The organism is Enterococcus sp. AZ040 (assembly GCF_050499185.1).
In the GTDB taxonomy this organism is placed as follows: domain Bacteria; phylum Bacillota; class Bacilli; order Lactobacillales; family Enterococcaceae; genus Enterococcus_D; species Enterococcus_D entomosocium.
The window spans coordinates 3,162,501-3,393,186 of sequence record NZ_JBMHEW010000001.1 but is presented as its reverse complement, the minus strand read 5'-3'; the positions used below and the strand labels follow the sequence as shown (position 1 = coordinate 3,393,186).

The 230,686-nt window shown below is 40.1% G+C and carries 201 protein-coding genes, 1 rRNA gene, 4 pseudogenes, 1 CRISPR repeat array and 1 riboswitch (2 of these 208 only partly in view); of the genes and pseudogenes, 148 read left to right on the top strand and 58 right to left on the bottom strand.

Annotated features, from left to right (window positions below; genetic code table 11):
• The 3 genes in view from IGK63_RS15635 to IGK63_RS15625 are tightly spaced (each overlapping or abutting the next) and all read left to right on the top strand, a layout consistent with a single transcriptional unit that may run on beyond the window.
• Nucleotides 1-2,452 carry the 3' portion of a Z1 domain-containing protein gene (locus IGK63_RS15635; protein WP_016613034.1) on the top strand. The gene continues 140 nt to the left of window position 1, outside the view, so only the last 2,452 of its 2,592 coding nucleotides appear in the window; its start codon lies beyond the left edge, outside the window; the stop codon is at nucleotides 2,450-2,452.
• Nucleotides 2,452-3,357: a PD-(D/E)XK motif protein gene (locus IGK63_RS15630; RefSeq protein WP_016613033.1), complete on the top strand. Its 906-nt coding sequence runs from the start codon at nucleotides 2,452-2,454 to the stop codon at nucleotides 3,355-3,357. Before IGK63_RS15635 ends, IGK63_RS15630 begins: the two co-directional genes overlap by 1 nt.
• Nucleotides 3,348-5,420 carry an AIPR family protein gene (locus IGK63_RS15625; protein ID WP_016613032.1) on the top strand — a complete coding sequence of 691 codons (2,073 nt, stop codon included), beginning with the start codon at nucleotides 3,348-3,350 and terminating at the stop codon, nucleotides 5,418-5,420. Before IGK63_RS15630 ends, IGK63_RS15625 begins: the two co-directional genes overlap by 10 nt.
• Before the next feature lie 701 nt (nucleotides 5,421-6,121).
• On the opposite strand, the gene IGK63_RS15620 is transcribed toward IGK63_RS15625, so the two are convergent.
• On the bottom strand, nucleotides 6,122-6,565 hold the full coding sequence (locus IGK63_RS15620) for a helix-turn-helix domain-containing protein (protein WP_253271619.1): 444 nt from the start codon (nucleotides 6,563-6,565) through the stop codon (nucleotides 6,122-6,124).
• Nucleotides 6,566-7,120: 555 nt separating this feature from the next.
• On the opposite strand from IGK63_RS15620, the gene IGK63_RS15615 reads away from it, so the two are divergent.
• The 5 genes from IGK63_RS15615 (at nucleotide 7,121) to IGK63_RS15595 (ending at nucleotide 12,164) form a co-directional block, all read left to right on the top strand.
• Nucleotides 7,121-8,428 carry an ABC transporter substrate-binding protein gene (locus IGK63_RS15615; protein ID WP_016613031.1) on the top strand — a complete coding sequence of 436 codons (1,308 nt, stop codon included), beginning with the start codon at nucleotides 7,121-7,123 and terminating at the stop codon, nucleotides 8,426-8,428.
• A gap of 29 nt (nucleotides 8,429-8,457) precedes the next feature.
• Nucleotides 8,458-9,327 carry a carbohydrate ABC transporter permease gene (locus IGK63_RS15610; RefSeq protein ID WP_005230425.1) on the top strand — a complete coding sequence of 290 codons (870 nt, stop codon included), beginning with the start codon at nucleotides 8,458-8,460 and terminating at the stop codon, nucleotides 9,325-9,327.
• Entirely contained in the window at nucleotides 9,317-10,150 is an 834-nt protein-coding gene (locus IGK63_RS15605; RefSeq protein ID WP_005233037.1) for a carbohydrate ABC transporter permease, read from the top strand. Before IGK63_RS15610 ends, IGK63_RS15605 begins: the two co-directional genes overlap by 11 nt.
• A 21-nt stretch (nucleotides 10,151-10,171) precedes the next feature.
• Entirely contained in the window at nucleotides 10,172-10,783 is a 612-nt protein-coding gene (locus IGK63_RS15600) for a YesL family protein (protein WP_016613030.1), read from the top strand.
• Nucleotides 10,784-10,853: 70 nt separating this feature from the next.
• Entirely contained in the window at nucleotides 10,854-12,164 is a 1,311-nt protein-coding gene (locus IGK63_RS15595; protein ID WP_034872178.1) for an alpha-glucosidase/alpha-galactosidase, read from the top strand.
• 493 nt (nucleotides 12,165-12,657) lie between these two features.
• Nucleotides 12,658-13,140: direct repeats of the CRISPR family, unit length 29 nt; unit sequence TTTCAAATCTAAAATAGTGGAATGTAAAT.
• Nucleotides 13,141-13,348: 208 nt separating this feature from the next.
• Here IGK63_RS15595 and IGK63_RS15590 read toward each other — a convergent pair.
• Entirely contained in the window at nucleotides 13,349-14,197 is an 849-nt protein-coding gene (locus tag IGK63_RS15590; RefSeq protein WP_016613028.1) for a helix-turn-helix transcriptional regulator, read from the bottom strand.
• 209 nt (nucleotides 14,198-14,406) lie between these two features.
• Here IGK63_RS15590 and IGK63_RS15585 point away from each other — a divergent pair, with 209 nt between their 5' ends.
• The 11 genes from IGK63_RS15585 (at nucleotide 14,407) to IGK63_RS15535 (ending at nucleotide 31,979) form a co-directional block, all read left to right on the top strand.
• Nucleotides 14,407-15,594, top strand: a complete 1,188-nt coding sequence (locus IGK63_RS15585) for an MFS transporter (protein ID WP_429972543.1) — start codon at nucleotides 14,407-14,409, stop codon at nucleotides 15,592-15,594.
• Between the two features lie 1,353 nt (nucleotides 15,595-16,947).
• The gene (locus IGK63_RS15580) at nucleotides 16,948-17,817 is read left to right on the top strand and encodes an AraC family transcriptional regulator (RefSeq protein WP_016613024.1); all 870 of its coding nucleotides are present in this window, start codon (nucleotides 16,948-16,950) and stop codon (nucleotides 17,815-17,817) included.
• A gap of 2 nt (nucleotides 17,818-17,819) precedes the next feature.
• On the top strand, nucleotides 17,820-18,923 hold the full coding sequence (locus tag IGK63_RS15575; RefSeq protein ID WP_016613023.1) for a glycoside hydrolase family 88/105 protein: 1,104 nt from the start codon (nucleotides 17,820-17,822) through the stop codon (nucleotides 18,921-18,923).
• A complete protein-coding gene (locus IGK63_RS15570; protein WP_016613022.1) occupies nucleotides 18,920-19,774 on the top strand; it encodes a GRP family sugar transporter in 855 nt (284 codons plus the stop codon). The genes IGK63_RS15575 and IGK63_RS15570 overlap by 4 nt, the downstream gene beginning before the upstream one ends.
• A 20-nt stretch (nucleotides 19,775-19,794) precedes the next feature.
• Complete coding sequence (locus IGK63_RS15565) at nucleotides 19,795-21,048, top strand: ABC transporter substrate-binding protein (protein WP_016613021.1); 1,254 nt, start codon at nucleotides 19,795-19,797, stop codon at nucleotides 21,046-21,048.
• A 76-nt stretch (nucleotides 21,049-21,124) separates the two neighbouring features.
• Nucleotides 21,125-23,566, top strand: a complete 2,442-nt coding sequence (locus IGK63_RS15560; RefSeq protein WP_016613019.1) for a hypothetical protein — start codon at nucleotides 21,125-21,127, stop codon at nucleotides 23,564-23,566.
• Complete coding sequence (locus IGK63_RS15555; RefSeq protein WP_016613018.1) at nucleotides 23,553-24,422, top strand: carbohydrate ABC transporter permease; 870 nt, start codon at nucleotides 23,553-23,555, stop codon at nucleotides 24,420-24,422. Before IGK63_RS15560 ends, IGK63_RS15555 begins: the two co-directional genes overlap by 14 nt.
• On the top strand, nucleotides 24,415-25,254 hold the full coding sequence (locus IGK63_RS15550) for a carbohydrate ABC transporter permease (RefSeq protein WP_016613017.1): 840 nt from the start codon (nucleotides 24,415-24,417) through the stop codon (nucleotides 25,252-25,254). The genes IGK63_RS15555 and IGK63_RS15550 overlap by 8 nt, the downstream gene beginning before the upstream one ends.
• Nucleotides 25,255-25,279: 25 nt before the next feature.
• A complete protein-coding gene (locus IGK63_RS15545; RefSeq protein ID WP_034872177.1) occupies nucleotides 25,280-28,261 on the top strand; it encodes a glycoside hydrolase family 2 in 2,982 nt (993 codons plus the stop codon).
• A 4-nt stretch (nucleotides 28,262-28,265) separates the two neighbouring features.
• Nucleotides 28,266-29,765: an alpha-N-arabinofuranosidase gene (locus IGK63_RS15540; RefSeq protein WP_429972542.1), complete on the top strand. Its 1,500-nt coding sequence runs from the start codon at nucleotides 28,266-28,268 to the stop codon at nucleotides 29,763-29,765.
• Nucleotides 29,766-29,774: 9 nt separating this feature from the next.
• Nucleotides 29,775-31,979: a glycoside hydrolase family 95 protein gene (locus IGK63_RS15535; RefSeq protein ID WP_429972541.1), complete on the top strand. Its 2,205-nt coding sequence runs from the start codon at nucleotides 29,775-29,777 to the stop codon at nucleotides 31,977-31,979.
• A 670-nt stretch (nucleotides 31,980-32,649) separates the two neighbouring features.
• On the opposite strand, the gene IGK63_RS15530 is transcribed toward IGK63_RS15535, so the two are convergent.
• Complete coding sequence (locus IGK63_RS15530) at nucleotides 32,650-32,826, bottom strand: hypothetical protein (protein WP_429972540.1); 177 nt, start codon at nucleotides 32,824-32,826, stop codon at nucleotides 32,650-32,652.
• Nucleotides 32,827-32,856: 30 nt separating this feature from the next.
• Complete coding sequence (locus tag IGK63_RS15525) at nucleotides 32,857-33,033, bottom strand: hypothetical protein (protein WP_196044678.1); 177 nt, start codon at nucleotides 33,031-33,033, stop codon at nucleotides 32,857-32,859.
• A gap of 142 nt (nucleotides 33,034-33,175) precedes the next feature.
• On the opposite strand from IGK63_RS15525, the gene IGK63_RS15520 reads away from it, so the two are divergent.
• A complete protein-coding gene (locus tag IGK63_RS15520; RefSeq protein ID WP_034872180.1) occupies nucleotides 33,176-33,679 on the top strand; it encodes a VanZ family protein in 504 nt (167 codons plus the stop codon).
• 345 nt (nucleotides 33,680-34,024) lie between these two features.
• Nucleotides 34,025-34,198, top strand: a complete 174-nt coding sequence (locus tag IGK63_RS15515; protein WP_016613009.1) for a hypothetical protein — start codon at nucleotides 34,025-34,027, stop codon at nucleotides 34,196-34,198.
• 272 nt (nucleotides 34,199-34,470) lie between these two features.
• Here IGK63_RS15515 and IGK63_RS15510 read toward each other — a convergent pair whose 3' ends face one another.
• Genes IGK63_RS15510 through IGK63_RS15500 form a run of 3 tightly spaced genes read right to left on the bottom strand, consistent with a single transcriptional unit; the run spans nucleotide 34,471 to nucleotide 36,409 of the window.
• Nucleotides 34,471-35,400 (bottom strand): NAD-dependent epimerase/dehydratase family protein, encoded by a 930-nt coding sequence (locus IGK63_RS15510; RefSeq protein WP_016613008.1) that lies wholly within the window; start codon nucleotides 35,398-35,400, stop codon nucleotides 34,471-34,473.
• Nucleotides 35,385-36,077, bottom strand: a complete 693-nt coding sequence (locus IGK63_RS15505; protein WP_016613007.1) for a type 1 glutamine amidotransferase domain-containing protein — start codon at nucleotides 36,075-36,077, stop codon at nucleotides 35,385-35,387. Before IGK63_RS15505 ends, IGK63_RS15510 begins: the two co-directional genes overlap by 16 nt.
• A complete protein-coding gene (locus IGK63_RS15500) occupies nucleotides 36,074-36,409 on the bottom strand; it encodes an ArsR/SmtB family transcription factor (protein ID WP_016613006.1) in 336 nt (111 codons plus the stop codon). Before IGK63_RS15500 ends, IGK63_RS15505 begins: the two co-directional genes overlap by 4 nt.
• A 296-nt stretch (nucleotides 36,410-36,705) precedes the next feature.
• On the opposite strand from IGK63_RS15500, the gene IGK63_RS15495 reads away from it, so the two are divergent.
• The 12 genes from IGK63_RS15495 to IGK63_RS15440 all read left to right on the top strand — a co-directional run bounded on the left by IGK63_RS15495 (nucleotide 36,706) and on the right by IGK63_RS15440 (nucleotide 50,353).
• Entirely contained in the window at nucleotides 36,706-38,181 is a 1,476-nt protein-coding gene (locus IGK63_RS15495) for a helix-turn-helix domain-containing protein (RefSeq protein ID WP_034872175.1), read from the top strand.
• 767 nt (nucleotides 38,182-38,948) lie between these two features.
• Nucleotides 38,949-41,909: a BspA family leucine-rich repeat surface protein gene (locus IGK63_RS15490; protein ID WP_429972539.1), complete on the top strand. Its 2,961-nt coding sequence runs from the start codon at nucleotides 38,949-38,951 to the stop codon at nucleotides 41,907-41,909.
• Between the two features lie 39 nt (nucleotides 41,910-41,948).
• Entirely contained in the window at nucleotides 41,949-42,467 is a 519-nt protein-coding gene (locus IGK63_RS15485; protein ID WP_034871937.1) for a hypothetical protein, read from the top strand.
• 25 nt (nucleotides 42,468-42,492) lie between these two features.
• Nucleotides 42,493-43,056, top strand: a complete 564-nt coding sequence (locus IGK63_RS15480) for a hypothetical protein (RefSeq protein ID WP_144330853.1) — start codon at nucleotides 42,493-42,495, stop codon at nucleotides 43,054-43,056.
• A 34-nt stretch (nucleotides 43,057-43,090) separates the two neighbouring features.
• Nucleotides 43,091-43,429 (top strand): LPXTG cell wall anchor domain-containing protein, encoded by a 339-nt coding sequence (locus tag IGK63_RS15475; RefSeq protein ID WP_185953779.1) that lies wholly within the window; start codon nucleotides 43,091-43,093, stop codon nucleotides 43,427-43,429.
• A 176-nt stretch (nucleotides 43,430-43,605) separates the two neighbouring features.
• Nucleotides 43,606-43,953 carry a DUF7006 family protein gene (locus IGK63_RS15470; RefSeq protein WP_016613710.1) on the top strand — a complete coding sequence of 116 codons (348 nt, stop codon included), beginning with the start codon at nucleotides 43,606-43,608 and terminating at the stop codon, nucleotides 43,951-43,953.
• Nucleotides 43,954-44,301: 348 nt separating this feature from the next.
• Entirely contained in the window at nucleotides 44,302-45,699 is a 1,398-nt protein-coding gene (locus IGK63_RS15465; RefSeq protein ID WP_016613712.1) for a polysaccharide deacetylase family protein, read from the top strand.
• Nucleotides 45,700-45,735: 36 nt separating this feature from the next.
• Entirely contained in the window at nucleotides 45,736-46,254 is a 519-nt protein-coding gene (locus tag IGK63_RS15460) for an RNA polymerase sigma factor (protein ID WP_005233050.1), read from the top strand.
• 33 nt (nucleotides 46,255-46,287) lie between these two features.
• The gene (locus IGK63_RS15455) at nucleotides 46,288-47,127 is read left to right on the top strand and encodes an RsiV family protein (RefSeq protein ID WP_229045661.1); all 840 of its coding nucleotides are present in this window, start codon (nucleotides 46,288-46,290) and stop codon (nucleotides 47,125-47,127) included.
• A 411-nt stretch (nucleotides 47,128-47,538) separates the two neighbouring features.
• Nucleotides 47,539-47,919, top strand: a complete 381-nt coding sequence (locus IGK63_RS15450; protein WP_016613715.1) for a MarR family winged helix-turn-helix transcriptional regulator — start codon at nucleotides 47,539-47,541, stop codon at nucleotides 47,917-47,919.
• A gap of 80 nt (nucleotides 47,920-47,999) precedes the next feature.
• Nucleotides 48,000-49,382, top strand: a complete 1,383-nt coding sequence (locus IGK63_RS15445) for an MATE family efflux transporter (protein ID WP_034872420.1) — start codon at nucleotides 48,000-48,002, stop codon at nucleotides 49,380-49,382.
• Between the two features lie 284 nt (nucleotides 49,383-49,666).
• Nucleotides 49,667-50,353, top strand: a complete 687-nt coding sequence (locus tag IGK63_RS15440; RefSeq protein ID WP_016613718.1) for a YoaK family protein — start codon at nucleotides 49,667-49,669, stop codon at nucleotides 50,351-50,353.
• 77 nt (nucleotides 50,354-50,430) lie between these two features.
• On the opposite strand, the gene IGK63_RS15435 is transcribed toward IGK63_RS15440, so the two are convergent.
• From IGK63_RS15435 to IGK63_RS15385, 11 genes are all read right to left on the bottom strand, one after another.
• Complete coding sequence (locus tag IGK63_RS15435) at nucleotides 50,431-50,970, bottom strand: DUF1697 domain-containing protein (RefSeq protein WP_016613720.1); 540 nt, start codon at nucleotides 50,968-50,970, stop codon at nucleotides 50,431-50,433.
• Nucleotides 50,971-51,244: 274 nt separating this feature from the next.
• The gene (locus IGK63_RS15430) at nucleotides 51,245-52,636 is read right to left on the bottom strand and encodes an oxaloacetate decarboxylase subunit alpha (RefSeq protein ID WP_016613721.1); all 1,392 of its coding nucleotides are present in this window, start codon (nucleotides 52,634-52,636) and stop codon (nucleotides 51,245-51,247) included.
• Nucleotides 52,633-53,175, bottom strand: coding sequence for a citrate lyase holo-[acyl-carrier protein] synthase (gene citX / locus IGK63_RS15425; RefSeq protein WP_429972538.1), 543 nt, complete (start codon nucleotides 53,173-53,175; stop codon nucleotides 52,633-52,635). The genes IGK63_RS15430 and citX overlap by 4 nt, the downstream gene beginning before the upstream one ends.
• Nucleotides 53,168-54,700 (bottom strand): citrate lyase subunit alpha, encoded by a 1,533-nt coding sequence (citF, locus tag IGK63_RS15420; protein ID WP_016613723.1) that lies wholly within the window; start codon nucleotides 54,698-54,700, stop codon nucleotides 53,168-53,170. The genes citX and citF overlap by 8 nt, the downstream gene beginning before the upstream one ends.
• Nucleotides 54,701-54,702: 2 nt before the next feature.
• Entirely contained in the window at nucleotides 54,703-55,590 is an 888-nt protein-coding gene (gene citE, locus IGK63_RS15415; protein ID WP_005233062.1) for a citrate (pro-3S)-lyase subunit beta, read from the bottom strand.
• Nucleotides 55,578-55,886 carry a citrate lyase acyl carrier protein gene (gene citD / locus IGK63_RS15410; protein ID WP_005230465.1) on the bottom strand — a complete coding sequence of 103 codons (309 nt, stop codon included), beginning with the start codon at nucleotides 55,884-55,886 and terminating at the stop codon, nucleotides 55,578-55,580. The genes citE and citD overlap by 13 nt, the downstream gene beginning before the upstream one ends.
• A 12-nt stretch (nucleotides 55,887-55,898) precedes the next feature.
• Nucleotides 55,899-56,894, bottom strand: coding sequence for a [citrate (pro-3S)-lyase] ligase (gene citC / locus IGK63_RS15405; RefSeq protein ID WP_016613724.1), 996 nt, complete (start codon nucleotides 56,892-56,894; stop codon nucleotides 55,899-55,901).
• 12 nt (nucleotides 56,895-56,906) lie between these two features.
• Complete coding sequence (locus tag IGK63_RS15400) at nucleotides 56,907-57,032, bottom strand: OadG-related small transporter subunit (RefSeq protein WP_008381833.1); 126 nt, start codon at nucleotides 57,030-57,032, stop codon at nucleotides 56,907-56,909.
• 24 nt (nucleotides 57,033-57,056) lie between these two features.
• The gene (locus IGK63_RS15395; RefSeq protein WP_005233072.1) at nucleotides 57,057-58,172 is read right to left on the bottom strand and encodes a sodium ion-translocating decarboxylase subunit beta; all 1,116 of its coding nucleotides are present in this window, start codon (nucleotides 58,170-58,172) and stop codon (nucleotides 57,057-57,059) included.
• Nucleotides 58,173-58,195: 23 nt separating this feature from the next.
• A complete protein-coding gene (locus tag IGK63_RS15390) occupies nucleotides 58,196-58,609 on the bottom strand; it encodes an acetyl-CoA carboxylase biotin carboxyl carrier protein subunit (protein ID WP_005233074.1) in 414 nt (137 codons plus the stop codon).
• Between the two features lie 9 nt (nucleotides 58,610-58,618).
• A complete protein-coding gene (locus tag IGK63_RS15385; protein ID WP_223347142.1) occupies nucleotides 58,619-58,966 on the bottom strand; it encodes a hypothetical protein in 348 nt (115 codons plus the stop codon).
• 431 nt (nucleotides 58,967-59,397) lie between these two features.
• Between IGK63_RS15385 and IGK63_RS15380 the strand changes: the two genes are divergently transcribed.
• From IGK63_RS15380 to citG, 3 genes are all read left to right on the top strand, one after another.
• Nucleotides 59,398-60,744, top strand: coding sequence for a CitMHS family transporter (locus IGK63_RS15380; protein WP_034872423.1), 1,347 nt, complete (start codon nucleotides 59,398-59,400; stop codon nucleotides 60,742-60,744).
• A 116-nt stretch (nucleotides 60,745-60,860) separates the two neighbouring features.
• On the top strand, nucleotides 60,861-61,556 hold the full coding sequence (locus tag IGK63_RS15375) for a GntR family transcriptional regulator (RefSeq protein WP_005233081.1): 696 nt from the start codon (nucleotides 60,861-60,863) through the stop codon (nucleotides 61,554-61,556).
• Complete coding sequence (citG, locus tag IGK63_RS15370) at nucleotides 61,549-62,412, top strand: triphosphoribosyl-dephospho-CoA synthase CitG (protein WP_422708954.1); 864 nt, start codon at nucleotides 61,549-61,551, stop codon at nucleotides 62,410-62,412. The genes IGK63_RS15375 and citG overlap by 8 nt, the downstream gene beginning before the upstream one ends.
• Here citG and IGK63_RS15365 read toward each other — a convergent pair.
• Entirely contained in the window at nucleotides 62,389-63,105 is a 717-nt protein-coding gene (locus IGK63_RS15365; protein ID WP_008381846.1) for a response regulator transcription factor, read from the bottom strand. The genes citG and IGK63_RS15365 overlap by 24 nt on opposite strands.
• A 53-nt stretch (nucleotides 63,106-63,158) precedes the next feature.
• Here IGK63_RS15365 and IGK63_RS15360 point away from each other — a divergent pair, with 53 nt between their 5' ends.
• On the top strand, nucleotides 63,159-64,964 hold the full coding sequence (locus IGK63_RS15360) for a sensor histidine kinase (protein ID WP_016613728.1): 1,806 nt from the start codon (nucleotides 63,159-63,161) through the stop codon (nucleotides 64,962-64,964).
• Between the two features lie 15 nt (nucleotides 64,965-64,979).
• Here IGK63_RS15360 and IGK63_RS15355 read toward each other — a convergent pair whose 3' ends face one another.
• The gene (locus IGK63_RS15355; RefSeq protein ID WP_008381850.1) at nucleotides 64,980-65,399 is read right to left on the bottom strand and encodes a phosphate-starvation-inducible PsiE family protein; all 420 of its coding nucleotides are present in this window, start codon (nucleotides 65,397-65,399) and stop codon (nucleotides 64,980-64,982) included.
• Between the two features lie 481 nt (nucleotides 65,400-65,880).
• Between IGK63_RS15355 and IGK63_RS15350 the strand changes: the two genes are divergently transcribed.
• Together IGK63_RS15350 and IGK63_RS15345 are read left to right on the top strand one after the other, a co-directional pair.
• On the top strand, nucleotides 65,881-67,404 hold the full coding sequence (locus IGK63_RS15350) for a flavocytochrome c (protein WP_016613729.1): 1,524 nt from the start codon (nucleotides 65,881-65,883) through the stop codon (nucleotides 67,402-67,404).
• Between the two features lie 276 nt (nucleotides 67,405-67,680).
• Complete coding sequence (locus IGK63_RS15345) at nucleotides 67,681-69,063, top strand: lytic polysaccharide monooxygenase (RefSeq protein ID WP_034872425.1); 1,383 nt, start codon at nucleotides 67,681-67,683, stop codon at nucleotides 69,061-69,063.
• Between the two features lie 180 nt (nucleotides 69,064-69,243).
• Here the strand turns inward: IGK63_RS15345 and IGK63_RS15340 are convergent, their stop codons facing one another.
• Nucleotides 69,244-70,524 carry a 2-hydroxycarboxylate transporter family protein gene (locus tag IGK63_RS15340; protein WP_005230514.1) on the bottom strand — a complete coding sequence of 427 codons (1,281 nt, stop codon included), beginning with the start codon at nucleotides 70,522-70,524 and terminating at the stop codon, nucleotides 69,244-69,246.
• 13 nt (nucleotides 70,525-70,537) lie between these two features.
• Nucleotides 70,538-72,199: a malolactic enzyme gene (locus tag IGK63_RS15335; protein WP_276525021.1), complete on the bottom strand. Its 1,662-nt coding sequence runs from the start codon at nucleotides 72,197-72,199 to the stop codon at nucleotides 70,538-70,540.
• A gap of 116 nt (nucleotides 72,200-72,315) precedes the next feature.
• Between IGK63_RS15335 and IGK63_RS15330 the strand changes: the two genes are divergently transcribed.
• The 15 genes and pseudogenes from IGK63_RS15330 to IGK63_RS15260 all read left to right on the top strand — a co-directional run bounded on the left by IGK63_RS15330 (nucleotide 72,316) and on the right by IGK63_RS15260 (nucleotide 82,422).
• On the top strand, nucleotides 72,316-73,212 hold the full coding sequence (locus tag IGK63_RS15330) for a LysR family transcriptional regulator (RefSeq protein ID WP_008381857.1): 897 nt from the start codon (nucleotides 72,316-72,318) through the stop codon (nucleotides 73,210-73,212).
• Nucleotides 73,213-73,491: 279 nt separating this feature from the next.
• Nucleotides 73,492-73,671 (top strand): putative holin-like toxin, encoded by a 180-nt coding sequence (locus IGK63_RS15325; RefSeq protein WP_034872427.1) that lies wholly within the window; start codon nucleotides 73,492-73,494, stop codon nucleotides 73,669-73,671.
• 394 nt (nucleotides 73,672-74,065) lie between these two features.
• A pseudogene (locus IGK63_RS15320) lies at nucleotides 74,066-74,543 on the top strand (DNA cytosine methyltransferase); the annotation flags it as partial.
• 122 nt (nucleotides 74,544-74,665) lie between these two features.
• Nucleotides 74,666-75,016, top strand: a complete 351-nt coding sequence (locus IGK63_RS15315; RefSeq protein WP_005233100.1) for a hypothetical protein — start codon at nucleotides 74,666-74,668, stop codon at nucleotides 75,014-75,016.
• Between the two features lie 112 nt (nucleotides 75,017-75,128).
• Complete coding sequence (locus IGK63_RS15310; RefSeq protein ID WP_223273059.1) at nucleotides 75,129-75,479, top strand: DNA cytosine methyltransferase; 351 nt, start codon at nucleotides 75,129-75,131, stop codon at nucleotides 75,477-75,479.
• Nucleotides 75,480-75,728: 249 nt separating this feature from the next.
• On the top strand, nucleotides 75,729-75,932 hold the full coding sequence (locus IGK63_RS15305) for a hypothetical protein (protein WP_005233104.1): 204 nt from the start codon (nucleotides 75,729-75,731) through the stop codon (nucleotides 75,930-75,932).
• Between the two features lie 44 nt (nucleotides 75,933-75,976).
• Nucleotides 75,977-76,306 carry a hypothetical protein gene (locus IGK63_RS15300; protein ID WP_005233105.1) on the top strand — a complete coding sequence of 110 codons (330 nt, stop codon included), beginning with the start codon at nucleotides 75,977-75,979 and terminating at the stop codon, nucleotides 76,304-76,306.
• A 93-nt stretch (nucleotides 76,307-76,399) separates the two neighbouring features.
• Nucleotides 76,400-76,579, top strand: coding sequence for a hypothetical protein (locus IGK63_RS15295; protein ID WP_005233106.1), 180 nt, complete (start codon nucleotides 76,400-76,402; stop codon nucleotides 76,577-76,579).
• 564 nt (nucleotides 76,580-77,143) lie between these two features.
• Nucleotides 77,144-77,545: a hypothetical protein gene (locus IGK63_RS15290; protein WP_005233107.1), complete on the top strand. Its 402-nt coding sequence runs from the start codon at nucleotides 77,144-77,146 to the stop codon at nucleotides 77,543-77,545.
• Nucleotides 77,546-77,600: 55 nt separating this feature from the next.
• Nucleotides 77,601-78,365 (top strand): hypothetical protein, encoded by a 765-nt coding sequence (locus tag IGK63_RS15285; RefSeq protein WP_005233108.1) that lies wholly within the window; start codon nucleotides 77,601-77,603, stop codon nucleotides 78,363-78,365.
• The gene (locus tag IGK63_RS15280; protein ID WP_429972537.1) at nucleotides 78,362-79,150 is read left to right on the top strand and encodes a hypothetical protein; all 789 of its coding nucleotides are present in this window, start codon (nucleotides 78,362-78,364) and stop codon (nucleotides 79,148-79,150) included. Before IGK63_RS15285 ends, IGK63_RS15280 begins: the two co-directional genes overlap by 4 nt.
• A gap of 1 nt (nucleotide 79,151) precedes the next feature.
• The gene (locus IGK63_RS15275) at nucleotides 79,152-79,925 is read left to right on the top strand and encodes a hypothetical protein (protein WP_005233111.1); all 774 of its coding nucleotides are present in this window, start codon (nucleotides 79,152-79,154) and stop codon (nucleotides 79,923-79,925) included.
• Between the two features lie 14 nt (nucleotides 79,926-79,939).
• Nucleotides 79,940-80,602: an ABC transporter ATP-binding protein gene (locus IGK63_RS15270; protein WP_275626687.1), complete on the top strand. Its 663-nt coding sequence runs from the start codon at nucleotides 79,940-79,942 to the stop codon at nucleotides 80,600-80,602.
• A 484-nt stretch (nucleotides 80,603-81,086) separates the two neighbouring features.
• On the top strand, nucleotides 81,087-81,455 hold the full coding sequence (locus tag IGK63_RS15265; protein WP_016612637.1) for a BlaI/MecI/CopY family transcriptional regulator: 369 nt from the start codon (nucleotides 81,087-81,089) through the stop codon (nucleotides 81,453-81,455).
• A 433-nt stretch (nucleotides 81,456-81,888) separates the two neighbouring features.
• Nucleotides 81,889-82,422 (top strand): hypothetical protein, encoded by a 534-nt coding sequence (locus IGK63_RS15260; protein ID WP_016612636.1) that lies wholly within the window; start codon nucleotides 81,889-81,891, stop codon nucleotides 82,420-82,422.
• 56 nt (nucleotides 82,423-82,478) lie between these two features.
• Here the strand turns inward: IGK63_RS15260 and IGK63_RS15255 are convergent.
• Nucleotides 82,479-82,586: pseudogene (locus IGK63_RS15255) on the bottom strand (IS6 family transposase); the annotation flags it as partial.
• A 148-nt stretch (nucleotides 82,587-82,734) separates the two neighbouring features.
• On the opposite strand from IGK63_RS15255, the gene IGK63_RS15250 reads away from it, so the two are divergent.
• The 3 genes from IGK63_RS15250 (at nucleotide 82,735) to IGK63_RS15240 (ending at nucleotide 85,347) form a co-directional block, all read left to right on the top strand.
• Nucleotides 82,735-83,856, top strand: coding sequence for an RHS repeat domain-containing protein (locus IGK63_RS15250; protein ID WP_016612635.1), 1,122 nt, complete (start codon nucleotides 82,735-82,737; stop codon nucleotides 83,854-83,856).
• A gap of 6 nt (nucleotides 83,857-83,862) precedes the next feature.
• A complete protein-coding gene (locus IGK63_RS15245) occupies nucleotides 83,863-84,267 on the top strand; it encodes a hypothetical protein (protein WP_005233121.1) in 405 nt (134 codons plus the stop codon).
• Between the two features lie 285 nt (nucleotides 84,268-84,552).
• Nucleotides 84,553-85,347, top strand: a complete 795-nt coding sequence (locus IGK63_RS15240; RefSeq protein ID WP_275626494.1) for a SufE protein — start codon at nucleotides 84,553-84,555, stop codon at nucleotides 85,345-85,347.
• A 516-nt stretch (nucleotides 85,348-85,863) separates the two neighbouring features.
• On the opposite strand, the gene IGK63_RS15235 is transcribed toward IGK63_RS15240, so the two are convergent.
• Nucleotides 85,864-86,802: a helix-turn-helix transcriptional regulator gene (locus IGK63_RS15235; RefSeq protein WP_016612633.1), complete on the bottom strand. Its 939-nt coding sequence runs from the start codon at nucleotides 86,800-86,802 to the stop codon at nucleotides 85,864-85,866.
• A 78-nt stretch (nucleotides 86,803-86,880) separates the two neighbouring features.
• On the opposite strand from IGK63_RS15235, the gene IGK63_RS15230 reads away from it, so the two are divergent.
• The 3 genes from IGK63_RS15230 (at nucleotide 86,881) to IGK63_RS15220 (ending at nucleotide 88,909) form a co-directional block, all read left to right on the top strand.
• Complete coding sequence (locus IGK63_RS15230; protein WP_016612632.1) at nucleotides 86,881-87,516, top strand: FMN-dependent NADH-azoreductase; 636 nt, start codon at nucleotides 86,881-86,883, stop codon at nucleotides 87,514-87,516.
• Between the two features lie 49 nt (nucleotides 87,517-87,565).
• Complete coding sequence (locus tag IGK63_RS15225) at nucleotides 87,566-88,363, top strand: HAD-IIB family hydrolase (protein WP_016612631.1); 798 nt, start codon at nucleotides 87,566-87,568, stop codon at nucleotides 88,361-88,363.
• A gap of 99 nt (nucleotides 88,364-88,462) precedes the next feature.
• A complete protein-coding gene (locus IGK63_RS15220; RefSeq protein WP_034872048.1) occupies nucleotides 88,463-88,909 on the top strand; it encodes a carboxymuconolactone decarboxylase family protein in 447 nt (148 codons plus the stop codon).
• A gap of 1,027 nt (nucleotides 88,910-89,936) precedes the next feature.
• On the opposite strand, the pseudogene galE reads toward IGK63_RS15220, so the two are convergent.
• Together galE and IGK63_RS15210 are read right to left on the bottom strand one after the other, a co-directional pair.
• Nucleotides 89,937-90,917, bottom strand: a pseudogene (galE, locus tag IGK63_RS15215) (UDP-glucose 4-epimerase GalE).
• A gap of 399 nt (nucleotides 90,918-91,316) precedes the next feature.
• On the bottom strand, nucleotides 91,317-91,961 hold the full coding sequence (locus tag IGK63_RS15210) for a GNAT family N-acetyltransferase (RefSeq protein ID WP_016612626.1): 645 nt from the start codon (nucleotides 91,959-91,961) through the stop codon (nucleotides 91,317-91,319).
• Nucleotides 91,962-92,210: 249 nt separating this feature from the next.
• Between IGK63_RS15210 and IGK63_RS15205 the strand changes: the two genes are divergently transcribed.
• The 8 genes from IGK63_RS15205 (at nucleotide 92,211) to IGK63_RS15170 (ending at nucleotide 102,878) form a co-directional block, all read left to right on the top strand.
• Nucleotides 92,211-92,798: a TetR/AcrR family transcriptional regulator gene (locus IGK63_RS15205; RefSeq protein ID WP_051154589.1), complete on the top strand. Its 588-nt coding sequence runs from the start codon at nucleotides 92,211-92,213 to the stop codon at nucleotides 92,796-92,798.
• A gap of 1,014 nt (nucleotides 92,799-93,812) precedes the next feature.
• The gene (locus IGK63_RS15200; RefSeq protein ID WP_016612624.1) at nucleotides 93,813-94,637 is read left to right on the top strand and encodes a hypothetical protein; all 825 of its coding nucleotides are present in this window, start codon (nucleotides 93,813-93,815) and stop codon (nucleotides 94,635-94,637) included.
• A gap of 269 nt (nucleotides 94,638-94,906) precedes the next feature.
• Nucleotides 94,907-95,758 (top strand): helix-turn-helix domain-containing protein, encoded by an 852-nt coding sequence (locus tag IGK63_RS15195; protein ID WP_016612623.1) that lies wholly within the window; start codon nucleotides 94,907-94,909, stop codon nucleotides 95,756-95,758.
• 556 nt (nucleotides 95,759-96,314) lie between these two features.
• Nucleotides 96,315-96,929, top strand: a complete 615-nt coding sequence (locus IGK63_RS15190) for a hypothetical protein (protein ID WP_008381639.1) — start codon at nucleotides 96,315-96,317, stop codon at nucleotides 96,927-96,929.
• A gap of 1,321 nt (nucleotides 96,930-98,250) precedes the next feature.
• Nucleotides 98,251-99,279 (top strand): DUF916 and DUF3324 domain-containing protein, encoded by a 1,029-nt coding sequence (locus tag IGK63_RS15185; RefSeq protein ID WP_016612622.1) that lies wholly within the window; start codon nucleotides 98,251-98,253, stop codon nucleotides 99,277-99,279.
• A 137-nt stretch (nucleotides 99,280-99,416) separates the two neighbouring features.
• On the top strand, nucleotides 99,417-100,163 hold the full coding sequence (locus IGK63_RS15180) for a WxL domain-containing protein (RefSeq protein WP_016612620.1): 747 nt from the start codon (nucleotides 99,417-99,419) through the stop codon (nucleotides 100,161-100,163).
• Nucleotides 100,164-100,215: 52 nt separating this feature from the next.
• Entirely contained in the window at nucleotides 100,216-102,588 is a 2,373-nt protein-coding gene (locus IGK63_RS15175) for a WxL domain-containing protein (RefSeq protein WP_223347137.1), read from the top strand.
• Nucleotides 102,585-102,878 carry an LPXTG cell wall anchor domain-containing protein gene (locus IGK63_RS15170; protein WP_016612618.1) on the top strand — a complete coding sequence of 98 codons (294 nt, stop codon included), beginning with the start codon at nucleotides 102,585-102,587 and terminating at the stop codon, nucleotides 102,876-102,878. The genes IGK63_RS15175 and IGK63_RS15170 overlap by 4 nt, the downstream gene beginning before the upstream one ends.
• 292 nt (nucleotides 102,879-103,170) lie before the next feature.
• Here the strand turns inward: IGK63_RS15170 and IGK63_RS15165 are convergent, their stop codons facing one another.
• Nucleotides 103,171-103,887, bottom strand: coding sequence for a MerR family transcriptional regulator (locus IGK63_RS15165; protein WP_086372438.1), 717 nt, complete (start codon nucleotides 103,885-103,887; stop codon nucleotides 103,171-103,173).
• A 761-nt stretch (nucleotides 103,888-104,648) separates the two neighbouring features.
• On the opposite strand from IGK63_RS15165, the gene IGK63_RS15160 reads away from it, so the two are divergent.
• The 6 genes from IGK63_RS15160 (at nucleotide 104,649) to IGK63_RS15135 (ending at nucleotide 113,652) form a co-directional block, all read left to right on the top strand.
• Nucleotides 104,649-105,002 carry a DUF7006 family protein gene (locus IGK63_RS15160; RefSeq protein ID WP_008381652.1) on the top strand — a complete coding sequence of 118 codons (354 nt, stop codon included), beginning with the start codon at nucleotides 104,649-104,651 and terminating at the stop codon, nucleotides 105,000-105,002.
• A gap of 109 nt (nucleotides 105,003-105,111) precedes the next feature.
• Nucleotides 105,112-105,276 carry an N-acetylmuramoyl-L-alanine amidase gene (locus IGK63_RS15155; protein ID WP_223347136.1) on the top strand — a complete coding sequence of 55 codons (165 nt, stop codon included), beginning with the start codon at nucleotides 105,112-105,114 and terminating at the stop codon, nucleotides 105,274-105,276.
• Nucleotides 105,277-105,510: 234 nt separating this feature from the next.
• Entirely contained in the window at nucleotides 105,511-108,804 is a 3,294-nt protein-coding gene (locus IGK63_RS15150) for a MucBP domain-containing protein (protein WP_429972536.1), read from the top strand.
• 573 nt (nucleotides 108,805-109,377) lie between these two features.
• Complete coding sequence (locus IGK63_RS15145) at nucleotides 109,378-110,586, top strand: AI-2E family transporter (RefSeq protein WP_429972535.1); 1,209 nt, start codon at nucleotides 109,378-109,380, stop codon at nucleotides 110,584-110,586.
• A gap of 386 nt (nucleotides 110,587-110,972) precedes the next feature.
• Nucleotides 110,973-111,404 carry a MarR family winged helix-turn-helix transcriptional regulator gene (locus IGK63_RS15140; RefSeq protein WP_016612169.1) on the top strand — a complete coding sequence of 144 codons (432 nt, stop codon included), beginning with the start codon at nucleotides 110,973-110,975 and terminating at the stop codon, nucleotides 111,402-111,404.
• A complete protein-coding gene (locus tag IGK63_RS15135) occupies nucleotides 111,397-113,652 on the top strand; it encodes an ATP-binding cassette domain-containing protein (protein WP_429972534.1) in 2,256 nt (751 codons plus the stop codon). The genes IGK63_RS15140 and IGK63_RS15135 overlap by 8 nt, the downstream gene beginning before the upstream one ends.
• A 403-nt stretch (nucleotides 113,653-114,055) precedes the next feature.
• Here IGK63_RS15135 and IGK63_RS15130 read toward each other — a convergent pair whose 3' ends face one another.
• The 3 genes from IGK63_RS15130 to IGK63_RS15120 all read right to left on the bottom strand — a co-directional run bounded on the left by IGK63_RS15130 (nucleotide 114,056) and on the right by IGK63_RS15120 (nucleotide 116,158).
• Entirely contained in the window at nucleotides 114,056-114,481 is a 426-nt protein-coding gene (locus tag IGK63_RS15130) for a hypothetical protein (protein ID WP_086372436.1), read from the bottom strand.
• Nucleotides 114,482-114,494: 13 nt separating this feature from the next.
• Entirely contained in the window at nucleotides 114,495-114,968 is a 474-nt protein-coding gene (locus IGK63_RS15125) for a hypothetical protein (protein ID WP_086298851.1), read from the bottom strand.
• A gap of 239 nt (nucleotides 114,969-115,207) precedes the next feature.
• Nucleotides 115,208-116,158, bottom strand: coding sequence for a hypothetical protein (locus tag IGK63_RS15120; RefSeq protein ID WP_086332761.1), 951 nt, complete (start codon nucleotides 116,156-116,158; stop codon nucleotides 115,208-115,210).
• A gap of 191 nt (nucleotides 116,159-116,349) precedes the next feature.
• On the opposite strand from IGK63_RS15120, the gene IGK63_RS15115 reads away from it, so the two are divergent.
• The 4 genes from IGK63_RS15115 to IGK63_RS15100 all read left to right on the top strand — a co-directional run bounded on the left by IGK63_RS15115 (nucleotide 116,350) and on the right by IGK63_RS15100 (nucleotide 118,370).
• Nucleotides 116,350-116,802, top strand: coding sequence for a DUF5626 family protein (locus IGK63_RS15115; protein ID WP_086372435.1), 453 nt, complete (start codon nucleotides 116,350-116,352; stop codon nucleotides 116,800-116,802).
• 16 nt (nucleotides 116,803-116,818) lie between these two features.
• Nucleotides 116,819-117,334 (top strand): helix-turn-helix domain-containing protein, encoded by a 516-nt coding sequence (locus IGK63_RS15110; protein ID WP_218568917.1) that lies wholly within the window; start codon nucleotides 116,819-116,821, stop codon nucleotides 117,332-117,334.
• Between the two features lie 23 nt (nucleotides 117,335-117,357).
• A complete protein-coding gene (locus IGK63_RS15105) occupies nucleotides 117,358-117,552 on the top strand; it encodes a hypothetical protein (RefSeq protein WP_086332758.1) in 195 nt (64 codons plus the stop codon).
• A 170-nt stretch (nucleotides 117,553-117,722) separates the two neighbouring features.
• Nucleotides 117,723-118,370, top strand: coding sequence for a hypothetical protein (locus tag IGK63_RS15100; RefSeq protein WP_086332757.1), 648 nt, complete (start codon nucleotides 117,723-117,725; stop codon nucleotides 118,368-118,370).
• Between the two features lie 1,192 nt (nucleotides 118,371-119,562).
• On the opposite strand, the gene IGK63_RS15095 is transcribed toward IGK63_RS15100, so the two are convergent.
• The gene (locus IGK63_RS15095) at nucleotides 119,563-120,858 is read right to left on the bottom strand and encodes an ISL3-like element ISEfa11 family transposase (RefSeq protein ID WP_086332755.1); all 1,296 of its coding nucleotides are present in this window, start codon (nucleotides 120,856-120,858) and stop codon (nucleotides 119,563-119,565) included.
• 301 nt (nucleotides 120,859-121,159) lie between these two features.
• On the opposite strand from IGK63_RS15095, the gene IGK63_RS15090 reads away from it, so the two are divergent.
• From IGK63_RS15090 to IGK63_RS15065, 6 genes are all read left to right on the top strand, one after another.
• On the top strand, nucleotides 121,160-121,612 hold the full coding sequence (locus tag IGK63_RS15090; protein ID WP_016612560.1) for a MarR family winged helix-turn-helix transcriptional regulator: 453 nt from the start codon (nucleotides 121,160-121,162) through the stop codon (nucleotides 121,610-121,612).
• Nucleotides 121,613-121,810: 198 nt separating this feature from the next.
• On the top strand, nucleotides 121,811-122,509 hold the full coding sequence (locus IGK63_RS15085) for a B3/B4 domain-containing protein (RefSeq protein WP_016612559.1): 699 nt from the start codon (nucleotides 121,811-121,813) through the stop codon (nucleotides 122,507-122,509).
• A 256-nt stretch (nucleotides 122,510-122,765) separates the two neighbouring features.
• Nucleotides 122,766-125,327, top strand: coding sequence for a cation-translocating P-type ATPase (locus IGK63_RS15080; RefSeq protein WP_429972533.1), 2,562 nt, complete (start codon nucleotides 122,766-122,768; stop codon nucleotides 125,325-125,327).
• A 309-nt stretch (nucleotides 125,328-125,636) separates the two neighbouring features.
• Complete coding sequence (locus IGK63_RS15075; protein ID WP_016612557.1) at nucleotides 125,637-126,098, top strand: helix-turn-helix domain-containing protein; 462 nt, start codon at nucleotides 125,637-125,639, stop codon at nucleotides 126,096-126,098.
• 143 nt (nucleotides 126,099-126,241) lie between these two features.
• Entirely contained in the window at nucleotides 126,242-126,448 is a 207-nt protein-coding gene (locus tag IGK63_RS15070; RefSeq protein WP_016612556.1) for a hypothetical protein, read from the top strand.
• Between the two features lie 1,475 nt (nucleotides 126,449-127,923).
• Nucleotides 127,924-130,485, top strand: coding sequence for a bacterial Ig-like domain-containing protein (locus tag IGK63_RS15065; protein ID WP_429972532.1), 2,562 nt, complete (start codon nucleotides 127,924-127,926; stop codon nucleotides 130,483-130,485).
• Nucleotides 130,486-130,834: 349 nt separating this feature from the next.
• Here IGK63_RS15065 and IGK63_RS15060 read toward each other — a convergent pair whose 3' ends face one another.
• Nucleotides 130,835-132,319, bottom strand: a complete 1,485-nt coding sequence (locus tag IGK63_RS15060) for a helix-turn-helix domain-containing protein (protein ID WP_244732626.1) — start codon at nucleotides 132,317-132,319, stop codon at nucleotides 130,835-130,837.
• Nucleotides 132,320-132,732: 413 nt separating this feature from the next.
• Between IGK63_RS15060 and IGK63_RS15055 the strand changes: the two genes are divergently transcribed.
• Entirely contained in the window at nucleotides 132,733-135,603 is a 2,871-nt protein-coding gene (locus IGK63_RS15055) for a bacterial Ig-like domain-containing protein (RefSeq protein WP_429972531.1), read from the top strand.
• Between the two features lie 276 nt (nucleotides 135,604-135,879).
• On the opposite strand, the gene IGK63_RS15050 is transcribed toward IGK63_RS15055, so the two are convergent.
• Together IGK63_RS15050 and IGK63_RS15045 are read right to left on the bottom strand one after the other, a co-directional pair.
• Nucleotides 135,880-137,694, bottom strand: coding sequence for an alpha/beta fold hydrolase (locus tag IGK63_RS15050; protein WP_429972530.1), 1,815 nt, complete (start codon nucleotides 137,692-137,694; stop codon nucleotides 135,880-135,882).
• Nucleotides 137,695-137,749: 55 nt separating this feature from the next.
• Nucleotides 137,750-138,334 carry a TetR/AcrR family transcriptional regulator gene (locus tag IGK63_RS15045; RefSeq protein ID WP_016612543.1) on the bottom strand — a complete coding sequence of 195 codons (585 nt, stop codon included), beginning with the start codon at nucleotides 138,332-138,334 and terminating at the stop codon, nucleotides 137,750-137,752.
• A 176-nt stretch (nucleotides 138,335-138,510) separates the two neighbouring features.
• Here IGK63_RS15045 and IGK63_RS15040 point away from each other — a divergent pair, with 176 nt between their 5' ends.
• From IGK63_RS15040 to IGK63_RS15030, 3 genes are all read left to right on the top strand, one after another.
• Nucleotides 138,511-138,759 carry a hypothetical protein gene (locus IGK63_RS15040; protein ID WP_015510558.1) on the top strand — a complete coding sequence of 83 codons (249 nt, stop codon included), beginning with the start codon at nucleotides 138,511-138,513 and terminating at the stop codon, nucleotides 138,757-138,759.
• A 134-nt stretch (nucleotides 138,760-138,893) separates the two neighbouring features.
• Nucleotides 138,894-139,178 carry a hypothetical protein gene (locus IGK63_RS15035; protein WP_016612541.1) on the top strand — a complete coding sequence of 95 codons (285 nt, stop codon included), beginning with the start codon at nucleotides 138,894-138,896 and terminating at the stop codon, nucleotides 139,176-139,178.
• 117 nt (nucleotides 139,179-139,295) lie between these two features.
• The gene (locus IGK63_RS15030; RefSeq protein WP_016612540.1) at nucleotides 139,296-139,667 is read left to right on the top strand and encodes a hypothetical protein; all 372 of its coding nucleotides are present in this window, start codon (nucleotides 139,296-139,298) and stop codon (nucleotides 139,665-139,667) included.
• Between the two features lie 771 nt (nucleotides 139,668-140,438).
• Here IGK63_RS15030 and IGK63_RS15025 read toward each other — a convergent pair.
• Nucleotides 140,439-141,305, bottom strand: a complete 867-nt coding sequence (locus tag IGK63_RS15025) for an aldo/keto reductase (protein ID WP_016612537.1) — start codon at nucleotides 141,303-141,305, stop codon at nucleotides 140,439-140,441.
• Nucleotides 141,306-141,381: 76 nt separating this feature from the next.
• Nucleotides 141,382-141,801, bottom strand: coding sequence for a MerR family transcriptional regulator (locus tag IGK63_RS15020; RefSeq protein ID WP_005230545.1), 420 nt, complete (start codon nucleotides 141,799-141,801; stop codon nucleotides 141,382-141,384).
• Nucleotides 141,802-142,191: 390 nt separating this feature from the next.
• Between IGK63_RS15020 and IGK63_RS15015 the strand changes: the two genes are divergently transcribed.
• The 5 genes from IGK63_RS15015 (at nucleotide 142,192) to IGK63_RS14995 (ending at nucleotide 149,361) form a co-directional block, all read left to right on the top strand.
• Complete coding sequence (locus IGK63_RS15015) at nucleotides 142,192-142,644, top strand: GNAT family N-acetyltransferase (RefSeq protein ID WP_034871927.1); 453 nt, start codon at nucleotides 142,192-142,194, stop codon at nucleotides 142,642-142,644.
• A 1,225-nt stretch (nucleotides 142,645-143,869) separates the two neighbouring features.
• Nucleotides 143,870-144,517, top strand: coding sequence for a hypothetical protein (locus IGK63_RS15010; protein ID WP_016612533.1), 648 nt, complete (start codon nucleotides 143,870-143,872; stop codon nucleotides 144,515-144,517).
• A 25-nt stretch (nucleotides 144,518-144,542) separates the two neighbouring features.
• Nucleotides 144,543-145,952, top strand: coding sequence for an amino acid permease (locus tag IGK63_RS15005; RefSeq protein WP_016612532.1), 1,410 nt, complete (start codon nucleotides 144,543-144,545; stop codon nucleotides 145,950-145,952).
• A gap of 29 nt (nucleotides 145,953-145,981) precedes the next feature.
• Complete coding sequence (locus IGK63_RS15000) at nucleotides 145,982-147,376, top strand: glutamate decarboxylase (RefSeq protein WP_005233215.1); 1,395 nt, start codon at nucleotides 145,982-145,984, stop codon at nucleotides 147,374-147,376.
• A 536-nt stretch (nucleotides 147,377-147,912) separates the two neighbouring features.
• The gene (locus IGK63_RS14995) at nucleotides 147,913-149,361 is read left to right on the top strand and encodes a helix-turn-helix domain-containing protein (protein WP_008380272.1); all 1,449 of its coding nucleotides are present in this window, start codon (nucleotides 147,913-147,915) and stop codon (nucleotides 149,359-149,361) included.
• Nucleotides 149,362-149,655: 294 nt separating this feature from the next.
• Here IGK63_RS14995 and IGK63_RS14990 read toward each other — a convergent pair whose 3' ends face one another.
• The 3 genes from IGK63_RS14990 to IGK63_RS14980 form a co-directional block, all read right to left on the bottom strand.
• Nucleotides 149,656-150,045 (bottom strand): YxeA family protein, encoded by a 390-nt coding sequence (locus IGK63_RS14990; RefSeq protein ID WP_034871925.1) that lies wholly within the window; start codon nucleotides 150,043-150,045, stop codon nucleotides 149,656-149,658.
• A gap of 466 nt (nucleotides 150,046-150,511) precedes the next feature.
• Nucleotides 150,512-151,807, bottom strand: a complete 1,296-nt coding sequence (locus tag IGK63_RS14985; RefSeq protein WP_429972529.1) for an ISL3 family transposase — start codon at nucleotides 151,805-151,807, stop codon at nucleotides 150,512-150,514.
• Nucleotides 151,808-151,988: 181 nt separating this feature from the next.
• Entirely contained in the window at nucleotides 151,989-153,410 is a 1,422-nt protein-coding gene (locus tag IGK63_RS14980; RefSeq protein WP_429972528.1) for a cryptochrome/photolyase family protein, read from the bottom strand.
• Between the two features lie 354 nt (nucleotides 153,411-153,764).
• Here IGK63_RS14980 and cls point away from each other — a divergent pair, with 354 nt between their 5' ends.
• The gene (gene cls / locus IGK63_RS14975) at nucleotides 153,765-155,294 is read left to right on the top strand and encodes a cardiolipin synthase (RefSeq protein WP_429972527.1); all 1,530 of its coding nucleotides are present in this window, start codon (nucleotides 153,765-153,767) and stop codon (nucleotides 155,292-155,294) included.
• Nucleotides 155,295-155,355: 61 nt separating this feature from the next.
• On the opposite strand, the gene IGK63_RS14970 is transcribed toward cls, so the two are convergent.
• On the bottom strand, nucleotides 155,356-155,829 hold the full coding sequence (locus IGK63_RS14970; RefSeq protein WP_051154613.1) for a DUF3955 domain-containing protein: 474 nt from the start codon (nucleotides 155,827-155,829) through the stop codon (nucleotides 155,356-155,358).
• A 425-nt stretch (nucleotides 155,830-156,254) separates the two neighbouring features.
• Between IGK63_RS14970 and IGK63_RS14965 the strand changes: the two genes are divergently transcribed.
• The 5 genes from IGK63_RS14965 (at nucleotide 156,255) to IGK63_RS14945 (ending at nucleotide 160,427) form a co-directional block, all read left to right on the top strand.
• Nucleotides 156,255-156,569 carry a rhodanese-like domain-containing protein gene (locus tag IGK63_RS14965; protein WP_008380263.1) on the top strand — a complete coding sequence of 105 codons (315 nt, stop codon included), beginning with the start codon at nucleotides 156,255-156,257 and terminating at the stop codon, nucleotides 156,567-156,569.
• A gap of 2 nt (nucleotides 156,570-156,571) precedes the next feature.
• Nucleotides 156,572-158,230 (top strand): FAD-dependent oxidoreductase, encoded by a 1,659-nt coding sequence (locus IGK63_RS14960; RefSeq protein WP_016612024.1) that lies wholly within the window; start codon nucleotides 156,572-156,574, stop codon nucleotides 158,228-158,230.
• Nucleotides 158,223-158,522, top strand: coding sequence for a rhodanese-like domain-containing protein (locus IGK63_RS14955; RefSeq protein WP_016612023.1), 300 nt, complete (start codon nucleotides 158,223-158,225; stop codon nucleotides 158,520-158,522). Before IGK63_RS14960 ends, IGK63_RS14955 begins: the two co-directional genes overlap by 8 nt.
• Complete coding sequence (locus tag IGK63_RS14950) at nucleotides 158,519-158,779, top strand: metal-sensitive transcriptional regulator (protein ID WP_016612022.1); 261 nt, start codon at nucleotides 158,519-158,521, stop codon at nucleotides 158,777-158,779. Before IGK63_RS14955 ends, IGK63_RS14950 begins: the two co-directional genes overlap by 4 nt.
• A gap of 331 nt (nucleotides 158,780-159,110) precedes the next feature.
• Nucleotides 159,111-160,427 (top strand): MATE family efflux transporter, encoded by a 1,317-nt coding sequence (locus IGK63_RS14945; RefSeq protein ID WP_005233233.1) that lies wholly within the window; start codon nucleotides 159,111-159,113, stop codon nucleotides 160,425-160,427.
• A gap of 70 nt (nucleotides 160,428-160,497) precedes the next feature.
• Here IGK63_RS14945 and IGK63_RS14940 read toward each other — a convergent pair whose 3' ends face one another.
• Entirely contained in the window at nucleotides 160,498-160,704 is a 207-nt protein-coding gene (locus IGK63_RS14940) for a hypothetical protein (protein WP_008380254.1), read from the bottom strand.
• A 363-nt stretch (nucleotides 160,705-161,067) separates the two neighbouring features.
• The gene (locus IGK63_RS14935) at nucleotides 161,068-161,808 is read right to left on the bottom strand and encodes an SDR family oxidoreductase (protein WP_008380252.1); all 741 of its coding nucleotides are present in this window, start codon (nucleotides 161,806-161,808) and stop codon (nucleotides 161,068-161,070) included.
• A 165-nt stretch (nucleotides 161,809-161,973) separates the two neighbouring features.
• Between IGK63_RS14935 and IGK63_RS14930 the strand changes: the two genes are divergently transcribed.
• Nucleotides 161,974-162,411, top strand: a complete 438-nt coding sequence (locus IGK63_RS14930; protein WP_005233239.1) for a MerR family transcriptional regulator — start codon at nucleotides 161,974-161,976, stop codon at nucleotides 162,409-162,411.
• A gap of 142 nt (nucleotides 162,412-162,553) precedes the next feature.
• Here IGK63_RS14930 and IGK63_RS14925 read toward each other — a convergent pair whose 3' ends face one another.
• The 3 genes from IGK63_RS14925 to IGK63_RS14915 all read right to left on the bottom strand — a co-directional run bounded on the left by IGK63_RS14925 (nucleotide 162,554) and on the right by IGK63_RS14915 (nucleotide 165,629).
• Nucleotides 162,554-163,303, bottom strand: coding sequence for a SagB/ThcOx family dehydrogenase (locus IGK63_RS14925; protein WP_016612021.1), 750 nt, complete (start codon nucleotides 163,301-163,303; stop codon nucleotides 162,554-162,556).
• A gap of 288 nt (nucleotides 163,304-163,591) precedes the next feature.
• On the bottom strand, nucleotides 163,592-164,692 hold the full coding sequence (locus IGK63_RS14920) for an iron-containing alcohol dehydrogenase family protein (RefSeq protein WP_275626504.1): 1,101 nt from the start codon (nucleotides 164,690-164,692) through the stop codon (nucleotides 163,592-163,594).
• Nucleotides 164,628-165,629, bottom strand: coding sequence for a bile acid:sodium symporter family protein (locus IGK63_RS14915; protein WP_008380241.1), 1,002 nt, complete (start codon nucleotides 165,627-165,629; stop codon nucleotides 164,628-164,630). The genes IGK63_RS14920 and IGK63_RS14915 overlap by 65 nt, the downstream gene beginning before the upstream one ends.
• 599 nt (nucleotides 165,630-166,228) lie before the next feature.
• Between IGK63_RS14915 and IGK63_RS14910 the strand changes: the two genes are divergently transcribed.
• The 9 genes from IGK63_RS14910 (at nucleotide 166,229) to IGK63_RS14870 (ending at nucleotide 176,968) form a co-directional block, all read left to right on the top strand.
• Nucleotides 166,229-166,864 carry an NAD(P)H-binding protein gene (locus IGK63_RS14910; protein WP_008380239.1) on the top strand — a complete coding sequence of 212 codons (636 nt, stop codon included), beginning with the start codon at nucleotides 166,229-166,231 and terminating at the stop codon, nucleotides 166,862-166,864.
• Between the two features lie 343 nt (nucleotides 166,865-167,207).
• Entirely contained in the window at nucleotides 167,208-169,856 is a 2,649-nt protein-coding gene (locus IGK63_RS14905; protein WP_016612015.1) for an HAD-IC family P-type ATPase, read from the top strand.
• A gap of 194 nt (nucleotides 169,857-170,050) precedes the next feature.
• Nucleotides 170,051-170,189, top strand: a riboswitch (FMN riboswitch).
• 111 nt (nucleotides 170,190-170,300) lie between these two features.
• Complete coding sequence (gene ribD / locus IGK63_RS14900; protein WP_275626505.1) at nucleotides 170,301-171,377, top strand: bifunctional diaminohydroxyphosphoribosylaminopyrimidine deaminase/5-amino-6-(5-phosphoribosylamino)uracil reductase RibD; 1,077 nt, start codon at nucleotides 170,301-170,303, stop codon at nucleotides 171,375-171,377.
• The gene (locus IGK63_RS14895) at nucleotides 171,362-171,949 is read left to right on the top strand and encodes a riboflavin synthase (RefSeq protein ID WP_005233260.1); all 588 of its coding nucleotides are present in this window, start codon (nucleotides 171,362-171,364) and stop codon (nucleotides 171,947-171,949) included. Before ribD ends, IGK63_RS14895 begins: the two co-directional genes overlap by 16 nt.
• Nucleotides 171,927-173,138, top strand: coding sequence for a bifunctional 3,4-dihydroxy-2-butanone-4-phosphate synthase/GTP cyclohydrolase II (locus IGK63_RS14890; RefSeq protein WP_016612011.1), 1,212 nt, complete (start codon nucleotides 171,927-171,929; stop codon nucleotides 173,136-173,138). Before IGK63_RS14895 ends, IGK63_RS14890 begins: the two co-directional genes overlap by 23 nt.
• 21 nt (nucleotides 173,139-173,159) lie before the next feature.
• The gene (gene ribH, locus IGK63_RS14885; protein ID WP_005233264.1) at nucleotides 173,160-173,633 is read left to right on the top strand and encodes a 6,7-dimethyl-8-ribityllumazine synthase; all 474 of its coding nucleotides are present in this window, start codon (nucleotides 173,160-173,162) and stop codon (nucleotides 173,631-173,633) included.
• 468 nt (nucleotides 173,634-174,101) lie between these two features.
• Nucleotides 174,102-175,175: a FecCD family ABC transporter permease gene (locus tag IGK63_RS14880; protein WP_005233272.1), complete on the top strand. Its 1,074-nt coding sequence runs from the start codon at nucleotides 174,102-174,104 to the stop codon at nucleotides 175,173-175,175.
• 4 nt (nucleotides 175,176-175,179) lie between these two features.
• A complete protein-coding gene (locus IGK63_RS14875; protein WP_008380226.1) occupies nucleotides 175,180-175,962 on the top strand; it encodes an ABC transporter ATP-binding protein in 783 nt (260 codons plus the stop codon).
• Nucleotides 175,955-176,968: an ABC transporter substrate-binding protein gene (locus tag IGK63_RS14870; RefSeq protein WP_016612009.1), complete on the top strand. Its 1,014-nt coding sequence runs from the start codon at nucleotides 175,955-175,957 to the stop codon at nucleotides 176,966-176,968. Before IGK63_RS14875 ends, IGK63_RS14870 begins: the two co-directional genes overlap by 8 nt.
• A gap of 150 nt (nucleotides 176,969-177,118) precedes the next feature.
• Here IGK63_RS14870 and IGK63_RS14865 read toward each other — a convergent pair whose 3' ends face one another.
• Complete coding sequence (locus IGK63_RS14865) at nucleotides 177,119-177,460, bottom strand: MazG nucleotide pyrophosphohydrolase domain-containing protein (RefSeq protein WP_034872892.1); 342 nt, start codon at nucleotides 177,458-177,460, stop codon at nucleotides 177,119-177,121.
• Nucleotides 177,461-177,546: 86 nt separating this feature from the next.
• Between IGK63_RS14865 and IGK63_RS14860 the strand changes: the two genes are divergently transcribed.
• The 7 genes from IGK63_RS14860 to IGK63_RS14830 all read left to right on the top strand — a co-directional run bounded on the left by IGK63_RS14860 (nucleotide 177,547) and on the right by IGK63_RS14830 (nucleotide 185,456).
• A complete protein-coding gene (locus IGK63_RS14860; protein ID WP_008380221.1) occupies nucleotides 177,547-178,107 on the top strand; it encodes a TIGR00730 family Rossman fold protein in 561 nt (186 codons plus the stop codon).
• Nucleotides 178,108-178,253: 146 nt separating this feature from the next.
• Nucleotides 178,254-179,240 (top strand): tRNA dihydrouridine synthase, encoded by a 987-nt coding sequence (locus IGK63_RS14855; RefSeq protein ID WP_005230648.1) that lies wholly within the window; start codon nucleotides 178,254-178,256, stop codon nucleotides 179,238-179,240.
• 150 nt (nucleotides 179,241-179,390) lie between these two features.
• Entirely contained in the window at nucleotides 179,391-179,831 is a 441-nt protein-coding gene (locus IGK63_RS14850) for a MarR family winged helix-turn-helix transcriptional regulator (RefSeq protein WP_005230651.1), read from the top strand.
• Nucleotides 179,828-181,264, top strand: coding sequence for an MDR family MFS transporter (locus tag IGK63_RS14845; RefSeq protein WP_275626508.1), 1,437 nt, complete (start codon nucleotides 179,828-179,830; stop codon nucleotides 181,262-181,264). Before IGK63_RS14850 ends, IGK63_RS14845 begins: the two co-directional genes overlap by 4 nt.
• A 156-nt stretch (nucleotides 181,265-181,420) precedes the next feature.
• Nucleotides 181,421-182,326, top strand: a complete 906-nt coding sequence (rarD, locus tag IGK63_RS14840) for an EamA family transporter RarD (protein ID WP_005230654.1) — start codon at nucleotides 181,421-181,423, stop codon at nucleotides 182,324-182,326.
• A 278-nt stretch (nucleotides 182,327-182,604) separates the two neighbouring features.
• Entirely contained in the window at nucleotides 182,605-183,447 is an 843-nt protein-coding gene (gene licT, locus IGK63_RS14835) for a BglG family transcription antiterminator LicT (protein ID WP_016608476.1), read from the top strand.
• Nucleotides 183,448-183,584: 137 nt separating this feature from the next.
• Nucleotides 183,585-185,456 carry a beta-glucoside-specific PTS transporter subunit IIABC gene (locus tag IGK63_RS14830; RefSeq protein ID WP_016612004.1) on the top strand — a complete coding sequence of 624 codons (1,872 nt, stop codon included), beginning with the start codon at nucleotides 183,585-183,587 and terminating at the stop codon, nucleotides 185,454-185,456.
• 187 nt (nucleotides 185,457-185,643) lie between these two features.
• On the opposite strand, the gene IGK63_RS14825 is transcribed toward IGK63_RS14830, so the two are convergent.
• Entirely contained in the window at nucleotides 185,644-186,315 is a 672-nt protein-coding gene (locus tag IGK63_RS14825; protein WP_008380210.1) for a cyclic nucleotide-binding domain-containing protein, read from the bottom strand.
• 196 nt (nucleotides 186,316-186,511) lie between these two features.
• On the opposite strand from IGK63_RS14825, the gene IGK63_RS14820 reads away from it, so the two are divergent.
• The 5 genes from IGK63_RS14820 to IGK63_RS14800 all read left to right on the top strand — a co-directional run bounded on the left by IGK63_RS14820 (nucleotide 186,512) and on the right by IGK63_RS14800 (nucleotide 190,743).
• Nucleotides 186,512-187,444, top strand: a complete 933-nt coding sequence (locus IGK63_RS14820) for a phosphate/phosphite/phosphonate ABC transporter substrate-binding protein (RefSeq protein WP_008380209.1) — start codon at nucleotides 186,512-186,514, stop codon at nucleotides 187,442-187,444.
• A gap of 160 nt (nucleotides 187,445-187,604) precedes the next feature.
• Nucleotides 187,605-188,396, top strand: coding sequence for a phosphonate ABC transporter ATP-binding protein (gene phnC, locus IGK63_RS14815; RefSeq protein ID WP_005230661.1), 792 nt, complete (start codon nucleotides 187,605-187,607; stop codon nucleotides 188,394-188,396).
• Complete coding sequence (gene phnE / locus IGK63_RS14810; RefSeq protein ID WP_008380208.1) at nucleotides 188,368-189,147, top strand: phosphonate ABC transporter, permease protein PhnE; 780 nt, start codon at nucleotides 188,368-188,370, stop codon at nucleotides 189,145-189,147. Before phnC ends, phnE (IGK63_RS14810) begins: the two co-directional genes overlap by 29 nt.
• Entirely contained in the window at nucleotides 189,144-189,926 is a 783-nt protein-coding gene (gene phnE, locus IGK63_RS14805; RefSeq protein ID WP_016612003.1) for a phosphonate ABC transporter, permease protein PhnE, read from the top strand. Before phnE (IGK63_RS14810) ends, phnE (IGK63_RS14805) begins: the two co-directional genes overlap by 4 nt.
• A 4-nt stretch (nucleotides 189,927-189,930) precedes the next feature.
• Nucleotides 189,931-190,743: a metallophosphoesterase family protein gene (locus tag IGK63_RS14800; RefSeq protein ID WP_005233299.1), complete on the top strand. Its 813-nt coding sequence runs from the start codon at nucleotides 189,931-189,933 to the stop codon at nucleotides 190,741-190,743.
• A gap of 69 nt (nucleotides 190,744-190,812) precedes the next feature.
• On the opposite strand, the gene IGK63_RS14795 is transcribed toward IGK63_RS14800, so the two are convergent.
• Together IGK63_RS14795 and IGK63_RS14790 are read right to left on the bottom strand one after the other, a co-directional pair.
• Entirely contained in the window at nucleotides 190,813-191,289 is a 477-nt protein-coding gene (locus IGK63_RS14795) for an ImmA/IrrE family metallo-endopeptidase (protein WP_034858679.1), read from the bottom strand.
• Nucleotides 191,290-191,294: 5 nt separating this feature from the next.
• Nucleotides 191,295-191,627 carry a helix-turn-helix domain-containing protein gene (locus IGK63_RS14790; RefSeq protein WP_005230670.1) on the bottom strand — a complete coding sequence of 111 codons (333 nt, stop codon included), beginning with the start codon at nucleotides 191,625-191,627 and terminating at the stop codon, nucleotides 191,295-191,297.
• A 163-nt stretch (nucleotides 191,628-191,790) separates the two neighbouring features.
• On the opposite strand from IGK63_RS14790, the gene IGK63_RS14785 reads away from it, so the two are divergent.
• A complete protein-coding gene (locus tag IGK63_RS14785; protein ID WP_005233306.1) occupies nucleotides 191,791-192,156 on the top strand; it encodes a hypothetical protein in 366 nt (121 codons plus the stop codon).
• A 54-nt stretch (nucleotides 192,157-192,210) separates the two neighbouring features.
• On the opposite strand, the gene IGK63_RS14780 is transcribed toward IGK63_RS14785, so the two are convergent.
• The gene (locus IGK63_RS14780; RefSeq protein WP_008380198.1) at nucleotides 192,211-193,962 is read right to left on the bottom strand and encodes an ABC transporter ATP-binding protein; all 1,752 of its coding nucleotides are present in this window, start codon (nucleotides 193,960-193,962) and stop codon (nucleotides 192,211-192,213) included.
• 59 nt (nucleotides 193,963-194,021) lie between these two features.
• Nucleotides 194,022-194,867, bottom strand: a complete 846-nt coding sequence (locus IGK63_RS14775; RefSeq protein WP_016612002.1) for a MarR family transcriptional regulator — start codon at nucleotides 194,865-194,867, stop codon at nucleotides 194,022-194,024.
• A gap of 201 nt (nucleotides 194,868-195,068) precedes the next feature.
• On the opposite strand from IGK63_RS14775, the gene IGK63_RS14770 reads away from it, so the two are divergent.
• The 4 genes from IGK63_RS14770 (at nucleotide 195,069) to IGK63_RS14755 (ending at nucleotide 197,896) form a co-directional block, all read left to right on the top strand.
• Complete coding sequence (locus tag IGK63_RS14770) at nucleotides 195,069-195,674, top strand: NADPH-dependent FMN reductase (RefSeq protein ID WP_008380194.1); 606 nt, start codon at nucleotides 195,069-195,071, stop codon at nucleotides 195,672-195,674.
• Nucleotides 195,675-195,709: 35 nt separating this feature from the next.
• Entirely contained in the window at nucleotides 195,710-196,231 is a 522-nt protein-coding gene (locus IGK63_RS14765) for an NADPH-dependent FMN reductase (protein WP_005233313.1), read from the top strand.
• 222 nt (nucleotides 196,232-196,453) lie between these two features.
• On the top strand, nucleotides 196,454-197,287 hold the full coding sequence (locus IGK63_RS14760) for a glycosyltransferase family 8 protein (protein WP_005233315.1): 834 nt from the start codon (nucleotides 196,454-196,456) through the stop codon (nucleotides 197,285-197,287).
• 141 nt (nucleotides 197,288-197,428) lie between these two features.
• Nucleotides 197,429-197,896 (top strand): TspO/MBR family protein, encoded by a 468-nt coding sequence (locus IGK63_RS14755; RefSeq protein WP_005233316.1) that lies wholly within the window; start codon nucleotides 197,429-197,431, stop codon nucleotides 197,894-197,896.
• A gap of 47 nt (nucleotides 197,897-197,943) precedes the next feature.
• On the opposite strand, the gene IGK63_RS14750 is transcribed toward IGK63_RS14755, so the two are convergent.
• Nucleotides 197,944-199,818: a M3 family oligoendopeptidase gene (locus tag IGK63_RS14750; protein WP_429972526.1), complete on the bottom strand. Its 1,875-nt coding sequence runs from the start codon at nucleotides 199,816-199,818 to the stop codon at nucleotides 197,944-197,946.
• A gap of 322 nt (nucleotides 199,819-200,140) precedes the next feature.
• Here IGK63_RS14750 and arcA point away from each other — a divergent pair, with 322 nt between their 5' ends.
• From arcA to IGK63_RS14710, 8 genes are all read left to right on the top strand, one after another.
• Nucleotides 200,141-201,364, top strand: coding sequence for an arginine deiminase (arcA, locus tag IGK63_RS14745; protein ID WP_008380174.1), 1,224 nt, complete (start codon nucleotides 200,141-200,143; stop codon nucleotides 201,362-201,364).
• 19 nt (nucleotides 201,365-201,383) lie between these two features.
• Entirely contained in the window at nucleotides 201,384-202,403 is a 1,020-nt protein-coding gene (argF, locus tag IGK63_RS14740; RefSeq protein WP_008380172.1) for an ornithine carbamoyltransferase, read from the top strand.
• 17 nt (nucleotides 202,404-202,420) lie between these two features.
• Nucleotides 202,421-203,356 (top strand): carbamate kinase, encoded by a 936-nt coding sequence (gene arcC, locus IGK63_RS14735; RefSeq protein ID WP_005233327.1) that lies wholly within the window; start codon nucleotides 202,421-202,423, stop codon nucleotides 203,354-203,356.
• Nucleotides 203,357-203,398: 42 nt separating this feature from the next.
• Nucleotides 203,399-204,088 (top strand): Crp/Fnr family transcriptional regulator, encoded by a 690-nt coding sequence (locus IGK63_RS14730; protein ID WP_005233329.1) that lies wholly within the window; start codon nucleotides 203,399-203,401, stop codon nucleotides 204,086-204,088.
• A 44-nt stretch (nucleotides 204,089-204,132) separates the two neighbouring features.
• The gene (locus tag IGK63_RS14725; RefSeq protein ID WP_008380167.1) at nucleotides 204,133-205,584 is read left to right on the top strand and encodes a YfcC family protein; all 1,452 of its coding nucleotides are present in this window, start codon (nucleotides 204,133-204,135) and stop codon (nucleotides 205,582-205,584) included.
• A gap of 77 nt (nucleotides 205,585-205,661) precedes the next feature.
• Entirely contained in the window at nucleotides 205,662-206,168 is a 507-nt protein-coding gene (locus IGK63_RS14720; protein ID WP_005233333.1) for an arginine repressor, read from the top strand.
• A gap of 214 nt (nucleotides 206,169-206,382) precedes the next feature.
• Nucleotides 206,383-206,898 carry a VanZ family protein gene (locus IGK63_RS14715; RefSeq protein ID WP_008380164.1) on the top strand — a complete coding sequence of 172 codons (516 nt, stop codon included), beginning with the start codon at nucleotides 206,383-206,385 and terminating at the stop codon, nucleotides 206,896-206,898.
• Between the two features lie 63 nt (nucleotides 206,899-206,961).
• Nucleotides 206,962-207,657 (top strand): YoaK family protein, encoded by a 696-nt coding sequence (locus tag IGK63_RS14710; protein WP_008380162.1) that lies wholly within the window; start codon nucleotides 206,962-206,964, stop codon nucleotides 207,655-207,657.
• Between the two features lie 33 nt (nucleotides 207,658-207,690).
• Here IGK63_RS14710 and IGK63_RS14705 read toward each other — a convergent pair whose 3' ends face one another.
• From IGK63_RS14705 to IGK63_RS14695, 3 genes are all read right to left on the bottom strand, one after another.
• A complete protein-coding gene (locus IGK63_RS14705) occupies nucleotides 207,691-208,020 on the bottom strand; it encodes an SdpI family protein (protein ID WP_016611997.1) in 330 nt (109 codons plus the stop codon).
• Nucleotides 208,021-208,181: 161 nt separating this feature from the next.
• Entirely contained in the window at nucleotides 208,182-208,664 is a 483-nt protein-coding gene (locus tag IGK63_RS14700; protein WP_005233337.1) for a VOC family protein, read from the bottom strand.
• A 39-nt stretch (nucleotides 208,665-208,703) separates the two neighbouring features.
• A complete protein-coding gene (locus IGK63_RS14695) occupies nucleotides 208,704-209,582 on the bottom strand; it encodes an aldo/keto reductase (protein ID WP_429972550.1) in 879 nt (292 codons plus the stop codon).
• 97 nt (nucleotides 209,583-209,679) lie between these two features.
• Here IGK63_RS14695 and IGK63_RS14690 point away from each other — a divergent pair, with 97 nt between their 5' ends.
• Complete coding sequence (locus IGK63_RS14690) at nucleotides 209,680-210,048, top strand: winged helix-turn-helix transcriptional regulator (protein WP_005233339.1); 369 nt, start codon at nucleotides 209,680-209,682, stop codon at nucleotides 210,046-210,048.
• A gap of 64 nt (nucleotides 210,049-210,112) precedes the next feature.
• On the opposite strand, the gene IGK63_RS14685 is transcribed toward IGK63_RS14690, so the two are convergent.
• The 3 genes from IGK63_RS14685 to IGK63_RS14675 form a co-directional block, all read right to left on the bottom strand.
• Complete coding sequence (locus tag IGK63_RS14685) at nucleotides 210,113-210,412, bottom strand: hypothetical protein (protein WP_005233340.1); 300 nt, start codon at nucleotides 210,410-210,412, stop codon at nucleotides 210,113-210,115.
• Between the two features lie 152 nt (nucleotides 210,413-210,564).
• A complete protein-coding gene (locus IGK63_RS14680; protein WP_005233342.1) occupies nucleotides 210,565-211,962 on the bottom strand; it encodes a L,D-transpeptidase family protein in 1,398 nt (465 codons plus the stop codon).
• A gap of 269 nt (nucleotides 211,963-212,231) precedes the next feature.
• Entirely contained in the window at nucleotides 212,232-213,215 is a 984-nt protein-coding gene (locus tag IGK63_RS14675) for an L-lactate dehydrogenase (RefSeq protein WP_005230720.1), read from the bottom strand.
• 355 nt (nucleotides 213,216-213,570) lie between these two features.
• Here IGK63_RS14675 and pth point away from each other — a divergent pair, with 355 nt between their 5' ends.
• The 13 genes and pseudogenes from pth to IGK63_RS14610 all read left to right on the top strand — a co-directional run.
• Nucleotides 213,571-214,131: an aminoacyl-tRNA hydrolase gene (gene pth, locus IGK63_RS14670; RefSeq protein ID WP_008380153.1), complete on the top strand. Its 561-nt coding sequence runs from the start codon at nucleotides 213,571-213,573 to the stop codon at nucleotides 214,129-214,131.
• A gap of 11 nt (nucleotides 214,132-214,142) precedes the next feature.
• Nucleotides 214,143-217,661 (top strand): transcription-repair coupling factor, encoded by a 3,519-nt coding sequence (gene mfd / locus IGK63_RS14665; RefSeq protein ID WP_016611990.1) that lies wholly within the window; start codon nucleotides 214,143-214,145, stop codon nucleotides 217,659-217,661.
• A gap of 15 nt (nucleotides 217,662-217,676) precedes the next feature.
• Nucleotides 217,677-219,308, top strand: coding sequence for a putative polysaccharide biosynthesis protein (locus IGK63_RS14660; protein ID WP_016611989.1), 1,632 nt, complete (start codon nucleotides 217,677-217,679; stop codon nucleotides 219,306-219,308).
• The gene (locus IGK63_RS14655) at nucleotides 219,295-219,561 is read left to right on the top strand and encodes an RNA-binding S4 domain-containing protein (RefSeq protein WP_005230745.1); all 267 of its coding nucleotides are present in this window, start codon (nucleotides 219,295-219,297) and stop codon (nucleotides 219,559-219,561) included. Before IGK63_RS14660 ends, IGK63_RS14655 begins: the two co-directional genes overlap by 14 nt.
• 83 nt (nucleotides 219,562-219,644) lie before the next feature.
• Nucleotides 219,645-220,091, top strand: coding sequence for an FtsB family cell division protein (locus tag IGK63_RS14650; RefSeq protein WP_005233351.1), 447 nt, complete (start codon nucleotides 219,645-219,647; stop codon nucleotides 220,089-220,091).
• Between the two features lie 74 nt (nucleotides 220,092-220,165).
• Nucleotides 220,166-220,609 carry a S1 domain-containing RNA-binding protein gene (locus IGK63_RS14645; RefSeq protein WP_016611988.1) on the top strand — a complete coding sequence of 148 codons (444 nt, stop codon included), beginning with the start codon at nucleotides 220,166-220,168 and terminating at the stop codon, nucleotides 220,607-220,609.
• 100 nt (nucleotides 220,610-220,709) lie between these two features.
• On the top strand, nucleotides 220,710-222,110 hold the full coding sequence (gene tilS / locus IGK63_RS14640) for a tRNA lysidine(34) synthetase TilS (RefSeq protein ID WP_034872883.1): 1,401 nt from the start codon (nucleotides 220,710-220,712) through the stop codon (nucleotides 222,108-222,110).
• 19 nt (nucleotides 222,111-222,129) lie between these two features.
• Nucleotides 222,130-222,675, top strand: a complete 546-nt coding sequence (hpt, locus tag IGK63_RS14635) for a hypoxanthine phosphoribosyltransferase (RefSeq protein WP_005230750.1) — start codon at nucleotides 222,130-222,132, stop codon at nucleotides 222,673-222,675.
• Between the two features lie 73 nt (nucleotides 222,676-222,748).
• A pseudogene (gene ftsH, locus IGK63_RS14630) lies at nucleotides 222,749-224,750 on the top strand (ATP-dependent zinc metalloprotease FtsH); the annotation flags it as partial.
• Nucleotides 224,751-224,999: 249 nt separating this feature from the next.
• A complete protein-coding gene (gene hslO / locus IGK63_RS14625; protein ID WP_005233356.1) occupies nucleotides 225,000-225,881 on the top strand; it encodes an Hsp33 family molecular chaperone HslO in 882 nt (293 codons plus the stop codon).
• The gene (gene dusB, locus IGK63_RS14620; RefSeq protein WP_005233357.1) at nucleotides 225,882-226,895 is read left to right on the top strand and encodes a tRNA dihydrouridine synthase DusB; all 1,014 of its coding nucleotides are present in this window, start codon (nucleotides 225,882-225,884) and stop codon (nucleotides 226,893-226,895) included.
• A 96-nt stretch (nucleotides 226,896-226,991) separates the two neighbouring features.
• Nucleotides 226,992-228,485, top strand: coding sequence for a lysine--tRNA ligase (gene lysS / locus IGK63_RS14615; RefSeq protein ID WP_005230758.1), 1,494 nt, complete (start codon nucleotides 226,992-226,994; stop codon nucleotides 228,483-228,485).
• Between the two features lie 662 nt (nucleotides 228,486-229,147).
• Nucleotides 229,148-230,686, top strand: a 16S ribosomal RNA gene (locus tag IGK63_RS14610); it runs 21 nt beyond the window's last position.

Sequence of the window (230,686 nt, the reverse complement as noted above, 5' to 3'; positions counted from 1 at the left end):
TGAAGAATTAACACGCCGTGTTCTTGAACATGTAAATGTATCTCTAGACGAAGGAGATATTTTGCAAATAAATCCCAACTCCAATTGGTTTGTTCAAACACGTGTTGAACGTGGAACGGATAGATTTGATGCATATGAGAAATATTTAGAGTATGTTTCTGGATACCCTAATAATGTAATTATCACTATAAGTAATTCTATGGATAAAGTGATGAATAGTATCGGAGATCCACTATCGGAGACGACGTTTTCCAAAAAAGGTCTGGTGATTGGAGATGTTCAATCAGGAAAAACTGGGAATTTCATTGCATTAATGAACAAAGCTGCTGACGCAGGTTATAACGTGATTGTTGTGACTACTGGAACAATTGAGAAACTACGGCGACAGACCCAAGAACGTATCGAGCAAGGTTTTGGAGGTTTTGATTCTGGCGACTTTGATGTGAAAAAGACTATTAAGAATTGGAATAAAGAGTTAGAAGCACTAATAGTAACAACCAAAACAGCTGACTTCAAGAAAAATGTGAATTTTACTACAGGCATATCTAAGTCTGTTCCCATGGTCGCAGTTATAAAAAAGAATAAGACTTCATTAGATAGTCTAGCAAAATGGTTGGAAAAACATAATGGCACCTATATAGATAAGAGTTTGCTCTTCATAGATGATGAGGCAGATAACGCAACGATTAATACAAATGAGGCAAATAACGCAACAACAATTAATACCGGTATTAGAGGAGTTTTATCTTTATTTAAACGAGCTAGTTATGTTGGTTTTACTGCAACACCATTCGCAAACGTTTTGATAGATCATAGAGAAAATGATGACCTATTCCCTAAAGATTTTATACAAATTTTGGATACTCCGTCTAACTATATGGGAGCAGCAAATATTTTCCCTGAAAATAGTAAATATCATTGCATATTAAAATCAAATGATGATGCAGAACGAGAGATTCCAATGGTTATTCCTAAAGAGAAACGAAAAAATTTTGTAGTTGATGATTTACCGAAGAGCTTGAAAGAAGCGATAAAAGTATTTTTTATACAAAATGTGATTCGAGACTTGAGAGGAGATAAAAATAAGCACAGATCAATGCTTGTCAACGTTAGTCATCTTAATTATATTCAAGAGCAAGTAAATGATCTCATAACAAATGAAGTTGGTGATTTAAAACGACAAATTAAGCAGTATATTCTTGATAAGAATACACTAATTCATAAAGATTTTATGCAAGTGTATAATAATGAATTTTCGAATATTAAAGAAACTTGGAATCAAATTTATACTAATCTATATGTTTCAACGGATAGAATAACAAACGAAGTTATTAATGCTCAAAATAAAGGATTTCAATACGAGGATTATCCTGATGGAGCACGTATTATTGCGGTAGGTGGTTTTGCTCTATCTAGGGGACTTACCTTGGAAGGTTTATCAATCAGTTATCTTTATCGTAATACACTGATGTATGATACATTGATGCAAATGGGACGTTGGTTTGGATATCGTCCAAATTACGATGACATTATAAAGCTGTATATGCCTAATAGATCAATTGATTGGTATTATCAAATTTTGGAAGCAACGAACGATCTTAAAAGACAGTTGAAAAATATGATAAACCAACATCAAACCCCTAATGATTTTGGCTTATACATACGTGAAGCAAACAATCAAGATGAGGCAACTTTATTAATTACCGCTCGGAATAAGATGAGGCATGCTAAGAATCATAAAGTAACAGTTCGAATTTCTGGAGAGTATAAGGAAACCACAAAACTTCCCTCTGAAGAAGTAGAAAATAATCGAGAATTAATCGAGCAGTGGATTGAACAACACAAGTCGGAATTCGATAAAAGCTTACTTATAAAGGGTGCCAACAAAGAAACTGTCCAGGAGATATTGCTTGGTTATAAATACGGCAATTATAATAAGCTTAATTCAATGGTAGTGGCCGAGGTGATGAAAGAATTTGATAAGTTTGACATAAAGATCGCAGGTAATAAAGGTTCCACAATAGAAAATATAAAAAACAGAACGAGGCTATTTAGATATGAACCCAATTTGAAAGTTATTGCTTTTTCAAATTCTAGAATTGGTTCACCTAGTGATGGTAAGTACGGTCTTGATGCGAAGGGGTTAGAAAAGTCAAAAGAATTCGATTCACAAAAGTCTTATTTTTCTGAGTTTGAAAAACATGAAAGAAACCCGTTGCTAATTCTTTATCCAGAGCAGTTGAATCCGAGTGAAGATGAGCCCACACAATTATTCTATGAGCAACATAAGTCTGAGATATTCTGGGCGTTATCGTTAGGGGTTCCACAGACTGGGAAAAAACCATTGGTTTATAAAACAAAAATGAATACGGTTTTGCAACAACAACTGCTTGTTGGAAAACAAATAGAGGAATTCGCTACTTTGGACGAAAGTGAGGATGATATTGAGTGATGTCAGACATGTTTAGTATTATAACTCGTGTTAAGGCAGTAAAAACATTCAAAGGTATTGACAGTCAAGGGGCCAACTCGATTGTTTTTATTTTAAAAAACAAGCCAAAGTTTGAATTAAAAACTACAAAAATTATTAGTCGAATAGTAGAGCGTCCAAATGAGTACAGACTTTTCATCTCTTTGACTGATGATAATGAAATATCAAATGATATTTTTAGTGTCTTGACGGAAGACATGCTTAGTTGTGTAGAGAATGCAACAACTGAACAACAAGTTCTTGAAATTTTAGCTAGTAGGTTTCAATATTGGTCAGACCTCTTTAAACGTGAAAGAGAACAAATGGATGAAAAATGGATTCGCGGATTTATTGGAGAATTATGGTTTTTAAATACTGTATTGGTCCCTAATATTGGAATTAGTAATGCGGTTAAATCTTGGACTGGACCAGAGAAAGCTAATCAAGACTTCGTCACTACGGAAAAAATTTTTGAAATAAAAACACGAACACAGCAGTCCGATTCCATTAGAATCTCGAATGAAAACCAATTGAGCGAGAACATGTATTTAGTCGTAGTTGAAGTAAGTAAATCAAGTGAAATCTCCAATTCATCTATTAATTTGACAAACTTAATAGTGTCTATCAAAGAAAAAATTACTAGTCCAGACATACATGTCCTGTTTAATGGAAAGCTACTTGAGCTAGGTATTTTTCCACTTGAGGAAGCAAAGGTATATGATAAATTTTCGTACACAGTTAATTCACTATCGTATTTTGAAATAGGATCAGGATTTCCGTTCATAGATCATTCTAATGTTCCACATGCTGTAATAAATTATTCTTATGATTTATCTCTTAGTAGCATAGTTGACTTAATAACAAATGAGGAAGAAATATGGAAATAAATAAATTTCATGAAACTCTTATACAACAAGTGAATGAAGAACGTCAGCTAACGGGTTCTACCTTTGAAGAAGCTTTCTTTGAAACCTATGCTGATTATTTAGTAGAAAATGATGAGATTATAGCTGAACCAAACTTCCTTCATTTTGAAATGCCACTATCTCGAAACCAAAAAGCCTGTATATCTGGCTTTGCTTATAATGAGCTAGATGGAATTTTATACTTGATGATTGTAGATGATATAGATTTTAGTGACACGATTTCAACTTTATTGCTTACTGATGCTGAGAGGCTCTATAAAAGGGCTAGAAACTTTTTCTCACATTCAGAAGAGATTTCGAAATATGGTGAAGAATCTAATGAGGCTGTAAATCTGGCTAGATCAATATATACGAGGAAAAAAGATGAAAAAAATCAGTTCTACGAGTTGACATCAGTTAAGGTATTTATTTTCACAGATAAACCTTTAACGCGTAACTTAAGAAGGATAAAGGATGAAGAAATTGAGGATGTGAAAATTTCAACACAACTTGTTGGGATAGAACGTATTTTAAGTTTATCAGAGAGTAGAAAAGGTAAGGTTGACTTAGAAATAGATTTGAATAATTTTCAATTAATACCAGCTCTAAAAGCCAATGAGGCGGATGATTATGAGTCATATTTGTGTAACATTAATGGTTACACATTAGCAAGACTATATAATGAATATGGGAGTAGGCTGATAGAGAGTAATGTTCGTTCCTTCTTACAAACACGCGGTAATGTTAACAAGGGAATTAGACTTACCATATTGAAAGAGCCAGAGAAATTCTTTGCTTATAATAATGGCTTAACTTGCACTGCTAAAAGTATAGTAATTGAGAATAATATTATCTCAAAAATTATTGGGTTACAAATCGTAAACGGTGGACAGACTACAGCTAGTCTTGCAAATGTGCTAGTTAATGAGAAGGGCGGAGTTGAAAAGCTTCAGGAAGTCTCAGTACCTATGAAATTGAATGTTATAAAAAATATTGAAATTGAAGACGAATTGATTCCGGCTATTTCGCGATATGCTAATTCACAGAATAAAGTATCAGATGTTGATTTAGCAAGTAATCATCCATTTCACAAAAAGATTGAAGAGTTATCAAGGAAAACTTCTACCCCAGCGGCGGATGGTTTTTCCCATGGAACTTACTGGTATTATGAGAGGGCAGCAGGGCAATACGCACAAGAAACATATAAAATGCCTTCTAGCCAAAAAACTAACTTTTCTAATAAAAACCCTAAAGTACAAATGTTTAAAAAATCAGATTTTGCTAAATACTTTAACATATATCAGAAACGGCCAGATATTGCATCTAAAGGTGGGCAAGCAGCATTCAAAGCTTTTTCAAAATGGATAGTTGAAACATGGGATAAAGATCCAAATCTTATAAATCAAGAATTTTATAAAGAAATGATCTCGAATGTCATCATGTTTAAAGGATTGGATCAACTAACTAAAAAAGGCGCAGGTTCCAACGGATATAAAGCAAATATTAATGCATACACATTATCCTACCTTTACTGGTATCTTGAAGAAAAAATGAATGTGAAATTCAACTATTCGAAAATCTGGCAACAACAGACAGTACCACAACCAGTTCTAGGATTTATGGATGCTATATCATATGAGATCCGTGACATTTTAACAAGAGTAGATGGAAATGTAACTGAATACGCTAAAAGAATAGTTGCGTGGGATGATGTCAAGTTAATGGTAAAGATAAATAAAGCCTATGATTTATCCAGTATCATTATTTCAAAAGAAGTTGTGAAGCAATCTAAGAAAAAAGCTAGAAATGATGAGAAGTTTAAAAATGATTTTTTTGATACTGCATCAGTGTACGAAAGGCTTAAGGAAAATCCAAATTATTATAAAGATTTATTACTTTTCATTGATAAACATCGTAAGGAATTCTTTCCAAAAGAGCGAAATATAATTGCTATGTTAGTAGCTAACAAATTTTTATCAGATAAGCAAAGTAAAATTGCTTTGCAAACTATTGAGAAAGCTGAACTTGAAGGTTTTGGATTATAGTTTTTAATAGAGTGTGATAATTGGATTTTTCTTTGGTTCAAGTATTAATAATGAAATACATGATAGCTATAGATCGAACGTTTTAATTTTGAAATCGAAAAAATATTGGTATTTTAAACAATAGTGTGTTTTTTAGTAATGAAATTTCTTATTAACATAATTACGAATATTTTTTGACCTTTTCAAACAAGTTTTACTAACAATTATTAAGATTTTACTTTTGAAGAAAACCTTGATTTGTAGCAGTCTACGTTGTGTCAAATACAACCAGATTTTCATGGAACACACAATACGGTCTCAAATAAATAAGAGTAATTTAAAATGATTCTCAAAAATAGACTGATAAAATTAATAAATAAATTGTATTCAACTATCATCTATCATGATTCAAATTGATCAGTAAACGTCCAATTTCCTCTATTTATATCCACTTCAAAAGCTGTTAAACTTTGCTGTAAGTTGATTCGACAGCATTGATGTGTGTATGTAGTACTCAATTTCGTTCTTAAAACGTTTATTGCCGGATGCGTTGCGAATTTATTCGCTTATAAATCCAGTAAAACTAGCAAAGAGTAATAGAAATCTAAGCATATAAAAAGAAGTACTCAAAAATGATTTATTTTGAGTACTTCTTTTTTATGTATTGATATCTTGCTTCTCTCGCAGCTTTTCAACTAGAAATACGCAACCATACCACTATTCTATTTTCGAGATAACTGTTCACTAATCAAACGACTTGTCACTTCAAACGCCGTAGTGATGTTCTTTCGCTCTTCACTAGAAAGCACTTTTCCTGAGAAGGTTAAGTTAGGTTCTTTTTTTAGAAAATCAAGAAACATCGACATTTGTTTAGAAATATCTTTTTGACTGCTATTTCGATAGTCTAAGAAATTCTTTTGTAACTCAGGGATGACTTCGGTTTGATTATCAAGAATTAAGTCTGTAGACACATGAAATATTTCTGCTAGTTTTAAAATCTCGGTATCTCTTAACGGTCGCTCACCTCGTTCAATTCTGCCGAGAACATTTTTATTAAGGTTCATTAGCTTTGCCAGATGCGCTTGAGAATAATTTTTACTTTCTCTTAAATTAACCACATTTTCCCCTATTCTTGAGGATTCGTATAAGTTCTCTTGCTGGGACATAAATTCTGCACCTCTCATACCTATTTTATAAAAGCGTATCACAGAATACAAAATAGGTATGTTTTGTATATAAAATAGATTTTTTTGTTTAAATATCTATTTTGTTGTGATAAGATGAGTTGTATACAAAATAGATACGATTTTAATTAAATCTGTTATAGGTTGGAAAATGAAAATGAGACTATGTTCTGAGAAATACCTTCAATCAATCTATTTCCATGAGAATCAGCTGTTACCAGTTATTTTTTTATCAAGAGTTGTCAAATCAATCAGATAATGCAAGTCCGTAGACAACAGTAATCTTTCAACTTACCAAGGAATTTCATGATTAAGATAAAGTTCAATAGAGTATGCTCATAGTCATGAACTGGACAAGAGTTTCATCACACACCTAAGACTTTCCTAACAGCACCATAAAAACTTTGATCGATTATAGCATGTGAAAGAGGAAGGAGGAATTTTCTATACGTTACCACTTTGTTTTCAGACAAAGTTTGTTAGAAAGGCTTAGGCTTTATTTGATTTTCAACCAAACAAATATAAGGAGGAATTTATATGAGAAAAAGATTGTGTTTACTAGGGGTAGTTTGTTTTGTCAGTATCCTGTTTCTATCGGCTTGTTCCAATGAATCAAATCAAGGGGAGTCTGGCAGCAATAAAGGAAAAGTTTCGCTAACCATGACAGCCTGGGGAAATCCAGCAGAGCAAGAAGTATATCAGCGAGCGATTGATGCCTATATGAAACAAAATGAAAACGTATCCATCGAACTTATTCCTGCTCCTGGTGATACGTATGCGCAGCAATTACTCACGCAGTTGCAAGGAAGTCAAGCTCCTGACTTATTTTATGTAGGGGAGGTACAAATGGCGCAACTGATTGCGACGGGACGATTGATTGAATTAACAGATTTCTTGGAATCAGAGGATAGCTATGTCAAAGTTGATGACTTTGCCTCAGGAATTTGGGGTCCTGCTCGAAGAGGAGAGCAAATCTACGGTGTTTCTGTCGATTCGAATCCGATGTTGTTGTATTACAACAAAAAAGTGCTAGAAGAAGCAGGACTGGATCCTAACGAACCGCAAAAGTTATATGAATCTGGAAATTGGACCTGGGATAATTTCCAAAGGATAAATGAGACGGTCACTGCTAATGGAAAATATGGTCATGTCCTAGAAAATGGTGCACATCACTACTTCAGTTGGCTGTGGTCAAATGGTGGAGAAATGTATGGGGAAGATGGTTCATTTATTTTACCCGAAAATGAACGAGGAATAGAAACCTTTGCTTATTTGACGAAAAATGTAGTTGACGGGAATTTCACCTATGCAGGGGCTTTGCCAGAGGGGCAAGGTGGGGACGCCATGTTTTTGTCCAACCAAACAGCCTTTGTGTCAGCGGGGCGGTGGTTCACACCAATGTTCAGCGAAAATGAGGCATTAGAATTTGATTACATTCCATATCCTACTAACACAGGTGAACAAATCGAACCTAGCTTTATTGCAACCGCGTATTTAGCAGTAGGTGATCATTCAAAAAATAAGGAAGAAGCGTTGCGCTTTCTATCCTATTATACTTCGGAGCAAGGACAACGGGATCGGTTAGAAGATGAGGGGAATGCTGTTCCTTCTGTGACGACAGCAGATGACATCATTGAAAATGCCACGATACCTGAGCAAGCCAACTATTTAATCGATGCCAGAGATATCGGTAAAGTAGAAGATAAACAGGCATTGGTTCCAGGACTAAGTGATCAATTAGAAAGTATTCTGGATCTACTCTTCTTAGGGCAGTTAGATCTTGATGAAGCTGTAGTACGCTTGGAAAACACAGCCAATGAATTGATCGAAGCCAATCAACCGTAGCAATACTTATTATATGAGGAGGTGGTAGGATGAGGAAAAGCACAACAAAATGGGCCTGGTTATTTCTAACGCCACAATTAGTGGGGCTCATCATTTTTTCTCTGATTCCAGTGGCAATAGCAATTGGCTTGAGCTTCATGTCATGGGATGGGTTTGGTGCTCGGACGTTTGTAGGGATTCAGAATTATGTCAATCAATTTGCCAATCCTGATTTTTGGACAGCAACATACAATACGTTACTCTATACCTTATTCACTGTTCCGATCGGTCTGTGTCTGGCGCTGGTATTAGCGGTCGTTTTGAATAAACGTACTGGAAAAAATGTGTATCGATTGTTCTTCTTCATGCCGGTTGTGACAAGCTCAGTCTCTGTGTCCGTCATGTGGATGTGGATTTTAAATGGGGATATTGGGATATTGAATCAGGTATTAGGGATGATCGGTATCCAAGGACCTAATTGGTTGACGGATACTCGGATCGTGATGCTGTCTATCGCTATGTTAAGTATCTGGTGGCAGCTAGGTTACAATATGGTGATTTTTTTAGCAGGTATTCAAAATATCTCCAAATCCTATTATGAAGCAGCAGAAATGGATGGCGCCAGTAAGTTGCAGCAATTTTTTAAAATCACTTTACCGATGCTTTCACCAACCACATTCTTTCTATCCATTATGGCGATTATTAGTTCGTTTCAAGTGTTTGACCAAGCATTTGTTCTTACTCGAGGTGGTCCGGGGAAAGCCAGTTATACACTTGTTTATCACATTTATCAGCAGGCCTTTATTGATTTTCGCTTTGGGTCAAGTGCAGCAGGCGCGGTTATCCTGTTTGTAGCGATTTTGGTTCTTACATTGATTCAATTTTATGCGCAAAAAAGGTGGGTTCATTATGAAGAATAAGAAAATTAGCGTAGGCAAATTGTGCTTACACGGATTACTAGCAATCGGTTCTTTTTTGATGGTCTTTCCTTTTCTCTGGACGATCGGCAGTTCCTTAAAAAATATGACACAGATTTTTGCAATACCACCTGTTTGGTTCCCGAATCCGATTGTCTGGCAAAATTACCTCGATTCATTGCAAGCGATGCCTTTTGGTCGCGCCTATTGGAACAGCTTCTACATTACGATCATCGTCGTTGTTAGTCAGCTTTTCACTGGATCGATGGCTGCTTATGCTTTTGCAAAATTGAAATTCAAAGGTTCCGAGGCTCTGTTTCTGCTATTTTTAGCGACAATGATGATTCCTAAGCAAGTCACCATGATTCCATTGTATTTGATTATGGACAAGTTAGGCTGGTTAAACACGCATTTGCCATTGATCATTCCTGGTGCTTTATTTAACGCGTTTGCAGTTTTTTTATTGAGACAATTTATTCGAGGAATCCCCAAAGAATTAGAAGAGGCGGCAGTGATGGATGGTGCGAGCATCCCGCGTATTTATTGGAGTGTCATATTACCATTGATCAAACCGGCGCTTGCAGCCATGACGATCTTTATCTTTATGGGCACGTACAATAACTTCATGGATGCATTGATTTATCTTTCAACGCCTGAAAAATTCACGGTTCCTTTGTTGCTAAATAACTTTAAAGGACTCTATGTGACAAATTGGTCTTACATGATGGCAGGTGCCACGATTTCGGTGATTCCAATTATTCTGGTCTATTTGTTTGCCCAACGCTATATTATCGAAGGAATCACATTGACAGGGATTAAGGGATAGATAAAAAAGGATGATTAATAAGTGAAAATCAATCAACTGGCACAGTATCTAGAGTGGATAATGAAATTTGCGTACCTCAACATTCTCTGGTTAGGGTCTACCCTTTTAGGGGTTGGTCTCTTTGGATTTTTTCCAGCTACGATGACTAGCTTCATTCTGTTAAAGAGCTTCATCGTTGATGGTGAAACCGAATGGACAGCACAGGATTTCTTTAGTTGCTATAAAAAAATTTTTTTTCGTAGCAATAAGTTAGGATTCATCTGTTGGTTGATTCTCGGCAGCTTAGGGATCAATTTTCACATAGTTCTAACCTCCGAAGAGCCGCTGTTTATCGGTTTACGCATTCCCATACTATTAGCGATTATTGGTACTTTATCCATGCTTGTCTATGTGTTTCCTCTCAGTGTTTATTGGGGAAGATCGATGTATCAGACCTTTTTTTCAGCAGGATGCTTTGCACTGGCATTTCCAGTTCAAACAGCTAAGGTCTTGGCTTTTCTTATTCTCATAGCGTGTATAGGGTTTCTTTTTCCGATGTTTCTGTTGTTCTTTGCTGGGAGTGTATCAATGTATCTAGTGCTGAAAAATTATGTCTTATTACAGATAAAAATAGACAAACAATCGATGGAGTAAATGTTGCCAATAGGAAAATAGAAGATTTATTTTTCGAGAAAATATGGAAGAGATTGAGAGGAGCAAGTATATGGTTAAAATTACATTTATTGGTGCAGGAAGTACGATATTTGCAAAAAATGTGTTAGGGGATGCGATGCTGACCCCAAGTTTATCTGAGGCTGATATTGCATTATACGATATCAATGAACAGCGGCTTAGAGAATCAGAGCTAATGTTGAGAACGATCAATAAAAATGCCAATCATGATCGGGCAAAAATCCGAACCTATCAGAATCGCAAAGAAGCTTTAACAGGCGCAGATTTTGTCATCAATGCAATCCAAGTAGGCGGCTACCAGCCATCTACTTGGATTGATTTTGAGATTCCCAAAAAATACGGTCTAAGACAAACCATTGGTGATACCATGGGGATCGGTGGGATTTTCCGCACCCTACGGACATTGCCAGTGATGCTAGAGTTTGCAAGAGAAATGGAGGAAGTCTGCCCTCAAGCTTGGTTACTAAATTACACCAATCCAATGGCGATGTTGACGATGGGGATTTTGAAAGGAACGAAGATTAAAACTGTTGGACTCTGTCATAGTGTGCAAGTTTGTGTGTCAGAGTTGTTTAAGCAACTTGGGATTTCAGAACAATATAATGCTGATGAATTTCAGTGGAAGATCGCAGGGATCAACCATATGGCTTTTTTACTGGAATTGACAAAAGACGGGAAAGATTTTTATCCAAAAATCAGAGAGCTAGCAGCAGCAAAACCACATCCCCATCAAGATTCGGTGCGTTTTGAATTGATGAAACGTTTTGGCTATTACATTACAGAATCTAGTGAGCACAATGCGGAGTATCATCCTTACTTTATTAAAAAATTGTACCCAGAATTAATCGATAGTTTCGATATTCCACTAGATGAGTATCTGCGACGCTGTGAAAATCAAATTAGTGACTGGAATCAGATGAGGGAAAGTATTGTTATGAATGGGGAATTAACCCATACTCGCAGTAATGAATACGCGTCATACATTATGGATTCAATTGTAACTGGTACTCCTTCTGTTATTGCAGGGAATGTTTTGAACAAAGGTCTCATAACCAATCTTCCTGAAGACTGTTGTGTCGAAGTTCCCTGTTTAGTGGACAAGAACGGCGTTCAACCAACCTATGTAGGTCAACTACCTACCCAGTTAGCAGCGTTAAATCGAACAAACATCAACGTACAAGAATTAACAGTCGAAGCTGCATTGACGTTGAATCGGTCGAAAATCTATCAAGCAGCTTACCTAGATCCGCATCTCTCTTCAGAACTCTCGCTAGAAGCAATTACTTGCCTAGTGGATGAATTAATTGAAGCCCATGCAGGTTATTTACCAGAGTACAAATAGAGAAAGTTCGGCTTTAGTCTATTGTTATGTCACTGGAAGTTTATAAAAAGAAGCGAACTCAAAAATTGTAAAATAATTTTTGGGTTTCACTTCTTTTTTGTTGTTATATTAAGAGTTATGGCACAAAGATGTTCACCTAGTTAATGAAATATTTTTGTCCTTGCGTAGAAAATGATTCAACACGAAAAGTTCGTTCGTTAGAAGACTTGAGAAAATTTAGACCGAATCTTTTTTTATTACAAATCTGAAATGATACGAAAACAAGGTGCTTGGTTTCATTAGCCCAAAATTGATGACAGAATGCTTTAAATGATTCGTCTGTCGATCTTGAATAACCCTGATTTCCCTAGTTACGACAGATGACGAAAAGTACTTAGAATATAAGCTTCTTTTGATATATAATGTTATCTAAGGGGATGAATCACTTCAAATTTTAGACATCGACAGAAACAGTCCTATAAAGCCTATTATTTCAATGTGTAGTAGAGGTGGGTTTCAAATCTAAAATAGTGGAATGTAAATATAGCAGAACATCGCCTTGAATCGCCCACAAGCGCCTTTCAAATCTAAAATAGTGGAATGTAAATGGCGTTCCTGTTGCGAATTTGTTAAAAAGCGGCTCTTTTCAAATCTAAAATAGTGGAATGTAAATTCAATACTTCAAAGATCTTGTTTTTCAAATGCTCAGGTTCAAATCTAAAATAGTGGAATGTAAATGAAATACGGTTAAAGTCTTAGTTAAAAACTTCAATGTTCAAATCTAAAATAGTGGAATATAAATAAAGGGGGCTAATCCCTCATCGCTTTGATTCATTGGTTCAAATCTAAAATAATGGAATGTAAATGGAGGAAAGAGATAGAAATCGTCATAAAGGAAATGGGTTCAAATCTAAAATAGTGGAATGTAAATACATTTCGAATGTCCTGGTACTTGTAATGACGGTCAAGTTCAAATCTAAAATAGTGGAATGTAAAGCTGCTTGTTGACCGCTAGTAACAACCGTGGGATCTTATCTAAATCTAAAATAATGGGGCATCAACAGCATTCAATTAACGATCGACTGAATCATCACAACATCACCCTCCAAAAAAGATGGAGGGGCTGGTCACTTTTTCAGCTCAAAACAAACTTTCATCACCAATTCCCTCATTATAAACAATGTAATCCTCCAATAAACCTGCCATCAACTCAAAAACTGTCGTCCCTCCTTCTCAATCAACTCACAAGTCCATTTATCCTCAAATAACGATGCCATCTGTCTTGCTTGCGCAAACAAATCTGTATCTCCGATCGCAAAACTTTTTCGAGCAGTGGCTAACGAGTAGTAATCATAGCGCTTGCTCTTTTTTGCCAATAGCAGGGCTTGATCCGCGGCTTCTTTCGCCTCTGGGTGTTGCTGTTCTTGCAGATAAAGCAAGGCGACATTCAAATGGATCGCACACTGTAAGGGCACAGTGTTTTCTAGTGCTTCGTATTTTTTTAGCTGTTGGATCAATTGGCGGGCAATGGCGTGGGCGGTTTCAACTGGAAAGAGGTATAAAAGACAATTGATCAATTTGATATCATTAAGGGTCCAGTCTGAATAAGCCTGAAGCGCATCCCAGGGAACTGTCAAAAGAACTTTGGGCAGGCAAGGAATTTCTTTTTCTGCATTCGTTGAGAGCGCTGTGAGAGAGTCGATTACATACAACAATAAGTCAATGGTTTTACTGACAGATGTTTTTTGGAAAAGTAAACATTGCTCTTTCAAAGCAAGCAATGCTTTTGGATCCTGATTGGAAAACAAAGAGAAAAATTGATGCAAGATTTGTTGTTTTTCATTTAAACGGTATCCTTGGGCGATGTAAAAAAATTCATCAAAACCGCAATCGATTCGCGCTAAAAGTTCGATAAAAAGGGTAACGGAGGGCGTTAATTTTTCATTTTCAAATTTAGACAAGGTGGTTCTTGAAAGCAGGTCTTTACAAACTTGCGCTTGCGTGATGCCACGGCTTTTTCTGATTTTACGATACGTGGTTCCTAACTTATTCATAGGCGCCTCCTAGATCAATGTGATTATAGTGTACATAAGATAATTTTGCTCGTCAATCTGGTATAGTAGAACTATTAGACAGCTAGGCAACACCAGATAGAGGAGGCCCCGCAAATGAATCAGACAAAATAAAATCCTTTACTTAGCAAATGGCGATCAATAACTAGAAAAACGAGCAATCGTTATTTCTAAGTAAAGGTGGAAAACAAATGAAGAAGAATCAGGGATTTACCCAATTGATCATTGGCCAAACAGTGGCGAATGTCGGAGATACCATTTATATTGTGGCAATTATCAGTTCTATTTTTAGCTGGACAGACTCTGCTTTGGCAGCGGCGCTTGTCCCGGTACTAGTAACAGGAGGCGGTGTCATTTCCGGCTTCCTCTCACCGGTCATCACGAGTTATTTTCGCTTAGAACAAGTGCTGAAGGTCAGCCAGATGTGCAAAACAGCCGTGCTCTTTTTTATGACCGCGTATCTCTATTTGAAAGCTGAAACAATGAATCTATTGGTTTTATATTGCCTTGTCGCATTGATTTCGTTTTTGGACGGCTGTTCAGAACCAATTAGCCGTGCCTTGATCCCGAAATATGTGGAAAAGCATCGCCTCGTCAAAGCCAATGGAATATTCAATTCGATGCTTCAAACAGTCAACATCGGCAGCTGGGCGATCGGAACCTCCTTGCTGCTGGTATTTTCTGTTCATCAGTTGGTTTTATTAGACAGCTTTCTGTTTCTAAGCGCCTCGATAGTATTAGCGTTTTTGCCTAGAACGACTCGAGAAAAAAACGAAAAGCAGCCGTTAGGGCACCAGTTGTTTATTGGTTGGCGCTGGATTATGAAAGATCCTCTGGTTCGGGTGATCGTTGGCATGGATATGCTGGAAAGTATCGCTAATACAGCCTGGGTGTCCGCGATTGTGTTAGTATTCGTCCGAGAAGTGATGCAGGCACCTGATGCTTGGTGGGGCTATATCAACGCCACTTATTTTGTTGGTGCGTTGCTAGGAAGTGCGCTGGTGATGCGATTTTCCGAGCGGTTTGATAAAAACAAACGAACAGCGATTGTAATGGGCGCTATTTTAGGCGGACTGATCACAGTTGCCGTTGCCCTATCAGGCGACCGCTTTTTGATTCTAGGATTATCCGTTTTAATCGGGCTTTTCTCCCAGATCAAAAATATCCCACAAGCCTCATTAATCCAACAAAAAATAGCAGCCGATCGATTGGTTGCCATCTACGCTGCCTCAGGCATCTTGAATTCCGGTGTTTTTGCTTTATTCACCTTGTTGATGGGACAGGTGGCAGATGTTTTTGATGTACGGTGGGTGTTTGTTCTTTCCGGCAGTTTATTGCTTCTAGTGGGGCTGATTGCAGGGAAGCTTAAAGTTAGTTAAAAGTAAGAGAGGTAGTAGTCAAGAGAACCTCTTTTTTACGAAGATTTTATAAGATGAAACTAGCTTTAACGGTTAGCTTAGGTAATGGTACACACAGGAAGATGAAAAAGCAGTTACAGCTAGTTAGGAACAGTTCCTGACTAGCTTTTTGTGTGGTGATCAAAAAAGATTTGGTTAATAAATGACCTAAGAAAATTCAGATTTTCATAAAAGTATAAAAGGACATTAAAACAAGTTCATGGAGAGTAGTAGCCTAGGTTCGGTTCTAAAGTTTTTTACAGACGTTCTCTGTCGATGTCGAATAACCTGATTTCCCCTAGTTACGACAGATGACGAAAAGTACTTAGAACATAAGCTTTTTTTGATATATAATGTTATCTAAGAGGATGAATCACTCCTAATTTTGGACATCGACAGAAACAGGCCTATAACGCCTATTATTTCAACTTGTAATAGATGCGGGGTTCAAATCTAAAATAGTGGAATGTAAATCCAGTAAGATATGGTCTTTGCAAATCAGGATCACCAGTTCAAATCTAAAATAGTGGAATGTAAATGTTTCTTCACCCTTCGGCTTATCCTCTGGTGGTGTAGTTCAAATCTAAAATAGTGGAATGTAAATATTGAATTAGTGATGAACTTCTTGGGCCATGAATCGGTTCAAATCTAAAATAATGGAATGTTATACTCGTAAGATCCCGATTTTTATTTTGTAGTAATTTACTCAACCTAGAGAACGATACTTTTTTATAGCTATAGTAAATAGCCACCCGTAAAAACAAGGGGAATGTTACAACTCCACCTTACATGCCCTAAAGGTTTATCGTTGTTAGACATTAAAAACTTCCTTTCGATCTGATATGTGGTTGGTAGCCACTGTTCGTGTATTGAAAGGTTTTTTTATCGTTCATGTTATCTTGGCCACGCGTAGAAACGCGCGGTTTTTTTATTTCTTACGATGCGCAAAAATGGTACAACGACAATTATGATTCATCAGCCCGATAAATGATAGAGTCCTCTATTTCTCTATTTAGTAGCCAATGCTTTCTGACAGTTTGATTTGAATGGCGATCATCATTTAAGCCAGATACGCTTAACCAACGGACGTTCTTCTCGTTATGTGCCGTTTAAAACTGCTTATCGAAAAATTTTGGCTTGGAGGGATATCAAGAGGTTTCGAGCCACTCAACTAGATTAAGTAATGCATACTTTTTTTCCGGTTAATTATTTAGTAACAATTAAAATCGTGCCAAATTCTATCCTTTATGACAATATTGCCCGATTTATTGAATGGAAACGCATACAATTTCATCGAGAAATCGGTTACAATCATCTTGTCAGTGAGGTGAGAACATGAGATTAGATACTGAAAACGTTGATAAGGTACTGATTGAAAATGATTTAGTAGTAATGCACAAAATAGACAGGATTCATTTTATGGATAAGCCGCATTTTCATGACGGGTTTGAAATTCATTTTACATTAACAAACAGCACGACTTATCAGATTGATGAGCGAAAATTTGATGCGGATGCTGGTACAGTTGCTCTATTTAGTTCAGAAGAACTCCATCGAGTCTCTATTGACCGCAGCAAATTGTATGAACGCTATTTTATTTTGTTCAAGCCCAGCTTTATTGAAGAATTTACAACCAGTTTTCCTTTTCTATTAGAAATATTTTCTAAGAAACAAAAAGTCGACTGTCTCGAGTTGACTTCAGATCAAAGTCTTAAAGTCACTAACCTTTATGAGGAAATGATTCGATGTGACCAAGAGCGAGAAAAACCGTTTGAACTTTTGCATCTAAAATTGAAGTTAACTGAGTTACTTATTCTATTGAATAAAATCGTTTATTCTAATGAGAAACTACATAAACCAATATCGTATGAGCATTACCAAACAATTTCTGAGATTGTTTCTTTTCTTAAAGAAGAATACATGAATGAAATGACTCTGGACGAATTGAGTGAACGGTTTTTTATCAGTAAATCAACGATTATTCGCGCATTTAAAAATGCACTTGGGATGACCCCAAATCAATATTTAATCTATATGCGAATTATGAAATCACGAGAATTATTAGAACAAGGATACTCTGTGAAACAAGTTTCGGAAAAAATTGGTTATCGTGATGAATCTAGCTATATTAAAAAATTTAAAGAGATACAAGCCGAGTCACCAAAACAATACCAATTAAAAAACTTAAGAGCCAAGAGGAGTTAGGAATGGTAGTAACGAATAATAAAATCTCACTTGTGAGAGAACGGCTTAAGTATTTTGATAGCGTACCGTTAAATCAAGAAGATTTTAGAGACAATAATAATCAATTATCAGAAAGTAAAGGATTTTTTGCTAGAGACTTTGGCATGGAACAATGGGACTGGCCTCAAGGCGTCGCAATCTATGGTTTACATTTGGAAGGACCGCTAAATGATGAGTATATCAAACAATGGGCAACTGAAGAGATCAACAAAGGACTTCCAACTAAAAATGTGAATACGATTTGTCCTTTACTAACGCTTGTTGACTATCCGGAGTTTGAAAACATGGCTCTAGAATGGATGAAGTGGATTGAAAGAGAGTTTCCTAGAACAGATGAAAATGGACTACAGCATATTACGTCTGGGATAGACAAATTCACAGTAAAAGAGAATCGACAGCAAATTTGGGTAGATACTCTTTTCATGACCGTGCTTTTTATGGGGAAAATGGGGGTGAAATACGATAATCAAACATGGCGTGAGGATGCAATAGAACAAATGCTGCTTCATTGTAAGTATCTCTTGAATCGTAAGAGTGGGTTGTTTTATCATGGGTGGAATTTTGAAGAACAATCAAACTATGGAGGCAATTTTTGGTGTCGAGGAAATAGCTGGATCACGATTGGTATACCGCTGTTTTTGGAAATAATGAAAGGGTATTTAGCTAAGTCGTCAGAAGTGTACCTATTGAATCTCTACAACAATCAAGTCAAAACGTTGTTAGACCTCCGGAGCAAGGATGGATTATGGCATACCATTTTAACGGACACCACTTCCTATACGGAAACGTCCGGCTCAGCCGGAATCATTGCCGGCATTCTTTTAGGAATAAAGAATGACTTCCTTACCATTCAGCTTTCTGACGAGGCGATCAACGATTTAATCTCATCATTAACTGCCAAAATAGCAGAAGATGGTACGGTACTTGGGGTGTCTGCAGGTACTCCGATTTCATGCAACGCGGAGGACTATAAAGGAATTGTACAAATGCCAATGGTGTATGGACAAGCGATGACACTGCTTGCCTTGAGCATCACAAAATCTTTGAAAGAAAAGGAAATCAAATGAACTATCTCATCTATTGTTTGCCAGCTTTGGGATGGGGGTTGATGCCTATTATTTCTAAAAAAGCTGGGGGATCACCCGTGGAACAATTATTGGGAACAACTGTTACGGCGTTTGGTATTTCTATCATTCTCAGTTTTTTAACGGGTGTTGAGTACACTTTGACTGGGGCAATTTCGGCGTTGATCTCTGGATCATTTTGGGCAGGTGGCCAATATCTCCAATTTAAAGCCCTTAAGACTGGGTCAGTTTCGATCGTGATGCCATTATCAAATGGAACACAATTGGTGTTTACGTCATTGGCTGCGGGCATCCTTCTCCGTGAATGGCAGAGTATGAGGCAGTCACTTGTTACCCTGCTATTGCTGCTGGTTATCCTAGCTGCCATCTATCTTATTACAATGAATCAAAAAAAGGATACTGAACAAAAAACGGTGTCGTTACAAACCATGATCATGATTTGTACCTCATCACTTTGTCTGATGGGCTATATGATAACGACATCACTTTTTCATGTAGAAGGGCTACAAATCTTTCTACCTCAAGCATTTGCAATGTTTCTCTCCTCTTGTGTGATTGCGAAGTTTGATCCAGGAAAGCAAGAACTGTCAAGAGTTTCTCGTAATGTGCTGACAGGTATATTTTGGACAATAGCAAATGTTTCTTTATTTTATATCGTGACACAGTTAGGCGTAGGATTAAGTTATACGATTTCTCAGTTGTGCATATTTGTATCTATTATTGGAGGGATTTTATTATTAAAGGAAAAAAAGACCAAGGTAGAAGTGATGCATACGATCATCGGAATGGTCATGTTTTTTTCAGCAATTTTGGGTTTAAGTCAATTTAAATAGACGACTAGGAGGAAATACTAATGAAAAACAAGATTTTAAAGGCAGGCTTATGTGTAGGGTTATTAATGGGCCTGACGGCATGTGGCAATTCTGATTCTGCTTCTTCCGAAACGGTAAGATTGTTTGTATCGGGAGATGCATCAGAAGGCGGTGCTTATAGTGAGATGGCAAAACGCTATGAAGAAGAGACTGGCGTCAAAGTGGAAGTGACAGATGTACCTTATGCAGATATGGAAACGAAAATTACAAAAGCTGTACAATCAGATGATGCGCCCGATGTTGCCCGCGTTTCAGGAATCTTACCAGATTGGGGAGACTACTTAGTTGATTTGACAGATATTGCTAATAAAGGGAAAACGCTAGAGTCGATGACAATCAAAGATGACGACGGCAAGGTTCGAGCGCTACCAACAGATATCACTGCGGTAGGGATGTTTATTAACACATATCTATTTGATCAAGCAGGTGTTTCTTATCCCCAGGATGAAGGAGACATTTGGACATGGGATGAATTTTTAGAAGCAGTGGACACAATTCAAGAAAAAACAGATGCGAAATATGGGTTTGTAATGGATCCTTCTGACCATCGTTTGAGAGCGTTTACGTACCAATTTGGTGGACAGGATTTTGTTTTAAATGAAGCAACTGGAACGTACGAAACGGATGACGCGACAAAAGACGCGCTACAAAAGTTCATTGATCTAAATAATGACGGAACAATTCCAAAAACGGTCTGGACTTCTGGGGAAGATGCTTCTTCTATGTTTAAGAGTGGAATGATTCCTGCATACATGTCGGGCAGCTGGCAAATTAAGGATTTTACTACGAATATTAAAGATTTCAATTGGCAAGCCATCTACATGCCGTACGAAACAACTCGCGCTACCAATATGGGTGGTAATTTTATGGTTGGCTTTGAGAACAGTAAGAACAGTGAGGGCGGACAGAAATTTATGGAGTGGTTGTACACACCAGAAAATTATACTGAGTTATGTGAATTAGCTGGTTATCTTCCAGCAGAAGAAGGAATAAATGTGGACTACGGGGATGCACAAGCGGCTTATGATATCTACAACCAAGAAATTGAAGCTGCAGCCCAACCCATTTCTTCTAAACAAACTGCAGATCAAGTAGCGATGACAATGGCTGGATACGTTGGACTAACTGGTGCATACAAGGACTCAATGGTTCAAGCGTTGAATGACGAAATCACGTTTGATCAAATGATTGAAAATATCGAAAAAGACTACAATGATGGGTACACGATGAAGTAAGTAAAGCGAGAAATGATGTGAACTGGACTGATATTCATCCGGTTCACATCCATTCTATTTTGAAAGTGGGAGAAGAATGAGCAATTATATTTATTCAGTAAAGCAAGGCACTTCTATCAATCGCTGGCAACGTAGCACGCTCCAAAAGCAAAAAGTTGCAAGCAAAGCTAGTTGTATTGATGCTCCTGTAAATATGACGGAAGGATATCAAGAAGTTGAATACCCCATTCGAACAAACTTTTTGAGAGAACTTTCGGAGGTGCCTTACCCTAGAAAGCAAGTGTTTTCAGAAGTGTATGATGGCTTTGAAAACCCGAGGGTAGATTTTTCTACTTTTCAAGCAACACCGCAGAAAGTAAGTACATACTTGCGAGCACAACTACGTTGCCAAGAGAACCAAACGGTGGAATGCGCGTTGGTTACTTGTGGAAGAGCTATTCTTTGGATAAACGGAAAATTGCTCACCGATTTTCATCCCTATACGCGAAACCACGGCACGAAAACCACGGTAAATCTTCCTCTTGAACAGGGGGATAACGAGCTGATCGTGTACATGGATGATCTAGCCGAGCGGGACGTAAACTTTTTTGTTGAATTAAAAATTTTGTCGAATCATCACTTTCAAGTCGTGTTACCTTTATCGTATGACGATACGATTCTTCAACAGGCAGAGGATTTCTTGAATGGTCTTTATTTTGAAAAAGACTTTTATTCTAAAGGGGAAGTAAGTATCTGTTCAGACTATGATTATTTTGAAAAAGTCTTTGTTACTTATGAAGAAGTTACCTTTACAGAAGAAGTCGGGGGAAATATCACAGATTTCCGACGAGAAAGTCAGTTTCTGCCGTTAAATAATCAACGTATTTCCTTAGGTGATGTAGAAGACATCCCTACCTCAGGACTAACGCATCTATTTGTGGGGGTTTTACTTCCGGATCAAACATATCTGTTCAAGAAATTTGTTTTTACAGTTTATAACGAAGAAAAACTCGCGCGTCAATTAGGTGGAAATTTAGAAGAAAGAAAAGCGACAGCGCTGACGATTTTTTCAAAACTGGCTATTCAGGATATGAACAGTGCGTTAGCCGAAATTCACTTAACGGGTTTCTTGTCAGAAGAGTGCTGGGAAAAACTCCAGCCTGCTTTTCGTATGATCGAAGAGCGGGGAGATTGTGCAGATTTTATGTTCGCACCGTTGTTAGGCTTTTGGCTAGGGAAAAAAGAGCAATTGCCAGAAAAGCTAAGGACAAAATTAAAAGATTTGGCGATACATTTTCGGTATTGGATCGATGAACCTGGCAATGATGTTATGTGGTACTTCAGTGAAAACCATTCCTTGTTGTTTCATACCTGCCAATATTTTGCTGGGTGCTTGCTTCCGGAGGAGACGTTTGTAACGAGTGGGAGACAGGGAAGTCAACAATACGATTTAGGAAAACACCGTTTGTTACAGTGGTTTGAGCAATTTGAACACTATGGGTTTTCTGAATGGAATTCTACTACGTATCTCCCTATCGATTTAATCGGATTTTTCAGCCTTTATACGAATGCACCAGATGAAGAGATAAGAGATGCAGCGAAAAAAGCATTGGATTTCACCTTCACAATCATGGCTGTAAATTCTCATGGAGGAACGCTTTCCTCCACATTCGGTAGAACCTATGAGCACGATTTGAAAGCCATGCGTTTAGGAGAACTCAGTAATATATTAGCGATTGCTTGGGACCGAGGAAATTTTAATTACGCCTTACGAGCATCGACACTGTTTTGCCTATCTGATTATGTTCCACCAAAAGAGTGCTTGTCTTTAATTGATTTAAAGCCAAATGAGGAATTGACCGTAACTTACCTTCAGGGAATCAATCAAGTGCAGACGTATCTTTATAAATGTCGAGAATATTCACTTGCTAGTGGGATCGACTATCATTGCTTTGAAAAGGGCCACCAGCAACATATGATGAACGTTTCCTTAGGCAGTGATGGGACACAGCTTTGGATTAATAACCCAGGTGAGTTTATGCATAGTGGCGAAAATCGACCTAGTTATTGGGCCGGAAATGGCAGAATGCCTTGTATTAAACAATTTAAAAATGTTCTGTGTATGAAATACAATTTATCGAAGGCATATGTACCGTTTATACACATGTATGTGCCTTATTGGAATTTAGATCAGGTAGATATGGATGATTCTAATTGGCTTTTTATCAAAAAAGATCAAAGCTACCTTGGTGTTTACTTCTCGCAAGGGTATAAAATGCAGCAAAGCGGGGATACTCGTGGGAGAGACATCATTTCTGAAGGAATAGATCATACGGTACTTGTAAAGTGCGGGAGCAGGAATGAGTTTTCAACTTTTGAGTCTTTTATAGCAGCGGTCAAAAAAGCGAAAATGACCGATGAGTCGTTTGATGATTCTCAATTTGGCTTGTTCGTTTGGAATGAGATTGACCATCTTGCGTCGTACCAAGTAATGCCAGTTGTAAAAATGAAAGAGGGAGCAGAGCATGAAGAAACTTAAAAAAAATATATGGCCTTTAGTTTTTACGGGAGTCAATATTGTCCTGTTCATTACTTTTTTTCTCATACCAGCAATTCTGGGTTTCTATTACTCTTTAACGGATTATAAAGGATTTGGGACTGCTAACTTTCTTGGTTTTGCTAACTATATTGCTTTATTTCAAGATGCGAGTTTTTATCGTTCCTTATTCCGAACCTTTACCTATGCAATTTTCTTGGTGCCACTGATTTACGCTGTGTCTTTAGGAATTGCCATCTTGTTGAATAACAAGCACACAAAAGGAAAACTCTTAGGGAAAATAGTTTTCTTTTTACCTTGGACAATTTCAGGAATTGTCGCTGGGGTTATTTGGAAATGGCTGTTTGGAGAAAATTTTGGTTTTGTAAACTACATCATTGGGAATTTAGGTGGAGAATCCGTTCCGTGGTTTTCCAATGCAAGCGCGGCATTTGCTGTCATTCTGTTAGCAGCACTTTGGGGCGGGACCGCATTTAATATGTTGCAATTTATGTCTGCGCTCAAGAACATACCTAAATCATACTACGAGGCAGCAGATATTGATGGTGCCTCATCCTTTCAAAAGTTTTTGTACATTACGATTCCTTCATTAAAACCAACTAGTTTTATGGTGATCCTATTAGCTAGTATTGGGGCCATGAAAGAATTTGCTTTAGTTCAATCCTTAACGAATGGTGGACCAGGCACAGCAAATATGTTCATTGTGCAATACATTTATACAACTGGATTTGACAAGATGAGGGTTGGGTATGCCAGTGCAGCCTCTATGGTATTATTTGCAATCTTGTTAGTTCTCGGACTCGTTCAAATGAAAATTGGAGGTGGTAAAAATGAATGACACTTCAAAGCTTCACGATAAAACGAGCACAATCATTCTCACAGTGGCTCTGATTCTTGTGGCTATGTTGTACTTGTTCCCACTAGTATGGTTTGTACTTAGCTCTTTTAAACCCGGGTCAGAATTATTTTCCTACCCGTTAAGTATCTTGCCAGAGAACGCAACTGTGCAGAATTATCTTGATGCATGGACAAGTCTGGATTTCGTAAAATACTTTACGAACACCATGAAGTCGTCAGTTATTACCACGATATTAACGGTTATTGCCAGTGCAACATGTGGCTTTGCGTTTGCAAAATATGACATGAAGTGGTTGAAATTCTTCTTTGTCTGTATTATTGCAACTACGATGTTACCTACCGAAGTAATCATGAATCCAGTATTTACGGTGATTCGTAAATTAGGTTTGTATGATAGTTTGGCTGGGATCATTATTCCTTCAATCAATACTGCTACAGGAATTTTCATGTTCAGAACCTTCTTTGTCTCTATTCCGGATGACTTAATCGAGTCTGCGCGAATCGATGGAGCTTCAGATGGCACAATATTTATGAAAATCATGTTACCCATTGCCAAACCAATCATTATGACGCTGAGCATCTTTTCTTTCCAATGGCGGTGGAATGATTACATTTGGCCGTTGATAGTTTTGAACGACCCCAAGAAATACACTTTCCAGGTAGCCATCAGGAGCTTGGTGGGGGCAGAAAATGTGAACTGGACCGTGTTAATTGCTGCCTCAGTGATTTCAATTATTCCATTAGTATTAGTGTTTATCGTGTTCCAACGTTATATCTTAGATTCTGGTGCGACAACTGGGATGAAAGACTAATTATGAATGAAAGCGAGGAAAGCGAATGTTTACGACAAACTATTTGTCAGATCCCAAGCGCATTCATGAAAATAGAGAAAGCTCGCGAAGTTATTATCTTCCCTATGCTCCAACGGATGATCATGACAATTCTTCGCGAGTTTTGTCATTGAATGGTTTTTGGCGATTTCGATATTTTACATCTCATCTAGATATTGAAAAAGAGCAATTTTTTTCTGATGAATTTTGGCAAAATAGTAACCTGATTCCTGTACCTAGCAATTGGCAAATGGAAGGGTATGGGAAACCGCACTATACAAATATCCAATATCCATTCCCAATCAATCCACCCTATACATTTTCTGAGATTCCGGTAGGGGTTTATCGCTGTGATTTTAGCTATGACCCTCGAAAAATGCAGCAGTTTCTTAGGTTTGAAGGTGTAGATAATTGCTTTGCTTTGTATCTGAATGGGAAGTATATAGGATTTAGTAAGGGCAGCCGTAATCCAGCTGAATTTGATGTAACCGCTTATATCCAAGAGGGTGAGAATCAACTCGTCATCGAGGTTTTCCAATGGTCCGATAGTTCTTATATTGAAGATCAAGATATGTGGTGGTTAAGTGGTATCTTTCGTGAGGTAGCGTTACTTAGTCGCCCCAAAGAATGTATTTGGGATTTCCAAATTCAAACATCTTTTGATAGCAATTATGAGAACGGCATTTTGGCGATTGATTTTCCAAAAATTCATGGGAATCAGCTCGCTTGCGAAGTCTTTTTAGAAAAAGAAGCCATTGTCTTTCAAAAAAAGATCGTGATAGATAAAGATAATCATTGTTTTGCTTTTCCAGTCGTTTCACCAAAAAAATGGACTGCTGAAACGCCAGAACTGTATCGGTTGCGCTTGGTCACTTCAGAAGAGGAAATTTGTCAGGAAATTGGCTTCAGAGAAGTTGCTCTTTTGGAAAATAAAATTTGTATTAATGGCAAACCAATTCTCTTTAAAGGAGTCAATCATCATGAGTTTCATGAGACGAAGGGGCGAGCTTTGCCAAGAGGTTTTTTAGAAGAAGAAATCCATTTGATAAAACAAGCGCATTTCAATGCCATTCGAGCTGCTCATTATCCTCATAGCCCTGAATTTTATCAGTTGTGTGATCGCTATGGATTATACGTGATGGATGAAGCGGATTTAGAATGTCATGGCATAGGAAGTACCGGTGATCAAAATTTTTTGAGTAGCAGTCAAGAATGGAAAGAAGCGTATCTTGATCGCATGAAACAAATGGTCGAACGCGACAAGAACTATACTTCAATCATTATCTGGTCGGTAGGAAATGAGTCTGGAAATGGGACTAATCATGAAGCCATGATTCGTTGGTGCCGTGAAAAAGATCCTACTCGTTTGATTCACCATGAAGGAGAGTCCCGCGATTGTCTCTCAGAAACGGATGGACGCTACGTTAAAGATGTTCAACAAGCCGATTTTAATTCTAGAATGTATGCGACGATGCGGGAATTACAAGAGGTCGTCGATAATCCGAAAGTTATCAAACCCTACATCCTCTGTGAATATGGACATGCGATGGGGAATGGTCCCGGTTCGTTAAAAGAGTACTGGGAAATGTTTTATAAGGAACCGCAATTACAAGGGGGCTTTTTATGGGAATGGAAAGATCAAGGAATCAAAGCAAAGCGAGAGGGACAACCAACCTATTTATACGGCGGCGACTTCGGTGATATTCCTAATGACTACAATTTTGTTCTGGATGGGTTAATGACGCCTGATTTGCAACCATCACCTAGTTATTTAGATATTCAGCGACAACAAGAACCAATCACCATTGATTTTTCCTCATATGAAGTTGGAAAAATAATCCTACGCAATCGCAATCATTTCAAAGACCTGCTAGGTATGAAGTGTTGTTTTGAAATGAAAAGAGAGCAAGAAGTGTTAGCAAGAAAGATAGTGACCGTCAATTTGCCTCACGAAAAAGACGTCGAAATTACGTTGCCTAGGGATTTGTTGAATACAGAAAAGGGGAACCTTTTAAAAGTGTTGATTTTCGATGATCAAAAAGCACTTCATGGCAAACTAGCTAATATTGTCGCATCTATGCCAGTTGAAGGATTCTCTCTACCTGAGCCAGAACCTGATTTGCTCATTTTTAATGAAATTCAGGATGATGCAAAAATTTTGCTGCTCCAACATGGAACAAACTATTTGAGAGTGGATAAAGTCAGTGGCAAATGGCAGTTTATGAACGAACAACAAGACATTTATCTAGCTTCGCCAGAAAGTATTTTTTGGCGACCGACAACAAACAATGATTTTATTTCTAGTGAAACGTGGCGGGAGTATGGTGTTGATCGCATGCTAACAAATGTAATAAGCTGCAGTATTGTCGCCAATGATTCTGAGAAATTGAAGCTATCTTTAAGGGAAGCAATTGGGCCAGCAGGGAAGTTTTGGCATATTGAGCAAACATCGACGATTACTTTCTTCAAGGATGGTCGAGTTATCTATGAAATTTCTGGTGAGCCTAAAGATAACTATCCGCTGACAGTTCCCCGTATCGGACTTGTTTGGCAGCTGCATAAACAGTTTGATAAAACTTGCTGGTCTGGGAAGGGGCCCATAGAAACCTATGCAGATACCGAAAATGGGAGTTACTTTGATGTATTTTCCCAGGCCACAGATGAGCTGAGTTTCCGATATTTGTATCCACAAGAAAGTGGTAATCACTGCCAGACGAAGTGGGCAACATTCAAGGCAGACAGCCAATTAGCACTCAAGTTTCAAGGAAACCATTCCTTTAATTTTAGTGTACATCCTTATTCTGTTGCGGCTATTGATTCTGCACAACATCTTCATGAATTAAAAAAAGCAGACCGCTACTATTTGTACATCGATTATCAACAGCACGGGATTGGTTCTAGAAGCTGTGGTCCTGATGTATTAGACAAATACCAACTACATTTACAAAAGTATCATTATCAATTTGAGGTAAGAATAAAAGGAGTGTGATTAAGTGAAAGCTAGTACACGAATTTCACAGACGCAACAAATTTCGAGAATCGATTGTCGAATTTATGGTTCATTTATTGAGCACATGGGGCGAGCCGTTTATGAAGGAATTTATCAACCAAATCATGAAACGAGTGACGAAAATGGGTTTCGCCAAGATGTTCTAAAGCTTGTACAAGAGTTGTCTGTTCCAATTGTTCGCTATCCTGGAGGGAATTTTTTGTCTGGTTATCGTTGGGAGGATGGCATAGGACCGAAAGAAAATCGTCCTCAGCGATTGGACTTAGCATGGCAAAGTGTTGAAACAAATGAAGTGGGATTGCATGAGTATATGCATTGGGCGCAGAAGTGCGGGACTGAAGTGAATATGGCAGTTAATTTGGGGACACGGGGCATTGATGCAGCACGTAATCTTGTTGAATATTGCAATTTTGAGGGAGGTACCTATTGGTCTGATCTTCGAAAGCAAAATGGAGATGAAAAACCCTTTGCAATTAAGACTTGGTGTTTAGGGAATGAGATGGACGGAGATTGGCAAATTGGACATAAGACTGCAGAAGAATATGGTCGCTTAGCAGAAGAAACAGCAAAAGCAATGAAATGGGTTGATGATTCAATTGAACTAGTTGTGTGTGGCAGTTCCAGCAGTACTCGACCGACATTCGTGGATTGGGAATTAACGGTACTGGATCACACCTATGAATATGTCGATTACTTATCACTGCATCAATATTACGACAATAAAACAGATAACCTTGCTGAATTTTTGGCCAAGTCAGAAGATATGGATCGTTTTATCAAATCTGTAATAGCAATTTGCGACACGATGAAAGCAAAAAAACGAAGTGACAAGACTATGATGTTGTCCTTTGATGAATGGAACGTCTGGTACCACTCCAATGAAGAGACGGCGGCGCAAAAACCATGGACGGTAGCACCGCACATTTTGGAAGATATCTACAATTTTGAAGATGCTTTGCTTGTTGGCAGCATGCTCATTACATTGTTAAAGAGCTCTGACCGAGTGAAGATTGCTTGTTTAGCGCAATTGGTAAACGTGATCGCACCGATTATGACCGAAAAAAATGGAACCGCTTGGAAGCAGACCATCTTCTATCCGTACCAACAAGCTTCATTGTATGGACATGGCCAAGCATTAACGACAAAAGTTGATGTAGCAACTTATGATACAAACCAATTCAAGAATGTGCCCTATCTTGACAGTATTGCTATTTTGAACGATGAAAAAAATGAGTTAGTCATTTTCTCTGTTAATAAGCATCGTTGTGAAGAAATTGCATTCACAGTTGATTCTGATTTGAGATTGGCTAGTGTCATTGAGGCTACTGAAATGGCTGATTATGATCCAAAAGCGGTAAATGGGCCAAATCAAGAGTTAGTTGTCCCTCGTGATTCGTTGGAGCAGATAGTGATTGACGGAGGAAGAGTTACAATTAACACAAAGCCGCTCTCGTGGAATATGACTAGAATTAGCTTGAATTAAAGAGGGCATATGACCATGCCTGATTGTTTAATCAGGGATACAATACTCTTTTCAAGAACAGCCATATGTCTTTTTATGATGGAGGTACTCAAAATGAATTTTTTCTTTACAAGTCCAGCGCAGGAATGGGAGGAAACGTTACCTATTGGAAATGGTAGTCTAGGGGGAATGATCTTTGGAAGTTTTCCTGAAAAAATTGGCTTGAATGATGAATTACTCTGGTCGGGATACGAATATGATAAAAATAGGCCAGAAGCTGCAAAGTATTTATCAGAAATACAACAAGCTATTTTAGAAGGCCGTTATCTAAAAGCGGGCCAACAAGTGGAAACGGATTTTTTAGGAAATTATACCGAAAGCTATTTGCCCTTGGGAAACCTGATCATTACGCAACCAGATCAAGAAGGAGCGATTGAACAGTATTGTCGTTGTCTTGATTTAAGTAGAAGTAAAGTAGAAATAACCTACCAAGGAAGGAAAGGTGTCTATCAGCGCGAGTATTTTGCTAGTTATCCTGACCAAGCCTTGTGGGGAAGATTCGTTGCGCCGGAAGCAGAATCCATTATTATTGCGTATGAGTCACAGTTACACTCAAGGGTTATCTACCATGCGAATGAAAGCTGTGTTGAAATACAGGTTCAATGTCCGGAACACGTAAACCCCAAATATATAAGCAATGAACGGGACTTTGTACAAGGGACACGCGGAGAAACACATATCTATGAATTAATCATTGAGAAAACGGATGGCAATCTGGTGTTTGACAACGATCGACTCGTCATCGAAAACGCCCAAAATGTATCATTTCTTTTTAGAAGAAAAGAGTCACGAAAGGTTTCAAGCTTTGTAGAAGCGGAAAAGTGCCACAGGAAAGACTATCAAGAACTATTCAATCGCGTGGAGATGTCTTTAGGAGACCAAGTCCATTTGCCGCTGAATGAACGTATTGCAAGGGTAAAGGAAGGGCAATCAGATCCTGGACTAATCGCTTTATATTTTCAATATGGACGCTACTTATTGATCAGTTCTTCTCGCCCTGGGAGTCTGCCGAGTAATTTACAAGGAATCTGGAGTTGGCAGCTGCGAGCGCCTTGGTCCTGCAATTTCACAACAAATATCAATTTAGAAATGAATTATTGGTTAGCGGATACTTGTAATTTACACGAATGCTTTACGCCTTATAGTAACTTCATTGAACAACTCTCTAGTGTAGGGGAAAAGACAGCCTATGTTCATTATGGTGTAGCAGGATCTGTGTGTCATCATAATACAGATCGTTGGTTTACAACCAATCCAGTGGGGGCGCCTTATCAATCCCAGACTGGTAGAGGCGATGCTTCTTGGGCAATGTGGCAAATGGGCGGTGCTTGGCTAGCCAGTGATTTGTACCGGCACTATGAGTACACGGGAGAGAGGACTTACTTGAAAGAGGTGGTTTATCCAGTATTGCGAAAGTCTGTGATGTTCTTAGTCAATACATTAATAGAAAGTGATGGAACATATCATAGCTGTCCATCTTCGTCACCAGAGAACCTGTTTTTCGATGCTGCTGGAAATAAATGCTCGTTGCATCTGTCAACTACAATGGATATCTGCTTAATCAATGAAAACTTCGATTTCTTCCAGCGAACTTGTGAATCACTAAGTATCCAAGATGATTTGTTGGATAGAATTAAGCGAATCCAACCATATTTAGCAACTGTAAAAATTGGATCGAAAGGTCAAATTTTGGAATGGCAAGAAGAATTTGAAGAAGTAGAACCCGGGCATCGCCACGTTTCTCACCTTTATGGGGCATATCCTGGTGAACTTTATAAGACAGATGAACTGTTAAATGCAACGAGAAAGTCAATTGCTCTGCGCTTAGAAAATGGTGGGGGACATACCGGATGGAGTAACGCTTGGTTAATCAATTTATTCGCTATTTTAGGAGATTCGCAACAAGCCTATCAACATATTCAGCATGCTATTTTGGAAGCTTCCTATAGTAATCTTTGGAGCAAACATCCACCATTTCAGATTGACGGTAACTTTGGTGTGGCCGCTGGGATTGCCAATCTGTTTGTTCAAGATCGCAATGGACGCGTTAAATGGTTGCCTGCATTACCAAATGAACTGAAAGATGGTTTTGTCAAAGGACTAAAAATCAAAGGGAATAAAACAGTTGAAATGCAGTGGAAAAACGGTGAGCTGATTAAAAAAAATATTTATTAGAAGTCGTCAAATAAGTGTTTGTAAAAAATACAGACGGCGACGTGACGAGTCTAATATTGGCTCTTTGTCATCCGGTCTATCGGTTAATGAAGTTCCCTCGCTGTCATTAGTAACCGAGGTTTCCGGCAAAATGAGCAATTGATTATTATCTATTAGGAAGCAAACATCTTGATACTGTGGGGGTTCCCAGAATCTGACTGGATGGCCACGTTTCACCTAATAGAATATGGAATAAAAGAGCGAGCAGATGTCTTCTGATTTCTATTTGAGAGTCGAGCACCTGAGCGAAACAGCTAGTAAGTGGAACAGAGTGCTCTGGTTAACAGACTTATGAAGGGACAAACTACAGGGTTGCTTAGCAACTCCTCGTTGGTTTTTTTCCTAAATCCATTGTACTCTGCGAAATCATACAACAACGAAATCATTTCCGGGAGGAATGGGTTGTTCAAAAATTTTGTGTCTTATAGACCCTTTAAAAGAAACGTATTAGGTAAAAATTAGTTCCCGAGGACTGATGAATTGTACAAAATCAAATCTGGGACTGAAAAATCACGGCTAATTCATCCGTTACCTAAACTATAACGCCAAAATTTTACGAATAAATTGAATGATTGCGTTCTCTTTTAGAGCAATCTCAAAAAAACGAGCAGAACTTTGCTCGTTTTTTTGTTTAGTGAGTTACGCTACCACTAATATCAAATTTTAATGCTTTGGGAGCTTCAAATCTTAAATAGTATGTTCCTTTGCCTAGATTAACTGAAAAAGAACCGTTTGTTGAGCCTTTAAAACTAGACGAAGCTGCAGTGCTAGAACCCACGAATTCTTTTTTCTTAATATATACTGTCATTGATGTACTCGAGGTTGCAGTTGTTCTTGTTTATTTATGTGTTACTTTGTATTTTTTTGTTGAGCTTACTGACCAATCACTTACAGATGACCAAGACCAAATACCATATCTTTTGTAAGTAATATCGGTTGCTACGTGTGCAACAGCGGGAATTAGAAAGCTTAACACAAGCAATGAGTATGCTACCTTTTTCATATATTTCTCCATGACTTATCCTCCAACATGATATAATATTATTACGATTGCATGTATACGATAATATATTGGAGAATTCATGAAAAACTTAAAATTAATTTTAATCCATTTTTTTATAATTATAGTTTCTTTTTTTTTATCCAGATGGTTTTTTATGGAATTTTTGTATCCTTTTTCGATGAATTTTTTCCCTACTAGTGGATCTGTTGATTTTGTTATTCCATTGGTACAGATATTGCTTATTACTTTTTATTTGTATTTATTTGTTCAAAGTTTTATTTCTGGTTTTTTTCCCAAATGGGCAATATATATATATTATATTATTTACTATTTGTTATTAATTTATTTACTTTTTTTCAAAAATATTGGAATACAAGGAATTGAATGGAATCCTCTTATGTTCATTCAAGATTTACTGAGTGCTGTGGTATTGCTTAATATTGTTATGTTTATACCTAGTGGTTTTTTATTTAAATTTAATAAGAAAAATTTACTCCTATTTATTTTGGTTATTTTTCTTATAGAAATTAGCCAGTATGTTTTTGCTCTAGGGATTTTTGATTTTGGTGATATTTTCACTAATACTTGTGGGTTCATTATTGGTTCTGCTTTAAGTGAGACTCCATTATTTTCTAATTTTAAAGAGAAGATAAGGTAAAAAGGCTATGAATCTAAAAGAGTGGAATGTAAATTATACAGCATCGACGAGAGCTTTTTAGACGTCACTGATCAGAATCTCAAAGAGCGCGACCCAACTTCTCAAAGTTTACCCTGTCAGCATTACTGACTAGTATCACGAAGTACAAATAGACTATAGAAAAATATAACGAAAGAAGACGCACATTATTTGATGAAAAATGATTATATCGTAAAACAGCTAAAGGTGATTGGATAAAAGCCAAGTGGATCTTGGTGAGGTTGAAGATGAGCAAGGGAATGTCGTCTCAGGAAATGATTTGTTAGAAACCTATTTAAATAGCGGGATGATTCATAAAGTTTTTTATTGATTCAAGCGAAACAAGCAAAGCTTTCTTATTTTGAATTCTCTGTATTGAAAAGCTATTTTATTCGGTATTTAAAGGAGTTAAGTGAGGAAGACAAAGTGAAATTAGCGATCGATGCGAAGAAAATTGCTTATTATCAACGAAAAATCGATGATTTTGTTCTAGCGTTCTAAACGGTTTGAGAAACAGATGGACAATGAGGAAGGTAAAGAATCAATGAATTGAAAAAAAGCGAAGAAAGTACAATTTGTTTTCTTCGCTTCTATTTGGCTTTTTTTAAATAAGAACTAAATAATGTTCTCTGTGGTCTTCTTGTGCGTGTTTTTCAAGGACTTTCTTTATTTTGATTCGCCTTCTTTTCGTTGATTGACACTCGCAGATTGCTTAAGTTCCGTTGGGCTCGGAGGGGTTATTTGTTGAATACACAGTGAAAGAACATTCCCAGTCATCCTGCCCTATTCTCAACAAGTACCTGCCTAATGCCTTCTTCAAACGTTGTGATCTTAAAATGAGGGAATGCCTTTTTGAATTTATCAGAGACAAAAAGATTATCCACCGTGTATCTAGGTAATAACTCACTTAGTTCGCGCGCGTTTTTACTGAATAGCTTAGCAAGTTTAAATTGCCACAAAGGAATGACGCGGTATTTCAATGGTTTGTCTTCAATTTTTTCGGCGAGATCGATCATGTCTTGGAAACTATGAGGTGTATCACAGGGCAAATGCCAAGTTTGGCCATAGGCACTAGGCGTATTTCCGATAAGGGCCATTGCTCGGCTAGCATCAGGTGTCCATATAAGTGTGCGTAAAGTGTCCTTATTGACAGGTATTTTGACGGGAGCATTGTGGACTATATTGTTTAAGACGAGTGTATTAGTAATGCTCTGGGTCTTGCCAGGGCCGTAAAACTCTGGGGCTCGACAAATCACCGCATCTAAACGGCCACTTTCCATCTCGGATAAAACCAATTGAGCCATTTTAGAGCGTACGAGGGACTTCCTGCCTGCTGGAGAAAATGGCGTGTCTTCCTTTTGGGGTGTACGATCCTTTGGATACATATAAGTATTATCAAAAAAAACCAGTTTGCTCTGTGCTTCTTGGCAAGCGCGAATGACATTTTCTGTGATTTTCATAAAATTGGTTTCCCACAGCTCCGCATCCATCGGTAACCCAACAGTGAAGTAAACAATCTCACTATGTTCAATCGCTTTTTTCGTTTGCGAAAAGTCCATCAAGTCTGCGGAAACGATCTGATCTGTAGGATTGATTTTTTGAGGCTTCCGGCTAACTAGCCGAAGCTCATTTGTGTAATTTTTGTATAGTTCTTTTGCTAGTTCATAGCCGATTTGTCCATTGCTTCCTAAAATTGTTTGCATGACTGTACCTCCTCAAGATATAGTTTTGCTACAGCACGTACAGAAAAAGGATTTTGGCCAGTGATGATCCGCCCATCTTTTAGGGCAAATGCTTTATAAAAGCGTCTTTTTTTGAATTGAGCGTTTCTTTCTTCTGCGGCGGTTTGATTAAAGAAAGGAACTTTGTTCATTTTCCCGGCGAGAAATTCTTCGGTTTTCGTAAATCCTGTGATTTTTTTTCCAGAAATCAAAAAGCTTCCTTCTCTATCTTTTATATTTAGTAAACCAGCGATTCCGTGGCAAACAGATAAAATATACCCATTGTTTTCATAAATAGCTAAAGCGAGTTCTTGAAGCTCTTTATTATCAGGAAAATCCCACATGACACCATGCCCTCCGGTAAAATAAATCGCATGGTAGTCATTTGGATTTACTTCTGCGGGTTTTTTCGTTTGAATCAAGCCGTTTTGAATGAAATTTTCTTCCAGATAAATGTTCATAATGGCTTGATCTATATATTTCATGCTTCTTGGATCTAGAGGAACAAAGCCTCCTAATGGACTTACGAAATCAACGTCAACCCCTTGTTGATAGACCTCATCTAGAAACTCGGCACTTTCTCCTAACCAAAGTCCGGTAGCCTTGTTCGTGCCAGCATATTTTTGAATGTTTGTTTCAACAACTAATACTTTCTTCATGAATGATCCCTCTCGTTCATAATGTGAAGGACTTTCGTTAAAAAGGATTGGAGTTTTTTTATTTCTGTTTGCTCATGATCGAGATAGTAATAATTTTTTGTTCCTTCTTGCCTGAAATTCACGATTTTGGCTTCTTTCAAGATTTTCAAATGATGTGAAATGGCGGGTCTAGATAAATTGGTGGCCTCTAATAAGGAAGTGACCTGTAAGCCAGCACAATTTTCCGCTTCCAGCAACCGAATGATGATAGCTTGTCTTTTTTTGTCACCTAGCGCGATTAAAAAATCACTTAACTCAGAAAAATCTTGTTGCAGATTGGTATAATCTATCATAATTGTCTCTCCATTATCGTTTAAAAGTTTAAACCATTAAACCATTTAAAGGAGATTTTTGCAATGAAAGAAGCTCGAGAGCATTCCTTTTCTCCACCATCGCTAAGGAGATTAGAATGTTCTGTAAGCAAATAGATAATAATGGAAAAGCATAAGAGCATTTGATCCTTTTTTGTGTTTAGAAGCAGCTTATTTTTTTATGAAGTGATTAAGAGCCGTGTCTTGCTCATTTTTTGTTGTTGTGTTATGTATGTAACATCTAGACAAAAGACGTAGTGAGATATGAGGCGGAGAATATGAGAGACTTACAGTTAGCATTTATCAGTAATCGCACAACTAAGCGCTTATTTCGAGTTTTGAGTGTGATGGAGCGAGATCGTTTATTTACAATTGGTGAAATGGCAGAAAAGATGCAAGTCACACAACGCACAATTGCAAATGATCTCAAGTATGTGAAAGACTATTTTGGTGATTGTATCACCCTAACTTCGGGGAATAGTGGCTTTCTTTTTGAAGAGAAAAAACCTTCCGTGTACCAAGAAAAGAAACAAGATTTGCTAGAAAATGAGTGCTTATTTGAAATCATCGGTCATATTTTTCAAGGGGAATTGATGGATATTGACGAGTTGGCCCATCATTATCATTTTTCTGAGAGCACGTTTCGACGGTTGTTGGGTCAATCGAACAAAATATTGAGCAGTTATCGGTTAAAATGGGTGTCGAATCCATTGACAATTGAAGGGAGCGAAGCGGATTTACGGAAATTCTTCAAAGACTTTTATTACGAAGGGATTGATACTGCCCATACCCTTGTTCCCGACCCCGCATTGCATGAGTTGGTCTTAACCCAGTTAAACAATAAACTAGGACAATATGATATTGGCTCTGGAACAACACCAGCTGCTTTTTACTATACTTTTTTTATTGCAATCAAACGGGCGAGCCTTGGTTTTCCGATAACAGTCCCGAAATACTTGATTGAATTAGCCTACAAAGGAAATAGCTTCTCCCTCCTGTATTCTTTAAAAGACGGAATCAACAAGCTTTACGGCGTAGAACTAGCGAAGGAAGAATTTGCATGGATTTATTTAGTTACTATTTGTAAACGTACCTTAGATCGAGAAGCATCGGAGGAAAAGTTCTACCAGCAGTTTCATCAAGGATCAGAAATTGCCAAACTTACGGAGGCTTACTTACAAGAGTTTGAGCTCACAAATGAGAGCTATGCCAAGATAAAAATTTTCTTGCAATCCTTCTTTTTGTCTAGAAAAGTGAACTATGCGTTAGCTCCTGCATTGAACAAAGAGGCACAGGACATCAAAGAATCTCTCATGCGTTCTGACAATGAAAACTATCAACGGAATTTACGATTTTTAAAGAAGCATCAAAGAAAAGACTTTTTGGCTGCGCCATATCTTGAAGATATTTGTGTGAGTTTAACGATCTACAGTGATTTGATTTTTGATTTTTATTCACCGACAAAAAGAATTTATTTTCTTCTAGAAGGTGATCACTTCATCTGCCAACAGATTCGAACTCGTGCAATGCAACAGTTTGGTACAAAGCACACGTTGACCTTTTTGCCATTGCAACATCTGACACAAGAAATATTAAATGCCGATCATATTGATTTGATTGTCACAAACTATAATCGGTACCTCTTAGACTATATTATTGAAACAGATTACTTGTTATTGAAAGCTGTCCCAGATGAGCATGACTGGCGGAATCTGGAAAGAAAAATTGATCCGTATCGAAAACCATTTCTCTAATCTCCGTACACTCGTTAAAAGTATTAACGAGTGTTTTTTTTCATTTATTTCATCCGAATATGAAAATGTTGATTCCCATTTTATCTAAAAATCATGTAACCTTTATCATGTAAGAGATAGGTATGCATACAAACTTACAGACAAATGTATCAAAAACCTTCGTTTTTTAGAATAGACATTTGTTGTTTATTCTCTAAAATAGAAAACCTAATCTAATAACTTTTCCATGACATTCGATCGGATCGAATGTCTATTTTTGTTCTAATCTAAAAATCGAAGAAATTTGAGACTAATTAAGAAGTAGATATCTCTTTATTGGTTTAGGAAGGTTGTTTTTGGTGTTTTTCATCCATAAAGTATTCCACTTATTAAGTGTACAGACCTTTCTCGTTAAATGTTCTGAAATTTTTAAATATTGAATCACATTAGTACGAAAAACGAGGTGAAAGTGATTTGAATATATAGATCACTTGGTTAAATGACCTTATATTTATATGTTAGGAGGTGGTCAGGTGAAGAAAAGATTATTGACTGTATTATGTTTTTTGGTTGTTCAAGTTTTTCATCCTATTATTGTTTTTGCCGAGGTTCATGTTCGTCAAGAAGACGAAATTGCTCAATCCAAATCATCAAGAGAAGAAATAAATGAATCAGATAGTGACGAATATTCAGATGATACACTATTTGAGAGTGAGACATCAAAAGTAGTAGATAGCAATATATCAGAAAATTCACATGACAATGAACTAAAACAAGAAATAGAGTCTGTGGCAGTGGCACAAGAAAAAAGAGATAGTAAAGTTACAGACTCGATTTTAGTCAGAGGGATACCTACAGATCAAGGGTTATGGGGGACTGTACCTTGGTCTTATTACGAAGGAGAAGGAACAATCATAGTAGGTGGCGGAACAGCAGGGGCGGCAAGAGAGTCGCCATGGTGGCAGTATCGTCACATTCGCAAAATAATTTTTGAAGATCAAGTGATTTTACCTAGTAACTCGTCGGGGATGTTTAGGGAATTACAACTTTTAGAAGTCATAGAGAATGCAGACAAACTAGATGTTTCTAACGTCACTAATATGGAGAGTATGTTTCAAGTTACATGGCGGTTAAGGGAAATAGATGTTAGTAATTGGGACACGTCAAATGTGACTAATATGAGACTTATGTTTGGGAATCTGGCGGCCACACCCGCAGCTTTTACTAGGTTAGACCTTGCATCGTGGGATACATCAAGTGTCACGGATATGAGTCAAATGTTTATGAATGCTCAAAGTCTTACCACCTTAGATTTAAGAGCATGGGACACATCAAATGTCACGGATATGAGGGACATGTTTCTTCAAGCCAATAGTCTTACTACTTTAGATTTAGGAACATGGAACACATCAAAAGTTACGAATATGAGCCGAATGTTTAATTTAACCCGATCTCTCACACGATTGAATCTTAGTTCATGGGACACTTCCAGTGTTACAAATATGAGTCAGATATTTAATAATACTAATTTAAAATCATTGACACTCGGAGAAAACAGCTTGTTTTCAGCTGACACTCAGCTTCCAGCGATTCAACAAACAGACGGTTATACCGGTGGGTGGAAGTTGGAACCAGGTACAGAAAATCTTGGGATCAGGTATGCCAGTTCAAGTGAATTCATGACAAGTTATGATGGCCGTTTTCCAGGTACGTATACATGGGAAATATTTGAAATGTGGGGATCCGTTCCATGGCTATATGATGGTATCTCAGAAACGATCATCTTGTATGGTGGAGAAGCTGGAGCAGTTGCAACTGCTCCTTGGAAAACTTATCCATCGGTCAAGAAAATCTTAGTCAATGATTCTGTTACTTTACCAAGAAATTCTTCCTTCTTATTTGATGGACTAGCAGAATTGGAATCTATCGAAAATGCTGATAAGTTTGATGTTTCTCAAGTAACAGACATGAGATTCATGTTTAGTCAGGTCCGTGCACTGAATATACTAGATGTTAGTAGTTGGGATACTTCTCAGGTAACTAATATGCGAGCGATGTTTCAAAATGCGAATTCTTTAAAGAAGATAGATGTTAGCAATTGGGACACTTCACAAGTAACAGACATGGCATTCATGTTTACCGAGGCGAGTGACTTAGAAGAAATTGACGTCAGCAACTGGAACACCTCTAGTTTACTGTCTACACAAACTATGTTTAACAATGTGAATTTAGAGGAAATAGATGTAAGCAACTGGGATACTTCTCAGGTAACTAATATGCGAACGATGTTTCAAAATGCGAATTCTTTAAAGAAGATAGATGTTAGCAATTGGGACACTTCACAAGTAACAGACATGGCATTCATGTTTGCCCAGGCGAGTGACTTAGAAGAAATTGACGTCAGCAACTGGAATACTTCTCAGGTAACTAATATGCAGAGTATGTTTGGTAATACTAACACATTAAATAGAATAACATTAGGAGAACAATCTATTTTTTCTGCTGCTGCAAACTTACCAGCAATCCCAAGTACTGAACAATATACTGGACGCTGGACGCTAGAAGAAAATTTGTCGGGTGATGGTTCGGTTATAACTTTTGAAAACTCAACTGAGTTTATGGCTAACTATGATGGTAGTTCCCCAGGAACCTATATCTGGGAGCGAGTAGCTCCAGAACAGCTTGTCGCAAGCATTGATCGAGTAAGCGATCAGTCCCAAACTATTACTGGATATGCAACAGAGTCCGTAGATGAGTTGACTATTAGTTACCAAACGACGTCTGGAGATAAGGTAGTTCTTGAAAAAGATGATCCTCGAATTGTTTGGGGCGATTATCAAGAGTCAAATCAACAAGTCCGACAGTTCCAAATTGATTTGATAGGGAATGAACGTCTTGAGACCGAGACAAAGGTAACGATTACAGTTTCGAAACCTTCTGTTGAAACGACCGGTGATAGAACGGAAGAACAAACAGTCATAAAAGGAATTAATTATCGAGCGAATAACTTCACTTTAGACCGTTTCAAAATTAATGAATTAAGCACGCAAGAAGAATTAGATGCTTTGATCCTTCAAGAAAGTCGCGCGCAAGCCGTAAATGTGTTGACGGAAGCGGATATGACGGATGACTTTCGCATCGTAGAAACGGATCTTACACGAGAAGTGGACGAAGACGGCAGTTACTTCGCTGTTCTTGAGGTGGGGAATAAAGCCTACCAGATGACCATCGGTATCGATGTGACATCGAAACTTGAGCATATGCGAGTGACGATCCCGACCAAAATGGTCTTTGAATCCTTGTACAATACGGCGGAATCGAATCGTAATTTTGAAAGCCAAGCGTATGAGATCCGCAATCAATCGCCACTTGCTGTGGATACCTATATCAATCAATTGGCGATCGATGATAGTGCCGGAATCGTCTTGTTAGAAGAGGGAGAAGATCCCCTCGATTACGCTGAAAGCGAAGAGGAAGACCCAACCCTTACTTATGACGATATCTCAACCCCGCTGTTGCGACTGAACCTAAAAACGGAAGAAACCCAGATTCAACTCTATGAAGCGATGGAAGAACAACACTTGGTTCGCTTAGAAGAAAGAAGTCGCGTGCCGATTTCCTTAACAGGGGATTTCTATGGGAATTACCCGCAATGGGTCGTTGATTCAGAAGCCGATCAAGGCGGATATTATGAAGACTTGCTCGTACCGAATTATCGCATCGTCTTACGCTTTGTTCCACGAGACTAAGAAAAAAAGATCGTACCAAATGGGAAGGAGGTGAATCCATTGGAGCAAACGAATCAAACCGAAAACAAAAAACGACGGAAATGGCTCTGGTGGTTGTTGCTATTGGCAGTACTTGCCGGTGGACTCGGGTACTATTTCTATCAATCAAAAGAAGCGGTTCCGTTGATCAGTGCAGACCTTTTGCCTGAATCTGGCGATGCCACCGATCAGCGATTATCTGAACGGGCGCAGGAAATTGCAGATGCGAATTATTTCACCCTGCAAATCAATCCAGAAGCCATTTTTGAAGATGGTCAAAGCACGGGATCCATCGAGATCGTTAATCCAGGCACCAATGTGTACCCAATCGCCGTGGACATCTCTTTACTGTCGAGCGGGGAAGTCATCTATTCTTCCGGTGCGATCTATCCAAATCAATTTGTTGAAAATGTCGCCTTGGCGACACCATTGGCAAAAGGCGAGTATCCTGCCAAAGCCACCATCAATATTTACGACCCTGAAAGCAAAGAAAAACAAGGGGTCACTGAAGCTGAATTAACGATTATCGTTAAGAATTAAAAAAAGGAAAAGTGAGGAAATAAAAATGAAAAAATTTGTAGCAGCTATTCTAAGTACAGCAACGATCGCAGGAGTAATCGCAAGCGGCACCACCGCTTTTGCGACACAAACTATTGACGGACGTGAAGGCGATACGTCAGGAGATGTCCAAGTAAACGGGATCATCGGTGAATTCGAGAATACAACACCTGGACCAAATCCCGATGACTTGAACCAATGGATCAATGTAACGATTCCAACGACTGCTTTGTTCTATACGACTGAAGCGTCAAGCCACAAAGAGATCGTTTCGCCTACGTACACGGTGACAAATAACTCAGCAGTTGGTGTGATCGCTTCTGTTGCAGGTGTTGATACACCATTGAATATGTCTGAAGTAGACTTGTTAAACGTAAACGGGATTGAGTTGTTTGAAAACGGCACACCAACTGTAACAGAAACAGAATTGTTTACCCTTGAAGGCAACCAAGGAACGAATGAAGGGACGTTTGCGTTCACTGGTGAAGCAACACCTGCCAATGCATCAGAAGAATCAAACCCAAGTTTCAAATTGGTCTTGAGTTTTGCGCCGGATGTAGAGGAAGACTAAAAACTGAAATCCCAGTAAAGAAGGGATCTATCGTATGAAAAAACGAAAAAGAATCATTTTTTTCATCGCTGCATTACTGGCTCTAACTGTCTGGGAGCTATCAGAAACCATTGTCGCAGAGGCGACAACAGGGCAGGTCACTGTGACTGGTCGAATTGGTGAAACAGCGAAGAAAGAGGAAGAAGCAGACGATGACAATAAGAAAACGATCGTCGCAGATGCTTCTCAAATCGGACAAGGGAAATTACCGCAAACAGGTTCTTCAAACACAAGCAGTTTGATCATCCTGGGGTATGCACTCATAGTATTTTCTATCTTATTACTATTGAGTAAAAGCAGACACATTTATGGAACGACTGATTACTATAATTAGTGAACAAATAAATGAGTAGGCAGAGTATTTTATAATTACTTATGCCCTATCAGAACACCTCGATGGAGCTGATAGGGCAGTTTTATTTAATTGTTATAAAAAGGAAGGCAAGATAATAGCGTTTAGCTGATACAAATAAAATTTTAGGAGAAATACATAGAAAGAGGGGCAAATGAATGGACGGTGGAAACAACCACGAAACCTTTTCTTACTACTTCAATTTTGAGAAAATAAAAAAAGGTATTGAACGTGAAAAATTGGAAGCATATTGCGAAAAACACCTAACTGAATTCGGTCAGCTGATTGAATCGATTTCAAAAGATAATTTCTGGGAAGTGCTCCCAAAAATTCTAGGACTTGATGCAAAGATGAATCTAGTTTTAGAATTATCTCGATTCGACGATTTCTCAGCAGATGAGATTATTAGAATTACTGAGAATGATTACAAGACATATTTCAAAGAAATCTGTGGTTATGATCTAAGTGTAGAAAAGAAGAATTCTATCGTATTCAATGTGTCATAGAGTTTGTATAAATAAAAATTATCTTAAAAAAGGCTTCAAAAAAATTTTTTGAAGCCTTTTTTTGTTTTCCGCAAGTATTAAGATTAAGAACTAACGCTACTGTCTAATGACATAGTTAAGGGAAAACGTAAAGGTCTGTGTTAAAGCTAAACCTTAAAGGAAAAGATAGGAAAAAACGAATAATTTGGAAGTTACTATTTTTCGCTAATGAATTTAGACAGCAATATTATGGAGATAAAGGAATCACGATTAAGAAAGTTCACGATTGATAAAAACTTGCTAATAAATGAAACTAATTGACCTGTTCTTTCGTCATAACCTATAGAACAACGAAAGAGAGGAAATACTATGAGAAAAAAATTATTGTTAATAGCTATATTCTGTGCATTGATTCTTACGTTAGTAGTGGGTGTCACGTATAAGTACCTAATGAGTCAAGTGTATGGAGAAGAACAAACAAATTTTGAAACGCAAGTCGAAAAAACAATTAAAACTGCATTTTTTGATCGTGATATCACTCAGATTGAAGAATCAAAGAGTGGCGATAATCAATACAATAAATATTACCTGTACTATTCTGCGACTGAAAATAAAAATATTATAAAACAATTGGAAGCTCAAACTCAGGTTGCTTCGAAACAATTGAAGGATTCTCGGTCAATGGTGCTTTCCTATGTCAATGAGGAAAAGGTGAATGATGCCCTTATTAATCGACAATTAGTAACAAAGGAATATATTTGGGATGATAAAACAAAGTCTTTGAAATATTTAGGTGAAATAAAAGAACTATCTGAAATACTCTTATCCAAAAATCGAAATGAGCCTCGATTAAAAGATATTGTCAACGATGAATCAGACTTGCTTGCGATAAACAGAGTTGTACAAGAACAACTACTTAGTACTCGAACTAAATTAAAATCAACAATTGATGAGGAAGAATTAGATCAAGTGTTAACATATGACTTTTTAAGCAAGGATAGTAAGATAACCATTCTCCCTCACTCAATACAAATCGCTTTTGATAAAGAGGTCTTAGGGTTGACAAAGATGAATGTCGACATTGAAAAAATTCTGCCTTTTATTGATCCAGCAATCGTTTCTGATAATAATCTGCCAAAAAAATCCTTAGACCAAAAAAGAAACTATGTCGCGCTCACCTTTGATGATGGACCTAACGATACGTCTACGAAAAAATTACTAGGAGAGTTAAAAAAAGAAAAGATAAAAGCGACTTTTTTTGTTTTAGGTCAGATGGTTGATAAGAACCCAGAGGTCGCGAAAAAAATAGTGGGAGAGGGGCATGAAATTGGCAGTCATTCATACACTCACCCAGACTTAACTCAAGTAACTCTGGATAAAGTCAAAGAAGAAGTACTGAAGACTGATAAGGCAATATTTCATGCTACAGGGGTATTGCCAAAACTCTTTCGACCACCTTACGGAGCAGTAAACGGCGCCGTTGCCAAAACCATCGGATTGCCTATTATTCAATGGAATGTAGACTCTGAAGATTGGCAAGTCAAAAATAAAGATTTGATTGTAAATAAGGTAATTGATACTGTAGAAAATGGATCAATCATTTTGATTCATGATATCCATGAACGTTCCGTAGAATCCATTCCAGAAATGGTAAGTCAACTAAGAAAAAGAGGCTATGAGTTTGTGACTATAAGCGAATTGCTCTCTTATGGACAAAAACCACTAAATCAGTATTTTGGTTTAGCTGACCAAAGAGAAATTAAATAGCAGTCTTTTCTAGTCCCTTGGAGAGTTGTTGAAGGAGTGATCTTTATTTTTAAGAATAGAAGTCAAACAAAAAAAGTGCGCTATTATGAGCATCTACTAGAAGAACTGATAGAAGGTAAATATGATCAAATGTATCGAATTGCCTACAGTTATGTTTATGATCATGAAGATGCTTTAGATGTCCTGCAGGATAGCTTTCAAAAGGCGTTAAAAAGCTTTAGAAACACAGTAGAAATTGATAATTTTCAAGCATGGTTCTATAAAATTTTAGTAAGAACCGCGATTGATCAATGGCGAGTGAAGAGACTAAGACCATTTGGGTTAGCCTTTGAAGAAACTATAGAACTAAGTCATTTTCGTTTCGATCAAAGTGAATTTCTTGAACTAAAGGAAATTCTAGAGAGAACGCCTAGTCCGGAAAGAGATATCATCATTTTAAAATATTTTGATGGATTTACCTTGCAGGAAATTGCTCAAATACTTAATTTAAATGAGAATACGGTGAAAACGAAGATGTACCGTTCTCTTGTTCAATTTAAGCATCTTTTAAATTAGAAAAAACAAGATATGAAAAGGAGAATGAGCGAAATGAAACAGCACACGTTTGATGGAGAAAACCAGGAACAATTAAAGCGTGAAATAGTTGCGCGTTTTCAAATAGAAAAGGCAAAGGTATACGAAGAAAAGAAGCGAAAAGTACTTAGAAGAGGAGTCGAAAGCGTGATCTTGGTGGTTTTTAGTTTTTTGATTATGCTTCAAAATACTACCTTTAGAGGTTTTGCATCAGAAATACCTATTTTGGGGGATTTGGTATCAATTATAACTGGGGAAACGCTTCTGTTCAGTAAAGAGGAAGCAGAAATCACTATTGATGTGCCTAAGATAACAGAAGAAAATCAAGTGTATTCGCAATTAAATGAAAAATATCTCCGTGAAGGACAACGAGCATATCAAAGTTATATAGACGTAATAAATAAGGTGGACGAAAAACAAATGTATGTCAGTGGTACCTATGATGTGAAAGTCAATGATAATCGATTTTTAGTAATCGACCGTACGTTTGAAGAGACAGTGGGGAGCACCAATGTCGAACATCGATTTGATACATTCGATAAAAAGAACGAGGTCTTATTATCATTAAAGATGTTATTTAAAACGGAAAACTATTTAGAGGTGCTGGCTCAGGAAATTGAGCACCAAATGAAAGAGCGGATGAGAGTAAATAGCGATATCAAATATTGGGTTTTAGACTATAATGATACAAATTGGTTGGAGAATGATCCGAATTTTTATATTAATGAAAATCATGAACTAGTTATTTCGTTTGATAAATATGAAGTTTCGGCTGGATACATGGGGACACAAGAGTTCATAATACCTACTACAGTATTGAAGCCGATCTTAGTTGACGAAAATTTTTTTAATTAGATCGATAAATCAGTTTAAGCTTATTCAGAAAATGATTTCTGGATAAGCTTTCTTTTTTTCGCTAGCAAGAGCGGAAAATAAAGCCTACTTTTCTAATTGGCTTTGATACCATGAGGGGAAAAAATCGATGAACCCAGAGTCTCTTTTATACACGTTTACTACAAAGGCAATAAAAAGTACCTTGTTGTCTGCTTTTGTGAGTAACTTTTCCACAGTGTGGAACTCCCTGAGCCTTACTACCATTATTGGATTTGAAAATAATTAGAGATCTAATTATTAGGTAGCGAATCTTTTTATTGACTTTCCTTTTTAACCGGTGTATATTCTTTTCGAATAGTTAGATACCTAACATTTGGCGAAGGGGGAGTCGTTTTGGAGGAACTGATCGTTTCGAATTTGATGCGTTCCATTATGAATAAGTCACGGGAATCGATGGAACTGCGTATAAAAGACCTGGATATCAGTCAGCAGCAAGGAAGAATGATTGCGTATATCGCACAAAATGAAGACAAGGGATTGATTCAGAAGGATTTGGCCCAAGTGTTTCAACGTCGTGATGCCAGTATCACAAGTATGCTTCAAGGGTTAGAAAAAAAAGGGTATATCGAACGCCGCATCCCAAAAAATAATGAGCGGCAAAAAAATATATACGTTTTGCCCAAAGGAAAAGCGTTGATTGATCAAACCAATGAAGCTTTTTATGCGGCAGAAAAAGAACTGGTCCAAGCACTGAATGCAGAAGAAGTCGAAGAACTGACTCGTTTGTTAAGAAAAATCGATCAAAGTCTATGAGCAATAAGCAGTCAATCACTGCTTATTGCCTTAAAGTTAGAATTCTAACATTTAACTATCTAATTAAAGGAGGAATCATCATGGAAGAAGTCACAATGAATGAATCCAATATTTACTACTTAAGCGAAAGTCCGGTGCGAAAGGCAATTGCCCATTTATCGATCCCGATGATGGTTGGTATTTCAACCACGACGATCTATAATTTGATTAATGCTTATTTTATTGGATTGATCCATGATACCAATATGATGTCGGCGATTACCTTGGCGATGCCCATTACGATTTTGTTGATGGCCGTTGGGAACATGCTAGGTGTTGGTGGAGGAAGCTATATCACACGACTACTAGGAAATGGAGACACTCAAAAGGGCAAGAAAGTTGCCGGCTATGCGTTTTACTCGAGCATCCTGCTCGGTGTGATCATAGGGATTGTCGCAGTAATTTTCATGGATCCGTTTATTCATTTACTAGGAGCAGGTGGTCAGACATTTTTGTATACAAAACAATATTCACTGATTTTGTTTGTTGGTGGAGCATCGTTCATTTTAAATTTTGCTTTGGAACAGTTGGTGCGTTCAGAAGGGGCATCAAAAGAATCAATGTATGGCATGTTTGTCAGTGTTGCAGTGAGTATCCTACTTGATGCATTATTGATTCTCGTCTTTAACCTACATGTGATCGGTGCAGGGCTATCACTGGTAATTGCGAATATCGCTTCAACAACGTATTATGTCTGGTTCCTAGAAACGAAAAGTGAGACATTGAAGGGCTTTTTAAAGAGCATGAAACTTTCAATCAAAGATCAGCTAGAAGTTTACAAAATAGGAATATCCGAGCTGTTTAAATCAGCTTTCATGATCGTCACCACATTATTATTGAACAATTTTTCTGCTGAATATGGGGACAATGTTGTGGCTAGCTTTGGTATCGCTGTTCGAATCACGCAACTACCGGAATTTTTAACAATGGGTCTATTTTTGGGCGTCATACCGTTATTTGCCTACAGTTTCTCTGCCCATAACACGAAACGAGTGAAAGAAGCACTGAAAGAAGTATCTTTGTGGATAGGTGGGATCTCCATCCTTTTTGCATTGATTGTGTATTGGTTGCGAGTGCCTGTGCTGGGGTTATTTACAAGTGATCCTCGTGTGATCCAAGTTGGCTTAACGATTTTAGGGGCACAGTTGGTTTCTTCGATCTTTAATGGTTTCTCTGGTTTATTCACGGGCATCTTTCAGGCATCTGGACTAGGTGCTCAGACCGGAGTGATGTCCACGATTCAAGGAACATTCTTTATTCCAATCGTTTTAGTGCTGCATCATTTCTATGGATTGGATGGATTGATTTGGTCAATGACGATTACAGAAGGTATCGCGTTTGTTGCGGGTGTCTTAATGATGATTCCTTATCTAAATAAACTTAATAAGGATGACCTGCCCGCCATGCAAAACAGTAGCATATAAGAATCAGGTACGTTTGAACTATTGGTTTCTGGATGAAAAGATAGCGAAAGGTTTCTTTTCGAATCTCGGGTATGGAAAGCTCAACGAAGTTTGCTTTGTTGGGCTTCTTTACTTGCTATTTATTTTCTTTGCATTAAAGTAAGAGGAGATGTTGATTCTGTTATACTTACTATTGAAAAAAACTCCATTTCAAGGAAAAACGATCTTTTTCATATATCAGATAGAAGAAAAGCGTCTAAAACAAATGCTATTAGCAAAATTATCAAGCGATTGAGGAATCTACTATGCAAAAAAAATTTTATAAAGTTGTTGCTGTCTCGAATAACAGTCGTCTGTTTGCGATTTTAATGGCTTTTTCAGGTGGGGCATTAGATGTCTATTCTCATAATTACTTTCATGGATTAGTTGCTACCCAGACGGGGAACATTATTTTGATGGCTTCGAATTTATCTCAATATAATTGGCAGCAAATGCTGCCTAAGATTGTATCGATCATTTTGTTTACGGTAGGATTTTTATTAGGTATTCTTCTAAAGCGCAGCAATTTCAGTCATTATTGGCGCAGTTATACCATGTTGCCTGTTATTTTATCGAGTTTGATCATTCCATTATTGTCTCAAAATCTACACCTTTTTAAAATTGGTCTGCTTGCTTTTGGCAGTGGCTTGCTGATGCTGACGTTCACTGGAACGCAAATCGAAGGAAATCCTTATACGATCATGATGACCTCAGGAAATTATCGGAAAATGCTAAATGAATGGTATCTGTATCTGACCTCACGGAATAAAACGTCGCTTCAAAAACGCAATGCCCATAACTATACGATCGTCGTGCTCTCATTTGTCATTGGTGCTTGTTTACTAGCCTTTATCAGTCTTATTTTGAAAAAATATTCAATTTGGATCGTAACCTTCACGTTTCTGCTGGCACTTTTTATTGAAATCCATCAAGCGAAAAAGACGATTCGATAGTCAAAGAAAAACCGTCAGAGGGACTCCTTCTGACGGTTTTTCTTATAAGTTGAGAGGGGAATATTTTTAGAATGTCGTCACAGCTCCGCAATCTTCCTTACGGTATTGATGGTCCGAATCGTAATCTGCTTGCCGACGCTAGTGCTGGCTGTTTTTTTCCACCAATTGGTTTTTTGATAGTCTTTGCGGAGGTAGGACCAGAAGACGACGTCTTTGTAAGGGAAAACCTGTTCAAGCTCGGCATTCGGAGCCCCGAGTTTTTCAGATAACTCCTCGTAGGTCAGCGAAGGCATCAAAAAGATCAGGTTGTCATAGATGGTTTTATCTTCCGTTCCTGACCAGTCGGGCATATGGGTCAAGCGTTCCTGCAGCTCTGATTGGCGAATGATATAAATAGCGATATCAAAGGAAAAGTCGCGTTTGACCATTGCTTTAATCGTTTCGGCAAGGGCTTGTGGATCATCCCCTTTACTGGAAAAAATCACATTGCCGCTATTCAAATAAGTGACCACATTGCTAAATCCCAATTCTTCAAAACCGGCTTTCAATTCTTTCATAGAAATTTTGTTCTTTCCACCGACATTGATGCCTCTTAATAAAGCGATATATCGTTGCATGGATAACTCCTCCTTTAAACCCCTTCTTTTAGCTGATTATAGAATGGATGAAGCGGAAGTACAATCCTGGCTTCTCAGCTACCCAAAATACGTGAGCGAGAAACGACGAATGCAAGCTTATTGGTGGAGTGGCTATGGCGCATGTATTTTTGCGCTGCTAATTAGTAAAAACGAATAAACAGCCTGTAAATGATAACAACCCTCACAAATCTGCTAAAGCAAGCGAATTTGTGAGGGGCACTTTAAGTTGTTTTCTCTATTTCTGGCTTCATTGTTAATCCACCGCAATCCTCACAGACACTGTCTGTACGGGGACATCATAAAAGGGATCTTCTCGTCGGCCTAAAAAGTCTTGGGCTTGCTGAGGGAAGAGGGCGTACATCAGCACGTCTTCTTCGCTTTTGGCATACTCAGCGATTTCTTCCCGAAAGACTGGCAGTTGTGGTGCCAGTAGATCAGCTGGTCTGACGGTGATCACTTCAGCATCTCCGATGATTGTTTCTTTGATTTCGTCGGTGATGGGTGCTGGCGATTGACCGTAAAGTCCTTTGACGTAATCTTTGATCTCACTTGGGACAAGTTTGTAACGTTCTCCTGAAATCACATTCATCAAGGCTTGGGTACCGACCATTTGCGACAATGGGGTCACTAGTGGCGGATAGCCCAAGTCTGCTCTGACTTTTGGTACTTCTGCTAGGACTTCTTCATACTTGTCTTGCAATCCTTGTTCCGTCAATTGGCTGAGTAGGTTTGACAACATGCCACCAGGTACTTGATAGATCAAGGTTTTAGGTTCAATATCTTTGACTTTTGGATTCAGCAGTCCTTCTTCACGGAAGCGATCACGAACGGGATTGAAATGTTCTGCAATCTCAGCTACTTTTTGCAGATCAAGTCCCGTAGCAAAGCCGCAATCTTCTAAGGCGATTGCCACAGATTCGGTTGCTGGCTGACTGGTGCCGCCAGCAAAGGAGGAGATGGCGGTATCAATGATGTCTGCACCGGCTTCCGCAACTTTTAAGTAAGTCATCTCAGCGATGCCGCTGGTGGCATGGGTATGGACTTCTAGCGGTAGATCGACGGCATCTTTGATTCGGCTGACCAGCTCGTAGCCAGTTTGCGGTGTCAAAACGCCTGCCATATCTTTGATACAGATGGAATCGGCGCCGAGGTTTGCCATTTTATGGGCAAGGTCGACGAAGTAATCCACCGTATGGATTTGGCTAGTAGTATAAGAGATTGCTGTTTGACAGTGTCCGCCGGCTGCTTTTGTGGCGCGGATGGCGGTTTCTAAATTGCGGACATCATTTAAGGCATCAAACAAACGAAGAATGTCGATGCCGTTTTCAACCGATTTGGTCACAAAGTCAGCAACGACGTCATCGGCATAGTTTTTGTAACCTAAGAGATTTTGTCCCCGTAAGAGCATTTGCAATTTGGTCTTTTTCACTTCTTTGCGGATCGCCCGCAATCTTTCCCATGGGTCTTCATTTAAAAAACGCAGACAAGCATCGAAGGTTGCGCCGCCCCACATTTCCAAGGCATGATAGCCCGCTTGATCCATGGTTTTTAAAATCGGTAGCATATCGCTGGTAGGCATTCGTGTAGCGATCAGACTTTGTTGGCCGTCCCGCAAGACGGTTTCGGTAAATTGGATTTTTTTCATTCTTTCACTCTTTCCTGAATGATTTTACGGATCTGCTGCTGCATGTCTGCTACGCTATGAGTTCTAGAACGGCCACAAACTTTGGCATCTTGTTCACAGACGTAGCAGCTTCTTGTCGGCAGTCCGATTTCGGTGCGGCTGATAGGTAAAAGCTGGTCTTGGTTTTTGGCTAAGACATCCAGATCCACCAATCGACCATAAGGATGATGGGTCTCAATCTGAACCATCATTCGTTTTAGTTCATAAGGATCTGTGGGCAGTACGAGATAATATTCCGGTCCAGTTTCCAAACTACGGTAGAGGTTTGCCAGTGGAATCAGTTCCTTGACGGCCTCTTCGATTTCCGTAATGAGTTCTTCAAAAACGGCGGTCAATGGGACAGAATTTTTCACGGGACCGGGAATATTCATGGTGGCAACAAGCAATGCCGCTTTTTCATCCGCAGCGAGAAGCTCCCGTTGAAGGGAGCTTCTATTTTCTCGCGCCTGCAGCATATCGGTTAGCGTCACAGGGGTTCCTGAAAATAGGGCATCAGACATTTTTGACCACATCAATGATCGTGCCATCGCGGTATTCGATCAAAGCGACGGTTTTTTCCCCGTACTTGATTGGTTCGGGTTGACCGACAATGCTGTAGGCTTTTTCTTTTAATTCTTCAATGGTGTACTGGGGAATATCCAATGCTTCAAAATGGCTGATCAAGTCTTTGCGAGCAGGATTGATGGCGATCCCGATTTCCGTAACGACGACATCAATACTGGCGCCTGGCGTGACGATCGTGTTGACGGTATCGACGATTGTTGGGATCCGTCCCCGCACAAGAGGAGCGATCACTAAGCTCATTTTGCACGCCATACTAGTATCTGAGTGGCCGCCAGAGGCACCGCGGATCACACCGTCAGAACCGGTGATGACATTGATGTTGAAATCCGTGTCGACTTCCAGTGCGGAAAGAATGGCGGTATCCAATTGATTGATAAACGCCCCTTTGCTTAACGGTGAGGCATACATATTGGCATCGATCTCGTAATGATTGGCGTTTTTCCCTAGCGATTGCGCGGAAGGATGATCAAAGTCTTGGACATCGATCAGTTTTTCCACTAATCCTTCTTCTAACAGTTCCACCATGGCATTGGTAATGCCGCCGAGGGCAAAGCTGGCTTTGATCTCATCTTTGATCATCGCTTCGCGTAAAAAACGAGAAACGGCTAATGCGGCACCGCCTGTTCCGGTTTGGAAGGAGAAGCCTTGTTGGTAGTAAGGCGAGCTGGTGATGACCTTGGCTGCATACTCAGCAATCAGTAATTCCTTTGGATTTTTGGTAAAACGGGTCGCACCTTTTGCGATCCCTGCAGGATCACCGATGGCGTCGACTTCCACGACATAATCGACATCCGTTTGGGGAATGCTGATTGGGGTATTTGGAAACGGTACCAGGGTGTCGGTGATGATCACGACTTGGTCGGCGTATTTTGCATCGACCATCGCATAGCCCAATGAGCCGCAGGTTGCTTTTCCGACGGTGCCATTGGCATTGCCATACGCATCTGAGCTAGGGGCCCCTAAGAAGGCGACATCGATGTGGATATCGCCGGCGGCAATGGCACGAGCCCGACCGCCATGAGAACGGATAATGACTGGAGCATCCATAATGCCTTCGGAGATTGCGGCACCGACTTTGTCCCGCAGACCGCTGGAGGTGATATTGGTCACGACCCCAGATTTGATATGTCCGATCAATGGTTCATGGACATTGGCGATGGAACTAGGGGCAATCGCAAGATTCTTGATGCCCATTTTTGCGATCTCGTCTAAAACGAGATTCATGATAAAATCCCCTTCGCGAAAATGATGGTGGAAGGAGATCGTCATGCCGTCCGTTAACCCTGTTTTTTCAATGGCTTCACGAATACTGCCCAAGACCTTGCTTTTGCCCGGCAGGACTGGCTCGATCTTGCGACTCGCTTCTTTGTAGGCATGGATATTGGCTGTTTCATTTTCAAAGACCCCGTATTGGGTGGCATAGCATTCAGGGATGTCTTTTCCTGCTTTGTTTAACACCATAATTACACTTCCTCCTCGGTAATCAATTTCGCTGCTTTGGCAAGGGCAATCACGCGTTCCGCTCGCTCAACGATTGGTTTATCGACCATTTTGCCATTCAAGGAGATCACACCAGAACCTTTGCTTTCGGCTTCACGAATGGCCCAGATCACTTCTTTGGCCTGTTGGATCTCGGCTTTTGAAGGCGCATAGATCCCATTAACTAGGGGAATCTGCCGGGGATTGATCACTGATTTTCCGTCAAAACCAAGCTGCTTGATGCGGGTCGTTTCAGCGAGAAAGCCATCTGTGTCATTGATATCAGAAAAGACGGTATCGATGGCGGCGATCCCCGCAGCTCTAGCTGCATGCAAAATCATACTGCGGGCAAACAACAACTCTTGCCCATCTGGGTAGCGACGGGTTTTCATATTGGTGACATAATCTTCTGCCCCTAAAGCGATCCCGATCAAACGATCGGAAGCTGTAGCGATGTCTCGGGCATTTAAAACGCCTTCGGCCGACTCGATGGCAGCCATCATTTTGGTGGTTCCTACAGGCAGATCGTTTTCTTCTTCTACTTGTGTGATCACAGCGGCAACGTCAATGATATCTTGGGCGGTTTCGGTTTTCGGTAGTCGAATGACGTTGACCCCCGCTAGGACCATCGCTTCGATATCAAGGGCACCCACCGTGTCGAGGCCGTTGATGCGCACGACGGTTTCGATGGCAGAATAGTCAAAGGTTTTTAAGGCAAAATGCACCAGTGTCCGAGCAGAGTCTTTTTCATTCAAGGAGACCGCATCTTCTAAATCAAACATAACGGAATCGGCGCCATACAATGGCGCATCCCGTAGCATGGCAGCGTTAGCTCCTGGTACAAACATCATCGTTCTTCTTAAACGTTCCATGTGTCGATCTCCTTCCAAGCATACTGTTCTTGTTCGGCTGCCCGATGAACGGCTGTCAGAGTTCGGGCTTTGATGGTACAGTCCAATGCGCCTTTATCGGTGGCGGTGATTTTGGCCTGTGTCACGCCTAGATGGTTCAGCGTCTCAAGGATGACGGCGCGAATTTGTTTGCCGAATTGTTTTTCGACACTGCTATCGAGGGTCAGCTCGATGGTTTGGGTTGTGGTGGGCTCGATCGCGATCAAGATATCACTGGATTCAACGGAGCCGGCAACCGCACTTTTTTTGATTTCCACTTATTATCACCTCTAAATATAGTTATGCTGCATTAAAAATGAGAACGTTGTTTCTGGCAAAAATTGCTGCAAGGAAGGTAAATCTTTTTCTGCAATCGCTTTCCGAACGTTTGTAGCCGAAACGGTTGATTGGTTGATCTTCAGACGGTCAATCACGATCAGTTCAAGCTCGGGAGAAAAAACGGCAGCCATTGCCTCATTGTAGAGTTGGGTCACGGGTGAGTAAGGCTCTGAGCCTACAAAACGCGTGGTGATCGCCAACAGCGGGGCAATTTTTTCTTTGAAGAGGGTTGCATCAAAGGCGGCTTGTTTTTTGGCAATCGCCTCAGGTGCTTGCTCTTTTAAGAAATAACTGGGAAAGACCGCTGAAGAGACGAGATAGTTGTTGGTCGGCAGCACCGTTACATTTGACAGGTGAGCCAAGCCCTCCGTCACCATCTGCAGCCGTTCACTGGCAGAAAACTGTGAACGGTCTTCTGACAAAACGAACACATAAACTTGCTCTTTTTGACTCGCAGCTGTTTCAACTAAGTACAAATGTCCCTTGGTAAAAGGATTGGCGTTCATTACGATCGCGCCGTTGTTTTGTCCGATTCGCTGCCGTTGCAGTTGTTGGGCATAGCTTTCATAAGAAGGAACGCCTTGTTCCATGAACAAGATGTCTTGTGCTGCCAGCACTTCACGAAACCCGAGAGATTCAAAAAACAGACGATTTTTCGGTGCTGTATAGACGAAGGACTTGGTATAGCCCTCGTCTTTGATATGATCGCTAAGGTGCGAAATCAATTGCGTCAACAGCTGTTCGGAGCGTTTTTTTTCACAGACCACCACATACTTGATGATATTGGCATAGCAAGAAGCAGTAGCAATCAAGGTTTGCTGGTCAAAAATGCCGACGGTATAGGCTACTTCTTCACCGACGGCTAAGCCAGCACGGGTGATCAATTTTTGCCATTGCAAAAAGACTTCCGGATCTTTTTGCAGCCAGATTCTTTTTAGGGTATACATACAATGCCTTCTTTATTTTTTTACTGGGAAGAGCTTCGACAAAAGCAAGGATGCGAAGTAGATGATCAGGATCACGACAAAGACGCCGCCCCAACCGAATAACAACAATTCAAATGAAGTCAGTAAATCTTGACTCATAATTTTCCTCTCCTTTCTAGTGACCTAAGCAATCAGTGCCAGCAGTAAGCCACCGGCGATGACCGAAGCAATCTGTCCTGAAACGTTGGCACCGGCTGCATGCATCAAGATAAAGTTTTGCGGATCTTCATCTGTCGCCATTTTTTGGATGACACGACTAGACATTGGAAACGCAGAGATACCAGCTGCACCGATCATTGGGTTGATTTTTTCTTTACGGAACAAGTTCAGCACTTTCGCAAACAACACGCCGCCGACCGAGTCCATAATGAAGGCAACCAGCCCTAAACCAATAACCATCAATGTATCGACTTGTAAAAATTCTTCATATTGCATTTTCACAGAAATTGATAAACCTAGGAGGATACTGATGATATTCACCAGTTCGTTTTGAGCGGTGATGGACAAACGATCCAAGACACCACATTCCCGCAAGAGATTTCCGAACATCAAAAATCCGACCAATGGCAATGAAACAGGAGCAATCAACCCTGCTACGATCGAGATCACGATCGGGAACAAAATTTTTGCCGTTTGCGAAACTTCACCGGCACGATACGTCATGCGGATTTTTCGTTCGTGCTTGGTCGTCACAGCTTTGATGGCTACCGGTTGAATGATCGGTACTAGCGCCATGTAAGAGTAAGCTGCTACCATGATCGCACCCATATATTTCGAGTTCAGCGTATTTGCGACAAAAATCGACGTTGGTCCGTCAGCGGCACCGATGATCCCGATGGAAGCTGCGTCGTTTAAATCAAAACCAAGCAGCACGGCAACGATGATCGTAAAGAAGATCCCGAATTGCGCAGCGGCACCAAACAATAAAAGAAATGGATTTTGCAGCAATGGACCGAAGTCGATCATCGCACCAATCCCGATAAACAAAAGCAAAGGGAACAATTCAGTTGAGATCCCCATATCAAACAATACTTGGAACGGGCCAGCTTCTCCACCAGCACTTAACACACCTGAGTTCGGGAAGTTCACTAACAACGTGCCCAATCCCATAGGAACCAACAAGGTTGGTTCATATTCTTTCTTGATCCCCAAATACATCAATAGACCACCGATGAGCATCATAACGATCCGTCCCGGCTCCGATCCTAACCCGACTACACCTTCAATTAACGTTTCCACTACGTCACTTCCTTTTCAATAAATTAGCCGATCGTAATCAGCAGTTCTCCTGGGTTGACCATGTCGCCCGCATTGACTGCAATCGCAACAACGGTTCCGGCTTTTGGTGCCACGATCTCATTTTCCATCTTCATGGCTTCTAAAATCATCAACGACTGGTTTTCTTGTACAGTATCACCTACATTGACCAAGAGACGTAAAATCGTTCCCGGCATTGGAGAATGAATCGGCTCGCCGTCAGCAGGAAGCGTACCTGGCGCTGGCTGTGGTGCTACTTCTGGTTCTGGTGTGCTGACTGGTTCTGGTTGAGCGGGTGCCGCTGCTGGAGCCGGTGTTGGCACTGCTGGGGCAGGAGCGGTAGGTTGCGGGGCACCGATTTCTTCCATTTCGACAAGGTATTCTTGCCCATCGATCGCTATTTTAAATTTACGTAACATGTTTTTCCCTCACTTGTTTTCATTTTTTTTGGCTATTTTTTTGATTGTGAACTGAGAATCTGATAGCTCTCCGGCGGCGATACTGGCGGCAATCAGGGTGACTCGCTTAAATTCAGGATTGCGTTTCTCAATTCTTCGAATGACAAACTGACTTTCAGGGGAACACTCGGCACCTAGTGCGGCGGCTATCAGACTGACTAACGGATAATCTTCTGCAGGCGCCGGCTGATAGCCCGACACTTCTTGCCAATCAGACGCGGGTGGGTCCGCTATCATTTCCCTTGGCTTCAGAGGAGGACTGACAGGCGCATCTGGTTCATCATGCGTTTTTTTGAACAATCTTTTAATAAGATTCATGGGTTTCTCCTTTCTCAATGATTCGTTCCCTTTCATTATAGAAACTCCCGTTCAATCAGCGAGATTTATTTCGGCTGAAAATTGTTTTTTCAGTGTTCCTTTTTTGAGAAAAGAGTGAAAAACCGATATAAACGTTGATTTATCAAGGTTTTTCTTGCGTTAATATTCTGTTAAGAACTTTTTAAACGAAAAATAAGATTTGAAAAGAGAAATTGTTTTTTTGCTGTTCTTTTTTTAAACGGGTCTTTTTTTCTATTTCTTGATTGTTTATTCTTAGACGTGTAAAGCATTCAATAACATTATTTCCTTTAAGAAAAGAAAAATATTCACAAACTAGTGACGCTTGTCGCTAACAAATTACGGGCCTGTAATTTTTTTAAAATGTTTTTTGATAACGCTTACACATTTCGATGCATGAAAGGAAGAAGAAAATGTTCTTAACAATTTTGTCCTATGCCATGATTATTGTCTTCATGTTTGTCATCATGAAGAAAAAAATGTCACCCTTTACATCCTTAGTAATTATCCCATTACTATTTACCCTCGTTGCGATGGTTGCTGGTGTTTCCGAAAAAGGCAACATCGGTGATTTTGTCCTTGAGGGCATCTCGACAACAGCCAACACAGGAATCATGTTGCTGTTTGCGATTTTGTACTTTTCCATTATGTTGGATGCCGGTTTGTTTGATCCAATCACGAAAAAAATGATTTATTTTGCTAAAGGCGATCCGATGAAAGTCTTGATGGCAACGGCAGTCGTTGCCGCTGCGGTCTCTTTGAACGGTGATGGAACGACCACTACCTTGATTTGTTGTTCTGCGTTTATTCCCATCTACAAGAAGCTGAATATGAAAATGATGAACCTTGGTGTCTTGATCATTTTGCAAAACACCATCATGAACTTATTGCCATGGGGCGGACCGACTGCCCGAGCAATGGCCGTGCTGGAAGTTGATGCGGATATCCTTTCTTATTTGTTGCCAGGAATGATTTTGTCTCTGTTATATGTGATTTTCTTCGTGGCTCGCAGAATGGGGATCCAAGAACGGAAACGTTTAGGGGTTACGGAACTGACGAACGATGAGATATTAGAAATGACGACTGTGACTGATCCTGATACATTAGCGATCCGCCGTCCGAAAAACTTTGTCTTCAACGGTATCTTAACGATCGTCTTGATTGGCTGGTTAGTAGCAAGCTCCTTTATTTCTAGTATCGCTTTACCACCAATCTTGTTATTCCTTGTAGGTACTTGTATCGCATTGATGGTCAACTACCCAATTTTGAAAGATCAATCGTCACGGATCGGTGCCAACGGCGGCGACGCTGTGCAAGTAGTAATTTTAGTTTTTGCAGCGGGCGTCTTCATGGGCTTGTTCCAAGGCTCTGGGATGGCTACTGCCTTAGCGAATAGTTTCACGCAAATCATTCCTAAACAATTGGCTGGTTTCTGGGGGTTAGTTATCGCCCTGATTTCCGCACCTGGGACCTTCTTTATTTCCAATGATGGGTTTTACTTTGGGGTTCTACCGGTCTTAGCAGAAGCGGGTCGTTCGTATGGCTTCACCAATATGCAGATGGCCTTGGCGTCCTTAATGGGCCAAGCGTTCCACTTGTTAAGTCCATTGGTTGCCTTCATCTACTTGCTATTGCGCTTGACTGGCTTAGATATGGGGCAATGGCAAAAAGAAGCGGCGAAATACGCACTGGGGATTTTCGTGATCTTTGTCGTTACGATCGTACTATTAGGTCATATGCCGTTTTATATTCCACAGTAACTTCATAAAGAAACTATCGAGCAGGCTGCCATTTTGCTCGGTAGTTTTCCTTGTTTATCGATATATCTATTTTTTCCCAAAAATCTCATTTGTTTTTAGTATGATAGGAGTAAATCATGAATCCAATTATTGATGCAGTAAATAAAAATCTGGATCTGACCAAAAATAAACCATTAAAAGATTTGATCTATGAAGCGTTCAAAAAAACCATCATTTTAGGAGACATTCCCGCAGGCTCTCGCATCAATGAGAAAGAATTTTCCGATACGTTAAACATCAGCCGGACCCCAATTCGTTATGCCATGACTCAGCTGGTGGCTGAAAAACTGGTGGAACACGTACCAAAAATCGGCATCGTCGTAAAAGGGATCAGTATCAAAGATGCTTATGAGATTTACGATATCCGCAAATCATTGGATACATTGGCGACTATCAAAGCAATGGCCTTGATGAGTGAGGAGGATTTCCGGGAGATGCGCTGCTTGTTAGAACATGGCGAGCAGCTGAATCGTGAGGATGATGTGGATGGGGTCTTGAAAAACTTTTCTGACTTCAATGCGTTTATTTACGAAAAAAGCCAGATGCTGCGGTTAAAAAGTATTGTGCTGGATCTGCAAGCGTACCTCGTTTATTTTCGTGACATTGCGATTCGCTCTTCTAGAAGAAGGGATGCGGCATTGGCGGAACATTGGCTGATTTATCGCGGCATGAGAACCAATGACACGGAACAGATCACGTTGTTGACCCATGAACATTTGGATCACTCCCTGCAATTTATTCTTGCTGAAATGGAGCGAAGAAAAATTGACTGATTCCCGTCTTTTTATCGCCAGCAGCTATGCAGTCAATGCGCTGCATTATGAGGTAGCGTTAGCACCCAAGCCTGGTTTAGTAGATCCTTGCTCCTCTGGTGCGCATCAGGACATGAATGTGTTTACCTTTATCAACAGTATCACTTGTTTGGCGCCTTTTTTTCAGCGCTATAGCCAAGTTGGCTTTGCCCATACAGGCGCCCTGATCCAGCTGTTTGACCAGTTACGTGGGATCGGTCAAGAAGCAGAAGAAGCGATGCTTCAGGCAACCAAAGGCATCAATACCCACAAAGGGGCGAACTTTTCCTTTGCAGTTTTGTTGGGGGCGACAGGAGTCTATTATCAACAGCATGACAAGGCTGTGCTGACGGCTGAAGATACTAATCAGATCCTGCAGCTTGCCGCCGACATCTGCCAGCATTTGGTCAAGCAAGACCTGCAGCAAATCACCCACAAAAACCAGTTGTCTTACGGAGAAAAAAATTATTTAACCTACGGCACGATGGGGATTCGTGGAGAAGCCGCAGCTGGTTATCCAACGGTTAAAAAACTGCTGGAGTACTTACGGCAGCAACCACAAAAAACCTCCGTTTCCTTGTTGCGAGGGTTGGTCTATCTAATGAGTGAAACCGAAGACAGCAACCTCGTCCACCGAGGCGGCTACGAGGCGATGAAGACCGTGCAGCAGGAAATGCAAAAAATTCACCAAGCCAATCTGTCGGATACAGACTTGCTTCGTGAATTAACGACCTATGATCAATTGTTGATCGCACGCCATTTGAGTCCCGGCGGCTCGGCGGATCTTTTAGCCTTGGCCCTTTATTTCTTGCAGCTAGAAGGCGTCTCCTTCTGGTAAAAAGGTATAGCCGATCCCCCAAACGGTTTTCAAAAAACGGGCTTGCTTCGGCTCATCTTCAATTTTGTTTCGCAGATGATTGATAAAAACCATCACGGTATTGGCATCGAATTGGCCATCTTGCCAAACATTGCTGTAAATCTGTTCTTTCGAGAACACTTGATCCGGATTTTCCATGAAAAAGCGCATCAGCATGATTTCTTTTGAAGACAACTTGATGGGCTGGTCATTTTTGAAAAACTGATAGCGTTTTTGGTCAAAACGAAACATGCCGCTGCACAGATCCCCTTCCGGTTTGGCGATCCCTTTTTCTCGCAGCACGTTGCGGCGATCAAGAATCGAAACGATTTGTGCTTTTAAGAGTGCCGGTGAAAAAGGCTTCGTAATGTAGTGATCGGCACCGATCTCATAGCCGTTGATCATATCTTTTTCGTCACTTTTACCGCTCAAAAAGACGATCGGCACCGTGGGGTTTTCTTCTCGAATCAGTTGTGCCAAATGATAGCCGTCATTTTCATGCTCCAAACTGATATCCAGTAAAAAAAGATCAAAGCTGACACGAGAATTGATCGCAATCGTTTTTTCAACGGAATCAGTCTGGTAGATCAAAATGCCCGTCGATTGTAAAGATTTCCAAATCAGCCGCCGAATAGCAGGGTCATCATCAACGATTAAAATTTTTTCATCTCGCAAAATATCCGCCTCCTGTATCAATAGTATTATAGTAAATATGAAAGGGGTTTACAATGAAACCGCCATCAAAGTTTTGGCTGTATTTAAGCGTGGTCGCTACCTTATTCATTACATTGATTGGACTTATTTTTACCTTTACAAGTTATAAAAGCGCACAAAGACAAGCTGAAACCGTCGGGTTGCGGCAGTTAGAAACGGTCAACCAAGCGGCGATCAAGCTGATCAGCCGTAGTATCGAATCGTACCACATGGCTCTTGCCAATTATGCCGATGACCACCTCGAAGGTGCCGCCTTGGCTGATTTGCAGCGCCCCTTAACGTTACCAGTGATCAATTCCGCGAACAATGCCATGGTCGGATTGTTTTTGATCGACCAACAAGGTCAGGTCATCGCCCAAAATACCGCAACGTCTATAAATAAACCACAAGATCCAACGATGCAGGAACTGTTATTTAAAGATCCATCCTTAGACAAAGTATTGGCGGGTCGGCAGGTACAAAATGGGCAAGTCTATTTCGATGGTAAAGAGGCCTATTTAAATGTGTATCAGTCCCTAACCCTTGACGACAAAGAAGCGGTTCTTGTGATGCCTTTGAATCTGCAGCGCATGTATCATCATGAATTTACCACCGATCGCAATGTTTCCGGCTATACGATGGTCAAAAACGCCGATATGCGGATCGTTATGCACCCATCGGACGAACAAATTGGTTTTTCCATCGTTGAGAGCCGCAAAAAAGAATTTCCAGAGCTGGATTTCACCGATCTTGAGCGCTTGGAGCAAGAACAAATCGACAATGAAGAAGGCACCTCCGTCTATTATTCTTATTGGTGGAACGAAGAAACACTGCAAAAAGTGCTGAAATTGGCTGCTTATCAATGGATCACCATCGGCGACAGTCGGCTGATCGTCGCCAGCAATGCCGATTTTTTGGAGCAAAGCGGTCTCTTCTTACAAGACAACTTGATTTTGATCGGCCTGCTGGGTTTGTTGTTTGTCATTATGATTTTATTGACCGTACTGATCAAAAACTACATGAAACGCAATCAAGCCTATGTCGAAAACCAAGCATTGAAAGAACGACAACGGCTGTTAAAAGAAAAGCACGAAATCGAAAAAAACATTTTGCAAGAATCAAAACTGGAAACCATTGGCTTGCTAACGACCTCAATCGTCCATGACCTAAACAACTTTTTGACGCCTATGATTGGTCATCTGCAATTGCTGATCGAGGAAAACCAACACGATGAAGTCTTAGTGGAGGACTTGCAAGAAGTCTGCAAAGCGGCGGAAAAAGGCAAAGAGTTATCCAGCAATGTGCTGCGTTTTTCGAAACTCGAAAGTGCCGATAAAACTGTGCAGTCGATCGCTACTACCTTGACAGAAGCCATCGATACTATGCGCGCACTGTTGCCAAAAGCCTTTTCCCTTACGTATGATATCCAAGAAGTAGGATATGCCGTCTACGAGAAGATCGATCTGCAAGTCATCATTTACAATTTGTTGATGAATGTGTACCAAGCAAATGCCGATTGCAGCATTCGATTGAGTCGCACTTCGACAGAAAGCGCCACCTTTCCATTTCGTAAGCAAGCTTTCTCCGCACAACAGGAGTTTGCTTTGATCGAAATCGTCGACAACGGTCCCGGCATACCAGAAGCGATCCAAGAAAAAATCTTTACCCGCTTCTTCACGACCAAGAGTGCCACTGGCGGTACTGGTCTAGGACTCTTTACTGTCTCTTCGATCGTGGAAAAAAACGACTGGTTGATCGATGTTACAAGTACGCCTAAAGGAACCACCTTTTATATTGGTATTCCTCTAACTGATCCCGAAAAAGCCACTGAACCCAACTGATCCAATGGGATGGTTTCAGTGGTCTTTTTCTTGGGCATGCTGGAAGGCATTGATTTTTTGCAGGACTAGCAAGACCAGTACCAAGACAAAAATCGCTAGAGCAAAAAATAGGGCATCGTTCGCCATGCCTTGCGTCAGCAATAGCTCGCGCAAAATCGCAGTAATACTGATCAAAATCAAGTAACGGACGGGAATATGGTGTCCGTCCTTCATATACCGCAGCAACATCAAAATGATTTCTAACAAAATGAATAACGTGGCAATTTCTTCAATCAAAAAGGACAGGTGGGGCGCTTCACTTAAAGGAAAGAGCGTCGTGCTGATCATAAAAATCGCTTTTCCCATAAAAATCAAGACGACAACGACTAAGATCGCTAACATGCTATCAATACAGATACTGATCACTCGCTCGAACATCCGGGTCAATTTTTCCATTTGCCACTCCATTTCTGCTTTTTCTTTTATTATACAAAAGAAGGCGCAGGACAAAGGGAAAAGAACAGTGAAAGAACAATCGCGGCAATATCTTTTTGACCGCGAACTTAACGGTCATTCTATGAGCGGGACCTTTGTGGCAGCTTTGAATAGCAGAAATTAGCGAGGAAAATATAGTATCTTTTTCCGATAAAATTAGAAAAAGATGAGAATTGATAGTTAAAATATACACAAATTATTACGAGACACTTAGTTTCTTTTTTTGTTACAATGGTTAAATAAAATAGAACTCTGTTGAAATGTTGCTTAAACAATGTTTTTATCGCTATCGAATAGAAAAATAGTCCGATCGCAAGATGTTTACCATTGTTAATAAAGTAACAAGTTAAGCGGGGTTCGCAAGAAAAATGCTTCTTTTCTCATCATATATGACGGGGATCAGTGAGGAGAAAAGGGCAAAAAGAAAAACGGAGGGAAACAAATGAAAAAAAGTGGATGGTCAAAATGGGTGATTGGGGCAGCCTCATTATTGTTGCTTAGTGCATGTGGTGCCGATGGCGGAACAAAAGCCAGCAGCAGTGCGTCAAGCTCTTCTTCAGAAAGTGAAGTCACTTCAGGTGCTTCCCAACAAGAGTATACCGATCCAGCAGAGTTAAAAGATCAATATGATATCGTCATCGTTGGTGCTGGCGGTGCAGGGATGGCAGCAGCCTTGTCGGCTAAAGATGCTGGAATGAATCCAGTCATTTTAGAAAAAATGCCGATCGCAGGCGGAAATACCTTGAAATCTTCTGGCGGAATGAACGCATCAGAAACCAAATTCCAAGAAGCCCAAGGTATTGAAGATTCGAATGAACAATTTTTTGAAGATACCCTTAAAGGTGGTAAAGGAACCAACGATCAAGAATTGCTACATTATTTAGTAGACAACTCTGCTTCAGCGATTGATTGGTTGGATTCAATGGGGATCACTTTAGACAATATCAGCTATAGCGGTGGTGCCAGTGTAAAACGGATCCATCGTCCTCACGACGGTTCAGCAGTCGGTACGTATTTGGTGGATGGCCTGTTGAGAAACATTCATGAGCAAGAAATTCCTTTGTTTGTAAATGCTGATGTGACAAAAATCAATGAAACAGACGGCAAAGTCACTGGCGTCAACGTGAAAATCAATGGCGAAGAAAAAGAAATCGCTGGTGATGCAGTGGTTGTTACTACTGGTGGTTTTGGCTCCAACAAAGAACTGATCGAAAAATATCGTCCAGATCTGAAAGGCTATGTCAGCACGACTTCTGAAGGAAGTACAGGCGATGGTATCAAGATGATCGAAGAATTAGGCGGCGCAACGGTTGATATGGATCAAATCCAAGTCCATCCAACAGTGGTTCAAGATACAGGTATGTTGATCAGTGAAACCGTTCGTGGAGAAGGCGCCATTTTGGTGAACCAACAAGGAGAACGTTTCTACAATGAATTAGAAACCCGCGACAATGTTTCAGCTGCCATCACAGATCTGCCAGAAAGCTATGCCTACTTGATTTTTGACAATGCGTTAGCAGGTAGAGCCAAACAAGTCGATTACTACAAAGAACAAGGTGTAGTGGTAGAAGCTGACACCATCGAAGCGTTAGCTGAAAAAATCGATGTCGATCCAGCAACCTTGAAGAAAACTTTAGATACATGGAACCAAGCAGTGGCAGACAAAGCCGACAAAGATTTCGGTCGTGAAACGGCGATGGACTATGATTTGACGGAAGGGCCATTCTATGCGATTCAAATTGCACCTGGGATCCACCATACAATGGGCGGCGTCAAGATCAATACGAAGACCCAAGTGTTGAAAGAAGATGGCACACCAATCACTGGCTTGTATGCAGCAGGTGAAGTGACCGGCGGTATCCACGGACAAAATCGAATCGGCGGCAATGCTGTAGCCGACATTATGGTCTTTGGTCGCCAAGCAGGCGCGCAATCCTCTGACTATGTGAAAGAAAACGGGAAATAAGCGGCTGTTTTTTCCTAAAAAAGATCGTCTATAAAGAAAGTAACTTGGAACGAATCCTCTTAAGTGATTAGGAGGAGAATCGTTTCAAGTTTTTTGTATTTCTAACTGAAAGGACGGAAAACTAGTCATTATAATCTTATAATGATTAAGTCGTTTATCATACATATATAAATAAACTATTTATATATGTAGGGTTTGCTTTTCAATGAATCGGAATCAAGGAATAAACGGATAGGATTGGTTTATTCGATGATAAAAAATTTTAGGAGGCAGAGTATGAAAAACGCATTGGTAAAATGGTCGGTCGGGGTGGCAATCTTACTTGGAGGGACCTTGTTCTTCACGGGAAAACAAGTATTTGCTCATGGTTATGTGGAATCACCGGTCAGTCGGGGCTATCAAGGGTCTTTGGATCGCAATACGTTAGGGTGGAGCGCTGCGTTTGAAAAATATGGCAATGTCATTTCAAACCCACAATCATTGGAAACCAAAAAGGGCTTTCCAGAAGCAGGACCAGTAGATGGTCGTATCGCTTCGGCAGATGGTGGACTCGGACAAATCGGGGACTTTGTTCTTGATGAACAAGGAACCAATCGTTGGACCAAACAAGACATCAATCAAGGACCATTGCGGGTCAATTGGCATTATACAGCGCCTCACAAGACCACAAAATGGCATTACTATATCACGAAACCAGGTTGGGATCAAAACGCGCCACTTTCAAGAGATAGCTTGGAATTGATCGCTACTGTGAATCACGATGGTTCGGCTGCCAGCAATAGCCCAAGCCATACCATTACCATTCCAGAAAATCGTCTCGGTTACCATGTCATTTTAGCGGTCTGGGATGTTGCCGATACGCCAAATGCCTTTTATAACGTGATTGACGTCAACGTTTCCGGCTCAACGGTCATTCCCGAAAAACCAGCAGCACCAGCAAATGTCCGCTCAGAACGAGTGACTAGCAGCACGGTGGCTTTAGCATGGAACGGTCAAACCGATGCGAAAGAATACAACGTGTATCGCGATGGTGCCTTAGTGGCAACGACTACTGAGCCAACTTTTACCGACACACAATTAAAAGCCAACACAACCTATAGCTATCAAGTAGAAGCAGTCGGCTTTACTGCGTTAGTTTCAGAAAAAAGTGCTGCAGTGAAAGTGACTACCTCAGCAGACAATCAAGTCGAAACACCTTCGACACCAGGCAACCTGCATCAAATGAGCGTGACAGACAGCAGCGTTTCCTTAATGTGGCAAGCATCGACTCATACAAATGGGATCGCTGGATATGATGTTTACCGCAATGGCGTCAAAATTGCTACGGCCACAGGAACAACCTATGAAGACACGAATCTAGCAGCGGATACAACCTACAATTACCAAATCAAAGCAATCAGCAAAACGGGCGAACAATCCGCTTTCAGTAACCAGCTGAGCGTGAAAACCAATGCCAAAGAAGAAACTGAAACACCTGGAGGCGGGGAGTCAGAATACCGTGTGTGGAAACTAGGTACATTCTCTGCACCAGAAGTGTATACAAGTGGTGAAATCGTGAGCCATAAAGGCAGCAATTATGTCGTGATTAACACCCACTCAAATTACGGGGACAACACTTGGTCTCCTGATCAAGCACCAACCTTGTTTCAGAAGCTGTAACCCTTGAATGAATCAGGAAAGCAAGAGCAGTGCGGAGGCACTGCTCTTTTTGGCTCTTTTATGAGGAAATGGTTGGACCTTTGTTTGATTCGTGCAACCAATTGGACGAATTCGTTTGAGGAATGCAAAAACAGGTGCTGCTATGCATCATGCGTAGCAGCACCTGTTTTTTGTTTTAGATCAAGAATAGAAGAAACGGATCAAGATTCCACCTAGAATCAGCACGATCGCACCGCATAAACGGTTGGCCATTTGGGCAAAAGCAATCATTTCCATTCTATCAGAGGCAGACAATACAGCGATATTACCTGTTCCCCCCATCGAGTTGTTGATCATACCGGCGCCAATTGCGGTTTCAACGGGGTACATCCCTAATACCATCCCGAAGAACCAGCTGGCAGCCCCCATAGATACGACACTGGTTAGGCAAAGCACGACAAATTGCCAAGTAAAGGCAGAGGCCAGTGTTGACAGATCGATCAATGCCAAACCAATCCCCGCCAAGACTGCGTGGGTCAAATTCGTCATTACAACATTGTTGAACATCACCACAGAATCTTCGAGTTTCTTAGGGACAATATTCAAGGCTTTCAGAATAAAGACAATCACGATCATAAAGGCATACTCGTGAATTTTAGGGAAAAAGTCGCTTAAAATCGCACCAACGACCAACAGTGAAAAGGAAAACAACATCCCGACCCCGATTTGTTGGGCATCAAGCGTTATTTTTGGTTTTTCTAATTCTTCTTTCGTGGCATTGATCAGGGTGCCATGGCCATTGTATTTGGTTTTAGCAAAGGCCTTTGCGATAAATAAAGCACCAATAATGGCAAGAATATTCCCGAAAGTAACTGCTGGCGCTAATTGAGAAAAGATGGCGGCTTGATTGCCGTTTGCCAAGCCATCAGCATAAATTTGTGAAAGTGGGGTGATTCCCGCTCCCATTCCGCCAGACATCATTGGTAGAGAGACGTACATCACCGAATCAGCAAAGCCATTGCCTAGCAGCATACCGACAAGGCCGACGGAGAAAAAGCCTACTACCATGGTGATCAAAGCAACAGGAATGAATTTCGTAGAAGCCTTCACCAACAAATTGCGGTTCATACCTAAAATCGAGCCGCAAATCAAAGCGGCAATATAGAAATCAAGAAAACCAAAACCGCCCCCCATGAAGTCACTGACCGCGTCAATGACTTTCGTGGGAACGAGATGGAAGGAGGCCAAAAGGGTGGCACCAAGCAGGGTAAAAACTGACCCACCGCCAAGATAAGAATTCATGATCGGGAGTTTTTCCCCAATGAAATACAGCAGGTGTCCTAAGGCAACCAGTAAAATGGTGATCCCAACCATATTTAATGGCAACTTGTCTAAGGCAATCGCACTGAATATGACAACCATGAAAAAGAGATACAAGGGAAGACTAATTCCCGAAATCGTCATCGTTTTTAATTTATTCATTTTTCAGACCTTCCTAGTATGTTGGATACCATTTAAGATTTTGGACAGCTTTTGCCATATCGGTTTCTTGCGCTTGGGCTAGTCCTTGTTCTTTGGCTTTATTGGCAACTGCTTCAGCCACTTTGATAGAAACGTCCGCAACGTATTCAAATGGTGGGAGAACAGGTGCACCGGGTTGGCTCAAATCAACCAAACCACTTAATGAGTGAGCAGCGGCACCAATCATTTCGTCGGTCAAGAGAGAGGCTTCTGAAGCCAACATACCTAACCCTAGACCAGGATAGATCAAGGCGTTGTTTGCTTGACCGATTTGGTAGTCGACCCCTTTGTATTGGATCGTTCCTGAAGGGACACCGGTTGCTACAAAGGCTTTTCCATCAGACCATTCGATTACTTGTTCAGCCGTTGCTTCTAATTTTTTGGTTGGATTCGAGATAGGGAAAATCACTGGACGAGCAGTGTTTTCACACATCGCTTCCACAACTTCTTTGGTAAAGGCACCCGCATTGGTTGAAGTACCGACCAAAATCGTTGGTTTTGCGACTTTAATGACATTGATCAATTGCGTCATATCGCCAGCATTGGCAAAGTCAGCCCGTTTTTTGGCAAATGGTTTTTGTGCAGGAGTCAAATCGGACATATCATCGAACAAAAGCCCTTGTTTGTCAACCATAAAGAAATGATTGTAGGCTTCTTCTTCTGAAAGACCTTCGCTGACCATTTCCGCATGGACTCGACTGGCAATCCCGGCACCAGCGGAACCACCGCCATAACATAAGTAGACTTGATCCGTTAATTTTTCACCTGTAATATCCAGTGCACCGAAGATACCGCCCAGCACAACGATTCCCGTTCCTTGGATGTCATCGTTAAAAGTTGGAATTGTTTGTTTGTATTTGTCCAAAATCGTTGCAGCATTTGAACGGCCAAAGTCTTCCCAATGCAAGTAAAGTTTAGGGAACAATGATTCTGCCGTTTGAACAAATTGATCGATGAATTGGTAGTAGGCATCACCGTAGACACGTTCTTGACGATTGCCTAGATACAAATGATCCTCTAACAATTCTTTACGGTTGGTACCGGCATCGATCACGATTGGTAAAACAGAAGCAGGGTCGATCCCAGCAGCTGCTGTATAAATCATCAATTTACCGACAGAAATATCGACACCTTGGACACCCCAGTCACCAATCCCAAGAATCCCTTCAGCATCTGTGGCTACGATCAAGCGAATGTCCCGATCGCCAGCGGCATTTTTCAACGTTTCTTCGATGTTCTCTGGATGATTGATATCTAAGTATGCTGCATATTGAGGATCCACAAATAGGCGGCTGTAATTTTCAATGGTATCAGCAATCGTTGGATCATAGACGATCGGATTGAATTCAACGATATGTTGATTGAACAAATAGTAGAACAATGTCCGATTGGTATTAAAGATTTCCATTAAAAAGTGACGTTTTTCAATGTCTGATTCTTTGGTGACATATTGCAAATAAGCTTGTTCTGCTTGTTCTTCGATCGTTTGCACGTGTGGGGGCAATAAACCGATCAGCCCTAGTTCTTTTCGTTCTTCTTGTGTAAACGCGGTTCCTTTGTTCAAAAATGGGTTATTTAAGATGTCATGTGCTTTCATTATGTTCCTCCAATGGATATATTTTGAGTACTCGTTCATTTCCATTAGCTACTTTAATCCTCGGACAGAATTATAGTCAACTATCGGTGGTATAATAAAAATTATTTATAACAAAACCGCTGCTAGTTTAAACCGGTTAAGGGAGGAATCAGACGATGAATATACGAGATTTAGAATACTTTAACGCTTTGGCAGATATGCTTTCTTTTACCCAAGTGGCGCATAAATTTGCGGTCAGTCAACCAACCGTCAGCTACGCTGTCAAACGCTTGGAAGAGCATTATGGCTGTGATTTGATCGTGCGAGAAGCCTCACATCGCTCCATCTCATTGACCACGGAAGGGGAAATTTTGAAGGCTCATGCGCAATATATCTTAGATGAATTTGTGACCTTAGACAGAGCCATCGACCATGCCAAAAACAACCGGACCCATATCGGTTTGCCGCCGATCATTCGTTCCAAAGTCTTTTCAAAACTCTTAGATGAAAAAGAGATCATCCGCTTTATTTCGAAATTTCACTTGGTATCTGGGGGATCCAATGAATTGCTTTCAAAACTATTATCAGGAAAAATCGATTTTAGCTTGCTGGGCAGTGTCAATCCCCTCGTCCACCCGAATCTGCAGGTGAAATTATTGCACCAACAAGAGTTTTTTATTTTTGTGTCAAAAGAAAACCCATTAGCTAAGAAAAAGGAAATCTCATTTGAAGAAGCTGCCGAATATCCCTTTATCCTATTGGAAAAAGGCTATACCCACATGCGCGCCTTTCAGAATTTAAGTGAGAAATCAAAGAAGAAGCCGGAAGTCCCCTTTTATTTTTCAGACGTCCAGACGATTGGCCAGCTGGTCAGTTCCAATATCGGCATTACCTTGATGACGGAATTTCCTGTGTTTCAAGAAATGGAAGGCTTAGTGAAAATACCGCTAGTCCCTGAAGATAAGGAAATTTTTTATATTCAATATGCCTATTTAAAGAGTGCGATGTTGAATCAAGAGGTTCAAAAGTTGATTAGGATCTTGGATGAGCTGTCCTGGGAGGAGGAAGGGTGAGGAGTGGGGATTTCTTGAGGTAAGGTCAGAGAAAAAATGGTGCAGGTGCGTGTTCTTCGGATGTTGAAATAAAAGGGATCTTTCAATGCGGGACAAGACGAATGGATGGTTCCTTTAATCAATGAAACGAGAAAAAAATTCCTTTACTTAGACCGCTCTTATCGCATGAAAAAACGCTAAAAACCTTGATAACTATCGGTTTTTAACGTGGATTTTTGGTATAATAGTAGGACAGTAAAGTTTGTGACGGTGGCTATCTTTTGAAAGGTGGTGGTGCTTATGAAAGTAAGTGCTAACTCTTTAGAAAGGAGAAGCCTTTTGTCTGTAGCTGAAGCATTAGGGCTAATGATTAGTTTCGGTTCTTTAATCGCAACGATTATCTTTGGCATCCTAACTGCAGCAAAAAACGACAAAAAAAGTAACCAGTCACTAAACTTTGGCGAGTTGACTGATTACTAAAATAATATAAAACTTGCCACCGTCTTAAACGGTGCTGTAGGGGAGTTGTTGACGCAACTCCTCTTTACACAGTAATTATAGCAAGATTTCAGTAAGATATCAATCATTGACGCTACAGACGTGCTTTGCACGTCTATTTTTTGTCCTCCTAAGTGGTGGGGAGCAGCTGGAAGGTGGAGGGCAAAAAAGATCGCTTTTCTTTCTTTAAAAAGGTCTAAGTACCACCATTTTTCCGCAATTTAACCATCCATTTTCTCGGTATTCTTAATCCATCAGGTACTTGAAATACCTTTCATGCGCATGAAGAAACTGAGTGAACAATGGAAAATGGTACAACAGAAAATAAAGGCACCTTTTTAGATCTTTTTCAGGAATCGAAGGATTTCGTTTAGGGATGGAACAAGCTGGCTACCGATGTGTTGGGTATTGTGAGATCGATGGCCATGCCAGAAAAAGTTATCAATCAATTCCTGACACAAAACAGGAGGTAGAAATGTATGATATCACAAAATTTTCAGATGAATTTATTCGAGGAATCGGACGTGTGAACATTATCGCGGGAGGATTTCCGTGCCAAGCTTTCAGCCTTGCTGGAAAAAGAAAGGGTTTTTCAGATACTAGAGCAACTCTCTTTTTTGATAATGCACGCTTAGCATCTACCTTGCGACCTAAGCTTTTATACCTTGAAAACGTCAAAGGACTTCTCAACCATGAACGAGGGGCTACGTTTGAGACAATCCTCCGAACCTTGGATGAATTGGGGTATGACGTGGAATGGCAACTGTTTAAAAGCAAAGAGTTTGTCGCCCAAAACAGAGAGCGTTTATTTATTATCGGACATCTTAGAGGAGCAGGTACCAAAAAGATTTTCCTATCACAAGAGAAGAAGGATCAGTTGATCAAAAATCAGGAAGGATCCATTTAGCTGGCGTCACATGCAGCGAATGATTTAAGTCGATTTACACGAGAAAGAACGTAATATACAGATGGTCTGATGGGGACTTTGACCGCAACGGACTACAAAACACCGAAACAAATCGTTGTTGGCAACGTCAATCCAAGCGGTGGAGGAATGAATGGCCAAGTATATGATGCTTCAGGACTTAGTCCTACGATCACCACAAACAAAGGGGAAGGAAATAAAATTGCGATTCCGATCCTAATGCCAGATAAAGCCACTATTCGCCAAAACGGCCGTAGAATGAAGGAAAATGAAACACCGATGTTTATCTTAACCACACAAGATCGTCACGGAATTATCGTGGCAGGGTCGATCGATGGTTCCTATCGATCAGCTGCAGCGATCCATTCCGTAGATGGCTATGCCCTACACTTACCACCATGAGTGGTGGCGGCCACAAACCCAAAATACTGGTGAAAGCAGCCACGAAAAAAGGCTATACTGCAGTACTACCAGCCGATAGTATCAATTTCGTTTATCCTAAATCTACAAAACGTTGGGGACGTGTGGGAAATCAGCAAGCAAATATACCCACGTTACAAGTGATCAGCAAGCCGTAGTAACCGATGTTTTTCAGATCCGGAAACTAACACCACTTGAATGTTGGCGACTGCAGTTGTTTCCTGATTGGACCTTTTTGTCAGCGAAATTCGGTAGTAGGCAGATTGCTGAAGAAATAATCAGTAACGGGCTTGATCACTATAACTGCAGATACGATCAAGAAACTTCGAATAGTCAGCTGTACAAACAAGCTGGAAATTCGGTTACTGTATCAGTCATTTATTTCATAGCAAAGCACTTCGAAATAAACGATACGACGGCTTTTGATCGCTTTAGCGAAAGGTAAAAAATTATAGATAGTTCTTGAAAAGAACGGTATGCCGTGATATAATAAATATACGGTATACCGTTATTTTATTTAGGTTAAGGAGGGGTTTTATTAAAAATAGACGGAACAAAAAAAGCATTTATTCTGCTGGGAACAGAATAAATGCACAGTAACAAATCCTTTCACGGGACGCTACTACTCAAAATATACCATAATTGCGAGTAGTGGCAAGCTTTAATTGTCACACTCCTTTCAGGAGGAAAAAATATGTATGCAGATAAAGAAAAAATTGAATGGCTGCTATTTAAAAGCGGTCACTCGATCACTGAAATCAAGAATAGATCCGAAGTCAAAGCAATGACTGTCTCTGATTTGATGCACAAGAAATCTTCTATAGAAAGAATGCGATTCGATAACGCTGCAAAGCTTACAAAACTTGCGGATCAATTAAAAGAAGAAATCACTGAATAATCAGGGTTTTGCCTTGTAACTCCTTATCTTTAGGAGGAGAAACTATGAACGCCGTTTTAAATAAGAAAAAATGTATTGTGACATTTGATCACTATGAAGATAATAACAATGTAGCGATTCAACTGGTTAAGAAAAGAAGAGGTCAGTCTGAAGAAGAGCTGCTTGCTACGGCTACGGTGAACACGAGTGTCGGAATCAAACAAGATTTCGTCGCAATCAAAGGGTGGTCTGAAAATACGGGCATTGAAGATGTACTGATAGAAGCTGGTGTCATTTGTGAGGAAGCTGTAGGGGCAATTCCTTGTGGCATGGCTGTTGCAAAAGTCTTTCCCCTTACAGAAGAAGCAAAGGAAGTCATGAAAAACAATCAGTAGAAAAGAGTCCGTTCAAAGCTGCGGCGAGTGTGGTTACACGCTCGCTGCGTCTTTGATTAAATCTTTGATCGTTTCAATGAAGGAGAGCGAGTTATGACCATTGCAAAAGGAAACACACGTCTTCCTGTAACGCTTAATGAAAAGAGGAAGCAGGGACTGAAGCACTTGAACACCAAGTACAAGAAAAGTGAATCGAAATTAATGTGTATCGCTTTAGATATGTTGCTTGAGCAAGAAAAAGCGGGATTTGAGATTCCTGAGCTTAGAAAGTGACTGCACTTTATTTTCTATTTTATTGAAGTGCTATCACTTATCAGTGAAACCGTTATCCAATACGTGGTAAACTAAAATCAGACAAAAGGTGAGATCCAATGGATGAAAAAGCCAAAAAGAAAATCGTAAAATTATTAGCACTTGCAAATGATGGAAAACTTCGCTCGTTGGTTAATTTTGTCCAATGAGAAATCAATAGTAAAATGTGATTTGATGGCAGATTATCCAGAGAGGAGTAGTGAATTATTGCTTAGATCTATATTTTGTTTACTGATTAATACTTCTATGATTTAAAAAAATAAGGTGAGAGATACAATATTTAACCATTAGATATATGGTCTAGTGGTGGTGAAGCATGGTATCAGCTGGACAATAAATCGGTGGGATTAAATTGAAACTTTACTGGAATAATTTTAAGAAAAATCAATAATTTAATATTTCTAATTTTATTTTTAAGCTATAATTTGTTTGTCAAAAGACTGTATAATTTAAAAAATTATTGATATAGGTTTATATAAACGATAAAGTTAATTATGGCGCTATCAATAAAAGGAGAATATTATTTTGAAAAAAATTAGACTAGTTTTGACAATTGGTATAATCGCATCTTTCTTTGGTTTTGTAATTCCTTCTTTCGCAAGAAGTATTTCAACCTATGATGTAACGATTCCTAGACAAGGCGCAATCGTTACTGGTTCATTGAAGAAAGAGTCTGCAGGGAAAGGTGTTCATAATAACTCTGCAATAGGTGGTAATAAAAGAATCAATACCTCTATTCGTTTAAAAAAGGATAGTTCAAATATAACCCCATCTTACAATATGGGGTCTGGGGACCGAATTACACTTAGTTACTCTGGTGGCGGTTCTTCTTATAACGGTAGCAACACTTCACTTGGAATTGCAACTCCTGTAACAACTACCGTTAAAGTTGCTGCTCAAGGAAGTTGGAGTCCAGACGAAAAATAATTTGTAAATTAAAATATATGATAGCGCCAGATTTTTTGTTAAAGGGGATTTAATAATGAAATATATACACTACGAATTGAAGTTAGTGCTAAAATCAAAATTATTTGTTTTTTCAATAGTTTTATCAATTGTGAGTATTGTAATAGGAATAGCTGGTAACATATTGCTTATCGAAATGGAGAAAGGTTTAACTATTTTCTTTTCTGGATTTAGTTTAAGCACTTCCTCAATACTCCCTTTATTGGCTCCGTTGTTAGCGGCTTTACCAATGGCCGATTCTTTTATAAATGATTTTCAGAATAATATGACTACAGCAATATTTGTTAGAGAATCGAAAGAAGATTATTTCTTTAAAAAATTTATTAGTGTGGGTTTATCTGGTTTTCTATCTTTATTCTTCCCATTGACATTGTTACTAATAATAAATTTACTAATATTTCCTGACTATTCTAATGCATATGTAGGGGTAATAGGAGGAGCATTTTCTAGCATTTTTTCAAAAAATCAATTGTTTTATGCTGTTGTCATTATAGTAAATAGCAGTATTTTTGGATTTATATATGCCAACATTGGTTTAGTTTCTTCTTTCTACTTTAAAAATCGATATATATGTGTGTTTTTTCCTTTAATCGTATATTTTTTACCATCTTTTATTTTCCCTTTTATGGGATTTGATAAATATGAACCAGTTACAACATTTGATTTAACTTCAAATACAGCCACAAATGGCTATTTAGTATCTTTGCAGTTAGCATTCCTACTTATATCGACTTTCTTTGTGGGCTATAAAAAAATCGCAAAAGGAAATTTAAACATATGATTCGAAGAATAGAAGCTATAAGATTATCTAAAAATAATCGTCATATTATATTCTTTGTAAGTTTATTATTAATAATAATTTGTTTTTCTTACTATCAATTTTTTTTGGAAACACCAACTAGAAATTTTTTCATGTGGTTACTTTATAACTTTCAAAATCTTTATTCCACAATTTTTGCTTTTCCACTGCTTTATTTAATCATAATAAATTCGCAGTTTTCATTTAACCTTAATAATTATCTTTATCTTAGTAGGATACCTAATAGAAAATTTCTATTTATTTCAGATATCAATTTAGTTTTGAAAGTTACTTTTTATTATATGGCTGGGATTTTCTTCATAAGTTCAGTATTAGGAATCTATGAGTTGAGATTTAATAATAGTTGGAGTCAAGAATTAGTTACTTTTTTTAAAAATACGTTTCAAGCTATACCAAATACTAATTATTCTCCCGTATTTCAAACAGGGCTTGCCTTTCTATTTTTCTTTTTATACTTATTGACTATTGGGAATTTATTTAATTTTTTGTTTGTGTTACTAAAAAAGAAAGGAATTAGCTTTTTAATTATATTTGGAATGATTGGGCTGCAAGCTTACTTTTTTAAATCACCTACAAATAGCTTAATTAAAATTATGATGCCTATTAATCATTATTTGATTTATTTTGAAAGAGCAAATGGCCAGTTTATTTCAATTTCTATAAGTTTTTTTTATTGGCTATCCCTTTTAGTAGCTAACTATTCATCTCTATATATACTATACAAAAATACTAAACTAGGAGATTAAAATGCATAGCAATTTACGGTTTCAAAGAATCTATTTCGCACAATTAAATGGCAAAAAATTTATCGCATCAAGCATTATATTAATTTTAATTATTTATATTTCTACATTAATAGATGTCGGTGATCAACCAGATTTAATTTATAAGTCAATCATTAACGGTATTCCCTACCAAGATTTTTCTTTTTTAACAATTATAAGATTTTTAGTATTACATCTAACCTATGTTTATGGATTTTCGGCAGCGTCTAGTTTTAGTAACAATTCCTATTTGTATCTAGCCATTATCAGACTTAAGAGTCGATGTAATTTGTATTATAACTCTATTTTCTTTTCTTTAATTCTATCCGTACTATATTGGGGAATAGCAGTTACTATTCTTGTGGTTTATTTATCTGCTTTTACGCTTTTCAATAGCAGCCTATCCGAAATTTTTTTCTTATTAATTTCAAAAGAAACAATGCTATTTTGCCTATTAAATATGCTTACTAGTTTTAGTCTTATAAACATTTTTATTCTGGTTAAAGCTCAGTTAAGAAAAGAGACATTAGCGTTTGGAATCATTGTTTTTCTACTGATAATTTATATATATTCATTTTTCATTTTTGGGAAAAATCATTTTTTATTTCTTAACACAGGAATTTTAACTGTTTATAGAACTAATTTATTCTTATTGGAAAAAGAATCATTAGTGCCAAATCTTTTATGGTTTAGTATACAAAATTTAATCATAGGATATCTAAATTTGTTTAATCTGAAGAAATTAGGAGTGGAGTGATATTAGTGAAAACTATAGAAAGTGTAATACAATTAGACAATGTGAGTATGAAATTTAAAAAGCATATCATTTTCGAAGATTTATATTTCCAGTGTCAAGCTAACGAGATAATTGGTATCGTTGGTGAAAATGGATCTGGAAAAAGTGTATTATTTAAACTTATTTCTGGATTTATTATTCCAGATAAAGGAAATATATCTGTGAATGGTATTAATATAACGAGAAATAATGCACTACCTGATAAATTAGGGGTACTTATAGAGGAACCATCTTTTTTAGAAGATATTACAGGGTTTGAAAATCTTAAATTACTTTCTAGTATTAAAAATGAGATATCAGATGCAGATATATTTGAAGTACTAAAAGAAGTAGGACTAATCGATAGAAAAGATGAAAAAGTTAAACATTACTCTTTAGGAATGAAGAAAAAACTTGGGATTGCTCAAGCAATTATGGAAAAACAAGAAGTAATTTTATTGGATGAACCTATGAATGCTTTAGATGAAGAAAGTGTTGAAAAAATGCGATCTTTATTTAAGAAAATAGCTACTAAAGGAGCTACTATATTAATAGCTAGTCATAATAAAGAAGATATAAATAAACTCTGTGATAAAGTTTATAGAATAAAGGATAATAAATTAGAGAACATAGAATTTAAAACTCAAATAGAAAATTAATCTTATTGTTTTAAATAGTCATTCAAATAGCATATCGTCCTCTTAGTTATTTAAATATTCGTAGAAAACGATATGATTTTAATACTTAAAATAATATAATTTCTTTTCAACTGTTTCAGACAATCTATTTGATATAGTCTACTCATCTCTACCAAATTCAATGTTTTTGAAGCATTAATTTAATGATAGCTTGCTTCAGTAATCGTATTATGCATAAAGTTTTTTTAAATGAAAAAGTGGTATGCGTGGCTATAAATGTTAGCTCTAAATACACTTTTAATCGTTGTAATCTTAACTGTTTGGCTATAGTGATCTTTATCATCAGTAGTGTTATTAACTTCATATGTTTAAATTTTTTCTGCCCAAGCAACTAATGGCAAGGTACAATGGATTATAATAGATATTATCAAATATGTGTATTGGCTAGTGGTCGTTTTTATATTTTACAAATAGAGAATCATCGAAAAAAAGTTAAGGGGCTATTATGTTAGAATTAAGCAAATCTGAATATCAACTTCTTTACTATTTTTATGAATTCAATCAGGCTTTAACTAAACACGAAATATTAAAAAGACTTCCAGAACTAAACAAAAATACGACTGCTGCTGTGATAAGAAGCTTGTTAGATAAAGGGTATTTAAAAGTAGAAGAGATTAAATATTCTCAGAACGTATTAGCACGGGCTTACAGGCCTAGTATTCCTTTTATAAATTTTATAAAAGAAGAGTATGGGGAAGTGGCTGTAGAAAAATTAGTTAATCATGCAGTAAACTCTTTAAAGACCAAAAAGCAAACCGAATACTTTTCCAATCTTATAATTGAAAGAAAAAATGCCATAAATAAGAATAGTTGAAAATTTCATATTTTGTAGACTATTCAGGGAATAAAAAAGGGTCAGAAACTTAAAAGTTTTTGACCTTTTTTCCTAAAGAACTCTTCAAACGTTTAGTCTGGAGACATAATTTATCGTTTCAAGGGCTTTAATTGCTTCAGCAACAGATCCCGCTTGTTTGCAGTATAATTTTAGCTATTATTTTCAAACTAGCACTAAACTTTCTTCAAGCATGCTATTATAATCAATTTTCGTAGTAGAAAGTCTTGTATTTATATTGTTAAAAAATGTATTGACAATTTATATACAATTAAATTATATTTAATTGACCTTCTGGCTTAACACTCAATTTAGAAGGATAATGTTTAGGGAGAGAGAATAGTGCAGGGAAAGAAGAATTATTTTAGAAAAGGGATTGTTGGTAGCGTTATCATTAGAGTCCGTATGTGGTAATATGACAGATTATGAGTATATAAGAGAAAACCTTAATAAATTATTTAATCTAAAAAAAGATATGTATTCAAAATTTTTCCAACAAGAAAAATTTTATAATTTTTTTGGTGATTCAAATATTTCAATTGCAGATAGAAATAAGATATTAAAATTGATTTTTAAAACTGAAGAAAATATTTATGTTTATTATGATGATTACTTCTTTAAATATAGTAAAAAGTGTTTTTTCGATAAAAAATTGTTAAAAAATTTCTTGGGGAATTATACAAATGATACAATGTATCCTTTTATGATATTCTCTGAAAATTTTGATAGATTCCTATATATGGACACAGTCTTTGAAGATATATTCCTTTTAAGTATAAAGTCTGAAAAGTTAAAAAATAGTATAGAAGATTTTCAGAATAACTATGATTTTATTTGGGTATCAAATATCAATAATCTAGATCTTCAACAGAGATTTGTTTCGGGATTATATATAACAAAAAAGAAATTAAAAAAATTAACAAGTATCTATTCTGATCAAGGTTTTTGAGGTTGTGTTGAAAAGCTTGAAAGATAAACGGATTTGCCTAATTTTCAACCAATGGATTATGCTGTTTTGAATGACCTTTCAATTTCATTCCAAGCAGAAAAGTCGAAGAGGGTAATTTCTCTTCGACTTTCTTTGTATAAAGCGGAAACCACTTCAATGCTTTTGGACTATAGATTTGAAAAAAATCATTACATTCGCTGTTCTTTGTATGATCTCACTTGCTTTGATAGGTGGAATCTTATTTAATGTGTCAAGTGAGCCTGAAGTTGTAAAATCAGCGGAAGTTCAGAATATTTCTGAAGCAGTTTTTAAATGGAAATCGGTTGTGCAATCGGAAGTGTAACTATCAACAACACAACTCATCAAGCAGCTTTTAATACCGGAAACCAGTTGATTAGCTTCAATGGTCAAGCACTAACCTATAATGCAAATGTGAATCGTCTAAGTGATGAAAAATATAACTACGCTTGGGATCAAGCGGATCGCTTGGTAGGGGTGACGAAAAAGGGAGAAAACCAACCATTTATCACATACACTTACGACGAGGACAACCGACGATTGTCTAAGAAGGTTAATGGACAGATAACAAACTACCATTATGATGGTGATAGCATTGATGTGCTGTATGAAACAGATACGAATGGGCAAGTTTTACGTCATTATATCTACTCTGATGACAATATTCGCTTAGCTATGAAGAGTGGGAAAAACACGGTATACTATCATTACAATGGGCATGGTGATGTGGTTGCATTGACGGACGAAAACGGCCAGCAAGTAGCCAGTTACACTTACGATGCGTGGGGAAACGTTCTAACCAGTGAAGCAAAAACGGAACTAGCGAAAAGCAATCCTTATGGTTATGCCGGATATACGTACGATGCTGAAATCCAACAGTATTATTTAATGGCACGGTATTATCATCCGGCACATGGAGTTTTTACCTCTCTTGATCCTGATCCAGGGGACGAAGACGATCCATTGACCATGAATGGATATACTTACGCGGACAATAATCCGGTGATGAATGTTGACCCTAATGGGCATTTTGCGATTGTAGCTGGTCTAGGGATTTATATAAGTGCAAAAGTGATTTTTACTGGTGTAACTATGTTAGCTGGAGCAGGTATAGGTTATTATTTGGCGAAAAAACGACCTTATAACAAAAATAAAAAATCTACACCAAATCTTTCTTATAAAGGCCCTAAGGGATATAGAGGGAAAGCTAAAACAAAAACTCAACAAAAAAATGGTAGAACACACCAAAAAAGGATTTATGATAAAAAAGGGAAGCCACGTGTTGATATCGATTACAGTAATCACGGTAATGCTAAACGACATCCCCATGTTCCACACAAGCACAGCTGGAAGAATAGAAATGGAAATGGCCAAAAGTACCCACGATATAATAGGAAATTTAATAAAAGGAGATGATGTGAATTGTGGAGTTATGTAAATAATTCGGATGAAGTAGGATATTTGAATGAAAAGTATGGGAATTTTCATGATTCATTTGTTGAAAAAATGGAGTTTTACTCAGGTATGATACTAAATTTAGATGGATCGCTATCCTATGCTAGTATTAGTATGTTAACCGGTGAAGAAGGTATGGAAAGTGATATATATGAAAACGCAAGTCTATTATTGTTATTAAATTCTCTAGAAACATCTTCCAAGGTCGTCCTCAAATTTCAAGGAGTACTAGATTTTAATTATAATTTTTCATTTAGAAGCGATAATCTGCTAGATGAACCTGCTTTAGATTTTAAAGGTTACAGATTTCATTTTAAAACTAATTTATTTAACGTATCTTCAAAAAATATGGCGTACAAAATTATTTTATGACCTACTTAACTCACGGAATTTTTATCTAACTAAATCTCGATTTAGAGAATCTATAATGTGCATGCCCACTTGGACAGTAATCCATTGAACAAATTTGTTTCATATGGATAAATTCCGGTAACAATCACTACTTGGGTAGGATTTTTCGTTGCTGTAAAAATTACTCGAATTGTTATAATATGGATTGTTGAGTTTCTTTATGTTTTCCGATTAGTTAAAAGAACGCGGGACGGTCACAGATCTTAGAGCTATCATCAACGACGAAAAAAAGTGCAGGTGCATATGATGAGAGAATTACCATTAAAAGATAACCTAACAATCTTAACTACACCCACAGAAAACAATTTATGTATATTTTCAAAAGAAAAAGCTACTATTAAAATTTTTGAAGAAGATAAAATAATTCATACTTTTGAGAATGAACTGTTCGAACAAAAGGAAATTAAGATTCATGAAATTATGATGTATAAAAATGAATGGTACCTATTTTTTTCGATGGATGATGAAGAGGCTATCTTTATAAATAATTCTATTACTGTATTAGGAAATGGAATACTAAATATAGTGCCATCTCCAAGCGGAGTATTAGTTGCGTATAATGAAGAAGGAATACTATCCGCAGAAAACGATTGGGCTCACTATGGATTAGTAGAATTCAATATAGATTTAAATAGATTTAATGCGGTACTCCCTCATCATTTAACTTCGACATTCATTGATCTAGGGGCTATATCTACAATATCCGCTAATGGTGATATCTTTTTAATCGCATATACTGATGCAGAAACACAAATAATGATTAAATGTAATTTGTATAGCCATTTAACTGAAGTAAAAGAAATTAGGTGTGACGCTACCATATTTGAGCTTCGACAATTTAATGATTATATTTGCGTTTTTGCAGAAGATTCCATTTACTTATTTGATAAAACTATGTGCTATATTAAAAAAATAGATATTAGTGAAAAAGTAGGACACGAGATATATAATGTTTATTCTAGTAAAAACAATATTATTTTTGAAACAGAGGAAATGTATATTGTAGCCACTATGGGTGAACTGCTAAATAGCATAATATAGTCTAAAATGTTATCATCATTATTTAATCATTGAATTTACCAATGAAACTGCAACCTAATATGTGAGAGATTAAAGTCAGACCAAGAGTGAGATACAATGGATGATGACTAAATTATTTGAAGAATATGGTGGGGTGCGTTGAAAAGTGCAGCAAATTATGCGGTTTATCTGTTAATAATATCCAAATGATTAAATCATCAAGGTGTTTAGGAATCTATTTAAAAGAGTGTTCAGAAAATAACTATTTTTTGAGCACTCTTTTTAGATACCATAATTGCAGTAAAGCTTTTTATTTTTATGTCCTTAAACTTTTAAATTAAATGATTGTTCATTTGAAAATCATTTTTATAAGTATTTGGACAAATTCTTAACGGGGTCAGAAACTTAAGAGTTTTTAGTTATCAATCTTATATCAAAATTACAATGCTTGTGATTACATAGGAAAAAGTATCTTAACCCATATCGGTCAAGATACTTTTTTAGTTTAAAATAAGTTTGAGAGCGTTTGAATCATTCTCATTTTAAATATTTTTTCAATATCAATTGAAGCTCTTTCAAATAGCTGTCCTTTAACTCTTCAGGATATTCGACTGTTATACTATTACCAAAGCGTAATAGATAATGAGTCATATAAGGAAGTTCTTTTTGATTATATCCGCCAACGATGTAAGAAATGCCATCCTTGATCTCTAAGGACATGTTAGGATAGTTGTGTTTATGAAAGATTTCTTTACCAAATGCCGTTAATCGACAACGAAAAGGTATATCATGAAAATTTTGTTCATATTTTTTTTGAATTTGGTTTAGTTCTTCAATAGAAAACGACTGATCAAATTCTTCTAAGATCTCACTCGCTACAACACAATCGCTTCGGTAAGTCCCCCAATGGTGGGTCGTAAAATCGTAGGCACTAAAAAACCAAATCCCGTTTCGATAGAAAAGTTCATTACTTTGCAGTATTGTTTCAATTTCTTCAAACTGGGCATAGGTCACTTTTATCGCTTTTTCATTTAAGATAGAATCAAGTATTTTGGCTAGATTTGTTTGTGTTTTTAATGGCGCTGTATTGTAGTACTTTACAACAGTTAAAAGTGTTTCTATCTCTTTTTGCTGCTTGCTTGTTAAAGTAACCATGAGTTTTGATTGGATATGTGTATATGATTTATCAAAAGGAGTGCTAGAAAGCAGTTCTAGTGCTTTTAAGGCAAAAAAAATCGCGAAAATTTCATTTTGATCAAAATAAATAGGCGTTAATAGTGACTGATCCATTAATTGATATCCGCCGCTTCTCCCATAATCGGAATACAAAGCAAGCCCCATTTCTTCTAAAGATTCAATGTCACGTAAAGCAGTACTTTTAGAAATATTAAATTCTTCCATAAGATCTTTTAAGTTGAAAAAATTTTTGTTCTTTAAAAAAATCAATTCTTTATTTAGTCGCTCTGACTTTTTCATAATCTCTCCTTAAACGGTATCATGTTCTGACACCTTTTCATAGTATAGTAAGTATATCAAAAGAAAAGAGGTATTAACATGAAAACGTTACTAATTAATTCCCACCCTGAATTCAACAAAAAAACAACTTATTCAAGTAAGCTACAAGATTTATTTTTAGGTAAGTTTCATGAGCAATTTGATCCAAACCAAATCACTACTATCAACCTTTATGATATGGACATTCCAAGAGTTGAGCAAGGTCAATTATTAGCAATTTGGGAGAAAAAACGAGTTGGAGAGAGCTTAACGCAAGATGAAATGAAAATTGATGAGACTTCTACGACTCTGTTACAACAATTTAAAGATCATCATAGAATCGTGATTGTGTCCCCCCTTCATAATTTCAATGTGACGTCTCGTTTGAAAGACTATATGGATAATATCTTGATTGCTCGTGAGACATTTAAATATACCGAAACAGGATCTGTTGGTTTAATGGTCGATGATTATAAGATACTTTTCCTGCAAGCAAGCGGTAGTATTTACACAAATGATGACCGATATTCTAAAATGGACTTCTCATACAATTATCTCAAGCAGATGTTTGAGGAAATCATGGGGTTCTCTAGACTTGGGATTGTTAGAGCACAAGGAACAGCATTGTTGTCTGAGTCAGAAATTATGATGGAGGCTAAACAAATGCTGAATTATGAGTGGGATCTTTTTGTATAGACCTAACTGATCTAGTTCACAAATCTACTACTGAGATTGAGGAATAGTAATGATAAAATTGATTATTAGTGATATGGATGGAACTTTTTTGAATAGTGATAGTAAGTTCAATCAAGAATATTTTAAAAAGATTCATCAAGATATGAAGAGAATGTACATCACGTTTGCTGCATGTACAGGAAAACAATGTGAACGAGTAGAAAAAATTTTTGGTGAAGAATTATCAAGGGATATATGGATATTAGGTGATAGTGCAACACGGATAAAACATAAAGGAAACTATATCTATCAGTCATTGCTTCCTAATAAAATAGGTTTAGATATTATCGCTAAGTTAAACGAAATTGCAGACGACTATGTAATTATAGCTTGCACACCGACCGCCGCATACGTAAAAAATACGACAAGAGACCAAGATATCAAAAAGGCGAGAGGCTCATACGAGATCTTAGAAACCTTAGAAAATCTTGCTGATATAACAGAAAATTTCGTTAAAATTACTGTATACGATCCGCAATTACGCTCTTTTGAAACAGTGAAGGAATTGGCAATATTTCAGGATAGAGCCTATGTTGTTGCTTCAGAAGCAGCATGGATCGATATTTCGAACTTAAATGTTCATAAAGGAACAACAGTTGCCCAACTTCAATCGATTTTGAACATCGATAAATCTGAGACGATTGCATTTGGTGATGGGTTTAATGATATCGAACTATTTTCTCAAGCAGGTATCAGTGTTGCAATGAAAAATGCTTTTGAGGAAGTCAAAATACAAGCAGACTTCATTACTAAATCAAATGACGAAGATGGCGTATTACGTGCGATCGAAAAATTTATCACCCTCTAATAGTTTGTAATTTTTTAAATATCATTGTAAGACAAATTATCATATTTACTTTATAGAAATTAATTGGTTGATTTCGTCAATAGGAAGGAAGAAAGTGAAATGAAACAAAGAATTGATTATTATAAAACAGCACCTGATGGAATGAAACACTTGTTGGAAGTGGAAAAATACTTAAGTAAAACAGAGATTGATAAAAATCTACGAGAGCTTATTAAAATTCGTGCTTCTCAAATCAATGGCTGTGCTTTTTGTCTAAACCTCCATAGCAGCGATGCTCGAAAATTAGGGGAAACAGAACAAAGAATCTACTGTATAAGTGCTTGGAGAGAGTGTAATTTTTATACGGATGCAGAAAAGGTCGCTTTGGAGCTTACAGAAGCTATAACATTAATTTCAGATTTAAAAGTTCCTGAAGACTTGTATGCTCGTGTACGCGATTACTATGATGAAAAAGAATATGTTGATCTAGTATTATTAATTACTCAAATCAATAGTTGGAATAGAGTGTCCATTTCTATGGGGAATTTTGCGTCTAACCAAAAGTAAAATTATTATCAGAAGCCGAAGAGGATCTTTCCTCTCGGTTTTTTTTTATAGAACAAGAAAAGAGGGTCAGAAACTTAACATTTATATCTTTTTTTCGATACCATATAGAAATTGAGAATACGAATGTAATAAGATTAGTTAATTTAAAATAGAAAAGAAAGATTCGAGGTGAGAGAAAATAGCTAATAAAGTGTCAAAGCTTTTTTTAGGCAAAGAAGCAGTTACGTTACTGAAGTACAAAGTTATATTTCTAAAGAGAGTACTATAGCAAAGCAATACATTTATTTCTTTTTAGTTATTGTAGTTTTCTTCATATATATACTAATTAATAAAACGTTTAAACTGAAATCAATAGTCACGACATATATTTTTTTTGAGACGATATTGATGTTAAAACCTGTTACTAAGTTTATTTCTAAACATATTTACTTTAAATTTATCACAAAATTTAAAGTTGAGGATCTGGGTATAATTTACTTCTCATCATATCTAGAAAGAGCAACCTCTGCAGTGTTTAAAATTAGAAATACTCGATTTAAAAATAATTTATTTCGGGGATACGGGCTTTTAATTATTCTTATTCTCATATTTCTAAAAATTAAGTTATATTGCATTACTATGGTGCCTGTTTCTAAAACTGTTATAAAATTTTTCCCCAAAAAGATCCTTTTCATTTTATCAAATTTGCAACCAGATACTTTATTGATAATAGTCCAACTGGTATTAGCGACTTCAATAACCGTATATATAATATCTTATTATTCTAAAATATTCACAATAATTTCGTTGGTTGATTCTGAGTATAATCAACTTAGATGTTTAAATTAAGATTAATGATTTCCCTTTATTTTTAGTTTATATTATTACCTTATCTTTTTTTATAACTTTCAAAAGTGATAAAATAAATATATTTTAAAGATAGAACACATGTTGAAAATAGAAAATGGTCACATTCACGCTGAGATGAATGTGACCATTTTTCTGGTTCTACCAACACTAAATGTCAAAGAACAGGTTATTTAACTAATCAATTCGAGTAACCATCTGGGTATTTTTTTTGCCATCCCCAAGAATCAGAAATAATTTCCTCAATTCCACTATACTTAGGCTCCCATTCAAGAATAGTTTTAATTTTTTTGTTTGAAGCTATTAAAGAAGAAGCATCTCCAACGACACTCGTAACGATTTCAACTGGGATTTTTTTCCCTGTAACTTTTTCAGCTGCATTTATCACTTCTAAATTAGAGTAACCTTTCGAGGATCCTAGATTAAAAATTTCACTCGCACCACCACATTTTAAATATTCCAAGGCTAATATGTGTGCTTCAACTAAATCTAAGACATGAATGTAGTCACGTACACAGGTACCGTCATGAGTAGTATAAGTGTTCCCAAAAATGGTTATCTTTTCTTGCCTTCTCTGAGCCACTTCTAGAATAATAGGAATCAGACGAGGACGCACTTCACCAAGTGTAAAATCCTTTTCAGCCCCAGCGACATTAAAATAGCGCATAGAAACAAATGTCATGTTGGATGATCGGCTAACCCAGTCCATCATTGTCTCCATAATTACTTTAGAGCATCCGTAGGGATTTATTGGTGCAGTAGGTATTAATTCATGAACAGGATTCATTTCTGTATTGCCATAGACTGAAGCAGACGAAGAGAAGACAATATATTTTATGTTAAATTCCTGCATGACTTCAAGAACAATCTGTGTTCCGTAAACATTATTGTTGAAATATTATAAGGGCTGTTCGACAGATTCACGACCTAGAGATAAGGCAGCAAAATACATCACAGAGTCAATATTTTCAGTTTCAAAAACAGAACGCAGTAACTTTTTGTTTCGTATATCTATCTCGTAAAACTTTGCTCTGTCATGAACAGCTTCTTTAAATCCAGTACAAAGATTATCAACGACTACGACCTCATATCCCTGATTGATAAGCATATCCACTGCATTTGAACCAATGTAACCCGCACCGCCTAAAACTAAAACTGACATAAGGACCTCCAATGTAACACTATTTTTGTCAGCCAATCTGATTAATTGATTAACTGGATATCATTTATTTTAATTGACGAACATAATTTTAGACAATAACAATTAATGAAATGGGTAAAGTTTAAGTTTATAAAGAATTTGTATTTCATTATTTGAATATGTGATACTTATAGTTTAATTTTGACTACTTTTAAACGCTGCACGCTCTTGCTATTAACTCATGTTTGATGCCTTATATGTGGAGATCATTGATAAATGAACTTGAATAGAGATCACTTAAAGATTCGGTTGTAATTTGTGAGTATATGAAACTCGCCGCAAGCTTCAATTCTTAGAATATAGTTTTTTAAATCAAATTTACTCCGGATTGCTTTTCGATAGAAACTTATATTAGATAAATTAGTTGATATCCATTTTAAAACTCCAGTTACCTATATTTTGATTACCATCTTTAATTACCGATGAATCGAATTCAAAGAAACCATTTTTAGAATAGAATCGTCTGTTTCGTTCAGTATTAGTAAATGTGATGAAATACTCTGTTCTTTTTTGGGGCTTATTTTCTTTTATATATGGTAAAAGACAATCATTGATCATTTTACTTCCATAGTTTTTCCCTCGTTGGGAAGAGTCTACAGCCAATGATTCTAGCATCCACGTTTTTCCTGCAAAACTATTTACAGCTTTATGCCCGGTGCTTAACAGTTGTAATAGTGAGAAAATTTTGCTTATAGGAGCCATTGTTAATAGTTTTACTCCACCAGATGTCATATAATCAAAGAAATTTACTTTTTTATCACGAGGACTAACTAAGATAGCAAAAGATCTAATTTTATTGTTTTCAAAACCTAAAAAGACTGTATTTTTCTTACTATGAGCATAGATGTAAACTTTAAGAGCTTCAGTCAAAAAATCAATAAAAGCTTCGTTACTTTCAAATTCGTTGCGAATTTTACCCACAAGAGGGTAATCAGAAAAACTAATAGCATTCATTCTAGCTGCTTGATAAAGGTAGGATTTCTCCATTTTTTTATATTCTATCATTTTTGCCCTTCACTCCTAATCATAATTATGTAGTAAATATGTTTATAGTCATAAGTTTAATCTACTGATTTTTTCAATACAATATTCAATAAGTAGTACAAGTGTCGCTTAATAGACAATCTTTATATGTAGTGTACAATACTGAATAAAAAGCTTGTGAAAAGTATTTTCTTATATACATAATTATATTAGCGTTAATATTTATGCTGAATATTCCCATCGAATATATGTAAACAAATGGAGGTATATATGAAAAGCACTAATGAAGATCCTCGTGTTAGAAAAACTAAGAAAGCTTTACAAGAAGGTTTATCAGAAATCATGATACGCAAAGAGTTGAGGAAAATTACAGTTAAAGAATTGTGTATCAAATCGGATATTCATAGAGCTACATTTTACAGTCACTATAAAGATATATATGACTTATATGAACAAATTGAAGATAGTGTTGTGAAAGATTTGAAAGAGATAATGGATAAACAAAAAAATGGAATGACAGAATTTTTTAGGCATGTTGTTGAGTACATTATAAACAATAAATCAGTATGTAAAATGGTATTTAGAAACGATTACGACACAAAATTCTTCTCAGATTTAACCAATTTTTTGGAAAAATCTGTTTCAGATGAATGGAAAGAAGTATATGGAGACCATGCTGTGGGCTTTAAGATGAATCTGTATAGTGTTTATCATATAAGTGGCTTTCTTTCTATGATAAAATCTTGGATAGAATCCGAATTTAATTGTCCTAAGGAAGAGTTTATCGGTATGCTACTATCTATGGATATAAATTTTGAATACTATTTATCTAAAAATATTGCAACAGAGAAGCTATAATTTATTGTTCACCTATGGATAAACAATTACACTGATACAACGCTTTGACTGAACAAGGAAATTTAAATCTAGTGAAAGTGATACCGAATTCCACATTGACAGTTTTTGAGAACGAAAGATATTTAAGATAAGACTTTGATAAATTAGGGAAATTTGAAGAGTTGAATGATTGGATAGTGTAATTTTTATTAATCACAACCTGATTCTTAAAATCTGTAGTAACGAAAGATGTCCCTGGAAATACTATCGTTGGTGGCAATCCTGCTAGAGTAATTAGAGAAATAGATGGAGTAGATAAAGAGCTTTGGAACAGGAAATTAAAAGAATATCACTTAAATAAATCTAATTTTCAATAGATTTCAATTAAGTGTTTAGTATAAAAGTTGGTATGAAAGTAACTGTGTTTATATTATTTTATCGATTTGCTGAATCAATTCAGATACTAATTATTGAAGTTACAAAGATAAATAAGAGACGACGAATTTAAAGTGGATAATCCTGGTCTTGGTGATGAATAAAAATTTAGTTGTAAAAAATAAGTTAAAAAGTAATAACTTGATAATAATATATAGGTGATTGGTAAGTGTAAAAGAGAGTTCAGAAAATGCTTAATTTCTGAACTCATTTTTTATATAAAATAATTGAGATCAATCATTTTGTTTTGTGACCATAGAATCGTAAATCACTCATTTTTAGATTGAAAAATCATTTTATGGTTGATTGAATAATTATTTGATTGGGTCAGAAACTTAATAGTTTATGACCCTTTTTACGGATAACTCATAAACAGAATTATTTATAAAAGATCTATATTTAAGATATTTTAAATATGGCCAATAAGATGGTCTCAAATATAAGACCTAATGCAAACTTTATTTAAAGGAGACTATAATGAAAACTGCAAGATTAGTTTCAGAAAATTAGGAATGAATTTAAAAATGTTTTCGGTTGTGTTTTTTATCACAATGATGCTCAGCTGAAACATTTATTTAGAAATTTATAGGAGAGTAAATAATGAAAAAGAGAGTTATAACTACTACTTTAGCTGCGGGATTTATTCTAGTGTTTGCAGCGGAAGCTCATGCGGATACAATCAATGGTCATCATGTTACACGTTTAAGTGAAAGCCGAGCAGTTGATGATAAGGGAGATAGATGGTCTAAGGACGGCAATGTCTGGTTCAATGATGAAACAAGAGAATACGGCAAGATCGTCTCCGATTCATTAGAATCAATACAAGGCTCATCATATTACCCTGAACTAAAGGAACCTGACTCAGACAAACCGAACGAATTAGTTCAAATACAAGTACAAGATGAAGGAACATCGGTACACCAACAAATGTTAACAACAGTAGGTACCACAGAATCTAAATCAAACCAAACAAATGAATCAACAGTAGAAAGTCAAACGGGAATGACCGTTGAAGCAACTGTAGAACAACCAACAACAACAGATCCGACATTAGGAACGACAACGATTAAAAAAGGAGCCGTACCAACCACAACAGAAGCAACAAAGTCCGAAGAAGATACAAGGATAGCCGAAACTAGTGGAAAAGGATCGAACCGAACAAATGGATCAACATCAAAAGAAAAGACAAAAACGGATGTTGTAGCGAAACCTGTTAGGTTTTTAAGTTCAGCTAAAAAAAGCGTTCCCATGAGAGCTATCAAAAAAGACACTGCTTTTTCTAATATTTTATCTAAAAACAACGGTCATACTTTCCCAAAGACTGGTGAAAGTACGCTATTTTCCAATATTTTACAAGCTGTAGGTTTTTTAGTTATAAGTGTCCTAGGTGTAGTTAGCATAAGAGTGAAGAAAACAAAGAACTAATCAATTTAATTAATTGATTTGGATAATAATTTTCTCCAAACGTCATCTGCCGGGTACGCAGAAACTGTATAGAAATCAAAATAGGCAAAGACTGAAGCTATTGTGATCAGTCTTTGTCTAGATTCTCAGTGAAAGCATAATCTTTAGGTGCCATAGAACATCAAAAATAGAAAAGGAGAATAATTTATGAAATGGTTTTTTATGATATGCACTTTAGTATTACTCAGTTTTATTTAGAAATGTATCACGTTTTTAGAGAGGGATAATGCATGTTTGGAGAAACGATTAGAGAAATACGGCTAAAAAAAGGATTTAGTCAAAAAGAAGTCTATAGAAATATTATCTCAAAATCATATGCGATTGAATTTGAGAAAGGGAAACATAATATATCTTCTGATGTCCTTATTAAGATATTAGAAAACTTGTCTATGGATATTAGCGAGTTCTTGTTTATTGCCAATGGCTATAAATTAAATGAACAAAATCATTACACTTATCATTACGCCAACCTATCTAATAAGCAAGACATAAAAGGATTAGCGTTACTTTTAAAAGAACTAGAAAGAAAATCAGGACAAATAAATGCGATCAGAGTGGCTGAGGTACGCTCGAGAATAAGAATTTTACAGCATTTAGAAGTTTATGGAGTATACAATACCGCTGTCGTTTTAGAAGAAGATAAGCAACTGATTTTGTCCTATTTAATGGGGATTGAAAGCTGGACGCTTCAAGAAATACATTTATTTGCCAATACACTAGATTTTTTAGATCACGAATTTATATTTATCTTTTTTAAAAGAGTTTCTAAACTGCTGGAGTATTATATTCAATTTGAGAAAGGCAGAGAAGTATATTGTGGTCTCCTGATTAATATTATTGAATATACATTTGTAAAAAATCAGTATGAGTTTGCAGAAGTTTTACTTACCCAATTGGGGTTGTTATCCACCAGTTTCCAAGACTTTTTTTCGAGAACGCTGTACAAATTTTTTGAAGGATTACTGATTATGAGGACAGTCAATGAGGAGCAGGGAAGAACAATGGCAACAAGAATGCTAGACATCATGGTTGAACTTGATCAAGCACCTTTATCAAAAATGTTCTCGTTATTGTTGGAGTAACATGCTGATTCCAGTGTATTAAATCTATGTTGAAGTTAGAAGCTACTAAATATAATTTTTAAGACAGCGCCATGCAAGGTGACTCATAGATAGGCGCTTTGTGTAAATATAGTTCAAAAAGTATAGGGGATTACAGAAGCAAAGGTTCAAAAAACTAAAACGTTTTTGAACTCTTTTTTTTATTGCTTATTTTCATAGGTTTATAAAAGGAAAGTGGAATTCAGCAAATCTGGAAAGTCCGAAATACCAGACCAAAATGATTCGAACAAACGAGGTTTGATAAACTATACATTGTGCTTAATGTCACAATAGTGTTCCGGCAGAACTGGTTTTCTGATGATTTACTTTGTAATCAAATCTAGGACATTGACATTGGCCATTTTTCAATTATGGATGGTATGGAGTCGATTTGTAACTGAGTTTATTTTCGTTGCTTTTCAACAAAGGGTAATGAGAGAGTGAGTAGCGACTATCATCGTCTAAGTTAGCAAACAATATAAAAAAACTATCGAAAGATAGAAGTATAAATAATTAAAATGAGAGAGGGAAGAAGTGTATGAGAGAAAGAAGGAAACAAACAAGAATCGGAAGGTATATTGAAGAGCATAAGAAAGGGTGTGTCCTAGCTCTTGCTGCACTGGGAATGATCTTTTCATTTAGTGTGGGCGCCTATGCAGCGATTGCAACGACGTTTCATTTTTTGGGGACAAAAGACGATTCCATAAGAATTGCACAAGTTTTAAGCGCTTTGGGGATAGAGATTAAAGGTCAAAAAGCCCAAATAGCACAACTAGTCCAAGAAAAAGCGGAAGCTGAAGCAGCAAAAGCAAAAGCGGAAAGTGATTTACAAGCGGCCAATGAAACAATCGAAAACGTGCAAGCCCAAAATAGTGAAGCTTCTGCTGCTGTAAGTGGTGCGAACGCCAATGTTAATAAGGTAGCGCAATATGCAAAAGATTTAGAATCTGCAAATACGAAGCTAAAGGATTATGCGAACGCAGTTGCTGCGGACGCCGGTTTAAGCGATAGCTCCATAGACGTCGATAATACCAATGATGCGTTGAGTCAAGTGGACAGTGAACTGCAAGCCGCAATTAGTAAAGCTAATGACAGCAATGGAAGTAAGGAAAAAGCGCAACAAGCTGTCGATGAAGCAAACAAAGCAAAATAGCATAGAATCTCTAAGATAGATTCGGTTTTCCCTGCAATAGTCGTGCTGCTTGAATAATTTTTTGAGTGTATAATAGAAAAACGAGTGAACATACGCTTATATTTTAGGAGCAATGTTTCCTTTCGCTGGGAACTATTTATAAAGAAAGGTATCTAGAAAATGAATCCTCTCTAGATACCTTTTTTATGTACTTAAGTAGGAAGATCGTTTTTTATGGTAGATTCAATCAAAATTGTTAAGGAAATTCTCTTGTATCAATAATCATTTTTTACAAAATTAAAGAATTTACACCTTAGAGATTTTGGCAGTTCAAGGCTACTCGTTTATTTTCTGAACGAGTAGCTTATTTTTGTATCTATAGAATCAGATACAACTCATTGTTCACTTAAAAATCAGATTTGTGAGTATTAGAACAGCTCATCAAAAGTGAACAGAAACTTAAAAGGTTTTGATCCTTTTTAGTTACTTATTTCATAACTCCTTAAGTAATTCAATAACTAGATCAAAAAGGTATTATTTCAGAGAACAGTAGAGTATACTCCATGGATTTTTTGCCGAATGAAATATACAAATCATTATTGGCAGCTAAATATGTTGCGCAAAAATAAATTTCGGATAATGGAATGTGCATTATGAAACTATTAAAAGAGTGTTCAGAAAATGACTAGTTTCTGGACCCTCTTTTTTTATGACAATTGAAGCACGTAGCTTTCGTTTTGTGTCTATTGATATACAAAATATTGTTCATTTAAAAAGAAAGTTTATAGAAATAGAGACACTTTAATTGTTGCGGAAAGAACATATGTAACAATACGTAACTACCGTTGCGTATTTTGTATTGTTTTTTGAACAAAATTCAACAAACGTAATGAAAGATGGGATTATCATTCAACCTATCGGTAAATCAAAAAGCTCCTCTAGAAAAAAAGTGGCGAGCGCTCAGATTATTTTTGACGGATTGCTAGAAGTTGATATTGAAAGCAATCAGAAAGTACATTGTACGTGTTAAGAGAGAAGGATTCTATAGAGCTGAGTTTATTAAATCAATTGTTCAATATATTTCAAGTGGGAAAGGAAATAATAAGACTGTTGATTATTATAAATGCTAATTTATAAAAATTAAGAAAGATCATTTTAATTTATTTTCCGGAAAACGCCTAATAAATCAGCATTTACAAGTCTGTTTTTGAATTTTTTTTTATTTTGTAGTTTTTTTTGAAAAAAAGGCATTGACCTTAAACCTGGTTTAACCCGTATATTAATTTGTGAATTAAATATTTAATAATGAACTATCTCACTTTTATGAAATGAGGAAATTATATTGAAAACAAAGAAAGAACGAAAGAAACACGCAATCCGATGGATTCTATTTACGGTAATCCTAAGTCTTGGTTTTTTTTATCAAACAGGCTATGCAGATGAGGTGAATAATTTTTCGATTCAAGCGTTAGATGAGGATGGAAATGTAAATGCGCAAGGCTATTACCATTTCGACGGTCAGCCGGGAGAAAAACGTGAAGTTTCTATTAGGATTTATAATGCGTCTGATGTAGCAATTACGGTAAAAGCTGCGGTGAATCCCGCTTCCACCAATGAAAATGGTATCCCTGGTTATTTGGCAGAAGACACGTACGATGATTCATTAACGCATCGAATGGATCAATTGGTCAAGATTGACGAAGCAAAACGTACGATTCCAGCGTTAGGTTTTGTCACCATGAAAGTAGTAGTTTTATTCCCAGAAGAAGACTGGGCGGGAGACATTCTCGGAGGGATTCGGTTTACGGAAGAAGTTAAAAATATAAGCGAACAAACAGTAGTTCATGAAGTTGCGTACACCGTTGGTATTTTGTTAAACAAAAAAGACGGGGAAACAGTTGAAAATGACTTGCATTTACAAGACATTACAACAGGACAAAGAAATTATCGAAACTTTATTGAAGCTAACATTCAAAATAGTGCAGCATCGATTGTTCGCAATATGAGTGTTGAATCTACTGTGACTGAAAAAGGGGGGAAAGCAGCGATTTATACGTACGATGTCTACGATCTTCGCATGGCGCCCAATTCTAATTTTAATTTTGGTATACCAACGGGGGAACGACCCATAAAGGCTGGGGACTATGTTCTTAAAATGAGGGTAAAAGCAGATGGGAAGGAGTATCATTTTGAAGAAAATTTCACGATTGCCGCGTCAGAAGCCCGCCAGTTAAACCAAAGTGCAGTGAATATTGATGAGAGGACGCCTTATCTATCTTATCTGATTTTAGGGGGAATTGGACTTCTTATTCTCCTGATTATTGGCAGATGGATTAGAATTAATGGGAGAAAGAAGGCTGAATCGCTCTAAAAAAATGCTGGTTTATAGTGTTCATCCAGCTGAAACCGGAAGGGGAAAAATACTAAATCAATTGAGAATAAAGGAGAATAAGAAAGCAACACGTACGAACAAAACAAAGAAAAAACAAAAAAATTGGAGGATGAACAATGAAGAAAACAACAATCACAATAGCAGCAGCACTTTTAGCGGGAAGTATGGGACTAGGTACATTAATTAGTCAGGCAGCAGAAGTAGAGTATGAGGATGCGACGAACGCAAGGACAGAGGGAACGGTGATTATTTTAGAAAATGATTCATCTAATCCGGTGATTCCAGATCCAGAAAATCCAGGAGAAGAAGTAGATCCTGAAGTACCAGTTAACCCCCACCCAGGCCGACTAAGAATCAATTATGTTTCAAACTTTGATTTTGGTAAGATTCCGAATATTTCAAGTGAAATCGTTCAAGAGGCACGATTGGACCATATATTTTCTGGTACATCAGAAGAAGGACGGGTACCATTTGTCGCAACAGAAGATCGTCGTGGGAGTGATCGATTAGGCTGGGAGCTGCAAGTTTCACAGCCTAAACAATTGAGTGATGCAAGCGGACATGAGCTGCAAGGAGCAACGATCACCTTGAGTGGTCTGCGTTATGTGAATCCCACATCAGCTACGCCCATTGCGAATCAAAACGAGATTGTATTAGGAGAAGCCGCACAAACTTTGGCAACCGCCAATGCTTCACAGGGTGCCGGTGCATGGACACTAGCTCTGGGGAATGCGAATGCAGAAGGACAGACTGATGGCGTTGTCTTACGTATTCCAGCCAATACCACAAAAAATGATACGGCTTACTCAACTGCACTAGTTTGGGAGTTGGTCGCGGATCCAACAAACGCATCTGGAGAATAAGGGGATGTCCCCTATTCTCCAGTACAGAAACCAAAGAGAAAGGGATAGTCCAATGAAAAAAGTCTTACTTGTTTTTGTGTTGAGCCTAGTTCTATCAACTCATTTTTTATTTCCCGCGATCGTTGTGGCCACTGTGATCGAAGAGTCTACGAGTGAATCTGATTACGAAGAAGAGATCCAAGAAACTAGTAATAATCAGGAGCAGCAGGGAGAAGAATCGGAGACAGAATCAGATGGATCCTCTGATCAAACAAGTGCAAAAAATCTGGAAGAGTCATCAATTGAAGATACTGTCGAGGGAGTTATTGAAGATCAATTGCAAAGAAATCAAAGATTAACTAGCATTGTCACTAGCACAATAAGTGATTGGCACATAGATGAACCAATTCTAATCGCTACTATTAATATGGAACTTACGACTGCGTTTAACGGAGTGAATCCCGGAGCGTACAATGTGGCACGTGTTTATGGAATCAGTAATCAGTTTTCAAGATTTAGTGTTCGAGCGGTTGATGCGCATGGAAATGATATCAGTGCTGCCTTTTTTACGGACATTAGGTCTGATTATGTAGATTTTCGAACGAGAGCAGATAGTTCTCCAGGAAATGGTTGGATTACTCTTGAAATTTTTGGTTTTGTTAATAAACATGCGCCTGTAGATATTATCTTTGACGGTTTAGGAGGATATTTCGATTTTGGGGAACTTACTTTCGGAATATTTGTCGTAAATATGCGTGGCGATACGGTTAGAAGAGAACCGGATGTGACATCCAGTACACGTTTAATGGCCTTGGGGGGAATACTCAATGTAACTCATATTGATGAGTCTGGAAAGGAGATAGGTGATGCTGAGTCAAATCTTGGGATGCCAGGGGCGGAATATACAACAGAGGCTTTAAATTTGGACGAATTTTATCTTCTAGAAATCAGAGGTGAAGCTTCTGGAAACTATATTTTAGGAAGAGTCATCGAAGTGACCTATGTTTATGCGAAGAGTGCATTGACAGCAGAAGTTGTGCCTCAAACAATTGATTTAGGTGGTCGATTGACGGAAAGTCAGCTTACCCAGGCCATAACCAATGTTTCGCTTAATGGAGGCTTGTTATCAAGTGATGAGTATACCCTTAATATAAATAAATCTCCAGATACGAGTATTGTCGGAACAACAACCAGTGCTTCTGTAGTATTAAACCATAACAGAACTAGTCAACAATTAATACTCGAGATACCAATTACAGTTACTTTCGGAAACGCCATAAGATTCAGTGGGTTTAATGACTATAGTGCTGGGATCTACACTTGGCATTCCGACATTGGAATTATCACTGCTCGAAGAGGAACGACAAGCACGACAGGAAATGTACACAACAATTTTTCTGGTATTTATTATAACTTTAGCATACATGATTTAGGTGATAACACGCGGCGTGTCATAGGCACTGATACGTTGACCTATTCGTATGATGTAAGAGGAACTCAAACGATTGCTTCAGCTGTTTCTGACTTTGGGAACGGTTTTGGGGAGACAAATGCTAAAGTTGGCGATATTGTCGAAGTCTATCATCGTGAACCTACACGACTCAGAAAATATGACGCCCCCCATTCTGAATCTGAAAGAGTAAATAGCTTGAATAATCGTGCATATTTTGAATTGACAAGTAATGGATACAGCCTATTGACATTTGATCGAGCACACCCAAATCCTACCACTATTCAGTTAGGAATGTCTGAAAAAGAATTGGAGGCAAACATATCAAAATATTTAGATCTTTCTGACACCAGTCATGTCTCGATTAGCGGTTTTCAAGAATATCCCGATACATCCAAAATCGGACAAGTAGTCGGAATTATTCGTGTTGAAGAACGTTTGAGTACTGGGAAATTTATTCTACGTGATTATGAAGTGCCTTTTACGGTTGAACCAGGTCGGTTGGAGCTGGCTAATGTAACGAATGGAAATTTTAATTTTGGAATCATTGAGCAATCAAGCCGCCATCAAGAGGTAGCGGCCAAGGGTGAACACGCACCAACCATTACGATTGATGATTACAGCAATACTACGCAATGGTCCATTTTTGTTTCTGCTAGTCCATTTGTGAATTCAGAAAAGCAAGTGTTGACTGGGGCAACGATGATACTCAAAGATTTAAGTGTCCAAGAAACGGTCCATACGGGGTTAACGGTTCCGTCAAAAGACATTGTATTGAGCCACACTCCGAAGTTAGTTGGGGCAATGAGCAATCCCAATGAATTATATGAAGGAGAACACGGTACAACAGAGATTCAAATTGGGGAAGTAATGAATGGATCTTTGACAGGCGTTCAATTGAGATTGCCGGCGAATACGCCAGTGGATGATGGGACGTATCGCTCAGTGATCACTTGGGAACTAGTGGGTGATCCTACGTTGGGAGGAAGCGAATGAAGAAAATACTAATCGTACTCTTTTTCAGTATAATTTCTCTTTATATGAATTATTCAAATTCTTTGCCAAGCGTAGAAGCATCTACTTATGAGAATCAAGCGGGGGTACAATTTTATCAGAGAGAAGAGACAGTAAGTTCTGAACAAAATGAATTAGATAGTCAACCATCAGAAATAGATATTCAGAAGAGTCTGCCACAAACAGGAGGAGTAATTTCTTCAATGAGCTTTTTGGGAGGCAGCGTAATCTTAATAGTTTGGTTAATAAAAAAGAAAGAAAAGACAAGTTGATTTTTTTCGGTACTATATGTTTTGGTGTTTAACAATATGAAAAAATATAATAGAAACATATAGTACCTTAATATCTTAATAATAAGCAATTAAAGTAACGTAGTAGTTTTAACATCATTTTATAAAGGAATATCTTGATAATCGAGAAATAATAGATTGCAAAAGTGTAGTGTTTAGGAAATCATTCCTACGATAAATAATACTACATACATGATGAAACTTTGGGAATGATTACTTAGAAAATGTTCATTTTAATCCCTCTGCTTTGATTGTTTTCATAGATAATGATCAGTTACAGAAGCCAAAAAAAGTAGTAGTCAATAGGCCGATTATTTTCTAAACCTCCGACGATGTACTGTGCGACTACACTGGAGTAATCGGCAGAATCTTGTATATCATCCAATAACTGATTCAAGTTATTTTCACTATAGTCGTATCTATCAACAGTTAACGCCCCACCAAAGTATATTTCACTTGATTCCGCAAGGAGATCTTTAGGAATAGTGTTATTGGGAATGTCTATAATGCCAATTTCTTCTGTTATGGTATCAAAATGATCTCCAGTAAATAATAATAAAAAATTTGTTGGATTATTTAATAAAGAAGAAATGTGTTCTTTTTTGTAAAGATCAAGAGGTTCAAATTTCGAAAAAGGAAACTCTAGATTTAGGTTTTTCTCTCCGTTTAAACAATGATTGATATGAGCAATATCCTTTATTCTTGTATTAAGTACTTTTGATACAGCATTTAATTGTTTGATCCAGTTGTCAACGGTAATAAGAGTATTGTTTAATATTTGGTTTCTTTGATCCAAATCACCATTTAAATGAAGGGTTAGATCGGTAATGGGAATTTCTAAGTTTCTAAAAAAAGTAATATCAACTAACTGTAATATAGAATGAGCATCAAAATATCTGTAGTTATTCTCTTCGTCTCTACTCAACGAAATTAGTTGTTTTTTTTCCCAAAACCGTATAGTTGAAGGTTCAATATTGAATAGATTAGCAATTTCCGTTATCGTTCTTTTTTTATTTGAGATAACAATTCCTCCTCTTTTTTGTAACTTATAGAGATATATAAGTAGTAGAACACATCATCTTCGACTTTGAAATTTGATTAAAGTAATCTTAACTTTCTAAAATACTATAAACAAATAGACCATATTCTTCAACTCTATTTAAAAGAATAGTAATGCATTATTTTAATTCTATCAACTAATCAGTCAGGACATTATGAAAGTAAAAACGCAATTCTTCTATTTTGTATAAATCACCAACTGTTGATTTTGAAGGTTTAAAAAATCAACAAATTCGTATTTTGAAATAAAGCGAAGGGTAGTATTAATGAGGTATAGATTCAAGGGGAATTAATAAGCTGTAGTAGGAAATGAATAAAGAAACTCATTTTCTATAAAAAAAGCATTGTCATTGAATTGAGCTTTCTTACCTAAGGATAAATAAAAATTTACAAATACTTAAAGGTTCTTCCAATCCACTTAGATTATAGATCTTATAGTACTTGGCATTTGGATAACGAGTGAAATATCAGTTATTTATTAAGAGGACGATTGCTTTTTAAAAACTAGACCTCAAACCAACTTTAATGTGTATAGTTCAGCGCAACAAACAACTTGCGTTTTTCTTTTAATTTTCAAATAGGTCATTGTTCACCTGTAAAGGAAGCATCTTCTTTCAGAGGCTTTCATCTAGGGAAAAACAATAAATGAAACCGGCTTATAGTATTGATTTCATTTTGGAAAGGACGAAAATTATGATCGAAATCAGTAATCTATCTGAATATATCAAAGAATTTCAATTTGAAGAAAAGCAGTTAAAAGCACATCCGTTGATAAAAAATTATATTGAAAACCAAGTTCAAAAATTAAAAGAATTGATAGAAGCATTAACGTCCGCGAATTTTTGGATTGATATTCCAATAATTATGGGAATAGATTCTAAGTTAGTATTATTACGAGAACTCATTATCACTATTGAAGATTTTGATTTTTCAGACGAAGAAGTGTTAAAAATAGTAGAACAAGATTATCCATACTACAATAAAGAATTATGTGGATATAAATTGAATGATGTAACTAGCCATTCACTAATTTTTAAAATAAAGTGATCTGGAAAAAGAATCAAGGAAAAGTAGTCTTTTATAATATATTTTGAAGTCAGGTATGGAATCCTATGAAGACGTAATAAAATTTCTAACCGAACGATAGAGGACAGACGTGAAAAATTGCGAGAAGCTAAACGTGCTTATTGAATCCTATGCACTTACCAACTATGACACGGGAAAAGCAGAATTGGTCAAAGGTAATGCAGAAATGATCTATCTTATCATGAATCTGGGCATCTCTTCGACGTTTGGTCCACATCGGGAAGACTTTCACTAACTATCATTTAACAAAGATAGAAACTTTCATTCTTTAAATTTTGTTCTGGGGTTGTTAAAAAACAAAGAGGAACTATTATTACATAATACCAAGTATCTTATAAAAATAATGATTATTTTTGGTTGAAGGAACTCTGTCCTTGCTTGAAAAGTATTTACTATAGAATACATTATTACTACAATAGATGAGATATAAAAATAGGTGGTTAAAAAAATACCACGATGGAGTTGGCAGATGAAAAAGAAAATTTTTTCCTACATATCTTTGGCAAGTTTAATAGTACCTTCTTTTTTTGTTCCCATTGTGAATGTTCGATCAGATGAGCAACAAGAAAGTGTAGCACAAGCAACTAATGAAGAATCTGAAAATATGAGTAATTCGATTACAACGCTGGATTCTTCAACAACGCAAAGTGAATCTTCTGATACTTCGACAGAAGATAATAATGAATCCACGGAAGAAACAACAACGCAAAGCTCTTCTAACAACGCAAAATATTCTGGCGAAGATCAGGGGAATAGCCAAGTTGAAAATGAGACGACAAGTCAAAGTTCTGCAAATCCATCTGAGGTCGCAGTAAATAATGATCAAGAAGATTTTGCAGCTTGGCTTCCGGATCCAGCACTACAATCCGTAGTTGCTAAATCTTTAGGTATAGATGTGTCCGAAATCACGAAGGAACAGATGAGCAAACTTCAGACTCTCTATATCTACGCTGCAGATTCCGCTATTGCTGATTTGACAGGCTTGGAATATGCAACAAATCTATCATCATTTTATATGAGCGGCCAAAATCAGGTTACTGACTTTTCCGTTATCACTTCGTTAAATAACTTAGTTTATGTATATTTGATGGGTGCTAATGTAACGGATGATAATGTACCAAACTTTGGTGCCAATTTAACTAGATTAAATCTTAGTTCCGCAAATGTAACCGATGCTGTATTTTCAAAAATAGTTAATATGAAAGGACTAGAGTCGCTAAGTTTCGAGTCCAATATGAATATTACGACAATTGCACCTCTGGTTGCATTACCAAATCTAACAGAATTAAGAATACAGTTCTGTGGCGTGACAGATTTTACTGTGATAAATGAGTTTCCCAAATTATCAAACTTAGCTGCTTATGGCCAAAACACAGGAAGAAATGATGCGATTACTTCATTATCTGCAAAAGAGTTAAATTACGATCCCGATAATCAATCATTTTTTGTTCCATTTTCCATTATGCCTAATCGTTTAACAAATTTTGATGGATATCAGCCTCCTTTTACAAAATCGAATAGTACTAGTCAGACGTACTTTGATTTGAATGGTGTACAGGTACCCTCCTCAAGATTAAGTATTACAGAAGATGGGATTACTGTATCTGGGGTTACTCAAAGTGAATTTGAAAGTATCGAAACAATGGAGTATAACGCACGACTGAATAATCCTGCCGGATCCTATGCTCAACCAGATGGATATAGTTTTTACGCCATTTCTTCAGGAACCTATTTGCACCAATTTTCGATCAATCATCAAGAAGCCGCTGCAGATGTTACGGTGAGTTATATTGATACTGAAGGGAATGAATTGAAGCCTTCTCAAAAAATTAGCGGTAATATTGGTGAATCTTTTGATGCAACAACGCCAGAGTATAAGTTAGAAATAGACGGGTATACTATAAAAGAAGTTCAAGGTAATCCGACGGGAACCTTCAGTGATACAGCGCAAGAAGTGGTGTACGTATATGAACGCAGCGATGCAGCACCAGTCACGGTGAAATATCAAGATTCCGAAGGGAATCAGTTGGCAGACCCAACGGTATTAAGCGGAAAAGTAGGGTTACCATATACAATCGAAGCCAAAGAGATCCCAGGGTGGTATGTAGTAGAAACCCCAGATAATGCTTCAGGCACCTTCAGTGACACAGCGCAAGAAGTGGTGTACGTATATGAACGCAGCGATGCAGCACCAGTCACAGTGAAATATCAAGATTCCGAAGGGAATCAGTTGGCAGACCCAACGGTATTAAGCGGAAAAGTAGGGTTACCATATACAAGCGAAGCCAAAGAAATCCCAGGGTGGTATGTAGTAGAAACCCCAGATAATGCTTCCGGCACCTTCAGTGATACAGCGCAAGAAGTGGTGTACGTATATGAACGCAGCGATGCAGCACCAGTCACAGTGAAATATCAAGATTCCGAAGGGAATCAGTTGGCAGACCCAACGGTATTAAGCGGAAAAGTAGGGTTACCATACACAAGTGAAGCCAAAGAGATCCCTAGTTGGTACGTGGTAGAAACCCCAGATAATGCTTCAGGCACCTTCAGTGATACAGGGCAAGAAGTGGTGTACGTATATGAACGCAGCGATGCAGCACCAGTCACGGTGAAATATCAAGATTCCGAAGGGAATCAGTTGGCAGATCCAACGGTATTAAGCGGAAAAGTAGGGTTACCATATACAAGCGAAGCCAAAGAGATCCCAGGGTGGTATGTAGTAGAAACCCCAGATAATGCTTCCGGCACCTTCAGTGACACAGCGCAAGAAGTGGTGTACGTATATGAACGCAGCGATGCAGCACCAGTCACAGTGAAATATCAAGATTCCGAAGGAAATCAGTTGGCAGACCCAACGGTATTAAGCGGAAAAGTAGGGTTACCATATACAAGCGAAGCCAAAGAGATCTCAGGGTGGTATGTAGCACAAACACCGACAAATACTTCAGGCACGTTTAGCGACACAGCGCAAGAAGTGGTGTACGTATATGAACGCAGCGATGCAGCACCAGTCACGGTGAAATATCAAGATTCCGAAGGGAATCAGTTGGCAGACCCAACGGTATTAAGCGGAAAAGTAGGGTTACCATATACAAGCGAAGCCAAAGAGATCCCAGGGTGGTATGTAGCACAAACACCGACAAATACTTCAGGCACCTTCAGTGACACAGCGCAAGAAGTGGTGTACGTATATGAACGCAGCGATGCAGCACCAGTCACGGTGAAATATCAAGATTCCGAAGGGAATCAGTTGGCAGACCCAACGGTATTAAGCGGAAAAGTAGGGTTACCATATACAAGCGAAGCCAAAGAAATCCCAGGGTGGTATGTAGTAGAAACCCCAGATAATGCTTCCGGCACCTTCAGTGATACAGGGCAAGAAGTGGTGTACGTGTACGAACGCAGCGATGCAGCACCAGTCACGGTGAAATATCAAGATTCCGAAGGGAATCAGTTGGCAGACCCAACGGTATTAAGCGGAAAAGTAGGGTTACCATATACAAGCGAAGCCAAAGAGATCCCAGGGTGGTATGTAGTAGAAACCCCAGATAATGCTTCAGGCACCTTCAGTGATACAGGACAAGAAGTGGTGTACGTATATAACACTAAAGCGCATAATCCTAAGAACAATGGTAATTCAAATAATCATTTACCAAAAACTGGACAACAGATTAAAGGACAACTGATTTTAAGTAGTGTCGGAGCTTTGTTAGTCACACTCGTATTTGTAGCAATTAAAAAACGTAAAAGAAGTAATCGATAAGAGGAAGAAAGAGTGTTCAGAAAATGATCGTTTCTGGACACTCTTTTTGAATCAAATTTCTAATAATACTATTCGATATTGTGTATAGAAACCTACAATGAAATCTATGTCTAGATAAAATAGGAGTCGCTAAATATAAGAATAATTCATTTAAGGAATTGCAAACTTTAAAGTTCTTGATTCATTAATGTTTCACCTGTTTTTCATTTTTGATTAGGCTCTTTTTATTATGTTCATTTAAGCTAACGGTATAATTTTTTTGGAGGCTGATTTTTCATTGATAATTAAAATTTATTTATTGTGAATGATTATAAAAAGTTCTGAAAATACTAAAATAATAAAGGGAGTTTGTCAAATAATATAGAGAAGATAGCTCATTAATCAATCTGAAAAACACCTCTAGGCTAGAGATATAGCTTAGAGGTATTTTTATGACTAATTATGGTAAGATTATTAAATAAAAGTTGTCTTCATTTCAAATCGCATCGAATCCTCAAGTGGGGGAGATTAGTGAATGAAAAGGTCCATTTGGGGTGAGCTAATCTTTACAAGAAAAGAAGATTGATTTAGATAATGAAAGAACGGGGAGAAGAAATGAAAAAGAAACATAAAGTGATACAAATGTTGGGTGGGGCTACACTCTTATACATCTTAGCGGTCCTGTTTATAGGTGGCGCAACACTATTGCTGTTCAAAAATCTTACCTTTTTGATTGAGCCAGTAGTTAAAGTATTTCAGGTGGTTCTTCCTCCGTTAACTATGACGCTCGTTTTATATTTTGTACTTAAACCAGTTGTAAAGTTTTTGGTAGGGCTAGGACTTTCAAAAGTACTGAGTATTATTATTACATTATGCACACTTACTGCTGCCTTCATCTTGTCAACTGCCCTCGCACTGCCGTTACTTATCCAACAATTTGAACGATTGATCGAAAACTTCCCAAATTATTTGATTGAAGCTGAACGAGTAATAGAAACTTTTATACAAAATACTAGATATGAACAAGCATATCATGAGGGACTCGAGGTTCTGGCGAATTGGATAAATCAAGTTTCTAATAATGTGGGCGTATATCTGGGCAATATTATTTTCGGTGCTTCACAAGTGTTTTCAACGATTACCCATGTCCTATTGTTGTTATTGACAGTGCCGATCATCACGTTCTTTTTATTGAAAAATGACCGTCAATTTGTAGAGTATTCTTTAGGTATCTTCCCCCCTAGATTACGTCATGAAGTCAAAGAAATCATTCGGACAATGGAAAATCAGGTGGGCGCCTATCTAAAGGGCCAACTAGTCGTTTGTGTGATCATAGGAACATTGACTTTTATTGGCTTCTTAATTATCGACATGCCTTTTTCTGGAAGCTTAGCATTTCTTGTTGGCGCAACAGCTATCGTTCCTTATATCGGACCGGTTGTCGCCTTTTTCCCTTGTGCAATCATTGCAATCATGACGTCTCCTACGATGTTCATTCAGTTGTGCATTGTCTGGATCGTTGTTCAATTATTAAATGGGGAGCTGATCGAACCTCAGGTCATGGGAAAACATATGGTGATCCATCCAGTAACAATTATTTTTGTGCTATGGATAATGGGTGAACTTTTCGGCATGTTTGGGTTGATTTTCGGTATACCATTTTATGCAATCGTGAAAGTGTTAGTGGTGTTTGGGTTTCGAAAATTTAAGCAGCGATACAATCGCATATATGCGGAAGATGTTCCTTATGAAGAAACTGAATTTAGTTTAGAATCATACACTAAGAAAAGCAGCCATGGTTAACGAGGGAAACCTGTTGAACAAATGAATTCAAGTACGCATGTCCTGCTCAAATTGATCGTTTGAGTTAAATCATTTGCTTTGATAGTGAAAGAAAGAATTTTAATACATAGAGTGCTTGGAAATATCTATTTTCTGAGTACTCTATTTTTAGTTTGGGCCGATGAATTTCCGATAATTAAGTTTTCCAGTGTCAGAAATTCATTGGATCATGACTCCTTTTTAGCCATTCCAATAACTTGTCGTTTTTCTACGAAAGAGGCTGCTTGACTAAGCAGGAATCAACGCACAACAATGATAAGCGCCAGATGGATAGACTACCTATTTGACATCTGATTTCCCAAATGATATAGTTTCCAAATAGAAATCAATTTGAGGGGAAGTTTTCAATGAATAATTTAGAAGAGGTATTAGTAAACTTACAATGTGAATTGGTGGCGGAAAGAACCAGACTAAATCCTAAAACAATTAGTTGGCTTCAATATGATATTTTAAATATTCTAAATTCTGAAACTGAGATGCGCCCGTCAAAAATGAGTGTTTTGCTAGGAATTAGTAGGACAAAACTTTCAAAGGCGTTAAAAGAGCTAAAATTAATGAATTATATTCAACAGAAACCCAATGATGCAGATGGTCGAGAACTACTCACTTTTTTGACAATAGAGGGAAGTCATTTATTAACAACTATTGATAATGGACATACGCACTTATCTGAAATCGCAAATGCAGTTTTTAATCGGAAGGAAAAAGAGCAGTTCGCTGAACTAGCAAAGAAATATTTAGAAGCGCTTAAAACGGAAAGGCTGAGGTATGATGAATGATCTCATTTCTATCGAAGGAGCTAAAACAAACAATTTAAAAAATCTTTCTTTGAAACTTTCTAAGTATCAAGTAACTGTCGTAACAGGTGTTTCAGGCTCGGGAAAATCTTCTTTGGTATTTGATACCTTAGCAGCTGAATCCCAACGATTACTAAACGAGACCTATTCGAGTTATATCCAACAGCTACTACCTCACTATTCTCAACCAATCGTTGATAAAATAGAAAATCTACCAGTGTCTATTGTGATTAATCAGAAGAAACTAGGAGGAAATGCACGTTCCACAGTTGGAACTGTAACAGATATATATTCAAGTTTAAGGCTGCTATTCTCGAGGGTTGCAACCCCTTTTATTGGATATTCTATGAATTATTCGTTTAATAATCCCAAGGGCATGTGTGAAGTTTGTAAGGGATTAGGTGAGGTCAAAGAGATTGATGTCGATAAGTTAATCGATTTTGACAAATCTTTATCAGAGGGAGCTATTCAATTTCCTACTTTTCAACCGGGAGGATGGCGCCTGTCTAGGTATACAGAATCTGGTAATTTCGATAACAATAAAAAAATTAAAGATTACCTAGCAGAAGAATTGGACCGTTTACTAAATGATCTCGGCAGCACTCCAAGTAATCCTACGAATAAATGGCCAAAAACTGCACGTTATGAAGGGATCATTCCCAGAATTACCAAAAATTTTATCGAAAAAGAAAGCACGCAATATAGTGCACCATTAAATCACATTCTGCAAGTGAAAGAATGTCCCAATTGTCAAGGCACTAGAGTAAGTAAACTCGTTCGCTCTGCAAAGATAAATGGAAAATCGATCGCAGACTGTGTGAGGATGCCTATTCCTGAACTAAACAAATTTATTAAAGAGATTCATTCTTCTGCTGTTCAGGTGATTTTGAAAGATTTAAGTAAGAAACTACAGAGTTTGGAGGAGGTTGGCCTAGGCTATTTGTTTCTTAACCGTCCAACAGCAACATTATCTGGTGGAGAATCTCAAAGAATAAAAATGGTTAAACATCTTAACAGTGCACTTAGTGATATTCTATACATTTTTGATGAGCCTAGTATTGGACTCCATCCAGAAGATATTCAAAAAATAGCAAAGATAATTAGGGGGTTAAAAGATAAAGGAAATACTGTTGTTCTTGTTGACCATGATCCGGATATTATACAAATTGCAGACCATATCATTGAGATCGGTCCAGGATCCGGGGATAGCGGTGGAAAAATCACCTTTGAAGGAACCTATGATGAACTACTGAAGTCGAACACCATCACTGGAAGAGCGTTGGCAGATCAGTTGAACGTTAATACCCAAAGACAACAATTTTCTTCCTATTACGAATTAAATGAGGTTAGTTTGCACAATGTTGTAAACGCTTCTGTGGTGTTGCCAAAACAAGCATTAACGGTTGTAACCGGAGTCGCTGGTTCTGGGAAGAGCACACTCATTCGCTATCTTTTAAAAAAAAAATATCCTGAAGCAAGTATATTAGACCAGAGTCAGATAAATGGCAACATTCGCTCAAATGTTCTCACGTATCTAAATGTCTTTGATAAAATTCGGAGCATCTACGCGCAATGTTCTGGTAAAAGTGCCTCTCTTTTCAGCTATAACGGTAAAGGAGCATGTCCTCTGTGCAAAGGCAAAGGAGTGATAAAAATGGATTTGGCTTTTATGGGGGATGCAGAGCAAGTTTGTGAGAAATGCCGAGGAAAAAGATATAACGATGAAGCCTTATCTATTTTATGGCATGGTTTCACTATTTACGATATTTTACAATTATCAGTTCGAAAAGCAGTAGATTTGTTTGATGATCGCTTATTGATCAGAACGATGCAAATTCTCATGGATGTTCATCTAGAGTATATGAAGTTGGGGCAGTCGCTAGATACATTTTCTGGTGGAGAACTTCAGCGTTTAAAGATAGCAAAAATAATTGCTCAAGATACTTCTAACTGTCTAATATTAGATGAACCATCTACCGGCCTTCATGAGGCGGATATTGACAAGTTGTTATTATTGTTAAATAAACTTTTGCAAAAAGGAAATACATTGATTGTTCTAGAGCACAATCTCAAAATAATTAGTCAGGCTCAATGGCTTATCGAAATGGGACCTGGCGGGGGGAACTTTGGAGGTAAAGTATTGTTTCAAGGGTACCCAATAGACTTATTAACGTTAGAAGATTCATACACAGCAAAACATCTGAAAAGATATACAAAAAACAACAATTAAAAAAGGTGTTTATAAGAATTTCAGTTCATGATTTTTTTAACAGCTATGTGATGGGCAGAAATTTAATAGCTTTTGATCTTCTTAATTTTTCGACAAAGAGTGTTAAGAAAGTGACGAATTTCTGGACACTCTTTTTAGATACAATAATTTATATGTGTCACTCTATTTTTGTGTTCATAAACTCGTAACTAAATCATTGTTCAATGAAAATTTAGATTTATGAGTATTTGGACAAACCTTGGATGTGGTCAGATACTTAATAGTATTTGATACCTTGCTCATAGTGATGGTTATTTTTTATTGTAAGTAACTATACAGATATAGTTTGAAAATAGAATTTCTTATTTTCCATACTCACAAAAAATGCTTTTAATTCAGTGATTGAATTAAAAGCATTCTCATTTTACCAATTATATTTTGTTGTTAATGTTACAGTGTTGTAGCCTGATTTTTTAAACTGATGATACCCTAAAGATTTAGGGCTAGTGTGCAGTATACCAAACGTTGCTTGTGCGCTTCCATATTTGCTATTTTTTACTGTATTCTGATCGCTGTTTATGAGTTTTTTTCCAGATGTATAAGACTCACATTTCGACCAGATAGAATCTTGTGTTTGACTAGCAGTTGAAGTAGCCACAAAAACTAGATTAGATTTTGATAGATTTCCTTTTACTGAAATAGAAGAGCGTGTGAGTGCATTCGACATTGTTGCTTCGTTTGAGTCAACAACTTCAAGTAGATTTCCTTGTTCGCTTGCAAGGGCTGTCGTCGAGACATTGAATCCTAAGATGCTTAGCAAGAATGTAAAAAGTATAATTTTTCTTTTCATTATTGATTCTCCTTTACTGATTCGCTCTAACTTCATGAGTGACCGTTGAATAACCTGATTTCTTAAATGTTGAATTTGCATAGGTATAGTTTTTTGACACACTTACTGGGGCATGATTTGTTTTAACAGAATTATACGCTGTTTTTGTTTTAGTAGAAGACTTATCATTTTTCAGTACACCGTTTGAATTGTAGAGCCGTGATCGTACAAAGATACTGTCCATCATTTTAGCCGCTTCTCCAGTTGCAGAGGACGCTGCACTTATTGGAGCGAGTGTGTAATGGATTGTAGCAGTCGTAGTACATTTGATGGAAGACCGTGAAACCCCATCTGTCATGGAGCTAGAATCACTATTCGAGATGACTATTTCTTCTAAAATTGGATCTTCTTGAATATTTCCACCTTCTTCAGAGGCGTATGCAAAACCTGGTAGTGTTGTAAGTGGTAAGAGACCCAGTACCCCCATTTTATATAGTGCTTTTTTCATTGTGATGACCTTCTTTCTTTTTATTTTCAAAGTTACCCTTCAAGATGAAAACAATAAATAATACTGCTTTCACGAAAGAGAAACTGTGATTTACTGTATCCAGAGGAACCTCTTTTGCTAACAATAACTGGAAAATAAACGGAACAACTATTGGCGAGATTATGACGTATATACAATATACGAAATATGCGAAAATTAAGTTATTTACGAGATTTGCTGTTTTTTTCATATTTTTCCACCTACTTACTATTTTTTATGAGTACAGGATTTGAGAAATCAATTTCAGTAATAGAATATATCCCATCGTCCATTTGATATGGCGACAGAACATCAACTAATTGAAAAATACTGTTTTCTTTTTTTGTGACGGGAATTTTAATCGGAATCCTATACAATTTATTATCAGAGATTTCATACACGGTGTTTGGAGGCAGTTCATTTTTTTCTATGAGAGAGCCATTTATAAAGGGAAGAATTGAGTGTCTGCTGTTCTCATTACTAGTTTGTCCCAAAAGAAGCTCCACACTGTCATTAGATCTTTTTTCAAGTTCGAGGATCGCTTCATTTGAAGATTGAACATTTACCATTGAAATTCTGGCGTTGTAATCGTTCGTATCATTATCATTAAGAAATTTAATGGACTGAGGATAGGTACTGTTGTTAGTCAAATTGAATCTTAGTCCCATAACTGAGTATTCTAAACTTCTTTCTAAGGTCATCGAGTCGTTCGATTTCGGATATTTAAAAAGTAAAATCATTAGTTCGTTTCCCTCAGAAATATTGTCTATTGAAAGGTCTATATTTATTTTCTGTTTATTGGTCAATGAAAATATGTTTGCCGAAGTAACTTCTTCTCCATTAACTTCATAGGGAATTTCATGCAAGTCCTTTAATATGTTTAAGTAATAAAGGTATTGTCCCTCCATATCTTGGATAATTTCAAGATCCCCTGAAAATGAAGATGAGCCACTTTGGTTTATTTGTGTACCTACATCAACTATCTGACCATTACTATCACGTAATCCATAACTTATGGTGTTTTCGAAAACAATAGTTTGAGTTTCTTCGGACTTAGGATTAGTTAATAAGAGGCCGGGCAAAACTAAAAAAATAATTATGGATAATGCAACTGTTGAAAGTATGGCAAATAATAATGGTGTTTTTTTATTTTTAAATATTCTCTTTCTCATCATTCACACTCCTTTTCCATTTACATTTTCATAATGACACATATCTATTTACTTTAAAGGACTAATCTGTTTACATTTCAGGTTTACGAAGGGATGTAAACCTGAAGTTTACGTAGTGTAAATAGAACGATACTTATAAATACCATTATTACAATGTATACTAAGAGAAAAATTTAGAATAGGAGAACGAAATGAAAAAAATATTTACGTTATTTATATTAGGAGTAGGTATTCTTTTTTTTCCAGCAACGGGACTTGCGCACGAAAATGAGGAGTTAGTATTTGACCTTGATTCAACAACTATTAGAAGCGAGTCATCGTATATAGATGACTCGGGAGAAACTATTGAACTAATGATTGAAAATATTTCATCCGGTACTAGGGTAGGTAAAGGGACATACAAAGTCTCGAAAAAAAGCACGGGTAATTGGTTAGTATCGTACAATGTGACTGTCAACTCGAACAAACAATTTACAGCTGCAACTAATTTAAATATGACCACTTATCAAGGGAGTATTACTTCAAGTTCTTTGAGTAGCAATTCATCAAGAGCTATCTGTAACTTCAAACACAAGATTGGAACAATGACTTCTAATGCGAGCGTGACGACGACTATTTCAAATGGTAAACTGGTTGTAAAATAATAAGTAGGTGTATTTAATGATGGAACTCGGGGAAAAACTTAAGTCACATCGGGAAAACAAAGGATTCTCACAAGTGTTTGTAGCTGAAAAGCTTAATGTTTCAAGACAATCTATTTCAAAATGGGAAAATGACCGAGGCTACCCTGACTACGACAACTTAATTCTACTGAGCCAACTTTATGAAGTTTCTATTGGAGAGCTACTCGATGAGAATGAAAAGTTGAAGAAAAAAATTGAACATAATAATGAAGATATTGCCAGCAAGAAACAGAAGCTCCAACTTTTACGAAATACGCTGGGAAAAGATGAAAGTCTGGTTTTAATTGGTCTTTCAGCGCTAGCATCGTTCATATTTCCAGTGGGCATTATTGTGTGTATGTTCGTATTTGTCAGAAATAAGCGCTGTAATTCATACTATAAATTAATTTGGCTTATCAGCATTTTAGCACTGGCGTTAAATTTATATGCTGGATACGGACACTTAGCAAATTATATGGGGTGGGGATCAGTTTCGATCGAACAGATTGAATAACGTCAAAATCAGTAGGAGTAAGAATGAAAAAACGAAATTTACTTACTGTTTGTAATGAAAGAAGAAGCGTCAATCAGCAAAAATTAAACTATGCGGAAGAATTTCTGCTATTTAGGGGTAAAATTCAGGAAGAACTGTATTCTGATAAAATATTTCTGACACTGATTGATAAAGAAAAGGGATTAGTTCAAGAAAGAGATAAACTATTAAATGAGTAGTACCATTCTATGGTGAAGACAATTTTAATTCTGAAGGTGTAATAGTAACTACTAAAAGTAAACTTTTCGTTTACCTTTAGTAGTAAACCGATGATGTAAACTTCTCGTTTCTTTCATTTTTTTCATATTTCAAGGATACTTAGTGTATAAAAAATGAAAGAGGGATCAAAATGAAAAAATCTATCGTAACAACTATGTTAACAGCAATAGTTGCAACCACTGTATTTACAGCTTTTGGTGGTGCAGTAACTTATGCTAAAGCAGAAACAATGGAAGAAACTAATGAACTTATTCTTCCTGACGAAAATGCACCAATTTTTTCGGACGAAGGAGCAGAGTACTTAAACGTTCCTGAAATTAATCTTGATAATGATACAAACTTGTACTCGGAAGGCATACAAGTAAATACTAGAGTAGCTCAATATAGAATGTGGAGAATTGAATCGAAAACATCAGCTGGTACATCTTATGGCGCATGGAGAAATGGACCATCTGGAAAGGGAAAAGCAACATTGTCAGCCACTAACTCAAATACTTCTAGTAGATCTGTTTCGTCTTCGATTTCAGGTAGTTATCCAATTGGTGCCGATAAAATCGGAGCATCGTTGGGAATTACAATTGGGCAATCAAAGACTTACGGAGTATCTTATTCTATAAATATCCCCGCAGGTAAAAGACAACAAATAATTTTTAGACCAGTGTACAAATCTACAAAAGTAGTACAGCGTGAGTATATAAGTGGAGTCAAAACAAAGACAGCTAGAACCGCTACTGTAAAAACCTTTAGTCATTGGGATTACTCATTTAAAAACCTATAAGGAGAAAAAGATGGAGAAACAATACATTTATAGTTTATTTATCGGATTCATTTTATTATTTCAATTACAATTGATCAGTTACTGTAACTATCTTTTGGTTAAACAAGGTACAATCAATGGTGTTTTAGATCCTTATTTATTACTAAAAACGCCATTAGTCGTTATCCCCGTCTTGTTTATTTTATATTGTGCATACGGCATTTATAAAACGATTAAGAAACGATAAAAAATTAGTGCGCGTGTTAATTCTTCCCCAAATTAACATAATCTCGATATGGATTTCTAAATTAAGAAAAAACTATAAAAATGTGGTCACCATTAAAATCACTCAAAAATGATTGAGTGATTTTTTCAGTTTTCATTATATGGAGTGTTCAGAAAATGACGATTTCCTGAACACTCTTTTTAAATGCCATAATTGAAATTTATTGCTCTATTCTTGTGTACATAAACTCGTAACTAAATCATTGTTCAATTAAAAATTAGATTTATGATTATTAGGACAATTAATATAAAGGGACAGAAACATTAAAAATCAGTAATCAAATGGAATGAGATATGAGTGAAACAAGAGGACACTTTCTACAGTTTTAATAGTCAGACTACTCATTAGTATCAAAAGAAAAAACGTTGATTCTCTCTCATTTTCGCATCAAAATTCTTCAGTAATTGACCTGAAGGAAAAACACTTTATTCTTGTACAATTTGCTTAAAGCAGTTAGACTTATCCGGCCCTAAAATTTAGAAGCTTCGTTCTAACTCTCTGAGCCCGATCATTCGTAATCGGGTATTTTTGTTCTGCAAATATTATTAATAAATATAAAACTGATTTATAGGAAAGCCGAAGACATTTTAAAAGTTTATTATCTTTATAATAACAATTCGGAGCGTAAGGTAATGCCTCGCTAAAAAATAACTTATAATTCTTGAGAAGGAAAAACCAAAGAAATAAGCTAAACGAAAAAAAAAATTTAGACATATATTAATTTTTGTATAAATAAAACACTTAATAACGTGGATTATTAAGTGTTCTCATTTTTTGTTTAAAAAACTATTCTCCTAACAAATGAATAGATTACTTACGTGGAAGGAGGCCTAAAGGGAAAAAATGGCTATTTGTCAATAAGGACTGATGAGTTGTGCAAAATCAAATCTGGGTCAGAATGAACCTCATTCTGGCTCAGATTTTTTGTTATCTCACTTTGATTAATTGACTGATCAAAAAGATTCTAATTCTCATGTTCTCGAATGATTTAAATCTGTAGGATACTCGTTTCATTGTCTTTATGTGGGTATTCTTCGCTTCTATTTTTCCATTGGAATAAGGATAGATCATTGCGTTGGTGATGCCTTCTTCATAGGTCAGAAGGTTTTGAAGCTTCTCCCGAAAGCTGTCATCTAACGTTTCGGGAAGTTCTGTCAATAAGGAGAAAAATAAGTCAGGGTCTTTGTCTCGAAAGGCTTCAACTAATTCATGAAAAAAGGGATACGCCTCCTTCAGGGGCGTAGAAAACTCAAGCAATCGATCAATCATCATTGCTTCAGTAAGAAATGGGTATTTTGGTGCTCGGAAACTTTTCCATGTTTTGTATTCATAATGGTTGATGTTTGCACGATTTTTTAGCAAAAAGCGCCAGTTCTTTTTCAGTTTTTCTGCCTGGCTTTTCTGTCCGGCTTTACGAAGTTCATTCATTTCACGGATACGCAACTCATTGAACGCTTGATTCATGTGTTTGACAATATGAAACCGATCAATCACTACTTTCGCATTTGGCAGAACACGTTTGGTGAGCTGGAAGTAGGCGGCGTTCATGTCTGTCACCAAGAATTCTACTTCTTCTGGATTGGTACAACCTAAGAAATAGCTTGTTAATCGAGGTAATTTACGCGTAGGCAAAACATCTATTAATTTTCCTGTTTCGCCATCTGCGCAAATAAAGCTCATTTTATCTTCTATGGAAGCATGCGAACGAAATTCATCAACCATCAATACTCTGGGGAGAATCTTCTTAGATTGCTTTGGTAAATAGCTTTTAAACTCTTTCAATGTACGAATAACGGTGGTCAAAGATACCTGACAGCTTTTCGCAATAAAAGATAAAGATACTTTTTCAGTCAGTAAAGAAGCAATTTTATATCTAACATGATTTGCGATTGAATGTCTGGGTTGGACAAAATAACTTTGAGCAGTCCAATGGGTTCGGCAGTTTTTACAGGTATAGCGCTGCTTTTTTAGGCGCATAACCAAAGGCATATGATTGTATTGTTCAAAACGGACAATCGTTTCCTTCTTCCCATTTTTCACTATAATTGTTTTCCCGTTTCCATCTACCACAGTAGAACCACAACTTCTACAAGCACGAGGAGTAGGCGAGAGAACAGCATCGACGACCAACGTCTTTTTCTTCTGAAGGGTCTCGTAAGAGATCTCTGTAATCATCAAATCTTTCTCTGTTATTCTCAACATTTTTTTGATAGAATCATTCATATAGCATATCGTCCTCTCAGTTGTTTATTTTGTGGTGATTTAATCATACTAGAGAACGATATGTTTTTTAATACCTAAAATGAAAATGGGGCTGAAGAATCAATTCTGATTCATCAGTCCCATAAATTATAGAGCCAGAATTTTTTCTCTGTATTCTCCTGCTTTTTTTGAGAACAGAAACAACAAGCTTATTCCATGCACCCATTTTCTAAGAGTGAGCAATAAAGTAAATCAAGCCCATTATTGTTGCATATGCAACAATAATGGGCTATTATAGTGCTAGATAGGGAGGGGATAGTTCGTGGAGGATATACTTCGTGAGATAGGTTCGATCAGTAGAATGTTGGAATCCATTGCTAATATTGAATTTAAAGAGGTTCAACTCAGTAAAGGACAATACATTTACTTAGTTCGTATATTTGAAAATGAAGGAATTATTCCTGAACGATTAGCCGCCCGGATCAAAGTTGATCGCACGACTTTGTCCCGGGCGGTAAAAAAGTTAGAGGAAAATGGGTTTATTCTAAAAGAGTCAGACAAAGAAAATAAAAAAATCAAACACTTATACACAACCGCCAAAGGGAAACAAGCGGTTCAATTAATCATAAGAGAAAATAACTATTCAAATAAAGTAGCGATTCAACAGTTATCTGCTTTAGAAAGAAAAAATCTTGCGGAAATGCTGAAAAAAATAAAATCTTCGGTAGAAGTTGATTGGGTCAACGTCAAGAATGGGATCAAAAGAGACTATTAAACGAATAACGCCGCTGGGGAGATGGGATCTGATTGAATGTACATTCATGCTACCTAGGGTAGGAAGCACAGGTAGCTGATATTTTGTTAAAAAGGATATAGCTCGGCTGGCTGCTGAAAAAACAGAGATCCTGAAAAATAAAGGACATGAATTTGTTCAAATAAACTAAACAGGAGTGTAGAGAAAGTGAAGAAAATAATGATCGATCAAGAATTTTGGGCACTATTTCCAGAAGCACAAATCAACTGCCTTGTTGTAAAAAATATAAACAATGTTGCCGATGCTGCACACGAAACGTTTTTTACTGACTTGCTAAAAAGTAGTAAAGAACAAGCGAAGCGCTACTTAACGACCGACACCTTCAGTGAAAACCAAGTGATCCAAGAATGGCGAAGTGCTTTTCAGCAATTTAAAACGAAAAAAGGGGTACGCGCTTCCATCGAAGCACTGTTGAAACGGGTGAATCAAGACAGAGAATTTTCTCCCATCAATCCTTTAGTAGATATTTATAATAGTATTTCCTTGAAATATGGTGTCCCTTTAGGCGGAGAAGACCTCGATACAATCGTTGGCGACCTTCATTTAGGCGTTGCAAAAGGTGGCGAATCTTTCTTTCCCTTAGGTGCAGATACTGATTCCCCAGCCTTGGAAAAGGAAGTCATTTACTATGATGAGAAAGGTGCAATCTGTCGATGCTTAAATTGGCGGGAAGCTCAACGTACGATGCTAACAGAAGAGACCACCAATGCTGTTTTATTCATTGAGTCGATCAATGAAACGCAACGGGCTCGGGCGAATGAAGCAATCAAAGAGTTAAGTCTGTTGATTCAAGAATATTTTAACGTAACAGGTAATGATTATGTGCTAAGTAAAGAAAGTCCTGAAATCATTTTGTAGGGGTGAGCTTCTTGTCTCTAGGATTAGGATGTACACGTACTTTTTCTCGATTTTGCATACCATTCTCTCATTTTGATTGATCGGTCATCGTGAAAATCTTGACCCAAATATTTGGATGTGCAATAATTAGGTGGAATTTAAATAATGACATTAGATTTGTTCGCCGGAATAAATCTTATTGAAGTCAGAAAAACTAACCTTAGGCTTTTATGGTTAGTTTGTCTGACTTCTTTTTTGTTTTAGGAGGTATAGGCAGATGTTAAAAGAACAATTGAAAGAAAAAGGAAAGAGCCCTAACCAGTCGGGACTTTCCAGTAAAGAAGCAGAAATGAAGCTAGAAAAATATGGGTTTAATTCCATAGAAAGCAAAGACGAGAAGCATTTTTATGACTATTTGAAAGAGTCGATGAAGGATTTTACCATCTTGATTTTAATCGTTGCAACGCTCTTATCTAGTTACGTTGCATTTCAAAACCACCCTGATGATTTTACGGAACCAATAGTCATCTTTTCAATTGTCATTCTTAATCTATATTTGTCGATTCGACAGCAAAAAAATGCGGAAAAATCAATGAGTGAATTAAATAAGATGAGTGTTCCCGTAAGTAAAGTATTCAGAGATGGGGCGTTAAAAGAGATTGAAAGTTTGAACATTGTTCCTGGTGATATTGTTCAGTTGGCATTAGGGGACCGTATTCCAGCAGATGCTAAGCTTCTAACTAGTAGTAATTTCTTTGTTGATGAATCGTTTCTAACTGGTGAAAGTGAACCAAGTGAAAAAGACCCCACCTATATTTCTTCTAAAGAAGATTCTTTAGGGGACAGAAAAGACTTGGTTTTTTCTGGCTCATTAGTAGTCACAGGAAAAGCAAACGTTCGAGTTGAAAAGACAGGAATGAATACGGAAATTGGTAAAATATCGAGCTTATTAAGCAAGGAAGAAACAACCATAGCACCTCTACAAATAAAAATGCAAAAACTTGGGAAAGTTCTAGGACTAATCGCTATTCTCTCTGGCTTTCTAGCGATTGCTATAGGAATCAGCAAAGGATTGTCTTTAGAGACCAGTATCATGACCGCAATATCAATGGCTGTTGCTGCTATTCCAGAGGTTTTGCCAGTCGTAGTAACAATCTCTCTAGCTGTTGGGATGAGGAATATGGCACTGAAGAAAACCATCGTTAGGACTCCTTCAACAGTAGAAACCGTTGGAGGTGTTTCGATTATCTGCTCAGATAAAACTGGAACAATTACCGAAAATAAGATGATCGTGAAAGAAGTTATTATGATGAAGGATAGACTGACTTCCTGCTTAGAAATAACAGAAGAGAAGGAAAAAAATCTCTTATTTCTCTTCTATCTTGCTAGTTCGATGGAAGAAAATGCAACAGTAACCAGTAATCCAACAGAGTTGGCGATCAGAAAAAAACTGGCATCGCTCTTCACTAAAGAGGAACTAGGTAAAGTCGCTTCAACCTTTGAACAGATTCATGAAGTTCCCTTTGATTCAAAACGAAAAAGAATGACTGTTTTATATAAAGTAAACAACCAGTATGTTTCTGTCACAAAAGGGGCTTTTGATCGCTTGGATCTCATTGATGCGAACAACCCCACCTACGTGAACAAGCATGATGAGTTGGCCAATCAAGCATACCGTGTTTTGGGTGTTGCTTATAAAAGATACGATGAAAAACCTACACGTCTTACTGAAGAAATTCTTGAAAGTCAGCTAGAGTTTGCAGGATTTGTCGGGATTATCGACCCGGCTCGACCCGAAAGCTATACGTCTGTTTCTATTGCAAAACAAGCAGGGATTCAAACCGTAATGATCACAGGTGATCACTTACTGACAGCAAAGAAAATCGCAGAGGATGTAGGAATTCTCACCGATGGGAAAAAAGCAATGACCGGAGCGGATTTACATGAAATGAGCGATGAAAAATTAGCCCATGTGATTGATGACTATCGAGTCTTTGCCCGTACTTCCCCAGAAGATAAAATTCGAATCGTAAAAGCATTTCAAAAAAATGATGAGATTGTCGCTATGACTGGCGATGGTGTCAATGATGCACCTGCATTAAAAGCAGCTGATGTAGGGATCGCAATGGGAGGTGGCACAGAAGTAGCAAAGGAAGCTTCTGATATGGTTTTAGTAGACGATAATTTTGCGACGATTGTTCAGGCGGTTGAAGAAGGACGACGGGTATACAGCAATATCAGAAAATCATTATATGCGATGCTAGGTTGCAACATTTCTGCACTGACGATCGTTTTAATTTCCTTGCTCGTTGGGTGGGGAGCACCTGTTACAGCGGTTCAATTGTTAATCATAAAAGTAGTTGCAGATGGAATCCCAGGAATGAGTCTAAGTATTGAACCAGTCGATAAAAAAGCAATGGAGGAAGCCCCTATCACTAAATACACGAGCATTTTTGCGCAAGGATTATTGGTAAAAATTGTAGAAATTTCAATTGTTTTTACAGGCGTCACATTAGGCGCGATTCTAATTGGACGTCTAGAATCGATAGAGGTTTCTCAGACAATGACATTTATTGTATTGGGGTTATCAACTATTGTGCATATGTTTAATTGTAGAAGTAAAGAATCTATCCTGAAGCTGCGTTTTTTGAGCAATCCGTTGTTAGTAATGACAACCTTCATAGGTGCATTGATCATTATCTTGTTAGTAACGATTCCATTCACGCAAACCATTTTTGGCTTTGTCTCTCTTCGTGCAGTTGACTGGCTATGGGTAATCGGCTTATCCATTTTTCCTTTAGTGTATATTGAAGTGAAAAAATACTTTGGCTTGTTTTAATGTGAATGATAGGAAGAGAATCTTCTATTAACATATTTTCTTGAGAAATGAGGGAGGGCAAAAACTGGGAAGTTTTTGCGTCTCCTTTAATTATTTACAGATGCTTATGATTTCTGGTTTGATATTATTTAGAAGATATCAGAATGCACAACAACTATTGTTGTAAGGAAGGATTCGGTAGTATATTTCAGGTAAATCACCAGAAGTAGCTAAAAATCCCCTCTATTCTACTCTCTTTTTCAAGAATTCCTGTTAAATGGTAGGTTTTATGTCAAAATGAAAGGTAGAAATCGATGAGGAGTGGTCAATATGAAAGAAACGATATTAGCAATGAAGCTGAAAGAATATAGAGAAAAAAACAAGCTAACGCAAAGTATGCTAGCAGAATTATTAGAAGTAAGTGACAAGACAATCTCAAAATGGGAGTTAGGTGCTACCTACCCTAGCAAAAAAAATATGATCAAAATAGCCGAAGAATTGGATATCTCATTAGAAACATTACTTTTGGAAGAAACTAAGAAAGACAATGAGAATTTAAAAGTAAGTATCAAGTATGGGGTGATTAGTTTTTGCTTGCTCTTTTTTGTCACGATGATCGTTACTTCGTTCAATCAAGACTTCAGCAGGATTATGAATCTTTCTATTCAAGAAAAATTTGGTGTGCTTTTAAACACTGCTTTAAAATTATTGAGCATCTCGGTGCCGCCAGCGATCATCATTGGCTCCGTGTTTTATTTTTATATCTTCCCAAAAAATAAAAAGGAGAACTAACCATCTCCTCGATTTCGACGGAAATGGTAGATTAGGGTATAGGAATCAAGTCATGGACAGAAAAACGGCATTTTAGGTAAAAAAGAGTGCGCAGTCTGGCTAGTGTGAAAAGCGCGTAAGTTTTACAAGAAGGAGAGAGCAGGATGGGATTATTTGGTAAAAAGAAAGAAGTCAGAAATTTAACGAAGGAAGAAGAAGCAGACATCAAAGAAGAAATGGTACGACAAATGCTTTCAAAAAACGAAAATGATATTGGCATGGTCAAGAAAATCAAAGACCTGACAAATATGAATACAGGACAAGCGAAAGAGCTATTCCTGAAATTCAGGGATGAGTTAACCGAGAAATAAGCGGATAGGGAATCAGCCAACAACAGCCTTTCAAATGCGAGGCAGATTCGCTTCATTGACAGCTTATGCGGTTGAAAAGGATGTTGTAATCTGGTCAGTTAGTTTTATAAAACTCGGTTACGCCGTAGCACTTCTATTACAATCAAGATTTTTTTCTTCTACTGGAGGGCACAACGATGTCGAAAGATTTAAAAAAGGTTTACAGTATTACGGTTATTCAGGTAGTGATTTACGTGATTGCATTCGCCATGGCTTTTCTTAATCGCGGGATCTCACCGAACTGGCCCTTCTACTTGGTCCTAGTAGGAATATTAGTAGGATTTTTTATCCCCCAAAAATAGCGCTCCCAATTTTCTTCGACTGCTCCAGGAATTTTTTTTAAGAACCGTACGCGACGTACAGAAAATATAATCGAACTGACCGTCACTTGTTTCGTAATTTTTCTAGTTATTTATTTAAATATTGTCTAGAGGGGGTGTGACTATAGAGAATATGAAAAAGAAGTAACTGTTAGTGTTTGTAGATCTTTATTTACTTTTAGTTGATGTAGAAAAAAGTTGAATAGAGCATTATGTATTCGTTACGAAGTGCCATTTATATATCGGTAAATTGATTTGTTTTCAATAGATCGAAAACCTCTCATCCATTTGAGAGGTTTTTTTAGCGAGACAAAAAAACAATCACCGATCAGAAACTGAACAGCGGTTGTTCACGTTGCGTATTCTTACGAATGTTGTAACAACCCATTTACGTATCTTCCTTTAGCGTAAAGAAATAAATTAGATCACGGCAATCCGCACCGTGCTTTTTTTATTTTGAAACGCTTTTTATAGAAATGTACAACATTCTCTATTCTTTAACAACAACCGCTGTTCTCCGAGCTGTCACCACAATTAAGATAATATCGGAAGTTATAAATTGATTGTATCCGTTATTTTTAAAAACGAGAATTTGATGGAGTTTATAGATATTTTCTTTATCAAAAAAAATATACCAGGTTTGACTCCGTCCCTTAGGTGTGAGTAAATCGATATCAATATAGTGTCGGATAACCACACAGTCAAGAACCTATGAAAAAAGTAGATAATATACCTGGTTCTAAAACACCATTCTCGTATACTGTTATACCAAAATGTCAGTTCTCTAGTGAGAAGCATCCAAAGTCTGCCGTTCTAATATTTTAATTCCATGAAAAAAATAGAAATTCCTATACACACAAAAAAAGGATAATAGAAAAAGTACGATTATTGTTTTTGATTAAATAATTATATGGATGAGAGGTTTAAGATGAAGAAATAATCGATAGTAAGGACCTTTGAATTTTAGGTTACGCACTTTTAAGATACACATTATAAACCATAGCATTTAGCAAATAATTTTATGTAATAACTTTAGTTAGGTGGTTTTTTTAATAAATTAAAATGCGTAATTTAATGCCAAGATGCCGTTTGTTAAATCGAAACGAGGAGAAAAAAATGAAAAATAAACATATGCACCTTTTTTTAGTTGGATTATTGTTTGGGTCAATTGTAATGAATCCAGTACAAGCATTGACAGATACGCTTGGAATAGCACCCGCTCAAGAACAAGAAGCTGGCAATCTTTTATCGGAATCTTTGAACAGCTTTGAAAAAAGTGAAAATCAGGAACCGTCGCCTGATAACAAAGATGTATTTTCTGAAAGTGAAGCAAAGGAAAACCTTTTGGAGAATGAAACGTCAAGCAGTCAAGAAGATGATGCTGCTAGTAATGAGGAGCAAGCGGATAATAGTAAAGAACTATCCGATAGCCAGTCATCTGAATCCGATACGAGCGAAAGTATGACAGATAATGCTGATCAGAATCAAATACATAAAAAAGACTCGAAGATGCTTATGACTCCAACGGAAGCTTCAGAGACGTTCACTTATGATTTAACAGTCGAATATGATCCTTTAAAATATATTTCATTGGATGTAGATTTACCAATCCCTGAAGAGTATAAGCAGGATGAGCTATATTTTCGTCTTACATTGGGTGGCGATTATGGTAATTTTTACGAGTATAAATCAAATGAAAAATTTCTTGTCCTAGGATCATCACATAATAATCCAGTAATAGGTGTAAATCCATTGCATATATCATGGGATAGTTTCCTCCAGGGATGGGGGCTTGAGGGTTTTAACTTTCTCGGTTTTACTGTAGTTATTCCTTATAAGGATGCTAACGGGAATGACCTATTTACAGGTACGTACAATATCCGTTTTACAAACAGTCACTTAACCATTAAGTATGTAGATGAATCAGGTAATGAAATCTACCCTTCACGTCGAATTGATGATAGTACAAATCAGCCCTATGACGTTTCAACTAGTGACTATATTCCAGAAATTCCTGGATATGAGCTAGATACAAGTAAGTTACCTGTCGATGCTATTGGAAAATTTAAACGTGGTGAGTTTACCGTTACCTATGTTTATCAGAAGGCGCAAATTGATTATACCGATATTTTGATTAAAGATAGTACTATTTATACACAGGACACATGGTCACCAGTTGATAACTTTATCGAAGCTTCATCAAAAGAAGGAAAACAGCTAACCTATGAGGAATTTTTGGCAAATGGCGGGATTGTTTCTGGTACAGTAGACACACAGACAGCGGGTACTTATACGGTTAGTTATACTCTCAATAATCTAACCAAGGATGCAACAATAGTTGTCAAGCCTCGGCTGACCGCTATAAATGTCTCTGATTCAATAATCTATGTGGGTGATCCATGGCAAGCAGAAGATAATTTCGATAGTGCATTAGACAAAGATGGCCACGATGTTGATTTTTCAGCCCTAACGGTCGATGCTAGTAAAGCAGATACGAGTAAAGCAGGAACCTTTGCAGTTACCTATACGTATGATGGTGTAACGAGTACAGCGATTGTCACAGTTAAAGAAAAAATGACAGCCGTTAATGTCCATGATTCTACGATTTATGTTGGGGATAGCTGGGAAGCAGAAGATAACTTCGATAGTGCGTTAGACAAAGATGGTAATTCAGTAGATTTCCAGGATCTTGCAGTTGATGCGAGTAAAGCAGATACAAGTAAAGCAGGCAGCTTTGAAGTTACCTATACGTATGATGGTGTAACGAGTACAGCGATCATTACGGTCAAAGAAAAAATGACAGCCGTCAATGTCCATGATTCCACGATTTATGTGGGGGATAATTGGGAAGCGAAAGATAATTTTGATAGTGCGTTAGACAAAGATGGTAATTCAGTAGATTTCCAAAATCTGATTGTCGATGCTAGTCAAGCAGATACAAGTAAAGCAGGTAGCTTTAAAGTCACTTATACGTATGACGGTGTGACGAATACAGCGGTTGTTACAGTCAAAGAAAAACAAACTGCGGTGAATGTCCACGATTCTACGATTTATGTGGGAGATTCATGGCAAGCAGAAGATAACTTTGACAGTGCGTTAGACAAAGATGGTAATTCAGTAGATTTCCAAGATCTTGCGGTTGATGCTAGTCAAGCAGATACGAGTAAAGCAGGCAGCTTTAAAGTCACGTATACGTACGACGGTATAACCAGTACAGCGATCATTACGGTCAAAGAAAAAATGACAGCCGTCAATGTCCATGATTCCACGATTTATGTAGGAGATAACTGGCAAGCAGAAAATAATTTTGATAGTGCGTTAGATAAAGAAGGTAACGATGTCGCATTTTCAGCCCTGACAGTAGATACTAGTCAAGTTGATCCGAGCAAAGCAGGTAGTTACAAAGTAACGTATAGTTATGATGGAATTACAGTAACGGCCACCATCACAGTAAAAGAGAAACCTAGCCAAGAAGAACCTGCAGATGATTCAGAGCATACATCACAAGAACAAGAGAAAGAGAATCAGAAAAAGATAAACTCTGGTAGCAAGAAACATGAAGCACTTCCGAAAACAAACGAAAGCAAATCAGTGGTTGAATTAGCAGCAGGGTTCATAATTGTGTTATTGGTAGGTGGAATTTTCTTTTGGAAAAAAAGAAAAGCGAATAAATCGTAATGATTAAATAAAGTACTTGGGATTCATTCCCAAGTACTTTATTTGTGTATGATAAATTTTTATCAGAACCAAAGGTATAAATGAAGCCTGATAGTCGCAAGTTATTATTTGTCAAAAATGATTGGCACAAGACTCTCAGAATTTAGTATCAATTTTTAAAGAGAGTATTTAAAAAATCGTACCAAGAAAACGAGCAGTGTATGAGCATGAACTAAGCCGTTCTATTATAGATGTATCACTTCAATAGATAATTCATATGCTTTCTTGAAAAAGGAATTTCTTCCTAACAATGAATGAATAGATCGTATGTTGAGTATTTGTACCCGAGAAAAATGCACATCTATAACCTTTACAAACTGAATTTTTCCTTTTGGATGTGCTGTTTTTCCAAATAAACACGTTGAATCAGAAAAAGTAACTCAGCCCATCGTCCGTCATTTTCTATCGAGTTCAAATAAAACACTTTTTTCTTAGGATCGGATCGTACTAATGTATCAGTAACGACAATATCGGCTATCTCGTAATTATCGGTAATATTGATGTGTTCTTTATTAAAGAAGTTCATAAGACTATTTTCAATATAAAAACTGGCGGAATAGTCTTTTACTAGTTGTAAGTATATTGTAACTTCTGTCTTTATATTAGCGGTGTGGAGCGTATAGAACAGACTTGATAAATATTTGGTGTGATTTTCATCTTTGGTGTAGATAGAAACAGTTTTTTTTATGACATTCATATAGTCATTTTGAACATTTGATCGAAAAAATAAAGGTGGAATAAATAGTTGAGCGAAGCAGTCAATCGTATCTCCTATCAAAAAATAAAAAGCGTTGAATAAGGTTAAATAGTAGAGAACAAGATGCCTGTTCTGATCAGAGAGTTTATCGTTTATTAGAACAGAACTAGCTGCCAAAACGTCGCGAGAGAAAGTGCAATAAGAATGATCTGATTCGAAAAAAGTTTTTCCTAGTTTTATCTTTTCTTCTATAGGGATAATGTCTGAAATGAAAAGATGGGAAAGAAAATTAAAATAGAGAATCTCGTTATTTTTCGTACTATCACCAAGGGATCCGAAGCTGTTTTTTTGAAAGATTACTGCTGCATCAAAACTTTCAAAAATAATTGTAAACAAAGTTCGAGTCAATAGGGATTCTGGTTGAACCAATCGATGATTACTATGGATTCTTGTTTGCAAAATAGCATACAAAATATAAAGTGATCTATTTTTTGTAAAAGAACGCTTGTAAGATTCTTCCAGGATTTCTTCGGGAACTGATGCGCGAATACTGTGAAGGGAGATATCTTGAAATGGCCACTCTAAATCATGAAAAGAATCTTGCAAGTATAGATAAGAGAACAAGCGAATATTCATTTCATCTCCAACTAAAGTATAGTAGCCCTCCCTAACTGTAATGCGGAAATCAAAACCTGAGAAAAACTCATTTAATTTTTGGGTTAGTATGTTCAGATAGCTGGGGGAAATAAAGAGTTCATTTAATATATGATCTTTATTCAGTGCGCTTCGAGTAAGCAACAAAACGGTATAATTAAAAGCTGCATTGTTTTTTAATAGGTGCAATTTCAGAGAGTAGGCGGAAGAGACTGAATGTTCTTTGAATTCAGAGTTGATTTGCACCACACCAGAGTTTTTTATGAGAATAAAACTGCTGATGCTATGAAATTCCTCAAAATGCTTGTTGATGATGGTTAAGGTATCACGTACTTTTCGAGGAGTGAGCTGCAGGCTTTCGGCAATTTCTTTTGTGGTTGTTTGTTCTTTGTTTATGATAAAAAATAAAACAGATATTTCCCTTCTTAAGTAATCAGGTATCACATAATCCTCCCCTTTTCTCCAACACAATTTCCGTACATTGGTATACCAGAATTGTAGATAGCGAGCGCTTTTTCTGTGTGCTATCATACCACCATGATTTAAAAAACGCAAAATAATCTAACGTTTTTTTATTGCTAATAAATTTATTAATTACAAATAAATGCTGTGCGAAAATAATTTTCATTAATAAATTGAATATGTGATAAATGTAAGAAAGAAAGGCAGCGCTAAAAATGAAAAAAAGATTAGTAATACTTTTTAGTATGTTTATATTAACAATCCCTTCTGTGATAAATTCCAGCCAAGTCGTAGCTGATGTTATTGAAAATCGGCTAACACAAAATGAAGAAAATCTTACTCCAAATGAAACAAGCATTGATGATAGTGGAGAAAAAACTTGTGAAAGCAATACAATGAGTAAAGAGACCGTTGTTAACACTAATACTTTAAAAAGTGGATCGCAGACCGATGGGGCTGATTTTGTCAGTGAAACCGTTGCAACTAAGGAGAGCGTTGAACACACTGAACCAACGGAAAGTAAGACAGTTTCGAGTGACCAAAAATTAAGTAGTAAGGAGGGGGGCAATGACAAGGAGAAGCAAGCAAATAGTTCCGCTGTTGGCGACATAGCTACGGGAACAAATGGAACGAGTGCTTGGGTAATTGATGAAAATGGGATTTTACATATTTACTCAGGGAAGCTTCCTGAATTTCCAGCGGGAGGTGATAAGCCATCGTGGTTTGATTACGGACAGTCAATTAAAAAAGTTGTGTTGGAGGGAGAGGTGATTGCAGGCACTCACCTTGACTATTTTTTTGCGTACCTTACAAATGTAACTCAAATTGATAATTTAAATTTCTTGAATACGAATGCCACAACAACTATGATAGGTACTTTTCAACATCTGCCTGCACTTAAACAAATAGACGTATCCGGTCTTAATACGGCTAGTTTAGTTTCAATGGATTCTATGTTTTTTGGTTCAAGTGCACTTACGACTTTAGATATTTCAAGTTGGGATATGTCTAATATTGATACGTGGAAGTATGACACTAGCGCATTTCCTCCTAACTTGAATTATATAACTTTAGGTAAAAAAACAGTACTTGGCGGCTATTATTTAAATGCGCCACCGAATGACGGAGTTTACGGTGGTGTTTGGATAAATGTTGAAACTAAAGCTAGGTATGATAGAGAAAAACTAACTAAAACCTATGATGGTGATACGATGGCTGGCGACTATATGTGGGCGAAAGTTCCTAAATTAAATGTAAGGAACATTACCTTATATACAGGGGAAAGCTGGAACCCACAAGATGGTTTTATTTCTGCCTCAGACGATTTGGGAGATGAACTATATTCTCTGACTAATGATATTAAGATCCTTGGTGATCAAGTAGACTTAAGTTACCCAGGCGTTTATGAAGTAGAATATCGGTACTATTATAATAGTGCCAATACTACTAATTCTGTCAGCGGTATCTCTAAAGTGACAGTAAAAGATAATAAAACGACAGTCAATGTTCATGATTCCACGATCTATGCAGGAGATAGCTGGCAAGCTGAGGACAACTTTGATAGTGCATTAGACAAAGAGGGCAATCCGATATATTTCCAAGACCTTGTGGTTGATGAGAGTAACGCCGATACGAGTAAAGCAGGAACCTTTGAAGTCAAGTACACGTATGATGGTGTAACCAGTATAGCAACCGTGACAGTCAAAGAAAAACAAACGACAGTCAATGTTCATGATTCCACGATTTATGTGGGGGATAACTGGCAAGCAGAAGATAATTTCGATAGTGCGTTGGATAAAGATGGCAACGATGTTGATTTTTCAGCTTTAACTGTCGATGCTAGTAAAGCCGACACGAGTAAGGCAGGTAGCTTCGAAGTTGCCTATACGTACGACGGTATAACCAGTACAGCGGTTATTACGGTCAAAGAAAAAATGACAGCCGTCAATGTCCATGACTCAACAATCTACGTAGGGGATAACTGGCAAGCAGAGGATAACTTCGATAGTGCGTTGGATAAAGATGGTAATCCGATAGATTTCCAAGAACTGACGGTCGATGCTAGTAAAGCCGATACAAGTAAAGCAGGAACTTTCGAAGTTACCTACACGTATGATGGTATAACCAGTACAGCGATTATTACGGTCAAAGAAAAAATGACAGCCGTCAATGTCCATGATTCTACGATTTATGTGGGAGATAACTGGGAAGCAGAAGATAATTTCGATAGTGCGTTAGACAAAGATGGTAACGATGTTGATTTTTCAGCTTTAACTGTCGATGCTAGTAAAGCCGACACGAGTAAGGCAGGAAGCTTTGAAGTTACCTATACGTACGATGGTATAACCAGTAAAGCGATCATTACGGTCAAAGAAAAAATGACAGCCGTCAACGTCCATGATTCCACGATTTATGTGGGTGATTCATGGCAAGCAGAAGATAATTTCGATAGTGCATTAGATAAAGATGGTAATTCAGTAGATTTCCAAGATCTAACGGTGGATACGAGTAAAGCTGATACGAGTAAAGCAGGCATCTTTGAAGTTACCTACACGTATGATGGTGTAACCAGTAAAGCGATTGTTACAGTCAAAGAAAAACATACCTCGGTGAACGTCCATGATTCAACGATCTACGTGGGTGATTCATGGCAAGCAGAAGATAATTTCGATAGTGCGTTAGACAAAGATGGCAACAATGTTGATTTTTCAGCTCTAACGGTCGATGCTAGTAAAGCAGATATGGGTAAAGAAGGAACCTTCGAAGTTACCTATACGTATGATGGTGTAACGAGTACAGCGATCATTACGGTTAAAGAGAAAATGACAGCCATCAATGTCCATGACTCTACGATTTATGTGGGAGATAAATGGACGGCAAAAGAAAATTTTGACAATGCATTAGACAAAGCAGGAAAGAAAGTCGTGTACGAAGACTTGACAGTAGACGCCAGTCAAGTTGATCCGAGCAAAGCCGGTAGCTATGAAGTATCGTATAGTTATGATGGAATTACGGTAACGGCTACAGTCACAGTAAAAGAAAAACCTAGCCAAGAAAAACCTGAAGATGATTCAACGCATACGACACCAGAACAAAAGAAAGAGAATCGGAAAAAAACAACTTCTGATAGTAAGAAACAGGTAACACTTCCTAAAACAAATGAAAACAAATCAGTAGTTGAATTAGTAGCAGGTGTCATAATTGTGCTTCTAACAGGTGTAATTTTCTTTTGGAAAAAAGAAAAGCGAATAAAGCGTAATGGCTAAAAAATAAAGTATTCGGAAATTATTTCCGGGTACTTTATTTTATTTGAAAAAGATTTCAGCCAAGCTTCTCTTTCTTGATAGTTGAGAGATAGAAACCTTCACAGAGGCCATGTAAATTTATTTCATAGAGGAACATATCTTCTTATATGGAGGATGTTAGGAAGGTACTGACACTATTCTCATCAAAGAGAGGGTCACCTTTCAATTACTAATTATATTAAGTAGGAATTTTCGTAAGTAGATTAGCGTTCTTGAGAAAATTATATCTCCCTAAAATCAACCTTTGATCAACTCTACCAGCACATCAGCTGTTTCCTGTGGGTGGCTGATTGGAAAATGATGACCCAATGGCAGATCGACTATTTTATTCGTTTCTCTTGGCGGTAAATAGCTTTTATCCTCGGTTCCCCATATGATCGGAATTGAAGGATCTATTCTTTGGTGAAGGGTCATTTCTTTTATCAACCGATTTAGTTGAAGTGTTGTATTGACTATCCGTGAAGAACGAACACTCTTTTTCACTCTTTTTAAGTACTCGGTAGAAGAGACTGCTTCGTCTATCAGCAGTCCTTTTTTTGTAAAAAAGGCGAGTAATTGTCGTTCAGAGGCATGTCTTAAAGCTAGTTTACTGAGCCATGATGCAGGGACCGAATCAATTTTGTGGACAGGTGGTTGTAAAAGAATCAGTTGGTCGTTCTCTGAAAAGAAGCGCTGTTCAGAGGCTGTTAGTAACAAGGCAGCCCCAAAAGAATGGCCGATAAAGACAGAGCCATCAGGCAGGATATTCTTTAGTGAGCGTACCAACTCAAGATATGGTGTCAACAGCTGTTGCTTTTTAATAAACGGAGATCTTCCGAATCCTGGTAAGTCTGCAATGATAATTTTTCTGCCTGTTTGTTTATTCAATGCTAGTCCCAGTTGAAAGAGATCGGTGCCATCGCTAAATAAGCCATGCAAAAGCACGAGAGGAGTAGCAGAGCCCTCCAATTGATAGACCGTCGCTTCGTTGACAGCTATTCGTGTGTAGGGTGTTAGGCTTTCTTCCCCATAGGTCAAGCGAAAATCAATATCAGCTACTGCTAGCGGGATGTTTAATGCTGCTATTTTTTTTATCAGTTCCGGTTCAAAATCGCGTTTTGTCAGCCGGTTGTCAAACGTTCTATTGGTCAAAAAGTTTAAACTGCTTTCAGGAATACCCGTTAGTTTGCTTCCGCCAGCTGCCATAACGAACTTGAGTAAACCAAAAGGAACAGTCAGCCGTGGTTTGTTTCGATTAAGACTTTCAGAAATCAGCCCCATCAGTTGAACGATCTCTTTGTCGACGTGTTTATCGGCAACAAGGGGATACGTCATTTCGTCTTTTGTCTCATTGAATATGGTTTTGACAATAAATTGAGCGAGTACATTTTTATTGATTAACGGCAGTCGATAGTCGGTTCCTCCGGGGATAACAGGTAAGGCTCCACTTCGGATTATTTTTATAAATAAGCCAAAGCCTTCGAGTTGTTCGGTGCTGCCTGTTTGCTCATCACCGATGACGGTTGGCGGATTGATTACTGCTAAAGGAATATGGTGCTTTTTCGCTTCTTGTCGAATATAAATATCAGATAAAAACTTCATCTGCTCATAGGGCGGGGTTCCAAGTAACGCTGGATGCACCTCTTTGAACACATCCGTCGTTTCCCAGACAGAAGCATCATCCGTGAATGGGCTCATGTACCCAGCTACGTGGATGATCTTTTTCAATTTGTTTCTCTTGTTGATTTCTGTTGCAAGGGTCATGAGGTTTTTGCTGCCTTCTAAAATGGAGTTCTTCGCGGCGGCTTCTGATAAGTTGATATCCATCGGACCGCCGCAGTGAAGAATCATGTTGCAGTGCATTGCTCGTTCGTGGTCGATCGCATTTAGGCCTAAGTTTTCTTTTGTTAAATCGCCTGTTACCAACGCTATTTTTTCAGGGGCTAATGCTTGCAAAGGTCTTGCTTTCGCTGGATTTCTGACAAGTAATGTTAAGAAAACATCTTCCCTTGCGAGTTGTTTGACGATTTCTTTGCCAATAAACCCAGTTGCCCCGATAATTAAAATATTCATTATTTTCTCCTTTTTTAGAACTATTTAGTCCTAATTTTATATAAAAAAATTACTCTTAAACGAGTAATTTAAATAAATTTTTGGCTGTAGTAGTGAGATACTGACTCTCTTTTTTTACTTCTGCTAAAAAAAGTGCCCCTTCAAGGTTGTTCACAAAAATCTCCGCCGTTTCTTTGACGTTGATGTCTTCACGAAATGCTTTAGTATTTATTCCTTCTTGAATCAATCCCTCGCAGATGCGCGTTAAATAATCAAAAAAATGATTGATTTTTTCTTGGACCTGCCGATCATTTTTCGGCGCTTGCATAATGAAAGTAATAAAGGGACAGCTGCCTTGATAGTCCCGCTCTTCAATTTCTTCAGCCAAACTTTCTAGAAAGGTCAACATTTTTTCTTCCAAAGTTAGATTGGTCTGTTTCAAAATGTCTGCTAGTTTTTCTTGGTATATAGTGATCCAAAAATCAATCACTGCTAGTAATAATTCCTCCTTACTTGAGAAATGGTAATAGACATTTGATTTTGACACACCGCTTTGCTGCACGACCTCATCCATACTGGTATACGTGTAGCCGACTTTGAGAAAAAGGCTGGCGGCTGTTTCGATCACTCGGTTTTTATTTGAACGTTTATAATTTTCCATAATAGAACTATATAGTACTAATTGAGTCTTGTCAATTTTTTATTCACTGATTGATTCATTTTCTTTTTATTGTTGTAAAATTAATGTTAAAAAATAATTTAAGGTTCTTTTTTTAATGATTGGTATGTATAATAAGAACATACAGTAAGAAAGTGTATGCTGAAAAGAGGACTCTTATGAAAAAATTTGCAATTGGCTGTTTTGGGATCAGCCTTTTTATGACGATCGTTGGCCTTTTTTTACAGACGATTTTGATCCCTATTCAAGATTTTGACACAATCAGCAAAGAAGAACTTAAGAATATCCAACTTGATCTTGCTATTAATTATCCATTAGGAACTGGTATGCTCTATGTCGGGCTTCCTTTGTTAGTATGCTCGAGTGGTTATTTGGTTTTTTGTTATTTTAGAGATAGGAAGAACTGAAGCTTATCTTGAAAAAATGCTTAAGAGGAACGCAATATAATATGATGTATGTTTGTATTTAAATGAAAAGGTAAATATTGTTTGTTTGGATCTGTAATGTTTGAGGAAATACTAACTAATTAAGGAAGTGCTTTATGAAAATAAATGATGTTTTGCATAGACGCCAGTATACGATTAATTTATCTTCTAATACTCCACCGCTTGATTTAGCTTCTTTAAGTAATATGGGGGTCTGGAGTAATCCAAAAGAGAAACATTATATATTGACTTTGACACACAATGACGATCCCATTAACGATTCTTCTATGTTTGAGAAAATTTTTAAGGAGTGTACTGGATTACAGTCAAAAGATTTTATATATGAAGCAAAACATGGACCGATGATCCTACAACGTGCTGTTGATTCGACTTGGTTTTGAAAATATAGAGTTTTTTGAATAGATGCAATAGCACAAATGCATGAAATCATGGTATTGAGATTATTTTGAAGGAATTGAAAATAATGAATTTTTTTAGGGAAGCAGGTCTGAATAGCTATGAACAATCACGAAAAGAATAGAAAACAACATTCAATTAGCAATCTATCTAGTAATTCCTTTAACGTAATGAATACAAAATCTGATCCTTCACAAACAGGATCACCAATACCTTTTCAAAATGGCGACTTTTCATCAGTTGATCGAAACGTTCATTCTTCAAAAACAGTCACTGAACTGCTTTGTTTCTATTTAGCAGGTAGTATTATTGCGGCAATTGGGTGTTATTTGTATATTAAGCTGCCCTTATTTGCTAATTTACTGGAGAATACGATTTTATCTTTTGCTATTACTTTTGGGATTATCATCCTAAGCTTTGTTTTGTCTCATTTTATAACGAAAGTACTTACTGCTCATATCAGAAATAAATGACCAATATGAAATGAATTGTGAGGATAAATAGATGTATTCAAATTACCAGAAGCTGCCGCACTATTTAAAAAAGTGGTATGCATTATTTTATATTTTACCATTGATTCTTCTTTTATTTGTTAATGGCTGGACAGAGTGGTTAACGTTTCCTATAACAGTAGGAATCCTATTTATTCTTTATGGAATAAGTTGTTTTTTTGCTACCAAGGCGTCTTATGGTAAAAAAGAATGGTTTGTTTTAGATGGTATCACTTTTGGGATTGTGTTGATCGGTCTTTTTATCATTTTCAGTTAATAGATAGAAAGGATGGGTTTTTTATGCAGGAACAATTGGGGGAATCTCTTGATTACATGTTGTCTATCCTTGTGCTGTGTTGGAAGCTGTTATGTTCATTTAAAGATTACTATTTCTTGACGATAGCCATAAGCGTAAAATAAATCTATGGTACCGTAGAAATGTGCGTAGAACTTCTAAAGTTTGATTGGCTGAAGCTAATTTGAGAGGCCAGATAAACGTTTTAGGCATGTTGTTTTGTACAGTTCTTATCTACGAATGTCTGTCCTTCGTCATTTTGTAAGTCATCATTTAGGGCCCATTGCTAATATGAAAAACAATTCCTTGATCAAAGCAGACTCACTGGCCCTATTTCCAAGAACATTGTCATACTGACAAAGAAAAGTGACGACATACAATTCAGTAAGAACTAATACAAGTCCGCTTCCTTTTGCAATGTGAGCGGACTTGTATTGGTTTTCTTCAATAAAAACCTATTAACTTTCAGTATCTAACATCCGCTCCATAAACCATTCCACTTGTTGGGGGGCATCGTGGTCAAAGAATGCGGACTCTTTTTTATCTAAAGCGGCTATTTTTTCAATGTCTTCCTGGGAAAGCTCAAAGTCAAAAATAGCAATGTTTTCAGCCATCCGTTCTGGACGAACTGTTTTTGCTAAAGCGACAATCCCTCTTTGCATCAACCAGCGAAGAACAACTTGACCAACCGTTTTGCCATATTGCTTGCCAATTTCTGCTAATGTCGGATTGGTAAATAGGTCATGGCGTCCTTCTGCAAAGGGAGCCCAAGCTTCAACTTGGACGTCATATTTTTCATGCCATTCCTGATCTTCCGCTCGTTGATTCCAAGGGTTCACTTCGATTTGATTGATTTGAGGTTTCACCTCATTCAAGCCGACAAACTCGATCATCTTAGCTGATTTGAAATTTGAAACGCCAATTGCACGTAATTTTCCTGTTTTTTGAGCAGCAACCATTGAGCGCCAAGCACCATAAATATCTCCATATGGTTGGTGAATAAGGTAGAGATCAAGATAAGTTAATCCCATTGTTTCAAGCGAATGTTCAATCGTTTCTTTCGCTTTATCTTCGGAAGCTTGGAGAATAAATAATTTAGAGGTAACAAAAAGTTCTTCTCGAGTGACTAGACCTTCAGTGATGGCGCGCTTGATTCCCTCGCCTGTTTCTGTTTCATTTCCATAAATAGAAGCAGTGTCGATCAGTCGATACCCAGCTTTGATTGCTTGGTAAACAGCTTCGGCTGTTTCTTCCAAAGGAATTTGATAAACGCCAAAGCCTAGTTGCGGCATGGTGACACCATTATTGAGTGTGATTGTTTGCATAGTGTTTCCTCCTCTTAATTTTCATTGCATGTTCTATCCTAAACCTTGGAGTTAAGTCCATAGCAAGTAAAAGATGTTACTTTTTTCGTTCCCATAATTTTTCCACTTTATCAGGGGTCATATTTCCTGCTTTAAATTTTGCGATATGCTCATCATACGTTTCTATCTTATAAATAAGTAGGTCTCTTACTTCCTGCATTGCTGCTAACTTTTTCTCTAATTCTTCGAGCTGATCGGCTAAAATCTGTTTCTGAGCTTTTTCGACGTTTTGACTTTCACGTACTTGTGCCAATTGAGCAAATTCAATTAGCGATTCGATGGACAATCCTGCATTTCGTAAATGTTTTGCTAAATAGATCCAGTTCAGATCATTTGTTGTGTACACCCGATAGCCACTCTCATTGCGTTGGACAGGTGGAATCACACCGACTCGTTCATAATAGCGCAATGTGTCTACGCTCAAATCAAACATTTCCGCTGCTTTTTTTATATTCATCGTTGGTTCTCCTTATCTTTTCTATAAGTAATCATAAACCCTGAAGTGGACTCTAGGGCAAGTGGTTTAAAATCGTTTGTTTAAAAGAATATATTTTGTTCGTTATGGCGACTATTCGGGAAGAAAAAGCTACAAGCATTTTTATTTCAACAGAATGATTTGAGAAATCATCAGTATTGAAAGCTCCTTTCTTAGTGTGTTTCTACGCAAGTCATACTCTCTTAGAATTGATTGTTTCGTTATCTATTTGAGCGAGGCATTTTTTATCCATAGATTTTAATTAAATCCATCTCATGTTATGATGATGATGAAAATTCTTAGCTTGGATCAAGGAAACAATCGGTTCTTGTTAGGAAAAACGAAAATAAGTTGATGAGAGTGTGACTATCCTTGAATATAAAAGAAGTAAGTAGTATGAATCAAAAGTTAGAGCAACAATTAATTGAAGTTTGGGAGAGTTCTGTTAAGGCGACGCACACCTTTTTGTCAGAGACCGAAATCCAAGCCATTAAGCAATACATTCCAGAGGCATTGCATCATGTGCCACATTTGATTATCGTAGAAAGTGAAAATGGAGAGCCAGCTGGCTTCATGGGGATCTCGGATCGAAATCTTGAAATGCTTTTTATAGCAAATGAACAAAGAGGCAAGGGACTAGGAAGAAAACTCTTGGCATACGGGATGGAAAACTATGCTGTAAATGAACTGGGAGTAAATGAACAGAATCCTCAGGCGAAAGGATTTTATGAGCATATGGGATTTGAGGTATACAAAAGAAGCGAGTTAGACGAACAAGGAAACCCTTATCCGATTCTGTATATGAAGAAAGTTGATAACAAGTAGCTGTTTTTTTAATTCTTTTTTTGGGGGAAGTTGGCTGCCTATAAGTGTAAAGGAATTGAGGATTGCTTGGCTGTATGCATAGAAGCTCTAAAATTAGGTTGATTGAAGACGATTTTAGAAACAAGATAAGCGTCACAAGCTTTTTATTTTCAGCAGTCGTTATATACGACTGTCTATCATTCATCATTTTATAGGTCGTCATCATTTAGATTATGCTGGTAATGTGAAAGGCTGCTACTCAAGCAAGTCAGCTTCATTTGCAATGCCTCCAAAAACCTTTCCGATTTGAATGAAAAGCTCACCCCAAGCAGCCCCCGAAAAACAGTTTCGGAGGCTGCTTGGGGTTTGGGGGGCTTAGCTAGCTAAGCAATGCTCGATCACTAAAAAATGATCAAAACAGAATAGGCAATTTTTTCTTTTCAATCAAAAAATTTTGATCATTTTATCAAGCAGAGGATGGCACAAGTAAGTGGAAAGTAGGTAGTGGCTATTTTTTTTGTTCAAGATGGGGAAGTAGATTTGTCTAGGATACGCCCGAGGATAAACGTTTTGAGGATCATTTGTTTTTAACTTACCTATGTGCCATCACTGCGAAAACCCTGTGGATGAAGGCGTCATGTACGACACCAGATACTCGGATGAGAGCTAAGGACGTTTGATTGCCGTGCCTGACACGCTTTTTCTAACCGCAAAGTCGTAGGGGCTAAAGAGCTACAGCGCTGAGACAGATGACTGCCCCGTGCGATTTTGGGTGTTTTTTGAACCCTACAAGCTGCTATTGCTACGCGTCTATTCGTCGCAAGCTTGGAAGGTCTTCTCATAAAATGCCCGTCAGCTGTCAACAGGCTGCCTTTTGCATCAGGAAGCATCAGCATTCCAACAAATCTTTTTGATCCAGTAGTCGCCCACTCATTTTGGGCAACTTCTATCCGAGAAATCGTTGCGTTAGAAGTATGTCTGTCCGTCCTTTCCAGATAAAAGTCAGCTGAAAGAGGGCTGATACCTAACAAAACGGCGGTTAGGACGACCACAAGCGCTCTCAAAAATCTCAGTCCTTTCTTTTCAATGGTCATTGTTCTTATCTGCACTTCATGATAGCACCGAAACGCGAATTATTTTTCGCGTTTTTTTGTTTTTAAAATAAAAAATTAGGTATTCGCTTTTTTGGGTTAAATGGTATACCTGAGATGGAATAAAAATAATAAAAGAAAGGACAGGATTTACAATGAAGAAAACATCATTAGTTGCAGGTTTCGTTTTAGGTGTAGGCGTTTTGTTTACTCTAGGTGCATGCTCAACAGTGGAAGAATCAGGGGAAGTGGTCTCTGGGTCTGGAACGGAAACGTTGATCAGCGATTCGTCAGATGAAGTAGTTGTGGGAAGTGAAAAATTGAGTGATGACGGGTATTTTGAAGAAATCGTAACTAAGGGAATCGATCCGAAAATCAAAGACGTCGTTTGGTATGAAACGAATTATGAAAATGCTGGTTGGGATCACATTCGCTTTTTAGTGAATCATGTAAAAATCGTGAATGTAGAAGAATTCAAAGACAAAGACAAAGACAAAGAATACAAAACATTGCTCTCACTGAAATATCAATTGTTTAATGAAGATTCGAAAGACAAAAAAATCAAACCTGACAAAGCCTATTTGGTGTTGAATGATGGCAAAAAAGTAGAAGCGGAAGTGTTTGTGGACTACTTAGATGATGAGATTTTGACCCATGACAAACATAAAGATGGCTTTATTCATTTTAAAGTGGCGCAAGAACAAAGTTTGCCAGCGATCAAAGCGGTCGAAATCGAATTTAAAGCAGATGGAGATTTGACACATACGTACCATATTGATCTATCTTCCGCTGCTGAAAAATAGTATCTAATGATAGGAGGTAAAAAAAATGGATACTAGCAAGAAAAAACTATCATTGTTGAGTTTTTTTGCAATAACTGCTTCAATGGTGATGACGGTATATGAGTATCCAACCTTTGCGACATCGAAGATGAATTTAGTTTTTTATTTACTCGTCGGCGGTTTCCTCTGGTTTATCCCTGTAGCCCTTTGCTCTGCGGAGATGGCTACTGTAAAGGGATGGGAAAAAGGGGGACTCTATACCTGGGTCTCAAAAACATTAGGGAGAAAATGGGGCTTTGCTGCCATTTTCTTCCAATGGTTCCAAATCACGGTAGGCTTTATTACGATGATTTACTTTATTGTCGGGGCGCTTTCCTATGCCCTAAATTGGCCGGCTCTTAATACGAATGTTTGGCTGAAGCTGATTGCCACTTTAGTGATCTTTTGGCTAATCACGATCTCGCAATTTGGCGGAACAAAAAATACTGCGAAGATTGCCAAAGTAGGGTTCTTTGTGGGGATCGTCGCAACAGGGATCATTCTTTTTATCTTAGGAATTGTCTACATTGCTCAAGGGAATCCCGTCAAAGTTTCTTTTGGATCAGGTGCATGGATTCCTGATTTCACGAAAATCAATACGCTGGTCGTTTTTGTTTCCTTTATTTTGGCCTATGCAGGGGTTGAATCTTCTGCCAGTCACGTAAAAGACATGGATAATCCTGGAAAGAATTATCCGAAAGCTATTTTGATTTTAGTCGTAGCGACGATTCTTTTGGATACGTTAGGTGGGGCAACGGTGGCTGCCACGATTCCCCAAAATCAATTGTCTCTTGATACTGGTGTGATTCAAGCCTATTCTTATTTGATCCATCATTTTGGCGGCGGGGAATGGCTGGTTCGTTTGATTGCGGTGGTCATCTGTTTAGGTGTCATTGCAGAAATTGCTGCTTGGGTGGTCGGCCCATCGACGGCGATGCTTGAAGCAGCTGAAAATGGCTTGCTGCCAAAACAAATGGCCAAAGTCAATCAACACAATGTCCCAATCAATATCGTTTTGGTACAAGGCATCATTGTTTCCATTTGGGCGGTTGTCTTGACATTAGGCGGTGGAGGCGCCAATCTATCCTTCTTCGTTGCGATGGCGTTGACGGTCTGCATCTATCTGGTGGCTTATGTCCTCTTGTTTCTTTCCTATATTAAATTAGTCAAAGAAAAAGACGACTTAACAAGAACGTATCATATTCCTGGTGGGAAAAATGTGAAAATTGGTGTTGCGATGGTTGGTTTGCTTGTTTCTATTTTTTCTTTCTTTATTTCCTTCTTTCCACCGAGCGATATCGGCTCCGGAAAGGGCGGAACCTATTTAGCCATCTTGATCATCAGTTGGCTGATTATTGTCGTGATACCGTTTGTCATCTATAAATATGTAGGTGAAAAAGCAAGCGATAAAAAATAAAAAGCACAACCTATGAGGAGGAGAGCTGCATGTTATTTAGTAAAAAAAATCGAAAAGAAGCCCAATATTTGGAGCCTATCTATGGGAATGAGGCAATGGATCAAGCGATCCCTATGTACAAATTACCAAAAGAGTCCTTGGTACCGCGGGATGCCTATGAATTAGTCAAAGATCAATTGATCGATGAAGGGGTCTCAAGACAAAATTTGGCGACGTTCTGTCAAACCTACATGGAACCAGAAGCAGTCAAAATTATGAGTGAAACCCTTGATAAAAACGCCATCGATAAAACCGAGTACCCACGGACGGCTGAAATTGAAAACCGCTGTGTCAACATGATCGCTGATTTATGGCATGCCCCAGAAGCGTCCGATTTTATCGGTACATCAACGGTAGGCTCAAGTGAAGCGTGTATGCTAGGTGGATTGGCCTTAAAATTTGCTTGGCGCAATCGGGCAAAAAAACTTGGCTTAGATATCAATAAACAAAAACCAAACTTAGTGATTTCTTCTGCCTATCAAGTCGTTTGGGAAAAATTCTGTGTCTACTGGGACATTGAAATGCGGACGATCCCTATCGATGAAGAACATGGCAGCATCAATGTCGAAAAGGTCACGGACTATTTAGATGAATATACGATCGGGGTCGTCGGTATTTTAGGGATCACTTACACTGGACGATACGATGATATCAAAGCACTAGATAAGAAATTAGAGGAATACAACAAACACACCGACTACAAAGTTTACATCCACGTGGATGCGGCTAGTGGGGGATTGTACACACCATTTATGGAACCAGAACTTGAATGGGATTTCCGTTTGAAAAACGTTCGTTCCATCAGTACGTCTGGACATAAATATGGGTTAGTCTATCCTGGTATCGGTTGGGTGCTTTGGAAAGAAAAAGATTTCTTACCAGAAGAGTTGGTCTTTAAAGTAAGTTATCTTGGCGGTGAAATGCCAACGATGGCCATCAACTTTTCAAGAAGCGCCAGCCAAATCATCGGACAATATTACACCTTTATCCGCAATGGGTTTGAAGGCTACCGCTTGATCCACAAAAAGACCAGCGATGTTGCCCAATATTTAGCAAAAGAGATTGAAAACATGGGTTACTTCGATATTTATAATGATGGTTCACGGTTGCCGATCGTCTGCTACAAATTAAAAGAAGATGCCGATATTTCTTGGAATCTGTATGATTTGACGGATGAATTTGCGATGAAAGGCTGGCAAGTCCCTACCTATCCATTACCTGATAATCTATCACATATCAATATCCAACGCTTTGTCTGTCGGGCAGATTTAAGTATGCAAATGGCAATGGATCTGGTGCAAGACATGAAAGAAGGAATCGAGCGCTTGAACAAGCGACCAAGCCGTCATGTTTCATCCGATCAAACCTATGGCTTTTCACATTAAGAAACGGTATCGCTAGAAACCCTTTCATTGCTTTTTTCAATGAATAAAAAGTCCCTTTATGAAACGTTTTTTGCAAGACTGAATGAACATTGGTTTATAGAAAAATCAAAGGCGGTTGCATCGACTGCCTTTGATTTTTTTGTTTGTAAGAACGGGTAAGCACTTGATAGTGTCGTTTTTTAAGAGAAAGTAAAAAAACAGTGCTTGATAATTTCATTTATTGACATTTCTGGCTTGTGATAGTATTAATTATTATGGTCTAAATATATTTTTTTAGAGAAGAACGTTTTACATAAACAAAAAGGAAATCTTAGAACGTTGTCGTGAGGGAATTATTAGGGAAATTCGTCTTGCATCGAGGGTTTTTGTTTGTCAGTCATGGTTTGTTGGGGAGTAAGTGAAGGAAAAGTATCTGTAGAAAGGGCCTGTTTTTACTGCGCTTGTTTGTTTCATAAGTAACGTACTGCTATCTTTTTCTGTAAATTGGTTGTAACTATTCTGAATGAATATAGATTTACACTGGAGGAAAAACAGTCATGTATAAAGAAGACTTACTGGATAAGGACTTGAAATTAGAGTATATCTTGCTCAAATTTTTGTATTTATCGACCGGTCATATCAAAAAAAGTGATGCGTGTCGGGAATTAGATATTACGATGCCGACCTTGACGAAATTATCAGAGAGCCTTCAACGGCAACTAAAAAATGAGAAGGTCTCATTTATCATCAATCGTTATACGTTGGAACTGCAAGTAACCGATAGTGTCTCACTGGATGATTTGACCGACACGCTATTGAAAAAATCTGCTAAATATCAAATCATCCATTATTTGTTTCAACATGCAGGCTATGATGCCTTCGTCTTGGCTGATGAATTAAACATAAGTGTAGGGACCCTCAATCGGCTGATCGCTGAGTGCAATCAGTTGTTGCAGCATTTTGAATTAAAGATCAGAAACAAAAAACTAGTTGGAACGATGACACAACGCATTTATTTTTACTATAATTTTTTCAAAATGGGTGCGACAACGATCGATTCTGTTTTGATCGATGACCTGGTTGCGGAGTTAGCGAAAAAGATAACCTTATCGATTGCCCAACAAAAGCAGCTGAAGATCTGGTTGTATGTGATTATGAAAAAAGTCACGTCTCACACGACCTTGGGAAGTTTAAGTCCGGAAGAACAAACCAAAATCGAGCGTTGCCAAGAGATGCCCCTCTGTCACTTTATTCGACAGATCTATGCTTCTAAAAAATGTATCTGCTCAGTAGATGAAGCGAAGATCGTGCCATTCTTTATCTGTCTCTTCCTCATTACGGTGGGCGGGATTCCTTACGAGGAACTTCGCTTAGGATTGTACACCAATAAAAATCCCGTCTTTGAGATCACCGATGAAGTCATGGCAGCAATCCAGTCCATTTATCGTCTTGATGCCTCGCATACGACGATCGATATCAAAGCCAATGTCTTTTCCTTAATCGCACAAGTTTATTACTTTCATGGAGTGAATTATTCCATCGATCGAGTCACGCTAAATTATTACCACAAAATGTTTCACAATTCCTTGCGAGATCAAGTGATCTCAGACATTCTGGAACACATTATTGCACCGACCAACTTGTTTACGCCCACGAAACTCAACTATCTCAAGAAACGCCTAGTCTTTTTAATTTATATGTTATCGCCTAAAGAAGAATATCGGGTACGGATCGGGGTCTTAAATATGTGCTCTAGTCTTTTGGCGGATGCTTCGATTTACTTGTTAAAAAATGAACTAAAAGGCAAGCAAAATGTTGTTGTTTTACCCTATACTCCGGACGAGACATTTGACTTGTTGATTTCCAATGCCAATCTCCCCCAATTAGGGAACAATTATGACCAATTTTATCAAGTGACCGCCATTGGTGCCGATTTAGATGTCAATCAGGTTTCTGCGATCGTCGATCAAATTGCTTATTCTAAGTATCATTCTTTTGTGGTGTGAGCCATCACTTGTTAGTTAAAAAGCAGCGAGTCAACGGATAGGTGATTCGCTGCTTTTTCAATTATCTGCGAAGTAGGGAAAGGAAAAGGCGCTTGAATTGCTCTTGTCATTGATGCCGAGATGAAAACAGAGTCAGTCAAGCAGCTTTCTGCTAGATAAATGTGTCCAGTATCCTTGTATAACGTATCGCAACAGAGCAGAAGACATCAAGCGTGAAAATAACAGAAGGGATTCAAAATGCTGATTTTGGAAGGATGTAAAAAAGACCCACATAAAGATGTGAGTCTGCAATCGTTAGTTCTGATTTTCTAATTTCTCTAGAACCTTTTTGGGAATTGCGTCTTTTTCAACGCTATTCGGGCCTTTTATTGTACGCTTTTCACTGATCACCGCTTTTACATAAGAATTTGGGGTTAAGGGTTTTGCGTTATCTTCTGATAATGAAACCTCGAGTGTTTGTGTGCTACCATCTTCTTTTACAAAGTTTAACGTGTAATCGTAAGAATACCAAGGCGACTGGTCGCCGATGCCGCTTTTACTTTCATGTTCTACCTTAGGGGGAATCTCAGATGGGACATACGCGTAAGCTGTTTGTCCTGAGTAAGTGGATTGATAATATTCATAGCCTTTGTATCCGGCAAACCCTAAAAGTACGACTAAGACGAATCCGATTATTTTTTTCATATAAACCATCCTTATCCTCAAATATGGAGCTATTATAACAGAATGGTTCTATAGATGACCTTTCATCAGACGAACAGTTTTGCAAGGAGAAACGTTACTAGCCAGTCGTGGAAAAGTGGGGAACGCCGCTAATAAAGGGTTCTATCTATAAATCGTCAGGGGATTGTTGCTTAGAGTGACTAGAAATAAGTGCGGAATCAGGCGAAAAGACCTTAATAAAAAAACACAGCATGGAAAATGTTTCTTTTTTGTATGCTCACCAGCAGACTATTTGATAAGACGTGTCGTTGTTTTTTTCACTATAGAAAGATGAAAAACGGCGCATCAGTTTAATAAAAAACCAGCAAAGACGAGCTCTTACGGAGCGTCTTTGCTGGTTTTTTTGGCTCTTTGTCAATAAGGACTGATGAGTTGCGTAAAATCAAATCTGGGTCAGAATGAACCACATTCTGGCTCAGATTTTTTGTTATCTTACTTTGATTAATTGATTGATCAAAAAGACTCTAATTCTCATGTTCTCGAATGATTTAAATCCGTAGGATACTCGTTTCATTGTCTTTATGTGGGTATTCTTCGCTTCTATTTTTCCATTGGAATAAGGATAGATCATTGCGTTGGTGATGCCTTCTTCATAGGTCAGAAGGTTTTGAAGCTTCTCCCGAAAGCTGTCATCTAACGTTTCGGGAAGTTCTGTCAATAAGGAGAAAAATAAGTCAGGGTTTTTGTCTCGAAAGGCTTCAACTAATTCATGAAAAAAGGGATACGCCTCCTTCAGGGGCGTAGAAAACTCAAGCAATCGATTAATCATCATTGCTTCAGTAAGAAATGGGTATTTTGGTGCTCGGAAACTTTTCCATGTTTTGTATTCATAATGGTTGATGTTTGCACGATTTTTTAGCAAAAAGCGCCAGTTCTTTTTCAGTTTTTCTGCCTGGCTTTTCTGTCCGGCTTTACGAAGTTCATTCATTTCACGGATACGCAACTCATTGAACGCTTGATTCATGTGTTTGACAATATGAAACCGATCAATCACTACTTTCGCATTTGGCAGAACACGTTTGGTGAGCTGGAAGTAGGCGGCGTTCATGTCTGTCACCAAGAATTCTACTTCTTCTGGATTGGTACAACCTAAGAAATAGCTTGTTAATCGAGGTAATTTACGCGTAGGCAAAACATCTATTAATTTTCCTGTTTCGCCATCTGCGCAAATAAAGCTCATTTTATCTTCTATGGAAGCATGCGAACGAAATTCATCAACCATCAATACTCTGGGGAGAATCTTCTTAGATTGCTTTGGCAAATAGCTTTTAAACTCTTTCAATGTACGAATAACGGTGGTCAAAGATACCTGACAGCTTTTCGCAATAAAAGATAAAGATACTTTTTCAGTCAGTAAAGAAGCAATTTTATATCTAACATGATTTGCGATTGAATGTCTGGGGTGGACAAAATAACTTTGAGCAGTCCAATGGGTTCGGCAGTTTTTACAGGTATAGCGCTGTTTTTTTAGGCGCATAACCAAAGGCATATGATTGTATTGTTCAAAACGGACAATCGTTTCCTTCTTCCCATTTTTCACTATAATTGCTTTCCCGTTTCCATCTACCACAGTAGAACCACAACTTCTACAAGCACGAGGAGCAGGCGAGAGAACAGCATCGACGACCAACGTCTTTTTCTTCTGAAGGGTCTCGTAAGAGACCTCTGTAATCATCAAATCTTTCTCTATTATTCTCAGCATTTTTTTGATAGAATCATTCATATAGCATATCGTCCTCTCAGTTGTTTATTTTGTGGTGATTTAATCATACTAGAGAACGATATGTTTTTTAATACCTAAAATGAAAATGGGACTGAAGAATCAATTCTGATTCATCAGTCCCATAAATTATAGAGCCGTTTTTTTCTACTGAAAATGTTTGAGCGCAGGCCATGACAGCTGCTTACGGCTCGATTTTACTATACAAATCGAGGGCTCTTTTTCTGGCTTCGTTGTGATCAACTATAGGCAACGGATAGTTGGTGCCTAAAACTACCTTTAGGTCGGCTTGTTCTTCGTCAGTCATCAAGTAAGGTTCGTGGATGAATTTTAGCGGCAACTGGGCGAGTTCGGGAACAAATTGTTTGATATACGTCCCCTCTTTGTCGAATTTTTTCCCCTGAGTGATGGGGTTGAAAATTCGAAAGTAAGGAACCGCATCGGTGCCAGTCGAAGCTGCCCACTGCCAGCCGCCGATATTGCTGGCAGCGTCGTAGTCGATCAATTGTCGAGCAAAATAGGCTTCTCCTTGCCGCCAGTCGATCAATAAATCTTTGGTTAGAAAGGAAGCGACGATCATCCGTAGACGGTTATGCATCCAACCGGTTTGATTCAGCTGCCGCATCGCGGCATCAATGATCGGATAGCCGGTTTGTCCTGCTTGCCATTTGTTAAACGCCTCTTCATCCTTTTGCCAATCCATGTTTCGATATTTCTCAATGAGTTCATAGTTTTTTTGCTCCGGATGAGTGAAGTAGATCATATGATAAAAATCTCGCCAAGCCAGTTCTTTTAAAAAGGTCGCTTTGCCAGTGCTGGGTGGCATTCCTTGGCAAGCGGCCCAAACCTTCCGAATAGAGAGTTGTCCAAAAGACAAGAAAGGGGACAGGCGGCTGGTTCCTTTGATCGAAGGGAGATCACGGTCTTTTTCATAGGCGGCCAAACGCTTTTGCACAAAGGCCTGCAATTGTTTATGCGCATAGTCTTCCCCAACGATCGTTGAAAAATCGGTCTTTCTATTTTTTAGCAGCTCAGCAAGCAACGCTGTCCCCGCTTTAAAGTGAGATGCATCATCAAAATCAACGGCTTTTTCAAAATCAAGGGCCTGCTTTTGATACACCGGTTTGGGCAGCTGGATCCATTTCTTATAATAGGGCGTAAATTTTTTGTAATACGTCCCGTCCTCTTTGGTGACTTCCGTTGGTTGGTGCAGATGATGTTCTTCAAAGAAATGGACAGTGACGCCTTTTTTCTCGACCAATTCTTTTATATAGAGGTCGCGTTTACGACCAAATCCACGGTTATCAAAGTTGAAGTACAGTTGGCTCCATTCTGGATAGTGAGCGAACAACTGATCAAAGGCTTCTGTCAAAGTCCCCGTCAAGAGGTGGATCGTCAGATTTTGCTTTTTGGCAGCCTCGATAAAGTGAGCAACGGCGCTAAAAAAGTAATCATGGCTTGGTGCATCGGGGAGAAACTGCTTTTCATTGAGATGAAACACACACAACAATTGGTCGTTTGCTTGAAGAGACAAAAGCGCCTCAGTAAGCGCCGTATTGTCCTCTAAGCGCAGATCCTTTCTAAACCACATCACATGAATTGCCATAACAACCTCCTTGATAGTATAACCGTGCTAAAAAAACGATCGAATTTCGTTTATAGTAATGGAAAGATGGGATTTATTCAAATTTGGCGATTGCGTAAAGAAAATTGCTGTTGCAACAAGTCGAGGGATGCTTACAGGGTTTGTTTTAATTGGTGCACCGATTTGAATAGGCGCTTGTCATTTACTGTTTCGTTTCTGCAAATCGTCTCTTCTTAATAAATAATAGGTAAAAAATGAGTAGTAGGGGATGAAATGAGTTACATTTGCGTAACGAGAACGTATATAATCATAGTATATAGTGAGGCTTTTTACTTTAGCGTTTATTAATAAGCGCATATTTGGATGGAGTGAAGGATGATCAAAAACAAATTACAGCAATATAAAATTTTAACGATTTTACTGATACTTGTGACGGTTGGATTAATTCTCTTTTTAAATCAGATGATTTATGCTTGGCAGGCCATTGAAATTTTGGCGATTCTTCTTTGTGGCTACTTAGTGGTTTTTGATCAAAGGGATGGAACTTCGAAGATTGCTTGGATCTTAGCTTTATTGTTTTTACCGATTGTAGGAGTCATGTTGTATTATTTAATTGGTCGTGAACCTCGGTTGAGGAAATTGCCCGAACAGCAGATACAAAATGAACGGGAAGTGCAGCGAACGGTATCGGCTATTTTGCAAGAACATTCAGAGGTCATTCATGGGAAACATGATCTCTCCACTGAGATTTTTCATCTTTCGGGCAAGTATCCCACAACTAATAATCATCTGACCCTATTAAACGAAGGCGCTGAGGCGTTCGCTTCTTTGTTAGAAGATATCAAAAAAGCCAAGCATCATGTGCATGTGTTTTTTTATATCGTTAAAGGGGATGAAACAGGGGAGGAGCTGACAAATGTTTTGGTCGAAAAGGCCAAACAAGGGGTGGAAGTTCGGTTTATGTATGATAGCGTGGGATCGATCACCTTTCCTAATCAATTGTTATTATTGATGCGAAAGAATGGGGTAGAGGTGCGCACGTATGATTTGTTGAACTCGCCTTGGCTAAGTAATAAAGCGAACTGGCGCAATCACCGTAAAATGGTCGTTATTGATGGGGAGATTGCACATACAGGAGGCATGAATATTGGAAATGAATATAGTGGGCGAGGCAGTAAGTTTTCTTATTGGCGAGACACAAACATCCGGATAGAAGGACCTGCTGTTCTAGAAGTACAAGAGTGCTTTATTTATGATTGGCTCTTTCTTGATGAGATGGAAGAAACGGTCACTCATTTTTTGACACAGACAGCTACGTATTTTCCGTTGAAGACCGACGTTCAAAGTGGTTCAGAAATCGTTCAGGTAATCTACGGCGGACCCTATGATAGCGAGCGAATCATTAAGGATTCCTTTAATGACCTCATTGGAAAGGCGACGGATTCGATTAAGATCGCAATGCCTTACTTTATTCCTGATGAAGAAAGTTTAGGTGCGCTTAGAAGAGCAGCCCGGTGCGGGATCAACGTGCAATTGATCGTGCCGGGAAAAGGGGATCGAGGAATTTCTTTTCATGGCACGAATTCGTTTATTGATGACCTATTATCTGCCGGCGTCGAAGTCTACACCTATGATGAGACTGCTTTTATTCACTGTAAATATATGATTGTCGATGAGTTTGCTGCAACGATCGGGTCAACAAATTTTGATATTCGTAGTTTTTACCTTAACCATGAGTTATCTATGTTCATCTATGGGCCGTCGAAAATAATCACAGAGTTAAATCAGCAATTTATGGAAGACTTAGCTCATGCAAAATTAGTAGAAAAAGAAGAATGGCAAACCAGAAGCCTTTTGACGAATACAAAAGAAAAAATCAGTGGCTTGTTTGTTCCGATTCTTTGAAGGAAGATAGTGAACAGAGAAAAAAACTCGATTCCATCATCTGGAATCGAGTTTTTTTGGGTCATTTTCTACTAGCAGCTCGAAAATAATTGATCCCGGTTCCCGCAAATACTACGAAACTAGCCAATAGGAACAAAAATCCTACGGGGATTAGATAGAAATTTTCATGTAAAATGCCGGATTGATCGATGTATTCCACGGAGCTTGCTTTGATGAAGAAGCAGGCAAAGCCGAATAGTAGTAAAAATGTTCCGATCAAGGTCGTGATCAAATTGAGTTTGGCGCGTCGGGTCTCGCTGCCGTCTTTGATTAGTTTTTCAGTGATCTTGTTCACTTGAGTTCCTCCTAAAATCAATTCATCAAGCGAGAGTTGAAAAATCGTGGCGATGGCAATCAACATTTCTAAATCTGGTAGATTGCGATTGTTTTCCCAGTTCGAAACGGCTTGTCTCGTCACGTGTAATTGAGTGGCAAATTGTTCTTGGGTCAAGTTATTTCTTGTGCGTACTTCTTTGATTTTTTCGCCAAATTCCATCTTTTTTTCCTTTCGCTGATGTGACTTAAGCATAGTCGAAACCCACGCTGATTCCAAGAAAGCAGGGCTTGCTGCTTGATAAATCAAGGGAAAGTGGTGCTTGCGTCGCTTTTTTGTCCGCTCTTGGTTAGGGCGGGAGCCAATCATCTTTAATAACCGAAGCAATCAGCTGCTAAATAAACGATTTTATATGTGTTATTTTTACAGTGTATCTTTTCTTTTATTATAGCATTGTGATCGATGGGAGGGAAATGTGTGATACTGGTCTTTCGCTGCTTGATCGGTAGCTGTCTGACAGCTGTCGAGAGTATCGAGTGGGGAGCAACGCAACAGCAAGTTTCTTTTCTTAAAGAAAATCACTTAGTTGACAAATAGGGAAACATCTTGTTTAATATACCCCGAGGGGTATAAGAGAGGAGCAAGAAATGTTTTCATTATTTAAACGCATACCAAGTATGTCAACAGCAGATTTACAAAAAGAAGGAGCCAAAGAATGGACGGTTCTGGATGTTCGCACGCCGGCGGAGTACCGTAGCGGACACATTGCCTACGCCAAAAATGTACCGTTAAACAAGATTGCGGGCTTCACTCAAAAAGGTGACAAGAAACTGGCAGTCATTTGCCAATCAGGGATGCGAAGCAAACAAGCAGCCAAAATCCTAAATAAAAAGGGGTTTGATGTGGTCAATGTTCGCGGTGGCATGAATCAATGGCGGGGAACAACCAAAGGAGGAAAGTAACGATGGAAAAAATAGTTATTGTCGGTGGGGTAGCAGGAGGAATGTCTGCAGCAACGCGCTTACGTCGGCTTAAAGAAGTAGCGGAGATCATTATTTTTGAAAAAGGTCCTTTTGTCTCTTTTGCGAATTGTGGACTGCCGTATGCCATTTCTGGTGAGATCGAAGAGCGAGATGCCTTATTGGTCCAAACACCTGAGGCATTAAAAAAACGGTTTAACCTAGATGTGCGGCCTCTTCATGAAGTGCTGGCGATCGATCCGGAGGAGAAAACGGTCACGGTCAAACATGGCGAACAGGTCTTCACGGAATCTTATGATGCGTTGATTTTATCACCGGGGGCAAAACCGCTAGTACCAGCGATCAAAGGGCTAGAAGAAGCAACCAACGCCTTTTCTTTGCGCAATGTTCCTGACTTAGACCAAATCATGACACATCTTGAAGACAAAAAGCCTCAAAAAGCGACGATCATTGGCGCTGGGTTTATTGGGTTAGAAGTCGCTGAAAATTTACATAAAAAAGGCCTACAAGTAACGATCGTGGAAAAAGCACCCCACGTATTGCCACCTTTGGATGAAGAAATGGCGGCGTATGTCAAAAATGAATTGATCAAGCAAGGGGTCAATGTTTTGACCTCGCAGTCAGCGACCGCTTTTGAAAAAGCAGGGCAAGAAATCGTTCTGGAGGATGGAACGGTTCTGGCTTCAGACATCACGATTCTTTCGGTGGGTGTCCAACCAGAAACGGATTTGGCGAAACGTGCTGGTATCCAATTAGGACACCGGGGGGGTATCCTGGTAGATGAGCAATACCAAACCAGCAAGAAAGATATTTACGCGGTGGGAGATGCCATCGTTGTGAAACAACAAATCACTAACGAAGACACGCTGATCTCCTTGGCGTCACCAGCCAATCGCCAAGGTCGGCAAGTGGCTGATGTATTGGGAGGACTGACTCGCAAAAACAAAGGCAGTATTGGGACGGCGATCGTGCGCGTATTCGATCTTGCCGCAGCGTCCACTGGGTTGAGTGAGCGTAGTGCCAAACTGGCGGGGCTAAATCCTCAGGTGGTTCATCTTTCAGGCAAAGACCATGCTGGGTATTATCCTGATGCGACGGATATTTATTTGAAGCTGATTTTTGATGCTGACACTGGAAACATCTATGGTGCGCAAGGCATCGGTGCCAAAGGGGTCGATAAACGGATCGATATTTTGGCAACAGCGATCAAAGGCGGCTTAACGATCTTTGACTTGCCTGAACTGGAATCCACCTACGCGCCGCCTTTTGGCTCAGCGAAAGATCCAGTGAATATGATTGGCTATGCAGCGATCAATCTGGCAGAAGGAATCAGTGAGAATATCCAATGGCACGAATTGACGGAGGCCTTAGAAAACGGTAAGCAGTTGTTGGATGTTCGTTCAGAGATGGAATTAGCCAATAATGGGCGTTTTCAAGAGGCGCTCCACATTCCGTTAGATGAATTGAGAGATCGGTTGTCTGAATTGGATCCAAGTGTTTCGTATGTTGTTACGTGTCATAGCGGATTGAGAAGCTACATTGCCGAACGCATCTTAAAACAAGCGGGCATCAATTGTCAAAACCTCGATGGTGCCTTTTCGTTGTATAATACTATTAAGCCGGAGATGATTATTCATGATTAAAGCAATATCTATGGAGGAATTTACCCAAAAAGAAAAACGTGAGGCGCTTGAAATCCTTGATGTCAGAGAAGTTGATGAGTTTGCACAAGGACACATCAAAACAGCACAAAACCTACCGTTGAGCGAGCTTACGGAACAAATCAGCAACTTAGAGAAGGATAAAAATTACTATGTCATCTGTCATTCAGGGGCTCGTTCGCAAATGGCGTCTGAGTTTTTGAACCAGCAAGGGTTTCAAGTGACCAATGTCCTCGGCGGCATGTCAGCATGGAGAGGAGAAATCAAACGATGACCGCATGCAACAAAGATATTTTGAATCGGTTAAAGCGAACCGAAGGCCAGTTGCGGGGGATTCAAAAAATGATCGAAGACGAGAAAGAATGCGCCGATGTCATCACGCAATTGTCCGCCGTCAGTTCCAGCGTCAACCGTATTATGGGGATCATTGTCGCTGAGAATTTGAAAAATTGTTTGGAAAATCCAGACAGCGACACGGAAACCCAAAAGCAGAAAATCGATCAAGCCGTTCAGCTGATCGTGAAGAAATAGCGGGATTTTTGACAGGTTTGTCGCGTTTTTTATCATCCCATAGAAAAGGTTCAGAAGAGCAGTATGTTCTTCTGAACCTTTTTATTCTTCATCAGTGATTGCTTGTCGACACCAATAGAGGAAACAAGCGGAGATTGTCGGTATGTTTTGTTTTTTAATTATGAAGGAATATACACCGAGAAGGCTGTATGGTTAAATGGAGGGAGAAACGTCAAAACGCCCGATGGGTCGTTGAGTATTTATAGCGACCAACGATCGCTTTTCTTGTGACTAAAATCACAATAAGCGAGTGGGTGTTGCGCAGTTATGACGAAGGAGAGAGGAGAGCTTCTTGAACAAAAAAATACAGTCTTTTACATTGCCTTTGATTGCTTCCAATTTGTTTCAAATCATTATTGCACAAGTTTCCTTAGCGATTATTTCAAGAAGATCCACGGAAGCGCTGGCGGCGATCGCACTGATCGACGGGTTTCTCTATGCTTTTGCGGGTATTATAGGTGCGATTGGGCTTGCTTTTAATATTTATGGCGCAAAGGCAGTCGGGCAAAGAGAAGAGACGCAGTTAAATGATTATCTGTCGTCGGTTCTTTTTTTAGTAGTCGCGATCGGTGTGAGCTTTTTGCTGATTTTCCTGCTTTTTGGACGAGACATTTTACAGGTTGTCTACGGATTTAGCGGGGAGCTGCTAGGAACTGCGACGTTGTATCTTGCAATCATGTCCCCCTATATTTTACTTACGTTAGTCACGTTTGTTTTTACTAGCCTTTTAAAAATTGAAAAGAAAACGAACTACATCCTCGGTGTTTCGATCATTAGTGCGTTGATACAGGTGTTGCTTAGCTATTTATTGATCAACGGCAATCTCGGTTTTCCCGCCATGGGGGTCTTAGGCAGTGGCATCGCAAATATGCTTGCGACTTTGTGCTTGCTGGGGATTTATGGGGTTCTTTTAAGAGAAAGTCTAGCAAGAGGGCTAAAACAAAGACCACGAAAACGCGCCTTTTTATTGAAAAAATCGATCCCCTTAATGATTCAGGAATGCTTTGAAGGCTTAGTCTTTATTATTGCTTTTGAAGCTTTCGTCTCACGGTTGGGTGTTAGTACGCTGGCCGCCTATGCGATCGGCAGCCAAGGATTGATGATCGCACGGTTGCCTGCTTTGATGTATGGCAACGCAGTGACCGTCTTTGCGAGTGAGGCGAATGGTCAGAAAAATCGTCAGAAGATTTTAGCAGTGGGAAAAAGTGCCTTCGCTTCTTCTTTCGTGGCTTATGTTGGAATCGCCAGTCTGATCTGGGGCTTTCGTTCTGCTTTTTTCCAGTTGTTTACTACAGATGTCGCTGTTTTAGACTTGTTGCCAGCTATTTTGCCAATCATGCTGGGGATAATGCTCGTCAGTCCGTTATATGAAATCACAAAATACTTATTACAAAGTTTGGAGTGCAGTCGCATGGTTTGTCTGTTGACAGGATGCGTCAACAGTCTGGTTTTAATGGGAATCACGGGCTTTTGGAGCAGTGGGCAGCTGAACTTTTTCTTCCTCTACTGTCTATACGGCTTGAATTTCCTGATTCTCGGCAGTTTCTTTGCAGGGCTGTTTTATTGGACGATCAAGCAGCGTTATCCTCAGGGCAAAGGACGCCTTTGAGGGGGATAGAAAAAAGCGAAGGTGCTGCTGATCCTTCGCTTTTTCGTCGCCTACAATTGGACAGGTGAGATTAATTGTGGCTGACTTCTTCGTAAAAGATAGCATTGCGTTCTGCAATCAGTTGGGTTTCCCTTCGCTCTAATTCGAGAAAGGTTTCGTCTGCCAGCAATTCGGCAGCAGAGTAGCCGGCCGCCAAGAAGTTTTCTGCATAGGTCAATTTCTGATTCGTGATGTTTCTTCGTTGCTCGGCAATGACGAGCAGCTGTTTCACATTCATACACTCACTCCATTCTTTTATAAAAAGCAAGTACTAAAAGAGGACAGCTAATAATACTTGCAAGTCAACGGTGAAGGCGGGATATCAATCATGCTCGGCTATTCATAAATAAGAGAAATACGGTAGGTTCGTTTCTGATTGGTCGTTTTATACGGAAGCTTTGTACTAAGTATAAAAAAAATTCCCCCGTAGCAACAGAACCTAGTCGTTTACATAAAGCAACGATTGGTTTACATTACTCGGACAAGCGGGTGTTACAAGAAAAACAAGTAATTTTTCCTAGGAGAACGGCGGGATTTGACGACAAAAAAACCTGCGATCGCCTCAGGCGGATAGCAGGTTTCACGGGCTAGTAGAAATAGCTTAAACGGTTTGTTTTGCTGGGCGCAGCAAGACTTCGCTGATCGCCACATGTTTGGGCTGTTGAATGGCATAAACCACTGCATTTGCTACATCTTCTGGCGTTAGGCTGTTGCCTTCTACGCGAGAGGTTTCTTTCAAGGCTGCTTCTAGTTGAGCATTACCGACGGTTTCAAACAATTCCGTGGAGACCATTCCCGGAGAGACGATGGTGGAGCGAATGCCATGTTCACGTTCTTCTTGGCGCAAGCCTTCCATGATTGCACGAACCGCAAACTTTGTCCCGTTGTACACGGCAGATCCCGGGTAAATGACATGTCCAGCAACTGAGTCAGTGGCGATGATCAAGCCATCTTGTTGTTTTTGCATGATGGGCAGCACAGCGCCGATCCCGTTCAATACCCCCATGATATTGATATCCAGCATTTTTTGCCAGCTGTCATAGTTCAACTCTGCCAAGTTTCCTTGAGGCATGATGCCAGCATTATTGAAAAGGACATCAATCCGACCAAAGGAGGTCATGGCTAAATCAATGACTTGTTGGACTTGTTCGCGATTCGTGACATCGGCTGTTTGATACAAAACATTTTCTCCTAGTTTTTCAGCCAGGGCTTTAATGCGCTCTTCGCGGCGGGCGGCGATTACTACTTTTGCCCCTTGTTCGGCTAGCTTAACGGCGGTTGCTTCCCCAATTCCTGAAGAGGCTCCCATAATTACGATAACTTTTTCTTTGATTTCTGTCATTTGTCTTTCCTCCAGTGAATGATTTTTTCATCGAATCCTGCTGCTGCCAAACCCAAACCTGCGAGATGACGGGTGATTGACAGTACAGTGCTTGCGGTGTATTTTTATTGTAGAACCTGAAGTTAGGTTTAGGTCAAGCGATAAACAAAATTTTTTTTAGGAGCGATGCAAGTGAGTTACTCGATTGGTGAAGTATCAAAAACGACTAACATTCCTATCTCGACACTACGTTACTACGATCGAGAAGGAATGTTTCCCAATATGGCCCGTAGCAATGGCGGCATTCGGGTGTTTTCAGAAAAAGAAGTGGCGACGATCAGAGTGATCGATTGTTTGAAGAATACCGGCATGCCCATCAAAGACATCAAGAATTTCTTGGATTGGGGCGAAGAAGGCGATGCGTCTTTGCAGAAACGGCAGCAGCTGTTTCATGAACGTTTGGAAGAAGTCACCAAGCAAATGGCAGCCTTGCAAGAAACGATGAATACGATCAAATACAAATGCTGGTACTACGATACAGCGATGGCAGCAGGTACCGAAGCGGTAGTAAAAGAGCTACCGCTAGAAGAAATACCAGAAGAAGTCCGAGCATACAAACTGTAAGTCCATCGAAAAACCACCTGCTGTTTTTGCAGGTGATTTTTCGATTCTACTGGTTTTGCTGGGAAAATCAACCTTGCCAGTTGCCGTTTTCTAACGGCAGTTCGGAAGTCCCATTAAAATTGGGTTTCGTTCGTCGGCAGTGTTACTCAATAACGCCTACAGGAATCAAATAGCGGGGTTCATTTTCCGATGGCAGCTGCAGCAGCTCTGTAAGTTCATGATCCGTGAAGGCGCCGATCGGCACAGCGCCTAATCCTAACGCTTGGGCTTGCAAAAGGACGTTTTGGGCGGAATGTCCGACTTCGATATAGGCATAACGTTCGATTCCTCGGTCCCCATAGCGCTCGATCAGTCGTTCATAAACCACTGTATAAAGCAATGTAGCAGGTGCTCGTTGGATCGCTTGCTGATCCAACGAACCTTCCGCCAATGCGGTCCGGAAATCACCAGCAAGGATTTTTTCTAAGGCATGTTGCTCAGGTTGATACAGATAAAGCCCTGGCTCAAGCCCCGTTACCTGTGTGACCACGACATAGAGGTCTAAGGGATACAAGGCACCAGCCGAAGGCGCTGTCCGGCGACCATCTTCTGTAGTGACACCGGCAGCGGCCCATAAAAGCTGTGCCAGCTGTTCTTGTGTTAGCTCGGTGTCTTGAAAATCCCGTTGCGAGCGCCGATTGAAGAGAGCTTCCGCCACACTGGTTTCCCCATCTAAGATCGGTTGCGGCAATGGAAAAGTTTCATAGGAAACCGCTGGTTCAAAAGGAGTGACCGTGTCAGTAGTCGGTTGTTCTTCAATTGGTGCCGTATCCGCACTGCAGCCAGTGAGAAGTAAGCCCAACACCAAAAAAGCGCCTAAATGAACAAAGCGAAATCGTTTGTAACGGGTCATGAGGGTTCCTCCTTTTCCTAAGGACTTCGTGTTATTTATAAGTATAACAAGGATTGCTTTTCCATGCGCTTTTATTCACAAGTTGATAATTAGGGAGGTAAGCAGTCTCTCAGTCGTATCATAGGCTGATTGTGCTTTTTAATATTTTCTAAAGACCTAGATAATGAGTAGTATCGTATGAACTTGCTATGAATATTTTTTATGAAATCCAAACCGACTGCAATCAAACGTAAGAGAAAAAAAGGCCATACAAAAACCCTCCAGCAACGAATTGCTGGAGGGCTTCATTTAATTCGCAGCTGCCAATGACGCTTGGTTTTGCTTGGCATGGTAGGCTTCTACGTCTAAGATTGCTTGTTTGAACATTTCTCGCGTGATCTCATAAGGCACGTGGACGATGTCATTGGTGGTCATTGCTTTGTCTAAGATTGCCTCAAGGTCGCTGGTGGCGTTAAGACCCATATCAGCTAAGCAAACCGGCAGTTTGTTTTCCTTCATAAAGGCGTAGATGCGCTGGAAGAGGGCTTCTTGCTGATCTAGCTGCAACAAGGCCAAAACGCCGTAACTAACGGAAGCACCATGCAAATAGTCTTCCATTTTTTCCAAAACGGTCGTTCCGTAGTAAAAGGAATGGGCAAGGGCGGAGTTGTAATCATTGATGACTAAGACGGAAACTAAGCCGGTAGTCACGATGATATCCAAGACGACTTGCTCAATGGCATAAGATGGCTGATTGGCGGCACTGTCTTTCAAGGCTTGTGTGCCGTATTGCAATAAGCGTTCCGTGCACATTTTGCCGATTTGGATGCCTAACCCATCGGTGTAGTCTAACTCATCGCCCCGCGCTGAAAACGTCGATTCGATCTCTTTGGAGAGGGCATCGCCGATTCCTGCCCATAAGTACTTATCGGGGGCCTGGGCGATGATCTCACTGTCGATAAAGGCATGGGTCGGTGGTTGCGAAGGGAAAAACAGCCCTTGCATCTCGCCGTTTTCTTTATAGATGACACAGACCGCGGTGACTGGTGAGCAGTTGGAGCCGATCGTTGGAAAGGTGAAGACTGGTTTGCCTGCTTTTTCTCCAACCACTTTGACGGTATCGCAAACGCGGCCGCCGCCAACGGCGAATAGAACATCGGCGGCTTGGACGCTTGGATTGGCTAACAGCTGATCGACGTTTTCATAGGTCGAGTTGCCGCCGTACCACAAGGTATCCGTCACTTTGACTTCTGACGTTAAACCGGCTTTGATCTTGTCTTCGGCTTTTTCAAGGGCGGTTTTTCCGCCGATGATCACGGCATTGGTGCCGTATGGTTTTACGATGTCATTTACTTTTTCGTAGGCGTCCGCCCCGATTGTGTAGTTTGGCAAAAAGATACTTTGACTCATACTGTTTTCCTTCTTTCTTGGCCACGAGATTGGCTAAAATTGGTCCGGTAATTTGATGGATCACCATGCCGACTGCGGCAGGGGTAACGGCTGCAGCAATGGCGGCAAAGTGGGCATTGGCTAACGAGATCGCTAGGCCGGTATTTTTCATTCCTAATTGAAACATGATGGATTTGGCTTGGGTGGCACTGACGCCCATCACACGGCTCAGACCATAGCCTGCGCCGTAGCCGATCAAGTTATGGAGCAAGACTAAGAAAATCACGATCAAGCCAGATTGGACGATGACGGCACCGTTGCGAGCGACAGTTCCGGCAACGATCAATAAGATACTAACGGAAGAAATCAACACAAATGATTGCAGAAATCGCTCGATGTGCTTGGCAATGAGTTTGTGGACGATCACCCCTAAAATGATCGGCAAAAGCACCATCTGCAAGACAGACAAGAGCATTTCCCAGAAGGAGATCTCGGTGTACTGACCAGCCAAGACGTAAACTAAAAAGGGGGTAACGACGGTCGCTAACAAGGTCGATACCGTGGTCATGGAAACGGTGAGGGCGACATCGCCTTTACCGATAAAGGTCATGACATTGCTGGCGGTTCCACCAGAAACGCAGCCTAGTAAGACAAAACCGATGATCAAACCGGAAGAAAGACCAAACAGCTGCGCTAAGCCGTAAGCCACCAATGGGCTGATGGTGAACTGGAAAAGCACCCCTAAGATGAATGCTTTAGGCTGTAAGACGACCATTTTAAACGCAGCAACGTTTAAAGTCATCCCCATACAAAACATGATGATGCTCAAAAGAATCGTTGTACGAGGCGGAATCCATAAGAAGGGTTGCGGGAAAAAATAAGAGACGATCATCAATAAAATCATGATATAGATCAAATACTTGTTTACAAAAGCAGCGATCGTGTTGACGGTTTTCATAAGAAAAATCATCCTTCCTTTTTCTGCTTGACCAATCAAGTGTTCAAACAGAAGGGGTCTTTAGAATAAGTGCAGTGCATAACCGCGGGGAATCGGCAGCAGTTGTTCAACGAGCGTTTTCGGATCTATCTGACATCAATGTGTCAGTTTGTAAAAGGTCGCTTCCTTGAAAATGGGTATAAAAAAACACTCCATCTCAAGAAGCTGATCTTCTTTTTGGATGCAATGTGAATAGGGACTCTTTGAATGTATAAAATCAAACAGTCCCGGCTATAATAATAAAATAATTCGTTTGCTAACATTGGTGCGGGTCATATACGCCACCGTCCTTTTCTTTATTTGGAATTTTCTAAATATTTAAATTATTTCTACCTAGTCTACAAAAGAGTCAAGGCTTTGTCAATCGTTTGAGAAAATTTTTTTCATTTTTTTGGGTGTTTTTTTAAAAACATGGGTTTCTATGGGGAAAAATAGCAAGAATTGGTTTGTGCTGTGCCTTTTTCTCCTTCGTTTAGAAACAGAATAGTTGTTGGATCTAGGTTTTTGTCCTACGATGATACTAGCAAGAGTTGGAAAAAGAATCGAGAGGAGTATAGAAAATGAAAATTTTTGTCGTTGGTGCTACCGGACGGGTGGGCCAAAAATTGATCGCCTTTCTAGAAAAACAAGGACACATCGTTTATGCTGGTGCGCGCAGCAGTGAGAAAATCACAGAAACGGAGAATATCAAGCCCGTGTTCTTTGATTTACACACGGAACCGGAAGAGATGGCGGCCAAATTCGCAGATGCGGAAGCGGTATACTTCGTGGCGGGTTCCCGAGGCAAAGACTTGCTGCAATCTGATCTGTATGGTGCGGTCAAAGTGATGCAAGCCGCTGAATCAAAAGGAATCAAGCGCTACATCCACCTTAGCTCAGCCTATGCCTTAGAACCTGAACAGTGGCAAAGGGAAGGCATGGCGTCATTGATGGATTACACGATCGCCAAATTTTTCTCTGATCGCTGGCTGATCGACAATACCGCACTAGACTATACGATTTTGCAGCCGGGTGCGTTGAAAGAAACACCAGGATCTAGTTTGATCGAGATCAGTGAAACGACCTCTGGTGCGATCCCCATCGAGGATGTCGCCGTCTTGTTAGGTGAAATGCTGGAACGTCCAGCAACTTATCAAAAAGTCATCAAAGTCCAAGCAGGAGAAACACCGATCAGCGAGGCACTGGATCAGCTTTAAGGCGTGCCTTTGGGCTTGAAGAGAATGTACTGAAGGAACTGCACGGCAGCGAATCGTTGTCGTGCGGCTTTTTTTCGTAAAACTTTGAGATGCCCCTTCATTGCTATGAAAGCGATGACTCTTGACTTTGGAAAAATAGTTTGTTACGCTTATTGCTAACTTTAGAGGGGGTGGTAAACGAATGTCAAGCGACTCGAGTGACGGTGAGCAGAAACACTATTTTGACTTACCTTACTTTTTAATTGAATAGGAGACCAACAACAGCGCGTTATTTAGGAGCAGTTTCTAAATAAGGGGCTTATTTGTGTTATCCATCAATGAAAAAGAAAAGGAAGAAGAATAAATGAATAAAAAAGAGTTTCAATTATCAGTGTCAGAAACAATCGAACAGTATAAGGTGCCCTCAATCGAACAAGGATTAGATGAGGCGCAAGTAACCGAGCGGTTAGAAACCTACGGATTGAATCAATTAGCGGTCAAAAAAACCGCCAAGTGGCGTTTGCTGCTGCGGCAATTCCATAACACGATCATCTACATTTTGATTTTCTCCGCCATCTTAACGCTGCTGATGGGGCATTTCTCTGATGCCGTGATCATTGGCATCGTCGTACTGGTCAATGCGTTGATCGGTTATTACCAAGAAGCCAATGCTTCCGATGCGTTAGAACGGATCAAAGAGATGCTATCAGCAGAAGCCACGGTCTATCGGAATGGGATTCGGCAAGATATTCCAGCTGCCGAAGTCGTTCCGGGGGATGTCGTATTCTTAGAAGCCGGCGACAATGTGCCTGCGGATCTGCGGATCATCGAAGCGGACAACTTGCGTATCCAAGAATCCGCCTTGACTGGTGAAGCCGATTCGGTGGAAAAAATAACAGATGCCTTAGTGGATGAAGCAACCCCATTAGCAGAACAACGGAATTTGGCGTTTGCTTCGACTTCCGTGACGTCAGGAAGCGGGAAAGGAATCGTGATCGCTACCGGCGCCACGACTGAGATCGGGAAAATCTCCACAGAAGTCAATCAAACAGAAGAACGAAAAACGCCGTTGATGAAAGAGATCGATGGACTGGGGAAAGGCATCACCTATGTGATCATGGGCGTGGCGGTCTTGCTGTTTATCGTCAGTTTGTTCCAGCAAACCTACGCGATCTCTGTCTTGTCCTTAGCCGTCGTCACCATGATCGTCGGCTCGATCCCAGAAGGATTGCCAGCAACGACCTCGGTGGTTTTGGCGATGGGTGTCAGCGACATGGCAAAAAACAAGCACACCATCATCAAAACACTGCCGGCGGTTGAAACGCTAGGCTCAGTGGATGTGATCGCTACGGATAAGACCGGTACCCTGACTAAAAATGAAATGACAGTTAAAGACATCGTATTGGCTGAGCAGGAATACGAAGTGACGGGTGACGGCTATGCGCCGGTGGGCGTGATTCGTCCAAAGCAGGAGGACGTCTACACGCAAGACATCTTGCAGTTGTTTTTGGAAGCTGGCTACGAAGCCAACGATACGGTATTGGTGCCAGAAGGAAATCACTGGACGATCAATGGGGAACCAACAGACGGCTCCTTTTTGACGCTGTATCATAAGCAATTTGCCTATCCGCAAGCACCCGCTTACCAAGAACTGGATATGCTGCCCTTTGATTCGGACAACCGCTACATGGCGAAACTAGTGGCAAACCCTGCGGGGGAACGCTTGCTATTTGTTAAAGGCTCCCCAGATAAATTGTTTGAAATGGTGCAAAAACAAGCGGCACCTTTTAATGAAGCCTATTGGACAGGTCATGTTCGCCGCTTGTCGGCAGAAGGCAAACGAGTGGTAGCGGTGGGCTATCAGAAAGTTTCGATTGATCACATTGATGAAACGATTTTTGAGCAAGGGCTACAATTACTAGGGATCGCCGGGATCATCGATCCGCCGCGAGAAGAAGTGATTGCCTCCCTGAAGGAAATGAACCAAGCCGGTGTTCAAGTGAAAATGATTACTGGGGATCACCCTCTGACCGCCAAAGCGATTGGGGAAAAGCTTGGCTTAGCGGATGAGATTCACGTCGTGACAGGTGCCGAGTTGGATCAGATGAGTGAAGCTGAATTTCAAGATGCTGCCTTGACGAATCAAGTCTTTGCACGAACCACGCCGAAAAATAAATTGGACATTATCAAAGCGCTACAAGCCAAAGGCAAAGTCACGGCGATGACAGGGGACGGCGTTAACGATGCCCCGGCGTTGAAGCGGGCGGATATCGGTGTAGCGATGGGGATCAGCGGCACGGATGTAGCCAAAGATTCTGCTGATATGATCTTGACCGATGACAATTTCGGTACCATGTCCTTAGCGATTCGCGAAGGACGCAGGATCTATGACAACATCAAAAAGAGCATTCTGTTTCTGTTGCCGACATCTTTTGCCGAAGGGCTGATCATTGCCTTTACGATCATGATGCAAAAAGAATTGCCGCTGCAGGCGACACAACTGCTGTGGATCAACATGGTTTCTGCTATTACGATCCAGTTTGCGTTTATCTTTGAACCAGCAGAGTCTGGGATCATGAGCCGCAAGCCGCGAAAGACAGGCAATAAATTGTTGAATCGTCACGATATTTGGCAGATGGCGTATGTGTCGATCTTGATGGCAGTCATCAGTTTGATCGCTCATGACTGGCTCTTGCTGCAAGGCGTCAGCGAAGCCGTTGCCAGTACCATGATGGTCAATATCGTGGTCTTGAGTAAGATTTTCTATTTGTTCAACATCCGTACCAGTGCACCAGCGTTTTCTAAAGCTTCCTTCACCAATCCAAAAGCGTTCTTGATCATTGGTGTGATGCTGGTTCTGCAACTGTTATTGACCTATGTTCCATTTATGCAAAGCGCCTTTCATACGGAGGACATGTCCTTGATCGGCTGGGTCATCTCAGCAGCTTCTGGGATGGTCGTCTTACTCGTGACGGAGTTCGATAAATGGCTTCGTTCGAGAAAAAATATTTAACCTAGGTTTTCTCGTATTTTTTTACAGGTAAAATCGCCTTGCTGCAGCTTAGGAAAATGGCGGAACGACAAGGGATTTCTGCTGTCGCTGCTTTGGGATTGCCAAAAGAAAAAGCCAAGAGGAATTCCTATTGGCTTGTAATCAGGCCTATTGACAAACAAAAATGGTCGGGCTAAAATGCACATGAATTGAATAGTATTCTTCGGGGCAGGGTGTAATTCCCGACCGACGGTGACAAGTACAATGCTTGAAGTCCGTGACCCGCATAGCTATGCGGTGGAGCCAGTGTGAATCTGGCACCGACAGTGAAAGTCTGGATGGGAGAAGAAAAACCACAAAATTTCAAGGGCGCAGTGCGTCTAAAACTGATTTTTTGCCGGTCTTGTTTGTCTATGCCTCGTGAGATTCTCACGAGGCATTTTTTTATTGAAAGGAGGAAGGAAGATGCATAACGAATACATGCGTTTAGCGATCGCAGAAGCCCAAAAAGGGCGTTACCAAACCTTTACCAATCCGCTAGTGGGCGCCGTGATCGTCAAAGAGCAGCGGGTCATTGCCAAAGGGGCTCACTTAGTCTATGGACAGCCCCATGCGGAACGAAACGCCATCGAACAATGCCATTCCTCCGAAGACCTAATCAATTCGACTTTATACGTGACGTTAGAACCTTGCAACCATCAAGGAAAACAGCCGCCTTGCACCCAGCTGATCATCGACAGCGGCATCAAAAAAGTAGTCGTCGGCCAGTTAGACCCTAACCCGATCGTGGCTGGACAAGGCAAGCGCTTTTTAGAAAATCAGGGCATCGACGTGTTGGTGGGTATCGAAGAAACAGAAGTGCGCCGTTTGAATCCACACTATAATTTTTACCATCAGCATCAGCGACCTTACGTGGCATTGAAGCAAGCGATCACTTTAGATGGTCGGATCGCTCATGATGCGTTAACCCGCAGTGCGATCACTGGTTCAGGGGTTTGGCAAAACGTTCATCAAGAACGTGGGGACTACCAAGGGATCTTAGTGGGCAGTCAGACGGTGTTGACGGATGATCCCACCTTATTGACCACGATTGAAACCAGCTTTCCGCCGATTCGCATCGTGGTAGACCGTCGGGGACGAACGCTGTCGCAACCCGAACTGGCACTGTTTGCCGACGATTCGGCACCTGTGTGGATTTTTACGCAGCAGGCAGCTGTCAATGATTTGCCAGCGCATGTCTCAGTGATCCAACTGGAAGAATTGACGATCGCTGCATTGTTGAAGGAGCTTGCCACACGACAGGTCCAATCGCTTTACGTGGAGGGAGGCGCTGCGATCCATGATGCCTTTTTAGCCAGCGGACTGTGGCAAGAAAGCATTACCTATGTGGCGCCAAAGTTTCTTGGGGGCAATAGTCTCGCAAGTTTTGCCAGTGAGCGTACCCCGAATCAGCTGCAACGGCTAACAGAGGTGACGGTTACGGCAGTTGGAGAAGATGTTTGCATCCGAGGAAGGAGACAAGAGGAATGTTCACAGGATTGATTCAGGAAAAAGGCCGCATCAAAGAGATCCGCAAGCAAAGCCGCACGATCCAGCTAACCTGCAGTGCGTCGGAAGGCTTACTGGCGGATTACCAGATCGGAGACAGCATGGCGATCAACGGGACGTGTTTGACGGCGATCGCCAAACAAGCGATGACGTTTACGGTGGATATCATGCCGGAAACCTTTCAACGAACGACCTTTAAACAACTCTCGGTGGGTGCCGAAGTCAATTTGGAGCGAGCGATGGCAGCGACGCAGCGTTTTGAAGGCCACTTTGTCGCAGGCCACATTGATGTAACGACCCGTTTGATCCAGAAAAAGCAGTTGGAAAATGCCTTGATCTTGACGTTTGCTTATCCTGTCAGTGTGCAAGGGGAAATCATTCCGCAAGGGTCGATTGCGATCAATGGCGTCAGTTTGACGGTTACCCAGACGACGGCACAGGCATTTTCCGTTAGCTTGATCCCCCATTCCAAAGACCAGACGACGCTGGGGCAGTTGAAACAAGGGGAGTGGGTCAATATCGAGACGGATATGATCGGGAAATATGTCAAATACCAACGAAAATGAAAGAAGGCAGACGATGCATAAAGTAGAACAAGCAGTGGAATGGTTAAAAAAGGGCGGCTTAGTGATTGTCGCCGATGATGAAAATCGGGAATCAGAAGGAGATTTGATTGGGATCGCTGAATACGCAACGCCAGAATCTGTCAATTTTATGGCGACTTATGGCCGCGGCTTGATCTGTGCACCCATCTCACAAGCGATCGCTGAAAAGCTGGCATTGCCTGAGATGACCGCCAATAATACGGATGCCTTTGGCACCGCGTTTACCATCAGTGTCGATCACGTGACGACGAGTACAGGAATTTCTGCGAAAGACCGGGCAGTGACGATTGAAAAGTTGGCTGATCCTGCGTCACAGGCTGCGGATTTTTATCGCCCTGGCCATATCTTCCCATTGACCGCTCAACCTGGCGGCGTGTTGGAACGCAGAGGACATACAGAAGCGGCTGTGGATTTAGCAAAGCTTGCTGGCAGCGTGGAAGCAGCCTACATTTGTGAGATTTTAAATGAAGATGGCACAATGGCTCGGGTCCCAGAATTGAAAAAATTAGCAGAAAAATGGCAGCTGCCGTTTTTGACCATTGATGAGTTGGCGGAATATCTACGAGGAACTGCACCTATCACGGTGGATCTGCCAACGGCTTATGGGGCGTTCCAATTGACCTTATTTGAAGATGAATTCGGCAATGAACACCTTTTACTAGCCAAAGGCGAGATTCAACATACTACTGAGCCGCTTTTACTACGGATCCATTCAGAGTGTTTAACTGGCGACGTCTTCGGCTCTCATCGCTGTGATTGTGGCGAACAGCTGCAAGAAGCTATGCGGCAGATCGAAGCAAAAGGCCGCGGTGCGATTTTGTATCTACGCCAAGAAGGCCGCGGTATTGGCTTGCGGAACAAGCTCCGTGCCTATCAGCTGCAGGAACAAGGCATGGATACTTATGAAGCAAACATTGCATTAGGGTTTGCAGCAGATGCTCGTCATTACACGTTTGCCGCCGATGTTTTACGTTCCTTAGAAGTGCAGGAGATTCAACTGATGACCAACAACCCTGACAAAGTGAAGGAATTAGAAAGCTTAGGGATCAAGGTAGCAGCACGGGTACCGCTGGAGATGCCTGTGCATAAAGAAAACAGCAGCTATTTGAAAACGAAGAAAGAAAAGTTTCACCATTACCTATCTATTTAATCAACCAAAGGAGAATGAGCGATGACAGTATTTGAAGGAACGTTTCAGGGAGAGGCAGTCAAAGTAGGGATCGTGGTTTCACGATTCAACGAGTTTATCACTTCCAAGTTAGTGGAAGGCGCCAAAGACAATTTGGTGCGTCATGGAGTCAAAGCAGAAAACATCGATGTGTATTGGGTACCAGGTGCTTATGAGATTCCGTATATTACCAAAAAAATCGTTGACCACAAACAATACGATGGGATCGTGACATTAGGTGCCTTGATTCGCGGAGCAACGACCCACTATGAATTGATCTCAAATGAAGTGGCGAAAGGCGTAGCCCAAATTGGTCTGAATGCCGACATTCCGATCATGTTTGGTGTATTGACGACTGAAACGATTGAACAAGCCGTTGAACGAGCGGGAACCAAAGCCGGCAATAAAGGCAGTGAAGCCGCTCAAGGTCTTTTGGAGATGATTTCGTTGAATCAGCAAATCCTTGGCAACGCATAGGTTTCACGTTCGAACAAAGGGAAGCTAGCAAGAAAAAGCCTGCCTAAGCATAGGCTTCAGACTGGAGACAGACTTCGTACAAAATGAAGTCTGTCTTTTTTCATCATTAAAAAAACTGGATTATTTTGCCGAAGAATTTGCTTCTTCGCGGGTACCGTGTTTTCGATAGGTCAATGGAAAGGAAAATGCCCAATCAATCACGAACATTAGAATAACTCTTATTTAAGGAAGTTTTCAGAAAATTATTTACATTTCACAAAAGGTTCCTTATAATGACTCTATTCATTGAGAGTGATTCTCATTTGCAAATAGATGTCAAAGTAGCACATGGCTTTGGCGCTTTTCATGAGAAGAACTTTTATAAGCGAAAAAACGCACAGATGCTTCTTTTATGATGGCGGCGAGGCAACACTCAGGTTGTTTTTGCTGTGAAATCAGAGGAGTTCGTGCTGAATAAAGGAGAATCACATGTCGGTAGGGTTGATTAAATCAAATCGTTGGATGGTGTCGACAATCATTTGCTGTGTTTTAGTTGTCGCCATTCTCTTATCTGCAGGAGTTGCTTTGGCAAACGGCCAAGCCAATATCACCCTTGGCGAAGTTTACCAAATTCTCTTCTATAAAATCAGCCACGGGTTGGTTGGTGATCTTTCAGGCATTTCAGACGCAAACATCAATATCGTCTGGTTTGTTCGGGCACCGCGGGTCTTGCTTTCTATTTTTGTGGGGATGGGGTTAGCGATCAGCGGGGCAGTGATGCAGGCAGTGGTCCAAAATCCGCTGGCAGATCCATATATCCTAGGGATCTCTTCCGGCGCATCCTTAGGGGCGACCTTTGCCATCTTAGTCGGTTTTGGCGGCTCGGCGCTAGTCTTGCAGCTGGGCTTATCGTTTGGCGCCTTTGCAGGAGCGGGGATTGCGACTATTTTGGTGCTGCTGCTTGCCAGTATCGGTGGGAAAATGACTTCCACAAAACTTGTGCTGTCGGGGACGATCGTCAGTGCCTTATGCAGCTCTGTTTCAAACTTGATCATCTATCTGGCTAGCAATGCAGAAGGGATGAAGACTGTAGCGTTTTGGTCGATGGGCAGCCTAGCCTCGGCTTCTTGGAATAAATTGGGCTTTATCGTGGTTCTGGTTTCTTTGATCACGCTGTTCTTCCTGACGCAATACCGTGTTTTGAATACGCTTTTGCTGGGGGATGAAGTTGCTTCCACTTTAGGGGTCAAGCTGACCTTCTATCGGCGTTTTTACATGCTGCTAGCAGCGCTATTAACTAGTATCATCGTTGCGAATTCTGGGATGATCGGCTTTGTCGGCTTGATCATTCCTCATATCGTACGTGGAGTCAGCGGCTCGGATCATCGCCTGTTGATGCCTTTGACCGCTTTGACAGGCGCGTTGTTTTTGATTTGGGCGGATGTGATCGCCCGCTCGACCCTGCAAGGAGTCGAACTGCCGATCGGGATCATTACAGCGCTGATTGGCGCACCGATCTTTATCTATATCATTGTCAAACGACAATACAACTTTGGGGGGTGACGAGATGAAATTGGCAGTTGAAAAGCTCAATCTGACGATCGGGGATCAGCAGATTCTAAAAGACATCTCCGTCCAAACCGCACAAGGGCAATTTGTCGGTTTGATTGGGTCTAATGGCAGTGGTAAGTCCACGTTGTTAAAAGCCATCTACAAAACGTTGAAACCAGACAGCGGCGAAATTTATCTGGGTGAGATGAATATTTTGAAAAGTTCCGAAAAAAAAGTCGCCCAGCAAGTCAGCGTCGTCAGTCAATTCAATGAGTTGAGCTTTGATTTAACAGTAGAACAGATGGTGCTTTTAGGCCGCACGCCCCACAAGGGGTTGTTGGAACAAGACACCAAAGCCGACCATGAGCTGGTCACCGAAGCCTTAGCCAAAACAGGGTTAAGTGCCTACAGAAAACGCAGCTACCTCTCATTATCAGGAGGCGAAAAACAGCGGGTCGTCCTTGCTCGTGCCATCACCCAAGAACCGAAATTTATGATTCTCGATGAGCCGACCAATCATTTGGATATCCGTTACCAGCTGGAAATCTTAGAGACCGTCAAGCATCTGAAGATTGGCTTGTTGGCGGCGCTGCATAATTTGGAACAAGCAGCCAACTATTGCGACATTATCTATGCCTTAAAAGATGGTCGGGTCGTAGGGTATGGCGAACCAGAAACGCTGCTGACAGAAGAACTGATCGAAGAAATCTATGGCGTGAAATGCAGTATTTACCATCATCCGATCACAAGCGGATTAGGGTTTCATTATTATTTTGAAAAGGAGCAAACAGATGAATAAATGGGGAAAAATGATTGGGGTAGGATTGGCAGTCTTTACATTAAGCGCTTGCGGCAATACGAAGGATGAAGGAACTTCGGCTTCTTCCTCACAGGCAGAAAGTACGTATCCCTTAACCATCAGCAACTACACCAAAGCAGAAGGCGGCACGCAATGGACCGCCAAGGATCAAACCTTTAATGAGGCACCAAAAAAAGTCGTTGCCAACACACGACCAGCAGCGGAATTGCTGCTGCATCTCGGCCTCAAGGATCAGATTGCGGGTGTCGGTGCAACCTTTGGTGCCGCTGATGAGGAAGTTGCTGCTGATTACGCAGAACTCAACGACCTGGGCAGCGACTATATCAGTAAAGAAACAGCCTTAAGTGTGGATCCAGATTTGATTTTTGGCCGCGGGGGACTTTTCGATAACCAAGATTGGGGCGTCGGCACCGTTGATTCCTTGAACGAGATGGGCATTCCGACTTATGTCCAAGAAACCTCTGTCACTGGGGCGACGTTTGATTCTGTTTATCAAGACATTGAAAACCTTGGTAAGCTCTTCAATGTCCCTGAGGCAGCCGCTGCTTTTGAAAAAGAATTAAAGGATCGTCAGAGTGCCTTGGAAGAAAAAGTAGCAGACAAAGAAGAGCAAACCTTTGCCCATCTCTTTATGTCTGACCCTAGTGTTGTCAGTGTCTATGCCGCTCAAGATGAGTCTTTTTTCAATAGCAACTTTGATATGATCAAACTGAACAATGTGTTTCAAGACTATTCAGGGGAAGTCAGTGTCGAAACTTTGATCGAAACGGATCCCGATGTCTTGATCGTCGGCGACTGGGCAACGATCGAAGGCAGTGTTTCCGGTCAAGAAATCATTGAAGGCTTATACAAAAACGACAAACTCTCTAGCATGAAAGCCATCAAAAACAAACAAGTCTACAGCATGGACTACAATTATCTCTTTGGCTACGGCTACCAAGCCTTGACTGGTTTGGAAGAACTGGTAGAGCAAATGGCACAATAAACACCTCCTATTCCCATAAAAAGGAGAACCAACTTTTTATATAATAGAAGAAAATCAACGTTTCACTGGCCGATTGACCACAGAAACGTTGGTTTTTTGTATTTGGGAAAAGCAACCTTTGCCGCTGCCCGTTACGCAACAAGTAGCCCGTTAGCTGTTTTTTTCTGTCTCTTGGTTCATTTGATAGCGAGACAAAAGCTTTTCTTTGTGTTTTTGCATGATTGTTTCCAGAGAAATATCGTATTTATCGGCGAGAATAAATAAGTTATCCAGTACATCGCCCAATTCTTCCGTCAGATTTGCCAGTTTTTCTTCCGGCAAGCCTTCTTGTTCATCGGGACGGTCACGGCCAATCTCCAATGTCCGAATGGCACGGCTCACTTCCCCGACTTCTTCTGCTAAAAAATTCGCCCGAATAAACGGATCATATTGATACCAGTTGCGGGCTTTGTAGAAGTCACTGATAAATCGTTGATATTCCTCAATGTTCATAATTTTTTTTCCATCCTTTCCCAGAACCTTTATCAGAATCATGATATACTATTTCAAAATGATTGAGAAGGATGATGGAGAGTTTTATGAAAATTGCAGTCTATTGTGGTGCCAGTGTCGGTAATGAACCTAGTTTTGCAACAGCCGCCCAAGAATTGGGGCAGTGGATCGCTTCACGGCAAAATACGCTGGTCTATGGCGGCGGAAAAGCGGGCTTGATGGGCGTGCTGGCAGATGCTGTCTTAGAAAATGGCGGTCAGGTGATCGGGGTGATCCCAACCTTTTTAAAAGATCGGGAACTAGCACATCCTGGATTGACCGAACTCCATGTCGTCGAGACGATGTCAGAAAGAAAACGAAAAATGTTCGAATTGTCGCAGGCGTTTGTCGCACTGCCAGGTGGTCCCGGGACGCTGGAAGAAATCACGGAGATGATCTCGTGGTCAAGAATCGGTCAAAACCCGAATCCTTGTGCTTTTTATGATGTGAACAACTTTTACCGCGCAACGAGAGCCTTGTATGACAACATGGTGGAAAATGAGTTCTTGACGCAGGCCGATCGCGAAAAAATCGGTTTTGCGCAAACAACCCAGGAGCTGGAAGTCTTTATTCAAGCTTACGAACCACCAGTTATTCGGCAGTATTAAGCGTCTGTTGCAAAAGAGCAAGGCGAAGCACCGGCGGGTGTCGTCTTGCTCTTTTGCTTCTTTGACGCATTCTTAGTATAATGGGGTTTGTTTTGCAAGTGGGGTCATAAAATAAGATCCTTGGACAAAGAAATGGAGCGTAAATCATGACAACAAATTTTTGGGCTGAATTGCCGAAGCCTTTTTTTATTCTAGCACCAATGGAAGATGTCACCGATGTCGTTTTTCGGCATGTCGTTCAAGCTGCCGGCGCACCAGATGTTTTCTTTACGGAATTTACCAACTCCGATAGTTACTGTCATCCAGAAGGACGCGACAGTGTGCGGGGACGTTTAGTCTTCACCGAAGATGAGCAACCGATGGTAGCCCACATTTGGGGAGACAAGCCAGAGTATTTCCGTGAAATGAGTATCGGATTAGCCGAGATGGGCTTTAAAGGGATTGACTTAAATATGGGCTGTCCAGTGCCAAACGTTGCCGGACGAGGCAAAGGCAGCGGCTTAATCTTGCGACCAGAAGTTGCTGCTGAGCTGATCCAAGCAGCCAAAGCTGGCGGCTTGCCGGTCAGCGTCAAGACGCGTTTGGGCTATACCGAACTAGGGGAAATGGAAGCCTGGTTGACCCATGTCCTGCAACAAGATATCGCTAACCTTTCGATCCATTTACGAACCCGCAAAGAAATGAGCAAGGTCGATGCCCATTGGGAATTGATTCCTGAAGTGGTGGCCTTGCGGGACCGAATCGCCCCACAAACGAAGCTGACGATCAACGGTGATATCCCTGATCGTACCAAAGGTTTAGAGCTAGCAGAAAAATATGGCGTAGACGGAATCATGATCGGTCGGGGTATTTTCAAGAATCCCTATGCCTTTGAAAAAGAACCGAAAGAGCATACCTCAGAAGAGCTATTAGGCTTGCTACAGCTGCAATTAGACTTGCAGGATCATTACGCCAAAATGGTGCCACGCTCGATCGCAGGATTGCATCGTTTCTTTAAAATCTATGTCAAAGGCTTCCCAGGAGCCAGTGATTTGCGAGCAAAATTGATGAATACCAAATCAACGGATGAAGTTCGGCAACTGCTGGCAGAGTTTGCGGAGAAAAAGAACCACGAGGAAAGTATTGAAGCGTAAGTTTCAATGCTTTTTTCGTTTTTGGTTGCTGCATCCGCTCTCAATGTCAATCCTTTCTTGACAATAGATAGGTACCTATGTAAAATGGAGAACGGACTTTTAACTAGGTACCTATCTAAATAGTGAAGAGGCGAAAGGAGCTGAAGATCGATGGTTTCCGAACAAGAAATCGTGGAACGATTGTTTGAAGTGTATAAATTAAATCGGCGGTATGCGGAACAAAAGTATGGACGCTTTATGCCGGGACGGGGGCAGTTCAATTGTTTACTGGTATTGGACGAAAAAGGCACGTTGACCCAAAAAGATCTCGCCGCGTATTTAGCGATTCGTTCGACATCCACTGGCGAACTACTAAAGAAACTGGCTGAAAAAGGGCTGATCCAAAAAGAAGTCGATCCGAAAGATAAACGCAGTCATTTGATTTCGCTGACAGAAGCAGGCAAGGAAGAGGCACAGCGAATGAAAGAAAAACGCAGCAAGGCGCACCAAGAAATGTTGACCTATTTGACGGCAGAAGAAAAACAAGCCTTTGGTCAAGCCTTAGCAAAAATCGAACAGTTTTATCTTGAGAAGGAGGCGGACGTTGATTGAGTGAAACAGTCCAACGAACGGAACGTCAGCGGACGCTGATTTTTATTAATTTAATGATTACATGTATTGCCGTATCCATGTTGGCGACCGCATTGACGACGGCTTTACCCGCCATCGTCAATGACTTGCAGATTTCCGTCACTACGGGCCAATGGCTGACTAGCGGGTATTCTTTGGCAATGGCGATCGTTATGCCCTTGACGGCATATCTTATGAATCGTGTGCCAACCAAAAAGCTCTATCTCGCTGCCTTAGGAATTGCGTTGGTGGGCTTGCTGCTTTGTGCCACAGCGCCCAATTTTCTAGTCATGATGCTTGCTCGTATTTTGCAGGCCGTAGGCAATGGAATCTTGACCGCAATGGCGCAAGTGATCCTCTTATCGATCTATCCGATCAATCGTATCGGTGTGGTGATGGGCTGGTATGGATTATCGATCACCGCGGCACCCGTGATCGCACCGACTCTTGCTGGGGTGATCGTGGACCGCTTGAACTGGCATGCGATTTTTTATATCGTTGCCGTGATCGTTTTGATCTCGTTGATTTGGGCCATAAAGGTTTTTGATGATGTGTTGCCAGTAAGCAACAGCAAATTTGATCAGACCTCTTTTGTTTTGAGTGCCTTCGCCTTTGGTGGGATCACTTTAGGCTTTGGCAATATCGGCAGCTATGGCTTTTTCAGCTTGCCGGTTTTAGGAACCTTAGGGATCGGTTTGGTAGCAGGAATCTTCTTTGTCTTCCGTCAGTTAAGAGCGGAAACCCCATTTTTGGATCTGCGGGTCTTAAAAACAAAAGAATATGCCATCAGTGTCTTTGGCAGTATCATGCTTTACTTGGTCTTGATGGGTTCGGCGATGCTGATGCCGCTTTACGTGCAGTCGATTTTAGGCAAATCAGCGACGATCTCGGGATTAGTCGTTTTGCCAGGTTCCCTGGTCTCGGCATTTTTAAGTCCCGTGGCTGGGCGAATCTATGACAAAGTCGGCATCCGTCTGTTGACGCTTTTTGGCGGCGGCTCACTGGTCTTGAGCAACATCGGCATGTATTTTATCCATATGCATACGGGTATCTGGGTAGCAGTGGTTTTGAACATGCTGCGCTGTGCCGCCACAGGCTGTTTGTTGATGCCCTTCGTGACGTGGGGAAATAAAAATATTCCGCCGCAGCTGACGGCGCATGGAACAGCGTTATTGACTTCTTTGCGGACGGTGGCAGGCGCCATCGGGACAGCATTATTTGTCGGGATCATGAATAGTGTGGCGCAAAAAAGCACGACCTTAACAGGAACGAGTGCGTTGCTTCATGGGATGAATGTTTCTTTCTTATTGATGACGATCGCTTCTGGACTGCTGTTTGCAACGGGGCTATTCTTGATTCGTGATCAGAAACCAGAAGCCGTGTGGCTGGAAGGTGCGGAAGAACCGCTGGAATAAAGAGGGGCACCTTTCTTTGAAGGGTGCTTTTCTTGATTTATTTCATGAAACTCTATGAAAAACCAAAAAATTCGATATAATAAGATAACTTATGGTTTAGGAGGAGTATTTTTTTTCATTAAAGGCTTGCTTTAATGGAAAAAAATCAGGGAGAAAATGAAGAATAAAGGCGTTTATTTTGGATTGTCTGCCTATGTCTTGTGGGGCTTGGTCACACTATATTGGAAAATAATCGTTGGGGTTTCGCCATTAGCAACGATGTGCTACCGAATCGTGTGGTCCTTTGTTTTTATGGTGTTGTTTATCGTGCTTTCTGGGAAGAAAACGCAATTTTTACAAGAAGCACGTCTGCTGTGGAAGAACAAAGCATTTGCTGGACTGATCGTTTTAGCTTCTGTGCTGATCTCCATCAACTGGTTCACCTTTATCTTCGCGGTGAGTGCGGGCCACGTGATGCAAGCCAGCTTAGGCTATTACATCAATCCGCTAGTCAATGTCTTGTTAGCGACCGTTTTTTTGAAGGAACGTCTTAGTCGTACTGGCATGCTGGCGTGTCTGCTGGCAAGTATCGGGGTGATCTTATTATCGATCCAAACAGGAACGATTCCTTATGCCTCACTGATCATGGCCTTTTCCTTTAGTACGTATGGCTTGATCAAAAAAAGGATCCCCATTAGTTCGGTTACTGGGTTAACGATCGAAACGATGGTGATTTTCCCCTTTGCGCTCGTGTATATTTTAGGATTTTCAACCGTCGGCTTTATGAATTATCCCTTGCAAACCAATCTCTTATTGATGGGTGCTGGGATCGTGACGGCTATTCCGCTGCTGCTGTTTGCGGAAGCCGCGAAAAATGTTTCTTACATTACGCTTGGGTTTATTCAATACGTCAACCCGACGATCATGCTTTTGTTAGCCATCTTTTTGTTTCACGAAACCTATTCACTGGCCCAATTTTCCGCCTTTGCGTTTATTTGGCTGGGGATCGCGGTCTTCACCTATGGTACGTTAGGGACGGCGATGAAAGAGCGGCGCATGGGACAGCAAAGAAAGCAACTCTGATGCATCAGGAATGGCTGCAGCTGGGCCGTTCCTTTTTTTATTAAAAAACAAAACATTTTAGGTAGTGAAGGATGTTGCAAGGAGAACCCTTCAATGGTATAACAAAGGAAAAACCCGTTGTAGAAATTTTGTTTGAAAAGGGTTGCATCTGCCACGGGGGTGTGTTATTATTCTTTCAGTTACAAGGATTGTTACTGTTCGGCAGGCAAAACCAGAATTGACCGCAGCGCGCTAACGGGGAGATTCTAGGTTTTTTTATTTTGGAGTGAGGGAAAGCGATGATTATTGGAAAAATTTTAAATAATAATGTCGTCATCTCGACCAATGATGCCGGTCAGGAAGTGATCTATATGGGTCGCGGCATTGCGTTTAAGAAAAAAGTCGGCGATCCAGTGGATGAAGCCTTTGTCGAAAAAGAATTTGTGTTAAAGGATACCTTTACTGCAAATCAGTTTCAGCAATTGTTTTCAGACATTCCTGTGGAAGAAGTCGAAGCCGTCAAGCAAGTGGTGGATGATGCAGAAGCATCCTTGGGGATCGAGCTGTCGCCAAATATTTATTTGACCCTGACCGACCATATCCATTATGCGCTGGTTCGGGCACGTGAAGGCATTGAGCTGCCGAATCCATTGTTGTTTGAGACACGCAAATTTTATCCGAAAGAGTATGCGGTTGCAGCAGATGCCGTTGCTTATTTTGAAAAAGTCTTCGGGATTACATTGCCAGAATCGGAGATCGGCTTTATCGCCTTTCATATCGTCAATAGCGAACAAGCCAATGGCACGATGGAAACCACGATGCAAGCGGTAGAAATCGTACGTGACGTACTGGCGATCATCAGTCGCTTTTATGGACGAGTCTTTAACCCAGATTCCTTGAATTATCAACGGATCACCACGCATTTGCAGTATTTTGCGCAGCGTTATTTAAGCGATGAACTTTCGGGGGAAAAAGATGAATTTTTATTCGCCCTTGTGCAATCGAAGTACCCTAAAGCGTTTCAAACGGTCCAACGGATCAACGAGTACTTGATCAAAACCTACGACAAATCGATCGGTGAATCAGAAATGATCTACTTAACGATCCACATCGAACGTGTCGTCAATGATCAAACCAATTAACATTCAATCATTAACGGATTGTTACTGTCAGGCAGGCAATACCCAGATTGAAAAGACAACAGTCAGCGAGGAAAAAACTCGTTAGACGGTCGTTTTTTCAATCTGGGTTTTTTTATTAAAAAAGGAGTGTTGAAAAAATGAGTTCAAATAAAGAAATTGCAGTTCGCGTCCTTGATGCGGTGGGCGGCAAAGAAAATGTCAACAGCGTGGTGCATTGTGCGACCCGCTTGCGTTTCAAATTAAAAGATGAGCACAAAGCGGATACGGCACGCTTGAATCAAGACGACGACGTGATCCAAGTCGTTCAAAGCGGCGGACAATACCAAGTGGTGATCGGCAGTCATGTCAGCGACGTTTACCGTGAATTGAATGGAGTAGCGAACTTCGATGGTGAAGCAGACAGCAAAGGCGACAAAGGCAATTTGTTGAATCAACTGGTGGATATTATTTCGTCGATCTTTACGCCATTTTTAGGCGCAATGGCAGGTGCTGGGGTCTTAAAAGGATTCTTGACGCTGGCAGTCACCTTGAATTGGCTGGCAGCTGATTCTGGGGTCTACACCGTATTGTATGCGATTGCCGATGGGTTATTTACCTATTTACCAGTGATGTTGGCTTTTACTGCAGCGAAGAAGTTTCGTACCAATGAATTTCTAGCGGTTTCCTTAGCGATGGCGTTGGTTCATCCAGACATTACCGCTTTGGCTGGGCAAACGTTGAGTTTCTTAGGCCTTCCGGTCATTATTGGTGCGAGTGCTTATACGTCTTCCGTCATTCCGATTATTTTAGCGGTCTTTTTACAAAGCTATGTGGAGCGTTTCTTTAAAAAAGTCATTCCTAGCTTCTTACAGATCATCTGTGTGCCTTTAGCGGTCTTCTTGATTATGGCGCCATTGACTTTTATTGTCGTCGGTCCACTAGGAACGATTTTAGGAAACTTGTTAGGTAGTGCCTATGACAGCATTTACCACTTCAGCCCACTGATCGCTGGGGCTGTCATGGGTGGTTTATGGCAAGTCTTTGTGATGTTTGGCATGCACTGGGGCTTTGTACCGATCATCATGTTGAATCTCAGCCAAACCGGTGTCGATACCATGGTACCAATGCTGTTGCCAGCTGTCCTTTCTCAAGGTGGTGCAGCGCTAGCAGTGTTCTTTATGACAAAAAATGTGAAATTGAAAGGCTTGGCCCTTTCTTCAACGATCACCTCAATTTTTGGGATCACAGAACCGACGGTGTATGGGGTAACCTTGCCATTGAAAAAACCATTTATCGCCGCGTGTATCAGTGGTGCCATCGGGGGAGCCTTCATCGGCTTCAGCCAAGTCGAAAACTATACCTTTGGGTTAGTCAGCTTACTAAGTCTTCCTTCCTTTATCCCACAAGATACGAAAGATCTAAGTGGTCTGATCGCAGCTTCAATCGGAACGGCTATCGCTTTTGGCGCCGCGTTTGTCTTGACCTTCTTCTTACGTTTTGAAGATCAGCCAGCAACCGATGCCAGTGCAGCACCAGCAAAAGAGCCAGCAGCACCCACAGATAGTTCGTCTAAAGAACGAGTGATCCTCAGCAGTCCGTTAGAAGGCAAAGTGGTTCCCTTAGCAGAAGTCAAAGACCAAGTCTTTTCTTCTGGTGCATTAGGAAAAGGCATCGCCATCGAACCGACCGTCGGGGCTTTGTATGCGCCGGCAGATGGCACCATCACGACGCTCTTTCCTACCGGCCATGCTGTTGGTTTGACCACTACGGATGGAGCAGAAGTCTTGATGCATATTGGTATGGATACCGTGGAACTAGATGGCAAAGGCTTTGAGGTCTTTGTTAAACAAGACGATCAAGTCAAACGCGGTGATTTGTTGGTGAAGTTTGATCTAGATACGATCAAAGCTGCCGGCTTATCCACGATTACACCAATCGTTGTGACGAATACGCCGCAATATTTAGATGTGATGGATATGAATCAAACCGATGTCTTGCAAGGAGAAGACTTCTTAGCCATCGTAAAATAAGCAAAAGAAACCCGATCCTCGACTGAATATCAGCAAGGATCGGGTTTTTTGTAAGAAAATAAGGCGCAGTTGCCGGTCTCGCTTGCCTTCTTCGGTGGAGAATGCTTGTCACAGCGCTAGTTAAGGGCAAGACCAACAGCAGGAACGCGTACTCAGGGAAAATCCGAACATTCTTATGGGCTGCTCCTTATACATGGCTTAAATTTTCGGCAAGCGACTCTAAAGCGGGGAAATCGAGAATTGCATAGCCCTGTTTTTGTTTTTCGATCAGCTTGTCTTCACGAAAGCTGGTAAAGGTTCGCAGCAGGTGGCGATAGCTGACATTCAAGATTGCGGCACAGGTGGTTAACTGAAAGGAAAAGTGTTGGTTTTCTTGATGCGCAAGAATAAATTTGGCCAACCGTGTCTCTACAGGTTCCGTCAATGAATTCGCTAAGTTGATCCCCGAATTCAAGCGGGAACTGAGCAACTGACAGATGGTTTGCAAAAAGCGGACGTCTTGTTGCAAGGTGCTGCGGTAGCGATTCAAAGGGATGCAGACGCAGACGCAAGCAGAAGCGGCTTTGACACTGCTTTTCGGCAAGAGTTCCCATAAAGAGGAAGCTTCCCCTAAAGGTGCAGCCGGCTTGGCGTAATCAATACAAATCGTTTGGGTATCCGAAGAGAAGGAATAGACCATCACGGTTCCTTCTACGAGAAAATACAAGTATTCAGAAGGCGTGCCCGTTCGAATCAGGTGCTCTTCTTTTTCAAAGGAATGCAAAGTGGCCATCGCTAACAAATCATTGTCCATATAAGATTGCAGATCGTATGTGTCAATGTAATTCCTGAGGCGTGCGGTATCATCGATTTTTTTCATGGGAATCAGCCACTCCTGAATGGTTTTCTTTAAGTATAGCTTAGTTCCCCTTTTGACTCAACACGAACGATAAATAAAAACTAATGTAAATTGTATGTAAAAATAAGGTAAAATAGGACATGTGTCACTTCATTTTGAAGGGATACTTGGTATGATTTGAATGTAAGAAAGCTTCAAACCATTAGGAGGAGAAAAAATGCCATTGAAACGAATTGTTAAAGGAATGTTAGGAATTGCGTTAGTTGCCGCATTGACCGGCTGTGGGAATGGGAGCAGCAGCAGCGACAGCAGTGCCGCAGCCGAAAAAGAAAAGCTGGTGGTACAATTCGTACCGACCAACAATGACGGCTCGATGCAAGCCAAAGCAAAACCGTTTGCTGAGTATTTATCAAAAAAATTAGACCGTGAAGTAGAAGTAACGTTAGCAACGGATTATTCGACGATCGTAGAAGCGATGGCTTCTGGACAAGTTGATTTAGGGATCATGCCGCCAGCCGCTTATGTTCAAGCCAAAGATATGGATGCAGCAGAAGCGATTTTGACTTCTCAATTAGGTGCCTATGATCCAGAGACCGGCTTGCCATTAGAAGGGGAAAAAACCAATACCTTCAAAGGGGAGATCTTGGTACGTGCGGATAGCGATATGACAGAATTGACGGACTTAAAAGGGAAAAAAATCGCTACATTGAGTCCGAACTCTGCCAGCGGCTATATTTACCCAGTTGCCGAGTTGAAAGATGCAGGAGTTGATCCAACGACGGATGCTACATTAACGACGGTGAACGATATTCCAAGTGAGATCACTGCAGTCTTGAATGGTCAGATGGATGCCGCCTTTGTGTTTCAAGGGGCACGGAATGTCTTTGCTTCAAGCTTCCCAGATAACGATTTATTCGAAGATCTAAAAGTTCTTTACTTAACCGAAGGGGACATCCCGAATGACGCCATTGCCGTTCAACCGACGATGGATGCTGAACTAAAAGAGCAGATCAAAGAAGTGTTCTTGAATATGGCAGACGATGAAGAAGGCGCCGAAGCAATGAGCTTGTGGGGACACCAAGGGTATGAAGAAGCAGCTGATTCTGCTTACGATACCATTCGCGACTATACTAAACGAGCAGCAGAGTAAAAAATCAGGGATTGCGGTAGAAGGATAACGGGACACGGAGATGTGCAGCGATTTACTAGGGGAATAGGTGGAATACGCAGTATCAGTGCATTTTTTAGTGAGATAGACCGTGACCGATTGGGGAAACTTTGCCGCGGTCCCTACATAATGGAGAAGACAGATGATAACTTTTGAGAATGTATCCAAAGTCTACCCGAATGGGGTCAAAGGATTACAGAACATAGATGTAACGATTGAACAAGGAGAATTTGTGGCAATCATTGGTTTGAGCGGTGCTGGTAAGAGTACCTTTTTGCGCTCGATCAATCGCTTAGTGCCAATCACTGAAGGAGATATCCGGGTAGATGGCAAATCAGTCACGAAAGCCAATAAAAAAGAATTGCGCTTGATTCGCCGACAAATCGGATTGATCTCCCAAAGCTTCAATTTGGTCAAACGTAGTACTGTCCAAAAGAATGTGCTATCTGGTCGTTTGGGGTATTACGGGACATGGAAAAGTATTTTAGGGTTGTTTACGAAAGAAGACTACGAAAGAACGAAAGAAGCACTAGCGACTGTCGGCTTGTCAGACAAACTGCAAACGAGAAGCGACCAGTTGAGTGGTGGGCAACAGCAGCGGGTATCCATCGCCCGTGCCTTGGTCCAACAAGCACCAGTGATTTTAGCAGATGAACCCGTGGCATCGCTAGATCCCATCACCACAGAGAAAGTGATGGAGGATTTGAAGAAGATCAATCAAGAAATGGGCAAAACGATTGTCATCAATCTGCATTCGATTCCCTTGGCTCGTCAGTATGCAACAAGGATCATTGCCTTAAAAGCAGGTGCAATCGTTTTTGACGGCAACGCAGCCGCTTTGACGGATCAGCGTTTAGAACAAATCTATGGGAAAGCAATTTTTGAAGAAAAGGCAGGAGAAATCGATGAAACTGAAAGAAACAGTTCATTTTAATTGGTACAAACACCTGCTGCTGATTCTTTTATTGCTGCTCTTTTTTCAAAGCAGTGCCTGGATCACGGGGGCTGATTTTGCACAAGTGTGGTCGAATCGAAGCCAGATGACGGCTTTCATGGCTCGATTTTTGCATCCGGATTTTAGTTATTTACCGCAACTGATGATGCCCTTGATCAAGACATTGCAAATGTCCTTTTTAGGCACTGTTTTAGGAGTAGTCGCAGCGATACCGGTGAGTCTGTTGGCGACGACAGTCGTGACAGAAAGCCGGTGGGTCTCTGTGCCGATGCGTTTTCTCTTAGGTCTGGTGAGGACGATCCCCAATTTATTGTTGGCGGCATTGTTCGTAGCGATTTTTGGGATCGGTGAAGCCACTGGTGTTTTGACCATCGCGGTCTTTACCTTTGGGATGGTTTCACAGCTGATGTTCCAAGCGATCGAAACCATTGATTTTGCGCCAATCGAAGCAGCGGCGGCGGTAGGGGCAAATAAATTTCAAGTGACTGTTTGGGCGATCATACCTCAAGTCATCAGCCAGTTTGCCAGCTATACTTTTTATGCCTTTGAAGTCAATGTTCGAGCTTCGACGGTGTTAGGATATGTTGGTGCCGGCGGGATCGGGGTCATCTTGAACGCCTCATTGGCATTGTTGAATTATGAACGGGTCTCGATCATTATCTTGACGATTTTGCTAACGGTAGCGATCGTTGATTTTCTAAGTGAGCGGGTAAGGAGGTCATTCCTATGATGATCAGAGAAGTGAAGAAAACGACTTGGCTGTTATGGGGACTCTTTGCTATCTTACTGGCATTATCTGCAGCGACGCTGGATTATTCCGGATTGAGTACTTTTTCCTTAGCGATGGGAAGAGATGTCCTGCAAGGGTTGAGTCAGCCAGACTGGTCTTTCTTTTACGACGGTAGCGGGGAGGATCTGTGGAGCTTATTGTTACTGACGATCGGGATCGCCTGTCTAGGAACGATGATCGCAACAGTCTGCGCGATACCGGTGACCTTGCTGAGTGCCGCCAACCTATGGTCTTCTGCGCCGTGGGTCGCGAAGATCGGCAAAATGATCTGCAATATCTTGCGGGCATTTCCAGAGCTAGTTTATGCGATTATTTTTGTCCGTGTGGTAGGTCCGGGACCTTTCGCTGGGGTTATGGCGATCGGTGTCCACCAGATCGGTATGCTGGGCAAGCTGTTCACGGAAGAAATGGAAGCCATGGATGAGCGCTTGACGGAAGAGATGCAAGCAGTTGGTGCCAACTTTTGGCAGACGATGTTTTTCGTGCGGGTCCCTTACTTAGCACCCATCTATAGTTCCTTTGCATTGAATCATTATGAAATTGCGGTCCGCAGTGCGGCAACGTTAGGGTTAGTCGGTGCTGGCGGGATCGGTGCACCATTGATTTTTGCTATTCAAACCAGAACCTGGAGCAAGGTAAGTATTATTTTGTTGGGCGTCGTTGTGACCGTCTTCTTATTAGACCAGTTGACTGGAATCATCAGAAAGAAATTGAGATAAACCTATGAATATATTGCATATATCAGATATCCATTTTCGAGAAAGTTACCTGCCTTGTGAGGAAGGGTATCAAGGAATGCTGGCAGCCATGCAAAATCCCTTGATTCCTCTTGAAGAGTGTATCCAAGATGCCAAGGCGCGAGGGGCGATCGATTTGGTGGTGATCAGTGGCGATTTGACCGAAGATGGCGCGCCTGCCGATTATGCCTCTTTGAAGCAATATTTAGAAAAAGCCTTTGGCTCAGTGCCGATCGTGGTAACGCTAGGTAATCACGATATCAAACGGCATTTTCGCCAAGGCTGGCAAGGTAAGTCAGTTGAAACGGCCAGTGATACGCCTTTTAATCAAGTCTATGAAACGGAGACATTGGCGATCGTGACTTTCGATAATTCCTGCTATGGCTATGCCGACGGTATCGTAGATGAACGACAGTTTGAATGGCTGCAAGCCACGCTGGCGCAGCTCAAAGAGAAAAAGATCGTTTTTGTGACGCACCATCATTTGTTGCCTTATCAAGCAAGCACGCCGGCATGGGCCGGTGCCAATCGTTTGGTGGCATTATTGCAGCAGTATCAGATCTCTTGTATTCTCAGTGGACATACCCATCATGCATTTACGGGAACGATCGCAGGGATTCCTTACTATACTGTGGCAAGTATGTCGTTTGTCGGGGAAGATGAAGGCGAGGGGATGGTCCGTTTTGAAGAACGCTATGGATACAATTTGTATCGTTTTGAGGAAGGCGCGCTGGTTCATCAATCCTCAGAAAACTATCGACCGAACCGCGTATTGATGCGGGTCAACATGCAAGGATAAAAAACAGACGTTCCGTAAACGCTGAATTTAGCAGCAGGAAAGGAACGTCTGTTTTTGTGCAAAAAAGGCTTAACCTTGATTGCCAAAGGTTTTGACAACTTCAATCGTGCCGTCGATATGGAAAAACAAGGTATAGTTTTCTTCGGTTTTGATACCGTCAAAGCGGCGAGCATAATAGGTGACTGCGTCTTTGAAGGTTTGTGGGGGGACACCTAAAAAATCAGCGCATGCCGCCAACGTTTTGCAGCCTTCTTCAAAACAAGCGATGATATCATAGGGCGTGACCACGATCGCAGAACCAATGTCACGGGCTTTGCGTTCTTGTTTGCGTTTTTCGTTGGTGTCTTGGGCGGTAATGTCGCCAGCACTGGTCAAATAATGACCGATTTCTTCACCGATGGTGCTCAAGAGGTCTTCTTGTGATTGGTCAGGGTTCAAGTAAATATGGTGATCGATGTACAATCCTTGCTGACCATCAGGCATATTTTTATCGAAAATAAAGTGCAAGTCTGGGTAGGCGGCCATCAGTTCTTCTACTTTATCCATTTCCATCATTCCTTTTGGGCGTGCCGCTGTTTTATAAATTCAATGTAGCTGAGGATATCTTCCATCTGCTCATCGGTGACGTCATCATCAATATGGGCCGCAACGGTTTGAACTTTTGCAGAGGGCGGCGTAAAGCCTGCCGGGACTTGTCTGCCTAATAAAAAATCGGTGGATACTTGAAAAATCTCCGCGAGTTTGACGATGGTCTCGCCATCGGGTTCGTTACGATCATTTTCGAAATGCGAATACGCTGCGCGGGTGATCCCTAGCTGATCTGCGATCTGCTGTTGGGTTTGGTTGGTTCGTAGTCTGAGTGTTCTTAGCCGTTCGCCAAGCATGAGTGATCGCCTCCTTTTTTGTAGTATAGCACGTTGGATATAATTTGTATCTATTTTTGTATTATTTGATATAAAAAATATCACATCAGTTGACGATACGAATCGTATCTTTTATACTGGAAACAGATGATATGAATCGTATCAAAAAGAATGGGGGAGGATCATGGATACATCGATCGTAACAGTTGTCTTGCCGTCACTCATTACTGGTGTACTTACTTATTTGGCTACCCGAGTATCCAGCAAAGCGAATTTGGAACAAACGAATATCGAAAATGCCCAAAAGCTTTACCTAAAATATGAACAGATCAATCAAGAATTGACCCATAAAATCGATCAGTTAGAAGAAGAAGTCCAAAAGACCGCCAAAACCTACCAAGAAGAAGTCTTGGTCTATCAAGGAAAGCTTGCTACTGCCCAAAGCGAAAGGGATTTATTGCGGGCAGAAAACCAGGTGCTGAAAGAATTACAGCGAGGGAATCAAGTGCCTGTGGCGCGTGAAGAGAAGCAACATTCAGCCGTTGGCTAATAGAAAAAAACTGCTTATCCATCAATAAGCAGTTTTTTTTCTAGTTTTTATTCTTTAATTGATCATTTGTTCATTCACGTAGGCAGCATAAAGCGGGTGATTGTTGATCAATTCTGCATGGGTACCTTGACCGGTAATGGTACCTTTTTCTATAAAGTAGATTTGATCGGCATCCACGATGGTCGACAAGCGATGGGCGATCACTAATGTCGTGCGCCCTTCCATTAGATGATCCAACGCCCGCTGGACCTTTTCTTCCGACTGAGAATCTAGGCTGGCGGTCGCTTCATCGAGCATCAGCAGCTTGGGGTCTCGCAAGAATGCTCGTGCGATGGCGATCCGTTGTTTTTGCCCGCCAGATAGTTTGACGCCGCGTTCGCCGATTTGTGTTTCTAGTTTTTCGGGGAACTCTTGGACGAACTGATCGGCATAAGCCAATGCCAGTCCTTGCCACAATTCCTCCTCTGACAGTGTTCGGCTTAATCCGTATTGCAAGTTTTCCCGAATCGTACCGGCAAAGACCGCACTGTCTTGGGAAACATAGCCGATCTGTGCCCGCCAGTCCTGCAGATCAATGTCAGCTATCGGCTGTTCACCAATCAGCAAGCGCCCGCTGGTGGGTTCATAAAAGCGTTCCAGTAAAGCGAAGATCGTGGATTTTCCGCCGCCGCTTGGTCCCGCAAAAGCAATCACGGTGTTGGGTTTGGCTTCAAAAGAAATGTTTTGCAAAATCGGCCGTTTGGGATCGTAACTGAAATCGATCTGTTCTGCCCGTAGGACTGCGCCGTCGATAGCGGCTTTGGGTGCTGCCTGGATCGGCTCCAGCGGCGTATCCAAAATTTCTTGGATCCGTTCCGTAGCACCCATCGCTTTTTGGACTTGTGAAAAGAACATCGCAAACGTCGTCACAGGCGCAATAATATTAAAGAGATACAGTAGAAAAGCAATCAATGCGCCACTCGTCAAGGTGCCGGCTTGGACACGGATCGCGCCATAACCGAGGATTCCTACGAGTAATCCCAGCATTGCCGTCGTCATGATTGGCTGCAAAATCGCACTAACTTTCGCATCCTTGACCCCGAGGGTAAAGATTGCCCCAATGTTGCGCCGACCGTTTTCTTGTTCACTAGCTTCTCCGTTGCTGGCTTTGATCAAACGGATCTCTGAGAGTTTTTCGCTGGCATCCGCATTGAAATCGGCAGTCGCTGCTTGTAGTTGGCGTCCTAGTTTCGACATGATCTTGCCGATCGGCCACATGATCAAGGTGATCAAAGGCACCGCACTGAACATGATCGCCGCCATCTTCCAATCCATCAAAAACAAGATGATCATCGAACCAACCAATTGGATCAAGCCAGTGACAAAGCTGGGAAATTGCGAGGTGACTAGTTCTTTGATCACGGAAGTATCATTAACGAGTCGCGAACTGCTTTCCCCCGACTTATGGTCATCAAAATAGCTGACTGGCAAATGCAGCAGATGTTTCCAAAGACGTTCTCGTAATGTTTTCACGGCACTTTCTCCCACATAGCGCAAGAGAAAGCCGCCTAAAGTGCCTACGCCTAATTGCAGCACAAAGGCTAGGATCAAAACGACCAGCATGGAGGTGCTGAACGTGGGGGTGCCGCTGGCATCGACTAGCGTTTTCGTCAGCTGCGGCACGACCAAACTGGCGGCACTCGTGATCAGGCTAAAGAGCATCCCTAAAAGAAACAAGCCTTTCTTGGGATTGACACTGACGATCAGGTGGATAAAGTCTTTCATTTTAAATTTGTTTTTGTTCACTGTTGGTGTCGTTGTTTCCATTCGTTTTCCTCCGCTACAAGCAAGATGTCCTGCAGCTTTTTCTTTTTCATTAGGTGCTATTAGAAATCCTGCCAATCATCTTCGGCTGCTTCGTCTTTAGAAGCGGAATCAGGTCTTGCTTTGCGGTCTTGTCCAAACCCGTAGGCATCAAAAAAGTTGCCTTTTCCCCATGTGTCCCGTGGATCATTCGCCTCGCTACTATCAAATGGCCCAAATGGCCCAAATGACCGATTGCCAAACATGCCGCGGTGTCCAGGAAATGGCATTTGCCGCATGGCTTCTTTGATCTGCTTTTTCATTTGACGCCGCTCGTCAGCGCCCATATCTTGCCAAGTATCTTTCATTTGTTGCTTCATTTTTCGGCGATCGTCATTCGTCATTTCCTGCCAATTTCCACCCCATTGCTTCATCATCTGTTCCCGGATCTCCTGCATAGCTTGTAGACGATCCATCGGGTCAATAAAGCGTTGCGTCTGTTGCTGAAAGTCAGCTTCCCACCCAGTGGCGATGTTTTCAAGCAGACGGGCAAATTCGGTTTGTTCTTCCTCTGTTAACCCAGCAAAAAACGTTTGACTGCTGGCGGCTTCTTTTTGTGCCAGTAATTTTTCTGCTTTTTTTCGTCCAGTCTCTGTCAGAAAGATTCGTTTGATCCTTTTGTCGGCTGCATCTTCTTTGCGTTGGATATCCCCACTGCTTTCCATTTTCTTCAATAGTTCTGCCAAGGAACTTGGCCGTAAATCTAAAACTTCTGCGAGGTAATTTTGCACCAAGCCATCTTCTAAATTTAAAACGGCTAGGACGCGTTGCTGTCCAGAAAGGCGTTGGTTATTTTGACTCATAAAAGCATTGCTGGCTTCGCTGATAAAACGAAGCTGTTTCATTAAGTGATCGGTCATTGTACTCATTGAGAACACTCCTTTTGAATTATTGTTCGGTACCTAATGATATCGATGAGTTGATTATAGTTCGGTGCCGAACGAATGTCAAGAGGAAGTAGCTGGGATTTTTTTCTAACAAAAAGTAAGCAAAATGATCGACTTACTAAAAGTAAGTTTGATATGCTGAGTCCATCGTTAAAGAAAACACAATAAAAGGAGTACAAAAGAATGGTCTTTGGATTTGGGAAAAAAGAACAAATAATTGAAAAAGAAGTAATGAAAGAGGTGTATCGCACTCCGGAAAAGAAAAAAGCGCAAAAAATCGGAATCATCGTTGGCAGCACGAGAGAAGGCCGCGTGAGTCCGCAAGTAGCCAATTACGTTTTACAAACAGCACGAGCACATAGCGACCGCTCATTTGAAATCATTGATATCAAAGACTACGACTTGCCCTTTATGGGTACAGGCGAAGCGAACCAAGCGTGGAATGAAAAAATCGCTGAATTAGACGGTTATATCTTCATCGTACAAGAATACAATCATGGGCTATCGGCTTCCTTGAAAAATGCGTTAGACAGCGCCCGCGAGGAATGGTTCAACAAAGCAGCAGCAATCGTCAGCTATGGTTCAGCAGGGGGTATTCGGGCCGCTGAGCAAGTTCGCTTGATTTTGGCGGAACAAAAAGTAGCCACGGTGCGCACTAATCCAGCCTTCAACTTATTTACTGATTTTGAAAATTTTGCCACCTTTACTCCTGGCGAACATATGACGGCAGGAATGAACGATATGTTGACGGAATTACTGGACTGGGCAGACACATTTGCCAATCGTTAAAAAACAAACGAAAACAATCTTAGGAGGAACCTATCATGAAATTTGGTATTATTTTAGGCAGTACAAGAGAAGGACGCGTAAGTCCGCAAGTCGGAGCATATATTCAAGAAATTGCTACTCAACGGTCAGAGCATCAGTTTGAGATCGTTGATGTAAAGGCATTTGATTTACCGTTTATGGGAACGGCTGAGCCAAACATGGCGTGGAACAAAAAAATCGCTGAATTAGATGGCTATATCTTCATCGTACAAGAATACAACCACGGTTTTGCGGCTTCCTTGAAAAATGCCGTAGACTCTGCACGGGAAGAATGGTTTGATAAAGCAGCTGGGATCGTCAGTTATGGTTCTGGCGGTGGGATTCGTGCCGCTGAACAATTGCGTAACGTTTTAGCTGAACAAAAAGTTGCCACCGTGCGGACTAACCCAGCCTTCAATCTCTTCACAGATTTTGAAAATTTCAGTACCTTCAAACCCGGTGCGCACATGGCTGCAGGTGTCAATGACATGCTGGATGAATTGTTGTTGTGGTCAAAAGCTTTTGCCACGATTCGCTGATCTGTTTTAGGAGGTCACCATTTATCATCGATCATTTGCTGTTTCATTCATTGAATGGAGCAGCATTTTTTTGCGTTTCCAAGGAATGGTTTTCACTGGAAAGGCTATTTCACTGAAAGAATGACTAAAAATCGGGTATACTAGAAGAACAGAAGATGCGGGCAACTGCGTTCGATTTTTTGCCCAACGAGTGCATCCAGTAACAGAGGAGTGAACAAGAGCATGAATCTACTTTTTGCGATTGATGATCGATTCAGTGAACAATTAAAAACAACGTTATATTCAATCAAACGCCATACGACAGCAGCATCTTTCGATGTCTATGTCTTACAAGAAAAAGAATTGAGGCAAGGTGCAGAGCTAGAGGTCTTTTGTCAAAAATTGGCGATGACCTATCATCCCGTCATCATCGGTTCTGGTTCGATCTTTAAAACGGCACCAGTTAGTGACCGCTACCCAGAATCAATCTACTATCGATTGTTGGCACAAAATTACTTGCCGCAGCAGGTGGAAAAAATCCTGTATCTGGATGCGGATATTTTGTGCATCAATGATTTGCGCCCCTTGTATGAGCTGACGTTAGGGGATTTTCTGTATGCCGCTGCCAGTCATTCCAAGCTGACAGAAGTGACGACGGTCATCAATAAAGTCCGTTTGCGCAATTATGAGTCAGAAGGCTACTATAATTCAGGTGTCTTGCTGATGAATGTGCACCAGCTACGGCAAGAGGTCAAAGAAACAGAAATCGCAGCCTTCATTGAGAAAAATCATTTGAACCTCTTTTTGCCGGATCAAGATATTTTGAATGGGTTATATGGTGATCGGGTGCTGGCGATTCCTGATCAGCTCTATAACTATGATGTACGGAAAAACCGTACGTATGAGACGATCAGCCTAGGGGAATGGAGTTTGGATTGGGTCATCGAACATACCGTTTTGCTGCATTTTTGCGGCAAAGAGAAACCATGGAAGAAAGGCTATCGCAGCCGCTACGGTTCGTTATACAAATATGTAGAAAATGAACGGCGGAAGTTTGAAGAGGAACAATCAAAGTAGCTGTCATTGAATATAATCAAAATTACCTTGAAAGAAACGTCCACACGGCCGTTTCTTTTTTTAAGCGTTCTATTCTGCTTTTTTTCGATTCGATGGTACGATGAAACTAGTGAGTTATGAAAAAAAGAAGGAGTGGAGAACATGAAATTTTTAATTTGGCTGGTCTGTGTGATCGGCATTGAAGCAACAGGAATCATATCGAGTTTGTTTGCAGGGGACATTGCCGGAACGTATGCGCAAATGGAAAAACCCTTTTTAGCCCCTCCTGGCGGGATCATTGGGATCGTTTGGACGATTTTGTATGCCTTTATGGGAACGGCGTTGTATCTGTTGATCGTCGCCAAAGTCAATCCAGCGCTTAAAAAGAATGCCTACATCTTCTTTGCGATCCAGCAAGTATTAAACTTCTTTTGGAGTATCGTTTTCTTTGGCTGGAATGCTTACTGGGCAGGAACGGTCATTATTGTCTTGTTAGTGTTATCAGTGATTATTTGTATGATCCTCTTTGCTCGCATCGACAAAAAAGCGATGTACTTGTTTATTCCTTATTTGATTTGGTGTTTATACGCCGGCTACTTAACGATTGGCTTAACTTTATTGAATGCCTGATAGAAAAACCCTCTTCCAAGCGTCTTGTTGGAAGAGGGTTTTTTCTTTTAGATATAGTCTTCAGTCAATTCCATAAAGCTGGCAACATCTTTTAGGACCATGTCGATCCCTGCTTGCCAGAAGTCTGGTTTCGTTAAATCGACACCAAGGTGTTTTTGCGCCAGTTCTTCCGTCGTCATTGAAGCAGTATCTTGCAATAAAGCAATGTATTCTTCTTCAAAGCTAGACCCTTTTTCATTGGCATACGCGTAGATCCCCATACTAAAGAGGTAACCAAAGGTATAAGGGAAGTTGTAGAACGGCACATCGTCAATAAAGAAGTGCAATTTGGCTGCCCAGAAATGTGGGTGATAAGTCGCTAACCCATCCGCATAGCTTTCTTTTTGCGCCGCAGTCATCATTTCCGTGATTTGTTCCGCTGAAACCAAGCCCTTTTGACGAGCTTGATAGAAGCTGTTCTCAAAAATAAAACGTGCGTGGATGTTCATGAACATCGCGATCGCATTTTGCATTTTAGCATCCAATAGATTGATTTTTTCTTCTTTTGTCGTTGCTTCTTTGAGGGTTGCATCAGCAACGATCAATTCAGCAAAGGTACTTGCTGTTTCGGCAACGTTCATGGCATAGTTGCGGTTTAATTCTGGCAGCTCCCAAAGAACGCTGCTGTGAAAAGCGTGACCGAGCTCATGGGCAAGCGTCGCTACTTCGTTGACAGAATTGCTGTAGGTCATGAAAATACGTGATTCTTTGGTTTCTGGCAAGCTGGTGCAATAGCCGCCAGGACGTTTGCCGGGACGATCTTCTGCTTCGATCCAGCTTTTTTCAAAAGCGACTTGGGCAAAGTCAGCCATTTTTGGGCTGAACTTACGGAAGTTGGTCAAAATGAAGTCAGCTGCTTCATCAAAGGTGTAGGTTCTTTCTTCCATATCGCCAAGGATGATTGGCGCATCTTGGTCTTGCCATTCCATTTTTTCTTTGCCGAAAAGCTGCGCTTTGCGGGTCAAGAAATCAACGATCGGCTGTTTGTTCTTTTGGATCGTGCCCCACATAGCATCCAATGTCGCTTTTTGCAGACGATTGTATTCTAATGGTTCCTTCAAGTAATCAGTGACACCGTGAAGTTTGAAGGTAGAAAGGCGGAAACCGTCTAAGTGGTTCAAGGTATCCGCAAAGAGGTCTTCTTTTTCTGCCCACGTCTTTTCCCAAGTGTCGAATAAACGCGCACGAACTTCCGGATCAGGATCACCCATCATTTTATTGAAGGCTTGACCAGCTGAAAACTTGATCGTCGTGCCGTCTTCTTGCAGGAAAGGAATTTCGATCGAGGCAACGATCGTATCGTAATGTTGGCTCCAAGCATTCAAGCCATCTAAATTTAAAGTATTGATGATGGTCTCTTCTGCTTCGGATAACAATTCTTTGCCGTCGCGGCGAATCTCGCTTAAACGAAAAGCGACAGGTGCTAAGTTTTCCGCTTTAACTAGTGCTGTCCAATCATCCTCAGAAATTTCTGTCAATTTTTTCGAGAAAACGGTTTGTGCTGCTTGCAGTGCTGGCAATTTTGCGTAGAGGTCACCCGTCAGGATTTTGGCTTTGCTGTCATTGACATTCGCTGAAAGCAAGGCATTGATAAAGCTGCCGCATTGTGAAAATCCTTGACTAATAGTTGCGGATAAATCAAGTAACTCTTCTAATTTTGCTGCATCGTCTTCGCTGTTGGGCGGCCATGCATCGACTGTTGTTCGGTAATTTGCAATTTGTTCTTCCAGTTGGCTCATGCGTTCTTTTAATTGAACAGAATCGCTGCCTCCCGGAAAGATTGTTTCCAGATTCCAATTGATTGAATAGGTCATTCCTATCAAACCCCTTTCTTTTCCTTCGATCTTATTAAGTATAGCATAACGAAATTTGGTCGCAACCATCAGAATCCTTATGAAATAAGGGTTCTTGATGAAACTGTACCAAAAACAAAAAATGGAATGTATAACTCCTTGATCTATTGATAGGGCGGAAAAACGTCAAAAATAAAAAAACTATCACATCCTCATCAAATTCTTAGAAAAAAATCGATGGATAAATATTACATATGAAAAAAAACAGCGAGTAAAAAAACGCCTGATGAGCGATATTCGCTTTTTCATGCATAATGCCAAATCCTTTGCGAAAAGAACACGAAATATACCACTGCGAAAGCGTATACAATTAGGTAGCATAGAGGTGTAAACAGAAGAAGGAGGAAGAAAAATGCCAAATGCTATTCATGTTTTTTCAGAGATTGGACGATTGAAGCAAGTCATGCTTCACCGCCCTGGTCGGGAATTGGAGAACCTTGTTCCTGATCATTTGAACCGCCTGCTATTTGATGATATTCCTTTTTTGGAACAAGCCAGAGCAGAACATGATCGGTTTGCGGAAGTCCTACGTCAAAATGATGTGGAGGTGTTGTATCTAGAAGATTTAGCTGCTGAATCGCTCACGTCACCAGAAATCAAACAGCAATTTCTCAAGGATTATTTAGCGGAAACTACAATCCAAAGTTCTGAGATCATCAAAGAAGTCACGGATTATTTTATGTCTTGTGACAATGATCGGGAACTGATCGACAAAACTATGGCTGGTTTAGCCAAAAATGAACTGGAGCTGCCAAATACCCAGAGCCTCGCTGGGACCGTGGATGATCAATACCCATTTCTGATCGATCCAATGCCGAATTTGTATTTTACACGAGATCCCTTTGCGACGATTGGTAACGGAGTATCCTTGAATCGCATGTATTCAGAAACAAGACGGCGCGAAACGTTATACGGCAAATATATTTTTGCTCATCATCCAATGTTCCAGCAAAATCCGCCTCATATGCTTTATGATCGCGCCCAACCAACCCGCATCGAAGGTGGCGACGAATTAGTTCTGTCAAAACATGTGTTGGCGATTGGTATCTCGCAACGAACGGATGCCGCTTCGATTGAGCAGCTGGCCCGCAAAGTGTTCGAAAATGAGCCAAGCTTTGAGTATGTTCTAGCGTTTGACATTGGTCAAGAGCGCAAATTCATGCATTTAGATACGGTATTTACAATGGTCGATCATGACAAGTTTACGATCCATCCAGAAATCGAAGGAGAGCTGACGGTTTATTCAATCTCACGAGCAGGTGATGGGGTGACGATCAAAGAAGAAAAGGACACGTTGGAAAATATTTTATGTCGCTATCTAGAACTAAATACGGTTGAATTGATTCGTTGCGGCGGCAGTGATTTGATTGCAGCAGCTCGGGAACAATGGAATGACGGTTCCAATACCTTGACGATCGCACCTGGCGAAGTCGTCGTATATGACCGCAATACCATCACCAATCAGAAGTTGGCAGAAGCCGGTATCAAATTGCACAAAATCTCCGGCAGTGAATTGGTTCGTGGTCGTGGCGGTCCTCGTTGCATGAGCATGCCATTTGTTAGAGAAGATATTTAAATCAGAGGAGGAATCATCGATGGAACAAGTATTTAAAGGAAGAAGTTTTTTAGCAGAAAAAGATTTTACGAAAGCCGAGTTAGAATACCTCATTGATTTTTCAATCTATTTAAAACAATTGAAAAAACAAAATATTTCTCATCGTTATTTAGAAGGCAAGAACATTGCCCTTTTGTTTGAAAAAACATCGACTCGGACACGGGCGGCCTTTACGACAGCTGCCATCGATCTTGGTGCCCATCCAGAATTTTTAGGCGCGAATGATATTCAGCTAGGCAAAAAAGAATCTGTCGAAGATACAGCAAAAGTTTTAGGCAGCATGTTTGACGGTATTGAGTTTCGTGGATTCAGTCAACAAGTCGTTGAAGATTTAGCCAAATTCTCCGGTGTTCCTGTTTGGAATGGCTTAACCGATGAATGGCACCCAACCCAAATGATCGCTGACTTTATGACCATCAAAGAAAACTTCGGCACCTTGGAAAACATTACGCTAGTTTATGTGGGCGACGGCCGGAACAATATGGCGAATAGTTTGTTAGTGACGGGGGCAATTTTAGGGGTCAACGTTCGTATCTGTGCACCAAAAGAACTTTTCCCAGCGCAAGAAGTGACAGACTATGCCAACAAATTTGCTAAAGAATCTGGCAGTCAGTTGATGGTAACAGATGATATCCAAAAAGGCGTCAAAGATGCAGACGTCTTGTATACCGATGTTTGGGTGTCAATGGGGGAAGAAGACCAGTTCGAAGAGCGGGTGAAGCTGTTGAAAGATTACCAGATCAACCGCGAAATGGTGATGGCCACCGGAAAACAAGACGATGGCTTGATCGTGCTGCACTGCTTGCCAGCGTTCCATGATACGAATACGACGTATGGAAAAATGATCGAAGAAAAATTTGGCATTTCTGAAATGGAGATCACAGACGATATTTTCCGTAGTCACTGGGGTCGTCAATTTGAAGAGGCTGAAAACCGGATGCACTCGATCAAAGCGATCATGGCAGTAACATTAGGCGATCTATTTATTCCTAGAGTGTGAGAAGGAGCAGTGAGCAGATGAGTGAAAAGAAACCAACGATCGTTGTCGCCCTTGGCGGCAACGCCATCTTAGCAGAAGATGCCAGTGCCAAAGGGCAAAAAGAGCGACTCAAACAGACCGTGGACTACCTGATTCCCTTGATCCGAAAAGACGTCAATTTGATCATTACTCATGGGAATGGTCCCCAAGTGGGAAACCTGGTTTTGCAGCAGCAAGCGAGCGATTCTAGCAAAAACCCAGCAATGCCTTTAGATACCTGTGTCGCCATGACCCAAGGCAGTATTGGCTATTGGTTGCAAAATGAGCTGAGAATCCAGTTGAAAGCAGCACAAATAGCGAAGCCGGTGGTGACTGTGGTCACGGAAATTACAGTCGATGCCCAAGATCCAGCATTTGCCCATCCGACAAAACCAATCGGGCCGTTCTTAACGGAAACGGCTGCCAAAGAAGCCATGGCGGCTTCAGATGCCATCTACCGGGAAGATGCTGGTCGTGGCTGGCGGAAAGTCGTGGCTAGTCCTGCACCACAAGCGATCCAAGAAGTTGCCAGCATCAAAGCGCTGATTGAACAAAACACGATCGTCATTTGTGCAGGAGGCGGCGGCATTCCCGTGCTAGACAATGGCCTGGGTGTTGAAGCCGTGATCGATAAAGATTTTGCTTCTGAAAAATTGGCTCGATTAGTCGATGCGGATCAGCTGATCATTTTAACGGGCGTAGAAAAAATCGCTTTGAACTTTGGCAAGGAAAGTGAGCAGTGGTTGGATCATGTGACCGCCGCGGAATTGGAAACCTATGTCGATGAAGGCCATTTTTCACCAGGTAGTATGTTGCCGAAAGTACAAGCCGCTTTGAACTTTGTCAAAATGGGGGCGGAAAAACGGGCAGTGATTACTTCTTTAGACAAGCTGGCAGCTATCGATGATGCTGGCACGCAGATCACCTGGAAGTAAGCGAAGCAGCAAAGCAAGACCCAAAACATTGGAGTGAGAAAAATGATCGACCACCAAATAAAAGATCCATCAACAAGAGCGAACAGCTTTCAATGGCTGGAAGAAGAAAATCAGCAGCGTTTGAAAGAGCATATTTACTGCCGTACGTACAAAAAAGGTCAAGTGCTTTTTTATGAAGGCGACGTAAGAGATCGGATATTCCTTGTGATAGAAGGACTTGTGCGGATCGAAAAGACCGACGGAACTGATTCCTATTGTTATGTAGATTTTGTTGGGCCAGATCAGTTATTTCCTTTGATTGGCTTGTTTGAAAGAGACAACTATGATGTATCGGCATTCGCTGCAACAGACATTGTCGTGCAGTTTGCAGCGATGTCACTGTTTGAACCGCTAGTCGTTTCGTCTACAAGTCAGTTGCTGTGGCTCAATCAGCAAATGAGCCGGCAGTTGGAAAAGCAAAGACGCCGTGTCGAGTATTGTGTCACCTCCAGCGCGCAAACAAGAGTCGTTAATACGATTGGTCTTTTGATGATCGAGCATGGGCAGACACAAGGTGAGCAGATTCGCATCCCTTTTCCAGTTTTTATCAATGATATAGCCAAGTACAGTGGAACGACGCGAGAGACAGTCAGTCAAACGCTCAAGGCGCTCGTGCATAAAAGAAAGATTTATTATCGCTACAAAGAACTCATTATTTATGACCAAGATTATTTTTCTCATGTTGCCAAGTAATGGCTGGCAGCAAATAGGATCGATTCAAAAAAGGGGGAACACAGATGAAAAAAAAGCAAAAAGAAAAAAAGTCGCTGACATCATTCAGTATCTTATTTCTGATCATTATCGCCTTGACGGTCGCTTCCTGGCTCTTAGCAGGGCAGCCTTTTGCGCCTTCTTTACCAGCAGGCCAAGAAGAGATGGTCAGCCAAGTGGTGGGTGCCAAGTTTTCTGATTTCTTTATGGCGCCTTTTAACGGATTTCGTGATGCGATCGAGATCTGTGTGTTTATTCTCTGTTTGGGTGGTTTTTTGAATATCGTCACGCGAACAGGCGCTTTGGAAGCCGGGATTCAGCATTTGGTCAAAAAACTCAAAGGCAATGAGTTGATTTTGATTCCGATTTTAATGATCTTGTTTTCGATCGGCGGCTCCACTTATGGAATGGCGGAAGAAACGATTCCTTTTTATTCCTTATTAGCAATAACGATGGTGGCATCAGGTTTTGATACGATCGTCGCAGCAGGAACCGTTATGCTGGGTGCTGGTGCCGGCGTGATTGGCTCCACCGTCAATCCCTTTGCGACCGGCGTTGCGATGGATGCCTTGCGAAGCATCGATATTGCCCCAAACAATGGCACGATCTTAGTAGTCGGGGCATTGCTTTGGTTAGTCACGACCGCATACTGTATCTTTGTGGTGATGTCTTATGCCAAAAAAGTCAAAGCCGACAAAGGCTCCACGATCTTATCGCTGCAAGAGCAAAAAGAAATGGAAGAACATTTTGTCAAAGACACGAACGAAGCCTTGGTGTTTACGCAAAAACATCGCCTGATTTTGACGATTTTTGGTTTATCCTTTGTGATCATGGTGGTTTCCTTGATTCCTTGGGGCGACTTTGATATCCATGTGTTTGACGGTTGGACCGCCTTTTTGACCGGCAATAGCTTCGGTGAATGGTATTTTGGTGATTTGGCCATGTGGTTCTTCTACATCAGTATCATCATTGCGTTGATTCAAGGATTCTCAGAAAAAGAAATCGTGACCAACTTTATCGATGGGGTCAAAGACATTTTATCCGTTGTCTTGATCATCGTTGTGGCACGGGGTGCTTCCTACATTATGCAAACGACGTACTTGGATCTGTTTATTTTGGATCGGGCTTCCCATCTTTTAGAAGGTCTATCACCTGTCCTGTTTGTGATTGGCGCCTACATTTTGTATCTGCTCTTATCGTTCTTGATTCCATCGACTTCCGGACTAGCGTATGTATCGATCCCGATCATGGGGGCCTTGGCGCAAAGCATCGGACTCAATCCGAACGTCATGGTGATGATCTTTACTGCTGGTTGCGGATTAGTGAATTTGATCACACCAACTTCTGGCGTCGTGATGGGGGGATTGGAGCTGGCTCGGGTCAACTATTCCACTTGGACCCGCTTTATGCGCAAACCGTTACTGGTTATCGGAATTTCCAATCTTGCCATTTTAATCTTCTCAATGTTGTTCTTGTAAGCTACGTTTCAAGATGTGAACGAGACGGATCAACTATTTCAGTAAGCGAGGCGACTTGAGAGGAGCGGATCAAGTAAATGAAAAAAAAAGAGCGACAAGCAATTATCAAAAAACTCTTTGTCCTACATCGGATTGAGTCTCAAGAAGAATTGATGAATTTATTAAAAAAAGAAAATGTTTCAGCTACCCAAGCCACGATTTCTAGAGACATGCGGGAAATGAACATCGCTAAAACGTATGCTAAAAACGGTCGGCCGTATTATTCGATCTTTGAATCCAAAGAGCAGGATCTAGAAGACAGAATTGCGTTTTCGATGTATGAGTACCTAAAAAAGATTACGCAGATTGACTTTTTAGTTGTCGTTCATACTGCTGAAAACGGCGCCGATGTGATCGCCAATTATCTTGATGAAATGGAGCTACCAGAAATTGTCGGCACGATTGCAGGGTTTGATATTTTATTGATCATCACGCCGTCACAAGAAGCGGCAGCAGAGGTCGTCGATCGGTTGAACCATTATGTAGAAGGCTACGAGATGGGTTCGTCATTGTTTACTGGAGAAAAAAACGCAAAACAGCCCTGAGAATCGTTGAAGGAGCTGAACGTCACAAGCCCCAAAATCTCACAACCAAACGGGTGACGGCTTTTCATACCGATGGCTATTTTTAAAAAGAAAGAGTGCTTCTAATCTTCACGGAAGCACTCTTTTTGTGTGTGCAATGTCACCACGGTTTGCTGGAAAAACAGTTGCATCACCAAATGAAAATGGTAAGATAGGAAAATGAGGAGTGAAAACTATGAAAAAATTACTGAAAGAACCGAATTTTTACTTTTGTATCGCACTTGCGGTTATGGTCATCCTCTTTATCAGTTCTTCACAAACCTATGAGCAGCAATCACAAATCGGGTTGCTTTCACGAATCTTAAAAAATGAACCATTGAAAGAGTGGCTAGAGAAGATTTCTTTTTCCTATGCTGGTTCGGAGATCAGTATTGCGGAAAAAGGCTATTTTTCATTTGTGGAATTTTTCATTCGTAAAGGCGCGCATTTCTTTACCTATTTTGTCTTAGGGGGCAGTCTGTTCTTCGTTCTCGTATATCGCCGTACGCCGTATTGGCTAGCCGCTTTTTTTGCTTGGTTAGCAGCTACCGGCTATGCTGGGATCGATGAATACCATCAAATGCTGACGGGAGGACGGACGCCGCTTTTTCAAGATGTCATGCTGGATTCAGCTGGAGCACTGACCGCCGTTCTTTTGGGGTGGTTGATTTGTCAGTTATCGAAAAAGTCACCTAAACGCCGCAAAACATAACGAGTTGTCGGCGTTTTTAAGCGTTAAGCTGTTAGAAAGTATAAAAAACAAGAGGCGAAACCAATGGAAAAAAGTTTGAGTAGTGTCAAAGGCAAAACCGAGTTTGTCGTGCATGAAAGTTTGCCGGTGGGGGTTCTTCTCGCGATGGCTGGCGGCTTTTTAGATGCCTATACCTATCTCTTTCACGGTGAAGTGTTTGCGAGCATGCAGTCGGGGAATGTTATTTTGTTAGGGATCAATCTTTCAACGGGGCAGTTTGAACAAGCCTTTCGGTATCTGCCACCAATCTGTATGTTTTTAGTGGGGATCGTGGTGACGAATTATCTGCAGCATCATTTTCCGACTGGTGGTTGGATCGTTTGGCAAAATGCTGCGTTGATCTTTGAAGCAATCGGTATTTTGGTTCTGGGCTTTTTTGCGCGTTCTTTACCCAATGTCCTGGTTGATTCCGGATTATCTTTTTTTGCAGCGATTCAATATGCCGCTTATCGGCGCTTGGCAGGGATGCCCTATGCCACCACGATGACCACTGGCAATTTACGTTCGCTGGCTGATTACTTGTATTTGCGCGGGTTTAAGCAGGACCGATCAGTGACACCCAAGATCATTTCTATTTCCTTGATCATCGGCGGTTTCTTTTTTGGGGCGGTTTTAAGCAGCTTGCTAGGAATTTTCTTATTCCACCGGACCATCTGGGTGGTTTCAGGAATTTTAGCCCTGGTGTTGGGAATCACGATCCACAGTCAAAATAAAGAATAGAAAAAAGACATTCCCCGGAATGTCTTTTTCGTCTTACTTTTTGGTGCTCGCGCGTGAATCTTTGAGATAAAGCGCTATTTCTACCAGCAGTGCTGCTAGAAGATAGCTACCAAGGACGGCTATCTGGTAAAATTTCTCTTCAATCAGCTCGTTGCGCTGCAGCAAAATGACCCCACCTAGAAAGAGCATCGCCAACAGGGAGAACCACTGCTGGGAAAAACGCCAATTGCTGACACTGGCTGTACTGCGCTTGGTGCGAAAGCCGAATATATAATTGGGTTCTTCTCGGTAAAAGAACCGGAAGACGATGAAAAAAATACCCGTAAAAATCAACAACAAAAGACCAATATCGATCGAGATCACTTCCTTTCAAGCGAGGTTTGTTGGGAAAATCAGCGAATAAAAAGGATTATCTATTTATTGTACTCGCTGTAAAGGGTTCTATGAAGGGGAACTATTGAAAAAATAGATAGTTTTGCGTAAATAAAAAGGGAGGGCGCTATAAGTCGCCATCCCTTTTTCAATTATCCGCGTTGAAATGGTCCTTTAGGTGCAATCAGTTCAAGATTGGTACCATCTGGATCTGTAAAGTAGGCAACACCTGTCCCGAAGCCGCTTTTTAAACCATCTTGTTCTTCAAAAACGATTGGGGTACCGTCAGGTTCAACCCCGATGGCTTTTAGACGAGCAACGGCTTCATCAATATTTTCGACTTCAAAACAAAGATGCATGGCACTGATTTGCTCATTGGAATAGCTAGCTTTGTTGGATTTTGGTTCGACGTATTCTAAAAGGTCGATGTTGAGATTGTCTAAATGAAGATTGGCGTATTTGATCAATGTATCCTCTAAACCTTGCGTTTGCGCCATTCGTTTGCCACCGATCGTATCTTGATTGGCGATTTTCTTTCCAGTTAATGCTTCATAAAATTGGATGGAACGTTCGAGATTGCTGACGGTGATTCCCACGTGGTTCACCATTGAAAAGCCTGTGTTTGTGTTTGTCATTATACTTCCTCCTAAGGTTTTGTTTAGTATATCGTTTGGTTAATGAAAATCGAATGTGTCTGGATCTGGACCCACTCGCAGGTCCTCATTTAATGCGTTCAAGCGAGCCATTTCATCTTCTGATAAATGGAAATCAAAAATCGCTGCATTGGCGCGCATTCGCTCAGGGTGTGTCGATTTGACATTGACTAAGATTCCTTGTTGGATAGCCCAGCGTAAAAGCACTTGTGCCGCTGATTTTTGCTGTGCATCGGCGATCGCCAAGACGGTTTCCTCTTTCAGCAGTTTGCCTTGCATCAAAGGTGACCAAGCTTGGATCGCAATCCCCTTTTCAGCATAAAAGTCCCGCAGGTCTTGCTGCGTAAGTTTGGGATGCAGTTCGATCTGATTGACGACAGGAACGACCTTAGCAGCGGCCAATAGTTGCTCCAAGTGATGAATCTGGAAGTTGCTGACCCCGATTGCTTTGATTTTTCCAGCGGCATACAAGTCTTCCAAGGCGCGCCATGACTCTTGAAATGCCTGGTTTCCCGGCCAATGGATCAAGTACAAGTCGAGATACTCGAGGTTTAAGCGGGCCAAACTTTCATTGAAAGCATGGATCGTTTCATCATAAGTTAAATGATCGTTCCAAAGTTTGGAAGTGACAAAGAGTTCTTCACGAGCCAACCCCGTTTCTTGTAAGCCTTGTTTGATTCCTTCCCCTGTTCCTGTTTCGTTGCCGTAAATAGCCGCCGTATCAATCAGGCGATACCCATTGATAATGGCCTGTTTCACGACCTCTGCTGTTTCAGCTTCAGGGATTTGAAAGACACCTAACCCCAAACCGGGGATTTTGCTGCCGTTGTTCAGTGTAACGGTATCCGATAATTTTTCGATCATAAAAACATCTCCTTTATTTTTTTCTGTAATCATCATATAATGAGGAGGTAAGGTTGTATAGTACGTACTTTTTTGTTTGATACACACATTTTGGTAACATTTGTGTGTTTACAGACTTGATGAGGTGAAAAAAATGGAAGAAAAAATTTATAATATCGGTGTAGAAGCAACGATGGATGTCATCGGCGGGAAATGGAAACCAATCATTCTTTGTAATTTACGCCATGGGGCATTGCGTCCTAGTGATTTACGGCGAAAAATTCCTGGCATCAGTCAAAAAATGTTGACGCAGCAATTGCGGGAACTAGAAGAGTCTGATATCGTTACCCGCAAATCCTATAATCAAGTACCACCCAAAGTTGAGTATTCCTTGAGTGAATATGGAGAAACGTTAGGCGGCTTATTGGATACCCTTTGTCAGTGGGGCACGATGCACGTCGCTGCGCTACAAGACAAAGGAGAACAAGTTACTTTGTTAGAACAAGAAGAGGCGATTGTCTAGCAGAGGGCAAGTGGCATGAGAAAAGGCCGGCAGAAACCATTGGTTTCCGTCGGCCTTTTTTAGGCTATGCTTGTTGGATCAATTCTAGAATGGCTTCAGCATTCATGCCGCTGTAATGATTGATGGGAAATGACAGGCGCTTGATTCGCGGCGGGATGGCCTGCTTGATCATCGGATCTGTTAAAGAAAGCAAAGGATCGACCAAAACGATTTTTTCTTGCGAAAAACGATAATTCATCAGACGTTCTGGTGTCACAACAGTCACGCTGATTTGATCCTCGGACAGCATTTGGATGTTGCGGGCGAAAATTTTAATCAGACTTCCAGCTAAAGTAGAACGATCAATAAAGACAACTTTTTCCAAAGTGATTCTCCTTTTTAATTAATATGCTTAATTAAGTATATTAATTAAATGGCGCTTTGTAAACAGGAACATTTGGAAACAACAAAAAAGCCGCAAAAGAATTTTTTTGCGGCTTTTGGTTCATCTATAAAAAGGTTTGACTCTTTTTTCCATTAAATCACGATCACGGGTGTCCCGACTTCGGCTTTACTGTACAATTCTTTCATCACGCCTGGCGGAGTATTGATACAGCCGTGAGAGCCGCGGGTTTTCCAAAGATCACCACCGTATTCCGTTTGCCAATCAGAATCATGGATTCCGACACCGGTCCAATCGATCGGCATCCAGTAATCAACAGGGGACGCATAATCTTCACCGGTCAAGGTTGCATCTTCTTCTTTGTTCCAGACATAGAAGACACCAGTTGGCGTTGGTGTGGCTGGTTTTCCAGAGATAATTTTCGTATCTAGCACCAGCTCGCCATCTTTGTAATACCACATGTGTTGGTTTTTCAGATCAACTTCGATATACGTGTTGCCAAATAACGGGCTGCCAGCATCGGTGCTTCCTTGAGCGATCGGTGTGCGCGTGAAGTCTTCGCCGGCTTTTAACGCCTCAATCAATGCTTCTGTTTCCGCATCGGTTTGGATCGTCCAGCTGAGGGTGCCGGCTGGAACCGTTACTTCGCCTTGTTTGGTACTCTTGAAGGTCGAAGAATTGGTGCTGGTGTTGTATTGCTCTCCGATAGAAGCGACATAGCTTCTTACTTTGTCTTCGTCGATCGTGGTGTTGCCATCTTTGTAAGAGAGCCAATCCATGATCGATTCTCTTGGAATTTGAAACGTGTTTCCGTTGATCGTATAATTGCCGGTTACTTTGGCGATTTTATTCAACGAATCCATTTCTTTGGTTAGATCAGGATCATCAGCGGTCACACTTGGTTTTGTGACGTAATCGACGAGATTTAATTCCTTTTCGCCACTGACGATGGCTTCTTGTAAGTCTGCTACTGCTTTGTCCACATCAATGGCATCGCCGTCAACTTCTGGTTTGATAGAAAAGCCGTCTTCGCCTTTTTCCAATGTTGCATCGGCTGACTTGGTACGATCCTCATTTAAAGTTTCTAGTTCCTTTTGGATCGTGTCCGTTTCGCTGTTTAGCGTATCTTGATCCACCGAGAGATTGTCCAGTGTTTTTTCTTCTGCAGCGGAAACATAAGCCATTCCCCAACTCCACTGGTTCTGTTCATCTTTTAATGATTGCAGCTCATTGGTGAAATCCGTTTGTAACCCAAATTGAGCAAGGTTGATTGTCTTCCATTCGCTATCGCCTTCTTTGATGGTGAAATCTTCTTGCGAGTAGCGGTCATGCAGCAGGGCATTGGCCTCGGCAACAGTTTTGTTGCTGATGTCGATCCCATCGATTTCAGTCTTTGGTAAAAAACGGTTTGCATAATATGTACTTCGGTAGGTATAGCCGCCAGCGATCACTACTAATATAGCAGCCACAACGATTAGAACAATTTTCTTGGTATTGTTCTTGGCGTCAGTATGTTTGTTTGAACGAGTCATTCAACTACTCCTTTTTTTCTAATGGCATAATAGATATTAACGCTTAAATCATACCATATTCCCCCAAGAAAGCGAATATGGCAAATGAAACTTCCATGAAAAATAGAAAATTCTTAAACTATCTTTAGCTAAGCTGTAGAAAAGCATTTCTTTGCATAAAAAAACTGAACGAACCGCAGCAAATCATCTTGATCAAATTGTTCTGAAAAAGAGTGAGCTGTAAGGTTCGTTCAGTGGCATAGTTGACTAGCTAAACGAAGTGAAAGAAATTATTGATTGTCTTCTGCATCTAGTTTCGCAAAAGCTTCATCAAGAATATCTTTTAATTGTTTTGCAGAAGCGGCCATCCGGTCTTTTTCACCATCCGTCAATGGGATCTCAATCACTTTTTGAATCCCTTGGGCGTTGATAACTGCAGGCGCACCGATGTACAAGTCGTTTAAGCCGTATTCGCCGTTCATGTACACAGACAATGGTAAAACAGCATTTTCATCGTCTAAGATCGCACGAGTGATCCGTGCTAAGGCTACCGCGATCCCGTAGAAGGTCGCACCTTTTTTCTCGATGATGGTGTAGGCTGCATCACGAACACTGAAGAAAATGTTGACCATTGCTTCTTCATCGATGTCTGGGTTATTTTTGACCCATTCATAGATTTGCAAGCCGGCTACGTTGGCATGAGACCAAACAGGGAATTCTGAATCCCCGTGTTCGCCTAAGATATAGGCATGGACGTTACGGGCATCAACATCGACTAATTCAGCCAAAGCTTGACGGAAACGTGCAGAGTCTAAAGAAGTACCTGAACCGATGACGCGTTCTTTCGGGAAGCCTGAGAATTTCCAAGTCGAGTAAGTCAAAATATCGACTGGGTTCGCTGCTACTAAGAAGATTCCGTTAAAACCTGAATCAACGATTTGGGTAACTACTTCCCGGTTGATTTTCAAGTTTTTATGAACCAAATCTAAGCGGGTTTCACCTGGTTTTTGAGGCGCACCAGCTGTAATAACGACTAAATCAGCATCATGTGCATCTTCATAAGAAGCGGCATAGATTTTTTTAGGGGAAGTAAAGGCCAAGGCATGGGACAAATCAATTGCGTCGCCTTCTGTTTTTGCTGTATTTATATCAATGATTCCGACTTCTTGCGCAATGTTTTGGGTCACCAGCGCAAACGCGTAACTAGAACCAACCGCACCGTCTCCAACAAGAATTACCTTTTGGTGATCTTTTTTGTTCGTTTTTGCAGTCATCTGTGTATCATTCCTTCCGCATAATTGTTTTACTCGCTATCATCCTACCATTTTCAAGTATATTTGTCATGTGATTTGCACAACAATATTACACAAAATATCGCTGTTTCAGTTGTAAATGCTTTCTTTGTTATTACGTCAAAAAGAGGATATATCAACGTTTTATTAAGATTCGTTAAGAAAGATAAAAACTGAGCAAGAGGACGCCACCATAACAGTCCATTTCGTGTTATAATTATTTCAGCAAAAGAACTGGGCGCATTTGTGTGCCCAGTATTTTGTGTTTGGATAAGAAAACCGATAAAATAGATGAAGAATCAGCTTGAAACTAGAAATAATGGAGCGTAATCGAAAAATGAAAATGATTGTAGGCTTGGGAAATCCCGGCAAAAAATATGAGAAAACCAAACACAATGTTGGCTTTATGGTAGTGGATGCCTTGGCACAAAAGTACCAAGCAACCTTTAAAAAGTCGGCTTTTGAAGCAGAAGTGGCAGAGTTTTTCTTGAAGGGTGAAAAAATCCTTTTGGTCAAACCGCAAACCTTCATGAATGAATCCGGTCGTTCGGTAGGTCCGTTGATGACCTATTTTGGCATCTATCAAGAAGAATTAGTAGTGGTCTATGATGACCTTGATTTAGCATTAGGGAAAATCCGCTTGCGCCAAAAAGGCAGTGCGGGGGGACACAATGGAATCAAGAGTTTGATCGCGCATTTGGACTCGACAGTCTTTGACCGCATCAAAATCGGGATCGATCGGCCACGTCCAGGACAAACCGTGGTCAATCATGTACTGAGTCCTTTTGCAAAAGACGATCTGCCCATCGTTTTACAAAGTATTGATAAGGCGGTCGAGGCAAGTAGTGATTACTTGACCAACGGCGACTTTCTTGCCACAATGAATCGATTTAACTAAGGAGGGCCGAGATGGATTTAATTGAATTAATAAATAAAGTGCCGACAGTGGCGGCTTGGCATGCAGGTTTACGTGAACAGGCCCCCCGGCAATTACTGACCGGTCTAGCTGGATCGGCAAAAACATTGGCGATCACCGGTGTGTATCAGGCATTTCAAAAACAAGTGATCGTGGTGACACCAAATCTGTATTATACGAATCAACTAGCCGAAGATCTGCGCAACGTGACGGATGATGTCTATGTTTTCCCAGTGGACGAAGTGTTGTCAGCCGAAATGGCTTTTTCTTCACCAGAAGCACGAGAAGAACGAGTGGCAGCGCTGAATGCTGTTTCTCAAGGAAAAACTGGGATCTATGTGTTGCCGGTGGCGGCTTTGCGAAAGTATTTGCCTGAAAAGAAAACCTGGTTAGCCAACCAATTCCAATGGCAAATCGGCGATGAGATCGATTTAGAGCGTTTGCCGCAACAATTGATCTTGATGGGTTACGAACGGCAGTCAATGATTGGCAAACCCGGCGAATTCAGTATTCGTGGGAGCATCCTCGATATTTATCCATTAAATGCCGAATACCCCGTACGGATCGAGTTATTCGATGTAGAAATCGACTCGATGCGTTCTTTCAACGTGGAAACGCAACGCTCAGTGGAAACGCTGCAGCAAGTGGCTATTTTACCGACTACCGAATTGGTTTTCTCAGCGGAAGATTTAGCGGCGGGGCAAAAGCAGCTGCAAGAATTATTGAACAAACGGTTGGCAGTCACCAAAGAAGCAACCGATCGCGCCTTTTTAGAAGACTATTTCGGCCAATTGGCCTCCCAATGGCAAGCGGGGATTCCCGGTGAAAGTGCCCGTTATTACACGGATTTGCTTTATCGTCAGCAAACGAGTGTCTTAGATTATTTTTCTGAAGACGCCTTTTTGATGATCGATGATTATGCTCGGATCATGGAGACCAATCGTGAGATCGAACGGGAAGAAGCGGAGTGGCATACCCAAAAATTAGCGGAGCTGCGGGTCTTTTCTGAACAGCAATTCGGGATAGATGTCCATCAACTGCTGCAAAAAGAAACCTTTGTGACCAGCTTCTTTTCTTTATTCCAAAAAGGAATGGGGAACATTCGCTTCCAAGCGATCCATCAATTCCAATACCGGCCGATGCAGCAGTTTTTCAGCCAAATGGGTCTCTTGAAAGTTGAGATTGATCGCTGGGAGAAGCAACAGCAAACGGTGATTTTTCTGGTCAGTGACCAAGAACGGGCTAAGAAGTTAGAGCAAGATCTGCGAGATCATGATATCTATGCCGTGCAGACGCAACAAGACCGCCTGTTTACGGGACGCACCCAAATCGTGGTGGAACGTTTGCAAAGCGGCTTTGAAATGCCGCAAGACAAGCTAGTGGTGGTTACAGAAAAAGAAATTTTCCAAAAGATGAACAAAAAAAGAGCCCGCCGGCAAAATGTCACCAATGCGGAACGTCTCAAAAGCTACAATGAGTTAAAAGCCGGCGATTATGTCGTCCATGCGAATCATGGGATCGGGAAGTACATCGGCATGGAAACCTTAGAAGTCGATGGCGTCCATCAAGATTATATGACGATCTTGTACCAAAACGAAGACAAGCTCTTTATTCCAGTCACCCAATTGAATTTGATTCAAAAATATGTGGCTTCCGAATCGAAAACACCGAAAATCAATAAATTAGGCGGCAGTGAGTGGGCGAAGACCAAGCGCAAAGTGACGGCTAAAATTGAAGACATCGCAGATGATTTGATTTTATTGTATGCCAAACGCGAATCAGAAAAAGGCTATGCCTTTCAACCAGACGATGCCTATCAAAAAGAATTTGAAGATGCCTTTCCTTATTCGGAAACCGATGATCAGCTGCGCAGTACGGCAGAGATCAAGCGGGATATGGAAAAAGAAAAGCCAATGGACCGTTTGTTAGTTGGAGATGTCGGTTTTGGGAAAACAGAAGTGGCGCTGCGGGCTGCTTTTAAAGCGATCAAAGAAAGCAAACAAGTGGCTTTCTTAGTGCCGACAACGATCTTGGCGCAGCAGCACTATGAAACGATGGTCGATCGTTTTGAAGGATTCCCCGTCAATGTTGGGGTGCTGAGTCGTTTTCGGACGAAAAAACAGCAGAATGAAACAATCGAGCAAGTGCGCAAAGGGCAAGTCGATATTTTGGTGGGGACCCACCGATTATTGTCAAAAGATGTCGAGTTTGCTGATTTGGGCTTGTTGGTGATCGATGAAGAACAACGTTTTGGGGTCAAACACAAAGAGCGCTTGAAACAACTGCGTTCGCAAGTCGATGTGTTGACGTTGACGGCAACGCCGATCCCAAGAACATTGCATATGTCGATGCTGGGCGTGCGGGACCTATCTGTGATCGAAACACCACCGGAAAATCGTTACCCGATCCAAACCTATGTGATGGAGATGAATCCAGGAGCGGTGCGAGAAGCGATCCAACGGGAGATGGCACGCGGGGGCCAAGTGTTTTATCTCTATAATCGTGTCGATACGATCGAGCGAAAAGTCGAAGAACTGCAGGCGTTAGTGCCAGATGCACGAATCGCTTATGCCCACGGGCAAATGACCGAGATCCAATTGGAAAATACCCTGTTTGACTTTATTGAAGGGCAATACGATGTGTTGGTGACGACGACGATCATTGAAACCGGTGTGGATATTCCCAATGCCAATACGTTGTTTGTGGAAAATGCCGATTACATGGGGCTTTCGACGTTGTATCAGTTGCGTGGCCGTGTCGGTCGGAGCAATCGAGTCGCTTATGCGTATTTCATGTATGAACAGCAAAAAGTGTTGAACGAAGTCAGTGAAAAACGGCTGCAAGCCATTAAGGACTTTACGGAGTTAGGTTCAGGATTCAAAATCGCGATGCGAGATCTTTCGATTCGTGGGGCAGGAAATCTATTGGGGGCGCAACAGCACGGCTTTATCGATGCAGTCGGGTTTGACATGTACTCACAAATGCTGTCGGAAGCAGTCACTCGTAAACAAGGGAAAAATACCCAAACAGAAAAAACGACCGTTGAGATCGATCTGGGGATCGATGCCTACTTACCGACTTCGTATATTGAAGACGAACGGCAAAAAATCGAGATCTATAAACGAATTCGTGAGCTGGAATCACAAGAAGCAGTTGATGAACTTCAAGATGATTTATTAGACCGTTTCGGAGAATACCCTGTAGAAGTGGCGCACCTCTTAACGGTGGGCGAGATCAAAATGAACGGCGATCGTGCCTTGTTAGAAACTATCCGCAAGCAGCAACAGACGGTGTCGTTTACTTTGAGTAAAGTCGGCACGAAAAATTATTCGGTGGAGCAGCTGTTTGAAGCATTGAAAGCCACTAAATTAAAAGCCACGATGGGTGTCGATCATGAGCAAATGACCATTAAATTACAGATTCCGCCAGTGATGAAAGAAAGCACCTGGCTATTAGAAATCCAAGATTTTGTCAAAGCGTTACGGGAACAAAAATACGCCAGCCAAGGCTAGAAAGGAACCAGAGGGATGCCGAAATCACAATTGAAGCGTACGATGGAAGGGGCGTTTATTTTAACGATCGCTTCCTTTATCGCAAAAATCTTAAGTGCCGTTTATCGGGTCCCTTTTCAGAACCTGGTAGGCGACGAAGGGTTTTATGTGTATCAACAGGTCTATCCGATTTATGGATTGGCAATGACTTTGGCGTTGTCAGGTTTGCCGCAGTTTATCTCCCGCATTGTTGCTGAAGAACCTGATCCTTTGAAAAGCAAGGAGCGGCTGCAAGCGTTGACGCCTTATGTGCTTTGGTCGGCGATCGGCTTATGGGCTGTGACCTTTTTATTTGCCGGTCCAATCGCGCAAGTGATGGGGGACCATCAACTGGCAGGCTTGATTCGAGTCGTTTCCTTTACCTTTTTGTTTGTCCCACCCTTGACCTTTTATCGAGGAATGTTTCAAGGAAATCTACAAATGGTGCCAACCGCAGTGTCTCAAGTTGTAGAGCAGCTGCTTAGAGTTGGTGTGATTTTAGGTGCTGCGGCAGCTTTCCAGCAATTGGGCTGGACGATTTATCAAACGGGGACTGTCGCCATGATGGGTGCCTTAGTCGGGGGCCTTGCGGCGTGGTGGATTTTAAGTTATTATAGCCGACAAATCAACGGCAAACGCCTATCGCTATGGCATAAACCAGTCACCCGTACAGGAGAAAATACCGCTGGTTTATCCGCCTCGTTGAAAAAACGGTTCTTCTTAGAAGGCGGTCTGTTGACGATTTATAGCGGCTATTTGATCTTGTTCCAGTTAGCGGATTCGTTTTTATTGACCAATGCGCTAGAAGCGGGGGGATTGACGGCACAAGCAGCCCGGATTTCGAAAGGGATCTATGATCGCGGACAACCCCTCGTCCAACTAGGTCTTGTGGTGGCGATGGCGTTAAGCTCGACGTTTTTGCCAACGTTGACCAAGTATTTGACGGTAAAAAATCAGCAGCTGTTTGAAAAGTCGGCAAAAATGTATTTGCGCCTAACGATCGGGATTGCTTCGGCTTCTGCGGTAGGGTTAGCGATTTTGCTGCCTTATATCAATTTTGCCTTATTTAAAGACGGATCTGGCAATGCTGCGCTGGTATTGTTTGTCTTTTCCATCGCTCTGATGGCGACGATTCAAGCCTATCAAAGCATTCAACAAAGTCGCAATACCTATACCTTCGGCTTGCTCGCTGCGGGGATTGGTCTTTTGGTCAAATGCCTATCGATGTGGCCACTGACCGCTTCTTATGGGACTGCAGGAGCAAGTATCAGTACGCTGTTGGGGTTAGGCGCGACCTTATGCTGTTTTGTGGTTTCCGAACAGCGTCGAGCACAAAGTAGCATCAATCGCTTTTGGTATGAAGGAAATTATGGAAAAAAATTATTTCTTTGTTTAGGGATCATGGCAAGCGTGCTATTCTTATATTATAGCTTCGTTGCGATCTTATTGAACGGTCCTTTGACCCATCGACTACAGGCGCTGATTTTTTGCCTAGGCGGTGTCGGTCTGGGAGGCGCAGCCTTTATCGGGACAGCGATCAAAATCAAATTGTTAACGATTCGCGAATGGCTGTTAGTTCCATTTGGAAAGAAACTATTAAGAAGAGGTGAAAAACATGAGATTAGATAAATTTCTTAAAATCTCCCGCATCATCAAGCGTCGCTCTGTGGCCAAAGAAGTGGCAGACAAGGGACGTATTCAGATCAACGGCAAATTAGCCAAGTCAAGCAGTGACGTCAAAGTAGGCGATACTATGCGTATTCAGTTCGGGAATAAGGTCTTGGAAGTAAAAGTCAATGAATTGCATGAATCGACGAAAAAAGAAGACGCTGCAAAAATGTATGAGATTGTTTCAGAGGAAAGAATCTCAGAAAATGCTTGATTTTTACGGCATTTTCAGTTAGACAAGCTTTGCGGATGTTGGTATAATGTAAAAAACAAAGACAGCGACGGGAGCGAGTTCAGGTGGCAAAAGAATCAAATAAAAAAATAGAACTATTGCAGACCGATTATGCGAAAGAGCAATTTGCCAAGTTTGAAAAAGAGCGGCGGCAAGTCGTGTTTCGCCGACGTCGGCTGGTGGCGTTTTTCGTGGCGGCATTAGCGATATTTGCAGTCGTGGGGATTCAGATGTTTAACGACCAAATGCGCCTGCAAAAACTAAAGGAATACAAGGCGGAAACAGTCGCCGAACAAAAAGAAGCTGAACAAAAAGTGGCTTCATTGGAGCGAGATGTTGCCTTATTGCAAGACGATGAGTATGTGGCAAAATTGGCCCGCAGCCGATTCTTCTACTCAAAAGATGGCGAAAAAATTTATCCTGTCTTGCCAGATGGAACGGATTCTCAAAACACTAATGAGCGTTCTGCGCAAAGCGAACAAGAATCATCATCCACAGAGTCACAAGATTAAGCAATGTCATACCTACTCAGCGCAGTAGTTTGAATTATTTTAAATGGGTAAAAATTAGGAGGAACATTTTTTATATGTCAATCGAAGTTGGATCGAAACTAAAGGGCAAAGTGTCTGGTATTACAAATTTTGGTGCGTTCATTGATCTTGGTGAAGGGAAAACTGGTTTGGTGCATATCAGTGAAGTATCAAACGGATTCGTCAAAGACATTCACGACGTGTTGTCTGTTGGGGATGAAGTGACAGTACTTGTTACGGCAATCGGCAACGATGGAAAAATTGGACTATCGATCCGCAAAGCAGAAGATAAGCCGGAAGAAAAACGTGAATACCCGAAAAAAGAATTCAATCGACCAAATCCGAAAAAATCTTTTTCACGCAATCAAACTACGAATGTAAATAAACAAGACTTCGATTCATTGATGAGTTCTTTTCTAAAAGATAGTGATGATCGTCTTTCATCATTACGTCGAAATACAGAAGGAAAACGCGGTGGCCGCGGCGGACGCCGTAACTAAACATGAATAGCAAGTTGGAAAAAGCTGAAACAAAACTGTTGGTTCGTTTTGTTTCAGCTTTCTTTCTTGTGGGTCTACCAAATGAGAAGGAGGGCAAATGATGGTCATTCAAACCGTTCGAGGGCAACTCACTGCCATCGATCCTGAAAAAAAACACCGCTTTTTGCTGGCGGTATCGACGGGAGTCGACTCCATGGTCTTGCTGCAGGTCTTTTGTCAGTTGTTTCCCGAAATGCAAAAAGAGCAGGTCTTTGGTGTGGCACATGTAAACCATCAATTGCGTCCAGCATCTGCTGAGGAAGCTGCTTTTTTACGGCAGTACTGCCAAGAACGCGGCATTCCTTTTTATGAGCGGTGCTGGGAAAATCCGCCAGAAACCGGCATAGAAGCTAGCGCTCGGGACTTTCGCTATACGTTTTTTGCCGATGTCATGTCGCGAGAAGGCTATGATGTTTTGCTGACTGCTCACCACAGTGATGACCAAGTAGAAACGATGCTGATGAAGATGATGCGAGAAGGCCGCTTGCAATCGGCTGGCGGGATGCAGCAGCAGCAGCCTTTTCACGCTGGAATCCTGTTTCGGCCGTTGCTTAGTGTCAGTAAGACAGCGATTTACGACTATGCGCAAGTACAGCAGATTCCCTACTTTGAAGACGAAAGCAATCACGAACCGCTGTATTTGCGAAACCGAGTACGCCAGCAAGTAGTGCCGGCATTAAAAGCGGAAAATCCGCAACTGTTGCCGCATTTTCAACAGCTTTCTGTAGAAATGCAGTTCGCCAATCAGTTGATCCAGCAAGAGCAGCAGCAATGGTTGTCTGCGTGCGTTCAACAGCAAGCTACTCGCTTAGTGATCGATCTGCAACAGCTGCCGACGTTTTCGCCGGCGCAGCGCTATTTTTTCTATGCGGGGTTTTTGCAACAAGCAGAAGCTTTCACAAAGCAGCCACTCAATCAAAAACAGCTGCCACAGCTATTGCGTTTGCTAGACGAAAAGAAAGGGCAATGGCAATTGGCGTTGCACAAACAGTGGCAGCTGCGGCGCAGTTATGACCAATTACTATTGGAACCCATTGCTGTTCCCCAAAAGCCTGCAGCGCCGTTGACAGAAGTCAGTCAGCGTCTGGTTTTAGGAGAAGGGATCTATCTTTCTGAAAAGGAATGGATTGGGTATTTTCCGATAAATGAACAGCATATTCCCAAAAAAATCACAAATTGGTCAGAGTTTTCCCAAGATTTACCGCTAAACTATTCCTCTGAGCTGATCGTACGTAAGCGTCAGCCAGGAGACCGAATCCGCTTGGCACGTGGCCTGACCAAAAAGATCAGTCGTTTTTTTATCGATTCAAAAATTCCTAATGAAGAGCGAGAAAAAAGTTGGGTCGTCACAAACCTTGATAAACAGGTGATTGCCTTACTACCTCATGCATTTTCCTATTTGAGTATTACGCCAGAAACTGATAAAATACACTACATACTTCTTTATAAATATCAGAAGTAAGAGTTGGAAGGAGAACTTTATGCTAGATAAAGATATTGAGAAAATTTTGATTTCCCGTGACGAAATCAAAAATCGTTGTGTGGAACTTGGTCAAGAATTAACGGCGGCTTATGCGGATAAAAATCCTCTAGTCGTAGGTGTACTGAAAGGTGCCGTTCCTTTCATGGCAGACATCGTTCGTGAGATGGATTGTTACTTGGAGTTAGACTTCATGGATGTCTCAAGTTATGGCAATGCCATGATTTCATCTGGAGAAGTCAAAATCATTAAAGATTTAGATACAAATGTTGAGGGCCGCGATCTTTTGATCGTTGAAGACATCATTGACAGCGGTCGCACGTTGGCTTATCTGGTAGATCTATTCAAATACCGTAAAGCGAAATCAGTGAAAATCGTGACGTTATTAGATAAGCCGGAAGGCCGTGTTGTTGAGATCGATGCTGATTACGTCGGCTTCGATGTGCCAAATGAGTTTGTTGTTGGATATGGACTGGACTATGCAGAGCAATATCGAAACTTACCTTACGTTGGCGTCTTAAAACCTAGTGTTTATCAGTCAAATTAGTGACTGTTCTAAATCAATTGTGATACAATTAAATGGTCAGGATTGATAAAACAAAATAGCCAGGGAGGTACGCATGAATAAGAAAAATAACGGTATGGTAAAAAATACCTTATATTATGTACTTGTCTTGTTGGCGATGGTCATGGTCGTTTATTTCATTTTTGGAAATGGCAATCAGCAGACCCCAACGATCGAGTACTCCACGTTTACAGAACAACTGAAAGACGGGAAGGTCAAACAATTTACTGTCCAACCCGCTAACGGTGTTTATCGAATCGTGGGTGAATACAATGAAGAACAAACTGTCAGCAATGACAACAGCTTGTCTGTTTTAGGCAATACACAGGCGAGTTCGACCCGCTTTTCAACGATCATTTTACCAAATGATTCTACGCTGAGCGAAGTCACCAGTCTAGCCTCAGCACAAGGGGTCAAAACTACCATCGAAGAAGAATCCAACAGTGGTATTTGGTTATCGCTTTTGGTTAGCTTCTTACCACTTGTGATCATCATTTTCTTCTTCTATATGATGATGAGCCAACAAGGCGGCGGCGGTGGCGGTGGCGGCCGTGTGATGAACTTTGGCAAATCAAAAGCCAAAGAAGCGGACAAAAAAGCCAACCGCGTACGTTTTTCAGACGTAGCCGGTGCAGAAGAAGAAAAACAAGAACTTGTCGAAGTCGTGGAATTCTTGAAAGATCCTCGACGTTTCGTTGAATTAGGTGCCCGTATCCCAGCAGGTGTCTTACTTGAGGGACCTCCGGGAACCGGGAAAACGTTGCTAGCCAAAGCCGTTGCCGGTGAAGCTGGCGTACCGTTTTACTCGATCTCTGGTTCAGATTTCGTTGAAATGTTTGTCGGTGTCGGTGCAAGCCGGGTACGTGACTTATTTGAAACAGCGAAGAAAAATGCACCAGCCATCATCTTTATCGATGAAATCGATGCCGTCGGTCGCCAACGTGGTGCCGGTATGGGTGGCGGACATGATGAGCGGGAACAAACATTGAACCAATTATTGGTTGAGATGGATGGTTTTGATGGGAATGAAGGCGTGATCGTCATTGCCGCAACGAACCGTTCGGATGTTCTAGATCCAGCGTTGCTGCGTCCAGGTCGTTTTGACCGTCAGATTTTAGTTGGTCGTCCAGACGTGAAAGGCCGTGAAGCAATCCTCCGTGTTCATGCTCGGAACAAACCTTTATCAGATGATGTTGATTTGAAAGTCGTTGCCCAACAAACACCTGGCTTTGCCGGTGCGGATCTGGAAAACGTCTTGAACGAAGCCGCCTTAGTTGCTGCTCGTCGTAACAAGAAAAAAATCGATGCTTCAGATATCGATGAAGCAGAAGACCGCGTGATCGCTGGTCCTGCGAAGAAAGACCGTGTCATCAACAAACGCGAACGTGAAATGGTTGCTTACCATGAAGCAGGACATACCATTGTTGGTTTAGTCTTGAGTCGTGCCCGTGTGGTACACAAAGTAACCATCATTCCTCGGGGGCGAGCTGGTGGGTACATGATCGCCTTGCCGAAAGAAGATCAATTCTTGATGACTAAAGAAGATATGTTTGAACAAATCGTTGGCTTGCTAGGTGGACGTACGGCTGAAGAAATCATCTTCGGTGTGCAATCAACGGGGGCTTCCAATGACTTTGAACAAGCAACTGCGCTTGCAAGAAGCATGGTGACAGAATATGGAATGAGCGATAAATTAGGTCCAGTTCAATATGAAGGAAACCATCAAGTCTTTGTCGGTCGCGATTACGGTCAAACAAAAGCATACTCTGAACAAGTTGCCTTTGAAATTGATCAAGAAGTTCGCAAGATTTTAATGGATGCCCATCAAAAAGCCCATGAAATCATTGAAGAACATCGTGCCCAACACAAATTGATCGCTGAAAAACTACTTGAACATGAAACATTGGATGCTAAAGCAATCAAATCCTTGTTTGAAGAAGGCAAAATGCCTGCAGGGACTGAAAGCTCTGAGTATCCTAGTGAAAAAGCCCAAACGTTTGAAGAAGCGAAACGTGCGCTGGAAGAAAAAGATGCAGAGAAGCAAGCTGCAGAAAAACACAGCGAAGATGCATCATCAAACGATTTTGATCAACAATTGGAAGACGTTCGCCGCAATAGCGAAAGCCAACCGACTGATCAAGAAAACAAAGATGATAACGCCTAAAACAAGACGTATCAAGGCGCCGAGGAAACTCGGCGCCTTTTTGTTTCTATTTAAGAAGACTTTTCTTAAATTCAAACACATTCAGTTGAAAAAAGCGGCGCTTCCTAGTATGATTCATTAATGAATAAAAAGGAGAATCAAGATGAAGGATTATTTAGTAAAAGCACTCGCATATGACGGCTTCGTCCGAGCATACGCCGTATCGGCAACAGAGACGATCGCCGAAGCACAACGACGCCATGAAACATGGAATACGGCATCTGCTGCTTTAGGGCGAGCGATGGTGGGAAGTTTGTTATTAGGCAGTACCTTAAAAGGGGAAGACAAATTGACCGTCAAAATTCAAGGAAATGGTCCTGCTGGGGCAATCGTCGTAGACAGCAATGGCCGTGGGGACGTAAAAGGATACATAAAAAATCCACAGATCAGTCTGCCATTGAATCCTCAAGGAAAATTGGATGTTCGGGGCGCAGTGGGAGACCAAGGGATTTTTACCGTAATCAAAGACTTAGGGCTAAAAGAACCTTTCTCTGGACAAACACCGATCGTCTCTGGGGAACTTGGGGAAGACTTTACTTATTATTTAGCAGTGTCAGAACAGATTCCTTCTGCTGTTGGTCTGAGTGTATTAGTAGAAACCGATGATTCGATTCGGGCAGCCGGTGGATTTATGCTACAGATCATGCCTGGTGCCAGTGAAGAGATCATTGATGCCATCGAAAAACGTTTGGGAGAATTGCCTCGAGTGTCAACCTTGATCGATGAAGGCCAATCACCAGAAGAGGTCTTAGCGACATTGTTACCAGACACGACGATCGAAGTACTAGAAAAAATGCCCGTCCAGTTCCACTGTGATTGTACGAAAGAAAAATTTGCGACAGCGATCATCACCTTAGGGGCTGAGGAGATCCAAGCAATGATCGATGAAGATCATGGGGCAGAGGCAGTCTGCTCGTTTTGTGGCAACAAGTATCATTTTGATGAAACGGAATTGGCGGCGTTGAAGAAAGAGGCGGAAGCGTAAGTGAAAGATAGACAGACATGGCAGATCGGCTCGGTTGAGATTCCTAACCGCGTCGTCGTTGCGCCAATGGCGGGGATCACCAATTCTGCGTTTCGTGTGACAGTCAAAGAATTTGGCGCGGGTTTAGTCGTCTGTGAGATGATCAGTGATCGAGGGATTCAACTGCGTAACAAGAAGACCCTTGAGATGCTGTTTATTGACGAGACCGAGCATCCTCTTAGTATTCAGATTTTTGGTGGGAATAAAGCATCCTTAGTAGAAGCAGCGCAATTTGTCGCAGAGAACACAACTGCCGATATCATTGATATCAATATGGGGTGTCCTGTAAACAAAATCATCAAAGCAGAAGCTGGTGCGAAGTGGCTTTTAGATCCCGACAAGGTTTATGAAATGGTCCATGCTGTTTCCAGTGCGATCGACAAGCCCGTTACCGTCAAAATGCGGATCGGTTGGGATGAGCAGCACGTCTTTGCGGTTGAGAATGCCCAAGCCGCGGAAGCAGCGGGTGCCGCAGCAATCGGTATGCATGGCAGAACCCGTGTACAGATGTATGAAGGATCGGCTGATTGGGACGTTTTGAAACAAGTGAAGCAAAGTATCACCATTCCTTTTATGGGCAACGGCGATGTCAGAACCCCTGAAGATGCGAAACGAATGTTGGAAGAAGTCGGCGCTGATGCAGTGATGATCGGACGGGCAGCCTTAGGCAATCCGTGGATGATCCACCGCACCAAGCAATACTTGGAGACAGGCGAGTTATTGCCGGAACCAACACCACGAGAAAAAATTTCGACAGCGAAACTTCATTTAGAACGGTTGGCTGATCTAAAAGGGGAAAAAATCGCTTCGCGAGAATTCCGCCAACATGCTGCGTACTACTTAAAAGGTATTTCACGGGCAGCCAAAGTGAAGGCAGCTATCAATCAAGCAGAAGATAAGCAAACGATTTTTGATTTATTGGATGCATTTGTAGAGAAGACCGAAAAACAGCCGGTAGCAACTTTTAAGGAATAAGAAACAAATCAAGTCGATTCGAAAGTTCGGCTTGATTTTTTGCGTCATCATTGGCATTATAAGAAGGAAACCCAAGTTAAGAATGGAGGAAAACTCGTGACAGAGGAACGACAAACACAAGAAGAATTGAATGATCAAATGTTGGTTCGCCGTGAAAAGATGGAAAAACTACGGGAAGAAGGCATTGATCCTTTTGGCAAGCGATTCGAACGCACCCATAATTCTGCCGAGTTACATGAGTTATTTGATCAAAGAACCAAAGAAGAATTAGCCGAAATGAATCTTTCAGCAAGCATTGCAGGAAGAATCGTTACAAAACGTGGAAAAGGGAAGGCTGGTTTTGCGCATTTACAAGACCGCGAAGGCCGTATTCAAATATATGTACGTAAAGACCAAGTGGGGGACGAACCTTACGAAGTATTCAAGCATGCAGATCTAGGTGATTTCTTTGGTGTATCTGGTGAAATCATGAAGACCGATACTGGCGAAGTGACCATCAAAGCCAAAGAAATCGTGATCTTATCCAAAGCATTGCGTCCATTGCCAGACAAATACCATGGCTTGACGAACGTAGAACAACGCTACCGTCAACGTTACTTGGATTTGATCAGTAATAAAGAGAGCTTTGATCGTTTCATGAAACGAAGCCAAATCATTAGCGAAATTCGTCGTTACCTTGACGGACATGGATATATCGAAGTCGAAACGCCAGTATTGCATAATCAAGCAGGTGGTGCAGCGGCTCGTCCCTTCATTACACACCACAATGCCTTAGACATGGATCTGTATTTACGAATCGCACTTGAGCTTCACTTGAAACGATTGATCGTGGGTGGCATGGAAAAAGTCTATGAGATCGGCCGCGTTTTCCGAAATGAAGGAATCGATACGACCCATAATCCCGAGTTTACGATGCTAGAAGCGTATACAGCTTATACAGATTTCAAAGATGTGATGGATTTGACAGAAGGCATTATCCGTAATGCTGCTGAAAAAGTCTTGCATACAGCAACGATCCAATACGATGGACAAGAAGTCGATTTAGCTAGCGACTTTGCACGAATCCATATGGTCGATGCAATCAAAAATCAAACAGGTGTTGATTTCTGGCAACCAATGTCCGTTGAAGAAGCGCGTAGTTTAGCGAAAGAACATCATGTTGAAATCACTGATGCCATGACTGTTGGCCATATCATCAATGAATTCTTTGAGACATTTGTTGAAGAAACGTTACAGCAGCCAACCTTTGTCTTTGGTCATCCAGTGGAAGTTTCGCCATTAGCGAAAAAGAATCCAGAAGATGAACGCTTTACGGATCGCTTTGAATTATTTATCGTTGGTCGTGAATTTGCGAATGCCTTCACGGAATTGAATGACCCAATCGATCAAAGAGAACGTTTTGAAGGACAAGAAAAAGAGCGCGAAGCAGGAAATGATGAAGCCCATGGGGTGGATGAAGATTTCTTAGAAGCACTTGAATACGGTATGCCGCCAACTGGTGGATTAGGGATCGGGATCGACCGATTAGTGATGCTGTTGACCGATGCACAATCGATTCGTGACGTTTTATTATTCCCGACAATGAGATAAAAAAGCTCCGTCCACTCGCAAGAGATGGGCGGCTTTTTTTCTTGTCTGCTGGATCAGGGAGAAAAACAGTGAGGAATTAGAGGGGGAAAAGCCAGGGTAATTGCTAGAAAACGGATTAAATGCGAACGATAAAAGCTGGATTCAATGTGATTAGACGGGTTTGTAAAAATTAAAAAAAGCCATAGAAAATGATTGACCGCAAGGGATTTAGTTGGTATATTATTACATGTGCCAAATGACTGAAATGAATTCGTAAAAAGAATTGAAAAAAGTGGTTGACGCACAGCTCGACAGATGATATTATAACGAAGTCGCAATTTTAAAATAGTTAATCGATGTTGATACATCAACAAAATTAATTAAAAAAAGTTGTTGACAAATAACAAATCATTTGTTATTCTAATGAAGTCGCTGAGACAGCCGCTGCGAAGTTGAAAAACAACGAGCGAAAAAAACTTTTAAAAAAGAGTTGACAATCAATTGTCGCTCTGATATGATATAAAAGTTGCTAACACAGCACTGTAGACCTTTGAAAACTGAACAAAGCAAGCAAACGAACCAATGTGTAGGACGTTTCAATTTATTGAAACAAATACATGCAAGCAATAGCTAGCAAAGTTAATTTTTATGAGCTTAATGACCGTATGGTCATTCAAACAAATCATTATGAGAGTTTGATCCTGGCTCAGGACGAACGCTGGCGGCGTGCCTAATACATGCAAGTCGAACGCTTTTTCTTTCACCGGAGCTTGCTCCACCGAAAGAAAAAGAGTGGCGAACGGGTGAGTAACACGTGGGTAACCTGCCCATCAGAAGGGGATAACACTTGGAAACAGGTGCTAATACCGTATAACACTATTTTCCGCATGGAAGAAAGTTGAAAGGCGCTTTTGCGTCACTGATGGATGGACCCGCGGTGCATTAGCTAGTTGGTGAGGTAACGGCTCACCAAGGCAACGATGCATAGCCGACCTGAGAGGGTGATCGGCCACACTGGGACTGAGACACGGCCCAGACTCCTACGGGAGGCAGCAGTAGGGAATCTTCGGCAATGGACGAAAGTCTGACCGAGCAACGCCGCGTGAGTGAAGAAGGTTTTCGGATCGTAAAACTCTGTTGTTAGAGAAGAACAAGGATGAGAGTAGAACGTTCATCCCTTGACGGTATCTAACCAGAAAGCCACGGCTAACTACGTGCCAGCAGCCGCGGTAATACGTAGGTGGCAAGCGTTGTCCGGATTTATTGGGCGTAAAGCGAGCGCAGGCGGTTTCTTAAGTCTGATGTGAAAGCCCCCGGCTCAACCGGGGAGGGTCATTGGAAACTGGGAGACTTGAGTGCAGAAGAGGAGAGTGGAATTCCATGTGTAGCGGTGAAATGCGTAGATATATGGAGGAACACCAGTGGCGAAGGCGGCTCTCTGGTCTGTAACTGACGCTGAGGCTCGAAAGCGTGGGGAGCGAACAGGATTAGATACCCTGGTAGTCCACGCCGTAAACGATGAGTGCTAAGTGTTGGAGGGTTTCCGCCCTTCAGTGCTGCAGCAAACGCATTAAGCACTCCGCCTGGGGAGTACGACCGCAAGGTTGAAACTCAAAGGAATTGACGGGGGCCCGCACAAGCGGTGGAGCATGTGGTTTAATTCGAAGCAACGCGAAGAACCTTACCAGGTCTTGACATCCTTTGACCACTCTAGAGATAGAGCTTCCCCTTCGGGGGCAAAGTGACAGGTGGTGCATGGTTGTCGTCAGCTCGTGTCGTGAGATGTTGGGTTAAGTCCCGCAACGAGCGCAACCCTTATTGTTAGTTGCCATCATTTAGTTGGGCACTCTAGCGAGACTGCCGGTGACAAACCGGAGGAAGGTGGGGATGACGTCAAATCATCATGCCCCTTATGACCTGGGCTACACACGTGCTACAATGGGAAGTACAACGAGTTGCGAAGTCGCGAGGCTAAGCTAATCTCTTAAAGCTTCTCTCAGTTCGGATTGTAGGCTGCAACTCGCCTACATGAAGCCGGAATCGCTAGTAATCGCGGATCAGCACGCCGCGGTGAATACGTTCCCGGGCCTTGTACACACCGCCCGTCACACCACGAGAGTTTGTAACACCCGAAGTCGGTGAGGTAACCTTTTTGGAGCCAGCCGCCTAAGGTGGGATAGATGATTGGGGTGAAGTCGTAACAAGGTAGCCGTATCGGAAGG

Bases quoted from the DNA above. Each gene is read 5' to 3' on its own strand.
- IGK63_RS14695 (WP_429972550.1), bottom strand. From the start codon at position 209,582: ATGATGATTACAGAAAAAAATAAAGGAGATGTTTTTATGATCGAAAAA.
- IGK63_RS14780 (WP_008380198.1), bottom strand. From the start codon at position 193,962: ATGGAAACAACGACACCAACAGTGAACAAAAACAAATTTAAAATGAAA.
- IGK63_RS15565 (WP_016613021.1), top strand. From the start codon at position 19,795: ATGAAAAACAAGATTTTAAAGGCAGGCTTATGTGTAGGGTTATTAATG.
- IGK63_RS14710 (WP_008380162.1), top strand. From the start codon at position 206,962: ATGGAAAAAAGTTTGAGTAGTGTCAAAGGCAAAACCGAGTTTGTCGTG.
- mfd (WP_016611990.1), top strand. From the start codon at position 214,143: ATGGATTTAATTGAATTAATAAATAAAGTGCCGACAGTGGCGGCTTGG.
- IGK63_RS15630 (WP_016613033.1), top strand. From the start codon at position 2,452: ATGTCAGACATGTTTAGTATTATAACTCGTGTTAAGGCAGTAAAAACA.
- IGK63_RS15385 (WP_223347142.1), bottom strand. From the start codon at position 58,966: ATGAATCTTATTAAAAGATTGTTCAAAAAAACGCATGATGAACCAGAT.
- IGK63_RS14715 (WP_008380164.1), top strand. From the start codon at position 206,383: ATGAAAAAATTACTGAAAGAACCGAATTTTTACTTTTGTATCGCACTT.
- tilS (WP_034872883.1), top strand. From the start codon at position 220,710: ATGGTCATTCAAACCGTTCGAGGGCAACTCACTGCCATCGATCCTGAA.
- IGK63_RS14985 (WP_429972529.1), bottom strand. From the start codon at position 151,807: ATGAATGATTCTATCAAAAAAATGCTGAGAATAATAGAGAAAGATTTG.
- IGK63_RS15035 (WP_016612541.1), top strand. From the start codon at position 138,894: ATGAAAATAAATGATGTTTTGCATAGACGCCAGTATACGATTAATTTA.
- IGK63_RS15615 (WP_016613031.1), top strand. From the start codon at position 7,121: ATGAGAAAAAGATTGTGTTTACTAGGGGTAGTTTGTTTTGTCAGTATC.
- IGK63_RS15530 (WP_429972540.1), bottom strand. From the start codon at position 32,826: ATGACAGTATATATTAAGAAAAAAGAATTCGTGGGTTCTAGCACTGCA.
- IGK63_RS15080 (WP_429972533.1), top strand. From the start codon at position 122,766: ATGTTAAAAGAACAATTGAAAGAAAAAGGAAAGAGCCCTAACCAGTCG.
- IGK63_RS15430 (WP_016613721.1), bottom strand. From the start codon at position 52,636: ATGAAAAAAATCCAATTTACCGAAACCGTCTTGCGGGACGGCCAACAA.
- IGK63_RS15235 (WP_016612633.1), bottom strand. From the start codon at position 86,802: ATGAAAAAGTCAGAGCGACTAAATAAAGAATTGATTTTTTTAAAGAAC.
- IGK63_RS15620 (WP_253271619.1), bottom strand. From the start codon at position 6,565: ATGTCCCAGCAAGAGAACTTATACGAATCCTCAAGAATAGGGGAAAAT.
- IGK63_RS15170 (WP_016612618.1), top strand. From the start codon at position 102,585: ATGAAGAAAATACTAATCGTACTCTTTTTCAGTATAATTTCTCTTTAT.
- IGK63_RS14920 (WP_275626504.1), bottom strand. From the start codon at position 164,692: ATGAGTCAAAGTATCTTTTTGCCAAACTACACAATCGGGGCGGACGCC.
- IGK63_RS15525 (WP_196044678.1), bottom strand. From the start codon at position 33,033: ATGGAGAAATATATGAAAAAGGTAGCATACTCATTGCTTGTGTTAAGC.
- IGK63_RS15160 (WP_008381652.1), top strand. From the start codon at position 104,649: ATGATCGAAATCAGTAATCTATCTGAATATATCAAAGAATTTCAATTT.
- IGK63_RS15610 (WP_005230425.1), top strand. From the start codon at position 8,458: ATGAGGAAAAGCACAACAAAATGGGCCTGGTTATTTCTAACGCCACAA.
- IGK63_RS15465 (WP_016613712.1), top strand. From the start codon at position 44,302: ATGAGAAAAAAATTATTGTTAATAGCTATATTCTGTGCATTGATTCTT.
- IGK63_RS14775 (WP_016612002.1), bottom strand. From the start codon at position 194,867: ATGAGTACAATGACCGATCACTTAATGAAACAGCTTCGTTTTATCAGC.
- IGK63_RS15005 (WP_016612532.1), top strand. From the start codon at position 144,543: ATGGATACTAGCAAGAAAAAACTATCATTGTTGAGTTTTTTTGCAATA.
- IGK63_RS15435 (WP_016613720.1), bottom strand. From the start codon at position 50,970: ATGCAACGATATATCGCTTTATTAAGAGGCATCAATGTCGGTGGAAAG.
- IGK63_RS15470 (WP_016613710.1), top strand. From the start codon at position 43,606: ATGGACGGTGGAAACAACCACGAAACCTTTTCTTACTACTTCAATTTT.
- IGK63_RS15130 (WP_086372436.1), bottom strand. From the start codon at position 114,481: ATGAAAAGAAAAATTATACTTTTTACATTCTTGCTAAGCATCTTAGGA.
- IGK63_RS15000 (WP_005233215.1), top strand. From the start codon at position 145,982: ATGTTATTTAGTAAAAAAAATCGAAAAGAAGCCCAATATTTGGAGCCT.
- IGK63_RS15505 (WP_016613007.1), bottom strand. From the start codon at position 36,077: ATGAAGAAAGTATTAGTTGTTGAAACAAACATTCAAAAATATGCTGGC.
- IGK63_RS14955 (WP_016612023.1), top strand. From the start codon at position 158,223: ATGATTAAAGCAATATCTATGGAGGAATTTACCCAAAAAGAAAAACGT.
- IGK63_RS14675 (WP_005230720.1), bottom strand. From the start codon at position 213,215: ATGACTGCAAAAACGAACAAAAAAGATCACCAAAAGGTAATTCTTGTT.
- IGK63_RS15345 (WP_034872425.1), top strand. From the start codon at position 67,681: ATGAAAAACGCATTGGTAAAATGGTCGGTCGGGGTGGCAATCTTACTT.
- IGK63_RS15580 (WP_016613024.1), top strand. From the start codon at position 16,948: ATGAGATTAGATACTGAAAACGTTGATAAGGTACTGATTGAAAATGAT.
- IGK63_RS15115 (WP_086372435.1), top strand. From the start codon at position 116,350: ATGAAAAAAATATTTACGTTATTTATATTAGGAGTAGGTATTCTTTTT.
- IGK63_RS14760 (WP_005233315.1), top strand. From the start codon at position 196,454: ATGAATCTACTTTTTGCGATTGATGATCGATTCAGTGAACAATTAAAA.
- IGK63_RS15535 (WP_429972541.1), top strand. From the start codon at position 29,775: ATGACCATGCCTGATTGTTTAATCAGGGATACAATACTCTTTTCAAGA.
- IGK63_RS15450 (WP_016613715.1), top strand. From the start codon at position 47,539: ATGAATAAGTCACGGGAATCGATGGAACTGCGTATAAAAGACCTGGAT.
- IGK63_RS15575 (WP_016613023.1), top strand. From the start codon at position 17,820: ATGGTAGTAACGAATAATAAAATCTCACTTGTGAGAGAACGGCTTAAG.
- IGK63_RS15225 (WP_016612631.1), top strand. From the start codon at position 87,566: ATGATAAAATTGATTATTAGTGATATGGATGGAACTTTTTTGAATAGT.
- IGK63_RS14720 (WP_005233333.1), top strand. From the start codon at position 205,662: ATGAAAAAAAAAGAGCGACAAGCAATTATCAAAAAACTCTTTGTCCTA.
- IGK63_RS15350 (WP_016613729.1), top strand. From the start codon at position 65,881: ATGAAAAAAAGTGGATGGTCAAAATGGGTGATTGGGGCAGCCTCATTA.
- IGK63_RS14905 (WP_016612015.1), top strand. From the start codon at position 167,208: ATGAATAAAAAAGAGTTTCAATTATCAGTGTCAGAAACAATCGAACAG.
- IGK63_RS15330 (WP_008381857.1), top strand. From the start codon at position 72,316: ATGAATATACGAGATTTAGAATACTTTAACGCTTTGGCAGATATGCTT.
- IGK63_RS15555 (WP_016613018.1), top strand. From the start codon at position 23,553: ATGAAGAAACTTAAAAAAAATATATGGCCTTTAGTTTTTACGGGAGTC.
- IGK63_RS15500 (WP_016613006.1), bottom strand. From the start codon at position 36,409: ATGATAGATTATACCAATCTGCAACAAGATTTTTCTGAGTTAAGTGAT.
- hpt (WP_005230750.1), top strand. From the start codon at position 222,130: ATGCTAGATAAAGATATTGAGAAAATTTTGATTTCCCGTGACGAAATC.
- IGK63_RS14655 (WP_005230745.1), top strand. From the start codon at position 219,295: ATGAGATTAGATAAATTTCTTAAAATCTCCCGCATCATCAAGCGTCGC.
- arcA (WP_008380174.1), top strand. From the start codon at position 200,141: ATGCCAAATGCTATTCATGTTTTTTCAGAGATTGGACGATTGAAGCAA.
- IGK63_RS15335 (WP_276525021.1), bottom strand. From the start codon at position 72,199: ATGAACGAGTACTCAAAATATATCCATTGGAGGAACATAATGAAAGCA.
- IGK63_RS15390 (WP_005233074.1), bottom strand. From the start codon at position 58,609: ATGTTACGTAAATTTAAAATAGCGATCGATGGGCAAGAATACCTTGTC.
- IGK63_RS15190 (WP_008381639.1), top strand. From the start codon at position 96,315: ATGAGAGAAAGAAGGAAACAAACAAGAATCGGAAGGTATATTGAAGAG.
- IGK63_RS14890 (WP_016612011.1), top strand. From the start codon at position 171,927: ATGTCAAATACCAACGAAAATGAAAGAAGGCAGACGATGCATAAAGTA.
- phnE (WP_008380208.1), top strand. From the start codon at position 188,368: ATGAAACTGAAAGAAACAGTTCATTTTAATTGGTACAAACACCTGCTG.
- IGK63_RS15480 (WP_144330853.1), top strand. From the start codon at position 42,493: ATGAAAAAATTTGTAGCAGCTATTCTAAGTACAGCAACGATCGCAGGA.
- IGK63_RS15145 (WP_429972535.1), top strand. From the start codon at position 109,378: ATGAAAGAACGGGGAGAAGAAATGAAAAAGAAACATAAAGTGATACAA.
- IGK63_RS15325 (WP_034872427.1), top strand. From the start codon at position 73,492: ATGAAAGTAAGTGCTAACTCTTTAGAAAGGAGAAGCCTTTTGTCTGTA.
- IGK63_RS14880 (WP_005233272.1), top strand. From the start codon at position 174,102: ATGTCGGTAGGGTTGATTAAATCAAATCGTTGGATGGTGTCGACAATC.
- arcC (WP_005233327.1), top strand. From the start codon at position 202,421: ATGAGTGAAAAGAAACCAACGATCGTTGTCGCCCTTGGCGGCAACGCC.
- IGK63_RS14895 (WP_005233260.1), top strand. From the start codon at position 171,362: ATGTTCACAGGATTGATTCAGGAAAAAGGCCGCATCAAAGAGATCCGC.
- IGK63_RS14645 (WP_016611988.1), top strand. From the start codon at position 220,166: ATGTCAATCGAAGTTGGATCGAAACTAAAGGGCAAAGTGTCTGGTATT.
- IGK63_RS15135 (WP_429972534.1), top strand. From the start codon at position 111,397: ATGAATGATCTCATTTCTATCGAAGGAGCTAAAACAAACAATTTAAAA.
- IGK63_RS15230 (WP_016612632.1), top strand. From the start codon at position 86,881: ATGAAAACGTTACTAATTAATTCCCACCCTGAATTCAACAAAAAAACA.
- IGK63_RS15355 (WP_008381850.1), bottom strand. From the start codon at position 65,399: ATGGAAAAATTGACCCGGATGTTCGAGCGAGTGATCAGTATCTGTATT.
- IGK63_RS15595 (WP_034872178.1), top strand. From the start codon at position 10,854: ATGGTTAAAATTACATTTATTGGTGCAGGAAGTACGATATTTGCAAAA.
- IGK63_RS14765 (WP_005233313.1), top strand. From the start codon at position 195,710: ATGAAATTTGGTATTATTTTAGGCAGTACAAGAGAAGGACGCGTAAGT.
- IGK63_RS15265 (WP_016612637.1), top strand. From the start codon at position 81,087: ATGTTAGAATTAAGCAAATCTGAATATCAACTTCTTTACTATTTTTAT.
- phnE (WP_016612003.1), top strand. From the start codon at position 189,144: ATGATGATCAGAGAAGTGAAGAAAACGACTTGGCTGTTATGGGGACTC.
- IGK63_RS14990 (WP_034871925.1), bottom strand. From the start codon at position 150,045: ATGAAAAAAATAATCGGATTCGTCTTAGTCGTACTTTTAGGGTTTGCC.
- IGK63_RS14940 (WP_008380254.1), bottom strand. From the start codon at position 160,704: ATGAATGTGAAACAGCTGCTCGTCATTGCCGAGCAACGAAGAAACATC.
- IGK63_RS15110 (WP_218568917.1), top strand. From the start codon at position 116,819: ATGATGGAACTCGGGGAAAAACTTAAGTCACATCGGGAAAACAAAGGA.
- IGK63_RS15275 (WP_005233111.1), top strand. From the start codon at position 79,152: ATGCATAGCAATTTACGGTTTCAAAGAATCTATTTCGCACAATTAAAT.
- IGK63_RS14960 (WP_016612024.1), top strand. From the start codon at position 156,572: ATGGAAAAAATAGTTATTGTCGGTGGGGTAGCAGGAGGAATGTCTGCA.
- IGK63_RS14830 (WP_016612004.1), top strand. From the start codon at position 183,585: ATGAGTTCAAATAAAGAAATTGCAGTTCGCGTCCTTGATGCGGTGGGC.
- IGK63_RS15075 (WP_016612557.1), top strand. From the start codon at position 125,637: ATGAAAGAAACGATATTAGCAATGAAGCTGAAAGAATATAGAGAAAAA.
- IGK63_RS15180 (WP_016612620.1), top strand. From the start codon at position 99,417: ATGAAGAAAACAACAATCACAATAGCAGCAGCACTTTTAGCGGGAAGT.
- IGK63_RS14825 (WP_008380210.1), bottom strand. From the start codon at position 186,315: ATGAAAAAAATCGATGATACCGCACGCCTCAGGAATTACATTGACACA.
- IGK63_RS14755 (WP_005233316.1), top strand. From the start codon at position 197,429: ATGAAATTTTTAATTTGGCTGGTCTGTGTGATCGGCATTGAAGCAACA.
- IGK63_RS15175 (WP_223347137.1), top strand. From the start codon at position 100,216: ATGAAAAAAGTCTTACTTGTTTTTGTGTTGAGCCTAGTTCTATCAACT.
- IGK63_RS15250 (WP_016612635.1), top strand. From the start codon at position 82,735: ATGGAAATCGGTTGTGCAATCGGAAGTGTAACTATCAACAACACAACT.
- citC (WP_016613724.1), bottom strand. From the start codon at position 56,894: ATGTATACCCTAAAAAGAATCTGGCTGCAAAAAGATCCGGAAGTCTTT.
- IGK63_RS15560 (WP_016613019.1), top strand. From the start codon at position 21,125: ATGAGCAATTATATTTATTCAGTAAAGCAAGGCACTTCTATCAATCGC.
- IGK63_RS14790 (WP_005230670.1), bottom strand. From the start codon at position 191,627: ATGCTTGGCGAACGGCTAAGAACACTCAGACTACGAACCAACCAAACC.
- IGK63_RS15315 (WP_005233100.1), top strand. From the start codon at position 74,666: ATGGGGACTTTGACCGCAACGGACTACAAAACACCGAAACAAATCGTT.
- argF (WP_008380172.1), top strand. From the start codon at position 201,384: ATGGAACAAGTATTTAAAGGAAGAAGTTTTTTAGCAGAAAAAGATTTT.
- IGK63_RS15085 (WP_016612559.1), top strand. From the start codon at position 121,811: ATGATCGATCAAGAATTTTGGGCACTATTTCCAGAAGCACAAATCAAC.
- IGK63_RS14850 (WP_005230651.1), top strand. From the start codon at position 179,391: ATGGTTTCCGAACAAGAAATCGTGGAACGATTGTTTGAAGTGTATAAA.
- IGK63_RS14785 (WP_005233306.1), top strand. From the start codon at position 191,791: ATGGATACATCGATCGTAACAGTTGTCTTGCCGTCACTCATTACTGGT.
- IGK63_RS15400 (WP_008381833.1), bottom strand. From the start codon at position 57,032: ATGAGTCAAGATTTACTGACTTCATTTGAATTGTTGTTATTCGGTTGG.
- IGK63_RS14925 (WP_016612021.1), bottom strand. From the start codon at position 163,303: ATGACCCGTTACAAACGATTTCGCTTTGTTCATTTAGGCGCTTTTTTG.
- IGK63_RS15280 (WP_429972537.1), top strand. From the start codon at position 78,362: ATGATTCGAAGAATAGAAGCTATAAGATTATCTAAAAATAATCGTCAT.
- IGK63_RS14870 (WP_016612009.1), top strand. From the start codon at position 175,955: ATGAATAAATGGGGAAAAATGATTGGGGTAGGATTGGCAGTCTTTACA.
- IGK63_RS14700 (WP_005233337.1), bottom strand. From the start codon at position 208,664: ATGACAAACACAAACACAGGCTTTTCAATGGTGAACCACGTGGGAATC.
- IGK63_RS15105 (WP_086332758.1), top strand. From the start codon at position 117,358: ATGAAAAAACGAAATTTACTTACTGTTTGTAATGAAAGAAGAAGCGTC.
- IGK63_RS15605 (WP_005233037.1), top strand. From the start codon at position 9,317: ATGAAGAATAAGAAAATTAGCGTAGGCAAATTGTGCTTACACGGATTA.
- IGK63_RS15150 (WP_429972536.1), top strand. From the start codon at position 105,511: ATGAAAAAGAAAATTTTTTCCTACATATCTTTGGCAAGTTTAATAGTA.
- IGK63_RS15260 (WP_016612636.1), top strand. From the start codon at position 81,889: ATGACAGATTATGAGTATATAAGAGAAAACCTTAATAAATTATTTAAT.
- IGK63_RS15475 (WP_185953779.1), top strand. From the start codon at position 43,091: ATGAAAAAACGAAAAAGAATCATTTTTTTCATCGCTGCATTACTGGCT.
- IGK63_RS15585 (WP_429972543.1), top strand. From the start codon at position 14,407: ATGAAGAAGAATCAGGGATTTACCCAATTGATCATTGGCCAAACAGTG.
- citE (WP_005233062.1), bottom strand. From the start codon at position 55,590: ATGGAACGTTTAAGAAGAACGATGATGTTTGTACCAGGAGCTAACGCT.
- IGK63_RS14855 (WP_005230648.1), top strand. From the start codon at position 178,254: ATGACAACAAATTTTTGGGCTGAATTGCCGAAGCCTTTTTTTATTCTA.
- IGK63_RS14660 (WP_016611989.1), top strand. From the start codon at position 217,677: ATGCCGAAATCACAATTGAAGCGTACGATGGAAGGGGCGTTTATTTTA.
- IGK63_RS15445 (WP_034872420.1), top strand. From the start codon at position 48,000: ATGGAAGAAGTCACAATGAATGAATCCAATATTTACTACTTAAGCGAA.
- IGK63_RS15305 (WP_005233104.1), top strand. From the start codon at position 75,729: ATGTATGCAGATAAAGAAAAAATTGAATGGCTGCTATTTAAAAGCGGT.
- IGK63_RS15070 (WP_016612556.1), top strand. From the start codon at position 126,242: ATGGGATTATTTGGTAAAAAGAAAGAAGTCAGAAATTTAACGAAGGAA.
- IGK63_RS15360 (WP_016613728.1), top strand. From the start codon at position 63,159: ATGAAACCGCCATCAAAGTTTTGGCTGTATTTAAGCGTGGTCGCTACC.
- IGK63_RS14950 (WP_016612022.1), top strand. From the start codon at position 158,519: ATGACCGCATGCAACAAAGATATTTTGAATCGGTTAAAGCGAACCGAA.
- IGK63_RS15100 (WP_086332757.1), top strand. From the start codon at position 117,723: ATGAAAAAATCTATCGTAACAACTATGTTAACAGCAATAGTTGCAACC.
- IGK63_RS15570 (WP_016613022.1), top strand. From the start codon at position 18,920: ATGAACTATCTCATCTATTGTTTGCCAGCTTTGGGATGGGGGTTGATG.
- IGK63_RS14800 (WP_005233299.1), top strand. From the start codon at position 189,931: ATGAATATATTGCATATATCAGATATCCATTTTCGAGAAAGTTACCTG.
- IGK63_RS15205 (WP_051154589.1), top strand. From the start codon at position 92,211: ATGAAAAGCACTAATGAAGATCCTCGTGTTAGAAAAACTAAGAAAGCT.
- IGK63_RS14995 (WP_008380272.1), top strand. From the start codon at position 147,913: ATGTATAAAGAAGACTTACTGGATAAGGACTTGAAATTAGAGTATATC.
- IGK63_RS15010 (WP_016612533.1), top strand. From the start codon at position 143,870: ATGAAGAAAACATCATTAGTTGCAGGTTTCGTTTTAGGTGTAGGCGTT.
- IGK63_RS14690 (WP_005233339.1), top strand. From the start codon at position 209,680: ATGGAAGAAAAAATTTATAATATCGGTGTAGAAGCAACGATGGATGTC.
- IGK63_RS15200 (WP_016612624.1), top strand. From the start codon at position 93,813: ATGAAAAAGAGAGTTATAACTACTACTTTAGCTGCGGGATTTATTCTA.
- ribD (WP_275626505.1), top strand. From the start codon at position 170,301: ATGCATAACGAATACATGCGTTTAGCGATCGCAGAAGCCCAAAAAGGG.
- IGK63_RS15495 (WP_034872175.1), top strand. From the start codon at position 36,706: ATGAGAGACTTACAGTTAGCATTTATCAGTAATCGCACAACTAAGCGC.
- IGK63_RS14910 (WP_008380239.1), top strand. From the start codon at position 166,229: ATGAAAATTTTTGTCGTTGGTGCTACCGGACGGGTGGGCCAAAAATTG.
- IGK63_RS14795 (WP_034858679.1), bottom strand. From the start codon at position 191,289: ATGGATAAAGTAGAAGAACTGATGGCCGCCTACCCAGACTTGCACTTT.
- IGK63_RS14875 (WP_008380226.1), top strand. From the start codon at position 175,180: ATGAAATTGGCAGTTGAAAAGCTCAATCTGACGATCGGGGATCAGCAG.
- IGK63_RS15295 (WP_005233106.1), top strand. From the start codon at position 76,400: ATGACCATTGCAAAAGGAAACACACGTCTTCCTGTAACGCTTAATGAA.
- IGK63_RS15300 (WP_005233105.1), top strand. From the start codon at position 75,977: ATGAACGCCGTTTTAAATAAGAAAAAATGTATTGTGACATTTGATCAC.
- cls (WP_429972527.1), top strand. From the start codon at position 153,765: ATGATCAAAAACAAATTACAGCAATATAAAATTTTAACGATTTTACTG.
- IGK63_RS14970 (WP_051154613.1), bottom strand. From the start codon at position 155,829: ATGGAATTTGGCGAAAAAATCAAAGAAGTACGCACAAGAAATAACTTG.
- IGK63_RS14680 (WP_005233342.1), bottom strand. From the start codon at position 211,962: ATGACTCGTTCAAACAAACATACTGACGCCAAGAACAATACCAAGAAA.
- IGK63_RS15375 (WP_005233081.1), top strand. From the start codon at position 60,861: ATGAATCCAATTATTGATGCAGTAAATAAAAATCTGGATCTGACCAAA.
- IGK63_RS14860 (WP_008380221.1), top strand. From the start codon at position 177,547: ATGAAAATTGCAGTCTATTGTGGTGCCAGTGTCGGTAATGAACCTAGT.
- IGK63_RS15545 (WP_034872177.1), top strand. From the start codon at position 25,280: ATGTTTACGACAAACTATTTGTCAGATCCCAAGCGCATTCATGAAAAT.
- IGK63_RS15340 (WP_005230514.1), bottom strand. From the start codon at position 70,524: ATGAATAAATTAAAAACGATGACGATTTCGGGAATTAGTCTTCCCTTG.
- IGK63_RS15510 (WP_016613008.1), bottom strand. From the start codon at position 35,400: ATGCAAACAATTTTAGGAAGCAATGGACAAATCGGCTATGAACTAGCA.
- IGK63_RS15285 (WP_005233108.1), top strand. From the start codon at position 77,601: ATGAAATATATACACTACGAATTGAAGTTAGTGCTAAAATCAAAATTA.
- IGK63_RS15040 (WP_015510558.1), top strand. From the start codon at position 138,511: ATGAAAAAATTTGCAATTGGCTGTTTTGGGATCAGCCTTTTTATGACG.
- citF (WP_016613723.1), bottom strand. From the start codon at position 54,700: ATGGTGTTAAACAAAGCAGGAAAAGACATCCCTGAATGCTATGCCACC.
- licT (WP_016608476.1), top strand. From the start codon at position 182,605: ATGATTATTGGAAAAATTTTAAATAATAATGTCGTCATCTCGACCAAT.
- IGK63_RS15120 (WP_086332761.1), bottom strand. From the start codon at position 116,158: ATGAGAAAGAGAATATTTAAAAATAAAAAAACACCATTATTATTTGCC.
- ribH (WP_005233264.1), top strand. From the start codon at position 173,160: ATGACAGTATTTGAAGGAACGTTTCAGGGAGAGGCAGTCAAAGTAGGG.
- citX (WP_429972538.1), bottom strand. From the start codon at position 53,175: ATGTCTGATGCCCTATTTTCAGGAACCCCTGTGACGCTAACCGATATG.
- IGK63_RS14730 (WP_005233329.1), top strand. From the start codon at position 203,399: ATGATCGACCACCAAATAAAAGATCCATCAACAAGAGCGAACAGCTTT.
- IGK63_RS14750 (WP_429972526.1), bottom strand. From the start codon at position 199,818: ATGGTTGCGACCAAATTTCGTTATGCTATACTTAATAAGATCGAAGGA.
- IGK63_RS15380 (WP_034872423.1), top strand. From the start codon at position 59,398: ATGTTCTTAACAATTTTGTCCTATGCCATGATTATTGTCTTCATGTTT.
- IGK63_RS14935 (WP_008380252.1), bottom strand. From the start codon at position 161,808: ATGACAGAAATCAAAGAAAAAGTTATCGTAATTATGGGAGCCTCTTCA.
- IGK63_RS15520 (WP_034872180.1), top strand. From the start codon at position 33,176: ATGGAATTTTTGTATCCTTTTTCGATGAATTTTTTCCCTACTAGTGGA.
- IGK63_RS15455 (WP_229045661.1), top strand. From the start codon at position 46,288: ATGAAACAGCACACGTTTGATGGAGAAAACCAGGAACAATTAAAGCGT.
- IGK63_RS14725 (WP_008380167.1), top strand. From the start codon at position 204,133: ATGAAAAAAAAGCAAAAAGAAAAAAAGTCGCTGACATCATTCAGTATC.
- IGK63_RS15220 (WP_034872048.1), top strand. From the start codon at position 88,463: ATGAAACAAAGAATTGATTATTATAAAACAGCACCTGATGGAATGAAA.
- pth (WP_008380153.1), top strand. From the start codon at position 213,571: ATGAAAATGATTGTAGGCTTGGGAAATCCCGGCAAAAAATATGAGAAA.
- IGK63_RS15125 (WP_086298851.1), bottom strand. From the start codon at position 114,968: ATGAAAAAAGCACTATATAAAATGGGGGTACTGGGTCTCTTACCACTT.
- rarD (WP_005230654.1), top strand. From the start codon at position 181,421: ATGAAGAATAAAGGCGTTTATTTTGGATTGTCTGCCTATGTCTTGTGG.
- hslO (WP_005233356.1), top strand. From the start codon at position 225,000: ATGAAGGATTATTTAGTAAAAGCACTCGCATATGACGGCTTCGTCCGA.
- IGK63_RS15055 (WP_429972531.1), top strand. From the start codon at position 132,733: ATGAGTAAAGAGACCGTTGTTAACACTAATACTTTAAAAAGTGGATCG.
- IGK63_RS15045 (WP_016612543.1), bottom strand. From the start codon at position 138,334: ATGGAAAATTATAAACGTTCAAATAAAAACCGAGTGATCGAAACAGCC.
- IGK63_RS15030 (WP_016612540.1), top strand. From the start codon at position 139,296: ATGAACAATCACGAAAAGAATAGAAAACAACATTCAATTAGCAATCTA.
- IGK63_RS15590 (WP_016613028.1), bottom strand. From the start codon at position 14,197: ATGAATAAGTTAGGAACCACGTATCGTAAAATCAGAAAAAGCCGTGGC.
- IGK63_RS15550 (WP_016613017.1), top strand. From the start codon at position 24,415: ATGAATGACACTTCAAAGCTTCACGATAAAACGAGCACAATCATTCTC.
- IGK63_RS14770 (WP_008380194.1), top strand. From the start codon at position 195,069: ATGGTCTTTGGATTTGGGAAAAAAGAACAAATAATTGAAAAAGAAGTA.
- IGK63_RS14930 (WP_005233239.1), top strand. From the start codon at position 161,974: ATGCAAGTGAGTTACTCGATTGGTGAAGTATCAAAAACGACTAACATT.
- IGK63_RS15065 (WP_429972532.1), top strand. From the start codon at position 127,924: ATGAAAAATAAACATATGCACCTTTTTTTAGTTGGATTATTGTTTGGG.
- IGK63_RS14915 (WP_008380241.1), bottom strand. From the start codon at position 165,629: ATGAAAACCGTCAACACGATCGCTGCTTTTGTAAACAAGTATTTGATC.
- IGK63_RS14965 (WP_008380263.1), top strand. From the start codon at position 156,255: ATGTTTTCATTATTTAAACGCATACCAAGTATGTCAACAGCAGATTTA.
- phnC (WP_005230661.1), top strand. From the start codon at position 187,605: ATGATAACTTTTGAGAATGTATCCAAAGTCTACCCGAATGGGGTCAAA.
- IGK63_RS15625 (WP_016613032.1), top strand. From the start codon at position 3,348: ATGGAAATAAATAAATTTCATGAAACTCTTATACAACAAGTGAATGAA.
- IGK63_RS15240 (WP_275626494.1), top strand. From the start codon at position 84,553: ATGAGAGAATTACCATTAAAAGATAACCTAACAATCTTAACTACACCC.
- IGK63_RS15140 (WP_016612169.1), top strand. From the start codon at position 110,973: ATGAATAATTTAGAAGAGGTATTAGTAAACTTACAATGTGAATTGGTG.
- IGK63_RS15095 (WP_086332755.1), bottom strand. From the start codon at position 120,858: ATGAATGATTCTATCAAAAAAATGTTGAGAATAACAGAGAAAGATTTG.
- IGK63_RS15020 (WP_005230545.1), bottom strand. From the start codon at position 141,801: ATGAATATAAAAAAAGCAGCGGAAATGTTTGATTTGAGCGTAGACACA.
- IGK63_RS15195 (WP_016612623.1), top strand. From the start codon at position 94,907: ATGTTTGGAGAAACGATTAGAGAAATACGGCTAAAAAAAGGATTTAGT.
- IGK63_RS15025 (WP_016612537.1), bottom strand. From the start codon at position 141,305: ATGCAAACAATCACACTCAATAATGGTGTCACCATGCCGCAACTAGGC.
- IGK63_RS15210 (WP_016612626.1), bottom strand. From the start codon at position 91,961: ATGATAGAATATAAAAAAATGGAGAAATCCTACCTTTATCAAGCAGCT.
- IGK63_RS15050 (WP_429972530.1), bottom strand. From the start codon at position 137,694: ATGAATATTTTAATTATCGGGGCAACTGGGTTTATTGGCAAAGAAATC.
- IGK63_RS14980 (WP_429972528.1), bottom strand. From the start codon at position 153,410: ATGGCAATTCATGTGATGTGGTTTAGAAAGGATCTGCGCTTAGAGGAC.
- IGK63_RS14865 (WP_034872892.1), bottom strand. From the start codon at position 177,460: ATGAACATTGAGGAATATCAACGATTTATCAGTGACTTCTACAAAGCC.
- IGK63_RS15440 (WP_016613718.1), top strand. From the start codon at position 49,667: ATGCAAAAAAAATTTTATAAAGTTGTTGCTGTCTCGAATAACAGTCGT.
- IGK63_RS14820 (WP_008380209.1), top strand. From the start codon at position 186,512: ATGCCATTGAAACGAATTGTTAAAGGAATGTTAGGAATTGCGTTAGTT.